Origin of the sequence: Streptomyces sp. NBC_00388 (assembly GCF_036061255.1) — a bacterium.
Taxonomy (GTDB): domain Bacteria; phylum Actinomycetota; class Actinomycetes; order Streptomycetales; family Streptomycetaceae; genus Streptomyces.
The window spans coordinates 4405001-4635686 of record NZ_CP107948.1 but is presented as its reverse complement, the minus strand read 5'-3'; the positions used below and the strand labels follow the sequence as shown (position 1 = coordinate 4635686).

The following is a 230686-nucleotide window of genomic DNA, read 5'->3' as shown; positions in this document are numbered from 1 at the left end:
CGAAACCGTCAGCGCCACGGAGATCTCGCCCTGGCCCAGGACCTTGACGAGGCTGTTCTTACGGACCGCGCCCTTGGCGACCAGGTCGGCCACCGTGACGTCCCCACCCTGCGGGTAGAGCTCACCGAGCTTGTCCAGGTTGACAACCTGGAACTCGGTGCGGAACGGGTTCTTGAAGCCCTTCAGCTTCGGGAGGCGCATGTGGAGGGGCATCTGCCCGCCCTCGAAGCGCTCCGGAACCTGGTAACGGGCCTTCGTGCCCTTGGTACCACGACCTGCGGTCTTACCCTTGGACGCCTCACCACGACCCACACGGGTCTTGGCGGTCTTGGCGCCCGGGGCGGGCCGGAGGTTGTGGACCTTCAGCGGGTTGTTCTCCGCCATGTCAGTCGACCTCCTCAACCGTCACGAGGTGGCGGACGGTGTTAGCCATTCCGCGGAACTCGGGGCGGTCCTCCTTGACAACTACGTCGTGCAGGCGCTTGAGCCCGAGCGAACGCAGGGTGTCGCGGTGGTTCTGCTTGCTGCCGATGTACGACTTCGTCTGCGTGATCTTGAGGCGAGCCATTACGCACCCGCTCCCGCACGTGCACGGAGCAGAGCCGCGGGGGCGACGTCCTCGAGGGGCAGACCACGGCGAGCCGCGATCTCCTCGGGACGCTGCAGGCCCTTGAGGGCCGCCACGGTCGCGTGCACGATGTTGATCGCGTTGTCGGAGCCGAGCGACTTCGACAGGATGTCGTGGACGCCGGCGCACTCCAGAACGGCGCGCACCGGGCCACCGGCGATAACACCGGTACCGGGGGAAGCAGGCTTCAGCAGAACGACGCCCGCAGCCTTCTCGCCCGTGATCGGGTGAGGGATGGTGCCCTGGATACGCGGGACCTTGAAGAAGCTCTTCTTGGCCTCTTCCACGCCCTTGGCGATGGCCGCGGGAACTTCCTTGGCCTTGCCGTATCCGACACCTACGGTGCCGTCACCGTCTCCGACCACGACGAGCGCGGTGAAGCTGAAGCGACGACCACCCTTGACAACCTTGGCAACGCGGTTGATCGCGACTACGCGCTCAACGTAAGCGGTCTTCTCGGCGGCAGCGCCACCGTCGCGACCCTTCCGGTCCCGCCGCTCGCCGCCACCGGCACCGCTTCCGCGGCGCTGGGGTCCAGCCATTGGATTTACCTCTCTCTGTTACGTCCGTTAGTCCCGGAACCGGGGCTTAGAACTTCAGCCCGGCTTCGCGGGCGGCGTCAGCCAGAGCGGCAATGCGCCCGGCGTACCTGTTGCCACCACGGTCGAACACGACAGCCTCGACACCCGCGGCCTTCGCGCGCTCGGCGACGAGCGCACCGACCTGCTGGGCCTGGGCGCTCTTGTCGCCCTCGCCACCGCGGATCGAGGTGTCCAGGGTCGACGCCGACGCGAGCGTGTGGCCCGCGATGTCGTCGATGACCTGCGCAACGATGTTGCGGTTGGAGCGCGTCACGACCAGGCGCGGACGCTCCGGCGTGCCGGAGACGTGCTTGCGAACCCGGATGTGGCGGCGCTTGATGGCAGCGCGCTTGTACGCGTCGCCCTTGGCGATCTTTACACCGTATGCCATGGCTTACTTACCCGCCTTTCCGACCTTGCGGCGGATAACCTCGCCGGCGTACTTGACGCCCTTGGCCTTGTACGGGTCGGGCTTCCGCAGCTTGCGGATGTTAGCGGCGACCTCGCCGACCTTCTGCTTGTCGATGCCCTCGACGCTGAGCTTCGTGGGCGACTCGACCTTGAAGGTGATGCCCTCGGGGGCCTCAACGACGATCGGGTGGCTGTAGCCCAGGGCGAACTCCAGGTTGGAGCCCTTCGCCTGGACGCGGTAACCGACACCGCTGATTTCGAGCGCCTTGGTGTATCCCGTGGTCACGCCGGTGATCATGTTCGCCACCAGCGTGCGGGACAGGCCGTGAAGGGCCTTGTTCTGACGCTCGTCGTTAGGACGCACGACGTTGAGCACGCCGTCATCGCCCTTGGTGACCTCGATCGGCGACGCAACGGTGTGCGAGAGGGACCCCTTGGGGCCCTTCACCGCGACCGTGCGGCCATCGATGGTGACGTCCACACCGGCGGGAACCTGGATGGGGAGCTTGCCGATTCGCGACATGAGCTTTTCCTCCGTTCCCGACTACCAGACGTAGGCGAGGACTTCCCCACCTACGCCCTTCTTGCTGGCCTGCTGGCCGGTCAGGAGACCGTGGGACGTGGAGATGATCGCCACGCCCAGGCCGCCGAGAACCTTCGGCAGAGTGGTGGACTTCGCGTAAACACGCAGACCCGGCTTCGAGATCCGCTTGATGCCTGCGATCGAGCGCTCGCGGTTCGGGCCGAACTTCAGCTCGAGAACGAGGTTCTTGCCGACCTCGGCGTCCTCGGTCTTCCAGCCGGTGATGAAGCCCTCCTGCTGGAGGATCTCCGCGATGTGCGACTTGATCTTGCTGTGCGGCATCACGACGGAGTCGTGGTACGCCGAGTTTGCGTTACGCAGACGCGTGAGCATGTCTGCGATGGGATCAGTCATGGTCATGAATTGGCCTTCGGCCTCTCTCGCCGGGGTTTCCTGTATGCGCCATCCCTCTCCCCGCTCAGTGGCGGGACGGGTGCGGTGCGGGGACCTACGGCGTAGTAAGCGTTTTGTCAGCGGGCTTCGCCCGCGGGCGGTCGGGCGGCAGAGGCCCAACCCCGCAAGCCTACGGCATACGGAGGAGGGCTTCTGCCGACCTGGTGCTTACCGAGAGCCTCCGATAATTCCCTGAAAGGGAATTACCAGGAGCTCTTGGTCACGCCCGGCAGCTCGCCGCGGTGGGCCATCTCACGAAGGCACACACGGCACAGGCCGAACTTGCGGTAGACGGAGTGGGGCCGGCCGCAGCGCTGGCAGCGGGTGTACCCGCGAACGCCGAACTTCGGCTTGCGTGCGGCCTTAGCGATCAGGGACTTCTTCGCCACGGTCAGTTCTCCTTGAACGGGAAGCCGAGGTGACGAAGGAGGGCACGACCCTCGTCGTCATTGGTCGCCGTGGTGACCACGGTGATGTCCATGCCCCGGACCCGGTCGATCTTGTCCTGGTCGATCTCGTGGAACATGACCTGCTCCGTGAGACCGAAGGTGTAGTTGCCACGGCCGTCGAACTGCTTCGGCGACAGACCACGGAAGTCACGGATACGCGGAAGCGCGAGCGACAGCGTACGGTCCAGGAACTCCCACATCCGGTCACCGCGGAGGGTGACGTGGCAGCCGATCGGCTGCCCCTCGCGCAGCTTGAACTGCGCGATCGACTTGCGGGCCTTGGTGACGGCCGGCTTCTGACCGGTGATCGTGGTCAGGTCCTTGATGGCACCGTCGATCAGCTTGGAGTCGCGGGCGGCGTCGCCCACACCCATGTTGACCACGATCTTGACGAGACCGGGAATCTGCATGACGTTCTCGTAGGAGAACTCCTCACGCATCTTGCCGGCGATTTCCTCGCGGTAGCGCGTCTTGAGACGCGGCGCAGTGGTGGCAGTCATCAGATGTCCTCACCGGTCCGCTTGGCAACGCGGATCTTGTTGCCCTCGTCGTCAAAGCGGTAGCCGACGCGGGTAACGACCTTCTTGCCGTCCTTCTCCACAACCAGCTGAACATTGCTGACGTGGACAGGCGCTTCGGTCGTCACGATGCCACCGGTCTGCGAACCACGAGCGGTCTGGCCGGCCTTGGTGTGCTTCTTGACCCGGTTGACACCCTCGACGAGGACACGGTTCAGCGTGGGGTAGGCAACGATGACCTTGCCCTGCTTGCCGCGGTCCTTACCGGTGATGACCTGAACCAGGTCGCCCTTCTTGATCTTCATGCTTACAGCACCTCCGGCGCGAGCGAGATGATCTTCATGAACTTCTTCTCGCGCAGCTCACGGCCCACCGGGCCGAAGATACGGGTGCCGCGGGGGTCGCCGTCGTTCTTCAGAATGACGGCGGCGTTCTCGTCGAAGCGGATGTACGAGCCGTCCTGACGACGACGCTCCTTGACGGTGCGAACGATGACCGCCTTGACGACGTCACCCTTCTTCACGTTGCCACCGGGGATCGCGTCCTTGACGGTGGCGACGATGACGTCACCGATACCCGCGTAGCGGCGACCCGAGCCACCGAGAACACGAATGGTGAGAATTTCCTTCGCACCCGTGTTGTCGGCGACGCGAAGTCGCGACTCCTGCTGGATCACGTCTATCTCCTGATCGTCTGCCGGTTCCCGGCGGGGGACCCGTGCAATTGCTTACGGGGTCCCCCGCCGAGCCTGGCGGAACTGACCTGAGCGATGAGCTCAGGGATTCTTACTTGGCCTTCTCGAGGATCTCGACGATGCGCCAGCGCTTCGTCGCCGAGAGCGGACGCGTCTCCATGATGACGACGCGGTCGCCGACACCGGCAGCGTTGGACTCGTCGTGCGCCTTGAGCTTGTTCGTACGGCGGATGACCTTGCCGTACAGCGCGTGCTTGACGCGGTCCTCGACAGCGACGACGACAGTCTTGTCCATCTTGTCGCTGACGACGAGACCCTCACGGGTCTTGCGGAAACCGCGCTGCTCAGTCGTCTCAGTCACATTCTTCTCGCTCATCAGGCGCTCTCCACCGTCTCGATGCCCAGCTCGCGCTCACGCATCAGGGTGTAGATCCGGGCGATGTCCTTACGGACGGACTTGAGCCGACCGTGGTTCTCGAGCTGTCCGGTCGCCGCCTGGAAGCGGAGGTTGAACAGCTCTTCCTTGGCCTCACGCAGCTTGGCGACGAGGTCCTCGTCGTTCAGCTCACGCAGCTCGGTCGCCTTGATACCGGCCGCCATCACGACTCACCTGCCTCGCGCCGCACGATGCGGCACTTCATCGGAAGCTTGTGGGCGGCGCGGGTGAGCGCCTCCTTAGCGACCTTCTCGTTCGGGTAGGACAGCTCGAACATCACCCGGCCGGGCTTGACGTTCGCGATCCACCACTCCGGGGAGCCCTTACCGGAACCCATGCGGGTCTCGGCGGGCTTCTTGGTGAGGGGACGGTCCGGGTAGATGTTGATCCAGACCTTGCCGCCACGCTTGATGTGGCGGGTCATCGCGATACGAGCAGCCTCGATCTGGCGGTTCGTCACGTACGCCGGCGTCAGAGCCTGGATGCCGTACTCACCGAATGCGACCTCAGTTCCACCCTTCGCCATACCACTGCGCTTGGGGTGGTGCTGCTTGCGGTGCTTGACCCTACGAGGGATCAGCATGTCGGTCAGGCCTCCGTTCCAGTGCTCTCAGCCGGAGCAGCGGCTGCGGGAGCGTCGGCCTTGGGGGCCTCGGCTGCCGGCGCGGACTGCTGCGGCTTGCGGCCACGGCCGCCACGCTCGCCGCCACGGCCACCACGGCCGCCGGCTGCCGGACGGTCACTGCCGCCACCACGGGCCGGGCGGTTACCCGCACGGGCCGCGGCGTTCTCGGCACGGACCTCGGCGATGTTCTTGACATTGCCCTTGTAGATCCAGACCTTCACGCCGATACGGCCGAAGGTCGTCTTGGCCTCGAAGAAGCCGTAGTCCACGTTCGCGCGGAGCGTGTGCAGCGGCACACGGCCCTCGCGGTAGAACTCCGAACGGGACATCTCGGCGCCGCCGAGACGGCCACCGCACTGGATCTTGATGCCCTTGGCGCCGGCCTTCATCGTCGACTGCATGCTCTTACGCATGGCGCGACGGAAGGAGACACGCGAGGAGAGCTGCTCGGCGACGGCCTGGGCCACCAGCTGAGCGTCCACCTCGGGGTTCTTGACCTCAAGGATGTTGAGCTGGACCTGCTTGCCGGTCAGCTTCTCCAGCTCGCCGCGGATGCGGTCGGCCTCGGCGCCGCGGCGGCCGATGACGATGCCCGGACGAGCGGTGTGGATGTCGACGCGGACGCGGTCGCGGGTGCGCTCGATCTCAACCTTCGAGATGCCGGCGCGCTCCATGCCCTTCGTCATCATGCGACGAATGGCAACGTCTTCCTTGACGTAGTCCTTGTACAGCTTGTCGGCGTACCAACGGGACTTGAAGTCCGTGGTAATGCCGAGTCGGAACCCGTGCGGGTTAACCTTCTGGCCCATTACCGGGTTCCTTCCTTGCTGCTGACGACCACGGTGATGTGGCTGGTCCGCTTGCGGATCCGGTAGGCACGGCCCTGGGCGCGCGGACGGAACCGCTTCAGGGTCGGGCCCTCGTCGACGTACGCCTCGGAAATGACGAGGCTGCCGGCGTCGGTGTGGTCGTAGTTGTGTGCAGCGTTGGCGATGGCGCTGTCAAGCACCTTGCCAACCGGCACGCTCGCGGCCTGCGGGGCGAAACGCAGGACCGCCTGAGCCTCCGTGGCATCCATGCCACGGATAAGGTCCACCACGCGGCGGGCCTTCATGGGCGTGACGCGGATGTACCGCGCCTGGGCCCTGGCTTCCATGGTTGTCCCTTCGGTGTCGTTCATAGTCTTCGCACCCCGCCTTAGCGGCGCTTCGACTTGCGGTCGTCCTTGACGTGGCCGCGGAAGGTGCGGGTCGGCGCAAACTCGCCGAGCTTGTGGCCGACCATCGACTCGGTGACGAACACCGGGACGTGGATCTTGCCGTTGTGCACCGCGATGGTGTGTCCCAGCATGTCCGGGATGATCATCGAGCGCCGGGACCAGGTCTTGATGACGTTCTTGGTGCCTGCTTCGTTCTGTACGTCCACCTTCTTGACAAGGTGTCCGTCGACGAAAGGCCCCTTCTTGAGACTGCGCGGCATCTAAACCCGCTCCTAGCGCTTCTTGTTCGTCTTGCGGCGGCGGACGATGTACTTGCTCGAAGCCTTCTTCGGCGAGCGAGTACGACCCTCCTTCTGACCCCACGGGCTGACCGGGTGACGACCACCGGAAGTCTTGCCCTCACCACCACCGTGCGGGTGGTCGACCGGGTTCATCGCGACACCGCGGACGGACGGGCGAACGCCCTTCCAGCGCATACGGCCGGCCTTGCCCCAGTTGATGTTCGACTGCTCGGCATTGCCGACCTCGCCGATGGTGGCGCGGCAGCGGATGTCGACCAGGCGGACCTCGCCCGACGGCATGCGAAGGTGCGCCATGGCGCCTTCCTTCGCGAGCAGCTGGACCGAAGCACCCGCGGAACGGGCGATCTTCGCTCCGCCACCGGGACGCATCTCGATGGCGTGAATGGTCGTACCGACCGGGATGTTGCGCAGCGGCAGGTTGTTGCCCGGCTTGATGTCGGCACCTGCGCCGTTCTCCACCCGGTCGCCCTGGCCCAGCTTGGCCGGGGCAAGGATGTAGCGCTTCTCGCCGTCCGCGTAGTGCAGGAGCGCGATGCGCGCGGTGCGGTTCGGGTCGTACTCGATGTGCGCGACCTTCGCCGGCACACCGTCCTTGTCGTGACGACGGAAGTCGATCACACGGAAGGCACGCTTGTGTCCGCCACCCTGGTGACGAACGGTGATCCGGCCGGTGTTGTTACGGCCGCCCTTGCTGTGCAGAGGGCGAACCAGCGACTTCTCCGGCGTGGACCGCGTGATCTCGACAAAGTCGGCAACGGAGGAGCCACGGCGGCCCGGCGTTGTCGGCTTGTACTTGCGGATTCCCATTTCTCAGTCCTCGTCCGATTCCGGACGATCCAGACCGCCGTTAGGCGGTCGGACCGCCGAAGATGTCGATACGGTCGCCCTCGGCAAGGGTCACGATGGCGCGCTTGGTGTCAGCGCGCTTTCCGAACCCGGTACGGGTGCGCTTGCGCTTGCCCTGGCGGTTGATCGTGTTGACTCCGGTGACCTTGACCGAGAAGACCGCTTCCACGGCCTGCTTGATCTGGGTCTTGTTGGAGCCCGGCGCGACGATGAACGTGTACTTGTTCTCGTCGAGCAGCGCGTAGCTCTTCTCGGAAACAACCGGCTTGACGAGGACGTCGCGCGGGTCCGTGAAGGTCTTGCTGGTGACGGTCTCAGTCATCAGACGTCGGTCCCTTCGGTCTCAGTGGTGGCCTTGGGGCCAGACACGAAGGACTCGAAGGCGGCCTTGGTGAAGACCACGTCATCGGAGACGAGCACGTCGTACGTGTTCAGCTGGCCCGGCTCCAGGAGGTGCACCTGGGGCAGGTTGCGGGCGGAGAGCCACGCGGCCTCGTCCGAACGCTCGGCGATCAGGAGCACGTGCTTGCGCTCGCTGACCTTGCCCAGCAGGGACTTCGCGGCCTTCGTGGAGGCAGCTCCCTCGACCACGCCGGAGACGACGTGGACGCGAGCGTTCTGCGCCCGGTCGGTGAGGGCACCGCGCAGGGCGGCAACCTTCATCTTCTTCGGAGTGCGCTGCGAGTAGTCACGCGGCTGCGGGCCGTGGACGACGCCACCGCCGGCGAACTGCGGCGCACGGGTCGAACCCTGGCGCGCGCGGCCGGTGCCCTTCTGGCGGTAAGGCTTCTTACCGCCACCACGGACTTCGCCGCGACGCTTGGTCTTGTGCGTGCCCTGACGGGCCGCGGCCAGCTGCGCGACAACGACCTGGTGGATCAGCGGAATGCTGATCTTGGCGTCGAAGATCTCCGAAGGGAGTTCGACGGTCCCGGCCTTGTCGCCTGCCGGCGAAAGGATGTCAATGGTGCTCATCGGTTCCTCAAGCCCCCTTGGCCGCGGTACGGACCAGGACGAGGCCGCCGTTCGGACCGGGGACCGCGCCCTTGATGAGCAGCAGACCCTTCTCCGCGTCAACGGCGTGGACGGTCAGGTTCTGGGTGGTGACCCGCTCGTTGCCCATGCGGCCCGCCATGCGCATGCCCTTGAAGACACGGCCCGGAGTGGCACAGCCACCGATGGAGCCAGGCTTACGGTGCACGCGGTGGGCACCGTGGGAAGCCTTGCCACCCTTGAAGTTGTGGCGCTTCATGACACCGGCGAAGCCCTTGCCCTTGCTCTTGCCCGTGACATCGACCTTGATGCCGGACTCGAACACCTGGGCGGTGATCTCCTGGCCCAGCGTGTACTCGCTGGCGTCAGGGGTGCGGAGCTCCACCAGGTGGCGGCGCGGTGTCACGTCGGCCTTGGCGAAGTGACCCTTGAGGGGCTTGTTCACCTTGCGAGGGTCGATCTCGCCGAAGGCGATCTGGACCGACTCGTAGCCGTCGATGTCGTTCGTACGGACCTGCGTCACGACGCACGGCCCGGCCTTGACGACGGTCACCGGGACAACCCGGTTGTTCTCGTCCCAGACCTGGGTCATGCCGAGCTTCTCGCCCAGGACGCCCTTGATGTTCTTAGTCATCTCGCGCGTCACCTCAGAGCTTGATCTCGATGTCGACGCCCGCCGGCAGGTCGAGACGCATCAGCGAGTCAACCGTCTTCGGTGTGGGGTCGAGAATGTCGATGAGGCGCTTGTGCGTGCGCATCTCGAAGTGCTCGCGAGAATCCTTGTACTTGTGCGGCGACTTGATGACGCAGTACACGTTCTTCTCAGTGGGCAGCGGCACCGGGCCTGCGACCGACGCGCCAGTGCGCGTCACCGTCTCGACGATCTTCTTTGCCGAAGAGTCGATGACCTCGTGGTCGTAGGCCTTGAGCCGGATGCGGATCTTCTGTCCCGCCATGGCTACTCAGTAGTCCTGTCTCTCGTAACGCTCTGGGACCCGGCGGGTCCTGCATCCGTCTCCGACCCACGCGGTCGGGCGTGTCGCATTCCCTCTACGAAGATCTCCCGAAGGATTTCCCAACCAAGGGGTGCGGGCCAGTGACCGCGAGCCGGGGGACGAATACCCACCGGGCGCCTGGTCGGCACCCCGCTGACGCTTCCCGGAAGATTCCCGTACGTCCGCCTCAGCGCTGCCTTACGGCAGTTGGGGCGACGAGTACTGTGGGACTTGCTTCCAGTCCTCCCGACGAGAGGCGCGCAGCATCGGCACTCAACCGAGCAACCCCGATAGTCTGCCATACGGGTCACCACGGACGCCAATCGCGGCCGGAGACTGTACCCCAGCCCTCCCCCGCCGGACGCGGGCCGCCCCGGCACCCACCGCACAGGGCCCGGCCCCGCTCCACCGGGAGCGGGGCCGGGCCCTGTGCGGATACCGGCGGGGAGCTAGATGAGGCCCTGGGCCAGCATGGCGTCCGCGACCCGCTCGAAACCGGCGATGTTGGCGCCGGTCACGTAGTTGCCGGGGGCGCCGTACCGCTCGGCGGTCTCGTAGCAGGTGTGGTGGATGTCGCGCATGATCCGCAGCAGTTCGTCCTCGACGCGCTCGGGCGTCCAGGTGTCCCGGGCCGCGTTCTGCTGCATCTCCAGGGCGCTGACCGCGACGCCCCCGGCGTTGGCCGCCTTGCCGGGACCGAACGCGACCCCCGCTTCGTGCAGGACGTCCACGGCCTCCATGGTGGCCGGCATGTTGGCACCCTCGGACACGGCCTTGACCCCATTGCGCACGAGCGTCGCCGCCGCACCGGCGTCGAGCTCGTTCTGGGTGGCGGAGGGCAGTGCGATATCGGCGGGGACGTCCCAGACGCTGCCGCCGCTGACGAACCGGGCGGACGCGCCGCGGCGCTCGGCGTACTCGCTGATCCGCGCGCGCTCGACCTCCTTGACCTGCTTGAGGAGCTCCACGTCGATGCCCTTGTCGTCGATGACATAGCCGCTGGAGTCGGAGCAGGTCAGAGGGTTGGCCCCGAGGGCCTTGAGCTTCTCGATGGTGTAGATGGCGACGTTCCCGGAGCCGGAGACCACCGCGGTCTGCCCCTGGAGGTCCTCGCCGCGGCGGCGCAGCATCTCGGCGGCGAAGTAGACGTTCCCGTAGCCGGTCGCCTCGGGGCGGATCGACGAGCCACCCCAGGCGAGTCCCTTGCCGGTGAGGACGCCGGACTCCCAGCGGTTGGTGATGCGGCGGTACTGCCCGAAGAGGTAGCCGATCTCCCGGCCACCGACGCCGATGTCCCCGGCGGGCACGTCGGTGTGCGCGCCGATGTGCCGGTGCAGCTCGGTCATGAAGGACTGGCAGAAGCGCATGACCTCGGAGTCGGAGCGGCCATGCGGGTCGAAGTCGCTGCCGCCCTTGCCGCCGCCGATGCCCAGCCCGGTCAGCGCGTTCTTGAAGACCTGCTCGAAGCCCAGGAACTTGACGATGCCCAGGTTCACCGAGGGGTGGAAGCGCAGACCGCCCTTGTACGGGCCGAGCGCGCTGTTGAACTCCACCCGGAAGCCGCGGTTGACGTGGACCCTCCCCCGGTCGTCCTGCCAGGGCACCCGGAAGATGATCTGCCGCTCGGGCTCGCAGAGCCGCTCCACCAGGCTCGCCTGCGCGTAGTCGTCGCGCACGGCCAGCACCGGCGCCAGGCTCTCCAGCACTTCGTGAACTGCCTGGTGGAATTCGGGCTGGGCCGGGTTGCGGTGCTCGATCTCGGCGCGCAGAGCAGCCAGCTTGTCCTTCGGAGAACTCGTGGTTGGCGGTGTCACAGGTGTCCCTTTCCTGTCGGGCGCAGACGACGGCCGCCCGTGTGCGGCGGGCGGTCATCCGGAACAGTGTCACCCCTCGGGGATCGTTCCGGCGAGAACGCCTGCGCCCGCCGTCCGGCTGCTGAGACGCCGGGCGGCCGGAAACCGTCGGGCGGGGGGCGCGCGGGGCGGCAGCCGACCGGTGTTCCGCGCCTCTCGCGCGCCCCCCGCGCCGCACCGCCCGGTGCCCCGCAGGACCTTCCGGCCGTCCCCGGCGGACCGCCGCAGACCGCTCCGGTCTCCCCCGGCAGACCGCTCCGACCTCCCCTGACTGTCTCCCGCACCGCCCGTAACAGGGCCCGGCCCTGAGGCAACCTCCGGTCTGCGAACCCCGTCAAGCAGACCGGGAGAGCGCGGGAGGGCCCGCGCGGGGGAGCGGACGGAGCACCATCATGGGGATATCGCAGGGACCGGGCCACAGACACCAGGGTTCCGGTCCCTCCCGTCGGCTTCTGCTCGCGGGGCTCGGCACGGCCGCCGCGTCCGCCGCGCTCACCGCCTGTTCCGTACCGGCTTCGCCACGTCGTACCACCAGTACAGCCGACCCGATGCCGGGCAAGGCGATCTCCATAGCCAGGCACGACCGGCTCCTGCAGATACTGGCCCACCCCGACGACGACATGTACTTCATGAACCCGGACACCCAGCGGATGCTGGACTCCGGGACACCTCTGGTCTGCGTGTACCTCACCGGGGGCGAGGCCACCGGCATCAACGTCATCGCCGGGCAGCCGCACCCCGTGCCGGACAAGCCGGCCTACTCGTCGGCCCGCCACCAGGGGCTGCGCCAGGCGTACGCGGTACAGCTGGGCCTTCCCCCGTTCACCCGGTGGCAGAAGGACGTCGTCACCCTGCGCGGCGGACACCGCGCGGAGATCAACACGCTGGTACGGGGCGTCCGCCGGGTCGAGCTGATATTCCTCAACACGGCCATGCACACCTCCCGCGGGCGGCTCGGACTGCCGTCGCTCTGGGCCGACCGGGGGCTCAGCCTGCGGACGGTGGTCGCCGAGGGCTCCCCGCTCCAGGAGGCGGGCTCGTACACCTACGACGCGCTGGTCGACGTACTGACCGGGCTGCTGGTGCAGTACCGCCCGACCGTGGTCCACACCCTCGACCCCGACCCGGACATCCAGCACAGCCCCGACGCGGTCCGCCGCAAGGACAGCGAGCAGGCCGGGTACTCCGACCACGCCGACCACACCGCCGCCGCCTCCTTCAGCTGGGCGGCGATGATCCGCTGGGTGGCCGAGGCGACCGCGGGGAAGGGCGAGGTGCCGGCCTTCGTCGCCACCTCCTTCCGGGGCTACTACAACCGCCACTGGCCGAAGAACCTGTCGCCGGCGGTGCTCCGCAGGAAAGCGGCGAACCTGCTCCCTTACGGCGGCAACGAGGCCTGGGACTGCGGGAATCCGGGCGGCTGCGGCGACTACAACGTGGGTGTCGGCCGGCCGCTGACCAACAAGAAGGGGTGGGTGCGCTCCACCCACTACCGCTATCCGGGCCCGCGCCCCGCCCTGACCACCGCGCCGGACGGGCGCCTCACCGGGTACGGGGTCCTCGGGCTGCGCGCGGTGCGCTGGCGCGAGACGGCGCCGGGCAGCGGCCAGTGGGGGGCGCCGCACGATCTCGGCGGCGGGCCGCTGGCCCCGGCGCTCGGCGCGACCGCGCTCAAGGACGGCAGGCAGCTCCTGTTCGGCCTGCGGTACTCCGCCATAGCCGGGCACGGGTCGGCGAACAGCCGGGAGATAGTGCTGCTCCAACAGCGCACGCCCGAGGGGGAGTTCACCGCGTGGACCGGCCTCGGAAACCCGGAGGGCGACCCGGACAGGGGCCGCCGGATAGGGGTCCCTGTCGCGGTCACCGACCACGCGGACCAGGTCCACCTCTTCCTGCGCGACGCATCCCAGGGCATCAGCACCCGGGTGCGCTCCGCCCGCGGCGTCTGGTCCCCCTGGCGGAGCCTGAGCGGCGGCCAGATCCAGGACGGCCTCTCCGCCACCGTCGACGCGGCGGGCCGCGTCCACGTCTTCGCGTCCGGCCGGGACACCGTGCACCACTGGACCCAGACCGCGGCGGGCGAGCCCCTGACGCTGCGCCCGGAGCCCCTGCTGCCACTGCCGGGCGACTCCCCCACGGCGCTGGCCGCACCGGACGGCGGTCTCGACGTCTACTACCGCGGTCCGGCGACGGCCGCGACGACCCGGGTGCACCTGGGCGGGGGCCACCCCGGCGCCCACCCTGCGGGCCCCGCCCTGCTCGGCCAGGACGACCGGGGCCGCGTCGAGCTCCTGCTGGACGGGAAGGTCCTCAGGCGCACCGAAGGCGTCGTACCGCTGGGAGGCGCCGCCCTGCTGGCCGAGGGGACCAGGACCGCGGGGAATCCGGGCGGGCCGACCGTGGCCGGTCTCGGCCCCGGCGCGCTCCCCTGGCTGTGGCGGCCGGTCCGCGAGGTGTAGCCGCACCCCGGGGGCCGGCGGCACCTCGCCGCCCTGCCCCGGCCCCCGTGCGCCGCCCCGCACGGCGCGCCTCCGCTCCCCCGTGCGGACACGCCGCACCGCCACGGACATGCAGAAGGGCCCCCGGTCCGCCGCGAACGGCGGGCCGGGGGCCCTCTGGTGTTACTCGGTGCTCTGTGTGAGCAACCAGGTCAGACCGTCAAGTGATTACTTGAGGATCTTCGTGACCTGGCCGGCGCCCACGGTCCGGCCACCCTCACGGATGGCGAACTTCAGGCCCTCTTCCATGGCGACGGGCTGGATCAGCGAGACCGTCATGAGGGTGTTGTCACCCGGCATGACCATCTCGGTGCCCTCGGGAAGGGTCACAACGCCCGTTACGTCCGTGGTACGGAAGTAGAACTGCGGGCGGTAGTTGTTGAAGAACGGGGTGTGACGGCCACCCTCGTCCTTCGACAGGATGTAGGACTGGGCCTCGAACTCGGTGTGCGGCGTGACCGAACCGGGCTTGATGATGACCTGGCCGCGCTCGACGTCCTCGCGCTTGATGCCACGGAGGAGCAGACCGACGTTCTCACCGGCCTGGCCCTCGTCGAGCAGCTTGCGGAACATCTCGATGCCGGTGACCGTGGTGGTGGTCTTCTCCTGCTTGATGCCCACGATGTCAACGGTCTCGTTGACCTTGAGGACACCACGCTCGATACGACCGGTGACGACGGTGCCACGACCGGTGATCGTGAAGACGTCCTCGATCGGCATCAGGAACGGCTTCTCGACGTCACGCTCGGGCTGCGGGATCGACTCGTCGACGGCCTTCATCAGGTCGAGGACGGTCTGGCCCCACTCCTTGTCGCCCTCAAGAGCCTTGAGCGCCGAGACCTTGACGACCGGAAGGTCGTCGCCCGGGAACTCGTACTCGGAGAGAAGCTCACGAACCTCGAGCTCGACGAGCTCCAGGATCTCCTCGTCGTCCACCATGTCGGCCTTGTTCAGCGCGACAACGATGTACGGGACGCCGACCTGGCGGGCCAGGAGCACGTGCTCCTTGGTCTGCGGCATCGGGCCGTCGGTGGCCGCGACCACGAGGATGGCGCCGTCCATCTGCGCCGCACCCGTGATCATGTTCTTGATGTAGTCAGCGTGACCCGGGCAGTCGACGTGCGCGTAGTGACGCGACTCCGTCTGGTACTCGACGTGCGCGATCGAGATCGTAATACCGCGCTGGCGCTCCTCGGGAGCCTTGTCGATCTGGTCGAAGGCCGAGGCCTCGTTCAGGTCCGGGTACGCGTCGTGCAGCACCTTGGTAATGGCGGCCGTGAGGGTCGTCTTACCGTGGTCGATGTGACCGATGGTGCCGATGTTGACGTGCGGCTTAGTCCGCTCGAACTTTGCCTTCGCCACTGGGTCCTCCTGCGGAGTGGTTCTGTACGCCTTGCTTCATCGGCGCCAGGTGATCTTTGCTGGGATGCCGGCGCCCGGGGCATACGCCGCATTGCTCGCGCTCTGCGTCGAATGCCCCAGTGGCTCCGGTGATAAGCCTAAAGCGTGGACTCGGAAGAGTTACTCGCCCTTGGCCTTCGCGATGATCTCCTCGGCGACGTTCCGCGGAACCTCGGCGTAGGAGTCGAACTGCATCGAGTAGCTTGCGCGACCCGAGGTCTTGCTGCGGAGGTCTCCGACGTAGCCGAACATCTCCGAGAGGGGCACGAGGCCCTTCACGACGCGAGCGCCGCTGCGCTCCTCCATGGCCTGGATCTGGCCACGGCGGGAGTTGAGGTCGCCGATGACATCGCCCATGTAGTCCTCGGGCGTGGTGACCTCGACGGCCATCATCGGCTCAAGGAGCACGGGGGACGCCTTGCGGGCACCCTCCTTGAACGCCTGCGAACCGGCGATCTTGAAGGCCAGCTCCGAGGAGTCGACCTCGTGGTAGCCACCGTCGAGAAGGGTGATGCGGACACCCACCATCTCGTAACCGGCCAGGATGCCGAACTTCATGGCTTCCTGGGCACCCGCGTCCACCGAGGGGATGTACTCCCTGGGGATACGGCCACCGGTGACCTTGTTGACGAACTCGTACGACGCGTCGCCGCCCTCGATGGGCTCCATGGCGATCTGCACCTTCGCGAACTGGCCGGTTCCACCAGTCTGCTTCTTGTGCGTGTAGTCGATACGGTCGACGGTCTTGCGGATCGTCTCGCGGTAGGCGACCTGCGGCTTGCCGACGTTCGCCTCGACGCGGAACTCGCGCTTCATGCGGTCGACGAGCACCTCAAGGTGAAGCTCACCCATACCGCCGATGACGGTCTGGCCGGTCTCCTCGTTGGTGTGCACCTGGAAGGAGGGGTCCTCCTCCGAGAGACGCTGGATGGCAACACCCAGCTTCTCCTGGTCGCCCTTGGACTTGGGCTCGATCGCGACCTCGATGACCGGCGCCGGGAAGTCCATGGACTCCAGGATGACCGGCTTCTTCTCGTCACAGAGCGTCTCACCGGTGGTGGTCTGCTTCAGGCCCATGACGGCGATGATGTCGCCGGCGCCCACCGACGCGATCTCCTCACGCTTGTTCGCGTGCATGCGGTAGATCTTGCCGATGCGCTCCTTCTTGCCCTTGACCGAGTTCAGCACCGCGGTGCCGGCCTCGAGGCGGCCCGAATAAATCCGGACGAAGGTGAGCTTGCCGAGGTGCGGGTCGCTCGCGATCTTGAACGCAAGACCGGAGAACGGCTCGTCGTCGGACGGCTGGCGCTTGACGACGGTCTCGGGGTCCTTGACGTCGTGGCCTTCGATGGCCTCGACGTCCAGGGGGGAAGGCAGGTAGCGGACGACCGCGTCGAGCAGGGGCTGGACGCCCTTGTTCTTGAAGGCCGTGCCACAGAAGACGGGAGTGACGGTGACGGAGTCCGCGGTGCCCTTGGAAGCAAGGGTGATCCGGCGGATGGCCGCGTACAGCTGCTCCTCGGTGGGCTCGACGCCCTCCAGGTACAGCTCCATCATCTCGTCGTCGTTCTCCGAGACGGCTTCGAGCAGCTTGCCGCGCCACTCGTCGGCCGCCTCGGTGTGCGTCTCCGGGATGTCGACGATGTCGTACATCTCGCCCTTGGTCGCCTCGGCGGACCACACAAAGGCCTTCATCGTCACGAGGTCGACGACGCCCTTGAAGTCGGCCTCGGCACCGATCGGGAGCTGCATGACCAGCGGCACCGCACCGAGGCGGTCGACGATCATGTCGACGCAGCGGTGGAACTCGGCACCGGTACGGTCCAGCTTGTTGACGAAGCAGATACGCGGCACGCCGTAGCGGTCCGCCTGACGCCAGACGGTTTCGGACTGCGGCTCGACGCCCGCGACACCGTCGAACACGGTGACAGCGCCGTCGAGGACGCGGAGCGAACGCTCCACCTCGACGGTGAAGTCGACGTGACCCGGGGTGTCGATGATGTTGATCGTGTGATCGACATCGTTGAGCGGCCAGTGGCAGGTCGTCGCGGCCGACGTGATCGTGATGCCGCGCTCCTGCTCCTGCTCCATCCAGTCCATCGTGGCTGCACCGTCGTGGACTTCACCGATCTTGTAGCTCACGCCGGTGTAGAAGAGGATCCGCTCAGTGGTGGTCGTCTTGCCCGCGTCGATGTGGGCCATGATCCCGATGTTGCGGACCTTGGCCAGGTCAAGCGAAGTGGTGGCCATAAGGCTCAATCTTCTCTCGGTCTCGATGTGGGTAGCGACTACCAGCGGTAGTGCGCGAAGGCCTTGTTGGACTCGGCCATCTTGTGGGTGTCCTCACGCTTCTTGACAGCAGCGCCAAGACCGTTCGAGGCGTCGAGCAGCTCGTTGGTGAGCCGCTCGGTCATCGTCTTCTCGCGACGGGCGCGGGAGTAGCCGACGACCCAGCGCAGCGCGAGGGTGGCGGCGCGACCGGGCTTGACCTCGATCGGCACCTGGTAGGTGGCGCCACCGACACGGCGGGACTTGACCTCAAGAGACGGCTTGACGTTCTCAAGCGCGCGCTTCAGCGTGATGACCGGGTCGGCGCCGGTCTTCTCGCGAAGACCCTCCATGGCGCCGTACACGATCCGCTCGGCGGTGGAACGCTTGCCGTTCAGCAGGATCTTGTTGATCAGCGAGGTGACAAGAGGAGAACCATAGACCGGGTCAATGATGACCGGGCGCTTCGGGGCGGGGCCCTTACGAGGCATTCTTACTTCTCCTTCTTGGCGCCGTAGCGGCTGCGGGCCTGCTTGCGGTTCTTGACACCCTGGGTGTCGAGCGAACCGCGGATGATCTTGTAGCGAACACCGGGCAGGTCCTTCACACGGCCACCACGCACGAGCACGATCGAGTGCTCCTGCAGGTTGTGTCCCTCACCCGGGATGTAGGCCGTGACCTCGATGCCGGAGGTCAGACGAACACGCGCGACCTTACGGAGCGCCGAGTTGGGCTTCTTCGGGGTGGTCGTGAAGACACGGGTGCAGACACCACGACGCTGGGGCGAGCCCTCAAGCGCGGGAGTCTTGTTCTTCTCGACCTTGTCCTGCCGGCCCTTCCGGACCAGCTGCTGGATCGTAGGCACTACTTCTCCGGTTTCTGTGTGCCGTGTAGAACTAACCTGGAACCACTCCGACCCACGCGGTCGGGTGTGTCGAATACTGCAGACCTCCGCCGAAGTGGCGGGAAGGGCACAGATTGCGGCGGTCACTTACAGCTCGTCATGCGGTTGAAGACACGCACAGGAGCCAGGGCACACCCCAGGCACAAGGTCAGAGCGTACCTACCGCATCGGCTGCGGTCAAAACAAATGCCCACGCGGGCGGACAGACCGCCCCGCACGGGCACCGGACGGACACGCCGCAGGGCGGCCACCCCGGAGAGTGACCGCCCTGCGCCGAACATCCCGCCTACTGGTTGTACGGACCGTAGTCGTAGTCCTCCAGCGGAACGGCCTGGCCGGAGCCGGTGCCGAACGGCGAGTAGTCGATGTCGTCGTAGCCGACGGCCGAGTACATCGCGGCCTTGGCCTCCTCGGTGGGCTCCACCCGGATGTTGCGGTAACGGGCGAGGCCCGTACCGGCCGGGATGAGCTTACCGATGATGACGTTCTCCTTGAGGCCGATCAGGGAGTCCGACTTGGCGTTGATCGCCGCGTCGGTCAGAACCCTGGTGGTCTCCTGGAAGGACGCCGCCGACAGCCACGACTCGGTGGCCAGCGAGGCCTTGGTGATACCCATCAGCTGCGGACGGCCGGAGGCCGGGTGGCCGCCTTCCGTGACCACACGACGGTTCTCGGTCTCGAACTTCGAGCGCTCGACGAGCTCACCCGGAAGCAGCTCCGCGTCGCCGGACTCGATGATCGTCACACGGCGCAGCATCTGCCGGATGATGATCTCGATGTGCTTGTCGTGGATCGACACGCCCTGCGAGTTGTAGACCTTCTGGACTTCGCCGACCAGGTGGACCTGGACCGCGCGCTGGCCGAGGATACGCAGCACGTCGTGCGGGTTGGTGGCACCCACGGTGAGCTTCTGGCCCACCTCGACGCGGTCGCCGTCGCCCACGAGCAGACGGGCACGCTTGGAGATCGGGAAGGGCGTCTCCTCGCTGCCGTCGTCCGGGGTGACGACGAGCTTCTTCGTCTTCTCGGTCTCCTCGATGCGGACGGAACCCGCGGCCTCGGAGATCGGCGCGACACCCTTCGGTGTACGGGCCTCGAAGAGCTCGACGACACGCGGCAGACCCTGCGTGATGTCGTCACCGGCCACACCACCGGTGTGGAAGGTACGCATCGTCAGCTGGGTACCGGGCTCACCGATGGACTGGGCGGCGATGATGCCGACCGCCTCACCGATGTCGACCAGCTTGCCGGTGGCCAGCGAGCGTCCGTAGCAGAAGGCACAGGTGCCGACCGCGGACTCACAGGTCAGGACCGAGCGGGTCTTGACCTCCTCGACACCGGCGCCCACCAGGGCGTCGATCAGGACGTCACCCAGGTCGACGTTGGCCGGCGCGATGACCTTGCCGTCGATGACGACGTCCTCGGCGAGCATGCGGGCGTAGACCGAGGTCTCGACGTCCTCCGTCTTGCGGAGCACACCGTCCTCGCCCTTGACCGCGATCTTGAGCTTCAGACCGCGCTCGGTGCCGCAGTCCTCCTCGCGGATGATGACGTCCTGCGAGACGTCCACCAGACGACGGGTCAGGTAACCCGAGTCGGCGGTACGCAGGGCGGTGTCCGCCAGACCCTTACGGGCACCGTGCGTGGAGATGAAGTACTCCAGAACGGAGAGACCCTCACGGAACGACGCCTTGATGGGACGCGGGATGGTCTCGTTCTTCGCGTTCGACACCAGACCACGCATACCGGCGATCTGCCGCATCTGCATCATGTTTCCTCGGGCACCCGAGTCAACCATCATGAAGATGGGGTTCGTCTTGGGGAAGTTCGCGTTCATCGCCTCGGCAACCTCATTGGTCGCCTTGGTCCAGATCGCGATGAGCTCCTGCGTGCGCTCGTCCTTGGTGATCAGACCGCGCTCGTACTGCTTCTGGACCTTCTCGTCCTGGGCCTCGTAGCCCTGGACGATGGCCTTCTTTGCCTCCGGGACGACGATGTCCGAAACGGCGACGGTGACGCCGGAACGGGTCGCCCAGTGGAAGCCCGCAGCCTTCAGGTTGTCGAGCGTCGCCGCCACGATGACCTTGGGGTAGCGCTCGGCCAGGTCGTTGACGATCTCGGAGAGCTGCTTCTTGCCCACCGAGTAGTCGACGAACGGGTAGTCCTCGGGCAGCAGCTCGTTGAAGAGCGCGCGGCCCAGGGTCGTACGCAGCCGGAAGGTGTCGCCCGGCTGGTACTCGGGCTCGCCCGGCTCGGAGACCGGCGGCACCCAGCCACGCGGCGGGATGGTGCCCACCGGGAAGCGGATGTCGACCTTCGCCTGCAGCGACAGCTCGCGGTTGTCGAAGGCCATGATCGCCTCGGCCGCGGAGCCGAAGCTCCGGCCCTCGCCGATGACCTTGCGCTCTGCCTCGTCGGTCGTGAGGAAGAACAGTCCGAGCACCATGTCCTGGGTCGGCATGGTGACGGGACGGCCGTCGGCCGGCTTCAGGATGTTGTTCGAGGACAGCATCAGGATGCGGGCCTCGGCCTGCGCCTCTGCCGACAGCGGCAGGTGGACGGCCATCTGGTCACCGTCGAAGTCCGCGTTGAACGCGGTGCAGACGAGCGGGTGGATCTGGATGGCCTTGCCCTCGACCAGCTGCGGCTCGAAGGCCTGGATGCCCAGGCGGTGCAGGGTCGGCGCACGGTTCAGCAGCACCGGGTGCTCGGCGATGACCTCTTCGAGGACGTCGTACACCACGGTGCGGCCGCGCTCGACCATGCGCTTGGCCGACTTGATGTTCTGCGCGTGGTTCAGGTCCACCAGGCGCTTCATCACGAACGGCTTGAAGAGCTCCAGCGCCATGGCCTTCGGCAGACCGCACTGGTGCAGCTTGAGCTGCGGGCCGACGACGATCACGGAACGTGCGGAGTAGTCCACACGCTTGCCGAGGAGGTTCTGACGGAAACGGCCCTGCTTGCCCTTGAGCATGTCGCTCAGGGACTTCAGGGGACGGTTGCCGGGACCGGTGACCGGGCGACCGCGGCGGCCGTTGTCGAACAGCGCGTCGACGGCCTCCTGCAGCATCCGCTTCTCGTTGTTCACGATGATCTCGGGGGCACCGAGGTCGAGAAGACGCTTGAGGCGGTTGTTGCGGTTGATCACACGGCGGTACAGGTCGTTCAGGTCGGAGGTCGCGAAGCGGCCACCGTCCAGCTGCACCATCGGACGCAGGTCCGGCGGGATGACCGGTACGCAGTCCAGCACCATGCCCTTGGGCTTGTTGCTGGTCTGCAGGAACGCGGAGACGACCTTGAGGCGCTTGAGCGCACGGGTCTTCTTCTGGCCCTTGCCGGTACGGATGATCTCGCGGAGGCGCTCGGCCTCCTCGTCGAGGTCGAAGGACTCCAGGCGCTTCTGCAGGGCGGCAGCGCCCATGCAGCCGTCGAAGTACGTGCCGAAGCGGTCACGCAGCTCGCGGTAGAGCAGCTCGTCGCCCTCCAGGTCCTGGACCTTGAGGCTCTTGAAGCGGCTCCACACCTCGTCGAGGCGGTCGATCTCGCGCTGCGCACGGTCACGCAGCTGCTTCATCTCACGCTCGGCGCCTTCGCGCACCTTGCGGCGCACGTCGGCCTTGGCGCCCTCGGCCTCCAGCTCGGACAGGTCCGTCTCGAGCTTCTTGGCGCGGGCCTCAAGGTCGGAGTCGCGGCGGTTCTCGACCTGCTGGCGCTCGACGGAGACGTGGGCCTCCAGCGAGGGCAGGTCGCGCGTCCGGCGCTCCTCGTCCACAAAGGTGATCATGTAAGCGGCGAAGTAGATGACCTTTTCGAGGTCCTTCGGCGCGAGGTCGAGCAGGTAGCCCAGACGGGACGGGACACCCTTGAAGTACCAGATGTGGGTGACGGGAGCGGCCAGCTCAATGTGGCCCATCCGCTCACGACGCACCTTGGCGCGAGTGACCTCGACGCCGCAGCGCTCGCAGATGATGCCCTTGAAGCGGACACGCTTGTACTTGCCGCAGTAGCACTCCCAGTCCCGGGTCGGACCGAAGATCTTCTCGCAGAAGAGTCCGTCCTTCTCGGGCTTGAGGGTGCGGTAGTTGATGGTCTCCGGCTTCTTCACTTCGCCGTGGGACCAGGTCCGGATGTCGTCCGCGGTGGCGAGGCCAATCCGCAGCTCGTCGAAGAAGTTGACGTCGAGCACTTGTCGTCAATCCCTCTTTCGGGGGTTCGAGCCCCTCGCGTCAGCGAGAAAAATGGGCACTTCAGCAATGGTCTGAACGGGTCCGGGGAGAGCCGGCCGCCTCAGTGCGAGGCGGCCGGCCAACCCGTCAGACCTCTTCGACGCTGCTCGGCTCTCGCCGGGACAGGTCGATACCGAGCTCCTCCGCTGCACGGAAGACGTCCTCGTCCGTGTCGCGCATCTCGATGGACATGCCGTCCGAGGACAGCACCTCCACGTTGAGGCAGAGCGACTGCATCTCCTTGATGAGCACCTTGAAGGACTCGGGGATGCCGGGCTCGGGGATGTTCTCGCCCTTGACGATGGCCTCGTAGACCTTCACGCGGCCGGTCACGTCGTCGGACTTGATGGTCAGCAGCTCCTGGAGGGCGTAAGCGGCGCCATAAGCCTCCAGCGCCCACACCTCCATCTCTCCGAAGCGCTGTCCACCGAACTGGGCCTTACCACCGAGCGGCTGCTGGGTGATCATCGAGTACGGACCGGTCGACCGCGCGTGCAGCTTGTCGTCGACCAGGTGGTGGAGCTTGAGGATGTACATGTACCCGACCGAGACCGGGTCCGGGAACGGCTCGCCGGAGCGGCCGTCGAACATCCGGGCCTTGCCGGACGGGAGGACCATGCGGTCACCGTCGCGGTTCGGGATGGTGGACTCGAAGAGACCGGAGATCTCGTCCTCGCGCGCACCGTCGAAGACCGGGGTGGCGACGTTGGTGCCGGGGGCGACCTCGTCGGCGCCGATGGTCTTGAGGCGCTCCATCCACTCCTCGTTGCCCTCGACCTTCCAGCCCTGGCTGGCGAGCCAGCCGAGGTGGATCTCCAGGACCTGGCCCGGGTTCATCCGGGACGGGACACCCAGCGGGTTGAGGATGATGTCGACCGGGGTGCCGTCCTCCAGGAACGGCATGTCCTCGATCGGCAGGATCTTCGAGATGACGCCCTTGTTGCCGTGACGGCCGGCGAGCTTGTCACCATCGGTGATCTTGCGCTTCTGCGCGACGTAGACGCGGACCAGCTGGTTCACGCCCGGCGGCAGCTCGTCGCCCTCTTCGCGGTCGAAGACGCGGACGCCGATGACCTTGCCGATCTCGCCGTGCGGCACCTTCAGCGAGGTGTCGCGCACCTCGCGCGCCTTCTCACCGAAGATCGCACGGAGCAGGCGCTCCTCCGGGGTCAGCTCGGTCTCGCCCTTCGGCGTGACCTTCCCGACCAGGATGTCGCCGGCGACGACGTCGGCACCGATACGGATGATGCCGCGCTCGTCGAGGTCGGCGAGGACCTCTTCGGAGACGTTCGGGATGTCCCGGGTGATCTCCTCCGGGCCGAGCTTGGTGTCACGGGCGTCGACCTCGTGCTCCTCGATGTGGATCGAGGAGAGGACGTCGTCCTGTACGAGGCGCTGCGACAGGATGATCGCGTCCTCGTAGTTGTGGCCTTCCCACGGCATGAACGCCACGAGGAGGTTCTTGCCGAGCGCCATCTCGCCGTTCTCGGTCGCCGGGCCGTCGGCCAGCACCTGGCTCTCGATCACCCGGTCGCCCTCGTTGACGACGACCTTCTGGTTGACCGATGTGCCCTGGTTCGAGCGGGAGAACTTGGCGATGCGGTACGTCGAGTACGTGCCGTCGTCGTTGGCGATGGTGATGTAGTCCGCGGAGACCTCCTGGACCACACCGTCCTTCTCCGCCTTGAGGACGTCACCGGCGTCGACCGCACAGCGGTACTCCATGCCGGTGCCGACCAGCGGCGCCTCGGACTGGATGAGCGGCACGGCCTGACGCATCATGTTCGCGCCCATGAGGGCACGGTTGGCGTCGTCGTGCTCCAGGAACGGGATCATCGCGGTCGCGACCGACACCATCTGGCGCGGCGAGACGTCCATGTAGTCGACGTCGTCGCCGGGGATGTAGTCGACCTCTCCGCCACGACGGCGGACCAGGACACGCGGCTCGGTGAACCGCATCTCCTCGGAGAGGGTCGCGTTGGCCTGCGCGATGACGAAGCGGTCTTCCTCGTCAGCGGTCAGGTAGTCGACGTCGTCGGTGACGACGCCTTCGACGACCTTGCGGTACGGCGTCTCGATGAAGCCGAACGCGTTGATCCGCCCGTAGGAGGCCAGCGAGCCGATCAGGCCGATGTTCGGGCCTTCGGGGGTCTCGATCGGGCACATACGGCCGTAGTGCGACGGGTGAACGTCACGGACCTCGAAGCCGGCCCGCTCACGGGAGAGACCACCAGGGCCGAGCGCGTTGAGACGACGCTTGTGCGTCAGGCCCGACAGCGGGTTGTTCTGGTCCATGAACTGGGACAGCTGGCTGGTGCCGAAGAACTCCTTGATGGAGGCGACGACCGGCCGGATGTTGATCAGGGTCTGCGGCGTGATCGCCTCGACGTCCTGAGTGGTCATGCGCTCGCGCACGACGCGCTCCATACGGGCGAGACCCGTACGGACCTGGTTCTGGATCAGCTCACCGACGTTACGGATACGGCGGTTGCCGAAGTGGTCGATGTCGTCGGTCTCGACCATGATCGAGCGGCCGGACTCGCCGACCGTCTCGGTCTCACCGGCGTGCAGCTTCACCAGGTACTTGATGGTGGCGATGATGTCGTCGCTGGTGAGAACACCCGCGTCGAGCGGCTCGTCGGCGCCGAGCTTCTTGTTCACCTTGTAGCGGCCGACCTTCGCGAGGTCGTAACGCTTCGGGTTGAAGTAGAGGTTCTCGAGCAGCGTCTGAGCGGCCTCGCGTGTGGGCGGCTCGCCCGGACGCAGCTTGCGGTAGATGTCGAGCAGCGCGTCGTCCTGGCCCTGGGTGTGGTCCTTCTCCAGGGTGGCGCGCATCGACTCGTACTCGCCGAACTCCTCAAGGATCTGCTCGGTGGTCCAGCCGAGAGCCTTCAGGAGGACGGTGACGGACTGCTTGCGCTTGCGGTCGATGCGGACACCGACCATGTCGCGCTTGTCGATCTCCATCTCCAGCCAGGCACCCCGGGACGGGATGATCTTGGCGGCGAAGATGTCCTTGTCGGACGTCTTGTCGATCGAGGAGTCGAAGTAGACACCCGGTGAACGGACCAGCTGCGACACCACGACACGCTCGGTGCCGTTGATGACGAAGGTGCCCTTGTTGGTCATGAGCGGGAAATCGCCCATGAAGACCGTCTGAGACTTGATCTCACCGGTCTCGTTGTTGGTGAACTCGGCCGTGACGAACAGCGGAGCCGCGAACGTGAAGTCGCGGTCCTTGCACTCGTCGATCGAGTTCTTCGGGGGCTCGAAACGGTGGTCGCGGAACGTCAGCGACATCGACCCGGAGAAGTCCTCGATCGGCGAGATCTCCTCGAAGATCTCTTCCAGACCGGACTTGGTGGGAACGTTCTGTCCGCTCTCCAGAGCGGCCTCGACGCGACCCTTCCATGCGGCGTTCCCGAGCAGCCAGTCAAAGCTTTCGGTCTGCAGCGCAAGGAGGTTCGGAACCTCGAGGGGCTCCCTGATCTTTGCAAAAGAGATGCGCAGCGGGGCGGTGCTGGCGCCGTTGTTCGTATTGGAGGTCGAGGCGTTGCGCGAGGCGGCCAAGAGGGGGTCCTTCCGAGGGCTCGGACTCACTACGCGCGTACCGGTCCCAAGCGGGGCACAGAGAAGGACATCCCAGGTCAGGGAGGGCAGTCATCGATGCTCAAGCGTTGGGCATGCCCCTGGTGACGGGCAGGAGGCAGCTAACAGGCAGCGCAAAGGGTCAGTGTAGCCACTGGGCTCACTGATGTCCAGAGCGGGTTATGGGAGACCCTCATTCTTCTGCTCAACACCTGCGTCAAAGCTTCCCTCTTCGTCGCCGATCCATGCCTCGGATACGGATCGATGTGACGACGCGTCCTGAGAATTGCGCGCTCCGTGCGGTTCGTCAAGGCCCCCCACCCCTCGGGGGTCGCCGCCGGCAGCGCCGCGGGAGCGGGAGAAGCCCCCTGGCCCGGCGCGCAACGAAGATCACCATACTCGTCATGACGGGAAGAGCAAGGCAGGCAGGAGGGGCGTCAGGCACGCAGAAGGGCGACCACCCGGATGGGTGATCGCCCTTCGTTGTGCAGGTGTACGCCGAGGGCGTACGAGGGAGTCCGGGGACTCCCGGGAATTACTTGACCTCGACCGAGGCGCCGGCGCCCTTGAGGGACTCGGCAGCCTTCTCGGCGGCCTCCTTGGCGACCTTCTCGAGGACGGGCTTCGGGGCGCCGTCCACGAGGTCCTTGGCCTCCTTGAGGCCCAGCGAGGTCAGCTCACGCACGACCTTGATGACCTGGATCTTCTTGTCGCCGGCACCGGTGAGGATGACGTCGAACTCGTCCTGCTCCTCCGGGGCCTCGGCGGCGGCGGCAGCGCCACCACCGGCGGCAACGGCGACCGGGGCGGCAGCCTTGACGTCGAACTTCTCCTCGAAGGCCTTGACGAACTCGGAGAGCTCGATGAGGGTCAGGTTCTCGAACTGCGCGAGCAGGTCGTCCTGGGACAGCTTCGCCATGATGGCGTCCTTCCACGTTTTCGGCAGGTGCCGGGTGTATATGACGGCGGGCGTACGGGGCCCGCTGCGACGCGAAGCCGAATTACTCGGCGTCGGCCTCGGCGGGAGCCGGCGTACCGGCACCGCCCTGCTCGACCTTGGCGCGAAGCGCGTCCGCGGTGCGGACGAACTCCGACAGCGGGGCCTGGAAAGTCGCCGCGGCCTTGGCCATCGACGCCTTGATTCCACCGGCCACCTTGGCGAGCAGAACCTCGCGGGACTCAAGGTCCGCGAGCTTCTTGATCTCATCCGCGGACAGCGCCTTACCATCAAGGACACCGCCCTTGATGACGAGGTTGGGGTTCTCCTTGGCGAAGTCACGAAGACCCTTCGCCGACTCCACCGGGTCACCGGTGACGAAGGCAACCGCCGTCGGACCTGCGAACAGGTCGTCCAGCGTGTTGATCCCGGCCTCGTTGGCCGCGATCTTGGTCAGCGTGTTCTTCACCACGGCGTACTGGGCGTTCTCACCGAGCGAACGGCGCAGCTGCTTGAGCTGGGCCACGGTGAGACCCCGGTACTCGGTCAGCACAGCGGCGTTCGAGCTGCGGAACTTGTCCGCCAGCTCGGCTACCGCGGCAGCCTTGTCGGGCCTTGCCATAGAGCGTCGGCCTCCTTCCGGGTGATGAGGACCGCTCAGAAGGGGCTGAAAAGACGAAACGCCCCGGCACAAGTGCCCGGGGCGCGAGCTCGACCGGACGAGTCCGGGAGCACTTCCACGTTCACCTGCGCGAGTCGTCCGCATCCAGCGGATCCTTCGGCCACCGCGCACTCTTGCGAGCACACGGCAACGACCAGCGGTCTTTGGCTTCCTCGGAAGAGTACGGGACGGGAGGCACGCCGGGCAAATCCGTTCCCCCGCGGCTGATTAGGCTCCGGGCGCGGGGGTAGAGGGCCGGGTTCTCACCAGCTCGGTGAAGTCCACGGTGTCGCCCGCGGGCGGTGCGTCGGCCCGTACCACCGTTCCGTAGCCGGAGTAGTACACGGTGGCGCTGTACGACCCCGTCCTCAGCCTGCCACGTTCGGTCTTCTTCACCAGCAGGCCGTTCCTGTCCACCCAGACGTCGACGGTCTCGGTGGAGATCCCGGCGGCGGTGAGCTGTGCCCTCAGCGCCGTGAGCTCGGCCGGGGCCAGGTCCTGGCCCCGGGCTGTCAGCGCGGCGACGTCGACCGTGCCCGAGTAGTGCGTGGCCCGCACGCCCCGGATCTCGGCCTGCCCGGCCCGCTTCACGTCGCCCGAGGCCAGCAGCGCCTTCACACCCTGACCGGGGACCGTCTTCTGCATCTGGTCCCGCAGCACGGCGCCGGAAGCCCCCATCACCCGCGAGAGGTCCGCGTAGCCGTACCGGATCCAGCGCTTGCCGCCCGTCCGCGCGGCGAAGCCCCGCCCCATGTCGGCGTAGTAGGCATCGTGGCGGTAGCGGGCCCTGACGGTGCCGTCCGCGCCTGCCTGCCGCAGGGTGGCGGCCAGGGTGCCGCCGGTGTACGTGATGTCCAGTGCGCCCGTGACACCGCTCCCCCAGGCCACGGTGCCCTTCACCCGGGTGGACATCTCGGGGCCCAGGACGGTCGTCCCCTCGACCCTGGCCGAGCCGGCGCGTGCCGTGTTCTGGTCGGCGGCCCGCAGCGCCGTCACGGAGGCAGCCGCCGTACGCCCCGGTGCGGAGGACCCGGCGCCCGCGCGGGCGCCTCCCGTGCCCTCCTGTGCGCCGCCGGCCGCGTCACCGCCGCCCGCCGAACACCCCGCCAGCGCGGCCAGTGCCACGGCCGTCACGGCCGCCGCGAGCCCCCGCCGTATCGCTGTGCCGCTCATGAAGTGCCCGCCCCTCGGCTCCCGTTGATCGCACGGGCCATTGTGCCGGGGCGGCCGGGCGGCGTCCGGCGAAGACCGGAAGAGGACGGGGCCGGGCGGGAGGGCCCGGCAGGACCGGACTCCCCCGGAACGCGAAGAAGCCGGGCCCCGCACCTCCGGAGAGGTGCGGGGCCCGGCTCACAGCACGCGTGTCCCGCGGCTGCCTGCCGATCCGGAGGATCAGACGGCGGCCGGGTCCTCCTCGACGAGGAGGTTGCGGGTGCGGTTGGAGTCCAGCGGGATGCCGGGGCCCATCGTGGTGGCCAGTGCGGCCTTCTTGATGTAGCGGCCCTTGGCGGCCGACGGCTTCAGACGGAGGATCTCCTCCAGCGCGGCGGCGTAGTTCTCGACCAGCTTCGTCTCGTCGAAGGAGACCTTGCCGATGATGAAGTGCAGGTTCGAGTGCTTGTCGACGCGGAACTCGATCTTGCCGCCCTTGATGTCCGTGACAGCCTTCGTCACGTCCGGGGTGACCGTTCCGGTCTTCGGGTTCGGCATGAGCCCACGCGGACCGAGCACGCGGCCCAGGCGGCCGACCTTGCCCATGAGGTCCGGGGTGGCGACGACGGCGTCGAAGTCCAGCCGGCCCTTCGCCACCTCGTCGATGAGCTCGTCGGCGCCGACGATGTCGGCGCCCGCGGCCTCCGCGGCCGCAGCACGGTCACCGGTCGCGAAGACCAGGACCCGGGCGGTCTTGCCGGTGCCGTGCGGCAGGTTCACGGTGCCGCGGACCATCTGGTCGGCCTTGCGCGGGTCAACGCCCAGACGCATGGCGACCTCGACGGTGCCGTCGAACTTGGTACCGGAGGTGTCCTTGGCGAGGCGGACGGCTTCGAGCGGGGCGTAGAGCTTGTCCGCTTCGATCTTGGCGTCCGCAGCGCGGAGAGTCTTGCTGCGCTTCACTTCTGCTCCTAGATGGGGAGTGGGAGTCGTGGTGCGGGCCGGCGCTGGCCCTTCCACTGTGGTGCGGAGGGGGGCTTGATCAGCCCTCGACCGTGACGCCCATGGAACGGGCGGTGCCGGCGATGATCTTGGCCGCGGCCTCGATGTCGTTGGCGTTCAGGTCGGGCATCTTGGTCGTGGCGATCTCGCGGACCTGCTCGCCGGTGAGCTTGGCGACCTTGGTCTTGTGCGGCTCGCCGGAGCCCTTCTCCACGCCCGCGGCCTTGAGGATCAGCTTCGCGGCCGGCGGAGTCTTGGTGATGAAGGTGAAGGAGCGGTCCTCGTAGACCGTGATCTCCACCGGCACGACCATGCCACGCTGCGACTCGGTCGCGGCGTTGTAGGCCTTGCAGAACTCCATGATGTTGACGCCGTGCTGGCCCAGCGCGGGGCCGACCGGCGGAGCCGGGTTGGCCGCGCCGGCCTTGATCTGGAGCTTGATAAGCCCCGTGACCTTCTTCTTCTTGGGAGGCATTGCTCTCTCCGGGTCCTAGTGAGAGTGTTTCGCCGCCAATCCGGTCATCCGGACGGAGGCATACCGCGCAACGATAACGGGTATAGCTGCGCGACCAAAAACCAAGCAGGTCAGACGGTCCCCCGCAGGCGGGAAGTACCCCCTGCGTGAGCCGGTCTGACCTGCTTGGAAGGCGTGTGTGCCAGAAGCGCGGAGAAGCTCGGGAAGCTTCTGCTTCTTCTAGTTCTTCTGGATCTGGTCGAAGCTGAGCTCGACCGGGGTCTCGCGGCCGAAGATCTCGACGAGGCCCTTGACCTTCTTCGAGTCGGCATTGATCTCGTTGATCGTCGCCTGGAGCGTCGCGAACGGGCCGTCGGTGACGGTGACCGAGTCGCCGACCTCGAAGTCGAGCACCTGGACCTCGACCTTGCGGGCCGGAGCCGGCTTGCCCTCGGCCTCGGCCGCCTCGCGGGCCGCCTTCTCCTCGGCCTCGGGGGCGAGCATCTTGACGATCTCGTCGAGGGTCAGCGGGTACGGGTCGTAGGCGTTGCCGACGAAGCCGGTGACTCCGGGGGTGTTGCGCACCACGCCCCAGGACTCGTTGGTGAGGTCCATACGGACCAGGACGTAGCCGGGAAGCTTGTTCTGGCGGACGTTCTTACGCTCGCCGTTCTTGATCTGGACGATCTCTTCCTCGGGTACTTCGGCCTGGTAGACGAACTCCTCGACGTTCAGCGAGACGGCACGCTGCTCCAGGTTGGCCTTCACGCGCTTCTCGTAACCGGCGTACGTGTGGATGACGTACCACTCGCCGGGGAGACCGCGGAGCTCCTGGCGCAGGGCCTCGACCGGGTCGATGACGGGCGCGTCGGCGGCCTCGTCCTCGGCTGCCTCGTCTGCGTTCTCTTCCTCGGCTGCGGCTTCGTCCTCGGCCGCCTCTTCGGCTGCCTCGGTCTCGGCGACGGCTTCGGCGTCCTCGTCGGTCTCCGCGACGGCCACCGCTTCGTCCTCAGTGTGCACAGCAGCCTCTTCGGCGGGCTCACCGGCGACGGCGTCGGCAGCTTCGGCCTGGTCCGGCTTCCCAGCGTCCGCCGCCTCGACGATGTCGAGCTCGTCCTCTGCGGACTCGATGCTCTCGCCCGGCTCGACGGCCTCGTTCAGGTTCGGGTCAGACACGGTGGCTGCTTCTTCCTGGATACAAATCGGGTGGAACATGCGAAAAAGACGCCGCTCCCGGCGTCTTTCGCGGATCAGCCAAAGACGTACTTGGCGGCCTGGTTGAAGCCATAGTCAATCACGGTCACGATGCCGATCATGATGACGACGAAAACGATCACCACGGTGGTGTAGGTCGAGAGCTGGTTACGAGTCGGCCAGACGACCTTGCGCAGTTCCGCGACGATCTGGCGGTAGAAGAGCGCGAGACGGCCGAAGGGGCCCTTCTTCCCGCGCTTCCCGCCCTTGCGCGTCTTCCTCGACTCCGGCGCTTCATCATCCTGCGCATCAGGCACGTCGATGGAGCCGACGGCGTCCGTCACGATCTCTCACCTGATTCCGGGTCGTGGCCGTGCCGCGCCCGGTGGAGCCGCACGGCGGTGCATAGATGTACGTACATGCGCACACAGCCTGGCGAAGGTGTGTGTAGCAGGGCCGGAGGGACTTGAACCCCCAACCGCTGGTTTTGGAGACCAGTGCTCTACCAATTGAGCTACGACCCTTTGTGGTTCCCCCAACCTACCGCATCCGACCGAGTGCACGGAGTGCGCCCGATGGGACGGTTGGTGGAGGCCAACGACGAGTGAGTGTACGTGGTCGGGGGCCTGACGTCGAACAGCTTCGGCCGGTCCGGTCCGCGGCCGGCTCCCGCCCCTCCGCTCGCGCCCCGGTTCCCGCCGGGCGCACGGCCGTTGCCGGGCCGGGTGTCCGCCCATCGAAACCTGTGTGCCGAGTCCGTTTGCGGTCTGGGACCATGGGCTCCATGAGCGCCGCAACTCCTCCGACCGAGCGCAGGGTCTCCGCCCGCATCGGTGCCATCTCCGAGTCCGCCACTCTCGCCGTCGACGCCAAGGCGAAGGCCCTGAAGGCCGCCGGGCGTCCGGTGATCGGCTTCGGTGCGGGTGAGCCCGACTTCCCCACGCCCGGATACATCGTCGAGGCCGCCATCGAGGCCTGCAGCAACCCGAAGTACCACCGCTACACGCCGGCCGGGGGGCTTCCCGAGCTCAAGGCCGCCATCGCAGCGAAGACCCTGCGCGACTCCGGTTACGAGGTCGAGGCCTCGCAGGTGCTCGTCACCAACGGCGGCAAGCAGGCCATCTACGAGGCGTTCGCGGCGATCCTCGACCCGGGTGACGAGGTCATCGTCCCGGCTCCCTACTGGACCACGTACCCGGAGTCGATCCGGCTCGCGGGCGGTGTCCCGGTCGAGGTCGTCGCCGACGAGACCACCGGGTACCGGGTGTCCGTGGAGCAGCTGGAGGCCGCCCGCACGGAGCGCACCAAGGTCGTCCTCTTCGTCTCGCCGTCCAACCCGACGGGCGCCGTCTACAGCCCCGCCGACACCGAGGCCATCGGCCGCTGGGCCGTCGAGCACGGCCTGTGGGTGCTGACGGACGAGATCTACGAGCACCTGATCTACGGCGACGCGCAGTTCACCTCGCTGCCCGCGGTCGTGCCCGAGCTGCGCGACAAGTGCATCGTGGTCAACGGGGTGGCCAAAACGTACGCCATGACCGGCTGGCGCGTGGGGTGGATCGTGGGCCCGAAGGACGTCGTGAAGGCCGCGACCAACCTCCAGTCGCACGCCACGTCCAACGTCTCCAACGTCTCGCAGGCGGCCGCCCTCGCCGCGGTGTCGGGGAACCTGGACGCGGTCGACGAGATGCGCACCGCGTTCGACCGGCGCCGCAGGACCATCGTGCGGATGCTCAACGAGATCGACGGCGTGCTCTGCCCGGAGCCTGAGGGCGCGTTCTACGCGTACCCCTCGGTGAAGGCGCTCATCGGCAAGGAGATCCGCGGCAAGCGCCCGCAGAGCTCCGTGGAGCTGGCCGCGCTGATCCTGGACGAGGTCGAGGTCGCCGTGGTGCCGGGTGAGGCGTTCGGCACGCCCGGATACCTGCGTCTTTCGTACGCGCTGGGCGACGACGACCTGGTCGAGGGTGTCTCGCGGATCCAGAAGCTCCTGGCCGAGGCAGTGGCCTGACCGACTGATCCGGACGGTTCCGCACCGTCCGCGCACCCGTACGGAACGGGCCTCCGGTTCTCACCGGGGGCCCGTTTCTTCGTTCGGGCGCCTCCTCGTTGGGGGAGAGCGGCTACCGGTACGGCGGGTCCGTACGGCAGGATCCTGGGATGGAGCGAGTACGTGACATCCGGCTGCTGCCCAAGGCCCATCTGCACCTGCATTTCACCGGGTCGATGCGGCCCACGACTCTGCTGGAACTGGCCGGCAGATACGGCGTGCACCTGCCGGAGGCCCTGACGAGCGGTGAACCGCCGAAGCTGCGGGCCACCGACGAGCGCGGCTGGTTCCGCTTCCAGCGGCTCTACGACATCGCCCGGTCCTGTCTGCGCACACCCGAGGACATCCAGCGGCTGGTGCGCGAGGCCGCCCAGGAGGATGTCGCGGACGGCTCGGGGTGGCTGGAGATCCAGGTGGACCCCACGTCGTACGCCCCGCTCCTGGGCGGGCTGATCCCGGCGCTGGAGATCATCCTGGACGCGGTGGACGCGGCCTCGCGCGAGACCGGGCTCGGGATACGGGTGGTGGTCGCGGCGAACCGGATGAAGCACCCCCTGGACGCACGGACGCTGGCGCGGCTCGCGGTGCGGTACGCGAGCCGCGGCGTGGTCGGGTTCGGGCTCTCCAATGACGAGCGCCGCGGTATGGCGCGGGACTTCGACCGGGCGTTCGCCATCGCGCGGGAGGGCGGCCTGCTGGCCGCGCCGCACGGCGGGGAGCTCAGCGGGCCGTCGTCGGTCCGGGACTGCCTGGACGATCTGCACGCCGCGCGGATCGGCCACGGGGTGCGGGCCGCCGAAGACCCGCAGCTGCTGAAGCGGCTGGCCGAGCGCGGGGTGACGTGCGAGGTGTGTCCGGCGTCGAATGTGGCGCTCGGTGTCTACGAGAAGCCGGAGGACGTACCCCTGCGAAAGCTGTTCGAAGCAGGGGTGCCGATGGCACTCGGGGCGGACGACCCGCTGCTCTTCGGATCGCGGCTGGCGGCCCAGTACGAGCTGGCGCGGGCCCAGGGATTCAGCGACGCCGAACTGGCCGAGCTGGCACGGCAGTCGGTGCGCGGCTCGTCCGCTCCGCCCGACGTCCGGCGCACTCTGCTGGCCGGAGTCGATGACTGGCTCGACAGCTGAACCTCCGCACGCACGTACGAAGGAGACCGGGGCCGGGCTGCGGCCCCGGCAGCGGTCTCCGTCCCGGCCCTGGTCCCGGTGCCGGGCGGCGGTTCCCCCTTACAGGCTGACGCCGACCGTCACCGGCTCGTTGACCAGCGTCACGCCGAACGCCTCGTGCACGCCCGCGACGACCTCGCGGGCGAGCGCGAGCAGGTCGTCGGTGGTGGCCCGGCCGCGGTTGGTCAGGGCGAGCGTGTGCTTGGTGGAGATGCGGGCCCGGCCGGTGCCGTACCCCTTGGTGAAGCCCGCCCTGTCGATGAGCCAGGCCGCCGATGTCTTGGTCAGGCCCTCCCCCGCCGGGAAGGCGGGAGGCACGGCCTCCGCCCCGAGCCGCTCCCGGACACGGGCCCGGAACGCGGCGAACTGTGCGTCGTCGAGGATCGGGTTGGTGAAGAAGGAACCGGCGGACCAGGTGTCGTGGTCCTCGGGGTCCAGCACCATGCCCTTCCCCGCGCGGAGTTTCAGCACGGTCTCGCGGACCGTCGCCGCGGGCACCCGGTCACCCGCCTCGACACCGAGGACCCGCGCCGTCTCCGGGTACTTGACGGGCGCCGAGAGGCCGCCCGCGTCTTCGAGCGCGAAACGCACCCGCAGCACCACGTAACGCTCGGGTTCGGACTTGAAGCGGCTGTGCCGGTACGAGAACCGGCACTCGGCGTTCGCGAGGGTGACTGTCTCCCCTGTGGTCCGGTCGTAGGCGACGACCTCGGTGAGGGTGGACGAGACCTCCTGGCCGTACGCCCCCACGTTCTGGATCGGGGTGGCACCGGCGGAACCGGGGATCCCGGCCAGGCACTCGACGCCCGCCAGCCCGGCCTCCACGGTGCGGGCCACCGCGTCGCTCCACACCTCACCGGCCGCGAGTTCGAGGTCCGTCCCGGAGAGCGAGAAACCGCGTGTCGCGATCCGCAGGGCGGTGCCGGCGAACCCCTTGTCGCCGATGACCAGGTTGGAGCCGCCGCCGATGAGGAGCAGTGGCGTACCGCTCGCGTCGGCCTCGCGGACGGCCGCGATCACCTCGGCGTCCGTCTCCGCCGTGACCAGCCGGGTCGCGGGGCCGCCGAGGCGGAAGGTGGTCAGGGGGGCGAGTGGGGCTTCAAGGAGTTCCTGCACGGGCCAAGCGTACGAGAACGGCCCCACCCGTCGGGGCAGGGCCGTTCTCGTACGGCAGATCCGGGGGCCCGGAGTGGAGGCCCGGAGCCCGGAGGCTCGTCGGCTCGGAGCCTCGGGGCGCGAAGGCCCGGAGTGCGGATCAGACGGATCAGACGGATCAGGCGGTTCGGACGGATCAGACGGATCAGGCGGTTCGGACGATGACCATCTCGCGGTCCGTCCCGGCCTCCGGTACGGCGGTCGCGGGCCCCGGCGTGCCGCGCCGCGGGATCAGCAGGGCGACGAGTGCGGCGACCGCGACCACGGCGGCGCCGATCCACAGCGCGGGGACGGTGCCGTCGGTGAACGCGGTGGGCGATTCGTACCCTCCGCGGGCGGCGAAGACCGCGCCCATGACCGCGACACCGAGCGCGCCGCCGACCTCGCGCAGTGCGTTGTTCGCACCGGACGCGATGCCCTGTTCGGCGGGGCGGACGCTGGACATGACCACGCTGGAGGCGGGGGCGAAGTACAGCGCCATTCCGGCTCCGCCGAGGATCAGGGCCGGAAGCACCGTCGGGTACGACACGTCCGGGCCGATGAGCAGCGCGAAGAGCGCGAGCCCGGCCGCCTGGAGTGCGAGGCCCGCAGCGACGACGGGCCTGCCGCCGATGCGGTCCGAGAGGATGCCCGCGAACGGCGCGATGATCAGGGGCATCCCGGTCCAGGGCAGCATGCGCAGGCCGGCCTGGGTCGGCGAGTAGCCGAGGGCTCCCTGGAAGAACTGGCTCAGCAGGAAGATCGAGCCGAACATGCCCAGGAACATCAGCAGGGACGCTCCGTTGATCCCGGCGAAGGCGCGGTTGCGGAAGAGCCGCATGGGGAGCATGGGGTGGGCGTGGCGGAGTCCGTGGTGGACGAAGCCGGCCAGGAGAGCGGCCCCGGCGAAGAGGCCGGTGAGGATCGGTGTGCTGGACCAGCCGTCCGTCTCTCCGTTGACCAGGCCGTAGACGACGCCGAAGAGGCCGCCGCTGACCAGCAGGGTGCCGGGGATGTCGAGCCGGGCGCCCGGTGAACGCGACTCGCTGAGGCGCAGCCGGGCGAGCGGGAGCAGGGCGAGGCCGATCGGCACGTTGAGCCAGAAGATCCACTGCCAGGACAGGTACTCGGTGAGCGTGCCCCCGATGAGTGGCCCGCTGGCCACGGCGAGGCCGGTCACGGCGCTGAAGATACCGAGGGCGGCGCCACGGCGGGCGGCGGGTACGGCCGCGGTGAGCAGGGTCAGGGTGAGCGGCATCATGATCGCGGCGCCGACGCCCTGGACCGCGCGGGCGGCGATGAGCGGTGCGATACCCGAGGCGAGGGCGGCCGCGGCGGAGGCACCGGTGAATATCGTGAGGCCGGTGATGAAGAGCTTGCGGCGGCCGAAGCGGTCGCCGAGGGCGGCACCGAACATGAGCAGGACGGCGAAGGTCAGCGTGTACGCGTTCACCGTCCACTGGAGGTCTTCCAGGGCGCCGCCGAGGTCCTGGCGGATCGAGGGCAGTGCCGTGGTGACGACGAGGTTGTCGAGAGCCGCCATGAATCCGGCGACGCTGGTGATGATCAGGGCCCAGGTGGCGCCTCCGCGCCGGGCCGTCCGCTCGTTCACTGTTCCCCCTGTGGGTCTGTCACTTCGGTTAGTTATCGATGACTAACTTGCGCGCCCATGAGTACCCCTGCGCAAGGCGGGCGCGTTCCCCGCAACCGCTCAGCTCACGCCTTGGGCCGCGGCGAGCCGTGCACGCCGGTCCACACCCGGTGCTCCGGGGCGAAGCCGAGCGAGACCAGCGTGTTGATCAGCATGCCGGACGCCAGGAACGTCGCCGTCTCGTCGGCGTCCGCGCCCAGGGCCAGATGGACCGCGTCGTACAGCCCCATCCACGCGGTGCGCACGGCCTGCCCGAACTCGCGGTCCCCGGAGGCCGCCGCGGACGCCACCGCGACGTAGATCTGCATCTGCATGAGCAGCTTGTCCGGGTCGTCGGCGATGAGCGACATATAGGCGTCCCCCATGGCATGCAGGGCTTCGTCGCCCTGCAGCCCTTCGGCCGCCTTCACGAAGACGGCCGTGGTGTCCTCGACGCAGCGCTCGGCGGCCGCGAGGAAGATCGCTCCCTTGTTGGGGAAGAGCCGGAAGAGATACGGCTGCGAGACACCCACCCGCTTGGCGATCACCTCGGTGGAGGTGCCGTGATAGCCACCGCGGGCGAATTCGACCATCGCCGCGCGGATGACGCTCTCGCGCCGCTCCTCTGCGCTCATCCTGACCATGCAAGAAAGTTAGTGTCTACTCACTAACTAAGTCAAGCGGGCGGGCGACCGGGCTCAGGGCTGGGCTCGCACGCCGGCGTACGAGACATCAGGACAGCGGGACATCCGTTCGCGGGGCAGCCGGACAGTGGGACATCCGTCTACGGGACAGCCGGACAGCGGGACTGCCGGACAGCCGGACAGCCGGACAGCGAGCGCAACGGCGAGGCGGAATCGCGAGGGGGGCGCCCGTTTCCGTGCGCCCCCTGCCATCTGCGATCCGGCGCACGCTGCCACATCGGCGCGGCCGCTCGCTCGTCGCCGCATCAGCGCGGCCGCAGGCCGCCACATCGGCGCGGCGGCACACCGCCCCGGGCGGCCTCAGGCGAGGCGGACCACCGCGCGGGACATGCCCAGCACCTTCTTGCCGTCACTGGTCGCCGTGAGGTCCACGCGGACCGTCCGGTCCCCGGGGTCCCCGACGACCGCTGCGACCTTGGCACTGACCTCGATCAGTGCACCATCGGCGTCGTTCGGGACGACGACCGGCTTGGTGAACCGGACGCCGTACTCCACGACAGCCCCCGGGTCCCCGACCCAGTCGGTCACCACCCGGACCGCCTCAGCCATGGTGAACATCCCGTGCGCGATGACGTCGGGAAGTCCGACCTCGACCGCGAACTTCTCGTTCCAGTGGATCGGGTTGAAGTCGCCGGACGCACCCGCGTACTGCACCAGCGTCGCCCGCGACACCGGGAAGGACTGCGCCGGCAGCTCCGTGCCGACCTCGACGCTCTCGTAGGAGATCTTCGCTGCCACTGTCACGCCTCCCCGGCCGCTCGCGCGACCAGCTTGGTCCAGGCCGTCGCGACGTGCTCGCCGGACTCCTCGTGGACCTCGCCGCGGATATCGATGATGTCGTTGCCCGCAAGGGACTTGATCGCCTCAATGGTCGACGTGACCGTCAGCCGGTCCCCCGCCCTGACCGGGCGGCGGTAGGCGAACTTCTGGTCGCCGTGCACCACGCGCGTGTAATCGAGACCCAGCTGCGGATCCTGGACGACCACACCGGCGGCCTTGAAAGTGATCGAGAAGACGAAGGTCGGCGGGGCAATGACATCGGCATGCCCGAGCGCCTTCGCCGCGTCCGGATCGGTGTAAGCGGGATTCGCGTCACCGACCGCTTCGGCGAACTCGCGGATCTTCTCCCGGCCCACCTCGTACGGCGCGGAGGGCGGATAGGTCCGCCCCACGAAGGACTGGTCGAGCGCCATGGCTCACTACCTCCTGGTGGAGTGCCGGGAATCGGAAAGAATCACAATAACCGTGGGTAACTGCAGAAATGACGCGAGGCCGCCCCCCCAGTAGGGGGACGACCTCGTGCCAGTGCCTGTGGAGAGCTGTGCTTGCGGAAAGAACAGCCTGTGTCAGCGCGTTTCGCGGTGCGCAGTGTGCGAGTTACAGCGCGGGCAGTGCTTCTTCATCTCAAGACGGTCCGGGTCGTTACGCCGGTTCTTCTTGGTGATGTAGTTCCGCTCCTTGCACTCCACGCAGGCCAGCGTGATCTTCGGGCGGACGTCGGTGGCAGCCACGTGAGTGCTCCTTGGACGGATGGACGGATGAACGCATAAAAGAGTAGCCGATCGAAGGACCGAGCCCACCATCGGCTACCGTGTGTAGCGGTGACCGGACTTGAACCGGTGACACAGCGATTATGAGCCGCTTGCTCTACCGACTGAGCTACACCGCTTTGCTACGGATTCCCTCACCCGAAGGTGAGGGCTCCCGCACCAGAGCCCCAATACGGAATCGAACCGTAGACCTTCTCCTTACCATGGAGACGCTCTACCGACTGAGCTATTGGGGCGAGCGATGAAGACATTACACGGTCCTCCGCCGTCCCCCAAATCCTTATGAAGACCCCTCTCCCCGCTCCTGTCCACCGCCTCCTCCCACCCTTCGCGCTCCTCCCCTCAGCCCCTCCCGCCACCGTTCGGCCCACAGCCTGCATCGGCCACAGGAGTCACTCCCAGTACGACTAATCCGCCCCTCCTCGAAGCAGGACCGGACTTCCCCATAGGCTCACTTCACGCTGCGTGACCTCGTCCGTCACGCCCGGCCCAGCACCCAGGAGCGCGATGCCCGACAGCCAGCCGCGGCCCCCCGAAGGAGCCACAGCGGACTCCACCGCGCTCCTGCTCCGCGGTGCCCGCCTGGCCGACGGCCGCACCGTGGACGTCAGCATCAGCGACGGGCGCATCGAAGCCGTCGGCACCGCCGGCAGCCTCACCGCACCCGGCTCCCGCACCTCCGCCGCCGCCAGCATCGGACTCGACGGCTACCTGCTGCTCCCGGCACCTGCCGAGCCCCACGCCCACAGCGATACCGCGCTCACCGCCGGCGCGGGCCCGGGCCCGGGGCCCGCCACCACCGGCGCCGCCCCCGACATCCAGCGCCGCGCCACGGAGGCCGCCCTCCTCCAGCTCGGGCACGGCGCCACCGCCCTGCGCTCGCACATCCGCATCGGAGACGTCCAGGGCCTCGGCGCCATGGAGGCCGTCCTGCAGGCCCGGCGGTCGCTGCGCGGGCTCACCGACCTCACGACCGTCGCCGTACCCCGGCTGCTCACCGGAGTGGCCGGAGCCGACGGCCTGGCCATGCTGCGCGACGCGGTGAAGATGGGCGCCGGCGTCGTCGGCGGCTGTCCCGACCTCGATCCCGACCCGACCGGGTACACGGAGGCCGTCCTCGAAGTCGCCGCCGAACACGGTTGCGCCGTCGATCTGCACACCGAGGGTGACGACCCCGCCCGGCTCGCCCGGCTCGCCGCCATGTCCGGCGGGCTGCGCCCCGGCGTCGCCATCGGTCCCTGCGGCGGACTCTCCAGGCTGCCGCACGAGACCGCGGTCCGCGCCGCCGGCCGGCTCGCCGCAGCGGGCGTCACGGTGATCTGCCAGCCCCAGGGCGGCTGCGGCGGCGTCGAGAGCCGCGGGACCGCCCCCGTACGGCTGCTCCGCGCGGCGGGCGTGCGCGTCGCGGCGGGCAGCGGCGCACTGCGCGACCTGGCCAATCCGGTCGGCCGCGGGGACCCACTCGAGGCCGCCTACCTGCTCGCGTCCCAGAGCGGGCTCAGCCCCAACGACGCGTACGGCACGGTCAGTTCCGCGCCGCGCGAGGCCATGGGCCTCCCCGAGGTGCGGGTGGAGGCGGGCTTCCCCGCCGAGCTCCTGGCCGTCCGCGGAGATCAGCTGGCCGCCGCGCTCTCCCTCGCGTACAGCAGGATCGTCATCCACCGCGGCCGGGTCGTCGCACGGACCAACGCGGTGCGCGAGTACTGCGACTCGACCGCTCCCAGCAGCTTCGAACTGCCGCGGCAGGGGCGGGCCGACACCTGGCCCTGAGGGTTGGCAGCACCGCCCGGGCCAGTGGCCCCGGAGCGCCCCGGGCCCATCGTGTCAGCTCCGCGCGGCCCACCCCCGCCCGCACAGGGCTGCCGGGTCCGGCCCAGAACAACGGGATCGCGCAGTGATCGCGCCGACAGAACCGCGCAGTGACCGCGCCGACAGAACGGAGCCGGTGACGTGCCCTTCGCCCAGTCGATCGGCGGTGACGGACCCGGGCGCCCCCGACCGGGCCCGACGGCCCCAGGACGCTCCGCGGCGCCGCTGCTGGCCGTGTGCGCGGGCTACTTCATGGTCATCCTGGACGTCACCATCATCAACGTCGCTGTGCCCGTGGTGGGCCGGGACCTGTCGGCCTCACTGACGGGCATCCAGTGGATCACGGACGGGTACACCCTGGTCTTCGCCGGGTTCCTGATGACAGGTGGCGCGCTGGGCGACCGGCTGGGCAACCGCCGCGTCTTCTGTTCGGGCGTGGTGGTCTTCACGGTGTCCTCGGCCGCGTGCGCCTTCGCGCCGACCGACTCCTTCCTCGTCGTGGCGCGCCTCGCGGAAGGACTCGGCGCGGCGCTGATCGTCCCCGGCTCCCTCGCTCTGCTCCAGGAGTCCTACCAGGTGCAGGCGGCACGCTCACGTGCCTTCGGACTGTGGGGGTCGATGGCGGGCGTCGCCGCCTCCGCCGGGCCGCTGCTGGGCGGCCTTCTGGTGTCCACGGTCGGCTGGCGGTGGGTCTTCCTCATCAATCTGCCCGTCGGAGCGGCCTGCCTGCTGCTGACGCTGCGTCACGTCGCGCCCTCGCCGCGGCACCCCGGCCGCCCCCTGGACTGGCCGGCCCAGTGCGCCGTGGTGGCGGCGGTGGCCCTGCTGATCGCCGGGCTGAACGAGGCCGGACGGCGTGGCTGGTCCGATCCTGCTGTCCTCGCCGGACTGGGCCTGGCCGTAACGGCGGTCGCGGCGTTCGTGATCCGAGAGCGGCTCGCCCGGACCCCCGTCCTTCCCCTGCGGCTGCTGCGCTCACCCGCGATGAGCGGCGGGGCCGCCGTCGGCCTGCTGTTCAACTTCGCCTTCTACGGCATGGTGTTCACCGCCAGCCTCGACTTCCAGCACCAGCGCGGCTTCACCGCCCTCGAAACCGGGTTGGCGTTGTTCCCGGCGGTGGCGATGACGATGTTCGCCTCCGTCCTGTCCGGGCGGCTGAGCCGCCGCACCGGTGACCGCCCTCTGGTGGTCTGCGGCATGCTCCTGGGCGCCATCGGGCTGGCCGGCTGGGCCGCGGCGGGCGCGGATCCCGCCTACCCGTTGCTGGTGGCCCCGATGATGGCCACCGGATTCGGTACGTCCTTCGCGCTCACCGGTTCGACCGCCACGGTGATGGGTGCGGCGCCCCCGGCGTACGCGGGGGCCGCCTCCGCCCTGTTCAACACCACCCGCCAGATCGGCAGCGCCACGGGGGTGGCACTCGGAGGCAGCCTTCTGGCCACCAGTACCGGCTACGGGGCCGGGCTGCGCGGCAGCATGGCCATCGGGGCCCTCGCCTACCTGACCGCAGCGGCTCTCGCGTGGCTGTGCGTGCCTGGCCGGGGCGCACAGGGACGGTGAGTGACAGTGGCCATGGGGGCGCCCACCGGTCGTCCGGCTGTCCGGTCCTCCGGGTCTACGGCTGTACGGTCCTCCGGCTCTCCGGCTCTCCGGCTCTCCGGCTCTCCGGCTGTCAAGCGGGCAGAAGGCGGGGCCGGTTGCTGCCGTACGCCATCCTGACCGGCGCCTCGCGGGGCTGCTGGAGCCCTTCCCGTGCCTGGCCGCGCATCCGGCGTTCTCCAGCCGCTTTCCCCAGCCGCTTTCTTCATCGGGCGCCTTGAATCGGGCACCTTCATCGCGCTCCTTCATCGCGGCCCCGGCCACCCGGGACGCCCAGCGGGCAACTACGGGAGCGAGTCACACGAACACCTTCAGCAACGGGCGTTCCTGAGCGCACGGAGCCGACGGAGCGTACCGTCGAAAACATGCGCATTGTCATCGCAGGTGGACACGGTCAGATCGCGCTGCGGCTGGAGCGGCTGCTCGCCGCGCGCGGCGACGAGGTCGCGGGCATCATCCGCGATCCCGGACAGGCCGACGACCTGAGATCCGCGGGTGCCGAGCCGGTCGTCCTCGACCTGGAATCCGCCACCGTGGGCCAGGTCGCCGAAGCCCTGTCGGGCGCCGATGCCGTGGTTTTCGCGGCAGGTGCGGGCCCGGGCAGCACGGTCGAACGCAAGGACAGCGTGGACCGCGACGGGGCGGTCAAGCTCGCGGACGCCGCCGAGCAGGCAGGCGTACGCCGCTATCTCATCGTCTCGTCCATGGGCGCCGACAGCACCCACCGGGGCGACGAGGTCTTCGACGCCTATCTGCGGGCCAAGGGTGCGGCGGACGACGCCGTACGGGCCCGCCGCACCCTGGACTGGACGGTGCTGCGCCCGGGCGCGCTGACCGACGACGCGGGCACCGGGCTCGTGCGTCTGGAGGCCAGGACCGGCCGGGGCAAGGTCACGCGGGACGACGTGGCCGCGGTGCTGGCCGAGCTCATCGAGACCACGGCGACCGCCGGTCTGACACTGGAGCTGATCGGCGGGACGGTGCCGGTGTCGGTCGCCGTGAAGGACGTGGCGGGGAACTGATGCAGAACCCGCCGGTGGCTGTCGAGCGCGCCGCCCAGCCGTACGCGGCGGTCAGGGAGACCGTCACGATGGACACCTTCCCGGTGATCGCCGACCGGCTGATGGACGTGTTCGGCTGGCTCGCGGAGCACGGGATGGAGCCGGCGGGACCGCCGTTCTTCCGGTACGACGTCATCGACATGGAACGCGGCATGGAGGTCGAGGCGGGCGTCCCCGTGGCAGCGCTGCCGGAGGGCGGCGCCGGTGCGGGCGAGGACGCGGAGGAGGGCGAGTTCTTCACCGCCACTCTGCCGGCGGGCACTTATGTGACGGTCACTCATATCGGGCACCCGACCGAGCTGTTGGGGGTCACCGCGGGCCTGCTGGAGTGGGCGGCGGCGCGCGGTATGGAGTGGGACAGGGAGAAGGAGGACGTGGTCGAGGAGTGGGGGTGCCGGCTGGAGATCTACAAGACGGACCCGCGCGAGGAGCCGGACATGTCCAAGTGGGAGATGGAACTGGCCTTCCGGCTCGCGGACTCCGGCCCGAGGCCGTAGCCGTAGCCGTACTGCAGTGGCGACTGCGGCAGCGGGTATTCCCCTTCGCGTGGACAGAGGGCCATGTCCTTCCGAGCGGCGCAGCCGGCCGGATCCTTCGCCGGGGCGACGACGGTACGGTCACCGTCATGATCGGTCAGATAGTGACGCTGGTGGGCGTACTCGTTGGAGCCCTGACTTCGTACGTGTCCGTCGCCATGGCCGAACGCGCCAGACACCGGCGCACGATGGCAACCCGCTGGGATCAACGGAAGCTCGACACATACATCGAATACGCCGAATGCGTGAAGGAGATAGCCGACGCCTCGAAACTCTCCCGGCTGACGGATGAAGGGTCAGAGGCTCACAAAGAGTTCATGGCCGCGATGGAGGGCGGCGAGCGCCGGCGCTCGGCCCTCTTCGAAGCTCTCGTGCTGCTGGCAGATCCCGCAGCCATCGGGGCAGCCCATGAAGTCAACCTGGCGCTGTGGGAGATGATGAAGCAGGCGCGTGCGCACGAACCTCCCCCTGTGGTGGGCGATCTTCACGAGCGCCTGAACACCTATCACGAGCGAGCCCGGGACGACCTGGGCATCAGAACGGATTCATGGCGAGCCCTCTGAGGCCGCCCGGCCCACACCAGTGGGTGGAACACCGCCTCTGCCTCTCCGCGTGCCGGCCCCAGATTCGGTGACAGGCTCCCGAGCAGGTGCAGGTGCAGGTGGAAGGGGAGTTGGCCCCGCCGACCGTGCCCGACCCTCGCCGGACTCTCGTCCTGCTCGATGCCGTACGGGTACGGAGCGCCGGCGAACGGCTCGGACCGGGACGACGCCGAGGGGTGGCGGACGAGGCTCAGGACGCTGCCCCACGGCCGCCCCGCACAAGCGGGTCAGCAGGCGAAACAACGCGGTCCAGAACGGCACGGAGGCACGTGATGGCGGTCCACTTCGACCGAGTACGCAGAAAGGGCCCGTGACCAGCGTTTCCGCTGGTCACGGGCCCTTCTTATCCTGTGGCGGCGCCAGGGTTCGAACCTGGGTAGGCTGAGCCGGCAGATTTACAGTCTGCTCCCTTTGGCCACTCGGGCACACCGCCTGGGATATGTCGCTGCGGAACCGCTGTGCTGCGGACTCCGTGGCAACGACGTAAACGATACCTGATGACACGGGGTGCTTCGCCACCCGATTGACCGGGGACGGGCGGGGGCGGTCGCGGTGCAGCCCTTAGGCTTGCGCGCAGCAGGCCGGGCCACCGGCCGTACCCGTCAGCACACCCGATACAAGGAGCCACAGGACATGGCCGACTCCAGTTTCGACATCGTCTCGAAGGTCGAGCGGCAAGAGGTCGACAACGCCCTCAACCAGGCCGCCAAGGAGATCTCGCAGCGTTACGACTTCAAGAACGTCGGCGCCTCCATCGACTGGTCGGGCGAGAAGATCCTGATGCAGGCGAACTCCGAGGAGCGGGTCACCGCGATCCTCGACGTCTTCCAGACCAAGCTGATCAAGCGCGGGATCTCCCTCAAGGCGCTGGACGCGGGCGAGCCGCAGCTGTCCGGCAAGGAGTACAAGATCTTCGCCTCCATCGAGGAGGGCATCTCGCAGGACAACGCCAAGAAGGTCGCGAAGGTCATCCGCGACGAGGGCCCCAAGGGCGTCAAGGCGCAGGTCCAGGGCGAGGAACTGCGGGTCAGCTCCAAGAGCCGTGACGATCTGCAGACCGTGCAGGCACTGGTGAAGGGCAAGGACTTCGACTTCGCGCTGCAGTTTGTGAACTACCGCTGATTTTCCGCTCCCCCGGCGGGCCGGCGTTCCGGGGCTCCCGGCATGCGGCGCCCGAACGGTATGCGGCGTCCGAAAACCGCCGGTCATGGCGGTCGGAGCATCGCAGACTCGTAGGTGTCCCGGTGGAACGGCCGCCGGGGCGCTGCGAGGAAGGGAGCAACCGATGACGGTGTACACGACGGTCGGCAGCCCACTCGGTGAGCTGCTGCTGGTGGGCGAGGAATCGGCGGACGCGCGGGGCGGAACGGCCCTGGCCTCGCTGTCCGTGCCGGGCCAGAAAGGCGGGGTGTCCGCCGAGGACGCCACCGGCGCGGGGTGGCGCCGGGATCCGTCCGCGTTCACCTGGATCAACGGCCGGCTGCGGGACTACTTCGACGGCGGGCAGGCCGGGTTCGCGATCGATTTCGCGGGCGGCGGGACCGCCTTCCAGCAGCGTGTGTGGGCCGAGCTGGACGGTCTCGGGTACGGCACCACGGTGTCGTACGGGGAGATCGCGGGGCGCCTCGGGCTGTCGGGCGCCGGAGTGCGCGCCGTGGGTACCGCGATCGGGCGCAATCCTCTGCTGGTCGTACGGCCGTGCCACCGGGTGATCGGGGCGGACGGGGCGCTGCGCGGGTACGCGGGCGGGCTGGAGCGCAAGAAGTGGCTGCTGGGGCTCGAAGGGGCGCGGGCGCTGTGACGGGGCGCCGTGAGCACCGGGCGGGTCCGGGCAGGTGACCGGGCTGTTCCCGCGGGACCGGGTGGAGGTCGCGCCCGGCGCGGTGCATGTTCCGGACTGGCTGCCGGTGGAGCGTCAGCGGGAGCTGGTGGGCGCGTGCCGGGAGTGGGCGCGGGGGCCTGTGCCGCTGCGGCGTACGCAGTTGCCGGGCGGGGGCGTGATGTCCGTGCGGACGGTGTGCCTGGGGTGGCACTGGCAGCCGTACCGGTACGCGCGGACCGCCGATGACGTGAACGGCGCCCGGGTGGCCGCATTCCCGGACTGGCTGGCGGAGTTGGGGCGTTCCGCGGTGGCCGAGGCCTACGGGAAGGAGCACGGGGAGCGCGGCCCGGCGGGAGGAGCGGGGTCAGCGGTGTACGCGCCCGACGCAGCGCTGGTGAACTTCTACGACGGCGACGCGCGGATGGGCCTGCATCAGGACAGGGAGGAGCGGTGCGCTGCTCCGGTGGTGTCACTGAGCCTGGGCGATACGTGCGTCTTCCGCTTCGGGAACGCGGAGAGCCGGGGGCGGCCCTATACGGATGTGCGGCTGGCGTCCGGGGATCTCTTCGTCTTCGGAGGACCTTCGCGGTTCGCCTACCACGGTGTGCCGAAGGTCCTTCCGGGGACGGCTGATCCCGCGGTGGGTCTGACGGGTGGGCGGTTGAACATCACGCTGCGGCAGACGGGGCTCGATGACCCCGCGCGCCGCGGGTGATGAGGGGTGTGCGGCTGGGCGCGGGGGCCCATGCGCGGCGTTACCGGTGAGTGACGGTGCCGGTCGGTCGCAGGTCCACAGCGTCGGCCACCCGGACGCCCGGACGCCCGGACGACGGCTTGCGCGGTGGGCGGCTTGCCGCGGTGGTGGCTTGCGCGGCCGGCGGCCTGCACGATCAGCAGCTTGCACGAGCCGGCGGCCCGTGCGATCAGGGCCTGTGCGGTCGGCGGCTCGCGCGATCAGTTGCGTGAGCGGGAGTTGCCGAAGAGCAGCCGGTAGATGATCAGCAGCACGAGAGCGCCCGCGATGGCGGAGATCCAGGTCGCGCCGTCGTAGAAGTGCTTCGTCACGGGGTGATGGAAGAAATGGGAGGCGCCCCACCCGCCGATGAAGGCCCCCACGATGCCTATGAGGGTGGTGCCGACGAGGCCGCCCGGGTCACGACCGGGGAGCAGGATCTTGGCGATGGCCCCGGCGAGCAGTCCGAGGATGATCCAACTGATGATTCCCATGAGCAGAGCCTGCCTAACGTTCGGTGTCCTAAACAGTGACGCCGAGGCGGCTCGTCCGGTTGCGTCGCCGGTCGCGTGGGGCGGAGTCGGTGGCGTGGGGCGGAGTCGGTGGCGTCCCACCGGTACGGACCGCCCCGGCCTCGGGGAACGCGCGCTCCGGACCTGCCCGTACGCATGCTCAGGACGTACGGGCCCCGGAAGCTCGGACGTACAGGCTCCGGAGGCTCCGGAGGCTCCGGAGGCTCCGGACATACGCATGCGGGTACCGAGGTAGCCGGCCGATGCGGCTCCGGTACGGCTCTCCGCCGCGGCTCAGCGGTACGGCTACGGCCGCGGCTCAGCGGCCGGCGAAGGGCTCGTCCGTGCGGACGATCTCCTTGCCCAGCGGCATCAGCGAGACAGGGATCAGTTTGAAGTTCGCGATGCCGAGGGGGATGCCGATGATGGTCACGCACAGGGCGATACCGGTGAAGATGTGGCCGAGTGCGAGCCACCAGCCGGCGAGGACCAGCCACAGGACGTTGGCGACGAAGGAGGGAGCTCCCGCGTCCCTGCGGTCCACCGCCATGTAGCCGAAGGGCCAGAGCGCGTACACGCCGATGCGGAACGCGGCGACCCCGAAGGGGATGCCGATGATGGTGATGCAGAGCAGCGCGCCTGCGAGGAGGTAGCCGAGGAACAGCCAGAAGCCGCAGAGGACGAGCCAGACGACGTTGAGGATGGTTTTCATGAGCGGGGACCTGCCATCTCTTCGAGCCGGGAGATGCGCTCCGCCATGGGGGGATGTGTGGAGAACATCTTGGACAGTCCCTGACCGGGACGGAAGGGGTTCGCGATCATCATGTGGCTCGCGGTCTCGATCCGGGGCTCGGGCGGCAGCGGCAGCTGTTTCGTACCGGCTTCGAGCTTGCGCAGGGCGCTCGCGAGGGCGAGCGGATCGCCGGTGAGCTGGGCGCCCGACGCGTCGGCCTCGTACTCGCGTGAGCGGCTGACAGCGAGCTGGATCAGCGACGCGGCCATCGGGCCCAAGATCATGATCAGCAGCATACCGAGGATTCCGGGGCCCTCGTCGTCGTCGGAGCGGCCGACGGGGATGAGCCACGCGAAGTTGACCAGGAACATGACGACGGAGGCCAGGGCGCCGGCTACGGAGGAGATCAGGATGTCGCGGTTGTAGACATGGCTGAGCTCGTGACCGAGGACCCCGCGCAGTTCGCGCTCGTCGAGGATCTGGAGGATGCCTTCCGTGCAGCAGACAGCGGCGTTGCGCGGGTTGCGGCCGGTGGCGAAGGCGTTGGGCGCCTGGGTCGGCGAGATGTAGAGCCGGGGCATGGGCTGGCGGGCCGCGGTGGAGAGCTCGCGGACGATGCGGTAGAGAACCGGGGCCTCGAACTCGCTGACCGGCCGGGCACGCATGGCGCGCAGGGCGAGCTTGTCGCTGTTCCAGTACGCGTACGCGTTGGTCCCGAGCGCGACGACGAGCGCGACGATCAGTCCCGTGCGGCCGAAGAAGCTGCCGATGACGATCAAGAGGGCAGAGAGCCCCCCGAGGAGGACGGCGGTCCTCAGCCCGTTGTGCCGGCGGTGCACGGTACGCCCTCCAAGTCGTGCGGCAGGGGAACCTTCGCTCAGTGACTCAGTCCACTGTCCAGTGGACCCTCCCTCACTGGTCAACGCCAGGCGAGGGAGGCTAGTTCCCTTGTGCGCGCGGCCCGCGGTGTCCGCCGTACGGGTGGCTCAGCCCTGGGCGGGGACCTTGGCCAGTTCCAGGGCCTCCTGCAGGGGCTCCAGCTGGCTGGTGCAGTGGGCGCAGCGGGAGGCGATGGCCGGGATCTCGGTGTAGCAGTACGGGCAGTCGCGCAGGGCCGCCTTGACGTCGATCGGCTTGTCGGCGGTGAAGCGGGACTGGATCTTGGCCAGCGGGACGACGACGAGGAAGTAGAGGACCGCGGCGGTCACCAGGAAGGCGACGCCGGCGTTGATGAGGAGCCCGTAGCGGAAATGCGCACCGTCGACGGTGAACTGGGCCTTGCTGAAGTCGCCCATGGCGGAGCTGGTGGCGAGGCCGATGAGCGGGGTGATGAAGGCGGTGCTCAGCGCGGTGACGACTGCGGTGAAAGCGGACCCCACGGCGAGGCCGATGGCCAGTGAGATGACGTTCCCGCGGAGGATGAAGTCTTTGAACCCGCTCAGCACCGCTTGCTCCTTGTTCCGTAGTCGCTGCGCACAGTTGTCTTCGGGCCTTTCGGCGCTGCTCGCCGGCCGTCGTACTGACTCTGCCGCGAGGCGTGCGCCGGTGCGCTGTCCGTGGTTACGCCCGGCCGAAGACCGTAGCAAAACTCAGAAGAGGCTGCCTGACGCGAAGTGCAGGACCAGCTGAGGGGCCACGGAGAGCACGGCTCCGGCGGCGGCCGCGAGGGCGACGGTCAGGGTGATCGGGACGGGGATGCGGGCGGTCGTTCCGGCCGTTGTGCCGCCGTCCGGGGCTGTGGCCGCCGTGCCGGTCCGGGGTGCCGCCGGCTGCGGTGCGCGGAAGAGCACGGCGATCCAGCGGAGGTAGTAGGAGAGCCCCAGGACGACGTTGACGGCCATGACGGCGGCGAGCCAGCCCAGGCCCGCGTCGACGGCGCTCTGGAAGACGGTGACCTTGGCGAAGAGGCCGATGATGCCGGGGGGCAGCCCGGCCAGGCAGAGCAGGAAGAAGGCGAGCGCCAGGGCGGTGAGAGGGCGCTCGGCGTAAAGACCGCGGTAGTCGCTGAGGCGCTTGCCGGGGCGGGAGCGGGCGACGAGGGCCACGGTCGCGAAGGCACCGAGGTTCACGACGGCGTACATCAGCGCGTAGGCGACGGTGGAGCCGATCTCGCGGTCGGAGGTGTATCCGGCGGCGGAGATCGGGACGAGGAGGTACCCGGCCTGGCCGATGGAGGACCAGGCGAGCAGCCGGACGGCGCTGTGGGCGCGGGTGGCCTGCTGGCGCAGGGCGGCCGTGTTGCCGGCGGTCATGGTGAGGGCGGCGAGTACGGCGATGGCCGGGCCCCAGATGTCGGCGTACCCGGGGAAGGCGACGACGGTCACGAGGACGAGCCCGGAGAAGCCGACGGCCTTCCCGATGACGGAGAGGTAGGCGGCGATGGGGAGCGGGGCGCCGGTGTATGTGTCGGGCACCCAGAAGTGGAACGGCGCCGCGGCCGTCTTGAAGGCGAAGCCGACGAGTGTGAGGACGACTCCGGCCTCGGCGAGCGTGTCGAGCTGCGGGGCGACCTGGGCGGTGGCGATCCGGTTGAGGTGGAGGGTGCCGGTGGCCGCGTAGACGAAGCTCACGCCGAGCAGGGTGACGGCCGTCGCGGTGACCGAGGAGAGGAAGAACTTGAGGGCCGCTTCGGAGGAGAGGCGGTTCCCGCGCTTGAGGCCGACGAGGGCGAACGCGGGCAGGGAGGCCACTTCGAGGGCGACGACGAGCGTGGCGAGGTCCCGTGATGCGGGCAGCAGCGCGGCCCCGGAGGCCGAGGAGAGCAGCAGGAACCAGAATTCACCGGCCGGCAGGCGGTCACCGCCGGTCTCACTCATCGACAGCAGTGCGGTGAGCAGTGCGCCGCCGAGGACGAGCAGCTGGATGGCGAGGGTGAAGTGGTCCGCGGTGTAGCTGCAGGCCCCGTGATCGGTGGTGAGGCAGAAGGTGGAACGGTTGCCGCGGCGCAGGGGCAGGAGCATGACGACGGCCGCGGCGAGCCCGGCGACCGCGGTCCAGCCGAGGGCCGGTTTGCGGTGGTCGGGGACGAAGAGGTCGGCGACGAGGACGATCAGCGCGGTCGCGGCGGCGATGACCGGCGGGGCGATCGCGAGCCAGTCGACGGACTGGACGAGGGAGCTCATGCCTTGCCTCCTGCGAGGAGCTTCTGCACGGCCGGGTCGGTGAGGCCGAGGAGGGCCGCGGGCCAGAGGCCGGCGAGGACGGTGAGGGCGACGAGCGGGCTCCAGGTGGCGAGTTCGTAGCCCTGGACGTCCTGGATGCTGTCGGTTCCGGGGGCGGGGGGCTGCCCGGCGGGGACGGGCTGCACGCCCTGGGCCCCCTGCGCTTCCTGTGACCCGCGTGGCCCCTGCGGCCCCTGTGCTTGTCGTACCCCCTGTGCTTGCTGTGGTCCCTGCGCTTCCCCTGCTTCGCTGGGAACCAGCGCGTCCGCGTACGGGGACTTGTCCGCGCCCGTGGCGTCCCGTGCTTCCTGCGCTTCGCGTGCTTCGGGTGTTGCCTGCGGCGGGGTGCCCATGCAGACGCGGCGTACGACGAGGAGGAGGTACGCGGCGGTGAGCAGGGTGCCGAGGGCCGCGAGCGACATGAAGGTGAGGAAGGCGGGGCGGCTGAGCCCGCGGGCCGGATCGAAGGCGCCGAACATGGTCAGCATCTCGCCCCAGAATCCGGCGAGCCCCGGCAGCCCGAGTGAGGCGACGGCCGCGAAGGCCACCAGGCCGCCGAGCCGGGGCGCCCGTCCGTAGAGGGCGGCGCCGGTGGCGCCGGCGAGCGTGTCGAGGTCGGCGGTGCCGTACCGGTCCTTCAGCGCTCCGACGAGGAAGAAGAGCAGCCCGGTGATGAGGCCGTGGGCGATGTTGGCGAAGAGCGCGCCGTTGACTCCGGCGGGGGTCATCGAGGCGATACCGAGGAGCACGAAGCCCATGTGCCCGACGGAGGAGTAGGCGATGAGCCGTTTGAGGTCGCCCTTGTTGCCCTGCCGGGCGAGCGAGAGGCAGGCGAGCGATCCGTAGATGATGCCGGCGACGGCGAACGCCGCGAGGTAGGGGGCGAAGGTGTGCATGCCCTCGGGGGCGATGGGCAGGGCGATGCGGACGAATCCGTAGGTGCCCATCTTGAGCATGACTCCGGCGAGGAGGACCGAACCGGCGGTGGGCGCCGCGGTGTGGGCGTCGGGGAGCCAGCTGTGCAGCGGCCACATCGGGGTCTTCACGGCGAGCCCGATGGCGATGGCGAGGACGGCGACGACCTGGGTGCTGTGGGTGAGACCCCGGCCGTTGTCAGTGGCGAGTGCCACCATGTCGAATGTGCCGCTCTTCACACCGATGAGGAGGAGACCGAGCAGCATGACGACGGAGCCGAGCACCGTGTAGAGGATGAACTTCCCGGCGGCTGCCGTGCGTTGGGCTCCGCCCCAGCGGGCGATGAGGAAGTACATCGGGATGAGGACCATCTCGAAGGCCAGGAAGAAGAGCACCAGGTCGAGGGCGGCGAAGGTGGCGAGCGTCCCCGCTTCCAGGAGGAGGACGAGGGCGACGAACGCGCGGGGGGACGGGCCCGCGGGCAGCTTGAAGCAGGAGTAGAGCGCGCAGAGGAAGGTCAGCAGCGCGGTCAGTACGAGGAGGGGGAGCGAGATGCCGTCTGTGCCGAGATGGATGCGGACGTCGAGAGCCGGGATCCAGCTGATGTCTGTGGTGGCCTGCATCCTCGACGGGTGGTCACGGTCGAAGCCGAGGGCGAGGACGATCGCGGCGATGAGGACGATTCCGCTGACGACGACGCCGTGGCGGAGCACGGCCTGCTGGGGCGAGGAGCCCCTCAGTCCGGGCGGGGCCGGCAGCAGGGCGGCGACGGCACCGATGACCGGGGCGGCGACGATGAACGCCAGGAGGAACTGCATCACGGACGCGCTGATATCGATCACGGCTCACGATCCGGCGTAGGCGTTGGCAAGGGCGACGGCGGCGATCACCAGGACGACGGATCCGGCGAGCAGGGCGCTGAGGTAGGTCTGCAGGTTTCCTGTCTGGGCCCGGCGGAAGGCCGCCCCCATCCAGCGGGGCGCTGCGCTCGCACCGCGTACGTAGGTGTCGATGACCTCGCGGTCCAGGAAGCGGACCAGTTGGGCCGCTGCGAGTACGGGGCGCACGAATGCGGCGGTGTAGAGCGCGTCGAGGTGGAAGCCGTTCGCCGCGTGGCGGTGGAGCGGGCCGAGGAGCAGCCTGCCGGGGTCGAGGGGGTCCGGCGCCGAGGCGATGCTCCCGTAGACGGAGCGGTGGGTGGCGATGGCTTCGGCCTCGACCGTGGCCGGGTCCGCGTCGGGGTGTGCCGTGACGGCGCCGATCGGGGGCTGCTGGGTCAGGGCCGTGGTGTGGCGCCAGGTGCCGTAGGTGACGAGCGCCCCGACGAGGGCGACACCGGTTCCGAGGACGGAGGTGGTGAGGGCCGGGGTGAGGCTGTTTCCGTCGAACCAGCCGGTGAGGCGGCCGGCGGTGAGACCGAAGCCGAGGGTGGGGATGGCGAGGAGCCAGAGCACGCCGTTCATGGCGAGGGGCTGCCTGCCGTGGTCGGGGGCCTCGCTGCCCTTGCCGCGGAAGGCGAGGAGCCAGAGGCGGGTGGCGTAGGCGCCGGTCAGCAGCGCCGTGAGGAGCCCCGCGATCAGCACGGTCCAGCCGGCGCCTGCGGGAGCGATGGCGCTGTCGCCGAGCGCGGTGTTCTCGGCGGCACCGAGGACCGATTCCTTGGAGAAGAATCCGGCGAAGGGCGGGATGGCGGCGAGCGCGAGCAGGGCGATGGTCATCGTCCAGAAGGCGTCGGGGATGCGCTGGGGCAGGTGGCCCATGCGGCTCATGGCGGCGAGGGAGTTGGTGCCCGCGGCGTGGATGACCACCCCGGCGCCGAGGAAGAGGAGCGCCTTGAAAGCGCCGTGTGACAGGAGGTGGAAGACAGCGGCGCCGCGGTCGCCGGCGGCCAGGGCGCCCGACATGTAGCCGAGTTGCCCGATGGTCGAGTAGGCGAGGACGCGTTTGATGTCGTCCTGGGCGAGGGCGGCGAGTGCCGATCCGACCATGGTGACGGCGGCCATGACGGCCAGGACGGTCATGGCGGCCGTGGAGGCGGCGAAGACGGGCAGCAGCCGGGCGACGAAGTAGATACCGGCTGCGACCATGGTGGCGGCATGGATCAGGGCGGAGACGGGGGTGGGGCCTGCCATGGCGTCGGGCAGCCAGGTGTGCAGCGGGAACTGTGCGGACTTTCCGGCGACACCGGCGAGCAGCAGCAGGGCGATCAGCGTGGGGTGGTGGAGTCCGCCGCCGGAGACGGTCCGCAGGATGCCGGTGATGCTGAAGGTCCCGGCGTCGGTGGCGAGTGCGAACAGGCCGATCAGGAAGGGGACATCACCGAGTTTGGTGACCAGGAACGCCTTGAGGGAGGCGGAACGGGCCTCGGGGGTCTCCCAGTAGTGGCCGACGAGGAAGTACGAGCAGATCCCCATGACCTCCCAGCCGACCAGCAGGACCATGAGGTCGCCCGAGTAGACGACGAGCAGCATCGCGGAGGTGAAGAGGGAGACGATCGCCGCGTACGAGGGGTAGCGCGCGTCGTCGCGCAGGTACGCGGTCGAGTAGATCTGTACACAGGTGGCGACGGTCACGACCAGGACCGCGACGAGGGCGGCGAAGCCGTCGATGTGCAGGGACAGGTCGATGGGGACGGACCCGGTGGGGGTGAGCCGGGTGGCCGCGTCGATGTCCGTTCCGCCGCCCTGCCGGACGGCCACAGTGATCGCGAGGGCGGCTGCAGCGAGGGTGGGGAGGATGGCCAGGGGGCGGACGAATCCGGGCGCGGTGCGGCCGAGCAGAAGTCCGGCCGCGGCTCCAAGGAACGGCAGGAGGGGAACGAGGACGGCGAGGGTCGTGGTGGTCACGCGGCAGCCTCTGCCTTCTCCTCGCGGTCTTCGGGGTCTTCGGGGTCTTCGCGGTCTTCGCGGTCTTCCGGGTCTTCCGGGTCTTCGGGGCTTGGTGATTCTTTGGTGTCGCGGAGCTTGTCGATGTCCGTCGTACCCCGGTTCCGGTGGACGGCCAGGATGATCGCGAGCCCGATGCCGATTTCGGCGGCGGCGATGGCGATCGTGAAGAGGGTGAGTGCCTGACCGGAATGGACCTTGTCGCGCAGCCATACGTCGAAGGCGACGAGGTTGAGGTTGACGGCGTTGAGCATCAGCTCGACGGACATCAGGATCAGGATGACGTTGCGGCGGGCGAGGACTCCGTACAGACCGGTACAGAAGAGGAGGGCGGCGAGCACGGCGGGATAGACGAGGTGCATCAGCGCTGCTCCCTGCTGTTCTTGCCGACGGCGTTCTCGCCCACGCTGTCCGTGCCGGCGCTGTCCGTGCCGGCGCTGTCCGTGCCGGCGCTGTCCGTGCCCGCGGCGGCCTTGCCCGCGGCGGCCTTGCCCGGGCTGTTCCTGCCCGGGGCGTCCTCGACCGGGCTGTTCCTGCGGGACAGGACGATCGCACCGACGAGTGCGGCCAGCAGGAGGACCGACAGCGCCTCGAAGGGCAGGACCCAGTGGCGGAAGAGGATCTCGCCGGAGACCTTGGTGGAGCCCTGGACGGGGCCGTGGAGGTCGATCCAGGTCGTACGGAAGGCGTCGGCGACCACCCAGACGAGTGAGCCGGCCGCGGCCACGGCCACCCCCAGCGCCACCCAGCGGTTCTCCGAATCGGCGTCCGGGGACCGGCCGATGGGGGCCTTCGTCAGCATCAGCCCGAAGAGGAGGAGGACGACCACGGAGCCGACGTAGATCAGCACCTGGACCCACGCGATGAACTCGGCTGTCAGCAGGAGGTATTCGACGGCGAGGCCACCGAGCGCCACGATCAGCCACAGTGCGGCGTGCACCAGTTGCCTCGTCGTGACCGTGATGACCGCGGCGCCGAAGGTGGCGAGGCCGACGAGGAGGAACGCGATCTCGACGCCCGTCGGGGACAGGAATCCGGGGTGGCCCGCGGCGGCGGCCAAGTCTGCTGCGCGATTCACGCCTCCCCCTCCTGCTGATCCCGCTCCTGCTGATCCCGCTCCTGCTGATCCCGCTGGTTGCGCGGGTGATCCTGCTGCGGCGCGTCCGGTGGCTCCGGCCGGTCCGTCTGCTGCCCGCTCGGCTCCGTCTGCGGGGCTGCCTGGTCCGCCTGGCCCGCCCGCGGGGCTGCCTGGTCGGCCTGCTCGGCCTGCTGGGCTGCCTGCTCGGCCTGTTGGGCGGCCTGCTCGGCCTGTTGGGCGGCTTCGAGTTTGTCGGCCGCCTTGCGTGCTGCGGCGATCTCCTTGGGTTCCTCGGCCGCCGGGTCGAGCGCGGGCGGCGCCGGCACCGTCCACATCCACTCGCGGAGCTTGTCGCGCTCATGGGTGAGTTCGTGGATGTCCGTCTCCGCGTACTCGAACTCCGGGGACCAGAACAGTGCGTCGAAGGGACACACCTCGATGCAGATACCGCAGTACATACAGAGCGCGAAGTCGATCGCGAAGCGGTCGAGGACATTGCGGCTGCGCTCGCGTCCGCCCGGTGCGGCAGCCGGGACCGTCTCCTTGTGGGAGTCGATGTAGATACACCAGTCGGGGCACTCACGGGCGCAGAGCATGCAGACGGTGCAGTTCTCCTCGAACAGCCCGATGACACCGCGGGAGCGGGGCGGCAGTTCGGGCTGGATGTCCGGGTACTGCGCGGTGACCGTCTTCTTCGTCATCGTGCGGAGCGTCACTGCCAGGCCCTTGGCCAGGCCTGAGCCGGGGACGGGAGGCATCAGCTGATCGCCACCTTCACAATGCCGGTGAGCGCGATCTGCGCGAGGGCGAGCGGGATGAGTACGGTCCAGGCCAGCTTCTGGAGCTGGTCCTCACGGAGCCGCGGGTAGGTCACGCGGAGCCAGATCACGCCGAAGGCCAGGACCGCCGTCTTGAGCAGCATCCAGACCCAGCCGAGTCCGTCGCTGCCCCACGGCCCGTGCCATCCGCCGAGGAAGAGCACGGCGGTGAGACCGCAGAGGATGACGATGCCCGCGTACTCGGAGAGGAGGAAGAGCGCGAAGCGCAGTCCGGTGTATTCGGTGTAGGCGCCGAAGATGATCTCCGAGTCGGCCACGGGCATGTCGAAGGGCGGGCGCTGGAGTTCGGCGAGCCCCGCCGTGAAGAAGACCACTCCGCCGACGACCTGCCACGGGATCCACCACCAGGCGAACGCGTCCAGGATGCCGGGCAGCGACACCGTGCCCGCCGCCATCGCGACGGAGGCCGCCGTGAGCAGCATCGGCAGTTCGTAGGCGAGGAGTTGCGCGGCGGTGCGGATCCCGCCGAGGAGGGAGAACTTGTTGGCCGATGCCCAGCCCGCCATGAGCGAGCCGAGTACGCCGACGCCCATCACGGCCAGCACGAAGAAGATGCCCGCGTCGACGACCTGCCCCACGGCCCCCTCGCCGGGCCCGACCGGGATCACCAGCAGGACCAGCAGGTACGGGAGCAGGGCGACGGCAGGGGCCAGCTGGAAGATCCGGCGGTCGGCGTCGGCCGGGACGATGTCTTCCTTCTGCGCGAATTTCACGCCGTCCGCGACGAGCTGGGCCCAGCCGTGGAACCCGCCGGCGTACATGGGGCCGAGACGGCCCTGCATATGGGCCATGACCTTGTGCTCGGCCTGTCCGACGAGCAGGGGGAGGACGAGGAAGGCGACAAAGACGATGACAAGCCGGATGGCGACGTCGAGTACGTCGTTCACGCGGTATCGCCTCCGGCGGGGGTATCGGGTCCGGCTTCCGGCTCGGGACGGGGCTCCGGCTCGGGACGGGGCTCCGGCTCGGGACGGGCTTCCGGCTCGGGACCGGCTTCCGGTCCAGGACCGTTCTCCGGCTCGGGACCGGCCTCCGACTCGGGACCGGCCTCCGGTTCGGGACCGTTCTCTCTGGTTTCAGGTCCGGCTGCTTGCGGTGCCCCCGGCCGGGCGGGCCGGTTCTCGGTGGACGTATCCCCCGTGGCCGGGCCCTGCGCGGCCGGGTCCTCCACCGCGTCCTGCGCGGCCGGGTCCTCCACCGCGTCCTGCGCGGCCGGGTCCTCCACCGCGTCCTGCGCGGCCGGGTCCCGCGGCGGCTCGAAGGCCGGGCGGGCGTTGCGCCAGGGGGCGTCGTCGCTCCCCTTCGAGTGCGATGGCACGGCCGGGGTCGCGGCCCCGGCCCCGCGCTGGGACGTGGAGCCCTCGGACACGCTCCGGCTCCGCCGGGGACCGGCGGCCCGCCTCGGGGGCGGAGCCGTGGCCCCAGCCTCCGACGGCGCTGCCGCGCCCTGGTCCCGGCTCACGTCCCGGCTCACGTCCTGGCTCACGTCCTGGCTCTCGTCCCGGATCTCGTCCCCGCTCTGCTCAAGGCCCTGACCGACACTCTGTTCCTGCACGCGCCCCTGCCTGCGGGTGGCATCCCGCCCCTGCGCGCGCGCCTCGTCCTGCGCCCGCGGCTCGTCCTGTGCCCCTGTCTGCGGCTCGCCGCCGTCCGCCGTGACCGCCGGCGGTGACGGCGACTGGCTCGTGGAGCCCTCGCTCACGCTGCGCGCACGCCGGGCCGGGCGGTCGGCCGCTGCCCGTGCGGCGCGTGCCGGACGGGCCGGGGCAGGAGGCAGCTGGCCCTTCTGCGGGCCCCACTCGTTGGGGTCCGGAACGCCCGGCGGCAGCATCTGGCGGCGCTTCGGGCCACCGGCCCCCGCACCGTGTCCCGCGGCTCCCTCCCCCGGCTCCTTCGCACCCGGCCAGGCCTTCGCGACACGGGCCGCGAGGACGAAGTCCTTGCGCAGCGGGTGACCTTCGAAGCCCTCGGGCAGCAGGAGCGGAACCAGGTGCGGGTGGTCGGTGAAGGTGACGCCGAACATCTCGTACGTCTCGCGTTCGTGCCAGCTCGCCCCCGCGTAGATCCCGACGGCGGACGGCAGGGCCGGCGCGGCGTGCGGGACGGTGGTGCGTACGAGCAGTCGGCGGATCGTACGGCCTTCGATGGCGACGACATGGGCGCAGACCCGGAAGCCGGTCTCCGGTTCGTCGACCGCGCTCAGCCAGTCGAAGTAGGTGCAGCCGAGCCCGTCCCTGGCGGTCTCCAGGGCGGCGAGCCAGGAGGCCGCCGGTACCTCGACGGTGAGCAGGTCGTAGCTGTGTCCGGCGGTGGCTTCCTCGCCGAAGAGTTCGGTGACGGCATCGGGGAGGCGGTCGTACGGATGTGTCACCGTCCGGCCCCCGGCGCCGGGGGCGGGGTGATGAGGCCGCTGGTCAACTGGGCGGTGGAGGGCGTGGAGTAGCGCTCGCCGAGGGACTCCCTGGCGATCTTCTCCTGGAGTTTCAGGATGCCCTGGAGGAGCGCCTCGGGGCGGGGCGGGCAGCCGGGGACGTACACGTCGACGGGGATGATCTGGTCGACGCCCTTGGTCACGGAGTACGAGTCCCAGTACGGGCCGCCGCAGTTGGAGCAGGCGCCGAAGGAGATGACGTACTTCGGCTCGGGCATCTGCTCGTACAGGCGCTTGACCGCGGGGGCCATCTTGTCCGTGACCGTGCCGGAGACGATCATCAGGTCGGCCTGGCGGGGGCCGGGGGCGAACGGGATCACGCCGAGCCTGATGAAGTCGTGGCGGGCCATCGACGCGGCGATGAACTCGATGGCGCAGCAGGCGAGGCCGAAGTTGAAGACCCACAGGCTGTAGCGGCGGCCCCAGTTCAGGACCACCTTCATGGGTTCGGGGGCCAGCCGGGAGAGCACGCCCAGCCGCTGCGGGGGGACGGCTTCCGGCACCGGTACGCCTGCGGACCGGGCGCCCGGCAGGTGCGGGTCCGGCAGATCGACGGGGTTCGTCACGTCCATTCCAGGACGCCCTTCTTCCATGCATAGAGCAGTCCCACGGCCAGGAAGCCGAGGAAGATGAACATCTCCACCAGCGTCGCCGCCCCGTATCCGTCGGCCGCGAAAACCGTCGCCCACGGGAAGAGGAAGATCGAGTCCACGGCGAAGATCACGTACAGGAAGCCGTAGACGTAGTAGCGGACCTGGGTGTGTGCCCAGCCCTCGCCGACGGGGTCGACTCCGCACTCGTACGTCAGCAGTTTCTCGGGGGTCGGCACCACGGGCCGCAGCAGCCGTCCGGCTCCGAAGGCCACGGCGACGAAGAGCACCCCGACGACGGCGAGCACCCCGACGACCGCGTACATGTGGAAGTAGCCCGAGTAACCCGTGCGGGCGGTGTGGCCCGCCGCGAGCACCACGTGGCCCGTCGCGGCAACGGTCGGTCCCGGCACGTCCGGCCCTCGCTCCCTGCGCCCTTTTCGTCGCCTCGTCCGTCACATTCGCCACGTTCGACGATCCGTACGCACGGGAGTCTAGGCCCTGATAAAGACTTGGTAAGCAGCCGGATCCGGCACCGGACCCGGCTCGGGGCGTGCCGCGGGGTGGGGTTATCCCTACTTCGACCCACCCAGCCGCCCCATGGCATCCGCCCCTGGCGCCCGGCACTCTTGACGCATGACCGCGATCAACTCCCTTCCGCCCGGCTCCGACCGGCCACCGCCCGCGCGCTTCGCGTTCGACCGGTTCACCTGGAAGGAGATCGCCCATCTCCTGACGAACCTGCCGGCCACGATCGCCGGTTTTGTTTACGTCCTGCTCATGGTCGCCCTGGGCGGCGGCCTGGCCGTCACCGTGGTGGGCCTCCCCCTGCTCGCCCTCGGGCTGCTCGGGGCGCGGCGGCTGGGCAGGGCGGAACGGTCCCGGGCGCGGGCGCTGCTGGGTGTCCGGATGGAGGAGCCGAGCCCGCTGTTCGTCGGGCACGGGGGCAGTTTCTTCTCCAGGCTGTGGACGAGCCTCAAGGACCCGGTGGGCTGGCGGGCGATGCTGTACGGCTTCATCCGGCTGCCGTGGGGGGTGCTCACCTTCTGCGTGGTGCTGTCCGGTCTCTTCGTGCTCTGGCCGGTACTGCCGTTCATCGCACGCGGACTGACCCATGTGGACCGCGCCATGGTCCGCGGGCTCCTCTGCCCGTCCGACGAGCTGGAGCGCCGGATCGCCGAGCTGGAGTCGGACCGCGGGGTGGTCGTGGACACGGCCGCAGCCGACCTGCGCCGCATCGAACGTGATCTGCACGACGGCGCGCAGGCCCGGCTGGTGGCGCTCGCCATGGGGCTCGGCCTGGCCAAGGAGAAGCTCCTGGAGGATCCGGACGCGGCGGCCGTGATGGTCGGAGAGGCGCACGGCGAGGTCAAACTGGCCCTGCAGGAGCTGCGTGACCTGGCCCGCGGGATCCACCCGGCCGTCCTGACGGACCGCGGCCTCGACGCCGCGCTCTCGTCGATCGCCTCGCGGTGCACGGCTCCGGTCGAGGTCCGTGTCGATCTGACGGAGCGGCCTGCCGAGGCCATTGAGGGCATCGCCTACTTCACCGTCTCGGAGCTGCTGCAGAACGTCAGCAAGCACGCCCGGGCGCGCTCCGCCTCGGTGGAGGTGTGGCGCGCCGCCGACCGGCTGTTGATCCGGGTCGCGGACAACGGGCACGGCGGGGCACGGCTCGACGGCGGTACGGGCATGGCGGGGCTCGCCGACCGGCTGGGCGCGGTGGACGGCCTCTTCGTGCTGGACTCACCGGTCGGCGGGCCGACCACGGTGACGGCGGAGCTGCCCTGGCGAGCACGGGGCTGAGACGGACCGGCACATCGGATACGTCCCGTACGTGACGCGGACCGGCACGTCAGGTACGTCTCCGCTGACGCGGACCGGCACATCACGTACGTCCCCGCTGGACCGGGCGGACACCGGGGCGGGCAGGGCGGACGGCGGGGCGGGCAGCCGGTGGGTGCTCACCGGGGCTGCCCGTCACACACCGCCACGCACCGCCGCGCACCGTGCCGCGACACTGACTTCATCTCGGGGGGGGTGGGGAAAACCCCCGGTCGAAGACGGTGCCCCTCCTCATGGTCGGCGGCGTCCCTGAACGGGAGCATGGACGCAGCGGGACAGCGCCGCACATCCCGCACCGAGAGAACCGGCCGAGCCGGACGAAGAGAGAGGGGACACCGCCATGGCCACGGATCACGGCATGAGAACCCGGGCCCACCGCACACCGGCCGTGCTGCGTGCGCCGCTGGAGGGCCGCACCTGGCGCGAGTTCGGCTATCTGCTGCTCTCACTGCCCATCAGCATCGTGCTCTTCACCTTCGGCATCACGATGTTCTCGGTGAGCGCGGGCCTGCTGGTGACCTTCATCGGTATCCCTCTGCTCGCGGTGGGCCTGGCCGTGTGCCGGGGTTTCGGGGCGATGGAGCGGGCGAGGGCACGGTCCCTGCTCCGGGTCGACATCGCGGATCCGGCGCCGGCCCGGGGCAGGACCGGCGGCATGATGTCGTGGGCGGGCGCCGTGCTGAAGAGCGGCGCGTCCTGGCGCCACCTCGTCTACGCGCTGGCCCACTTCCCGTGGGCCGTCTTCGCCTTCTCGGTGTCGGTGGTCCTGTGGACGTACGGCTGGGCGATGCTGACGTACCCGCTGTGGCAGTGGGTCTTCCCGGCCTGGACGAACATGAACGGCCTCCAGCTGTACGGCGACGCGACGCACCACATCTATCTCGACAGCCCGTTCGAGATCGCCCTGACGAGCCTGAGCGGACTGGCCTTCGTCCTCGCGACCCCGTGGGTGATCCGCGGCCTGGCCGGTGTCGACCGGATGATGGTCCTCGGACTGCTCGGCCCTTCGCGGCTGGACACCCGGGTCACCGAGCTGGAGTCGGACCGCGGGGTGGTCGTGGACACGGCCGCCGCCGACCTGCGCCGCATCGAACGTGATCTGCACGACGGCGCGCAGGCCCGGCTGGTGGCGCTCGCCATGGACCTCGGCCTGGCCAAGGAGAAGCTGACGGAGGACCCGGAGGCGGCAGCCCGCATGGTCGACGAGGCGCACGGCGAGGTCAAGATCGCCCTGCAGGAACTGCGTGACCTGGCCCGCGGGATCCACCCGGCCGTCCTGACGGACCGCGGCCTCGACGCCGCACTCTCGTCGATCGCCTCCCGGTGCACGGTGCCGGTGCAGGTGGAGGTGGACCTGCCGGCCAGGCCGGCCGCCGCCATCGAGGGCATCGCCTACTTCACCGTCTCGGAGCTCCTGCAGAACATCAGCAAGCACGCCCGGGCCACCCGCGCGAGCGTGGACGTCTGGCGGGTGGAGAACCGCATCATGCTCCAGGTGACCGACGACGGCCGCGGCGGCGCCGGCCTCACCCCGGGGGCGGCCGGCGGCGGTCTCGCGGGGCTGGCGGAGCGGCTCGACGCGGTCGACGGTCTGCTGGTCGTGGACTCGCCGACCGGAGGCCCGACGACCATCACCGCCGAACTGCCCTGGCGCGACTGAACACCCCCCGCGCGATCCCCCGGACGCTCCCCGCCCGGCCCCGACCCGTCCCGACCCACCGCACCCCGGCCCCGACCCGACCCACCGGCATCCCGGCCCCGTCCCGCCGCATCCCGGCCCGTCCGCCCCGCCCCATCCCGTCCTGTCGCACCCGATAGCCCCGGCTCCCACCCGTTCGCCCCCCGATGCTGGGATGCTGGGACGCGCAGGCAGGAATCATCACCAAGTGGGGGGCTTCACCGTCGTGGAGGACAGAGTGCGTGTGGTCATCGCCGAGGATTCAGTGCTGCTGCGGGAGGGCCTGACCCGGTTGTTGACGGACCTCGGTCACGACGTCGTCGCCGGTGTCGGGGACGCCGAGGCGCTGATCAAGACGATCGGCGACCTGGCGGCGGAGGAGTCGTTGCCGGATGTGGTGGTCGCGGACGTACGGATGCCGCCCACCCACACCGATGAGGGCGTACGGGCGGCCGTACGGCTGCGCAAGGAGTACCCGGGGATCGGAGTCCTGGTCCTCTCGCAGTACGTGGAGGAGCAGTACGCCACCGAGCTGCTGGCCGGATCCAGCCGGGGGGTCGGTTATCTGCTGAAGGACCGGGTCGCCGAGGTCAGGGAGTTCGTCGACGCCGTGGTCCGGGTCGCTCAGGGCGGCACGGCTCTCGACCCCGAGGTCGTGGCACAGCTGCTGGGCCGCAGCCGCAAGCAGGACGTGCTGGCGGGACTGACTCCGCGCGAACGCGAGGTGCTGGGGCTGATGGCCGAGGGGCGGACGAATTCGGCGGTGGCCCGGCAGTTGGTGGTCAGCGACGGGGCGGTCGAGAAGCACGTCAGCAATATCTTCCTGAAGCTCGGGCTCTCCCCGAGTGACGGGGATCACCGTCGGGTGCTCGCCGTACTGACCTATCTGAACTCCTAATAACCTGACACCCTGTCAGATATCGAGGTCGGGGCCGTTCCGGGCGGACGGCCCCGGGCGGGTCCTGGATCCGGAGAACGAGCACCGAGCGCAAGCGAACGGTGACACCGGCGGTCCGGAGAGGCGGTTTTAATCGCGCTAAATCCGGGCAATCCGATGTCTCAAAAAGACGTCCGTCCTATGAGCCTTCCAGGGAAGGCCACCCTTACCGTCGTAGGGTGGGTCCCGGTGTGCCCGGGCAGCCGGGCGCATCCGAGCAGCCGCCCGAGGGAGGTCCAGTTCAGTGACCAGCCAGGTCAGTAGCCCAGCCGAGCAGACCGACGGAGCCGATGAGGCCGACGAGGCCGTTGTCGGGGAACAGCGAGCCCTCTTGACCGATGAAGAGGGCGTCGACGAAGAGAGCACCGGCAAAGGGGCGTCCGGCACCAAAGAGGTACGCCGGCTGAGCCGGGTGATCATCCGGTTCGCGGGCGATTCCGGTGACGGGATGCAGCTCACGGGCGACCGGTTCACCTCGGAGACCGCGTCGTTCGGGAACGACCTGTCGACGCTGCCGAACTTCCCGGCCGAGATCCGGGCGCCGGCCGGCACCCTGCCGGGCGTCTCCTCGTTCCAGCTGCACTTCGCCGACCACGACATCCTCACCCCGGGCGACGCGCCCAATGTCCTCGTCGCGATGAACCCGGCCGCGCTCAAGGCGAACATCGCCGATGTGCCGCGCGGCGCGGACATCATCGTCAACACGGACGAGTTCGCCAAGCGGCCGATGGCGAAGGTCGGTTATCTGACCTCTCCGCTGGAGGACGGGTCCCTGGAGGCCTACCAGGTCCACCCGGTGCCGCTGACGACGCTGACGATCGAGGCGCTCAAGGAGTTCGGGCTCTCCCGCAAGGAGGCCGAACGCAGCAAGAACATGTTCGCGCTCGGACTGCTGTCGTGGATGTACCACCGGCCGACGGAGAACACGGAGCAGTTCCTCCGGGCCAAGTTCGCCAAAAAGCCGCAGATCGCGGAGGCGAACGTCGCCGCGTTCCGCGCGGGGTGGAACTTCGGCGAGACGACGGAGGACTTCGCCGTCTCGTACGAGGTCGAGCCGGCCGCCGCCGCCTTCCCGGCCGGGACCTACCGCAACATCAGCGGGAACCTGGCCCTGTCCTACGGGCTGATCGCCGCGGGCCGGCAGGCCGACCTGCCGCTGTACCTGGGCTCGTACCCGATCACCCCGGCCTCCGACATCCTGCACGAGCTGTCCAGGCACAAGAACTTCGGCGTGCGGACCTTCCAGGCGGAGGACGAGATCGCCGCCATCGGCGCCGCCCTGGGCGCCGCTTTCGGCGGCTCCCTCGCGGTCACCACCACCTCGGGCCCCGGGGTGGCGCTCAAGTCGGAGACCATCGGCCTGGCCGTCTCCCTGGAGCTGCCGCTGCTGGTCGTCGCGATCCAGCGGGGCGGCCCCTCCACCGGGCTGCCCACCAAGACCGAGCAGGCCGATCTCCTCCAGGCCATGTTCGGCCGCAACGGCGAGGCCCCCGTCCCCGTGGTCGCGCCGAGGACCCCGGCGGACTGCTTCGACGCCGCTCTGGAGGCCGCCCGGATCGCCGTGACCTACCGGACGCCGGTCTTCCTCCTCTCGGACGGATACCTCGCCAACGGATCCGAGCCCTGGCGCATCCCCGAGGTCGCCGAACTGCCCGACCTACGCGCCCAGTTCGCTACCACGCCCAACCACACGCTCATCGACGGCACCGAGGTGTTCTGGCCCTACAAGCGCGACCCGCACACGCTGGCCCGCCCCTGGGCGGTGCCCGGCACACCGGGCCTGGAACACCGCATCGGCGGGATCGAGAAGCAGGACGGCACCGGGAACATCTCGTACGACCCCGCCAACCACGACTTCATGGTCCGCACCCGCCAGGCCAAGATCGACGGCATCGAAGTCCCCGACCTGCACGTCGACGACCCCGACGGCGCACGCACCCTGGTCCTCGGCTGGGGGTCGACGTACGGGCCGATCACCGCCGCCGTGCGCCGTCTGCGCAAGGACGGCATCCCGATCGCACAGGCCCATCTGCGCCATCTCAATCCCTTCCCCGCCAACCTCGGCGAGGTTCTGAAGAGTTACGACAAGGTCGTGATCCCGGAGATGAACCTCGGCCAGCTCGCCCTGCTCGTCCGGGCCAGGTACCTGGTGGACGCGGTCTCCTACAACCAGGTCAACGGCATGCCGTTCAAGGCCGAACAGCTCGCGACGGCACTCAAGGAGGCCACCGATGCCTGAGACCAACGAACTTCTGCACCTGGTGCCCAAGGCCGAGGCCAAGCAGTCGATGAAGGACTTCAAGTCCGACCAGGAAGTCCGCTGGTGCCCGGGGTGCGGCGACTACGCGGTCCTCGCCGCCGTACAGGGCTTCATGCCCGAACTGGGCCTCGCCAAGGAGAACATCGTCTTCGTCTCCGGCATCGGCTGCTCCTCCCGTTTCCCGTACTACATGAACACCTACGGGATGCACTCCATCCACGGCCGCGCCCCGGCGATCGCCACCGGTCTCGCCACCTCCCGCCGCGACCTCTCCGTCTGGGTCGTCACCGGAGACGGCGACGCCCTCTCCATCGGCGGCAACCACCTCATCCACGCCCTGCGCCGCAACGTGAACCTCAAGATCCTGCTCTTCAACAACCGGATCTACGGGCTGACCAAGGGCCAGTACTCACCGACCTCCGAGGTCGGGAAGATCACCAAGTCCACGCCGATGGGCTCCCTCGACTCCCCGTTCAACCCCGTCTCGCTGGCCATCGGCGCCGAAGCGTCCTTCGTGGCACGCACCGTGGACTCCGACCGCAAACACCTCACGAGCGTGCTGCGCGCGGCGGCCGACCACCCCGGCACCGCCCTGGTCGAGATCTACCAGAACTGCAACATCTTCAACGACGGCGCCTTCGAAGCCCTCAAGGACCGCGAGCAGGCCCAGGAAGCGGTCATCCGGCTGGAACACGGGCAGCCCATCCGCTTCGGCACACCCGAGGCACCCAAGGGTGTCGTCCGGGACCACGCCACCGGCGATCTCACCGTCGTGGACGTCACCCCGGAGAACGAGGCGCAGATCCTGGTCCACGACGCACAGGCCGCGTCACCGACCACCGCCTTCGCGCTCTCCCGTCTCGCCGACCCGGACACCCTGCACCACACCCCCATCGGGGTACTGCGCAACGTCGAACGCCCCGTCTACGACACCCTGATGAACACGCAGCTCGAAACCGCGGTCGAACAGCACGGCAAGGGCGACCTCGGCGCACTGCTCGCGGGCAACGACACCTGGACCGTCGCGGGCTGACCGCCCATCAGGCGTCGTCCGATGGCGGCAGGGCCCGGTCCTGAGGTATCAGGACCGGGCCCTGTCGTATGCCTCGCGCGCCGTGGCCACCGCGTCGATCCGCAGCTCGGTCCACCGGGCGAGCGCCCACACCTGCTCGGCCGCCTCCCGCCCCAGTGGCGTCAGCGAGTAGTCCACACGCGGCGGGATGACCGGCTTGGCGTCGCGGTCGACGAAGCCGTCCCGCTCCAGCGTCCGGAGCGTCTGGGCAAGCATCTTCTCGCTGACCCCGCCCACATGTCTGCGCAGATCACTGAAGCGGTACGGGCGCTCAAGGAGCGCGGCGAGCACGAGCACACCCCAGCGGCTGGTGACGTGCTCAAGGATCAGGCGGGACGGGCACATGGCCCGGTTCACGTCGGGCGCGGACCGCGCGGCCACCGTGCCGTTCACCGGGCTGCCCGGCGCGTCTCCCGTCACTTCACTTACGTCCATGCCAGTACCTTACTTCAAAGTGGGTACTTTCTCTGAGTTAGTACCCCCCGTAGGGTGAGTTCCAGAGCATATGAGACCGGGCGTCAACCGCCCACACCATGCGAAACAGCAGCAGACACCCGGGCCCACCCGGGCCCGTCGCCAAGTCTTCGCCCCGACCCACAGGGAGCACCACCTCATGAGCATCGTCGTCACCGGAGCCACCGGAGCCCTCGGCCGTCTCGTCATCGACGAGCTGCTGACCAAGGTCCCCGCGGACCAGGTCGCCGCTGTCGTCCGCGACAAGGAGAAGGCCGCCGATCTGGCGGCGCGCGGCGTCGGACTGCGCATCGCCGACTACAACGACCCGGCGAGCCTCGCCGGGGTGTTCCGCTCGGGCGAGCGGGTGCTCCTCATCTCCGGGAGCGAGGTCGGCCGCCGCGTACCGCAGCACACCGCGGTCGTCGAGGCGGCGACAGCGGCAGGCGTGGCACAGCTCGCGTACACGGGCGTCCTGGGCGGACCGGACGCCGACTTCCAGCTGGCCGCCGAGCACAAGGTGACCGAACAGCTGATCCTGGACTCCGGGCTGCCGTACACCTTCCTGCGCAACGGCTGGTACAACGAGAACTACACCGGGAACCTGGCGCCGGTCCTCGCGCACGGTGCGGTCGTCGCCAGCGCGGGAGACGGCCGGGTCGCGTCGGCGGCCCGCTCCGACTACGCGGCGGCCGCCGCCGCGGTGCTCCTGTCGGACGGCCACCTGGGCCGGGCCTACGAGCTGAGCGGCGACGTCGCCTGGTCCTTCGACACGTACGCGGCGGAGGTCGCGAAGGCCTCCGGCAAGGACATCGTGTACCGCAACGTCCCGGCGGCCGCGCACCAGGAGATCCTGACCGGCGCCGGACTGCCTGAGGCGTTCGCGGCGATCCTCGTCGACGTGGACGGGGCCATCGAGCGCGGCCTGCTGGCCGGTACGAGCGGCGACCTGGCCCGGCTCACGGGCCGCCCCACGACCCCGATCGGCGTGTCGGTGGCCGCCGCGCTGGCGTAGCGGACCGGTATGCCCGTGCGGCGCCGCCGCCCCGGACCGTGTCATGACCGTATGGCGCCACGGGCATGACAGCCGGGTCCTCCTCCCGCTACCTTCGGATGGGTATGCCGCGTGTCCGCCACGGGTGTCGGACGATTCCAGGGGAGGGCCCGTGCAAGGGACCAGCGAGCAGCGGGCCGGGTTCTTCGACGGCCTTGCCGCGTACGTGCTGTGGGGCCTCGTCCCGATCTACTGGCCACTGCTCGAACCGTCCGGCGCCATGGAGATCCTGGCCCACCGGATGGTGTGGTCCCTCGGTGTCGTACTGATCGCGCTGCTGGTGATGCGGCGCTGGGCCTGGATCGGCGAGCTGCTCCGCACGCCGCGCAGGCTGGGGCTCGTGGCCCTCGCGGCGACGGTCATCAGCCTCAACTGGGGCGGCTACATCTGGGCCGTGAACAACGGGCAGGTCGTCGAGGCGTCGCTCGGCTACTTCATCAACCCGCTGGTCACCATAGCGATGGGCGTCCTGCTGCTCGGTGAACGGCTGCGCCCCGCCCAGTGGGCCGCCGTCGCCACCGGGGCCGCGGCCGTGCTGGTCCTGGCCATCGGGTACGGGAAGCCCCCGTGGCTCTCACTGATGCTGGCCTTCTCCTTCGCGACGTACGGGCTGGTCAAGAAGAAGGTCGGTCTCGGCGGCCTGGAGTCGCTCGCGGCCGAGACCGCGGTGCAGTTCCTGCCGGCACTCGCGTATCTGATGGTCCTCGCCGCGCGCGGCGAGGCCACCTTCGGCTCCCCCGCGCACGGAGCGCTCCTCGCGTCCACGGGCCTGGTCACCGCGCTCCCGCTGGTCCTCTTCGGAGCTGCGGCGATCCGGGTACCCCTGTCGACGCTGGGGCTCCTCCAGTACCTGACGCCGGTCTTCCAGTTCGGCCTCGGCATCCTGTACTTCCACGAGGCGATGCCACCGGAACGATGGGCCGGTTTCGCGCTGGTGTGGCTGGCGCTGACGGTCCTGACCTGGGACGCCCTCCGCAATGCGCACCGCACACGGGCGCGGGCGGCGCAGCTGGCGGCCGAGGCCCGGCTGCGGGAGCAGCTGCCGGAGCGGGACGCGGTACGGCAGCACGGCCAGGGTCCGGGGCCCGAAGCGGCGGGTCCGGCAGCGGGCGAGCCGACGGCCACCGGCCCGGCCACCTGACGGCGGGCCCGGCGTCCGGGCGGACCTGCGGTCCCGAGGGAGTCGCGCCCCGGCGGGCCGGCCCGCTCGCGCCCTCAGGCGCCGCCCGCGGTCGCGCCCATGGCCCTCAGGACGTGGGCGATCAGCCAGGTGATCTCCTCCGCGTCGTACGGGCGCCTGCGCAGGCTGTGCCGGTAGTAGAGCGGGCCGTACAGCAGCTCCACGGCCAGATCGAGGTCGGCGTCCATCGGCAGCACGCCCTGCTCCTGTGCGCTGCGCAGCCGGCTCGTGGCGCCTTTGAGCCGCGGGTCGATGAACTGTTCCTGCACGGTCCTGGCCAGCTCGTCGTCGTACTGGATCTCCGTGAGGATCCCGGCGTACGCGGGGCCGAGCGGAGGGTGCGCGAGGAGCCGCACCACTCCGGTCATCTGGGCGTGCAGATCCGCCGCGAGATCCCCGGTGTCGGGGAAGGGGCGGGTGCGGATGACCGCGTCGTCCAGTGCTTCGAGCACCAGAGCGCCTTTCGAAGGCCACCAGCGGTAGATCGTCTTCTTGCTCACACCGGCGCGGGCGGCGATCGCCTCGATCGTGACGCGGGCGTACCCCCGCTCGATACAGAGCGCGAGGGCGGCCGCGAGGATCGCCTGCTGCGACTTCTCACTGCGGCGCGCGGGATTCGGCGTGAGGTTCACCGCATGAGTCTATTCACCGGGCCCGGGCCCACCGGCCCCGGCCACCGACGATACGTAGCGTCTTGACAGCGGAAGGTGTACGTCCGACAATATTCGCCGGGGAAACGGTACGTGTCGTGTCGGGCCGCGTCGGGGGACGGCTTCTCGGTACGGCACGTGCCCTCCCTTTTTCTTCCCGCTGCCCCTCCGGGACGTTCTCGCGGCCCGCCCGGGTCCGGCCCGCCCGGGTCCGGCTCTTCGGGCGCCCGCCCCGCTCCCGGTGTCCGTGCGCCTGCCGCTCAGTCCGCGATGTCCTTCGTGGTGAACCGCGCCCACGCGGCCGAGCCGAACACCAGGACGTACAGGCCCTGCAGGCCCAGGTTCTTGACGATCTCGTCCCAGTAGACCGGCGCGCGCAGCAGATCCGCGAAGGACAGCCAGTAGTGCGGGAACAGATACGGCTGGAGCGCGTGCAGCTGCGGGATCGTGTCCACGATCTGCACGGTGATCACCAGGCCGACCGTCGTCGCCATCGCCGCGATTCCACTGCTGGTGAGCGTGGAGACGAACAGGCCGAGGGCCGCGACACCGAGGAGCGAGGCGGCGACGACGGCCGAGATCAGCGCCGCCCGGCCGAGGCCGTCGGCGAAGGAGATCCGGGTCCCCGAGATCGTCGTGACCTCACCCACCGGGAAGAGCAGCGCCCCCACCGCCAGCGCGGAGGCCGCCACGACCAGCGTCGCGGCCAGGCAGAACGCCACGGCGCAGGCGAACTTGGCGAGCAGCAGCCGGGTACGGCCGGCCGGTGCGACCAGCAGATAACGGAGCGTCCCCGCGCTCGCCTCACCCGCCACGGAGTCGCCCGCGATGACGCCGATCGCCATCGGGAGGAAGACCGGGAGGGTGGCGGCGAGGGCCGCGAAGACCAGGAACAGGCCGTTGTTGGTGATGTCCGTCAGGAAGGCGGGACCGTTGCCGCTGGGGTCGCTGGGCGTCGAGCCGTGGCCGGACTCCACCTTGACGGCGATACCGATGAGGACCGGGACCGCGGCCAGGAAGGCGAGCAGGGCGAGGGTGCGCCGGCGGCGGAAAGTGATGGTGAGCTCGGAACGGAAGAGGCCGAGCAGTCGGAGCGGGCCCCGAACGGCACGCGCCGCCCCGGCCCCGCGCTCCTGCGCCCCGTCCGGCCGGGGACCCTGCGGCGCGGCACCCCCCGGCACGCGCTCCTGCTCCCCGCCGGCCCGCGCCACGGCGTCCCGCGGTACCTCGCCCTCGGTCTGCCCCGGGACGCCGCCCGGCGGCAGCTCCGGGCGGGACGTCTCAGCCTGCGACATCGAATCCCTCTCCGGTGAGTGCGACGAAGGCGTCCTCCAGGGAGGCCCGTTCGACGCCGAAGGAACGGACCCGGACACCCTCCCGTACGAGGGCGGCGTTGAGGTCCGCCAGGTCGGTCTCCGCCGGCGGGACATCACCGGTCACCCGGTCCCCCGTGACGCCCACGTCGGTGACTCCCTGCTCCCCGAGTACGCGGGCGGCCGCGGCCGGGTCCGGTGTGGAGACGGCGAGGCGCCCGCGGGTCGCGAGGTCCGCGACGCGGCCCTGGGCCAGCAGGGTGCCGCGGGCCATCACGGCCGCATGCGTGCAGACCTGCTCGATCTCGTCCAGGAGATGCGACGAGAGGAAGACCGTGGTGCCGTCGTCCGCCAGTTCCCTGACGAGGGCTCTGATCTCCCGCATGCCCTGCGGGTCGAGCCCGTTCGTCGGCTCGTCCAGAACCAGCAGCCCGCGCGGCTGGAGCAGTGCCGAGGCGAGGCCGAGCCGCTGCTTCATGCCGAGCGAGTACGCCCTGGCCTTCTTGGTGGCCGCGGTGGCGAGCCCGACCCGTTCGAGGGCCGCGTCGACCCGGGCGCGCCGGGTGCGGGGGTCGGCCTGCGGATCGGCGGAGTCGTAGCGCACCAGATTGTCGCGGCCGGAGAGGAAGCCGTACAGCGCGGGGCCCTCGATCAGCGCGCCGACATCAGGCAGCACGCTGCGGGCCGCCCGCGGCATCGGCCGCCCCAGCAGGCTCGCGGCGCCCGAGGTCGGGGTGATGAGGCCGAGGAGCATCCGGATGGTGGTGGTCTTGCCGGAGCCATTGGGCCCGAGGAAGCCGAAGACGCTGCCGCGCGGGACGGTGAGGTCCAGGCGGTCCACGGCGAGTTGGCCACCGCGGAAGCGTTTGGTGAGGGCATGGGTTTCGATGACGGCTTCAGGCATGGCGATGGTCCCGTCGTTCGGCGCACCGTGCGGACCAGGCTAACGGGACCCGTTCGCCCCGGGGCGGTGCGCCCCGGGGCGGTGCGCCCCGGGGCGGCCTGCCGGGCGGCCCGGGCACGGGCGCCCGATGGCCCGGTCCGCCCCGGGTACAGGCCGGACCGGGCAGGCGCACACGCACGGCGTGGCCCCGGTGAGGCCCGCCCGGTCCGGATCGGTCCGCTGGTCTATCGGGCCGCGTCGGCCGCCTTGATCAGTGCGCTCTTGTCGACCGCGCCGGCGAAGACCTTGCCGTCGTCCGTCATCAGCGCGTTCACCAGCCGGGTGTGGAACACCGTGCCCGAGCCGAACGAGCCCGACACCCGGTCCCCCAGCGAGTCGAGGAACTTCTGCGCGTCCACCGGGCCGCCGCTCTTCGCGGCTCCGCCCGCGGCGCCGAGACCCTTGCCGCCGCCGGTGTCGATCCTGGCCACCGAGGTCCAGTCCTTGCCGATGACATCGAGGCCCTTGAAGTCCTCGGGCGAGGCGGACTTCAAGTCCCCCGGGCCGCCCTTCGGAGCCGGCGCACCGGCCTTCGGGCCGGCGCCCTCGGTCACCTTCGCGCCCTTCGGCGGGGTGAAGGAGAAGGCCGATGCTGCGGGCTTCGCGAAGTCGACCTTGGTGAAGCCGACGTCGATGGCGGCCTTGCCACCGTCGCTCGGGGTGAGTGTGAACTTCAGCGGGGTGCCGTTCTTCGCGTCCACCGCGATCCGGACCGAACCGATCGTGGAACCGGACTGCTTCGGCTTGATGAGCAGTTGGTACGCGTCACGCCCCGCCACCTGCGCCGTGCCGTCGACACTCACCGAGGTCGTCGGGCCCGCGGCCTTCAGCACCTGGCCCGCGAAGTCCCCTGGCGTGGCGGGGAGCTTCCCGGTGCGGCCCTGGTGGCCGCCGGCCGCCGGGGCACCGGTCTTCGCGTGGTACACCTCGTTCGACGCGCTGTCGTACGCCCAGACCTGCCGGTCGTTGCGGATCAGGCTGTACTCGGCGGCGCTGTCCAGGATGGACACCCGCTGCTTGCCGGGGCCGTCGGCGGCCACCCGCAGGGTGTGCGTACCCGAGGCCAGTTCCATCAGCTTGTTCTCCGGCGCCGCGCCCGAACCGTCCTTGCCCCCACTGCCGGCGCTGCCCGCGCCGCCGAAGGTGCCGGCCAGGCCGCCGAGGGACGGGATACCCAGGCCCGCGCTGGCCTTCACCGTGCCGGACAGCTGCTGGGTGTCCGAGGCTGCCATCTTCTCGATGAGCTGCCGCGCCGTGATCTTCGGCAGGCTGGGGTCGCCCGAGCTGGCGAGCGCCGGCACGAGACCGATCGTCGCCGCCGCCACCCCCGCCACCGCGACCGGGAGGAAATAACGCGCCGCCTTCCGGCGGCCCGCGGCGGGATGCCCGGCGTCTCCGGTGCCCTGTGCACTGTCGTTCGGTGCCATGTGTGCCCTACCTCCGTGATCGGCGGCGATCCGTACGGTTGCGCTCGTCCACCCCGCGCCGCCATTCTCACCCGAATTGGTGGGGTGTGGTGCAGTCCATCTCACCAAATTCCCCGGACGTACGCGTCAGCCCCGGGGAGCAACTCCGTGTACTGCTGCGGTATGACGGCCGGTACCGGCCGGCCGTTCCGCCCCGTAGGGGAAGCCGCCGAACGGGGGTGTCACCCGGCCGGACGATCCGTCCCGCACGGCCGGGCGGACCACCACGCCGACCGGTGCCGCACAGCCGGAAGGGCCCGTCCGCGGCTGAGCGGCACGGGCCCCGTGGGCGGAGAGGTCAGCGGGAGGGAGACGCCATCAGGGAGGAGGGGGCGGTGGGCCCGGACAGGGCGGGGGCGGCAGGGCGCCTCACCCGACGCGGTGCACCACCGCGCCGCACAGCTCCTCCAGGGCGGTCTTCGCGAAGCACTCCGGCAGCGGTGCCAGGGAGGCCCGGGCCTCCTCCGCGTACCGCACGGTGTCCTGACGGACCTGCTCCAGGGCCGGGTGCGCCCGCATCAGCCGCAGGGCCTCGGCATGCCGGGCGTCGTCCGTGAGGTCGCCCGCCAGGAGCTCGACCAGGGCGAGATCATCCGGACGGCCGTGCTCGGCGGCCTGCGCGCGCAGCCGCAGCACCGGCAGCGTGGGGATGCCCTCGCGCAGGTCCGTCCCCGGTGTCTTGCCGGACTCGTGGCTGTCGCTGGCGATGTCCAGTACGTCGTCGGCCAGCTGGAAGGCGGTACCGAGCCGTTCGCCGTACTGGGTGAGGATGTTCACCACGCTCTCGTCGGCGCCGGACATCATCGCGCCGAACCGCCCGGAGACAGCGATCAGGGAGCCGGTCTTGCCCGCGATCACGTCGAGATAGTGGCTGACCGGGTCGCGGCCGTCGCGCGGACCCGCGGTCTCCAGGATCTGGCCGGTGACGAGGCGTTCGAACGCCTCGGCCTGGATGCGTACGGCCTCCGGGCCCAGGTCGGCCAGGATGTGCGAGGCCCGCGCGAAGAGGAAGTCGCCGGTCAGGACGGCCACCGAGTTGTCCCAGCGCGCATTGGCGCTGTCCACCCCCCGGCGCACCTCGGCCTCGTCCATCACGTCGTCGTGGTAAAGCGTCGCCAAGTGCGTCAGTTCGACCACTACGGCAGAAGGCACGACTCCGGGCGCATACGGGTCACCGAACTGGGCAGCGAGCATCACAAGAAGCGGACGAAAGCGCTTACCCCCGGCCCGCACAAGATGCTGCGCAGCCTCCGTGATGAAAGGGACCTCGCTCTTGGTGGCATCGAGCAGCCCGGCCTCGACAGCTGCCAATCCGGCCTGGACATCGGCCTCAAGTGCCTGGTCCCGCACGTTCAGCCCGAATGGCTCGACGACGGTCACGAGGGGATCTCCTGTCTGCTGACGATCACAAGGATTGTCGATGTGTCGCTGTCCGCACTCAAGTCAGCGTATCCGGTCCTCTTTCGATCACCATGAGCGCCTGCCCGCCCACCCCGAGCACATACTGAGCGTGACCGGTATGTTCAAAAGAAGTCGATTTGAAATGGAGCAGTACCTTTGTCCGGAACAGAGCCGCAGCCGGGACTGGCGTCACCGTCCCAGCCCCCGCCGCAGCCGGGCGACGACCATTCGTTCTTCGGCCAGCCGCGCGGTCTGATGACTCTGTCGGGCCTGGAGATCTGGGAGCGGTTCTCGTTTCTCGGGATGCAGGCCATCCTGGTCCTCTACTTCACCGCTTCGGTCACCGACGACGGCCTCGGCATGTCGCCCGGAGCGGCGGCGTCCGTCTCCGCCGCGTACGGCACGCTGGTCTATCTGGTCTCCGTGGCGGGCGGCTGGCTGGCCGACCGCATCCTCGGCTCGTACCGCGCGGTCCTCGGCGGCGGCATCCTCATCGCACTCGGCCACTACTCGATGGCGGTCCCGACAGCCGCCATGACCTGGGTCGGTCTGGGGCTGATCTCGCTCGGCACGGGGCTGCTGAAGCCGAACGTCGCCACCCTCGTGGGCAAGCTGTACCGGACCGAGGACCAGCGCCGGGACGCCGGCTTCGCCCTCTACTACATGTGCATCAACATCGGCGCCTTCCTCGGCCCCCTGATCACCGGCTGGCTCGGTGACCACAAGGGCTGGCACTGGGGCTTCTCGGCCGCGGCCGTCGGCATGACGCTGGGTCTGATCCAGTACGTCCTGGGGCGCCGCACCATCGCCGGCCGCACGGAGGGTGCCGAACAGGCGCTGCCGCCCGCCGCGATGCGCCGCGCGGTCAGGATGATCGCCGGCGGGGCACTGGTGGTGGCCGTGGTCGCCGTCGCCCTCGGGCTCTCCGGCTGGCTGACGCTGGACCGCACCGTCGACGCACTGACCGTCATCTCGGTGATCGCGCCGATCGTCTTCTTCGTCGTGATGTTCCGCAGCCCCCGGGTGACCAGGGCCGAACGCGGTCATCTGCGCCCCTACATCGTGCTCTTCCTCGCGTCGGTGGTCTTCAACTTCATCCTCTTCCAGGCGTACTCGACGATGATCCTTCTCGCGTCGACCAACGCCAGGACGGAGATCTTCGGGTACCACTTCCCGGCCAGCTGGTACGCCTCCGCGCTGGGCGCCTTCGAAGTGGCCCTGGCCCCCGTGGTCGCGGCCGTCTGGGTCCGGATGGGCAAGCACCAGCCGCACGCGTCCAACAAGATCGCGATCGGTACCGTCCTCGGCGGCCTCTCCTTCCTCATCATGGTGCCCGCCACCTCCGGCCGCTCCGGCAGCGACTGGCTGATGTCCGTCTGGTGGATCGTCGGCTCGTACGCCCTGCTGGGCCTCGGCGACATCCTGGTCGAGACCTCGGGCATGTCCGCCACCACCAAGCTCGCCCCGGCCGCCTTCGCCAGCCAGACGATGGCGCTCTGGTTCCTCTCCCTCGCCCTTGCCAACGGCATCCAGGCGCAGGTCGTGAAGGTGTACGGCGAGGTCTCCGACCCGGCGTACTTCGGCGTCAACGGCGCCATCGCCGTCGTCGCCGGGCTCGCGGTCGTCGCCGCCGCCCCCTGGCTCAAACGCACCATGCACCCCGTCCACTGAGGAGCGCCTGCCGTGGCTCGAATCCGCACCGATTTCCCGTACGAGACCCGCCGCGAGGACGTCTGGATCCCCCTTCCGGACGGCACACAGCTGTACGCCAGGATCTGGCGTCCGGCCGAATCCGGCCCGGTCCCCGCCCTGCTCGAATACCTTCCGTACCGGCTGAGCGACTGGACGGCGCCGCGCGACTGGCAGCGGCACCCCTGGTACGCGGGCCACGGATACGCCTCCGTCCGGGTGGATGTGCGCGGTCACGGCAACTCGACCGGGATGCCAGGTGACGAGTACGACGCCCAGGAGCTGGCCGACGGGGTCGCGGTGGTGAACTGGCTGGCCGGGCAGGAGTGGTGCACCGGCAAGGTCGGGATGTTCGGCATCTCGTGGGGCGGCTTCAACTCGCTCCAGATCGCGGCCCTCGCCCCGGAGCCGCTCAAGGCCATCGTCACGGTCTGCTCCGCCGACGACCGCTACGACAACGACGTCCACTACATGGGCGGCTCGGTACTCGCCGTCGACATGCACGCCTGGGCGGCCACGATGCTCGCCTTCGTGTCACGACCCCCGGACCCGGCCCAGGTCGGCTCCGTCTGGCGGGACATGTGGCTGAACCGGCTGGAGGCCGTCGAGCCGTTCATCCACACCTGGCTCGCCCACCAGACGCGCGACGACTACTGGAAGCACGGCAGCGTCTGCGAGGACTATCCCGCCATCAAGGCGGCCGTCCTGACCGTCGGCGGCTGGCACGACCCGTACCGGGACACCGCCCTGCGGCTGGTCGGGAATCTGGACCCGGCACGGGTGCGGGGGCTGATCGGCCCGTGGTCGCACCAGTACCCGGACCGGGGGCTGCCGCCCGGCCCCGCGATCGGCTTCCTCCAGGAGACCCTGCGCTGGTGGGACCACCACCTCAAGGGCGAGGAGAACGGGGTGATGGACGAGCCGCTGCTGCGCTCGTGGATCAGCGAGTCGCACCCGCCGGCCACGGTCTACCCGGAGCTGCCCGGCCGCTGGGTCGCCGACACAGCCTGGCCATCCCCGCACGTCACACCGGTGTCGTACGCGCTCCAGGGCGACCCGATGGAGGTCAGGTCGCCGATGCAGACCGGGCTTGACGCGGGACGGTTCTTCCCGTTCGGCAACGACTCCGACCTGCCGCCGGACCAGCGCGACGAGGACGCGAAGTCCGTCTGCTTCGAATTCCCCGTCCGCCAGGCCCCCATCGAGATCCTGGGCCGCGCGCAGGTGCACCTGGCGGTGCGCTGCGACGTTCCCACGGGACAGGTCGTCGCGCGGCTCTGCGACGTCGCGCCGGACGGCTCGTCCACGCTGGTCACCCGGGGCGCGCTCAACTTCTCGGCGCGCAACGGACGGGACAGGTCGGACCCGTGGGAGCCCGGCACCACCGAAACGCTCACCTTCGAGCTGAACGGCGTCGGCCACACCTTCCCGCCCGGCCACCGCATCCGCCTCTCGGTCTCGTCGGCCTACTGGCCGTGGATCTGGCCGCAGCCCGACTCGGCCCGCGGCTGGATCCTGGACCCGGCGGCCTCGACCATGGAACTCCCGGTCCGTGCGCACACCGAGGACGACATCACCTTCGAGGAGCCGGAGCAGTCGGAGCCGCTGGCCGTGGTGTATCCGGACAACCCGGACGAGCGTCCGGAGCGGCTGGTCGTACGCGATGTGGCCAAGGGCGACTGGCGTCTGGAGGTGGATCCCCGGTACGGCGGCACGCGGATCTACCCGGACGGCCTGGAGTTCAGCGAGGACGCGCTGGAGACGTACACGATCAACGAGGCCGACCCGCTGACGGCGCACACCCGTTCGGACTGGTCGATCCGCCTGCACCGCCCCGAGACCGGCTGGGACACCCGGGTGCGGACCCGCTCCGAGATCAGCTGCGACGCGGAGGACTTCATCACGACCAACGAGGTGGTGTGCGAGGAGGGCGACGAGGTGGTCTTCCGGCGGAGCTGGGAGAAGCGCATCCCGCGCACCGCGGGGTAGGGCGGCGGACACGGCGGGGGCAGGTTCCGGGACCTGCCCCCGCCACATCCCGGAGGCAGTACATCCCGGTCGTTTCACGAGCTGACGCGGTACGCCTCGCCCCCGTACCGTGGGTCTGTCCACAGACCCGAAAGCGAGGCAGCACCCCATGCCTGAGCAGAGTCCGCTCGACCTTCCCGAGGGCGATCCCTTCGGTCCGCACAACCTGCCGTACGGAGTCTTCTCCACCCCGGACGATCCCGGGCGGCGCCGGGTCGGCGTGCGCATCGGCGGCCATGTCCTGGACGCGGGGGCGGCGGCGCTCGCGCTCGGCTCCCCGTACAGCAAGCTGCTCGCCCACCCCACGCTCAACCCGCTGCTCGCGGCGGGCCGTACGGCGTGGCGCGATGTGCGGCGCGCGCTGACCGCGTGGGTGACGGTCCCGGCGCACCGCCCGGTCATAGAGCCGCTGCTGCATCCGGTGGCGGCCGTCACGATGCACCTTCCGTACGAGGTCGCCGACTACGTCGACTTCTATGCGAGCGAGCACCACGCGACGAACGTCGGCAGCATCTTCCGGCCCGATTCGGCGGCGCTGACGCCCAACTGGAAGCATCTGCCGATCGGTTACCACGGCCGTTCGGGCACGGTCGTCGTGTCCGGCACCGACGTCGTGCGCCCTTCGGGGCAGCGCAAGGCGCCTTCGGACCCCGCGCCGGTCTTCGGACCGTCGGTCAAGCTCGACATCGAGGCCGAGGTCGGCTTCGTGATCGGGGTCCCCTCCGGGCAGGGCAAGCCGGTCGGGCTGGCCGGGTACCGGGACCATGTGTTCGGCCTCCAGCTGCTCAACGACTGGTCGGCGCGCGACATCCAGGCCTGGGAGTACGTACCGCTGGGCCCCTTCCTCGGCAAGTCCTTCGCCACATCGGTCTCGGCCTGGGTGACGCCGCTTGAGGCTCTGGACGCCGCCCGCACCGCCCCGCCCGCCCGCGAAGTGCCCCTGCTGCCCTACCTCGACGACGCGTCCGCCGAGGAGCCCGGTGGCCTGGACCTGCGGATCACGGTCTCGGTCAACGGCCAGCCGGTCTCCGGGCCGCCCTTCGCCGGGATGTACTGGACGGCAGCCCAGATGCTGGCCCATATGACGGTCAACGGCGCCTCCCTCCGCACCGGGGATCTCTTCGGTTCGGGCACGGTCAGCGGGCCGTCGCCCGAACAGTGCGGCTCGCTCCTGGAGATCACCTGGAACGGCACCCGCCCCCTCGAACTGGACGGCGGCAAGAGGACCTTCCTGGAGGACGGCGACGAGGTGACGATGACCGCCTGGGCACCGGGGCCCGACGGCACCCGGGTCGGACTCGGCGAAGTGACCGGAAGGATCGTGCCCGCCCCATGAGCCAGGAAGCGCCGACGCTCCCCGAGGAACTGCTGCTGCTCGCGCTGGACCCGCGCCGGGGCAGCCCCTTCTGCCGGAACCGCTATCTGGAGTTCGGCATGGCCGGTGCGGCCCTGGCCGAACTGGCGCTGCAGGAGAGGATCTCCGAGTCGCACGGGAAGGTGACGGTGGACCAGCCACTGCTGCCGCACGACCCGGTGCTCGCGCAGGTGCTGGATCTGCTTCCCGCCCCGGAGAAGAGGAAGTTCGCCGGGGGTGTCGGCGCCCCGCACTGGGTCCGCAGGAACGGCCGCACGGTGGAGGGCCTGTACCTGGACCTCCTGGTGGAGGGGGACGTACTGACCCGGGAGACCCGGCGCTTCGCGGGGCTGCTGCCCTACCACCGCCATCCGGCGGGCCCGCGGAACTGGTCGGCGCAGGCGCGCGAGCGTTTCGCCGCGGCGGAGGCGGCGGACTTCCCCGACCCGCGCAGCCGCGTCCTGGCCGCGCTCGTCTCGACGATCGGGCTTTCCCGGTTCGTCGCCCGGGACGGCGGGAAGTCCCGCTCGGCCATGCGGCATCTGATCCGCGAGGAGTGGCCGGCATATGCGGTCCGCCGCGCCGTCCAGCGCGACCGGGCGAACCGCAGCGGGAGCTGAGCGGGGCGGGGCGGGGCGGGGCGGGGCGGGGCGGGGCGGATCACCGGAATCCCTCACGCGGGGTCCCCGCACCGGACAGCTCCCTGCACGCGGGCGGGCCGCGCGGGACGCTTCTCCGGACGCGGGCCCGCCCGAAGGTGCGTGGGTCGCGCGCAGCCCCGCCGAAGGTGTGGGGGTCGCCCAGGCTCCACGAAGGTGTACGTGTCGTCGCTCAGGCCCCGCCGAAGGTCTCCGGATCGCACAGACCGCGCCGAAGGTCTCCGGGTCGCTCAGGCCCCGCCGAAGGTGTCCGGGTCATCGGGGTAGTCCCCGAAGTCCGGCTCGTCCCAGGCCTGCTCGTCCCAGGTGTCGTCCGGCGCGCCCTGCGCGGGCACCCGGCCCGGAGCAGGCTCCGCGGGCAGGTCCGGCTGGAGGATCCGGGGCTGCGACCCGGTGGGCTGCGTCGGGGCGGGCTGCGTCGGGGCGGGCTGCGTCCCGGCGGGGCGGGAGGGTCCGCCTGCCGGGCCGTCGGGGCGGTCCGGCGCCGTGTCCCCCGCGTCTCCCGCGCCCGGCAGCGCGCCCAGCACCTCCAGCACGCCCTCGCCGTACGTCGCCAGCTTCTTCTCGCCGAGACCACCGATCCCGCCGAGCTCGCCGAGCGTGGCGGGCCGCGCCGTGGCGATCTCCCGCAGCGTCGCGTCGTGGAAGATCACATACGCCGGGACGCCCTGCTCCTTGGCCTGCTTGCCTCGCCAGGTCCGCAGCGCCTCGAAGACCGGTACCGCGTCCGCGGGGAGATCGGCGGCGGCCGCGGCCGCCCTGGCCTTCTTCTCGCCCTTCGCAGCCCGCGCCACCGCCACCTTCTCGGGCTCCTTGCGCAGCCGGACCTCGGTCTCCCGCGCGAGCACCGCAGCGCTGGTGCCGGTCAGGACCAGCGTGCCGTACTCCCCCTCCACCGCCAGCAGCCCCTGGGCCAGCAACTGCCTCACCACGCCCCGCCACTGGGCCTCCGGGACGTCCTCGCCGATACCGAAGACGGAGAGCTGGTCGTGGTCGAACTGGATGACCTTGGCGGTCTTGCGGCCGAGCAGGATGTCGATGATCTGCCCGGCGCCGAACTTCTGCCGGCGCTCGCGCTCCAGCCGTACCACCGTCGACAGCACCTTCTGCGCCGCCACCGTCCCGTCCCAGGTCTCGGGCGGGGTGAGGCAGGTGTCGCAGTTCCCGCAGGCCGGGGCCACCGCCTCCTGGCCGAAGTACTGGAGCAGCTGGGCACGCCGGCAGCCGGCCGTCTCGCAGAGCGCCAGCATCGCGTCGAGGTGGGCCGCGGCCCGGCGGCGGAAGGCCTCACCGCCCTCACTGCTCTGGATCATCTTCCGCTGCTGCACCACGTCCTGGAGTCCGTACGTCATCCACGCCGTGGACGGCAGCCCGTCACGTCCGGCGCGCCCGGTCTCCTGGTAGTACCCCTCGACCGACTTGGGCAGGTCGAGGTGGGCGACGAACCGGACGTCCGGCTTGTCGATCCCCATCCCGAAGGCGATCGTCGCGACCACCACGAGGCCTTCCTCACGGAGGAAGCGCGACTGGTGGCGGGCGCGGGTGCCCGCGTCGAGCCCCGCGTGGTACGGCACGGCCTCGACGCCGTTCTTGCAGAGATACTCGGCGGTCCGCTCGACGGAGGCGCGCGAGAGGCAGTAGACGATTCCGGCGTCCCCCGCGTGCTCCTCCTTGAGGAAGGCGAGCAGCTGCTTCTTGGGGTCGTTCTTGGGGACGATCCGGTACTGGATGTTGGGCCGGTCGAAGCCCGCCACGAAGTGCCGCGCGGCGGGCATACCGAGCCGCTCGGTGATCTCCTGGTGCGTGGCGCGGGTGGCGGTCGCGGTCAGGGCGATGCGCGGGACGTCGGGCCAGCGCTCGCCGAGCAGGGAGAGCGCCAGGTAGTCGGGGCGGAAGTCGTGCCCCCAGCTGGCGACGCAGTGCGCTTCGTCGATCGCGAACACCGAGATCTTCGCCCGGCTCAGCAGGCTCAGCGTGGCCTCGACCCGCAGCCGCTCGGGAGCCAGATAGAGCAGGTCCAGCTCGCCTGCGATGAGCTCCGCCTCGACGGTGCGGCGCTCGTCGAAGTCCTGCGTGGAGTTCATGAAACCGGCGCGCACCCCGAGGGCGCGCAGCGCGTCCACCTGGTCCTGCATCAGCGCGATCAGCGGTGAGATCACCACGCCCGTGCCCGGCCTGACCAGGGCGGGGATCTGGTAGCAGAGGGACTTTCCGCCACCGGTCGGCATCAGCACGACGGCGTCCCCGCCGCCCACCACCTGCTCGATGATCTCTTCCTGCTCGCCGCGGAAGGCGTCGTAGCCGAAGACCCGGTGCAGGGTGCTGAGCGCCTCGCTCTCCGCGCCCTGCGCGTGCGCGGTCCGCTCTGCCTGCTCCGTACGCTCGGCCACTGTCTCGCCACTCCCCTTCATCGTTCCGTCCCCCGTCGCGCTGGTCCTGTCCGGTGGGTCTTCGCGGGCCCAGGAGGACCCGGCCGGGTCAGGGCCTGGTCCCTCACCCGCACTGCCGGTCACTCCTGCCACGATAGGGTCCCGCACCGACATCCCAGGACACAGCGGTGCATCGCGGGGTGCGCCCGTACCCTGTCACGCCCCCTCGCGCCACCCCCGCTCCCGCAGGCGACGGACCGGAACCGCAGGTCAGCAGGGGAGAAACGCCGTCGGGCGGGCCGGGGTGCCCGGCCCGCCCGACGGCGGAGATGGTGTGCGGAAGCCCGGCTACCGGACGAAGACACCGGCCTGGCCCGCCAGGTCCAGGAAGTACTGCGGAGCGAGTCCCAGCACCAGTGTGACCGCGACACCCACGGCGATCGTCGTCATCGTCAGCGGCGACGGCACGGCGACCGTCGGGCCGTCCGCCTTCGGCTCGCTGAAGAACATCAGCACGATGACCCGGATGTAGAAGAACGCGGCGATGGCGGACGAGATCACACCGACCACCACGAGGCCACCGGCCCCGCCGTCGGCCGCCGCCTTGAACACGGCGAACTTCCCGCTGAACCCGCTGGTCAGCGGGATACCCGCGAAGGCCAGCAGGAAGACGGCGAAGACCGCGGCCACCAGCGGCGAACGCCGCCCGAGCCCGGCCCACTTGGAGAGGTGCGTGGCCTCGCCCTCGGCGTCCCTGACGAGCGTGACCACGGCGAAGGCACCGATCGTCACGAACGAGTAGGTCACCAGGTAGAAGAGGACGGAGCTGACACCTTCCGGGGTGGTGGCGATGACACCGGCCAGGATGAATCCGGCGTGCGCGATGGAGGAGTACGCCAGCATGCGCTTGATGTCGGTCTGCGTGATCGCGACGATCGCGCCGCCCAGCATCGTGATGATCGCGACCGCCCACATCACGGGGCGCCAGTCCCAGCGCATCCCGGGCAGCACCACGTACAGCAGCCGCAGCAGCGCGCCGAACGCGGCGACCTTGGTGGCCGCCGCCATGAAGCCGGTGACCGGGGTCGGGGCGCCCTGGTAGACGTCCGGGGTCCACATGTGGAACGGCACGGCGCCGACCTTGAAGAGCAGCCCCAGCAGGATCATCGCGCCGCCGATGAGCAGCAGCGCGTCATTGCCCATGGTGTCGGCGAGCGCCGGGTCGACGTTCTGCACGGTGCCGTCGACCACTTCGGCGATCCTGGCGTACGAGACGGAGCCCGCGTAGCCGTAGAGCAGGGCGATCCCGAAGAGCAGGAAGGCCGAGGAGAACGCCCCGAGCAGGAAGTACTTCACAGCCGCTTCCTGCGACATCAGGCGCTTGCGGCGGGCCACCGCGCACAGCAGGTAGAGCGGCAGCGAGAAGACCTCCAGCGCCACGAAGAGCGTCAGCAGGTCGTTGGCGGCGGGGAAGACGAGCATGCCGCCGATGGCGAACAGCGCGAGCGGGAAGACCTCGGTGGTGGTGAAGCCGGCCCTGACCGCTTCCTTCTCACCGTCGCTGCCCGGTACGGAAGCGGCCTGCGCGGCGAACGAGTCGGTCCGGTTGCCGTGTACTTCGGGGTCGAGCCTGCGCTCGGCGAAGGTGAAGACCGCCACCAGCGAGGCCAGCAGGATGGTGCCCTGGAGGAAGAGCGCCGGCCCGTCGACCGCGACCGCGCCCATCGCCGCGATGTGCGCCTTGGTCGAGCCGTATCCGCCCGCCGCCAGGGCGACGACCGCCGCGAAGGAGGCGACGACCGCGACGACGGAGAGGAACACCTGGGCGTAGTAGCGGCCCTTGCGCGGCACGAAGGCCTCGACGAGGACGCCCACCATCGCAGCACCGAGGATGATCAGTACGGGCGAGAGCTGCGCGTACTCGATGTGCGGGGTCGGGATCTTGCCGATGGGGCCCGCCGCCCCCATTGTCCACAGGCTGTGGACAGCTGTAGCGCTCACTTCGCGGCCTCCACCGTGGGCTGGGGGTCCTTCTTCTGGACGTCGGACATGGTGTGCTTCACGGCCGGGTCGACGATCTCCGTCAGCGGCTTCGGATAGACGCCGAGGAAGACCAGCAGGGCGATCAGCGGAAGGACGACGACCAGCTCACGGACCTTGAGGTCCGCCATGCCCTGCACGGTCGCCCTGACCGGGCCGGTCATCGTGCGCTGGTAGAGCACCAGCACGTAGAGCGCGGCCAGCACGATGCCGACGGTCGCGACGATCCCGGCGGCCGGGTAGGCGCTGAACGTGCCGACCAGGACCAGGAATTCACTGACGAACGGGGAGAGCCCCGGCAGCGACAGCGTGGCGAGACCGCCGATCAGGAAGGTCCCGGCCAGGACCGGGGCCACCTTCTGGACGCCGCCGTAGTCGGCGATGAGCCGGGAGCCGCGCCGCGAGATCAGGAAGCCGGCCACCAGCATCAGGGCGGCCGTCGAGATCCCGTGGTTGACCATGTAGAGCGTCGCGCCGGACTGCCCCTGGGTGGTCATCGCGAAGATGCCGAGGACGATGAAGCCGAAGTGCGAGACGGAGGCGTAGGCGATCAGCCGCTTGATGTCGCGCTGGCCGACCGCGAGCAGCGCGCCGTAGACGATGCTGATCAGTGCGAGCACCAGGATCACCGGGGTGGCCCACTTGCTGGCCTCCGGGAAGAGCTGGAGGCAGAAGCGCAGCATCGCGAACGTGCCGACCTTGTCCACCACGGCGGTGATCAGCACGGCGACCGGGGCGGTCGCCTCGCCCATGGCGTTGGGCAGCCAGGTGTGCAGGGGCCAGAGGGGCGCCTTCACCGCGAAGGCGAAGAAGAAGCCGAGGAAGAGCCACCGCTCGGTGCTGGTCGCCATGTGCAGCGAGCCGTTGGCGCGGGCGGCGACGATCTCCTGGAGCGAGAAGTTCCCCGCGACCACGTAGAGGCCGATGACCGCGGCCAGCATGAGCAGGCCGCCGACCAGGTTGTAGAGGAGGAACTTGACCGCGGCGTAGGAGCGCTGGGTCGCCGCCGCCTCGTCGCCCCCGGCGTGCGCACGGTCCCCGAAGCCGCCGATGAGGAAGTACATCGGGATGAGCATGGCTTCGAAGAGGATGTAGAAGAGGAAGACGTCGGTGGCCTCGAAGGAGAGGATCACCATGGCCTCGACGGCCAGGATCAGGGCGAAGAAGCCCTGCGTGGGCCGCCACCGCGAGCTGTGCGTCTCCAGGGGGTCCGCGTCGTGCCAGCCGGCCAGGATCACGAACGGGATGAGCAGGGCGGTCAGGGCGAGCATCACCAGCCCGATGCCGTCCACCCCCAGCTCGTACCGCACGCCGAAGTCCTTGATCCAGGCGTGCGACTCGGTGAGCTGGTAGCGGGCGCCGCCCGGGTCGAACCGGACGAGCTGGACGGCGCCGAGGGCGAGGGTGCCGAGCGAGAAGAGCAGCGCCAGCCACTTCGCCGCTGTGCGCTGCGCGGCCGGGACCGCGGCGGTGGCGATGGCGCCGACCGCCGGGAGCGCGGCCGTCGCGGTCAGGAGAGGAAAGGACATGGTGATCAGACCGCCCTCATCAGCAGGGTCGCGGCGACGAGGATCACTGCGCCGCCGAACATCGAGGCCGCGTAGGAGCGGGCGTAGCCGTTCTGCAGTCTGCGCAGCCGGCCCGAGAGCCCGCCGACCGAAGCGGCCGTGCCGTTGACGACGCCGTCCACCAGGGAGTGGTCGAGGTAGACCAGCGACCGGGTGAGGTGCTCGCCGCCGCGGACCAGGACCACGTGGTTGAAGTCGTCCTGGAACAGGTCGCGCCGGGCGGCGCGGGTGAGCAGCGACCCCTTGGGGGCCACCGCGGGTACCGGCTTGCGCCCGTAGACGAGCCAGGCGATGGCCACGCCGATCACCAGGACCACCATCGTCCCGGCGGTGACGGCGCCGGCGCTGACCGGTGAATTGCCCTCGGAGTGGCCGGTGATGGGTTCGAGCCAGTGCAGGAAGCGGTTGCCGATACCGAAGAACGCACCGGCGAAGACCGATCCGAAGGCCAGGATGATCATGGGAATGGTCATCGACTTGGGCGACTCGTGCGGGTGCGGCTCGTGTCCGTCCGCGTCCGGCACCCAGCGCTTCTCACCGAAGAACGTCATCAGCATGACGCGGGTCATGTAGAACGCGGTGATGCCGGCGCCCAGCAGGGCCGCGCCGCCGAGGATCCATCCCTCGGTGCCGCCCTTGGCGAAGGCCGCTTCGATGATCTTGTCCTTGGAGAAGAACCCGGAGAGGCCGGGGAACCCGATGATCGCGAGGTAGCCGAGGCCGAAGGTCACGAACGTCACCGGCATGTACTTCCGCAGACCGCCGAACTTCCGCATGTCCACCTCGTCGTTCATGCCGTGCATGACCGATCCGGCGCCGAGGAAGAGCCCGGCCTTGAAGAAGCCGTGCGTGACGAGGTGCATGATCGCGAAGGCGTACCCGATCGGGCCGAGGCCCGCCGCCATGATCATGTAGCCGATCTGCGACATGGTCGAGCCCGCGAGGGCCTTCTTGATGTCGTCCTTCGCGCAACCGACGATCGCACCGAAGAGCAGCGTCACCGCGCCGACCACCACGACGGCCAGCTGTGCGGTGGGGGCGGCGTTGAAGATCGCCCCCGAGCGGGTGATGAGGTAGACGCCCGCGGTCACCATCGTCGCCGCGTGGATCAGGGCCGAGACCGGGGTCGGGCCCTCCATCGCGTCACCGAGCCAGGACTGGAGCGGCACCTGGGCCGACTTGCCGCAGGCGGCGAGCAGCAGCATCAGGCCGATCGCGGTGAGCTTGCCCTGCGACGCGCCGCCCACCGAGTGCAGCACCGGGCCGAAGGCGAACGTCCCGAAGGTGGTGAACATCAGCATGATCGCGATCGACAGGCCCATGTCGCCCACGCGGTTGACGATGAAGGCCTTCTTGGCCGCCGTCGCCGCACTGGGCTTGTGCTGCCAGAAGCCGATCAGCAGGTACGAGGCGAGGCCCACGCCCTCCCAGCCGACGTACAACAGCAGGTAGTTGTCCGCGAGGACCAGCAGCAGCATCGCCGCGAGGAAGAGGTTCAGATAGCCGAAGAAGCGGCGGCGCCGCTCGTCGTGCTCCATGTAGCCGATCGAGTAGATGTGGATCAGCGTGCCCACACCGGAGATCAGCAGGACGAAGGTCATCGACAGCTGGTCGAGCTGGAAGGCGGCATCGGCCTTGAAGCCGGCCACCGGGATCCAGCTGAACAGGTGCTGGTGCAGGGCGCGGTCGTCCGCGCTCTTCCCGAGCATGTCGGTGAAGAGGACGGCGGCCAGCACGAAGGACGCGGCAGCGAACAGCGTGCCGAGCCAGTGGCCGATACGGTCGAAACGCCGGCCGCCGCAGAGCAGTACCGCCGCCCCGAGCAAGGGCGCTGCGATCAGCAGCGCAATCAAGTTCTCCACTGTTCAGCGTCCCCTTACAGCTTCATCAGGCTGGCGTCGTCGACCGAGGCCGAGTGGCGGGAACGGAAGAGCGACACGATGATCGCGAGCCCGACCACGACCTCCGCGGCGGCGACGACCATCGTGAAGAAGGCGATGATCTGGCCGTCCAGGTTTCCGTGCATACGGGAGAAGGCGACGAACGCCAGGTTGCAGGCGTTGAGCATCAGCTCCACACACATGAAGACCACGATGGCGTTCCGCCTGATCAGCACCCCGGCCGCGCCGATGGTGAACAACAGCGAGGCGAGATAGAGATAGTTGACCGGATTCACTTCGCCTCCTCCTCTTCGCGGTCGAGCCGGTCGCGCTCCGCACGGCCGCCGTCATCGGGGACGCCGGCGTCGTGGCCGTGGCCTGCCGTGCGGCCGAGGCGCTCCTCGGAGCGCTGTTCCAGCGCCTTGAGATTCGCCATGGCCTCGCTCGACACGTCGCGGATCTGCCCGCGCTGACGCAGCGTCTGCATGACGGTGAGCTCCGACGGGGTCCCGTCCGGGAGCAGCCCGGCGACGTCCACCGCGTTGTGCCGGGCGTAGACGCCGGGGGCGGGCAGCGGCGGCAGCTGCTTGCTGCGTACGCGGTCCTCGGACATCTGCCGCTGGGTCTTCGCCTGCTCGGTGCGCTCCCGGTGGGTGAGCACCATCGCGCCGACGGCCGCGGTGATGAGCAGTGCGCCGGTGATCTCGAAGGCGAAGACGTACTTGGTGAAGATGAGGGCGGCGAGGCCCTGCACGTTGCCGTTGGCGTTGGCCTTGCCCAGGCCGGTGAAGGTCGTGAGCGACGCGTTGGCGATTCCGGCGATCAGCAGGATGCCGAACCCGAGCCCGCAGAGCACGGCCAGCCAGCGCTGCCCCTTGATGGTCTCCTTGAGCGAGTCGGCGGCGGTGACGCCGACCAGCATGACCACGAAGAGGAAGAGCATCATGATCGCGCCGGTGTAGACGACGATCTGGACGATGCCCAGGAAGTACGCGCCGTTGGCGAGGTAGAACACCGCCAGGATGATCATGGTTCCGGCGAGGCTCAGCGCGCTGTGCACGGCGCGCCGCATCAGCACGGTGGCCAGCGCGCCGATCACGGCGACGGTGCCCAGCACCCAGAACTGGAACGCCTCGCCGGTGGAGGTCAGGTAGTTCACGCCTGTGCCTCCTCGTTCGGCGCCCGGTCCGCCGGCGTGTCCGCCGCGGCCGGTTCGCCCTTGGAGACCGCGGCCTGGCGGACGGTGCCGGGAGCGGCCTCGGTCACCAGGCCCCGGTAGTAGTCCTGTTCGTCGGTGCCGGGGAAGATCGAGTGAGGGGAGTCGACCATGCCCTCGTCCAGACCGGCGAGCAGCTGCTCCTTGGTGTAGATCAGGTTGGCGCGGGTGCTGTCGGCCAGCTCGAACTCGTTGGTCATCGTGAGCGCCCTGGTCGGGCAGGCCTCGATACAGAGTCCGCACAGGATGCAGCGGGCGTAGTTGATCTGGTAGACGCGGCCGTACCGCTCGCCCGGGGAGTAGCGCTCCTCCTCGGTGTTGTCCGCGCCCTCCACGTAGATCGCGTCCGCCGGACAGGCCCAGGCGCACAGCTCGCACCCGATGCACTTCTCCAGCCCGTCCGGATGCCGGTTGAGCTGGTGCCGCCCGTGGAAGCGCGGCGCCGTCGTCTTCTCCTGCTCCGGGTACTGCTCGGTCAGCCGCTTCTTGAACATGGCCTTGAAGGTCACGCCGAAGCCGGCCACCGGGTTCTGCCACGGAGTCTTGGGGGCCTCGTCCCCAGAAGCCCCAGTAGAGCGGTCAGGCATCGCCGGCCTCCTTTCCGTCACTCACAGTGTCCACGCCACCACTGACAATCAGCTCCCGCTCGGTGCGCGAGCGCCGCCGGGGTACCGGCGGAAGGGTCTGCCCCGGCAGCGGCGGCACGGGGTAGCCGCCCGCCATCGGGTCGAAGTCCGGACCCGGGCCCGCCGCTTCCTCCGCCGCCTTCTCCTGCTTCGCCTGCTTGTCGCGGAAGATGTCGTAGACGAAGGAGAGCAGCAGGACCGCCACGACCGCCCCGGCCCCGTAGAGCACGATCCGGGAGTAGTCGTAGTTGTCGTTGCGCAGGGCCCGGACGGTCGCCACGAGCATCAGCCAGACCACGGAGACCGGGATGAGGACCTTCCAGCCCAGCTTCATCAACTGGTCGTAGCGCACCCGCGGAAGCGTGCCGCGCAGCCAGATGAAGAAGAAGAGGAGGAGCTGGACCTTGATGACGAACCAGAGCATCGGCCACCAGCCGTGGTTCGCGCCCTCCCAGAAGGTGGAGATCGGCCACGGGGCCCGCCAGCCGCCCAGGAAGAGCGTCGCGGAGACCGCCGAGACGGTGACCATGTTGACGTACTCGGCGAGCATGAACATCGCGAACTTGATGGACGAGTACTCGGTGTTGAAGCCACCGACCAGGTCGCCCTCGGACTCCGGCATGTCGAACGGGGCGCGGTTGGTCTCACCGATCATCGTGACGATGTAGATGATGAAGGAGACCGGCAGCAGCACGATGAACCAGCGGTCCTTCTGCGCGTCCACGATCGCCGAGGTCGACATCGACCCCGAGTAGAGGAAGACGGAGGCGAAGGCGGCGCCCATCGCGATCTCGTAGCTGATCATCTGCGCGCAGGAGCGGAGTCCGCCGAGCAGCGGGTACGTCGACCCGGACGACCAGCCGGCGAGGACGATGCCGTAGATACCGACCGATGCGACGGCGAGGATGTAGAGCATCGCGATCGGCAGGTCGGTGAGCTGCATCGCCGTGCGGTGCCCGAAGATCGACACCTCGTTGTCGGAGGGGCCGAAGGGGATCACCGCGATCGCCATGAAGGCGGGCACCGCGGCCACGACAGGCGCGAGGACGTAGACGAACTTGTCCGCCCGCTTGACGATCAGGTCTTCCTTCAGCATCAGTTTCATGCCGTCGGCGAGCGACTGGAGCATGCCCCAGGGGCCGTGCCGGTTGGGGCCGATGCGCAGCTGCATCCAGGCGACGACCTTGCGCTCCCACACGATGGAGAAGAGCACGGTGATCATCAGGAAGGCGAAGCAGAAGACGGCCTTGATGACGACCAGCCACCAGGGGTCCCGTCCGAACATCGACAGGTCCTCGGTCGCTGCGAGGTAGTAGTTCGTCACGCCTCCACCTCCGTCGTGGCCGCGGGTGCGGCGGGTGCGGGCGGTGCGGCGGAGATCCGCACCAGTTCGCCCGGCCGGGCGCCGGTGTCGCGCAGGACGCCGCCGCCCGTCGAGTTCAGCGGGAGCCAGACCACGCGGTCCGGCATGTCGGTGACCTGGAGCGGCAGCAGTACGTCGCCCGACGGGCCGGTGACGGCGAGGACGTCGCCGTCCTTGACCCCGGTCTCCCCTGCGGTCGTCGCCGACAGCCGGGCGACCGCGGCGTGCCGGGTGCCGGCCAGCGCGTCGTCGCCCTGCTGGAGCAGCCCCTGGTCGAGCAGCAGCCGGTGGCCCGCGAGCACGGCCTCGCCCCCGGCGGGCCGGGGCAGCGCCGAAGCCGTGCCGGACGGGGTGCCGGCGTACGGTCCTGTCCAGGCGCCGAGCCGGTCCATCTCGTTGCGTACGGCCTTGATGTCCGGCAGCGCGAAGCGGCTGATCCGGTCGGCGCCCGCGGCCTGGGCCAGGGCGTCGGCGAGCATGTGGAGCACCCGCGAGTCGGCGGGGGCCAGCGCGCGCGTCATCTGCTCCGGCTTGAGCGCCGCCTCGAACATCCGCACCCGGCCCTCCCAGTTGAGGAAGGTGCCCGCCTTCTCGGCCACGGCGGCCACCGGGAGGACCACGTCGGCCCGGTCGGTGACCGCGCTGGGCCGCAGTTCGAGCGAGACCAGGAAGCCGACCTTGTCGAGCGCTTCCTCCGCGCCCGCGGGGTCGGGGAGGTCAGCGGTCTCGACACCCGCGACGAGCAGGGCGCCCAGCTCGCCGGTCGCGGCTGCTTCGAGGATCTGACCGGTGTCCCGGCCGAAGCGGTGCGGGAGTTCGCGTACGCCCCAGACCGCGGCCACCTCCTCGCGGGCCCGCGGGTCCGTGGCGGGTCGCCCGCCGGGCAGCAGCGCGGGAAGCGCGCCCGCCTCGATGGCGCCGCGCTCCCCGGCCCTGCGGGGCACCCATACGAGGGTCGCGCCGGTGGCGGCGGCGGTGCGCACGGCCGCGGTGAGCGCGCCGGGTACGGCGGCGAGCCGTTCACCGACGACGATCACCGCGCCTTCCGCACGGAGGGCTTCGGCGGCCTGCTGGCCCGCGTCGTCCAGGCCGACCCCGCCCGCGATGGCGTCCAGCCACTCGGTCTCGGTGCCGGGCGCGGTGGCCAGCAGGGTGCCGCCCGCCTTCTCCAGGCCGCGGGTGGTGTGCGTGGCGAGGGAGAACGTGCGCTGCCCGTGCTTGCGGTGCGCCTTGCGCAGCCGCAGGAAGATGCCGGGGGCCTCCTCCTCGGACTCGAATCCGGCGAGCAGGACGGCCGGGGCCTGTTCCAGTGAGGTGTTGGTGACACCGCTGCCGTCGAGGTCCCTGCCGCGGCCCGCGACCCGGGCGGCCAGGAAGTCGGCCTCCTCGGCGGAGTGCACCCGGGCGCGGAAGTCGACGTCGTTGGTGTCGAGGGCGATCCGCGCGAACTTGGCGTAGGCGTAGGCGTCCTCGACCGTGAGGCGCCCGCCGGTCAGCACGCCGGTCCGGCCGCGCGCCGCCGCCAGGCCGTGTGCGGCCCGCTCCAGCGCCTCGGGCCAGCTCGCCGGCTCCAGGACACCGTCCTCGTTCCGTACGAGCGGCGTGGTGAGCCGGTCGGGGCGCTGGGCGTAGCGGAAGGCGAAGCGCCCCTTGTCGCAGAGCCACTCCTCGTTGACCTCGGGGTCGTTGGCGGCGAGCCGCCGCATGACCTTGCCGCGCCGGTGGTCGGTGCGCGAGGCGCAGCCGCCCGCGCAGTGCTCGCACACCGACGGCGACGACACCAGGTCGAAGGGGCGGGAGCGGAACCGGTAGGCCGCCGATGTCAGCGCGCCGACCGGGCAGATCTGGATGGTGTTGCCGGAGAAGTACGACTCGAACGGGTCGCCCTCGCCGGTGCCGACCTGCTGGAGCGCCCCGCGCTCGATCAGCTCGATCATCGGGTCGCCGGCGACCTGGTTGGAGAAGCGGGTGCAGCGGGCGCAGAGCACGCACCGCTCGCGGTCGAGCAGCACCTGGGTGGAGATCGGTACGGGCTTCTCGAAGGTCCGCTTCTTGCCGTCGAACCGGGAGTCGGAGTTGCCGTGCGACATGGCCTGGTTCTGCAGGGGGCACTCGCCGCCCTTGTCGCAGACCGGGCAGTCCAGCGGGTGGTTGATGAGGAGCAGCTCCATCACACCGTGCTGGGCCTTCTCCGCGACCTGCGAGGTGAGCTGCGACTTGACGACCATGCCGTCGGTGCAGGTGATGGTGCAGGAGGCCATCGGCTTGCGCTGGCCCTCGACCTCGACGATGCACTGGCGACAGGCGCCGGCGGGGTCGAGGAGCGGGTGGTCGCAGAAGCGCGGGATCTCGATGCCGAGCTGTTCGGCGGCCCGGATGACCAGGGTTCCCTTGGGGACGGAGATCCCGATGCCGTCGATGGTCAGCGACACGAGGTCCTCGGGCGGGACCGCGGCCTCGCCGCCCCCGGAGGGAGCACTGTTCGTCGTGACTGTCATGCGTTCACCTCCGAGGTGTGACGGGGTTCGTCGGCCCAGACGGTCGACCGCTCCGGGTCGAGGGGGCAGCCCTTGCCTGTGATGTGCTGCTCGTACTCCTCGCGGAAGTACTTGAGCGAGGAGAAGATCGGCGAGGCGGCGCCGTCGCCGAGCGCGCAGAACGACTTGCCGTTGATGTTGTCGGCGATGTCGTTGAGCTTGTCGAGGTCGGACATCTCGCCCTTCCCGGCTTCGATGTCACGGAGCAACTGGACGAGCCAGTACGTCCCTTCACGGCAGGGCGTGCACTTGCCGCAGGACTCGTGCGCGTAGAACTCGGTCCACCGTGTGACGGCCCGCACCACGCAGGTCGTCTCGTCGAAGCACTGGAGCGCCTTGGTGCCGAGCATCGATCCGGCGGCGCCCACGCCCTCGTAGTCGAGCGGTACGTCGAGGTGCTCGTCGGTGAACATCGGGGTCGAAGAGCCCCCCGGCGTCCAGAACTTGAGCCGGTGGCCGTGCCGGATCCCGCCGCTCATGTCGAGCAGCTGGCGCAGTGTGATGCCCAGCGGCGCCTCGTACTGTCCCGGGCTGGTGACGTGCCCGCTGAGCGAGTACAGCGTGAAGCCGGCGGACTTCTCGGTGCCCATCGACTTGAACCAGTCCTTGCCCCGGTTCAGGATCGCGGGAACCGACGCGATGGACTCCACGTTGTTCACCACAGTGGGACATGCGTAGAGCCCGGCGACAGCGGGGAAGGGGGGCCGGAGCCTGGGCTGGCCGCGGCGGCCCTCCAGGGAGTCGAGCAGCGCGGTCTCCTCACCGCAGATGTAGGCGCCCGCCCCGGCGTGCACGGTGAGTTCGAGGTCGAGGCCGCTGCCCAGGATGTCCTTGCCGAGGTATCCCGCCGCGTACGCCTCACGCACGGCCTCGTGCAGCCGCCGCAGTACGGGGACGACTTCGCCGCGCAGATAGATGAAGGCGTGCGAGGACCTGATCGCGTAGCAGGCGATCACGATGCCCTCGATGAGGGAGTGCGGGTTGGCGAAGAGGAGGGGGATGTCCTTGCAGGTCCCCGGCTCCGATTCGTCGGCGTTCACGACGAGGTAGTGCGGCTTTCCGTCGCCCTGCGGGATGAACTGCCACTTCATCCCGGTGGGGAAGCCCGCGCCGCCGCGGCCGCGCAGACCGGAGTCCTTGACGTAGGCGATGAGGTCGTCGGGCGCCATGGCGAGGGCCTTCTTCAGCCCCTCGTACCCGTCGTGCCGCTGGTACGTCTCCAGGGTCCAGGAGTCCGGCTGGTCCCAGAAGGCCGAGAGGACGGGGGTGAGCAGCTTCTCGGGGCTGGTCTCGCCGTCGCCCTCGCCGTTCCCGGCGCCGTTGAGCTCGGTTGCCACGCTCATCACTCCCCCTCCTCGGCCGCGGGGCCCGCCGGGTTCTCCGGGTCGGAGGCCGAGGTCTGCTGCGGTGCGTCGTGCGAGCTGAGGTGCTCGGATCCGGGCTGGGGCGGAGCCTTCGGGGACCCGCCGCGCGGGGAGACCACGCGCGGCTGCGGAACCTCGCCCTTGGCGAGCCGCAGGCCCACCAGGGAGGCGTGGCCCGCGCCGCCGGTCGACTCGACCGCCCCTTCGCGCTCGTCGGGGAAGCCGGCCAGGATCCGGGAGGTCTCCCGGTGGGTGCAGAGCGGCGCGCCCCGGGTCGGGGTGACCTGCTGCCCCTGCCGGAGGTCGTCGACCAGCTGCTTCGCCGACTCGACCGTCTGGTTGTCGAAGAACTCCCAGTTGACCATCAGGACCGGCGCGAAGTCGCAGGCCGCGTTGCACTCGATGTGCTCCAGCGTGACCTTGCCGTCCCCGGTGGTCTCGCCGTCGCCGACGTCGAGGTGCTCGCGGAGCGCGGAGTAGATGGCGTCGCCGCCCATCACCGCGCAGAGCGTGTTGGTGCAGACGCCCACCTGGTAGTCGCCGCCCGGCTCACGCCGGTACATCGAGTAGAAGGTGGAGACGGCGGTGACCTCGGCGGTGGTCAGGCCGAGCGACTCCGCGCAGAAGCGGACGCCGGTCCGGGTGACGTACCCCTCCTCGGCCTGCACCAGGTGCAGCAGCGGGAGCAGCGCGGACCTGCTGCCGGGGTAGCGGGCGATGATCTCCTTGGCGTCCGCGTCGAGCCTGGCGCGCACGTCGGCCGGGTAATCGGGGGCGGGGAGCTGGGGCATGCCCAGACTCGTCGGGGCGGCCGTTGCCGCCGGAGCCGCCGAATGAGCTTCCGTCATCGGTCGACGCCTCCCATCACGGGGTCGATGGACGCGACGGCGACGATGACGTCGGCGACCTGGCCGCCTTCGCACATCGCCGCCATCGCCTGGAGATTGGTGAAGGACGGGTCGCGGAAGTGGACCCGGTAGGGGCGGGTGCCGCCGTCCGAGACCATGTGGACGCCCAGTTCGCCCTTGGGCGACTCGACCGCGGTGTACGCCTGCCCGGCCGGGACCCGGAAGCCCTCGGTGACCAGCTTGAAGTGGTGGATCAGGGCCTCCATGGAGGTGCCCATGATGTTCTTGATGTGGTCGAGCGAGTTGCCCAGTCCGTCCGGTCCGAGCGCGAGCTGCGCAGGCCAGGCGATCTTCTTGTCGGCGACCATGACCGGGCCCGGCTCCAGCCGGTCCAGGCACTGCTCGACGATCCGCAGTGACTGGCGCATCTCTTCGAGGCGGACCAGGAAGCGGCCGTACGAGTCGCAGGTGTCCGCGGTCGGCACGTCGAACTCGTAGTTCTCATAGCCGCAGTACGGGTCGGTCTTGCGCAGGTCGTGCGGGAGGCCCGCGGAACGCAGGATGGGGCCGGTCGCGCCGAGCGCCATGCAGCCGGCCAGGTCGAGATAGCCGACGTCCTGCATACGCGCCTTGAAGATCGGGTTGCCGGTGGCGAGCTTGTCGTACTCCGGCAGGTTCTTGCGCATCGTCCTGAGGAACTCGCGCAGCTGGTCGATGGCGCCTGGCGGCAGGTCCTGGGCCAGTCCGCCGGGCCGGACGAACGCGTGGTTCATCCGCAGCCCGGTGATCAGCTCGAAGATGTCGAGGACGAGTTCACGGTCGCGGAAGCCGTAGATCATGATCGTCGTCGCGCCGAGCTCCATACCGCCGGTGGCGATGGCCACCAGGTGCGAGGAGAGCCGGTTGAGCTCCATCAGGAGGACCCGGATGACCGATGCGCGGTCGGGGATCTGCTCCTCGATGCCGAGCAGCTTCTCGACGCCCAGGCAGTACGCCGTCTCGTTGAAGAACGGCGTCAGATAGTCCATGCGCGTGACGAACGTGGTGCCCTGCGTCCAGGTCCGGTATTCGAGGTTCTTCTCGATGCCGGTGTGCAGGTAGCCGATGCCGCAGCGGGCCTCGGTGACCGTCTCGCCGTCGATCTCCAGGATGAGCCGGAGCACACCGTGGGTCGACGGGTGCTGCGGTCCCATGTTGACGACGATGCGCTCGTCGTCGGCCTTGGCCGCGGACTGGACGACCTCGTCCCAGTCGCCACCGGTGACTGTATATACAGTCCCCTCGGTCGTCTCGCGGGCCGAAGCGTGGGGAGCTTCACTGGAAGTGGTCATCAGGTGTACGACCTCCGCTGGTCCGGAGCAGGGATCTGGGCGCCCTTGTACTCGATGGCGATCCCGCCCAGGGGGTAGTCCTTGCGCTGCGGAAAGCCCTGCCAGTCGTCCGGCATCATGATCCGGGTGAGGGCGGGGTGGCCGTCGAAGATCAGGCCGAAGAAGTCGTAGACCTCGCGCTCGTGCCAGTCGTTCGTCGGGTAGACGGCGACCAGCGACGGAACGTGCGGATCCGCGTCCGGTGCGCCGACCTCGAGCCGGATCAGCCGGCCGTGGGTGACCGAGCGCAGGTGGTAGACCGCGTGGAGTTCGCGGCCCTTGTCACCGGGGAAGTGCACGGCGCTCACGCCGGTGCAGAGTTCGAAGCGCAGGGCCGGATCGTCGCGCAGCGTGCTCGCCACGGTCAGCAGGTGCTCACGGTCGATGTGGAAGGTGAGCTCGTTCCGGTCGACGACCGTCTTCTCGATGGCGTTCCCGGGGACGAGCCCCTGTTCCTCCAGCGCGCCCTCCAGCTCGTCGGCGACCTCGTCGAACCAGCCGCCGTAGGGCCGGTTCGTGGCGCCGGGCAGGGCGACGGTCCGTACGAGACCGCCGTATCCGCTGGTGTCCCCGCCGTTGCGGGCGCCGAACATGCCCTTGCGTACGCCGATGACCTCACCGGCTTCGCCGCGCGGGGCGGGCGCCGCGCCGTTCTCCTCGCGCTGCTCTTCGTCGCCGCTCACCGCAGCAGCCCCTTCATCTCGATCGTCGGGAGCGCCTTGAGGGCCGCCTCCTCCGCCTCACGGGCCGCTTCGACCTGGTTGACCCCGAGCTTGGAGCTCTGGATCTTCTGGTGGAGCTTGAGGATGGCGTCCATCAGCATCTCGGGACGCGGCGGGCAACCGGGCAAATAGATATCAACCGGGACGATATGATCGACACCCTGAACAATTGCGTAATTGTTGAACATACCGCCTGAAGATGCACAAACCCCCATGGAAATGACCCACTTGGGGTTGGGCATCTGGTCATAGACCTGCCGCAGGACGGGCGCCATCTTCTGGCTCACCCGCCCTGCCACGATCATCAGATCCGCCTGCCGCGGCGAACCGCGGAAGACCTCCATACCGAACCGCGCGAGGTCGTAGCGGCCCGCACCCGTCGTCATCATCTCGATGGCGCAACAGGCGAGGCCGAAGGTGGCCGGGAAGACGGAGGACTTCCGCACCCAGCCGGCGGCCTGCTCCACGGTGGTCAGCAGAAATCCGCTCGGCAGCTTCTCTTCGAGTCCCATGGTGTGCTCCTCAGCCCCTCAGTCCCATTCCAGACCGCCGCGCCGCCACACATACGCGTAGGCGACGAAGACGGTGAGCACGAAGAGCAGCATCTCGACGAGCCCGAAAAGCCCCAGGGAGTCGAAGGTGACCGCCCAGGGGTAGAGGAAGACGATCTCGATGTCGAAGACGATGAAGAGCATCGCCGTCAGGTAGTACTTGATCGGGAAACGGCCGCCTCCGGCCGGCGTGGGTGTGGGTTCGATACCGCACTCGTACGCCTCGAGCTTCGCCCGGTTGTAGCGCTTGGGACCGATAAGCGTGGCCATGACCACGGAGAAGATCGCAAACCCTGCCCCGAGGGCGCCGAGCACGAGGATGGGCGCGTAGGCATTCACGCTCCTCGCTCCTTCCAGTCGTCCTTGACCGTTGGACCGCATCGGGCCGGCTCGTCCGCCTCGCTCCCCCGCCGTCCTGACGAAGATCGCGAATATGTGAAGCAGGTCACAAGCCCGACTGCCCCGCATCCTATGCCCGGCGGTCTGTGATCTGCGACACGGGGTACGACAACGCCTTTGTGATCTCCACCACCTGACGAAGGATCATCAACTCGGATGACCGGTGATCTTCATACGTGAAGCACGCGAGTGGTCACGAGACGTGACATCTCACTGCGTTATCGCTGGTCGAGAGCGTGCGCCACTATCAAGTGGTGGCCCATACATGCAAATTGGTGATGGACACGGATGGGTGATATCGACGCCCGGGCTCCACTCGGGGGGCGATCCGGCGCCCGGACGAGTGCGTGCACGCGTTCACGAGCACCCCGGAAAGAGGGGGATCCGCGACGCCGGGCGCGGACGCAGCAGCGGCACCCTCCGGTTCACGCCGGACATGTGACCTGCCTCACCCGCGCCGGGTACGGAAGAAACAGGGCTTGGCCAACCTCGTGAACGGATGGTAGGCGTCGGGCAATTCGGGCGTATTGCAGAAAGCCCATGATCACGCCCTTGATCGCGGGTGCCCGTATTGCCCGTTTCGGCGTCAATAAGGGCCCCAGGCAACCGGAATGAAGTGTTCCAGTCGTAACTGTGGCGCAACACACGTTTGTTGAAGACACACCGGAATGACTGATAGCGGTAGTGCTCATGTCCCACACCGCTCACATACCCAGCCACCGGAAGCCCCGCCGCAGCAGCGCCGCCAGGACCGCGCTCCGTGCCGGAGTTGCCGGTGGCGTTCTCAGCACCATCGCCGTGGCGGGTGCAGCTGGTTCGGCGAACGCGGCCGAGCCGGTCACCGAGAGCACGATCCAGATGCCCACCCTCAGCGCGGCCCAGGTCGCCGACGTCACGGAGCAGGTCGCAGCCGACCTGCAGCAGCAGGCTCAGCAGGACACCGCGGCCCAGGACGCCGCCAAGGCGGCCAAGAAGGCCAAGACCGACGCCGTGCACAAGGCCGAGGCCAAGAAGAAGGCCGAGGAGAAGGCCAAGGCCGAGGCGAAGGCGAAGGCCGAGTCCGCCGCTCGCGCCTCGCGCTCGTCCGCCCGTACGGCCCTGCACGCCGTCACCACCGCCGCGAGCAGCTCCTCCAGCTCCTCGGTGGGCTCAGGCTCCGCCGCGTCCATCGTGAGCTTCGTGAAGTCGCACCTCGGCGACGCGTACGTCATGGGCGGCACCGGCTCCAGCTCCTGGGACTGCTCGGGTCTCGTCCAGGCCGCGTACAAGAACGTCGGCGTCGACCTCCCCCGCGTCTCGCAGGGCCAGTCGACCGCGGGCACCCAGGTGTCGCTGAGCAACCTCCAGGCCGGCGACATCCTCTACTGGGGCAGCGCGGGCAGCGCTTACCACGTGGCCATCTACGTCGGTGGCGGCCAGTTCGTCGGTGCGCAGAACCCGAGCTCCGGTGTGGTCGAGCGCCCCCTGGACTACGACCAGCCGACCGGCGCGGTCCGCGTCCTCTGAGCAACGCTCCCTGAATCCCCGGCGCGCGGCCATGCGGCCGCGCGTGAACGTCAGGCCTGAGGGCCGCCACTCCCCCGCTCGGGAGCGGCGGCCCTCCGGCGTGCGGCGGCAGCGGAGTGACCCCGCCGTTTCGCTCCCCGGCGCGCCCGGTGCGCGGGCATACGCTGCTCGGCCGGAACACAAGGTGGCCGCCGGACGGCGGCTCAGCCGGAGGTAGCGATGCGTCAGACCAATCTCACCGGAGAATCGGCCGCCTACGTCAGCGCCCGCGAGGAGCTGCAGCGGGCCGAGATCGAGCTGATGCGCCACCGCGAACAGATCGCCGCCCTGCGTCGCGGGCTGCCGCCGGGCCCGGTCGTCGACGACTACGCGTTCGAGGAGGGCCCGGCCGATCTGCAGGCCGGTGACGCGCCGGTCCGGACCGTCCGCCTGAGTGAACTGTTCACCCGGCCCGGACGGGACTTGGTCGTCTACCAGTTCATGTTCGGCAAGAAGCAGACCGAGCCGTGCCCCATGTGCACGATGTGGATCGACGGCCTCAACGGCGTGGCCCGCCACCTGGCACAGAACATCGATCTCGCGATCGTCGCCGCGGCCGGCCTGCCCGCGCTCCGCGCACACGCCCGGGACCGGAAGTGGGCGAACCTGCGTCTGCTCAGCGCCGGGGCGAACACCTTCAAGTACGACCTGGGCAGCGAGGACGCGGAGGGCGTCCAGGACTCGACGGTGTCCGTGTTCACCCGCGACGACGACGGGGCGGTACGCCACGTCTACTCGGTTCACCCGCGGATGTCCGACGACATCGACCAGCGGGGCATCGACCTGTACAGCCCGGTGTGGCACCTCCTCGACCTCACGACCCGGGGCCGGGGGGACTGGTCGGCCTCGCTGCGCTACTGAGGGCCGGCCGGCGGTCCCCGGCGGGTGCACGACGGCAGTTGCGGCGTTCCACCGTCCCGGCCGGCGGGCCTCTGCCGTGCCCAGTGACGCCCTGCTCAGTGCGGAGGCGTGCCCGGCACGGCCGGCCGGGCCTGTGCACTCGCGCCGGCGTTCTGGGCTGCGGAGACGATGTCCTGCAACGCCGCGATGTGCCGTTCCAGCGCGCGGTCGCCGGTGTCGGTGAGGGCGAGCCAGGTCCGCGGGCGTCTGCCGACGTGGCCCTTGCGGATCTCGATGTACCCGGCGGCCTCCAGGGCCGACGCGGTCTTGCTCAGCACCGAGTCGGACACCTGGCAGTGGTCCCGCACCGCCGCGAACTCCGCTTCGTCGCAGGCGCAGAGGAAGGCCGCGACAGCCAGCCGAGTCGGGTTGTGGAGCGCTTCGTCGAGAGCTGCCGCCCCTCGCGGCGGGGGCGGTTCGGTGGTCACACCCGCTCCCGCAACTGCCGCCGCGCCGCGGCACTGCGCCCCACGCTCAGGGCCCACAGCCCGAAGAACACGACTGCGGTCCCGGCGAGATCGGCCGTGTACGAACCGGCCGCCAGGGTCCAGCACAGGTCCGCCACCGCGACGGCGGCCAGGAACTGGAGCAGAGCGATGAACTGCCGCATCCTGCGCCCCTGCCCGAATGCCGGGAACAGGAAGATCTTGACGCCCGTGCTCCGCCTCCGGGCCCGGATGAGTGTGTACGCCGTCAGCAGCATCAGCGCGGCCGGGATCAGCACCCATGGGCTGTGCGCGTCCGCAGCCGCGCGTGCGGCGAAGAAGCAGGCCGCTATGACGGCCGCGTAGACCGGCCCGAACCAGCCGGGCACGTTCCGGGCCTGGACGCGGGCCCGGGCCCCGGCCGCAGCGACATCCCGCAGAGTGCTTGCCGCCTCGTCGGCCGACGGCGCGGCAGCCGAGGGGTATTCGTCAGCAGTGGTCTGTCCCATCACGCGCTCCAGGCTTCCCGCAGAGTCTTCACCGGCCATCGCTTGCCACCATTCCACATACTTTCCAATAAGGAAAGTACTCGGCGGGCGCGGTTCTTCACGCCGTACCGGGGGCAACGCGACGGCGCATGGGGAGGGTTCGAGCGGGCCGGGCAGCAGGACGGAGCGGCAGCCGCGCACCTTCACGCCCGGCGCGCGGGACGGCGAGTCGAGCCGGGTGAGCCGTTCGAGCCCGGTCGCCCTCCACCTGCGGGGTGGAGGGCGACCGGGCCGGCCATGCGTACGTCACCCCACGGCCGGCCCTCAGCCGGTCGTGACGCAGCTGGGCAGCCCGCGCACCAGCCTGATGGCCAGCAAGTTCACCGGGCCGCTCTTCGAGTCCGCGATGAACAGCAGGTGGTCTCCCGGGGCAATGGCGCTGGGCTTGAAGTCACGGGCCCCGTTGCTGTGGAAGCCGGACTCCGGCGCCACCTTCCGGAGGCTGCTGTGCGGGCCGTCGCCGGTGCGACTGCTGATGTGGCACGAGGCCGATGGCGCCATTACCGTCGCGGGGATACCGGCCTGGGCCAGCGCGGCCCGCAGGCCGGGCACGCCCTTCGTGTCGAAGAGTTGCACGGAGACCATGCCGCCCGGCTTGGACTTGACGGCATAGTCGGCGTTGACGATGTTCAGGCCGCTGGTGCCCGGGGTGCCCTGCGAGGTCGGCGCGGCCGGCTCTCCGGCGCCGGTGCCCGCGGTGCTGCGCGGTCCCGACGCGGTCTGCTGGGCGCCGTGCGAGCCGGACATCAGCGGCAGGGCGACCGCCACAGCGGCCGACGCGGCGAGCCCTACGGTGAGAGCGACCCGGCGGCGCGGCATGTGGAGCAGGGTCCGGTGACCGGCGGGGGCGGACAGCGAAGCGGCGCGGGCGTTCAGCTCTTCGGCGAGCTGCTGCTTGAAGTGCACGGGGGCGTTCACTGGGTGGCCTCCAGGAGGGTGTCGTGGGGAGCGGCGTGGGTCCGGCCCGCGGCGCGCAGGACCTTGCGGGCGCGGTGCAGCCGTACCCGGGCCGTGGTCGAGCTGATGCCCAGCGCCTGAGCGGCCTCGCGGACGGTGAGCCTGTCCAGGACGACCAGGTCGAGGACCTGGCGCAGCGGGTCGGAGAGACCGGCGTGGGCGGACGCGAGCTGCCGGGCGGCACGGTCGGCGTCGATCCGCGCCTCGATGACGCTGACGTCCTCTTCGTCCAGCAGCCGCCGCCCGCTGATCCGCGCGACCGCCTGCTGCTCGCGCGCGGCGCCGTGGAAGTGGGCGTGGATGACGTTGCGGGATATGCCGTAGAGCCAGGCGACGGGTGCGCCGCGCCGGGCGTCGTAGGTGTGTGCGCCCTCCAGGGCGGCCACGAAGATGTCCGCCGTCAGGTCGGCGGCCAGGTGCGCGTTGTCGACGCGCCGGGTGACGAAACCGAGCACGGCGTCGAAATGCCGCTCGTAGAACGCGGCGAACCCGGCCGGGTCCCGCGAGGGTGGTGCTACCGGATGCTCCGGCACGGACGGCTCCTCAAGACAGGTCGAAGGTGCGATGCCTTACACCCCGTACTAGTCCGCGGCGCCCAGAAGCGTTACATCCACCGGGGCGGCGACCTCGCCGGGGGCAGGACCGGGCGCCCTGACGCCCCGTCGGGCACGCGTGACAGCACCGCGGCGCCCGGGGCCGCCCCGCACCGGTGACCCAGGTCACAGAAGGACCTGCCGGTCGGCGTGAACTCTTTCGCCGGGCCGGTGATCGAACACAGTGGAAGGCCCCGCACCGGTTACGCGCCACCCGGTACGGGGCACCCGAACGATCTGCACGTCTTCTGACGTGCCCGTACGCAAGACGGACCCGTGTGGCGTCCCGCGTCCGTCTCCGACCAGTAGCGGCAGCGCGCCATCCGGCGTGCGGGCCCTCAGACGAAAGGGAGCGAAGAATGCGAAAGACCCTCAAGAAGGCAGCAGTTGTCGGTGCCACTGTCCTGGCGTTCTCCGGCATCGCCGCCGGAGCGGCTCAGGCAGCTCCGAGGCAGGGCGCGGACCTCAAGGGGACCGGCTCGCTGGAGGACTGCGGGAACTGGGGCCGGGCGCTGAAGAGCCACGGGGACATCGTGGACTACGCCTGCATGGTGGGTTCCGCGCCCAACACGTTCGAGCTGACCCCGTTCTACGCGAGCTGACTCCCCCAGCACCCGTCCGGCCCTCTGCGGGCCCGACCGGCCCCTCCCATGAGGCCGGCGGCCGCCACCCTCGGCGCGCCGCCCCCGTGGTCCGGGCTTCCGGCTTCCCCGGCGGACCATGTCCGCCGGGGAAGCCGCCGTTTCGGCCCAGCCGGAACCGGCCCGGGCTTCACCGCCTTGCGCAACGGCACACCGCCGTCGCCCGGTGCGGCCCCTCTGCGCCCACCCGGCGCTCACCCCACCGGCCGGGCCCGCGTCCGCCGCGCCCCGGTCGTGACCACGGGTGAGCCCCGTCGGCGCATCACTCCCCCAGGGACCGCGCGACGGCCGGAACGGGCCCGGACTGTCCCGTTTCCTCCGTGTTCCCGTAACGGCGTATCGACTCGCTTGTCACAGGGGCGTCTTGATCGGCTTCCGTGCAGAACAACTCACCCGGCTGCAGGGATCCCACAGAACAACAACGCTCGCCCAGCCGGAGCGAGCGAGCGAGACACCTCTCCCCAGGAGCACCGATGCGCGTCAAGAAGATCTCCGCCCTCGCCCTCGTCGTCGCCGCGGCCGGCCTCTCACTGACCGCGTGCGGCGGCAGCGACGGTTCGAGTGCTTCCGCCCACACCGGCAATTCCGGCGCCGCGAGCAGTTCCAACAGCGCGGGCAGCACCACAGACAGCCAGGACTCGGCCTCCGGCTCCTCCGCTTCCGGCTCCTCCACCGGCGGCAAGAGCCCGGCCCCGAATTCCTCCTCGTCCGGCTCCCGTACGAGTGGCCAGGTCACCACCAAGACCCAGACCGCGGCATCGGGCTCCGCGTGCGACGCCGACCATCTCGCCCTCAGCACCGCTTCCACCGGGGTCAAGAACCAGATCGTCATCAACATGAGGAACACCGGCCCCGGCAGCTGCAGCATGCGCGGCTTCCCGGGCGTCCAGCTCATCGGCCCCGACGGCCTCGGCGACACCGGGCCGGACGCCGCCCGTACCGACACCTCCGGCTCCACCATGACCATCGCGCACGGCGAGGAGACCCGCTTCCTGCTCCACTACATCCCCGACACCAGCGGATCCGGCAAGACCTACACGAGGCTCGCCGTCACCCCGCCCAACGAGAGGGTCTCGGAGATCGTCGACCTCGGTGACCTGGCCATCACCGTCGCCGCCCCCAGCGGCCACGCCCCCGACGTCTACGTCGACCCGGTCGGGTACCACACCGGCTCCGGCAAGTGAACTCCAGCCGCCGGGCGGGCAGTTCCCCAGGTCCGCGTCGGCCACCGGGCGGTGGCCGACGCGGCTGATGCCGCCGGCGGCCTGGACGCCGCAGCCGTCAGGAGTTCGGGGCCACCTTCGACAGCCCGTTGATGATCCGGTCCATCGCGTCCCCGCCCGTCGGGTCCGTCAGGTTCGCCAGCATCTTGAGGGTGAACTTCATCAGCACCGGGTGCGTCAGGCCGCGCTGGGTCGCGAGCTTCATCACCTTCGGGTTCCCGATCAGCTTCACGAACGCGCGACCCAGCGTGTAGTAGCCGCCGTACGTGTCCTTGAGGATCTTCGGGTAGTTGTGCAGCGCCATCTCGCGCTGCGCGGGCGTCGCACGCGCTGCCGCCTGGACGATCACGTCGGCCGCGATCTGGCCGGATTCCATGGCGTACGCGATGCCCTCGCCGTTGAACGGGTTGACCATGCCGCCCGCGTCACCGACGAGCAGCAGGCCCTTGGTGTAGTGCGGCTGGCGGTTGAAGGCCATCGGCAGGGCGGCCCCGCGGATCGGCATCGTCATGTTGTCGGGGACGTACCCCCAGTCCTCCGGCATCGAAGCGCACCACGCCTTCAGCACCTCGCGCCAGTCCAGCTCCTTGAAGGCCGCCGAGGAGTCGAGGATGCCGAGGCCGACGTTGGAGGTGCCGTCGCCCATGCCGAAGATCCAGCCGTACCCGGGGAGCAGCCGGTCCTGGGGGCCGCGGCGGTCCCACAGCTCCAGCCAGGACTCCAGGTAGTCGTCGTCGTGGCGCGGCGAGGTGAAGTACGTACGGACCGCGATCCCCATCGGCCGGTCGTCGCGGCGGTGCAGGCCCATCCCGATGGACAGCCGGGTGGAGTTGCCGTCGGCGGCGACCACCAGCGGGGCGTGGAAGGTGACCGGGGTCTTCTCCTCGCCCATCTTGGCGTTGACCCCGGTGATCCGGCCGGTGCGCGGGTCGGTGATCGGGGCGCCGACATTGCAGCGCTCGTACAGCCGGGCGCCCGCCTTCTGCGCCTGGCGGGCCAGCTGCTCGTCGAAGTCGTCGCGCTTGCGGACCAGACCGTAGTCCGGGTACGAGGCGAGGTCCGGCCAGTCCAGCTGGAGGCGCACTCCGCCGCCGATGATCCGCAGGCCCTTGTTCCGGAGCCAGCCCGCTTCCTCGGAGATGTCGATCCCCATGGAGACCAGCTGCTTGGTCGCGCGCGGGGTCAGGCCGTCACCGCAGACCTTCTCGCGCGGGAAGGCGGTCTTCTCCAGGAGCAGGACGTCGAGTCCGGCCTTGGCCAGGTAGTACGCGGTCGTGGAGCCGGCAGGGCCTGCCCCGACGACGATCACATCTGCGCTGTGCTCGGAGAGGGGCTCGGTCACGGCGGGAACTCCGGAAGACTCGGTTTCACGTGCCGAAGGGCACTGGACAGGTGCAGTCTATGGGGACCTCTTGATCGATCAGCTGAAGGGTTGGACCGAAGTGAACAAGCCCGCGCCAGTCGTCCGGCTGCGTGTCCCGACCGAGGAGGACGCGTATGCCTGGCACCAGGTGTTCGACGACCCCGACGTCATGGAATTCCATGGCGGCGCGTCGAAGGAGTTGTCCGTGTACGAGGAGTTGACCGCGCGGCAGCGCAGACACGACGCCGAGCGCGGCTTCTGTCTCTGGACGATGCTCGACGAGGACGGCGAGGTGATGGGCTTCACCGGGGCGCAGCCGTGGCCCCAGGAGACGTTCGGTCCGGTGGGCGGGATCGAGATCGGCTGGCGGCTCGGCCGGAAGTACTGGGGGCGCGGGTATGCGACCGCCGCCGCACGTACGGGACTTGAGCGGGTACGGGCGGCCGGGGTCGGGGAGGTGTTCGCGATGGTGGACGCCGGGAACGAGCGGTCGATCGCGGTGACGCGGCGGCTCGGGATGGAGCTGCACGAGACATTCGTGACACCCGTGTCGAAGCGGAAGGGACACTGCTTCCGGCTCCGCCTCACGGGATCGCCTGCCTGAGACCGGCGGAACGGGCGCGCGGCCGGGGACGGGGGCGCTCGGCCGGGGACGGGGCGCGGGGACCGGCAGTTCCCGCGGACCCGGCCCCTCCCGCGCATCCGGTTCCGGCTCAGTCCTTCGGCTTGAAGCCCCGGTGCAGCGCCACGATGCCACCGGTCAGATTCCGCCACGCGACGTCCGCCCAGCCGGCCTGCTGGAGGCGGGCGGCGAGGGCGGGCTGGTCGGGCCAGGCGCGGATCGACTCGGCGAGATAGACGTACGCGTCCGGGTTGGACGAGACGGCGGTCGCCACCGGTGGCAGCGCGCGCATCAGGTACTCGGTGTAGACGGTGCGGAACGGGGCCCAGGTGGGCTGGGAGAACTCGCAGATCACGACCCGGCCGCCGGGCTTGGTGACCCGGTACAGCTCCCGCAGCGCCGCGTCCGTCTCCTGTACGTTGCGCAGCCCGAACGAGATCGTCACCGCGTCGAAGACCCCGTCGCGGAAGGGCAGCTTCGTCGCGTCACCCGCGGTCAGCGGGAGGTAGGGATGGCGCGCCTTGCCGACCCGGAGCATGCCGATCGAGAAGTCGCAGGGCACGACGTACGCGCCGGTCCGTGCGAACGGCAGGGAGGACGTCGCGGTTCCGGCGGCGAGGTCGAGGATCTTCTGCGCGGGGCGGGCGCCGACGGCCTTGGCGACCTCCTTGCGCCAGAGCCGCGCCTGCCCGAGGGACAGCACGTCGTTGGTCAGGTCGTAGTTCGCCGCCACATCGTCGAACATCGAGGCGACTTCGTGCGGCTGCTTGTCCAGGGAGGCTCGGGTCACCCGTCCATTGTGTCGTGCGGCCCGCCGGCGCCCGGGCACAGGGTCGCGATCCGCGTGGCACGGGCTCCCCGGGGTACGGCCCCACGCCTCCACTGCCATCGTGGCGATCATGTGACCGTACGGGGGAGGCCCCATGCGATGACGTCCGGCGGGAACGACGGGGAGAGCCCTGCGGCGGTGGCTGTTCGGCGGCCGGCTCGTCCTGGTGGTGGGCGGCTGGGCCCTCACCCAGTCCCTGGACGGAGGCATCAGGCCCACGAGCGGCCCGCGGCCCACGGCCACCCCCGTAACGCGATGCCGGTGGGTCCGGCCGGCGCCCCGGGCCCGGCAGCCGACTCCTGCCCCCGCCCCGCGCGACGGTGTCCGCCCCGGAGCCGGTGCTGTCCGCACCGGCCCGCGGTCCGCTCCGGGACGGGGCCCGCGAGGCGGACCCGTATCCGCACGAGCAGTCCACGGTGGTCTGCGCGACCGTCACGGTCCGCTGACGCACCGGTCAGTGGTTCAGCCCGCGGGCTTCTCCCAGACCGGGACATGCCGGCCGCTCTCGCCGGTGAAGGGCGCACGGTCCCATCCGTCCCACCGCTCGCGCAGCGTCAGACCGGCGAGTCGGGCCATCAGATCGAGCTCCGCCGGCCACACGTACCGGAACGGGATCGACCGGTACGTCCCCCGGCCGTCGACGACCTCGACGTAGTGCGAACTCATCGCCTGGGTGGGCGGGTGGGCGGGTGGGCCGGACCGTAGCGCGGGCTCACACCGCCCGCCCGGCACTTCCGGAGCGGACGGGACCGTCTCGCCCCCTCCGGGACGGGCCGGCCGGACGTCAGCGCGCCCGGTGCACCATCCGCCCCCCGACGCACGTCACCAGGCAGCTGCCGCCGTCGTCGTACACCGCGAAGTCGGCCCGGCCGGACACCGCGAGCGGGCGGGGCAGCGGGAGTGCGGACACCCCGGCGGTCACCGACAGGCCCGACCGCTCGACGGCGGTGCGGACGGTGGGCCGCGCGAACGGCCCGGCGACCGACGTCGTCCCGGCGGCCAGCAGCCGTTGCAGGCCGCGCCGGGCGCTCGCGCCCCACCGGACGCCGGTCATCCCGAGCGCGGCCAGCTCCTCGCCGGTCAGCGGACCGGCGCCGAGGTCCTCACGGGGGTCGGGCCAGTAGGCGGCTTCCAGGAGCGCGGGTGCGTCCGGCTCGTGGCGGCCCGGGGAGAGCACCCCCTCCCAGCTGCGCAGCCGGGCCCGGTCCCGGTACGCCGCGGCCAGCTCGTCGTAGGGGCCGAGCGCCGCGATGCGGTCGCCGTCGACGACGACCGCTTCCCCGCGCGCCCGGTGAAGGGTCAGCAAGGCCGCCTCAGTTGGCGTCGAGGAGCTTCAGCTCGGGGTGGGCCGTGCCGCCCTCGATCGCCGTGGACGAGATGTGCGAGACGACGCGGTCGTCGACCGGGTCGTTCGCCGGGTCGTCGTGCACGACGAGGTGCTCGTACGTCGTCGCACGCTGCGCGGGGACCCGTCCGGCCTTGCGGATCAGGTCGATGATCTCCATCCGGTTCGACCGGTGCCTGGCACCGGCCGACGAGACCACGTTCTCCTCCAGCATGATCGAGCCGAGGTCGTCGGCGCCGTAGTGCAGCGACAGCTGGCCGACCTCCTTGCCGGTCGTCAGCCAGGAGCCCTGGATGTGGGCGACGTTGTCGAGGAAGAGCCGGGCGATGGCGATGATGCGCAGGTACTCGAAGAGCGTGGCCTGCGTCCGGCCCTTCAGGTGGTTGTTCTCGGGCTGGTAGGTGTACGGGATGAAGGCACGGAAGCCGCCCGTCCTGTCCTGTACGTCACGGATCATGCTCAGGTGCTCGATGCGCTCGGCGTTGGTCTCGCCGGTGCCCATGAGCATCGTCGACGTGGACTCGACGCCGAGCCCGTGCGCCACCTCCATGATCTCCAGCCACCGCTCGCCGGACTCCTTGAGCGGGGCGATGGCCGTGCGCGGCCGCGCGGGCAGCAGCTCGGCGCCCGCGCCGGCGAAGGAGTCGAGCCCGGCCGCGTGGATCCGCGAGACGGCCTCTTCGACCGACACCTTGGAGATCCGCGCCATGTGCTCGACCTCGGAGGCGCCGAGGGAGTGGATCACGAGCTCGGGGAACGCCTTCTTGATGGCCGCGAAGTGCTCCTCGTAGTACTCCACGCCGAAGTCCGGGTGGTGCCCGCCCTGGAACATGATCTGCGTGCCACCGAGCTCGACGGTCTCGGCGCAGCGGCGCAGGATGTCGTCGAGGTCGCGGGTCCAGCCCTTCTCGGTGTCCTTCGGAGCGGCGTAGAAGGCGCAGAACTTGCACGCGGTCACGCACAGGTTCGTGTAGTTGATGTTGCGCTCGATGATGTACGTGGCGATGTGCTCGGTCCCGGCATACCGCCTCCGGCGCACGGCGTCGGCCGCCGCGCCCAGCGCGTGCAGCGGAGCGTCCCGGTACAGGACGAGCGCTTCCTCGGGAGTGATGCGCCCGCCTGCGGCGGCACGGTCGAGGACGGCTGCGACATTTACAGACGTAAGGTCGGCGTTCTCGGTCACCGGGCGGGTCCTTCCCAAGGGGCTACTGACGACCGATCCAGCCTACGCCAGGGAGCTCAGCGAAAGACTGCGCCCCCTTTGTCCGCTTGTTCGCGGGGCCATGCCACGCCCGTACGGCTTTCCGCCCGGCCCGCCCGGCGATCGGGAAACGGGCGGGGGCGGAGCCGGGGGTACGGGCCGGGGGTCGGGACGGAGCCCTGCGGGCCCGGAGCCACAGCGTCCGCGCCCGCGCCCCGCGTACCGTCACCCCGCCGCAGCGACTCCCCCGCGCCATCCCGGGAGCAGCTCGTCCAGCAGCGCCTCGGTGCGCGGGGGCAGCCCGCGCTCCCCGCTCCGTACGGTCAGGTCGGCCGCGAGCTCGCGCACCCGCTCCGCATCGCCCGTCGCATGGGTCGCGCGCAGCATCTCGTTCCAGAGCCGCTCGTCGGCGGACGACCCGGAGACCGCCGCGCGCAGTGAGGCGATCGCCTTCTCCGGGTGCCCCTGCTCCAGGTGGTGCGCCGACAGGGCCAGCGCCACATCGGCCACCAGGAGCGGCAGCTGTGTGTCGATGATCTCGTGGGTCAGCCAGGTGTAGCGCCCCTCCGTGCGGTCGGCGAGCAGTGGCCCCCGTACGAGTCCGAGCGCGTCGGTGAGCAGCCTCTCCCGCACCGACGCACGCCGCGCACCCCGGCCCTCGGTCGCCTCGTGGTGGAGCGACCGGAGCACGTCCAGGTCGGAGACGACGGACGGGGCGAGGGTGAGCCGCCCGGTGCTGTCGGTACGCAGCCGGGCCGAGCCGTCCTCGTCGGTGCCCAGCCACAGCCGGAGCCGCTCGATGAGCGCGTCGCACACCTCCGGGGTGACACCGCGCGGCCACATGGCCGAGGCGAGGACCCGCGGGTGGACGCCCTCACGGTGCAGCAGGAGCAGCGCGAGCGCTTCGTGCAGCAGCGCGCTGCGTTCGCTGTCCGGGGTGTCGAGGCCGATGATCTCGTAAGGACCGACCAGTCGCGCGTAGACGGCGGGGCGCCCCTGCTCGGTGATGTCGACCAGGAACGGGCGGGCCGGCTCGGGCCCGTCGCCCTGCGGGTCGGCGTCGGCGAAGAGCCGTACGACCGCTTCGTGCTGGGCCTGCGGCAGCAACTGCGCGTCGAGTTCCAGGCCGAGCAGCGGGGCGAGCAGCCTGCCCTCCCCGGTGATCTCCAGGTCCCACGTGGCGCCCGGCAGTTGCCCGTTCGCGCCGGCGCCGATCAGACAGCCGATGCCCAGCCGCCCGGAGTCGGCGGTCAGTTCGGTGAGGGCGCCGGCCTCCTCAGCGGTCGGTTCGTCCGCGACGAGCACCAGATGCGGGGCCCAGCGGGTCTGCTGGGCCGGGCCGGTCCTGCCGGTGAGCACCGAGTCGTGCCCGGCCGCGCCGAGTGCGCTGCGGCGCTGCCCGATCTCGGCGCCGAGCGTCTCGATCAGCTCTTCGACGGAGCCGAGGTGGCGCAGCCGCGTCGGAGCCAGCGGGCCGAGCTCCGCGCCGAAGCCCACCACGGTGACGGTCATCCGGTCCGACCAGCCGTTGGTGGCCAGTTCGGCGGCGACGGAGGAGAGAACGGCGGCGCGGTCGGGGTCGGCCCCGGTGAGCGCGACAAGGCCCGGCACCGCCTCCAGGTTCAGCAGCAGCCGCGCGTCGTCGCGGGTGCCGAGACTGACCAGTCCCGGGTACGGGGCGGCCGACGTCTCCGGGTCGATGCCCTCGTACGCCGCGACGGCCGACCGCTCAAGGCGCCAGAACGTCTGGTCCTGCCCCAGCTCCCACGGCGCCGGCGGCGTCCCCGACGGCTGGGCGAGCTGGAGGTGCAGGTCGTCGCCGGTGAGCCAGGCCGCGTACACGACGGGCAGCGGACGGCTCTCGCCGTCGAGGGAGGCGGAGAGCCCGCGCAGCGCCAGATCGAGGAAGCGGACGGCATCCGGGTCGGCGCCGACCAGCAGCGCGTCGTGGACATCGGCCGCGTCGCCGGTGGGGATCGGCGGCTCCATGCCGCGCCGTCCGGCCACCGCGGTCATCGCCGACTGCCACAGCGCCGCCCGGCGCCTGCGGCCCAGCGCACCGAGCACACCGGCGGCCAGCAGCGGAGCTCCGATGAGAGCGGCGGAGAGCCCGAGCCCGGAGCCGGAACTCTGCGACGGCGCCTCCGCGACGGCCCCCGAACCGGCGCCCGTCGCGGGCGCGTTCGGCAGGCGCTGCTCCGGTACGGAGATCTGCGCCGTCGGGTTGTCGACGCGGCTGCCGCCCTGGTGCTGCGCGGGCTGCTCCTGGTGGTTCCCGGACTTGGCGTAGTCGTCGATCTGGTGGCGCACCTGCTCGGAGACCTTGGGCGCCTGGTCCGGCATCTGCACGACCTCACCGCCGTGGGCGTCGGCCGGCATCTCCATGATCCAGCCGGGCCTGATGAGGCTGGCCTCGGACAGCTTCGTACCGTCCGGCTGCATCCGGTCCTTGTTGAGCTGGTAGATCTCCTTGTACCTGCGGCCGTCGCCGAGGTGGCGCTGCGCTATCTCCCACAGCGAGTCGTGGTGGCGCCCCTCGGGCGGGCTGATCCGGTAGAACTTCGTCGCGCCCTCGGAGCCGGTCCTCGCGTTCGCCTGCTCGGCGTGGGCCTGCGCGTCGGCCTGCGAGGCCACGGCTGCCTGCGCCTGCTGCGCGGAGCCGATCCCGGGGGCCTGCTGCGCGGCGGCGACCGTCGGCTTGTGCGTCGACTCCAGTGACTGCCCGAACTGCGCGATACCGGGCGCGAAGCTCGCGGCGGTGGCGCTGACCAGGAGCAGTGCGGCGATCAGCTGCCGGGCCAGCATCTGGCTCGGCCCCGCACCCGGAATGTGCGAGGGCATCCCCACACCGGAGATGGCTGCCTTTATCTCCACCAGGACGCACGCGGTGAACTGCGCCCAGGCGAGCCAGACGACGCAGACCAGGATGTTCACGAAGGTGTCGACCGTGATCTGCTGCTGCACCATGTCGAAGGACGGCATGCCGTGCGGCAGCGGCCAGCCCTGGGTCGACAGGGCGAGCGGCACGGCCAGCAGCAGCCCCGCGAGCGCGAGGAACGCGAAGAACGCCTTGGCGAAGTCACCCGCGGTCCGTTGCCGGGGCAGGGGTTGGGGCGTCCGGTTGGTCGGGCCCGTCGAACCGGGAGTATTGCGCGCCATGGCGGGTGTCCTGTGGAGGGAGAGGGAGCGGGTTCGGGATCGGGAGTCGGGGGGTGGGGTGAGCCTACCGAGATGGTACGGACGCTTTCGAAGGACAGACAGGGCCCGGCGAACACAACGCGCCCGATATGACGGGGCTGTTGACGCTTGTCCTGATTGCACGCCGGAGACCGGACGGGACCGCGGTGACAGAACGGGCCCCGGCACCCGGGGATCACGGCGGCCCGCCACCGATCCGTCACCGGTCCGGCGCCTGTCCGGGCGACAAACCTCGGGCAGCCGGGGCCGGCTCGTTCGATCATGGGTGGATGACCGCCTACTACCACGTCTGTTTCGCCGTCCCGGACATCGAGCGGGCCATGTCCGACTTCCGGCGCTCGGCCGGTGTCGAGTGGAGCGACCCGGCCTCCGAGCGGCTGGGCGACTGGGAATACCGGATCGTCTTCACCACTGGCGGACCGCCGTTCATCGAGCTGATCGAGGGCCCCGGAGGCAGCCCGTGGGACGCGTCGGCGGGCGCCCGCTTCGATCACCTCGGCTTCTGGACGAGCGACATCGAGCAGGGCTCCGCGCGCCTGGAAAGCGAGGGCATGCCCGTGGAGTTCTCCGGCTGCCCCCACGGCAGGCCGTTCGCCTATCACCGCATGGACAGCATCGGCGCGCGCATCGAACTGGTCGACGCCGCCCGGCAGGCGGGCTTCCTCAGCCGGTGGATGCCGGATGGCGGGCCGATGCCCGCCATCGACGAATCGCCCGGAGGGTGACCCGCGGCCCGGCGTGCGGCGCGCGCGATCCGGGCGCCGCCCTGCGGCCCCTCAGCGCACAGCCGTGCCGAGAAGGGCCATCTCCTCACCGGTGAGGTGCAGCGCCCCTGCGGCCACGTTCTCCTCCAGGTGGACGGGGTTGCCGGTCCCCGGGATCGCCAGGACGTGCCGGCCTTGTTGCAGCGTCCACGCCAGGCGCACCTGCGCCGGGGACGCGTCGTGGGCGTCGGCGACGGCGCGTACGTGCGCGCTCTCGGCGCCACCGGCCCCGGCGCCCCCGTCACGGCCCTCACCGGCGATGGCGAAGAACGGCACGAACGCGATGCCCTGCTCCCCGCAGTGCCGGAGCAGTTCGCCATCCCCGGGGACGTCGAGGCTGAAGCGGTTCTGCACACAGACCACCGGCGCGATGGCCTGCGCCTCCGCCAGGTGCTGCGCGGTGACGTTGGATACGCCCAGGTGCCGGATCATCCCGGCATCGCGGAGTTCGGCGAGCGCACCGAAATGGTCGGAGACGGAGCCCTCCGACATCCGGCGGAAGTTCACCACGTCGAGGTGGTCGCGGCCCAGCTGGCGGAGGTTCTCCTCCACCTGGCCGCGCAACTGGCCGGGCGTGGCCGTGTACCAGTCGCCCGAGGGGTCCCGGCCGGGGCCGACCTTGGTGACGATGACGAGGTCCTCCCCGTACGGGGCGAGGGCCGTGTTGATCAGCTCGTTGGCCGAGCGCATACGGGAGAAGTAGAACGAGGCGGTGTCGATGTGGTTGACACCGAGCTCGACGGCGCGGCGGAGCACCTGGATCGATGTCCTGCGGTCGCTCGGTACGCCGAGGTCGAACGCGGCGCTGCCGGTGAGGCGCATCGCGCCCAGCCCGACCCGGTTCACACTCCGGTCGCCGAGTATCCAGGTGCCTGCGCCGGATGCGTGGGTGTTCGGCATGCTGTTGTTCACGTCCCTGGTTCCTGCTCTCCCGAGTCGCACTTCGTCCCGTGCCTTCACCGGCCCGGTCAACCAGCCACCTGAGCGGCCCACTTCGCCCGCCAGTCCAGCGCGTCGCGTACACCTTCCACCAAGCTCTTCCGGGCGCTCCAGCCGAGAAGCTCGCCCGCGCGGCCGCCGGAGGCGTAGCAGCCGATGACATCACCGGGTCGCGGGCCTGCCTCCCGCACGTCGATGGTCTCCCCCACGGCCTCCTCGAAGGCCGTGACGAGTTCGCGCACGGTCGTGCCCCGGCCTGTGCCGACGTTGATGACCAGGTACCGGTCGTCGGCCGTGGGTTCGACGATCCCGTCGAAGCGTGTGAGGGCCGCGACGTGTGCGCGGGCGAGGTCCCAGACGTGGATGTAGTCACGGATACCGCTGCCGTCGCGGGTGTCCCACTCCACTCCCGTGATCGTGAACGGGGTCCCTTCGGTGTGCGCCTCGATGAGCTTGCCCAGCGCGTGGGTCGGGTTCAGGTCCTGCAGCCCCGTACGCAGCTGGGGATCGGCCCCGACCGGGTTGAAGTACCGCAACGCGACGACCCGGACGGGGGCCGCCACCGTCCAGTCCTGGAGGACCTGCTCCATCATCTGCTTGGTACGGGCGTAGGGGCTCGACGCGGCCACCGGGCAGGTCTCGTCCGCACGGGCGTCGGGGGTGGGCGCGTAGATGGAGGCAGAACTGCTGAAGACGACCCGCTCGCAACCGTTGCGCTGCAGGGACTCGAGGAGGTCGACGGTCTTGGCGACGTTCTCCCGGTAGTAGTGCAACGGCCGGTCGACGGACTCGGGGACGACGATCTTGGCGGCGCAGTGCAGAACGGCACCGATGTCGGGGTGGTCCGCGAACACCTGGTCCACCAGAGCACCGTCGGCGATATCCCCCTGGTAGAAAACCCGGTCGCGGACGAACTCGCGCCGCCCCCGGGAAAGGTCATCGAGGATGACCGGCGTGATCCCCTCATCGATGAGGGCGGAAGCGACGGTACTGCCGATGAATCCGGCACCGCCGGTGATGAGGACTTTGGTCATACGGAGGAGTCTGCCGCAGGCTCGGACCGGCCCCAGGCCCCCGCCCCCCGCGCCCCGGACCGGCAGTCGCGGCACCGGCCGGGCTCGGGTGACCGGAACGCATGGTCGCAGGCGTCGCAGTTCTGGAGCGGGACGGGAGGTCCGGACACTCCCCCGGCCCGGAGAGCGGGCAGCGGCGGCGGCACGAGGACCGTGAGCCGGTGGGCGAGAAGCGCTGCGGGTTGTCTCAGGCGCTCGGGCAGGTCGGCGGTGAGGACCGCCCGTACGGCGTCGGGATGGGCATCGCGTTCGAGCCAGGCCGCGACGGCGGGGGCCAGGCGCTGGACATCGGTCTCGGCCAGCAGCAACCGCGGCTCGTCGCGGCGCAGGCCGCAGAGCAGGGCGATGGCCGCGCTGTGACGTTCCGGGTCGGGATCCAGCGGCCGGGGAAGCACGAGGGCCGGGCGTGGCACAGCCTCGTTCGCCGGTGCGCTGCCGGGGGCCGGGGGCGGGACAGCGCGGCTGGGGGCGGGCCGGGGGAGGCGGGGCGTGGGCGGTGCTGGCTCGGGCCAGGGATGCAGCTGCGGTACGGGGGCGGGTGCTGGTGCTGGTGCTGGGGCGGAGGCTGGGGAGCGAGCAGGTTCCGGTGCTGGTACCGGTGCCGGTGCTGGTGCGGGAGCAGCGGGGACACGGGCGGTGGGCGCCTCGGCATCCGGCTGGTTGTACGAGACCGTACGGGTCACGACCCGGCCGTTCGAGAGGCGTTCCCGGGTGCGCCGCAAGTAGCCGTGGGCCTCCAGCTCGCGCAGTGCGGCGGCCACGCGGGCCTCGCTCTCCGGGAAACGGTCGGCGAGGACCTTGACGCCGACCCTGGCTCCGGCGGGCAACGACTGGATGTGAACGGCCAGCGCGATCGCCACGAGGGACAGCCCACGGTGCTGGGCGAGGTGATTGCCGACCACCGTGAAGCGTGCGGTGTGCCGGGCGTTGACGTGTACGACACCGGAGGGCTTGGCCCCTGAGGACCTCACGCCGGAGAGCCTGATGCCGGAGGACCGGCTACTCAAGGACCGGGGGTCGGACGACCTGACGCCTCGGGAATCGCGGGACGAGGCGCACGGGGGCGCGCTAACCTGCTGGGTATCCATCGGGAAGCTCGATTCTTCCTCGGTGGTCAGGCCCCCGGTCTCAGGATTCGCCGTCCTGGACGGGGGCCGTCGCATGTCTGGTGTTGTTTGTCGCGGCGAGCATATGCCAGCCAACCAGCCCGAAATCCAGCTCAGTTGGTCAAGCTCACTCGTGTGGGTGACGCGGGTCAGGGTGAGGTCTGGAGGGTCGGGAAGGGGTTTTCTCTCCCGTACTGAAGAGCTTTTTATGTAGCGGGAGACCGGGACGCGGTCCGCCGGATCACAGTCCGCCGGGTCGTGGGGATCCGCGACCCGGCGGCGGCAGACCCGGCGTCGGAGCCCCCCTCCGCCTGGCGACGCGGCACGATACGAGCGGCCGTGCCTTCCGCCACCCTGCATCGCAGGTGCACACGGCCGCCCGGGACCCGCGAAACACCCCCGCCCGCGGCAGGTTCGTCACGACGAGGTCACACATGCCGCACATCGCACGGAATCCCCGAACGGTCCTCTGCTGCCCTTTACATGCGGCTGGTAGCTTCGATTGCCCTGCAGGTTTGCAGTCCGGACTGCCGACCCGTCGCCGATCAACCGGGGGAGAACACTCGTGGCCCGCCGCACTCCGACCATTGCCGCCGCACTGTCCATCAGTGCGGCGCTACTGCTGACCGCTTGCGGAGGCAGCAGCAACGACGACGCTTCCAAGGACAAGATCAAGGGCGTGGACGGGGGGACGAAGAGCCCGTCTGCTTCGGCTTCTGCGGCGCCGGGCGCAGCGCGGCCCGAGATCACGATCCCCAAGTCCTTTCAGCTGAACTTTCAGAGCTGGACCAGTAGTGACTCCGTTGAGCAGGCCGTACTCAACGACGGCAAGGAACAGGTCCGAGCCGGATATGCCGCGATCATCGCGAATACTCCCGACGCCGACTACCTGAAGTTCTACGACACTGCCGCTGGTCTCTCGCAGGACCAGAAGTGGATGAAGACCTACACCGGCAAGAACCTGACGCTTATCGGCAAGGCGCCGGTCTATGACGCCAAGGTGACCATGCTCGGCAACGAGAAGAAGCGAGCGATCCTCAACTACTGCATGGATGAGAGCAAGGGGTACACAAAGGACCGCAAATCAGGCAAGGTCGAGGGCAATCCCGCAGGCACCGACCCCACTGTGTATTACACGTCCACTCTGCAGAAGAACTCGCAAGGCGTCTGGCAGACCGTGTCCACCAGCTCCAAGAGGGGAGGCTGCCCGTCGTGACGACACAGCGTAGGACGGCGGCCCTCGCCATGGCCTCGCTCACGGCGCTCGCAGTCGCCTCAGGCCCGGCGCACGCCATCGGCGGTGGCGGCACGAAGGGCGACTCCGACGACCAGGGCAACGTCAGCGCGTCCGCCACCCATTCCCAGATCCGGCTCAGCTATCCCAAGGGAGGCGGCGGGAGCGGCAAAAAAGGCAATCTCGGAGCAGTCGACCCCAACTGGAAACCACCGGCGTGCTGGTACGAGCCGGTTTTCACGCCTGGGCAACTCAAGGCTTTCGTCGATAAGACGGACGGCCAGGGCGATGTCGGAATCCACGAGTCGTGGTACGGAAAAACCCTCTGGACCGACCACTACAAGGACGGCAAGCCCGAAGACAACTTCGACGATCCCAACTCCAAAGCCGATGGGTACAAGAACTACAACATCGGCAAGGGCGGTTATTTCTGGCGAAGCGTAGCGCCCGACGAATCCGATCCGGAATCCTGGGACTGCGGCCGCATCATGTTCTGGCAGCCCGCCGGTCAGGTCCCCAAGATCCCGCACGCGCCCACGCCGAAAATGCTCGCCGACTACGCGTACAACCGGGTCAAGGTCCCCGAGACCACGATCGAACTGAAGCCGCAGACCAAGTCCACCGTGAACCTGCCCACCTGGGTCTGGCTGGACAAGGGCACCTTCAAGGACGTCGTCGTCCGCGCGGAACTCCCCAACACCGGGCTCTGGGCCGAGACCACCGCGAAGCCCGTGAGCCTCCACCTCGACCCGGGCACGGACGACGCGGACACCTTCCCCGCCTCCGGCACCTGCGACTTCAACAAGGACGGCTCCATCGGGACCCCGTACAAGGCGGGCGACGCCAACCAGGACCCGCCCTGCGGGATCAGCTACCTGCACGCCACCGACGGGCAGCCGTACCAGCTCAAGGCTTCCATCACCTGGAAGATCACCTGGCAGGGCTCGGACAACGACGGTACGCACGCGCTCCCCGACGGGACCTTCGAGACGACCCAGGACATGAACGTCCAGGAGATCCAGACCATCAACCGCTGATTGCAGCAACGGTGTTGGCCCGGCCGTCCACGGGCCGGGCCTCAGGTCAGCACCATCCAGCGCCGGCCGTCGATGAGCTCCCGCGCCGCGTCGAGGTGACCGGCGTGGCACGCGGTCTCGGTGATGACGTGGAGCAGTACGTCACGCACGGAGTGCAGGTGCGGCTCCCCGAAAAGATGGCGGGGCCACCAGGCCAGGGAGGCGTCCGCGGTCGCAGCGGTGACGACGGCGTCGGCGCGCGCCGCCTCCCGGCGGTACCGGTCGAGGACCTCGCCGTGCGGCACGCCCGGCGCCACCTGCCAGGCGTCGACGGTGTCGTCCAAGGACTCGATGACGTCCTGGTCGCCGGTGACCACGGCGCGGAACCAGAACCGCTCGACGTCGAGCGCCAGATGCTGGACCAGCCCCAGACAGCTCCACCCCGACGGCAGCACGGGCCGCCGCAGCGCCTCCGCACCGAGTCCGTCGAGGATCCCGAGAACATGACGGCGCTGCCCGTGCAGGACCGACAGGAGCGCCCGCATCTCGGCGTCCGGTACGGGGTGTGCTGCGTACGTGGAGGTGGTCACGGTGCGATCTCCCGGATGGTGGCCGCTCATGCTGCGGACCTGGCGGACCGACGTACAGGTCGGGAATGCAAACAACCACGAGTGCCGGCACTGCGTACGGCCGCGGAGGCCGCGTGGAGCACATCCGGCCACCCCCACCGATCGTCCGAGCCCCGGCACACCGGAACCGGCTCCGCCCCGGCAACGTTTTCGCCTGGCCACACGATTGCAAAGTTCCGCTCACCGCCCGGCCAAGAGTCCGCGATGCACCCCTTCCCGCGTTGACTGCGCCCGGCACGCCGAGCACCGTCTGAAGCCGAGGCCGGGGCTGGGCGGTACCAGCCGGGGCGGGTACCGGATACGGGGTGGGCAGCAGTGGGATACCGGGGTGGTGACGCCGAGCACATACAGGCGTCGGCTTCGTCCATGAAATCGGTCGTGACCTCGGCCACCAGTCATTCCAAGGCCGCGACGGCGGCCGGCAAGCAGGCGTCCGGCTCCGCCGGCGACCCCCGGGTGGCCTCGGCGATCACGGCACTGTCCGGTGCGATCGCGAAGGCGGCCGACGACACAGGCACCTCGGTCAGCGATCTCGGTGACGTCGCCCGGACCACCGCCGAGAACCTCAAGAAGGCAGGCGGGGACGGGAAATGACGCCTCCCACGTACACCGTCCCGTCCGGGAGCCCCGAAACCCTGCGGACCGCCGCCGGCCGGTTCAAGTCGCTGGCCCACGACCACTCCACGCTGCTGACGACGTTCCAGCGGCACGTCGACGCCGTACTCAAGGGCTGGTCCGGGCCGCTGGCCAAGCAGTACCGGACGGCGGCGGAGGGTGTGTACCCACGCTTCAAGGCGGTCCACGTGGCGGCGGGCGCGGCGTCCACCGCGCTGCAGGCCTACGCCGGAGCGCTGGAGACCGCGCAGAAGGCCGTAAAAGGCGCCAACACCAGCGCCGACAAGCAGATACACGCCGCGCACACCTCGGCCGCCGCGCACGGCCAGTCGGTCAAAGCGCTCGGCCAGCAGGTCAGCGACGCGAGCTCCGACCTGAACCGCGCCGCGGGCACGTGCGCGACCGCCCTCGGCGACGCACAGGCCACGCTCGCCAAGACCTGCCTGGACACCCTCTCCGCCAAGCAGCTCAAGGAGCAGGTGGCGAAGGCGGGCGAGGAGCTGAAGGAGGAGAACCCGGGGCTGTGGGAGAAGCTCTTCGGCCCCGAAGGTGAGCTGCGCAAGTGGGACGAGCGCCTGCACGCCGTGCCGGCCCCGTACGCGGACATGGTCCTGCTGAAGCTGATGCACGGCGCGGAGGGCGCGGAGGAGAACATCAAGACCGCGGAGGAGTTCGCGGCACGGATCCCCGAACTCATGGAGGCCGACTTCCCGAAGATGGCCCGCCCGATCATGAACGCCATGAGCAGCGGCGCGGCCACCGAGGCGGACCTCGCCCAGGCGATCGACGACTTCGCCAAGGACTGGGACGCGATCGCCAAGTGGAACGAGGGATCCAAGGCGGCAAGCCTGGGGGAAGCAGCGCGAATCCCGTGGCTGCGAGGGGCGAGCGTCGGGCTGAACGGGCTGGCACTCATCGGTGACGGCTACACCATGTTCAACCCCGAGGACAAAGGGGCGATGGGGTGGGTGGACCGCGGCGCGGCCGGGGTCAACGCGGGGCTTGCCACCTGGGACACGCTCGCCCTCCTCACCCCCCTGGACGCCGTCCCCGGAGTCGGCGAGGTCGTCATGGTCGGTACCGGCCTCTACCTGGGCGGCACGTACCTCTACCACCACTGGAAACCGTTCAAGAACGTGTGCAATGCGACCGGGCACGCCGTGGCATCGGCAGCCAAGAGCACCTGGCATGCGGTCACCAGTATTTTCTGAGCAGCCGATGGAGGCAGCACATCATGACGGGTGACCCCCGACAGGCAGACGTCGACGCGTCGCAGGCGCTGCTGGACCAGGTCGAGCGGGATGACGCCGTCCAACTGCCCGCCCTGTCGACCGCGGAGCTCTGCGTGCTCGGAGCCATGCAGACCACCCTCGTCGACGAGGACGCCTGGTCGTGGTGGTCCGGCATGGCCGAGGCAGAACGTTTCGAACTCTCCGCCATGGCGCTGAAGTTCCTTGTCCACCGGGGCCTGCTGGACGAGCCCGATCCGGCTCAGGCATCCGGAGCGGGTACGGAGGAGAACACACCAGGCGAAAGCGTCGGTCTTCCGGTGCGCCCGCTGCTCGCCATGATCCTTGCAGGCCGCACCGAGCCGTCGTTCATCGTCGTACGCAGGGAAGGGTCCAAGGGCGGACCGGACCGGATGCGGCTGTACGGAATCGCCGAGGAAGGGCGCGGGCTGCGGGCCGTGCTGGCCGAGGAAGCGACCGGCAACCATGTGTCGCGGTTCGGGCCGGCCTACAAGTACGTACTGGCCAGTCCCGCTGAGGCCGTCCGGTCGCTGCTGCGCTGGGTCGACCGTGCTCCTGCCGGTCACCGGTTCGGCCGGCGCCCGTCCAAGGTGATCGACGTATACCAGCCGAACAAGGGCTCAGGTCCTGGCCTGGACCGTTTCGAGGTCCGCAGGAGTTCTGCCGGTCTCAGCGTCGAACGCAATGCGAGCGGCGCCCCGGTTGCCTGCGACGAGGAAGCCCTCGGCCGCCAACTGGGCGAGCTGCTCACCGGGCACGGACAGGGGCCTACCGCATGAACCTGCCTGCGACGACCGAACCGGTCCACTACACCGAGGGGCGCTCAGCACTGCGCTGGCCGCTGGTGTTCCACGGCTTCTTCTGGCCCCTGTTGCTGATCGTCTCCTTCGTCGCCCTGCCGCTGACCGGCAATTACTCGGTGTTCATGCCGGGGATCATTCTGGGCTTCCTCGGATCCGTGAGCCTCGGAGGCCTGCACCTGGCGGAGGACCGGCCGATCGGGATCCGAGTCGACGCGGCCGGGATCTGGATCGGTGGCATCCAGCGGACAGAGCGTCTGCGAGCGCGCGGTGAGGCGCGAGGGACGAAGCTTCCCCGGGCGCGGGCACACCGGCGTCAGGTCTTCTTCTGCCCATGGGCCGCCGTGCAGCGCGTCGAAGTGGTCAGTGACCCCAAGGAGATCCGGAAGATCGCCAAGCTGGGACGCGACGTGGGATCGTCCCGCCTGGACACTGCCACCGGAACCATCAAGCTCGGCTTGATGACGGCTCCCTACATGCGTGCGGCGGTCATCATCAACGTCGACCTCGCCGGAGTGAACGTGCCGGAGTTCCGGGCACCCCAGGAGCGTTCGTTCTTCAAGCCCTCGTCACCCCAGCGCTTCGCGCCGTCCCCCATCTGGTGTGCCCCCACCCGCCACCCGGAGAAACTCCGGGCCGCACTGGAGCAGGCAGGGATCCGGGTGGAACGTATGTGAGCACGGCTGCCGGACGCCGCCTGTCGCACCGCAGCAGCTCTGCCCCGGTCCGCGCCATCCTTCGCACTGCCCTTCGCCCAGTGGTAGCGGGCACCGGCATCCCCATGTCCGGGCTGTCGCAACCACCACGTGTGCTGGATCGAACGCTTCGCGCGCCGTCAGCCCGTGACGGACTCGGCGACCGACGACCCGTGCACCGTGATCGAGTGGCTGTAGAACAGGCCCGTCAGCACCGGCTGATACGTCAGCTGCACGGTCACCTCGACCCGCTGCGCGTTGGCCGCCGTGCAGTGCGACGCGCCGATGTCCTGGGCGGACATCCCCATCTCGACCGCGAAGGCATGCACGCGCGCGTCGCAGTTCTGGTAGTTGATGGGCGCTGCCCCGCCGTGGTTGCCGTAAAGGGCCTCCCGGTCTATGTCCTGCGCCGCGTACCGCGCGGCCTGCTCCGCTATGTCCGCGGCCCGCTCGCGCTGCGAGATCGACAGGCCTCCGTCCACCACGAACGCCGCGAGCGCCAGGAACAGGAACGCGAAGATGATGACCGCCGCCGCACCGGAACCCCGGTCGTCCAGCTGGGCCCTGCGGGACTCGATCCATCCGGTGAGCGCGTTCACTGCGTCCTCCGGTACGGGTCGATCGGCGAGGTGGAATGTCCGCTCAGCGTGGTGGGAATGTCCAGGCCCAGCATGGCCAGGCCGCGGATCTGGCAGCTCACGTCGACGGTGAAGAAGCCGCCCTTCACGAACCCCTTGGCCGTGACGGAGACCGGGCCGGAGCACACATCGGTCAGGTCCGCCTCGGCTGCCCTGCGGGCCTCCGACATCGCGACGCCGCCGTCCTTCTGGATCGATCCCGCGCGGGCGGCGTCCCGCGCGGCGCTGTCCACCGCTCCGCGTCCTTCGACCAGCTGGCCGAAGCCCACGAGCACCAGGATGAAGAGGATCATGATGGGAGCGAGGATGACGACCTCAATGGTGGACAGACCACGGTCGGCCCCTGCGCCCGCCCGGCCGAGCCATGTCCGTACCGCTCGCGCCCCGTACCTCGCATACGCGCCCGCACCGGCACATGCGCCGGTGAACGTCTTCCGCCCCGCCACCCGTTGGCCTCTCATCAGTCCCGCTCAGTCCCGCACGAACCGCTCGACGGGCCCCCGCGACTGCGCGTGCACCGTCAGCCCCAGGCCGGGGAAGACGTTCGGGACCTTCGCCGTGATCTCGACGCCGACCGTGTCCTGGTCCGGCTGGAGCATGGTCACGTTCGGGCCCAGCACCAGCTTCGAGCCGAGCTGATGGATATAGCTCTGTACGACATCGTCCGCATCCCCGCGCCAGCCCCCGGGGTTCGCGTCTGCCTCGGCCCTCGCCTTGCGCGCTCCCGCCTGCGCGGCCGCCTGGGCCACGTGGTCGGCGAAGAAGTACAGCGCGAACTGCACCGTCGCGAAGATCATGAAGAACAGGACAGGGGTCAGGAACACGAACTCGATCGCGGTCATGCCGGAGTCACCGCGGGTGGAGGCAGCCTCCACCCTGCGGCGTACGAACGCTCTGATCCTCTGACGCACCAGCACCGACTCAGTGACTCGACTCGACTCGATCGATCAGGCAATCGATCGGACTCGGAAAGGGACAACGAACCCGGAAGGTTCCGCGAGGGCCCCGCCTCAGCAGGTACCGCTCGCCGTGGCGCCCTTGATGCAGTCACCGACCTTGTGGGCACCGTCACTCAGCGCCGAGTTGATGATCGCGGCCACCACGCCGACGATCGCCACGACGACCGCCGAGATGATGACCCACTCGACGGCCGAGGCACCGCGGTCGGTGTCCTCGGAGCGTGCGCGCTCGACGCGCGCCTGAAGGAACGTAATCAGGAAGTCGACAGTCGGGTGACTGAAGCGGCGTCCGAACATGGGATGAAATCCTCTCAAGAGAAGGGGGAAGCGGGATCAGACCTGGAAGACGCGCATCGCAGCCGGATAGATGAGAAAGACGAGGAATCCGGCGCAGAGAAGCAGCTGGGCGACAAGCATCGACTGCGACTTCTCACCTGCCGCCCCCTCGATCTCGGCCATTTCGCGGTGCCGCATCGTCTCGGCCCTGGAGGCCAGCGACTCACGTACCTTCGCCCCGTCGTCGGCGACGAGCGCCAGCGACGACGACAAGTCCTTCAACTCCTCGATACCCAGGTCCTCGCCGAGCCGGCCGAGGGCGAGCCACTGACTGGTACCGGTGATCCGGGCGTCGGCGAGCGCGTTGCGGATACGGCGCAGTGCCCAGCCCTCGCTCACCTCGGCGGCGGCCATCAGCGCCTCGGGCAGGCCGCGCCCGCCGGCCAGGTTCATCGAGACGAGGTCGAGATACGCGCCGATGACACGGCGCAGATCCTTGCGCTTGTCCGCCGCGTCCCGGCGCACTTCCAGATCCGGCAGGAAGAAGAAGATCAGTCCACAGGCCAGCGCGAGCCACACCGGGATGATCGGGCCGGCGCCGAAGCCGATCGCCCAGGCGATGGCGAAGAGCATCGGCCCGAAGATCAGCCCGACCACGCCGAGCAGCACCTTGGTCGCCAGGAACCCCTCCCAGCTGCGGTCGATGACCGCCAGGTCGGAGCGGAGCGAGCGCTGCTCCCAGCCCTGCTGGAAGTAGAGGTCGGCGATCCGCACGCCCACCCTGGCGCGGAGCGAGCCGAGCCGGCCGTCGGGTGACTCGTGGTCGCCCGGCCGCTCGTACCCGGCACCGGCCGCACGCAGCGCGTCGATGCGCTGCACCTGCGAGACCGCGGAGCGCTTCGTACGCGACAGGGCCCGTACGAGGACGAAGACCCCGAGGCCCAGTACAGCCCCGATCAGTACCGGTGCGGTAAGGATGTCGATCATCGCGGCGCCCCCTGGCCATGGTTGAACGGCGAACCCTGCGGAGGCTGCTGCTGACCACCCGGATGCGTTCCACCGGAGTACGGGGTGGCAGCGGGGTGCTGAGCACCGGCGTGCTGGACACCGGGGGTCTGCTGCACGCCGGGGGTCTGCTGGGCCCCCTGCGAGGACGCGGCGGGCCGTACGAACCTGACCTCCGGCGCGGCACGCACCAGGAAGCGCTCCGGCGTCTCGATCACCGACAGCTTGCGCAGCCACCAGAAGCCGAGCGCGAACAGCCCGCACACACCGGCCAGCACGACCTGACCCATCGGCGAGCCGTACGGAGAGACGAAGTCCCGGTTGAACACGGCGAGTCCGAGCACGAACGCCACCGAGACCACCACCACGATCTGCACGCTGCGCCGGGTCGACGAACGCTGGGCCATCACCCGGTGGCGCATGTCGATCTCCTCACGCGCCGATTTCGAGAGCGCGCCGAGCACCTGGCGCAGGCCGGGGCCGCGCAGCTTGGCGTTGAGGATGAGGGCGGCCACGATGATGTCGGCGGAGGCGTCGTTGATCTCGTCGGCCAGGTACTGGAGTGCCTCGGGCAGCGGCATCCGGGCGCGGAGCCGGTCGACCAGGGCGTCGAGGTGCGGTCGCAGGGCGGGGGCCGCGGCTCGTGCGGAGGCGGGGATGGCCTGTTCGAGGCCGACTGCTCCGGCGATCGTGTCACGCAGCGACTCGGTCCAGCCCGCGAGCGCCTCCACCCGGCGCATGGCGATCTTCTCCTGGGCGGCGCCGCCGAAGAGGCGGTCCCAGAAGAAGACGAGCAGTCCGGCGGCGATACCGGCGACGGTCCAGCGGGTCAGCAGCAGGACCACCAGCCCGACACCGACGGCGATGGAACCGCGGCGCCCCACGAAGTGCAGCAGTTCGCGGGCGCGTTCGCCGCGCTCGGCCTTCACATGGCCTGGCTTGGGCTCGAAGCCGCGGATGGCGAGGATCAGCAGCGCGAGGCCGCCGCCCGCCGCGATCCCGCACCCCAGTGCGTACAGCAGCTGCGGATCGAAGAATCCGCCCAACGAGGAGATGCCATTCATACGGTCTCCTTCACCCCCAGGCCCCGGAAGGGCGATAGCCGTGTACGGCGAGGTCGTCGAGGCACGCCACCGGGGCGTGCGGCAGGACACGCCCGTCGGGCGTCTCGGCGAAGACCTCACTGGAGAGGACGCGGCCGTCCACGCCGTTGACCTCACGGACCGAGGTGACGGCACGCTGCAGGCGCCCGCCGCTCTCGAAGTTGTTGCGGCGCTGGACGAAGACGACGAAGTTGACGGCTCCGGCGATGAGCATCTGGCTGGCCTCGATGGGAAGCCGCTCGTTGGCCTGGAGCGCGTAGGTGGAAATACGGTTGAAGACTTCGCTGGAGCTGTTGGCGTGGATCGTGGAGAGCGAGCCGTCGTTGCCCTGGGACATCGCGTTGAGCATGGTGACGATCTCGTCGCCCAGCACCTCACCGACGATGACGCGCGAGGGGTTCATACGCAGCGAGCGGCGCACCAGCTCCCCCATCGAGATCTGCCCGAGCCCCTCCGAGTTGGGCAGCCGCTCCTCGAACGCCACGACGTTGGGGTGGAGTTCGGTGAACTGGTCGAGCCCGAGCTCCAGGGCGCGCTCCACCGTGACGAGGCGCTCGACCGGCGGGATCTCGTTGGCCAGGGCGCGCAGGAGCGTCGTCTTCCCGGCGTTGGTGGCGCCCGCGATCATGATGTTCTTGCGGGCCCGGACCGCGCAGGCGAGGAAGTGCGCCAGTTCGGGGGTGAGAGTGCCGTTGCCTACGAGGTCCGCCATGAAGACCTTGCCCATACGGGCACGACGGATGGAGAGAGCGGGCCTGCGGGCCACTTCCATCACTGCGGAGAGTCGCGAGCCGTCCGGCAGCCGCAGGTCCAGTTGCGGGTTGGCGGAGTCGAAGGGGCGGGAGGAGAGCCCCGAGTACGCGCCCAGCACCTGGATGAGCTCGATGAGCTCCTCGTCGGTGTCGGCCACCGGATCCACCCGGGACTCGCGCCCGTCCGCGTATCCGACGAAGACCTGGTCGCAGCCGTTGATGTCGATGTTCTCGACCTCAGGGTCGTCAAGCAGCGGCTGGAGGCGCCCGACTCCGAAGAGCGCCGCGTGCACGGCCGCCGCGTACTGCTCCTCGGTCTCGGCGTCGAAGGGGGTACGCCCGGCGTTGATCTCCGCGCGCGCGTACTCCTCAAGTATCTGGGCGATGACGGCGCGCGCGTACTGCCGCTCGTCCTCCCCCGACATCGGGGGCGTGTTGCTGGCCTGATCGACGCGGCGCTGCTCGGCGATCCGGTCGCCGGCCTCCTGCCGGTACCGCTTGACCAGGCTGTGGTCGACGGCGTCGCTCATCGACCGGCCCCGGCGCCCGGCTGCGACCAGGCCGCGCCGAACTGCTGGTAGACGTCGGCTGCGACCTTGCGGGCGCTGCGGATCAGCAGGGACTTGTCGAGCCGGCCACGGCCACGGCCGGAGAGCAGTGCGGCGCCGGAGGTGTCGTGGGCGAGGGTGCCTATGACACGGGCACCGGTCTGCGCGGCGACGAGCATGTCGTTGACCTGGTGGGCGAGCTTGCCGGACGCGCTCGACTCGACGACAAGCAGGACACCGATGAGCGGGGTGGCCAGCTGCGACATCCCGCGCTGACCGCCGTGGAGCTGGGCGGCCAGGGCGGCGGCCCTGTCCCGTACGCGGGCGATGTGCTCCGGTTCCGAACGCGCGACGAGCAGGACGAGCGCGGCGTGCGGCAGCAGGTCGATCGCGGGCGAGCCCCCGGCGATCCGGCCACAGTCCGCGATCACGTCGGCGGGCGCGTGCGGTGAGTCGCCGAGGGTCGAGAAGGCGTGTCCCAGGGTGGGCCAGACACCGGCGAGCCCCGCGGCCTGCTCGGCCGAACCGATACCCACGAGCAGCTCAAGGCCGCCCGCCATGGGCTGGGCGTGGTCCCAGAGCTGATCGGCGGCGAGCCCGCGGCGGGCGGCTGCGGCGATGGACAGCAGCCCGGTGTTCGGGTTGAGCGGGCCGCCGTTGGATGCGGTGGTGCGGTAGACGAGGTCACCGCCGGCCGGGTCGGCCTCGGCGAGCAGGGCCCGCCGGGGCCAGACAGCGGAGAGGGCAAGGGCGGCCGTGGTGACTCCGGGCGAACCCTTGTCTGCGGCGAGGGCGATGAGCGCCATGTTTTCTGCGTTCCTCTGCGTTCCTCTGGGGGTTCGTCGGTCAGCCGTTGTGGGAGGGGACCATGACCACTACGGCCTCCCCTGCGGATGCCGCCTGCGAGAGAGCTGCCGCGTCCGCGTTGTCGACCAGCAGGCTCACGGCGAGATTGCCGCTGCTGATGGTGGAGGCGTCGGGCGAAGCGGCGCTGCTGACAGTGGCCCGGTCCACGATGACCCCGCTGCCGGACGACCCGGTCGAACCGGCCGTGCCGGACTGGCTGCCGCTGCTACTGCTGCTGCTGCTGGAGCCGTTCTTGTCGCCCGCGCGGTAGACGGTGACGGTGTCGCCCGCCTTGATCCCGGCGGGGTACTGACCGTCCTTGAGGGAGAGACCGACGACGGCCTTGCCCGCGGGGGTGCCCTTCTCGCCGGTGAACATCTCCCCGACCAGGAGGGAGCCATGGTAGAGCGCGCTCTTGGCCCGCAGGGACTTCTCGACGGTGCCGAGCTCGTCCCACTTGATGTAGTTGATGGCATCGTCGTCGGCGACCATCACCGAGGTGACGTCGGTGGACTTGATCGCCTGACCGGCCTCGACATCATGCGTCAGCTTGGCGACCTCGACCCGGTTGCCTGCGCGCAGCACCAGCACCGTGGCACCGAGCGCGCCGACGAGGATCAGCAGTACGGCGAGCGCGGCGAGGGCGGGCTTACGTTCACGGGTGACCGTGGGAAGACGCTCACCGGCCGACTGGGCGGGTGAGGGAACCCTGTGGTTGCCTGCACCCGTGCGCTCCTGGACCTTCACGCCGCTTCTCCCCGAATGTTCTCTGCGACTGGTGTGACTGGATCTCTACGACATAGGCGAGTCGACTTCGCCGCCATTTATCCGGTTCCGATCCCCAGGCCACCGGAGGCTGTCAAGTCATCGCACCGTAGCAGCAGCACATAAGCGCCTCAAGACGAGATAAGGATCGCGAACTTCACGCGCATCGACAGGATCAGTCCAAACCGGTCAGAAACGACGGCCCTTGAGGGCCGCCCAAAGTTTCACGAGATTTCCCCGTCGGCGCCGCCCGCCCAGGAACGGACGTTGCACCCGCCAAGGCTCGCCGGGTATCCCCCGGTTCGGGCCCTCCAGCCCGCCGAGCGGCCGAGAACGGCAGCTGCGATAGCAAACATGTCCGGCTCCGGTTGTGGACACGGCCGTCACATCCGGTACTGCACGACGGCCTGGAGGCGGTCGGCGCCTCGGGGAAGCGGCGCCGGGGCGCCGGGGGCGGGTGGCTGATAACGGTTCGGGGTGAGCTGGGGGCGCGGGGGCGCACGTGGGGCGCGAGGCGGGCGCGCTCGGAACGGCTGGGGAGCGGGCCGCCCGGGGCTGCAGGGCCGGACCGGCGGGCCGGCAGCAAGGGCGCCCGGGCGGCCCGTGAGGACGGGGCGGAGCGGGCCCACCACTGCCCGCACCGGGGCGATTACCCCCGTAACACCACAACTGTCCTACCGGTGTGGCGCATTCGCTCTGGTGAAACCAAGGACGGCCCCGCTAGCGTCAATTACGCAAGCCCACAACCACCCCCACCGGGAGTCGCCCGTGAACCGCCGCACCCTGCCCGCTGCCGCCGCCCTAGTGACGGCGGCGGCCCTTCTGCTGACCGCGTGCGGCGGAGGTGACGACAACAAGTCGAAGAAGCCGGACAAGATCGCGGGGGCCGACGACGGGGCATCGAAGTCGGCTTCGCCCTCCTCAGGCGCATCGGCTTCAGCCGGCGCGGACCGGCCAAAAATCACACTGCCCAAGGACATCTCGTACAGCTTCGATTGGCCGAAGACGGGAAATTCCGACGAAGACGCGATTCTCTCGGACAGCGAACAGTTCATCAAGGCGAAGGACTTCGCCATTGTCAAGCAAGATCCGCTCCAGGAAGCCTACCGATTTTACACAGAAGGCGAGGAGGCTGCCTCGACGCAGGAGTACATCTCCGAATACGTGAAGGCCAAGGCTCGCGTTACAGGAATGGATCGATTCTATAACTCGAAAGTCACTTTGGGGACCAAGGGCACCGCATCATTCTCGTTCTGCGAGGATCAAAGCAAAGCATACGATCTCTACCTGAAGACCAAAAAGGTCGACAAGACCCCTCCCGCGAACAAGAAGGACAGCTACGTCCTCTACAACACAGCCCTGAGGAAGAATGAGAAGAACATTTGGCTCACTACCAAACTGTTCTCTCAGAGGGGGAGTTCGAAATGCCAGCCATAACGAGGCGCAACGCGCCATTGGTCACATTCACTACTCTGCTCGCGCTGCTCGTTTCCACCGCACCAGCCTCAGCGGTGCGGCACATCGGAGGCGGGGCTCAGACACCCAGTGGTAGCGCCAACGGCAAGGACATTGGTGCCGGGGCAAGCAAAACCAGCGGAAGTACCGGAGGCGTTCAGTACGCACCGGACAATGGACCAGGCAACTTGACTTCCGTGAGCGATTGGTCCCCACCCCCCTGTTGGTTCGCCCCCACATACTCTCCCGCTGAGTTCCAGAAGGAGAAGGAAGACGTCTGGAACCAGGAGTCGACCGGATACCAGTGGGATGCCCTCGAACGCGACAAGTACGTCAACGGTCACCCGTACAAGGACTTCAACAAGGCAAAGGCGGGGAAGGGCTATTGGTGGACGGCATACGTCGACGAATCCTTCCCGCCAGGTTGGGACGCATGTTATGACCGGGATGACTTCTGGGTCGACACCGGGCACGCGCCCCCAGCAAACCGCCCCGACGCGATAACCCCAAAAATGCTCGCGGAACTCGCCTCCGCACACACCACCGTGCCCGACACCCAGGTGACTCTGGCACCGGCGGGAGGAACAAAAGTCAACCTGCCCACCTGGGCATGGCTCGACAAAGCAGAGTTCAAACCGGTATCCGTCACTGCGTACGTTCCTGGCGTCTCGGCCACTACAACCGCCAAACCCGTCTCCCTGAAGCTCGAACCGGGCACAGACGACGCCGAGCTTCACCCGGGCTCAGGCGAATGCACCTTCAACGCCGACGGATCCATCGGTACGCCTTACAAAGCCGGTGACGCGAGCAAGACACCGCCGTGCGGAATCACGTACCTGCGCGCATCCGGCAGCAACGGACCGTTCAAGTTGCGGGCCACCATTACCTGGAACATCACCTGGACGGGAACGGGTAACCCCGGGCAGCACTCTCTCGGCACAGGCAGCTTCGGCACCACCCAGGACGTCACAGTCGACGAGATCCAGGCCATCAACCGCTGATCACCGCCCCTGGCACAACCGAGTACCCGCACCATCAGCACAGTCGCATTGTCATGCACCCATCGCCTTGGCCGGCACACCTCAACAACCATGAGTTCCGAACTCGTGCCGGCCGAATATGGCCTGCGCTCAGTCCCCTCGTCGCCCTGAGTCGGTGGACTGATACCGCACGCGGGATATCCGGTACGAACGCGATTACCACAAGGTGGGATCGCTCGGGTCCAGACCCACGGACCGGACAACCCGACGAACCCAACCACCAGGAGGCCCGTCACGCGGCAATCACTCCACCCGACCCAAGGGGCCGCATAGGACCATGCACGCCCCGTCCACTCGATTGCCACCCGTGCTGCAGCCGTCCCGACGGTTCGATCTGACGAAACCAAGCCCGCCAGACAGCGTGAATCACCTCATTCCCCAATCACCCCGCCGGGAGTTATCCGTGAACCGCCGCATCCTGCCCGCTGCCGCCGCCCTGGTATCGGCGGCGGCCCTCCTGCTGACCGCGTGCGGCGGAGGTGACGACAACAAGTCGAAGAAGCCGGACAAGATCGCGGGGGCCGACGACGGGGCATCCACATCCCCTACCCCCAGTGCGTCTGCTTCAACGGCCCCCGGCCGCCCCAAAATCGAGTTGCCGACGGACCTCTCCTACACATTTCAGTGGCCCGAAACGGGCGACAGAGATAAGGATGCAGTCCTGTCCGACGGTGAGCAATTCATCAAGGCAACGGACCTCGCAGTGGCCAATCAAGACCCACTGGACAAGGCATATCGCTTCTACTCGGAAGGCGAAATGGCGGCCGGAACACAGAAATACGTACAGGGCTATGTCGACAGCAATCTACGCACAACGGGCAAGTACCGATTCTATGACTCATCCGTGCGGATCAGCAAGGACGGACGGGCCACGCTCACCTACTGCGAGGACCAGGGCAAGGCATTCGGTCTGCACATCAAGACGAAGAAGATCGACCACACCCCAGTCACCAGCAAGAGCTATGTCCTCTACAACACATCATTGAGAAAGAATGAGCGCGGCGTCTGGGTCACGACCAAGATGTTCACTCTGAGGGGGAACGCAAAGTGTCAGCCGTGAACCGTCAGAGACGGCCTACCCGGTACTGACGCGCGCTCTGCACCCTCGACGTCCCCGCCGCACGCGGCGTCAGCAGTACTGGCATGTGCCCATCCGCCGGGTCGATGGGCCCCGCCCGAACCTGAGCGTTGAACCTGAGAGTCCCGACTCGGAATAGCTGGCACACCAAAACGGGGATGTCCGGCGCGAACGCGCTTACACCGCTCGAAGTTGCGCGCCCTTCAGGCCCACGAGTCGGATGGCCCGGCGGCCCCGACCGCCATCGAGGCCGTCACGCTGCAGTCGCTCCACCCAACCAACCTGTGGGGCCGCATGGAACCACACACATCCCCTTCACCCCAATCCTCACCTGTGTGGCATCTGTACTGATAGTTCTGTCTGGTGAAACCAAGTGCCCCCCAGATAGCGTGAATTACCTCAGACCGCAATCACCCCCACCGGGAGTCGCCCGTGAACCGCCGCACCCTGCCCGCTGCCGCTGCCCTAGTGACGGCGGCGGCCCTTCTGCTGACCGCGTGCGGCGGAGGTGACGACAACAAGTCGAAGAAGCCGGACAAGATCGCGGGGGCCGACGACGGGGCATCCAAGTCGGCTTCGCCCTCAAGTTCCGCCCCTTCGTCAGGTGGCGTCGATCGCCCCAAGTTCACCCTGCCGTCGGACATCAAATACGTCTTCGAGTGGCCCAAGACAGGTGACAAGGAGAAAGACGCAGTCATGTCCGACGCCGAGCAGCTCATCAAGGCGAGGGACTACGCGATCGTCAAGCAGGACCCACTGCAGAAGGGATATCGCTTCTACACCGAAGGGGAACTCGCCGCCTCGACGCAAAACTACATCGCGGAGTACGTCAAAGCGAAGGCTCGCATCACGGGGACCATCCGCTACTACGCTCCGACCATCTCACTCAATGGTGCCAGCAAGGCAACCTTCGCCTTCTGCCAGGACCAGGGAAAGGGTTACGACCTTCATCTGCAGACGAATAAGATCGACAAGACGCCAGTCACGAAGAACAGCTACGTGCTCTATAACACCGCGCTACGCAAGAACGCGAAGGGCGTGTGGGTAACCACAGTCCTGAACTCTGCGAGGGGGAGTTCCACATGCCAGCCCTGAAAGGCCAGTACGGCACCCTGGCTGCAACTGCGGCCCTAGGGTTACTGTTCCTCTATGCCAGCCCAGCCCAAGCTGACTTCGGAACCGGGGGCGGCGCCGCCGGCAAGGACCTTGAATCGCACGCTGGTGATTCAGGAAAAGGTGGCGGTGGAAAGCACGGCGTTCAGTACGCACCGGACAATGGGCCAGGCAACTTGACTTCCGTGAGCGATTGGTCCCCACCCCCTTGCTGGTTCGCCCCCACATACTCTCCCGCTGAGTTCCAGAAGGAGAAGGAAGACGTCTGGAACCAGGAGTCGACCGGATACCAGTGGGATGCCGTCGAACGCGACAAGTACGTCAACGGACACCCGTACAAGGACTTCAACAAAGCAAAGGCGGGGAAGGGCTATTGGTGGACAGCATACGTCGACGAAACCTACCCCTCAGGTTGGGACGCATGTTATGACCGGGATGACTTCTGGGTCGACACCGGGCACGCGCCCCCAGCAAACCGCCCCGACGCGATAACCCCAAAAATGCTCGCGGAACTCGCCTCCGCACACACCACCGTGCCCGACACCCAGGTGACTCTGGCACCGGCGGGAGGAACAAAGGTCAACCTGCCCACCTGGGCATGGCTCGACAAAGCAGAGTTCAAACCGGTATCCGTCACTGCGTACGTTCCTGGCGTCTCGGCCACTACAACCGCCAAACCCGTCTCCCTGAAGCTCGAACCGGGCACAGACGACGCCGAGCTTCACCCGGGCTCAGGCGAATGCACCTTCAACGCCGACGGATCCATCGGTACGCCGTACAAAGCCGGTGAAGCGAGCAAGACACCGCCGTGCGGAATCACGTACCTGCGCGCATCCGGCAGCAACGGACCGTTCAAGTTGCGGGCCACCATTACCTGGAACATCACCTGGACGGGAACGGGTAACCCCGGGCAGCACTCTCTCGGCACAGGCAGCTTCGGCACCACCCAGGACGTCACAGTCGACGAGATCCAGGCCATCAACCGCTGACGTCCCCTTCGCTCGAAGCCCAGGGCCCCACAGGCCCTGGGCCCCTTGAGCGTGCCGCGTGCGACGCATCGAGGGCCGCCCCGCCTCGGTGCTCGCGGAGGCAGGCCCGCCGCAGACTCACACCCGCTGGCGGACCAACTCCCCCACTGGATAACGTCGTACCGCTGGGGTCGGCGCGGCGGACCCCGAGGCTCCGATCGGGCGACCGAGCTCGGCGCCATCCGATGTCGTCAACCATTGAGGCAACACGCGAATCATGTACCTGGAAAAGGCTCCCAAGGTCTGGTCGGCCGTCTGCATCGCCCTCTATGTGGCCGGGATCGCCTACCTGGGCGTGGGCACCCTCCCGGACGAATTCGGCCTGTGGCTGGGGCTCTCGGCGCTGTTCCTGCTTCTGTTGCTGCCCTGCCTGGCCGTCCCTGTCTCCAAGGTCATCTATCAGCGCATCCGGATCGACGGCGGCATTCTCCGGGTCGGGCGCGAGCGCATTCCCCTCACCGATGTGGACCCGGCCTCCGTCCAGGCAGCGCTCCAGGGAGCGCTGCCCACACCGGCGGAGCGGTACGCCACGTCGATGGCAGCCATCGACGCCCCGGTGCCGGGTCTGCGGGCGGCGGAGAGCCCCGGCCCCCGCCTCGTGGGCGGCGGGTGGGCCGTCCCCATGGGTATGGACAGTGTGGTGATCTCCACCCGCCAGGGTGAAGCCCTGACCATCGCCACCCGGGACCGCAGTGCCTTCCTCTCAGCGCTGGCTACCGCGGCGGCCGGCGTCGACAAGGCCTGAAGGAGCGATTTCCGCAAGCGTGGGCGCGCCCGCCGCCTCCGCCTCCGCACGCAAGACCGCCGTCGTCGGACAGGCAGCTGCACGCGTGGCCACGGGCTTCGTAACCGGCCTGTTCGATGTGGCTGGTGGCAACGCAGATCAGCCGACGAGGCCCCGGAGCCTTGAGAGGCGCGTGAATGACACGGTGGTGATGGTGTCGGAGGGAAGCGTGGAAGTCACGGTCAATGCCGACTGGGTGGACCGTCGTCTCGCCTTCACCTTCGCACTTGTCGGAGACAAAGAGGACCGTGAACAACTTTGCATAGCCCGACCGCCGCCCTGGCTGGTTCCGAGAATTGCGGGAACAAAGGGGAGAATCTGAGATATGACGGGCGAAACGTATAGCCCGGTCGCAAGTTGCCCTTACGGTCGGTCCGGCATCCCGGACGGCGCAAAGAGCATCGCCACACACGCCAACCCAATGAGCTGGTTCTGACCTGTATCGATGAACCAGCCGGGCAGCCAACCGGGCCGCGCGACCGTTACTCGCCGCGGCACGGCATGGCACGGCAGCACGGCACGGCACCGCATGGCACGGCGCGGCGCGGCACCTAGAACGTTTCGAGCTGCGCGGCGACTGCCCTGATGAGGCCTCCACCGGGACCCTCACCGGGAGTCCGTGCCACACGCCCAGCCGCTAGGGTCGGAGCGTCTCGACCGTCAGTTCGGCCCAGGAGGTAGCGGTGGCATTCGGCAAGGGCAAAAAGGCTGAGGAGCCTGTGATGGAGCCCGTCGACTGGGCGACCGTGCGGAAGTTCTCCATCAGCACCATGGAACGCCCCGTCACGCACAAGCGGAAGAAGCCGGTCACGGGCGCACGTGCGGTGCGCACCCCCCAGGGCGGCCCCGACTTCCCGGTCAACGCTCCCTGCGCCTTCTTGCCACGCAGTGCCCAGTTCGGTACGGAGTCGCCCGCCGGCGACCACACCCTGTACGAGGACCCGGAGAGTCAGCGGCTGCTCTGTTCGGTCGATGCCCCGCAAGAAGTCGGCGAGGAGCGACACCATGTGGTGCGTGACAACCGGGGGCAAGTGATCGGCACCCTGCGACGCGTTCCGGCCAAGCGGCCGTTCCGGCACACCTGGCGGCTCGACCAGCCAGGTCACCCGGACATCGTCGGCCGCAATGAACTGGCCGGCGGTGATTCGGCGACGGAGCGGGTGGCTCGCGTCGCGATCAAGGCCACGCTGGGTCTCGTGACGTCCGTCCTCGACGGCGCGGGAAGCGACGGCGGCGATCAGGCCACCAGGTCCCGGACCCTGGAGTGGCGGTCCGGTGACGAAGTGGTGATGGTCTCCGAGGGAAGCAGGGAAGTGACGGTCGAAGCGGACTGGATCGACCGCCGGCTGGCCTTCGCATTTGCCCTCGTGGGCGACAAGTAGGCCGTATCGGCGAGCAAACAGCCTGCGAGGAACCGCAGATGTTCCGTCGGCGTCCGATGTGACGAATGACGGTGCGGCCTATTCTGGCTGTTGGCCGCAGGCCGATCCGCGTCATCCGCGTCGGGCGGCGCGGCATTCTGAGGGGGACAGAAACCATGGGCAAAGAAGCCATGCGGATGGCCAATCCGGATGACCTCGATCAGCTTGCCAAGCTCATTGACGGCAAAGGTGGCGTACAGGACAAACTTGACGAGGCATTCACCCGAGCGTCGAATCTTGGTGTCACCAGTCATCTGACCACGCTCAAGCCTTTGCGTTCGTGGGTGAAGGACACCGGTCCCGATCTGCGGAAGCGCGCAGCGATCGCGCGCCTCGAAAGCGGCGACCCCGAGGCCGGGGCCCGGTGGGCCGGCTTCTCCCCCAAGGACCTCGCCAAGTACCTCAAGGATCACGACGGGAAAGGGCTCACGCCTGACGAGATTCTGCTGGCCAACTCGGTTGCGGCGAGCGAGGATCCGAAGGCCGACGCGTTCAAGAGGCAGCCCAACGAGTCTCTGAACGACTGGATCAGCCGCATCAAGGCACACGCTCTGGAACAGATACCGGGGCTCGCACCGCACGCCGCGACGATCGTCTCCATCCTCGATCTCTACGGCGACTGGAAGTCCGTCGGCGGCACCACAACCGTCGTCACCATGCAGGGTGCGGCGCTGACGAAGGTACTGCTGGGCAACTCCCTCAAATCGGGTGTGCTGGTCCCCTGGAAGAACCGCATCGGCACGGTACTCGCGGGCCGCAACAACAGCCTGCTGAAGTGGTCCGGCAACAAGATCCTCAACTACGCACCGAAAATCCGGTCGCTCGGTGCGCCCGGCAGCTGGTTCCCGAGCAAGCTCAGCCAGTTCGCGCAGAAGATCCCCGGCACCCGGGGCCTGGTCGGCGACTTGACCGGCACCGCGTACGACGCCGCACGTGGGCTGAACTTCATGGACTCGCCCATCTGGAAGGGCGTGACGGTCAACAAGGCCATCAACTTTCTCGTGGGCTCGGACAAGTTGGCCGCACAGTACGGCGGCGTCACCCACGCCGGCCAGGCGGTCTCACGCGCCGGGAACGCCAACCTGCTCCGGGTGGGGGCCAACGCCTTCAAGGACGGACGGCTCGCAGGCCTGGGCCGCACAGCGTCGCTCACCAAGGGTCTCGGGGTGGCCAGCAAGGTCACGGGGGCGATGCGTGGCCTGGGGATTGCCGGAAGTGCGGCATCCACGGTGTTCAGCGCGGCGAATGTGATCGCGCAGGGCAACCCCGTCACCGCCTTCAAGAAGAACGGCGCGGGCTACGTCGCGGACGTCGCCGAAGTCGGCTTCAACGCCTCCATGACAGCCGCCATGATCGCCCCGAACCCCATCACCATCGGCCTCGCCGTCGGAACAGGAATCATCTACGGCGGCGCCAAGGTCGTAGAACACTGGGACGACATCAAGAAGGGCGCGGGCAAGGCAGCGGACTGGGTCGGGGACAAAGCCAAAAAGGTCGGCTCCGGCATCGCGGACGGCGCAAAGAGCATCGCCAAACACGCAAACCCAATGAGCTGGTTCTGACGCTGGGGCGCCGGCTCTCGGGCCGGCGCCCTCTTCAGGTCTGGTCTGGGTCTGTCCGGGCCGGCCCTGGGCTTCCGGGCCGGCCCGGGCAACAGGGCGCCCGGCCGTTGGGACTCGTCAGTCCCGGCGGCGCAGCCTGCCGTACAGCATGAATGCCTCCATCGCGGCGCCGAGCCCGACGCAGGTCCACAGCATTCCGGCGGAGAGCCCGTTGACCGAGCCGGCCAGGCGCGGGTGCAGCCAGCCCGTCGGGTCCTCGACCAGCATGACGCGCTGCCCCGGCCGGCTGTTCTTCGAGCAGCCGCTGGAGTCCCCCACGGAGTAGACCGCGGACCGCACCACATCGGTGCGCCTCACTTCACAGGTGTAGCCGTCGTCGCCGTGCCTGCGGTAGTAGCTGGAGACGTCGGAGATCACGGCCTCATGACGGACTCCGCGCTGTTCCAAGACGTAGTCGTTCAGAGCGGGGCCGAGGAAGAGCACGAGCGCGAACCCCAGGGCGGCAACGCATGCGCCCGGGCCCGCGCCGCACATGGCCCAGGCGACACAGAGGACGACCAGCGCGAGGAACGCAGAGAGCAGCATGATGAGCGTGCCCTGCCGCTGAGCGAGCCATCCGCAACCGGCGAGAGCGAGCGGCCCCAGAATCATGGTGCCGATGGTTGCGGGCCATCTGCGCGGGCGGGCGGAAGTAGCTGCTGCTACCCGGGTGTTCTCCATACCGGCGGGTTCTGCTCTTGCCACTGTGACGCAGTCCATTCCATCAGCGGCACGATCTGCCACGCGTGCCGATCCCTACCCCATGCCATGGAGCCGAGAATCCTACCAGCGAATTCGATATCAACGGCGACTCAGATCTCCCATTACCACTCCGACCCCCCATCGGGCCGACGCCCGAATAGCAGATTCAAGGGAGCGGCGAACAATGCGCCCGCTGTCGACAATGCCGAGGTATCCACCACCTCCAGCACAAGCGCCATTCCAAGGTCAGTGGCGTCAAGCTCGCCACGTACGTGACCAACCCTCATGCGTCCAACCCCGGGAACGAACCTGCCTCGTTCAATCTTGACAGAGGAGTCCCCTCGTCGGAGTTTTACTACCTTCCCGAAAACTCCGTAAGTATAAATTCGATCCCGATGTTTCATTTCCAACCATCTTGACCCTTTTCGCATACCGGTGATCTTCAGATTCACATTAACCATGGCGCCATCCACCTGCAACCACCCGCCATCCAGCGAGGGGGAGCCGCCTGCACCACCATTGAAAACAACATCCGGGAACCGAGGGCCCGACAGAACAACTTGCTTCAGAGTCTCGCCGTTGACTGGCCTCACGTCACGAAATACAACGACTTCTCCGAGTTCCCCTACGTTTCCATGAAGCCCATATCCGCGATCATCATCCACAGGTTCAAGTTCAAATTGGAAATCACCCACAACGCGTACCCCTAAAGCAAATTCAGAACGTTACCGACCCTGGCGAGTGAATGCACACCACTCGCCACTCCAGAAACCACATCGGGTGTCTTGTCCCTAATCCATTCACGGGTATCATGGGCGCCTTTCTTGATGTCGTCCCAGTGCTCAACCACCTTGGCTCCTGCCCAGACAGCACCCGTGACAGCAGATGCACCGATCGAGTACTGGTTAGGAGACACCATCGCCCAGGTCGAAGAAGCGTTGAACCCAAGCTCAGAGCAGTCTGCAACATACCCGGCACCATCCTCCCTGTTCTTGAAATGGGCGCCCGGGCTCCCTTGCTTGTAGACATTTACTGCACTGTAAGCAGTGGAGTAAATCCCTCCGATGACTCCGAACGATCGAAGGAACCCACCAGCCTTCCCGACCCCTTTGAGCCCATCAACCACGGACCCAAGGTGCCCTTTCCCAAGGGTTCGCGCATCCCCATATACGCCTTTTCCGATTTTGAAAAGGCTGGCCTGAACGGAGCGACCAGGAATTACTCCAGAATGGGTGAGCCCCCCATACATGGAGGCCAACCGGTCCGAACCGACGAGGAAATCGATCACCTTATTTCCCGAAACATTGAAAACAAGCGGCGAGGTCAGCACAGGTCTCCGGCGGAGGTAGTTGACTCCAACACCGATCTGATCCCCAATAAAGCCGCTCAGAAAGGGGATTCGGTTGGCTTCTGTATAGGCCCGGCTGCCGGAACCAAGTGCACTGAGATGGCTGGGCAACCAACTGCCCGGATACGAGAGTGACCGGATGGCCGGATTCCAGCCCGCCACTGGTCGCGCCCACAGGCCGACCCGCTCCGGTACCCAGCTGTGCTGTCGCGGCAATTCTCGAAGGATTTGAGAAAATCGGAGGCTTGCAGGTTTGAGCCATCCTCTTGCAATCGAATTATTGAACAGAACTTTAGTGACCTGTTGGCCTCGATAGACAGCAGCCCCACCGTGTGACAGCACACCCATCACGTCACCGACATCACCGAGCAGCTCGGTGATGTCCTCTTCGTACGCCCCGAGGCCTGGAATAGATGCAAAAGCGTGAGCTCGGATGCGATCCACCCAATGATCCAGGGATTCATTCGACTGCCGTCGGAAGACACTCGATCGCCGATCACCGCTGAGCGCCACAGCGTCCACCAACAGCAACACGTCAGGCGCCTTGAACATCAACCCGGCCTTGACGATTTCCTTGGCGTTGAACCCAGCCCATTTAATCCCGGCATCGGGGTCACCGCTTTCGAGACGTGCCACCGCTGCACGCTTACGCAGATCGGGAGCAGTATCGGTGACCCACGGCCGCATCGGCTTGAGAGCACTCAAATTACTGGAGACACCGAGCCGGGATGCGCGGGCGAAAGCCTCGTCGATTCTGTCCCTGACTCCACCGCGACCGTCCAGCAGCCGGGCGAGATGCTCCAGGTCGTCCGGGTTAACGGTTCTCATGCGCCAACTCTCCCTATTCGGAGGGTTCGCTGCTGTTGTAGTCGATGTGCCTGAACGGCGCCATCAATGCTGCACCAGTCAGCGTCAACGGGGTCGTGTTCCTTCTTCGAAGATCAGGGCCCGAGCCGGCGGGTGTCGCCTCGAGTCGCACGAGGCGACACCCGCCGTGGCCCGCCTGACCCCGCATACAGGTCTCCCCGGAGCGAGAGCGACTTCGCCCGAATCGTCCTTTGGCACAGCGCCTTGCTCAGGGCGCCCCGGTACGGGAGAACACGCGCCCCCAGCAGGTCGAGCGGGGTGTGCGAACTCCCTGGGTGCGACGTGGCCGCCATTCGTCATGAGTCCGACGCCCACCGGCGCTCACCGGCCCGTCATCGGACTGCTCACGCCTCGTCGATCAGATCCGCCTTGTCCGGCAGCAGGTCCGCCAGCTTCTCCCATATTTCGCCCGCGCTGGACCGGACCAGGACCAGCACGCTCTCCGGGGTCACCTGGCCCGGCATGATCGGCTCCTCCGGCTTTTCGCGGATCCAGTAGCCCCGGGGGCCGCAGTCCCAGACCGCCAGGGCGCGGAGCATCGCCGCGCGTTCGCCCTCGTGCTTGCCGTCCCAGGCCGTGGTGATCCGCCACGTCGCGTTCATGGCGAGCACGAGCTGCGTGAACTGTGTCAGGGCCGGGTCCTTGAGGGCGCTGTCGGCCTCCACCAGGGCCGTGTGCACGAGGGTGTGTGTCGCGTCCTCGTCGACGCCGTCGCCTTCGCCGAGCGCCACGAAAGCCGCGTCCAGAGCGCCCATCGTGGTCTCGATCCGGTCGACCGCGGGCTTCTCGCTGTCGCCGCTGCGGAGGTTGACCTTCCTGGCCAGCTCCCAGACCAGTGTGCTCGGCTCCAGCGGTACGTACTCGGACTCCTCGTCGCCGGGCCAGCCGTCGTGGGAGATGACCGCTTCCTGGCCCACGATGACCCCGTGGTTGACCGGGCCGTGCTCGCCCGTCACCTCCACCGTGATCATCACCATCGGATCGGCGAGCGCACCCAGCAAGTCGCGCATCAGCGGAGCGAGTTCACCCTCCTCGCCGACCAGGCCGATCTGCTGGAGCTCCACCAGGGAGGGCCACAGCTCGTCAGGCGGCGTCTCACCGTCCAGGAGGTGCGCGAAGACCCCGATATGGCGGTCGGCCAGGCGCAGGCGGCCACGGGAACTGTCGTACGAAGGCATCTCTCTCGTCCTCCCCCGGGCCTGACGGCCACGCGGCTACTTCTTGGGATTCTGCAGGTCCTTGGCGGACTCGGAGGCCTTGTGGGCCTCCTCGCGCAGCGACTTGGCGACCGTCGTGCAGGTGGTGCGCCAGCTCTTCAGCTTTCCACGCACCTGGTCCGCGTTCGGTCCGGCCCACGTCTTCATCACCGTGGTGCTCTGGGTGTGCGGCGAGTCGACCAGCGAATCGATGTGGTCGGCCAGCGACCTCAGAGACGCGGCCCGCGAATTTAGTTCCTGGATGTCCGGATTACCCATAGCAGCCTCCCCCGCTGTCATACAGACTGCGGTCAAGCATAGACGGACTCCAACAACGGGCAAAGTGCTGTTCAAGACCGCGCACCACCCGGCGTACGTAACTTACGCACGCGCCCCCCGCCCTCTTTTATGCTGCAGAGATATGCCTTCCGTCCTTCTGTGGCATTCCCTCGAACCTTCTGCATCACGGACACAGATCACGGACGCCGAGGACGCAGCGGCCGCAGGTCGGCCCGGCGGCCCCCAGCCGCCCCAGCCGCCCCCACCGCCCCCGCCCGCTCCGGGACGCCGACACCGACACCGACACCGACGCCGGCGCCGACACCCGTCGTAATGAAAGCCAACCGGGACAAAATTCCCATCGGGTGCGCCACGGGCAATCGCCCAACTCCGCCCAGCCGGAAGCCTGAAGGGGCTTTACGGGAACTGCCTGCTGTGCGGTAGCGTCCACTGTTGCAAACGGATAGTCCGTTTACCTCAGTGACAACGGGGAGGATCGCGATGGATCGCGGTGCAGATCTTAGTCAGCTCAGGGACTTGGCCAAGAAGTTCCAGCACAGCTCGACCGACCTTCACAAGCTCATCAAGAGCCTGAACACGGCGACGTCCGGTAGCACGGGTTACTGGAAGGGCCCCAAGGCCGACCGGTTCCGCAGCGACTGGGAGAACGTCCGTCCCACCTTCGAGAAGTGGGTCGAGACGCTGGCCGACGCTCACAAGTCGGCGAACACCAGCGCCGACAACATCGAGCGCGCCACCTGATCGAGGCCGGCTGTACGCAGGACGCCGGGGCGGTCACCTGATGTGGTGGCCGCCCCGGCGTCCTGTGCGTTGAGAGCCCCGGCTTCCCAGCCGTCGGGGGCCGCTCTCAGCCCCTCATCACGCCCTGCACGGGCATCATCGTGCCGCCCGTGATCAGCAGGCCGCTGCCCACCGGCCCCGCGCCCGCGTTCGACGGCAGGCGGACGCTGAACAGCTCGCCCTCCTGCGGGGTCTGCGGGGTCAGCAGCAGGCCGTTGCGCGACTTGCGGGCCTCCGTGGCGAAGCCCCGGTACTGCGAGGCCAGCGAGTCCGTCGTGCCCGCCGCGATCAGTCCGTGGTCACCGTCCGCGCCCTTCTTCACCACCGTCTCCAGTGCTTCGTCCAGGGTGGTGTCGTAGAGCAGCTCCGCGTCGTCCACGAGGACCACGTACGGGCGGCCCGCCGCTTGCTCCAGCAACTCCTCCAGGTCGTCCTCGTCGTGCTCCGCGTTGAGGAGTCCCAGGACGCCCGGCCGCCCCTCCAGCTCCCGCAGCGGCGAGCGGCGCGGCGTGATGAGGACGACCGGGGTCCCCCGGGCCAACAGCGACTCGGCCGCGCACACCAGGGCATTGGAGCGGCCCGACTTCGGCGGCCCCGCGATGACGAATCCGGGACCCGCCTCGACCAGGTCGACGCCCATGGGCCGCAGCTCGTCGCCGCCCACGCAGAGCAGCGCCCACAGGGGCTCCGCCGGGACCAGGTCGGGGGCGAGGGCCATCGCCTGTTCGGCGGTGATCCGCGCGGGCAGGGCGTCCACCCGCATGGGACCGCGACCTGCCGGGAGCCTGCCGTACTGCGCCTGGACCGCCTCGGCGATCTCCCGCAGCCTGCGGACCTGCGCCTGACCGGCGGGGTCGGCGTCGAGCAGACCGATCTGGGTCTCGTCCACACCGGTGTCGGTGATGCGCATGGCGCGCCCCGGCGGCATGTTCTTCGGGATCTCGCGCGCGTGGAGCCCCGCCATCCCGTAGTCGTTCGGGTCGGCGAACCGCATGACGAGCCGGTCCACGAAGGCCGAGGCGACATTGCCGCTGAGGCCCGAACGGTCGGCGGTCATCACCACCTTGACCCCGGCGGCCGAGCCCTCGCGGAAGATGCGCTGCGCCTGCTCGATCAGCTGGCCGTAGTTGTAGTTCTCGAAGGTGGAGACGAACCCCTCCCAGCTGTCGAGCAGGAGCACCATCCAGGGCAGCCGGTCCCCGGGTGCCGCCCCGGCCCGCTGTTCGGCGGCGCTGGACGCGCCCTCCATGGCGAGCATCTGCTGCCGCCGTGAGATCTCGCCGAGCAGCCGGTCGATCAGCCTGCGCACGCGGTCGGGTTCGTCGCGGTTGACGACGGCCCCGACGTGCGCCATCCGCACGAGCGGGAGCAGCGCGTTGGAGCCGCAGTCGATGGCGTACACATGGACGTCGTGCGGGGAGGTGTGCCGGCCGATGGCCCCGCCCAGGGTGCGCAGCGCCGTGGAGCGGCCCGACCTGGCGCCGCCGACGAGCATCGTGTGCTCTCCGTGGACGAGGTCGATGGCGAGCGGCTTCCTGGCCTGCTGGGAGGGCAGGTCGGTGAGGCCGTAGCCGATCGGCGGGACGTCCTCGTACACCGCGGACGGGTCCTGGAACTCGTCCAGTTCGTCGATGGTGACGTGTTCGGCGAGCGGCGGGAGCCACGGACTGCGGGGGGCGGGGAAGCCCATCTTCTCGGAGCCCGCGCGGACCGCGTCGACGAGTACGGCCAGGTCGGTGACCATCGTCCCGTCGTCCTCCGCCCCGGCCGAGCCCCTGGGTGCCGGGCGGCTGTACATCGGCCAGGTGAGCGGGGCGAGGGTGGCCTTGGGGCCGCTGCCGCCGGTGGCGGGCCTGCGGCCACCGATACGGGCCGACTGCACGCCGACGAGCGACTGGGCTCCGGAGCGCACATAGGCGCGGCCCGGGGTGGACTTGGCGATGGCGCCGGCGTCCGCGGCGTCGATGACGTCCTGCGACTCGGCGCCGTCCGTCACCCGCAGGGCGATCCTGAGGTTGGTGTTGGCGCGGATGTCGGCGCTGACCACACCGGCCGGGCGCTGGGTGGCGAGCACCAGGTGCACACCGAGCGAACGGCCACGCCTGGCGATGTCGACGAGTCCCGCGATGAAGTCGGGGAGTTCCGCGACCAGCGAGGCGAACTCGTCGATGACCAGCACGAGCCGGGGCATCGGTTCGAGTTCGGGGCGGAGCTTGCGGGTGTCGTTGTAGTCCTCGATGTCCTTGGTGCCGGTGTCGAAGAGGATCGTCTCGCGGCGGTGGAGTTCGGCGGCGAGCGAGGCGAGGGCCCGCTCGGTCAGGTGCGCGTCGAGGTCGCTGACCATGCCGACGGTGTGCGGGAGGCGGGCGCAGTCCATGAAGGCGCTGCCGCCCTTGTAGTCGATGAGGACGTAGTTGAGGGCGTCGGGCCGGTTGGCCACCGCGAGCGAGGCGATGATCGTCTGGAGCAGTTCGGACTTGCCCGCGCCGGTCGTGCCCGCGACGAGCGCGTGCGGTCCGTCGCGCCTGATGTCGAGAACGAAGGGCCCGTCCGCCGCCACCCCGATCGGGGCGGCCGTGGTGGAGCCGCCCGCGCGCCAGACCTGTTCGATGTCGTCACCGGTCGGGTCGGGCATGCCGAGAAGGCTGAGGAGCCTGGCCGCCGTGGGCAGGCCGCTGTCCGCGTCGTCGCGGCTGACGTCGCGCACCGGTGCGAGCGAACGGGCCAGCAGCTCGCACCAGTCGGGGGCGACCTGGTCGGCGAGGACCTCACCGGCCAGTTCGAGGCCGGAGCCGCGAAGCCGTACGTGCGCGGCGGAGTCGGGGGCCCAGCACACCACGGCGCGGCACTCCTCGGGGAGCAGCCGCTCGTCCTCGTCGAGGCAGAGCGCGAAGATCCCGAGGCCCGGGCCCTCCTGGAGGAGCTGGGGGACCCCGGCCATCCGGCGCAGCAGCCGTGCGCCGTCGAGCACGAGGAGGATGTGCGGGTCGGCGCCGAGCGCGCCGGCCATGCCGCCGGCGTTCTCCCGTACGGCCTTGCGGCGGCCGAGTTCGTTGAGGAGTTCGTTGACCCGCCGGGCGATGGCCTCGGAGTCGGATCCGATGAGGGCCACACAGTCCTGGCCCTGCTGGGGCGCGGTGTGCGGGATCCAGTGCGCCCAGTTCCACTCGGCGGCCGCGTCGCGCGCCGACGACAGGACGACCAGGGAGAGTTCGCGCGGGCTGTGCAGGACAGCGGCCTGTACGGCGAGCCAGCGGGCCGATGACAGGGCGCGCGGGCGGTCGCCCGCGACACCGACGACACCGAGCTCGGGGAAGGGCAGCGTGATCGGCACGTCCGGGATGCGGGGCGGCTCGGGGGCTTCGTCCTGGTGATCGCCCCGCCCGAGGACGAGTTCGATGTCGGCGGGCACGGTGCCGACGCCGATCCGCAGCCTGAGGACGTCCAGGTCGGTGAGGCGGCGCTCCCAGAGCCGGCGGCGCGGGCCGGTGGCGAAGAGCAGGATCTCCGCCGGGTCGGGGTTCTGGGCGCGGAGCCTGTTCTGCTCGTCCTTGCCCGCCCTGACCAGTTCGGCCTCGTACGCGGCGACGTCCTTCTTGTACTGCTTGGCCGAGGTCTTGTTCTTCTTCTTGCCGTCGCGGTTGTCGCTGATCCACTGGCCGAGCATCATCACCGGGCTCATCAGGCAGAACATGAGCATGTAGATCTGCTTGGTGACGAAGTACATGGCGAGGCCGAAGAGCAGCGGCATGAAGGCCGCGATCAGCTGGAAGCGCGCGCGCTCGCCCTTGGAGGGCGGGGCGGGGACGACGATACGGGCGCGAGGCCTGAGCGGCGAGAGGCGCGGGGGCCTGTTGTAGGCGAGGCCGCCCTCACCGGTGTCGGAGAGGTGGGCGTCAGGTTCGCCGACCTCGTCGAGTATGAGGAGCGAGTCCCCGATGCGGACAACTCCCCCCAGTGGCCAGACCTGTTCGTCCGTGACAGGTGCGTCGTCCAGCTGGACGGCGACGCCGGGCTGGGGGGTGAGGGTCGCCCTGCCCTGGACGTCGATGGCCAGCCGGGCGGCGAACGGCGGGAGCCGGACGTCGGCGACAGGCAGGGTGCAGGTGGCGGCCGAGCCGATCGTGGCGGATCCGGCGGCCAGCCGGACCACCCGGCCGGAGGAGGCTCCGGCCGCGACCCTCACCTCGTAGCGCCCGGCGGGTTCGCCCCGGCGCAGCAGCGGGCCGATCGAGTCGTCCACGGAGATCCGCATGCCGTCGCGCAGCACGGACCCCGCGGGGGTACGCGGGTCGCAGCGGTGTCCGTCGGCCCAGAGGGTGGGGGCGGCAGGTGCCTGGCCCGCGTAGGTGAAGCGGGGGTCGAGGGTCGTTCCTGGCAGGGGGACGACGACGGAGGGCACCGCTTCGCGGCCCTTTCCCTGCTGGACACCCCGCGTCGCGGCGAGTACCTCCGCCACGTCGCCGGCGGTGGCCGCGTCGTCCGTGTTGACCAGGACGTCCTGCGGCTCCTCCCCTTCCCGTACGACTGTCACCAGCACTCGCATGGTCGTGTCCCTCCCTGCCGGCCCTGGGTGGCCTGCAGGCCCTGGGTGGCGCGCTCGTCATATGGGTTCACTGAGGCTAATGGTTGCGAACGCGAGCAGGAACACATGCCCGTACGGCAACGGGCGCACTACGGCCGGGCGGAGCGGGTCCCGGCGGGCCCCGCCGGCCTCCGGGCGGGGGCCGGCATCGGCAACCGTCCTCAGGAACCGAGCAGTTCGACGTGCACGTCCGACGGGAAGCCCGTCGTGGTGCCGACCCGTCGTGCGAACTCCCTGACGCCTTCGAGCTGGTCGGGCCCGAAGCGGAAGTCCAGCGTCGTGAAGTAGCGCTCCAGCAGCTCCGCGTCGAAGACCTCCCAGTGCGACGCCTGCTCGGCGACCTTGGTGACCTCTTCGAGCGACACGTCGCGCGAGGACAGGAACGCCTCGTGGACCGCCTTCACGACGGCGGGCTCGCGGGCCGCGTAGTCCTTGCGGGCGGCCCAGACCGCGAAGACGAACGGCAGACCCGTCCACTCCTTCCACATCTGGCCCAGGTCGTGGACCTGCAGGCCGAGCTTGGGGGCGTCGTGCAGTGCGGCACGCAGCGCCGCGTCACCGATGAGGACCGCCGCGTCGGCCTCCTGCATCATCACGCCGAGGTCGGGCGGGCACCGGTAGTAGTCGGGGGTAACCTCGTACCGCTCGGCGAGCAGCAGCTGCGCGAGCCGTACGGAGGTGCGCGAGGTGGAGCCGAGGGCCACCCGGGCGCCGTCGAGCTGCTCCAGCGGCTTCTTGGAGACGATCACGCAGGACATCACGGGCCCGTCGCAGCCGACGGCCAGGTCGGGGAAGGCCACCAGGTCGTCGGCGTTCTTGAGGAACTCGACGAGGGTGACGGGTGCGATGTCGAGGTCGCCCCTGACCAGCTGTTCGCTGAGCTTCTCGGGGGTGTCCTTGGTCAGCTCCAGATCGAGCAGGGTGCCGGTGCGTGCCAGGCCCCAGTAGAGCGGGAGACAGTTCAGGAACTGGATGTGCCCGACGCGGGGCCTGGTGCGACGGTGGTCGCCCTCGGCGGCGTGTCCGGCGACGGGTGCGGTGGCCTGTTCGGCGTATGAATTGTCCACATCGTGAGGCTAGACCCGCGTTGTACGCGGCAAAACGCAGGGTGGTCCGTCAGCCTGACACCGCGCGGTCAAACGTGCGGGTGAAGTGATCTTCGCCTCTATCGCGTGCGCGCGGGCGCGTGCTAGGCTCGCCGCAAGTTGCAGTTTGGTTTCCCTTGCAGTACAGAGCCTGCGGAGCATGTGACCCGCAGGCTTTTGTAGTTTTCAGACTTCTTAGCAGGTTCTGGAGCAGGGCAACCCTTTGGCCCAAGGAGGGCTTATGGCTACCGGAACCGTCAAGTGGTTCAACGCTGAAAAGGGCTTCGGCTTCATCGCCCAGGACGGCGGCGGCCCGGATGTCTTCGTCCACTATTCCGCGATCAACGCGTCTGGTTTCCGCTCGCTTGAGGAGAACCAGCTCGTGAACTTCGACGTCACGCAGGGCCCGAAGGGTCCGCAGGCGGAGAACGTCACCCCGGCCTAGTTGCCCGGGCCGACCGGATCGCGGTCGGGATAGCACCACCCAAGGAGCCCCCTCCCGTACGTTCGCGTGCGGATGGGGGCTCCTGCCTGTGTGACGCCCGGTGCCGGGGTGCCTCAGGGGGAAGCGCCGCCGTCACGCCGGTGCGGCGGGCGCGATGTTCTGGTTGGCGCGGAAGAGGTTCTGCGGGTCGCAGACCCTCTCGATCCCGGCCGGCCGGTCGTAGTGGTCACCGTAGGGGGCACTGACCCGGTCCTGCCCTCGCCCGGGCCCATGACGTTCACGTAGCCGCCGCCTCGAAGGCCTCGGGGTTGCGGGGCTGCTGGGCACCGGTGGGCAGGTGCGCGCCAGGGCCCCGGCGCCCGGCCGCACGGCGGGCGGGCGCCGCAGGACCGACACCTCGCTACCGCTGGTAGAGCGCCTCGATCTGCTGCTCGAAATCCCTGGCTATCGCCGCCCGTTTCAGCTTCAGCGAGGGCGTCAGATGCCCGCTCGCCTCGGTGAAGTCGACCGGGAGGACCGCGAACTTCCGGATGGACTCGGCCCGTGACACCAGCCGGTTCGCCTCGTCGACCGCCCGTTGCAGGGCCGCCAGCAGCTCCTCGTCCCCGACGAGGTCCCCGATCGGGACGTCGGTCTTCTTCCGCATCCGGCGCCAGTGCGCGAGCCCGTCCGGCTCCAGGGTGATCAGCGCCGTGACGTAGCTGCGGTTGTCGCCGACGACCATGCACTGGCCGACCAGCGGATGCGCCCGCAGCCAGTCCTCCAGGGGCGCGGGCGCCACGTTCTTGCCGCCCGACGTGATGATGATGTCCTTCTTGCGGCCGGTGATCGTGAGGTAGCCGTCCTCGTCCAGCTCACCGATGTCCCCCGTCGCGAACCACGGGCCGTGGCCCGCCGTCCCCGCGCCGCCCCCGTACGGCCCGCTCCCGGCCTCCCACGCGCCCTGCGGCGGCGCGCTGCTCCCCTGCCCCGCGATCTCCTCCTGCTGACGGTCCCAGTAGCCGCTGAAGACCTGGCCGCCCCTCAGCAGCACCTCGCCGTCGTCGGCGATACGGACGGCCGTACCGGGCAGCGGCCAGCCGACCGTGCCGAGCCGGGGCCGCAGGGGCGGGGTCACCGTCGCGGCTGCGGTCGTCTCGGTGAGGCCGTACCCCTCGAAGATCTGGATCCCGGCGCCCGCGTAGAAGGCCGCGAGCCGGTGCCCGAGCGGGGATCCGCCGCAGATCGCGTACTTCACACGGCCGCCGAGCGCCGCCCGTATCCGCCGGTAGACCAGCGGGTCGTAGACGGCGTGCGCCAGCCGCAGGCCCGTCCCCGGGCCCGGTCCGGTGCCGTGCTCCCTGGCCTCCAGCGCGTCCCCGTACCGCTGGGCGATCCTCGCCGCGCGGTCGAAGGACGCGGCCCTGCCCATCTTCTCGGCGGTGGCGCGGCCGGTGTTGTAGACCTTCTCCAGGACGTACGGGATCGCCAGCAGGAACGTCGGACGGAAGCCGGCCAGATCCGCCAGGAGGTCCTCCGTGCTGATGCTGGGCGCGTGCCCCAGCCGCACCCGGGCCCGCATGCAGCCGATCGCCACCATCCGGCCGAAGACATGGGAGAGCGGCAGGAAGAGCAGCGTCGACGCGGGGTCCTTGCTCACCGACCTGAAGACCGGGTGGAGCAGTTCGACCGCGTTGTCCACCTCGGCGAAGAAGTTGCCATGGGTGAGCACGCAGCCCTTGGGCCTGCCGGTGGTGCCGGAGGTGTAGATCAGGGTGGCCACCGAGGACGGAGCGCGCCCGGCCCTGCGTGCGGCGACCGCCTCGTCGGGTATGTCGCGGCCCGCGTTCTTCAGGAGGCCGATCGCTCCGGTGTCGAACTCCCAGAGGTTCGCCAGGGCGGGCAGCTGCCGGCGCTCCACGCTGATCAGCCGGGCCTGTTCCTTGTTCTCCACGGCGCAGGCGACCGCGCCGGAGTCCTGGAGGATCCAGCGGGCCTGGAAGGCGGAGGACGTCGGGTAGACCGGCACGGTGACCAGGCCCGCCGCCCAGGACGCGAAGTCGAGCAGCGTCCACTCGTAGGTCGTCCTGGCCATGATCGCGATACGGTCGCCGGCCGCCAGGCCCGCCGCGATGAGCCCCTTGGCCACGGCCTGCACCTCAACGGCGAACTCCATGGCGGAGACGTCGGTCCAGCTGCCGTCCGGCTGCTTCCGGCTGAGCACCGGATCGCCGGGCGCCTGGTGGGCGTTGTCGAAGGGGATGTCGGCGAGCGAACCGCGCTCGACGGGCCGGGCCAGCAGCGGCACGGAAACCTCCCGTACCACGCCGTTCACGCGCTGTTTGTGCGGTTCCAACTGCTGTACTGACGCGGTCACTTGCGGCTCCTCGTGTCGGGGTGTGCCGGGTCGCCCTGCCCTGGCCGGACGGGCCCGGCTCCGGTCAGGGGCGTTCGAGAACCGCTGTCACTCCCTGGCCGCCCGCCGCGCACACGGAGATCAGCCCCCGCCCAGGAGCCTCCCGCTCCGCGAGCAGCTTGGCCAGAGTGGCGACGATGCGGGCGCCGGTCGCCGCGAAGGGGTGGCCCGTCGCGAGCGAGGAGCCCGCGACGTTCAGCTTCGCGCGGTCCACCGGGGGGAGTCCCTGCTGCTCCCAGGCGGCCAGCGTGGCGAGCACCTGGGAGGCGAACGCCTCATGGACTTCGATGAGGTCGAAGTCGTCCAGGGTGAGCCCCGCGCGCTCCAGCATGCGCGGGACGGCGTAAGCGGGCGCCATCAGCAGCCCGTCGGGGCCGTTCACATAGTCGACGGCCGCCGTCTCGTACAGCGTGAGAAAGGCCAGCGGTTCGAGGCCGCGCTCGCGCGCCCACTCCTCGCTCGCCAGCAGGACGGTCGCCGCGCCGTCGGTGAGCGGGGTGGAGTTGCCCGCCGTCATCGTCGCGCCGGGCTCCCCTGCGCCGAACACCGGCTTGAGCGTGGCGAGTTTCTCCACGGTGGAGCCGGGCCGGAGGTTCTGGTCCCGGGCCAGCCCGTGGAAGGGCGTCACCAGGTCCTGGAAGAAGCCGCGTTCGTACGCCGCGGCGAGCCGCCGGTGACTGGTGGCGGCCAGCGCGTCCTGGTCGGCGCGGCCGATGTCCCACTCGCGGGCGGTGCGCGCCGCGTGCTCACCCATCGAAAGACCGGTGCGCGGCTCGGCGTTGCGGGGGATGTCGGGTACGAGGTGGCCGGGGCGCACCCGGGAGAGGGCCTTGAGCCGTCCGCCCACCGACCGGGCCCGGCGCGCCTCAAGCAGGATGGTGCGCAGCGTGTCGTTGACGCCGAGGGGTGCGTCGCTCGCGGTGTCCGAGCCGCCGGCGATCGCCGAGTCGAGGGCGCCGAGTGCGATCTTGTTGGCGGTGGCGATGACTGCCTGGAGGCCTGTCCCGCACGCCTGTTGGATGTCGTACGCGGGTGTGCGAGGGTCGAGGCGCGAGCCGAGCACCGTCTCCCGCGCGAGGTTGAAGTCGCGGCTGTGCTTGAGCACGGCGCCCGCGACGAACTCACCGACCTGCTCACCCTCAAGACCGAACCGCTCGACCAGTCCGTCCAGTGCCGCGGTCAGCATGGACTGGTTGGACACGGTGGCGTACGGGCCGTCCGCGCGCGCGAACGGGATGCGGCTTCCGCCGACCACGGCGACCTTGAGGGGCATCATCCCGGCATCATCTCGACCAGCTCCTGACTCTTCAGTAACCTTACTGAAGAGTAAATCTATGACGACGCAAGGAGTCTGGACAATGGCCGATCGCTATCTGCACTTCACCGGCACAGCACCCGGCCGTTTCCTGACCGGCAGGCTCGGCCTGCCGCAGCCGGCCGAGCTGCGCCGGTGGTCGGCCGGACACCCGCGCCTGGAAGGCCCCTTGCTGCACCTGGCCGCGGGCGGCTCCCCGCTCGCCGGACTCGCCGGCGTACTCGCCCGTACCGGCCTCCGGGTCACCGGGGCGGCAGCTGACGGTGAGCGGCCGGCGGGTGTCGTACTGGACGCGACCGGCGTCACCACGGTCGCGGGCCTGGCGGAGGTGCACGGCGCGCTGCACCCCCTCGTACGGTCGCTCGCGCCGGGCGGCCGGGTCGTGGTGCTGGGCGCCCCGCTCTCCGGCGACGACCACCACCAGGCAGCGGCGCAGCAGGCGCTCGAAGGGTTCGTGCGCTCGCTGGGCAAGGAGATCGGGCGGGGCCGCACGGTACAGCTGGTCAGGACGGAGTCCGCGCCCGCCGCCGAGTCGACGCTGCGGTTCCTGCTCTCACCGAAGTCCGCTTACGTCAGCGGCCAGGTCATCGAGATCGGCGGCGCGGGGCCCGGCACGGAACCGGACGCCCCGGAGAGCTGGGAGCTGCCGCTCGCAGGGCGTACGGCGCTGGTCACCGGCTCCGCCCGCGGGATCGGCGCGTCGGTCGCCGCGACCCTCGCCCGCGACGGGGCGCAGGTGGTCTGCCTCGACGTCCCGCAGGCGCGGGACGAACTGACCCGTACCGCGGGCCTGCTCGGCGGGACAGCCCTGCCGCTGGACATCACGGCGCCGGACGCGGCGGACCGGATCGCCGCCGCGCTCCCCGGCGGGCTGGACGTCCTGGTCCACAACGCGGGCATCACCCGCGACCGGCGGCTGGCCAACATGCCGGCCGACCGGTGGGCGAGCGTGCTCGATGTGAACCTGGACAGTGTGCTGCGGACGACGGACGCCCTGCTCGCGTCCGGCACGCTGGGCGCGGGCGGCCGTATCGTCGCCACGGCGTCGATCGCCGGGATCGCGGGCAACACCGGGCAGACCAACTACGCGGCCAGCAAGGCGGGCATCATCGGCCTGGTCCGCTCCCTGGCCCCCCGGCTCGCGGAGCAGGGCATCACGCTGAACGCCGTTGCCCCCGGCTTCATCGAGACGAAGATGACGGCCGCGGTCCCGCTCTTCATCCGCGAGGCGGGCCGCCGGATGAACTCCCTGGGCCAGGGCGGCCTCCCGGTCGACGTGGCCGAGACGACGGCCTGGTTCGCGCACCCCGCGTCGGGCGGCGTGCACGGCCAGGTCGTACGGGTCTGCGGGCAGAGCCTGCTGGGGGCTTGAGGGGCGGGCGGATACGGAAGGCGGTCCGGGCGTCGCCCGCCGCCCGGGCCACCGCACCCGTCCGGTCTCAGCAGCGGGGTCCCGGGCCCGGTGCGCGGGGTTCAGCCTCGCTGCTCCGGGTGCTGTTCGCCGGCGGCTGCCCCGTCCGTGAAGAGAAGGGGCGGGCCGACCGCGCAGCCGTACGGGCGGCACGGTCCGGTCCCTCACCCTTGACCTCAACCGGTCAGTAATGTTACTTCGGAGTAAATACCGTACGGATGAGGGAGCCTGGACCATGAGCGACCGCCCCCCGCACTCCCCCGGCCTGCTGCCGTCCATGGTGCGCGGCGCACTCACCTCTCCCTTCAAACGAACCCCGTCGTCCGCGGCGCCGCTCCCGGCGGACCGCCTCGTACGTCCCGCCGTCCGCATCGACCCCGGGCGGCTGGCCGCGTACGCCCGGATCTGCGGCTTCGACCGGGCCGACCCGCTCCCCCTCACGTATCCGCACGTCCTCGGCTTCCCGCAGGCCATGCGGCTGATGACGGCGCGGGCCTTCCCGCTGCCGGTACTCGGACTCGTCCACACCGGTATCGAGATCACCCAGCGGCGCGCCCTGCCTATGGACGCACGACCGGAACTGACCGTGTACGCCCATGCGTTGAGGCCGCACCGCCGTGGCACCGAGGCCGTCATGGTGACCGAGGCGCGGCTGGCGGGCGAGCTGGTCTGGGAGTCCCGGAGCACCTATCTGGCCCGCCACCCGGTGACCGGCGCCCCGGCAGCCCCTGCCGCAGCGGGCACACCGTCGCACCCCGCCGAGCGCTCCACCACCGCCACCACCACCGCCACCTGGGAGCTTCCCGCCGATCTGGGCCGCAGGTACGGCGCCGCGTCCGGCGACCGCAATCCGATCCACCTCCACCCGCTGACCGCGAAGCTCTTCGGCTTCCCGCGTGCCATCGCGCACGGCATGTGGACGGCCGCCCGCTGCCTCGCGGCGGCCGGGGCACCGGAAGCCGTGCACGCGGACATCGAGTTCAGGGCTCCGGTGCTGCTGCCGGGTACCGTCACGTACGCCGCGGGGGCGGGCGGCTTCCAGGTGCGCAGCGGGGCGCCGGGGGCGGAGCGGATCCACCTCACCGGCGTGGTGACGGCGCCCAGCGCTCCCCGTTCATAAGGTTCTCCAGGCCCGCCCAGGCGAAGTTCATCAGCGTGGACGCGGCTTCCTTGGCCGAGACCCCGGGCGCCCCGTTCGCCCAGCCGGCGAGGGACTCCGCAGCGCCGACCAGCGCCTGGGCGAGGCCTGCCACATCGCGGTCGGGCAGCGCCGGGTCGCGGTGGGCCTCACGGGCCGCCGACGCGATCAGGCCGGTCACGAAGTTCACGATCTCGTCGCGCATCGCGGTGACCTCGGCGGCGAACGGCTCGCCGTGCGTACGGGCCTGTTGGTACAGGACGTTCCAGCCGTCCTGGTGGTCCGCGGTGTGCTCGAAGAAGGCGCCGACGCCGTGCCACAGCTGCCGGTCCGCGGGGTCGGCCGGGTCCACCCCGGCCCGTACCGCGGCGACCAGTGCCTGGGCCTCTCGGCGGATGCAGGCGGTGAAGAGCTCTTCCTTGGAGTTCAGATAGAGGTACACCAGGGGCTTGGAGACACCCGCAAGTTCGGCGATCTCGTCCATCGAGGCGGCCCGGTACCCGCGCTGCCCGAACGTCCGCACGGCAGCGTCCATCATCTGCTGCTCGCGCACCGCCCTCGGCATCCGCTTGGCCTTGGCCACCTTGACTGCACCCACCTCAGAGCCCCTTCAGCCAGTTGGTCCGTACTTGGTACGCACCTGGCAAGGGTACGACTCCGGCCCCTCCCCGTCGGACGGAGGAGGGGCCGGTGGCCTGAAGTGAACGATCAAGAAGCGATCAATAACGGTCGGGTAGTTATCAGGCTGCGACCGGAACCGACGGCTCCTGCTCGACGGCGGGCGCCTCGCGCTCGTCGACCGGGGAGGCCGAAGCGGAGTTGAACGCGTCGAGGTCCAGGATCTTCTCGCGGGCCGAGACGATGACCGGAATCATGGCCTGCCCCGCGACGTTCGTCGCGGTGCGCATCATGTCCAGGATCGGGTCGATCGCCATCAGCAGACCCACACCTTCCAGCGGGAGGCCCAGCGTGGAGAGGGTCAGCGTCAGCATCACGGTCGCGCCGGTCAGTCCGGCGGTGGCCGCCGATCCGATGACCGAGACGAAGGCGATCAGCAGGTAGTCCTGAATGCCGAGGTGCACGTCGAAGATCTGCGCGATGAAGATCGCGGCGATCGCCGGGTAGATCGAGGCGCAGCCGTCCATCTTGGTGGTGGAGCCGAACGGCACGGCGAACGACGCGTACTCCTTCGGCACGCCGAGGCGCTCGGTGACGCGCTGGGTGACCGGCATGGTGCCGACCGAGGAGCGGGAGACGAACGCCAGCTGGATCGCGGGCCAGGCGCCCTTGAAGAACTGCAGCGGGTTGACCTTGGCCACCGTCGCGAGCAGTACCGGGTAGACGACGAACATGACCAGCGCGCAGCCGACGTAGATGTCGGCGGTGAAGGTCGCGTACTTGCCGATCAGCTCCCAGCCGTAGTCGGCGATGGCGAAGCCGATCAGGCCGATGGTGCCCAGCGGCGCGAGACGGATGACCCACCACAGGGCCTTCTGGAGCAGTTCGAGGAAGGACTCGCTGATCTTGAGGATCGGCTCGGCCTTCTCGCCGAGCTGGAGCGCGGCGACACCGGCGACGGCGGCCATGAAGACGATCTGCAGGACGTTCAGCTGAGTGAACGGCGTGACGATGTCCGTGGGCACGATGCCGGTCAGGAAGTCGATCCAGGAGCCGGATCCGTCGGGTGCCTTGCCGTCCTTCGGCGTGAGGCCGGTGCCGGCGCCGGGGTTGGTGATCAGGCCGATGGCGAGGCCGATGACGACCGCGATCAGCGACGTGATCATGAACCACATCACCGTACGGGTGGCCAGCCGGGCGGCGTTGTTGACCTTGCGCAGATTGGTGATCGACACCAGGATCGCGAAGAAGACGAGCGGGGCCACGGCCAGCTTCAGCAGCTGGATGAAGATGCCGCCGACGTGCTCCAGCGTGGACTTGAGCCAGCTGATGTCCTGGCTGCGGGCCAGCCAGCCGAGCAGGACACCCAGGACAAGACCGGCGAGGATCTGGGCCCAGAACGGGAACTTGTCGGATATTCGGGACTTCGCGGGGCCCGCGTTCGCGGGGGCGGGACTCGCGGAGCTCGCGGGACCTGCAGACATGGGGACACTCCGGTGAGGACGCAGCTGTGTGCTCGGCGGCGAGCACGGGGGACGGGGGCGCGGCGCCCGGCACAGGGGGCGCCGCCGCATGAGGCCGATCAGACGCGGCGACAGGCCGCGGACATGCAGCGGCAGAGATCGACATGCAGGCGCTCCACGAGCGCGGGGCTCTCGGGATGCGGGCGCACGGCTGTCTTCATGTCGAACACGTTAACACTTGGACTTTGGGCGTCTCAAAGCAGTTCTTTGGGGCAAGGGCGCGCCCGCACGCGAAAACGCCGGGACCCCGGCGCTGGAGCGGCTGGCTCCGGCCCGGGGTTCCCGGCGTATGTGACGTAACTTACGGTGCCTGCCCGCGCCTTGGGACGGCGCGGGGCCGCGGGTGCAGCGGAAGCGGGCCGCCCTCTACTGGGTGAGGCCGTCCTCCTGCGTGCGGTTGGTCTCCAGGCGCACCTTGGCCCGCTCGACCCTGTTGATCAGCTGCTCGGACATCTTGTCGCGCTGCCTGCGCAGCAGGACGAAGCTGAGGGGCGCGGAGATGACCAGGGCCAGCAGGATCGTCCAGACGAAGTTGGAGCCGCCGAGTCCCTTGGGGACGATGCCGAAGTGGACGAGGATCGCGCAGAAGACCAGGGATCCCATGAAGATGACGATCCGCATCGCGGTGTAGCGGATCGTGGCGCCCGGGTTGGCTACAGACACGGCTGGGGCCTCTCTCTTCGTACCGCTGGACTTCGTACCGGCTGACTTCGTACCGGCGGGAGCCGATCCCTCTGATCCTCCCGATCCTGCCCGACAAGTGAAGCACGCCCCACTTGCGATCTTCCAGGCCGGGGTACGTGCCGGGCGCGGCGGGGTCAGAGCAGCGGCAGATACATCATGATGTCGTCGCGGTCGTCGCCGGGAGCGACCCGGATCGCGTCGGGCGCCCTGCCCACTTCCTTGTAGCCGCAGGACGCGTAGAACCGGTCGACACCGGTGCCGCCCCGGCAGGTCAGCCGGATTCCCTCGATGCCGTCCAGGGTGCGGGCCGCGTCCGCCGCCGCCGTCATCAGGTCGCGCCCGTACCCCTTGCCCTGGTGGGAGGGGTGCACCATCACCGTGTAGAGCCAGATCCAGTGGCGCATCAGACGGTGCGTGTTGAGCGTGAGGAACGCGGTGGCGGCGACCGCGCCGCTCTCGTCGCGGCCCACCAGCAGCCGGACACGGCCCTCGGTCATCGCGGTGAGGTGCTTGATCAGTTCCGGGCGGATGTCGTCGGGTGTGACCGGCGGGACGAAGCCGACGGCGCCGTCCGCGTTCGACACGTCCGTCCAGAGCGCGACCACCTCGTCGCGCAGCCTGGCGTCCATCCGCGGGTCCAGCTGAAACGTGAGGCTCATACGTCCAGCGTAGGAAAGGACGGAACCCCGGCGGAGGCCGGGGTTCCGTCCGCCCGTCGTGCGGACGCGCGCGGGGTGGGGCGGGAGCAGCTCAGAAGCGCATCGGCTGCGGGGCGTCGCGGCGGGCCGGGTCCGGCCCTTCGAACTCGCGGACGATCTCGTACTGGGTGTTGCGCTCGACCGGACGGAAGCCCGCGTCACGGATCAGTTCGAGCAGGTCCTCGCGGCCGAGCTTGTTCGGCGTGCCGTAGTTGTCGGCGTCGTGGGTGATCTTGTACTCCACCACCGAGCCGTCCATGTCGTCGGCGCCGTGCTGGAGGGCGAGCTGCGAGGTCTGGACGCCGTGCATGGGCCAGAAGACCTTCACGTGCGGGACGTTGTCGAAGAGCAGCCGGGAGACCGCGAAGGTCTTCAGCGCCTCGGCGCCGGTCGCCATCGTGGTCCGCACCTGGAGCTTGTTGCGGACCTTGCCGTCCTTCATGTCCACGAAGTCGTGCTGGTAGCGCAGCGGGATGAAGACCTGGAAGCCACCGGTCTCGTCCTGGAGCTCACGCAGCCGCAGTACGTGGTCCACGCGGTGGCGCGGCTCCTCGATGTGGCCGTACAGCATCGTCGCCGGGGTCTTCAGGCCCTTCTCGTGGGCGAGGCGGTGGATGCGCGACCAGTCCTCCCAGTGGGTGGCGTGGTCGACGATGTGCTGCCGGACCTCCCAGTCGAAGATCTCGGCGCCGCCACCGGTCAGCGACTCCAGGCCGGCCTCGATCAGCTCGTCGAGGATCTCCGACGCGGAGAGCCCGGAGATCGTCTCGAAGTGGTGGATCTCGGTGGCGGTGAACGCCTTGAGGGCGACCTGCGGGAGGGCTTCCTTCAGCGCGCTGAGCGAGCGGGGGTAGTAACGCCACGGCAGCGTCGGGTGGAGGCCATTGACGATGTGCAGCTCGGTGAGGTTGTCGCCCTCCATCGCCTTGGCGAGGCGCACGGCCTCCTCGATGCGCATCGTGTACGCGTCCTTCTCGCCCGGCTTGCGCTGGAACGAGCAGTAGGCGCACGAGGCGGTGCACACATTGGTCATGTTGAGGTGCCGGTTGACGTTGAAGTGGACAACGTCGCCGTTCTTGCGCGTACGCACCTCGTGGGCGAGGCCGCCGAGCCAGGCCAGATCGTCCGTCTCGTAGAGCGCGACGCCGTCCTCACGGGTCAGCCGCTCACCGGCCCGGACCTTCGCCTCGATCTCGCGCTTGAGGCCTACATCGTTGATCGACGCAGTCATAGTGCGGCCGCCTCCCATATGCGTACGTAAACAACCAGCCAACCGTACTCCCCCGCCCGCACGGCTCCTGGACCCGGCTGGCACCCCGTGCCGGGTCAGCTCGGCTCGGGCAGTTCCCCGACGCGGTTCTCCCACTTGGTGGAGAGCACGATCGTGGTGCGGGTGCGGGAGACACCCCGGGTGCCGCTGAGCCTGCGGATCGTGCGCTCCAGACCGTCCACGTCGCCGACCCTGACCTTGAGCATGTACGAGTCGTCGCCCGCGATGAACCAGGCGTCCTCGATCTCGGCCAGGTCCTTGAGCCGGTGGGCGACGTCCTCGTGGTCGGCGGCGTCCGAGAGCGAGATGCCGATGAGCGCGGTCACCCCGAGGCCGAGCGACTTGGCGTCGACGGTGGCGCGGTAACCGGTGATCACGCCGGCCGCTTCGAGGCGGTTGATGCGGTCGGTGACGCTGGGCCCGGATAGCCCTACGAGCCGGCCGAGCTCGGCGTAGGAGGCCCTGCCGTTCTCCCGCAACGCCTGGATGAGCTGCCTGTCAACCGCGTCCATACTGGTGAAGCCTTCCATTGTTCAGCAATATCGCGAGTTTACGTATAGAATCTAAGGCGTCCAGGGAAAACGCCCTGGGAATCTTTCATCAGGAGTGATGTTCACCGTGTACACGATCGAGATGGCCTACGCCCGCATGCGCGAGCTGCAGGACCAGGCCAACCGTTCGCGTGACCAGCGGCTCGCCACCGCGGCCTCCACCCGCCGGACGAGGCGGCACGCCAAGAAGCGCTGACTCCCGGCCCCGGCCGATCCGCGCGACGGCGATCCGGCCACGGCCTAGTCCTTTCGGGAGCCACCGAGCTCTCCCTCCCAGCGGCGGTACAGCCGGTGCGGCACCTGCGCCGCGTCGAGCACCCGCCCGGCGACGAAGTCCACCAGATCCTGGATGTGCGTCGCCCCCGCGTAGAACGCCGGAGAGGCGGGCAGCACCACGGCGCCCGCCTCGTCCAGTGTCACCAGATGGCGCAGCGTCTGACCGTTGAGCGGGGTCTCCCGCACCGCGACCACCAGCGGGCGCCGCTCCTTGAGCGTCACGCTCGCCGCCCGCTGGAGCAGGTCCTTCGACAGTCCGAGCGCGACCCCGGCCACACAGGCGGTGGACGCCGGGACAATGATCATTCCCTTGACCGGATACGAACCGGATGACGGGCCCGCGGCCAGGTCCCCGGCCGCCCAGTGCCGTACGGCTCCGGTCCCCTCCGCGACGAGGGCCGGATCCACCGCGAAGGTCTCGGGCTTCCCGTCCGCGCCCCTGGCCAGCCAGGCCCGCAGGTCATCGGGCCAGTGCGCGTCGCGGAAGGCGATCCCGGTCTCGTCGAGCAGGGTCAGCCGCGAGGACCGGCTGACCACCAGGTCCACGGCCTCCCCCGCGTCGAGCAGCCCGCGGAGCACGGCTGCCGCGTAGGGCGTACCGGATGCTCCGGAGACCCCGACGATCCAGGGCCGCCGCGGCTGCTGACTGTGTACATTCACGTGCTCCACGTATCCGAGCCTATCCGGGCCCGTCCGGCGCGCCGGAAACGGGAGGCGGGTCGGGTGACGGTCACACGGTCAGGCCCCGCACCAGCAGATCGATCAGCGCGCACACGAACAGGGCGATCCCGATGAAGCCGTTGACCGAGAAGAAGGCCCGGTTCAGCCGGGACAGGTCGTGCGGCTTCACCACGTTGTGCTCGTAGACGAAGGCCACCGCGACGATCACCAGGCCGGCCCAGAAGAACGCCCCCGCGTCCGTCGCCACCGCATACCAGACCAGCAGGGCCGTCGTCACGGCGTGGCAGGCGCGGGCGCCGTACAGCGCGGCCGGGATCCCGAAGCGGGCGGGCACCGACTTCACACCGTGCGCGCGGTCCGCCTGGACGTCCTGGCAGCCGAAGATCAGGTCGAAGCCGCCGATCCAGATGCCGACGGCGAGGCCGAGGATGACCGCGTCCCACGACCACTCCCCGGTGATCGCCAGCCAGGCGCCGACCGGGCCGATCGCCTGGGCCACACCGAGGATCGCGTGCGGGAAGTTGGTGAAGCGCTTCCCGTAGGGATAGACCACCATCGGGATGACCGCGATGGGCGCGAGCGCCAGACAGAGCGGGTTGAGCGCGGCCGCCGCGCCCAGGAAGACGACGACCGCGACGAGCGCGCCCGTCCAGGCCGACTTCACCGAGACGGCGCCGGTGACCAGTTCGCGGGAGGCGGTGCGCGGGTTCCGGGCGTCGATCTCCCGGTCGATGATGCGGTTGCACGCCATCGCGAAGGTGCGCAGGCCGACCATCGCGACGGTCACCAGGAGCAGCCGTCCCCAGTGGATGTTGCCGTCCAGCCGGTACATCGCGGTCAGCGCGGCGATGTACGCGAAGGGCAGCGCGAAGACCGAGTGCTCGATCATCACCAGCCGGAGGAACGCCTTGGTCCTGCCGGGCTGCGGCAGTGCGGCGGCTGATGCGCTCACAGGCCGTACTCCTTCCAGCGCTTCGTCACGCGGTCGGCGACAGCGGGGTCGGACTCGACCATCCGCGGCCAGCCGCCGTCCCGCGTGTAGCCCTCCTCGGGCCATTTCCTGGTGGCGTCGATCCCCGCCTTGCCTCCCCAGAACTGCTGGTAGGAGGCGTGGTCGAGATGGTCGACCGGGCCTTCGGCGACGGTGAGGTCGCGGGCGTAGTCCGTGTTGCCGAGCGCACGCCAGGAGACCTCGTGCAGATCGTGCACATCACAGTCCGCGTCCACCACGACGATCAGTTTGGTGAGCGACATCATGTGCGCGCCCCAGACCGCGTGCATCACCTTCTGGGCGTGCTTCGGGTACTTCTTGTCGATCGAGACGATCGCGCAGTTGTGGAAGCCGCCCGACTCGGGCAGGTGGTAGTCCACGATGTCCGGAATGATGATCTTGAGCAGTGGCAGGAAGAAGCGTTCCGTCGCACGCCCGAGCGGGCCGTCCTCCGTCGGCGGACGGCCGACGACGATCGACTGGAGCAGCGGGCGGCGGCGCATCGTGACGCAGTCGATCGTCAGCGCGGGGAACGGTTCCTGCGGGGTGTAGAAGCCGGTGTGGTCGCCGAAGGGGCCCTCGGGCAGCGTCTCACCGGGCTCCAGCCAGCCCTCCAGGACGACTTCGGCCTGGGCGGGGACCTGGAGCGGGACCGTCCTGCAGTCGACCATCTCGATCCGCTTGCCCTGCACGAAGCCGGCGAAGAGGTACTCGTCGATGTCCTCGGGGAGCGGGGCCGTCGAGGCGTACGTCACCGCGGGCGGCGCGCCGAAGGCGATGGCGACGGGCAGCCGCTCGCCCCTCCTGGCGGCCACCGCGTAGTGGTTGCGGCTGTCCTTGTGGATCTGCCAGTGCATCCCGATGGTGCGCTTGTCGTGGCGCTGGAGCCGGTAGAGGCCCAGGTTGCGGATGCCGGTCTCGGGGTGCTTGGTGTGGGTGAGCCCCAGGTTGAAGAAGGAGCCGCCGTCCTCGGGCCAGGTGAAGAGCGCGGGCAGCCGGTCGAGGTCCACGTCGTCGCCGGTCAGCACCACCTCCTGCACGGGGGCGGCATCCGGCTTCACCTTCTTCGGCGGTACGTGGACCATCGTGCCCAGCTTGCCGAAGGCCTCCCGTACGCCGACGAAGCCCTGTGGCAGTTCGGGCCTGAGCAGTCCGCCGATCCGGTCGCTGATCTCGTCGTACGAGGTGAGACCGAGCGCCTTGAGCAGCCGCCGGTCGGTGCCGAAGACGTTCATCGCCAGGGGCATCGACGAGCCCTTGACGTTCTCGAAGAGGAGGGCCGGGCCACCCGCCTTGTTGACGCGGTCGACGATCTCCCCGACCTCCAGATGGGGGTCGACCTCGACCTTGATGCGCCTGAGGTCGCCGTCGCGCTCCAGCGCCCTGAGCAGCGAGCGAAGATCGTCGTAAGCCATGCGGTCCAGTCTGTCATCCCCGGCGGCGGAGCCGGAGCCCGCCATGTGGCGCACGGTCTCGGCCGCGCGGCGGCCGGCGCCCGGCCGCTACCCTGTGGCCGTCACCGGGACGTTGCGGACGTCTCGCCGCCACTCCCGGGGGGAACGTTCGACCATGCTCAGGTATCTGCCCTTTCTGCTGGTCCTGGCGCTGTGGATCTACGCCTTCATCGACTGCCTGAACACACCGGATGAGGAGGTCCGCGGCCTCCCCAAGGTGGTGTGGGTCCTCATCATCCTGCTCTTCGGCGAGGTGCTCGTCGGACCCGTCGCCTGGATCGCGGTGGGCCGGGCGCGGCGCGGGACCGGCGGTGCGGGGGCGGCGCCCGGCGGACGGCGGCGCGGCGGGCGGGACGCCTGGACTGCGCCGGACGACAATCCGGAGTTCCTCGCCACGCTGCGCGCGGAGAACACGAAGGACGCGTCGCTGCTCAAGGACTGGGAGGCGGACCTGCGCCGCCGCGAGGACGAGCTGCGCCGCCGCGAGACCGGCGAGGACGCGTCCTGAGCGGCGCGCGGCGGGCGCACACGGCCAGGCAGGGGAAGAGGGCGGAGCACTCCATGGATCAGACGGTTCCGGACCGCGCGACGGCGCAGCGGTGGCTGGCCACAGCGGTCGCCGAGGCCCGCACGGGGCTCGCGGAGGGCGGTATCCCCATCGGGGCCGCGCTGTACGGGGCGGACGGCACACTGCTGGGCCGCGGGCACAACCGCCGCGTCCAGGACGGCGATCCGTCGACGCACGCCGAGACCTCCGCCTTCCGGGCAGCGGGGCGGCAGCGGTCGTACCGGGGGACGACCATGGTCACCACGCTCTCCCCGTGCTGGTACTGCAGCGGCCTGGTCCGGCAGTTCGGGATCTCCCGGCTGGTGGTCGGCGAGGCGGTCACCTTCCACGGCGGCCACGACTGGCTGGCCGAGCACGGAGTGCGGGTCGTCGTGCTCGACGACGCCGAATGCGTCGCGCTGATGCGGGACTTCACCGCGCGCAACCCGGAGCTCTGGAACGAGGACATCGGCGAGGAGTGAGCCACCCGGCACCCGCGGCCCGGGGTGACCCGGCGCGCGACGCTCGCGGGCCCGGGGGTGACCCGCTCGGGGCGCCCGCCTGGATACTCCTCCAACTCCCCTGCGGCACGCCGCTGTTCCGTTGCACGACCGCGCCCGAAAGACCCTGCCCCTCCCAACCCTCCCTCGGTAAGCTGATGTTGACGCAGTGACATCTGCGCCCGCCGGCGTGGGAGGTGCTGTGGAAAGGGAGTTGTACGCACGGGGCGGTCTCCTCCACGGCCTCGCACCACGGCTCATCGGCCTGCCCCCGCACGGATTCCAGCAGACGCCCGTCGAGGCGTTCGGGGGCCGGCGGGACGACCTGCCGGTGACCGTCCTCACCGGGGGACGCGGCATGGGCAAGACCGTCGTACTCAAGCAGCTCCGCACCGACTACCGCGGCCGCACCCCCGTCGCGTTCATCGACTGCGAGCACCCGGACTTCGCCGCGATCCCGTCGGGCCACCGGCGCGCCCCCTTCTGGTCACCGGTCACCGAGGCGCTCTCGGTCCTCGGCGAGCAGCTCGGACCGGCCGTGCGGGGCGCCGGGGCGATCGAGTTCCCGCGGCTGGCCGCAGGTCTTGTCGCCATCGCCTCCACCGGATGGGACCCGAACAACAGCCAGCAGGTGCACGACGAGGCGCTGCGGCTGGGCATGCTCGTCGAGTCGGGGGCCCGGCTCAAAGGGCTGGGCAAGGGCTGGCTCGTCAAGATCACGGCGAAGTTCGCAGCGCTGTGGACCGGTGCTCCGCCCGGCCTGGACGTCATCGTGGAGACCACCGTCGAGTCCCTGCTCGAAGACCTCTTCGACCGGGGCCAGCGCGCCGCGGCCAACTGGTACGCGGACTATCCGGGCGCCGGCGGCCAGGCGAAGCGCGGGCTGAACCTGCTGGCGCTCCAGTTCCACCGCCAGCGCGACAGCGACGCCCGCGCACTCGCCGAGCGGCATCTCGTGGGCGCGCTCCGCGCCGATCTGCGCGCCGCCTACCAGGGGATGGGGCGGCTGCGCCGGGTCGGCAGGCCGCTGATCCTGCTGGACAACGTCCAGGCGCCGCTGGGCCGCAGACTGCTGGAGCCGGTACTGCGCGACCGTGCGGCGGGCCGGCTCGACCAGGTCGTGCTCATCACCGCGCTGCGCGGCCATGACCACCCGGCGCTGCAGTCGGCCGAGCGGTGCCTGCTGCCCGAGGTGACCCACTCCACGCCCTGGACCCGGGGCAGCGAGGTCGCGTCGGGTGCGCTCACCGTGGAGCTGACCGAGCTGGGCCCGGAGCACGTGAGCCAGATGCTCGACCGCGAGGACCCGGGGATGCGCACGCCGCCGCTGCTGGCCCGCTCCATCCACCGGCTGACCGGCGGGCGCCCGCTCGGCGTGGCGCTGCTGACGAAGGCGGCGGGGCAGGCGGCCCGGCCGGCCGGGCCCGCCGGGCCGGCCTCCGGCGGACCCGGGGACCTCACCCCCGGAGCGCTGCTCTCGCTGCCCGTCGCGCTGCGCGAGGACGAACCGGGCCGCCCGACCGCGACCGAGCTGCTCCAGCAGCTGGTGCACCCGGCCAGACTCGACCGGCTCGCCGTGCTCGCCGCCGCCCACAGCACAGCGGACGCCGAAGCACTCGCCGCCGCCCGGCTGGATCACGACGGCGGCCGGGCCGGCGTCCTGCCGATGCGCGATCTGCTGGCCGAGGAGTGCTGGCCGGCCGCGCCCGACCACTTCGTCGGCGATCCGTTCCTGCGCACCCTGCTGCTGCACCGGCTGCGCCACCCCACCGGGGATTCCGCTTCGGCCCCGGAGCTGTGGCGCGAGGTCCAGGAGACGATGCGCGACCAGTGCGCCGGTCTGGCCCCGCGCCGCCTCCACCACGAGCTGGCGCTGGGCACCACCGGGAACGCCGTCGCCCACCTGCGCGACACCTTCCGCGAGGCGAATGCCTCCGCCTGGCTCGACGAGCTGCGCTTCATCGCGTCGGCGCCGCACTTCGCGGAGCGCGACTCACGGCGCGCGGTGGCGCTGGGGCGGACCGACGCCGAACAGCAGCCACCGCCCGGCATCGACCGCATGTTCCATCTGCGCATCCGCCGGCTGCTCCACTGCGTCTGGCAGTCGACCGATCTGCTGGCACTTCCCGACGAGGGGGTCACGGAGAAGATGGGCGACGAGCTGGCGCAGCTCTCGGCCCTGCATCCGACCGGCAACGAAGTGCTCTGGCACGCCTCAAGGACCTGGCCTTCCGCCGTCCGGGAGTGGCGGAGCCCGGACCGTACCAGCGACCCAGGGGGCAACACGCCGTGAGCAACAGGTTCCGCGAGTTCTTCTGGTACACGGGTCTGCGACGCATCCTCACCTCGGTGGTGGCCCTGGCGCTGCTCGCCGGTGCGGGCATCGCCGCGTACGCCCTCTACACGCCCGATCTGCACTGCGCGAAGGGCGTGGACCGGCCGGAGCAGGGAGCGGAGTGCATAGGGGTCAACGGGGACGGCTACGCCTTCGGCCGGCCGGCGCTGCGTGACGTGGCGCAGGCCATCGCCCGCGAGAACAGGACGCTGAAGGAGGGCCGGTACGCGACGGTGGCCCTGCTGCTGCCACTGACATCGACCGACGGCGACATGGCGAACAAAGTGCTGCACGAGGCCCAGGGCGCGTTCGTGGAGCAGTACCGCGCCAACCACGACGACAACGACCAGGTGCCGAAGATCCGGCTCGTCCTCGCCAACACCGGGGCCGGCAGCGCGCAGTGGGCCACGACGGTGCGGAGACTCAAGGGCATGACCGGCGCCCCGGACCGTCTGCGCGCCGTCTCCGGGGTGGCTACCAGCAGCGACGCCACCCGCAGCGCGGTGAAGGAGCTCACCCGCAGCCATATCCCGGTGATCGGCACCACCATCACCGCCGACGACATCTCCAACGGTCCCCGGGGTATCCCCTACCCCGGGCTCGCCCGGGTCTCGCCGACCAACAAGGACGAGGCCGACGCACTGAAGAACTTCGCCGACATCGATCCGAGGAAGACGCTCCTGGTGCGCGACACCCACCCCGGCGACCACTACACGGAGACGCTGCGGGCCGCCTTCAACGGCATGCTCGACGGAGCGCCGTACGAGGACCGGGTGTACACCTCGCCGCCCGACCAGTCCGACGACGGCTCGACCGCCAACACCTTCGCGCAGATCACCGACGCCATCTGTTCGGCCCGTCAGGTGAACACGATCCTCTTCGCCGGCCGCCACACCCAGCTGCGCCAGTTCGTGAACGCGCTGGGCAACCGGATCTGCGTACGGACCAAGTTCACCATCCTCACCGGTGACGAGGGTTCGTACCTCGGCTACGACACCAAGCTCAACAAGAAGGCGCTGAAGCCCAAGAAGGGCGCGGAGCCGGTCGTCGTCCAGTACGCGGCGCTCGCGCATCCCGGCGCCTGGTCGAAGGCGACCGATCCCAGCATGCCCGCGACCGGGGGCAGCCCGGCCGACTACACGGCCTTCACCAACGCGGTGGCCACGGCGTCGGCCAAGGGCGTCGGGCCGATCGGCCGGATCGACTCCGCCTCGCTCGCCGACGGTCAGGCGATCATCGCGTACGACGGCATGGCCACCGCGGTGACCGGGATCAGGCGCGCCAGGGCGAGCAGCAGCGTCCTGCCGGACATCGAGGACGTCGGCGCGGTCTGGTCGAAGCTGCAGGGGCCGCTGCGGGTGAACGGTGCGAGTGGCTGGATCTGTCTGGACAACTACGGCAACCCGTACGACAAGGCCGTGGCCATCGTGCAGTTGACGCAGACGGGGACGCAGAAGTTCGTGAAGCTCGCCTGGCCCGCGCGGACGAAGAAGCCGCCGGCTCAGGAGTGCCTGCCGCCGCGGGGCCGGTAGGCGGCCCGCAGCTCCCGGCGCCGCTCGCGGTCCCCGCCCGGTCCGCCGGACCGGAGCCGGGGGCGGCCTTCGAGTGCGTCGTGCAGCAGCTCGAAGTGCTGGTGCCAGCAGGCCAGTGTGTCCGGCCCGCGCTCCCCGGGCCCGGTGAACTCGTGGGTGAAGCGCACCACGGTCGCCTCGGCCCCCACGGCCTCCAGGTGGAACCGGACACGGCCGTGCCCGGCGAAGGTGTACTCGGCGACCCGCTCGCCGTCCCAGGCGGTGACCGTCCCGGCGGCGTCCGCCGGCACGCCGGGCCCGCGCAGGGCGACCCGGCCGCCGAGCCGCGATTCGAAGACATCGGCGGCGGCGAGCCACTGCCCCAGGCCCACCGGGGTGGCCACCTCGCCCCAGACCCGCAGCGGCGCGTACGGCAGGAAGAGGGCGAACCGCAGGGTGTGGGTGTCCCCGTGGCTGGTGCTGGTGCCGTGTGCGATCGCCTCCGTCATGGTTCAAGCCTCGCCCCGTGAGGCGTGTTCCACACCGGAAGAGGGCCGGTTCACCGACGCGTGTCGGAAAACCGGCCCTCCTGGTGGCCGTCTGCGGCCGGGACTGGCGGGCCGCTCAGACCCCGGCGTAGGAGTGCATGCCGTTGATGAAGATGTTCACGCCGTAGTAGTTCCAGATCCAGCAGGCGAAGGCGAAGAGCGCCAGATAGGCGGCCTTGCGGCCCTTCCAGCCGGCGGTGGCGCGGGCGTGCAGGTAGCAGGCGTAGACGACCCAGGTGATGAACGACCAGGTCTCCTTGGGGTCCCAGCCCCAGTAGGTGCCCCAGGCGTCGCCGGCCCAGATGGCGCCCGCGATGATCGTGAACGTCCAGAGCGGGAAGACCGCGGCGTTGATGCGGTACGCGAACTTGTCGAGCGACGCGGCGGACGGCAGCCGCGAGAGCACCGAATCGGCGAAGGCGCCCGGCTGCTCGCCCCGCGCGAGCTTGGCCTCGTAGCGGTCCCGGAAGAGGTAGAGCGCGGTGCCGACGAAGCCCATGTAGAACATGGCGCCGCAGATGATCGCTGTCGAGACGTGGATCCACAGCCAGTACGAGTGGAGCGCCGGGACGAGCTGGTCGCTCTTGGTGTAGAGCACCGTGGTCGCCACACCGAGGTCGAGCAGGACCGTGGTGACCAGGGCGAGCCCCAGCCAGCGGACGTTCTTCTTGACCACGAGCAGGATCAGGTACGCGGCGACCGCCACCGAGGAGAAGGTGATGGAGAACTCGTACATGTTGCCCCACGGCGCCCGCTGCACCGACATGGCACGGGCCACCACGCCGCCCGCCTCCACGAGGAAGCCGAGGACGGTCAGCGAGATCGCCATCCGCCCGTACAGGTCGCCCTTCGCGTTGCCGCCCGCGGCGCCGGGACCGTCCGGGACGTCGCGCGAGCCGGCCGCGGACCGGGTGACGATCTTCGGCCGGTCCAGTACGGCGGTGCCGCCGCCCTGCTGCTTGACCTGCACGGCGGGGGCCGCGCCCGTGGTCGCGGTCAGCGCGGCGGCGGTACGGCCCACCTTGCTGCGGGCGCCGAAGGTCCACTCCGCGATGTGCGCGAAGAAGGCCAGGGTGTAGACGGCCATCGACGAATAGATGAGCACATTGCTGATGTGCGCCAGGTTCTCATTGGTTCCGGCGGCGAGATTCACTTCTCGGCCCCTTCGGGAGTCTCTGCGGATGCAGCGGAGTCAGGCGCCGACGGCGCCACTGAATGGAGCGTTGCGGCCAGGTCGGCCAGCTCCTCGGGGAGCTTCGCGGATTCGCTCCGGCCGAGACCGGCCATCTCCACGACGGTCACGCCGTCCTCTCCCCGTACGGCACGGACCCAGACGCGGCGGCGCTGGATGAACAGCGATCCGGCGAGGCCCGCGATGGCCGCCAGCGCGCCGACCAGCGCGAACTCGGTGCCGGGCTGGTGCGAGATCTTGAAGCTGGCCCACTGCTTGACGCCGAGGAACTGGACCGAGCCCTCGCCGTGCGGCAGCTTCATCGTCTCGCCCGGCAGCAGGAGCTTGGCGAGCTTGTTGCCCTTGCTGTCCTTGTACTGCGTCATGTGCTTCGAGTTGAGCTGGTACACGCTCTGCGGCAGCCCCGAGTCGACGCCGAGGTCGCCGTGGAAGCCGGAGATGGCCATCACCGGGAAGTCGAGGCCGGGGAAGGTGGAGAACATCGTGCCCTTGCCCTTGCCGGCGTAGGTCGGCACGAACATCGTCTGGAAGCCGAGCTGCTCCTTCTTGCCCGCGGCGTTGCGGTAGCCGTCCATCACCTTGATGGCGCCGGTCGACGTGGCATTGGAGTCGAGCGGCAGCAGCGGCACCGCGTCCCGGTAGATCTCCTTGCCCTTGGCGTCCTTGACCGCGACGATCGGGGCGTAGCCGTGCGAGACCAGGTAGACCTTCGAGCCGTCGACCTCAAGGGGCGTGTTGACCTTGATGACGCCCTTCTTGTCCTTGCCCTCCGCGCCCTCGGAGTACGTCACGTGGGCTTCGTACTTGCGGGGCGTGCCGCGGTTCGGCCCGTTCTTCTCGTACGTCCCGATGAACTTGTCCAGCGTGAAGCTGAACGGCGCCAGCTTGTTGGGGTCGAAGAGCGTGCCGGCCTTGAAGTCGTCGTACTGCGTGAGGGTGTTGGAGAAGCCGTCGCCGTCGACGACCAGCTTGCCGCCCTCGGACTTCCACAGCTGGCCGCTGGCGAAGGAGACCAGGAGCACGATCAGGGCGATGTGGAAGAGCAGGTTCCCGGTCTCGCGCAGGAAGCCCTTCTCCGCGGCGACCTCTCCCTCCTGGGGGGAGTGCGCACGGAAGCGGCGCTTCTTCAGCATCGCGAGCGCGGCGTCCCGGACGGCCTCGGGCCCGGAATCCGTACGCCAGGTCGTGTACGCGGGCAGCCGGGTCAGCCGCTTGGGCGCGCGCGGCGGACGGCCGCGCAGCTGCCCGACGAACTGCCAGGTGCGAGGCACGATGCAGCCGATGAGGGAGATGAACAGCAGGATGTAGATCGCCGAGAACCAGACCGAGCTGTAGACGTGGAAGAGTCCCAGCTTGTCGTAGACAGGCGCGAGCACATCGTGCTTGGCCTTGAAGTCGGTGACCTTCAGCTCGTCGATGCTCGTCTGCGGGATCAGCGAGCCGGGAATGGCTCCCAGCGACAGCAGGAGCAGCAGGAGCAGCGCGACCCTCATGGAGGTCAGCTGCCGCCAGAACCAGCGGATCCAGCCGATGACTCCCATGGCGGGGAGGCTGGAGACCGACTCCTCCTTCGGCGCGGTGGAGAGCTGCGCCCCTGCGGCGCCGAGGTCGCTCTCGTTCGCGGCCGGATCCGGCTGCGCGGCGCCCGGCCGCGCGGCGTCCGTCGTGTCAGTCGTCTTGCTCATGTGGAACTCAGATCCCCACCGTGTAGCCGGATGACCAGACCTGCATCTCCTGGATGATGCGGTCCCAGGCGCCGGTGACGAGCAGCAGTCCGGTCACGATCATCATGATCCCGCCGATGCGCATGACCCAGGCGTAGTGCTTCTTGACCCAGCCGAAGGCGCCGAGCGCCTTGCGGAAGGCCACCGCCGCGAGCACGAACGGCACTCCCAGACCGAGGCAGTACGCGACGGTCAGTATGGCGCCGCGCCCGGCGGTCGCCTGCTCGAAGGCGAGGCCCTGCACCGACGCGAGTGTCGGTCCCAGGCAGGGTGTCCAGCCGATCCCGAACAGCGCCCCCAGCAGCGGTGCGCCGATCAGACCGGTCACCGGCCGCTTGTGGAAGCGGAATTCGCGCTGGGTGAGCCAGGGCATCATGCCCATGAAGAAGATCCCGAGCAGGATCATCAGCACACCGAGGACCCTGCTGATGACGGTCTGATGCTCCTGGAGCCGGTGTCCGAAGTAGCCGAACAGCGCGCCGCCCGAGACGAAGACAGCGGTGAAGCCGACCACGAACAGCGTGGCCCCGGCCGCCATCCGGCCCCGTCTGGCCTGCGCGAGATCCGAGCCGCTCACCCCGGTGACGTAACTCAGATAGCCGGGGACCAGGGGCAGGACGCACGGCGAGAAGAAGGAGACCAGGCCGCCCAGTACGGCGATGGGCAGGGCGACCAGCAGGGCACCGTTCTGGACGGTGCCGCCGATCCCGGATTCGGCGGCCGCGGTGACAAGCACGCTCACCGGATCACTTCTCCGCGATCAGCGGGTCGATCATCTTGCGCAGCGTGTCCTCTTCGACCCCGCCCGCCTTCCGGGCGGCGATCTTCCCGTCGCGGTCGACGACGACCGTGGACGGGATCGACTGCGGGTTCAGGCTGCCCGCCGGGAAGCGGAGCAGCAGCTTGCCACTCGGGTCGTAGAGGCTCGGGTACGGGACGTCGTAGCTCTTCTCGAACGCCTTGGCCGGACCGGTGGAGGTGTCACGGGTGTTGATCCCGACGAACTCCACGCCCTTGGCCTTGAGGTCCCTGGAGACCTTCGCCAGGTTCCCGGCCTCGGCACGGCACGGCGGGCACCAGGAACCCCAGACATTCAGCACGACGATCTTGCCCCGGTAGGCGCTGTCCACGTCGAGCGTCCTGCCGTCGACGGTCTTCCCGGACAGTTCGGGCGCGCTCTGGCGCCCGCCCTTCCCGGCGGTGACGATCCCACTGCTGCTCGTGACGTAGCGGGAGCCCTGGGAACTGCTGACCTTGGCGCCGGATCCGCACGCCGACAGAGCGAGCGCGGAGACCGCAACCACTGCGCCCAGCTGGGCGGCGCGGCGGAGGGCGGTGCGGCGGAGGGGGCGCGTAAGAGCCATGTGAAAAGTTTCGCATGGCCGTTTCGCGGATCTTGGGCACCCCCCTCACTGCCCGGAAAGCCCGATGTCAAGCAGCCTTAAGGAAACTGTTCCACCCACCGGCCGGCCGCTGCCCGACTTCGAGGGAACGCAGCTTGTCGAGCACCGCAGGGTCCTGCACATCGAGCCAGTCGCAGAACTGCCGGAAGGAGACGAGCCGTACGTCGGGGCGGCCCGCGATCTTCTTCATCGCTTCCTCGACCGCATCCATGTAGAGACCGCCGTTCCACTCCTCGAAGTGGTTGCCGATGTACATGGGCGCGCGGTTCGATTCGTACGCCCGCGTGAATCCGGCGAAATACGAGTCGGCCGCCTGCCTGCGCCAGTAGGGATAGTGCGACGTCATGCCCTTGGTCGAATTCTTCGACTGATTGGCCAGCATGTTGTAGTCCATCGAGAGCACCTCGAAGGTGTGCCCGGGGAAGGGGATCTGCTGGAGCGGGAGATCCCACAGCCCGCCGCGCTTGACCGGCCAGGTCTGCAGGCCGCCGGGGGAACTGGCGTCATAACGCCAGCCGAGCTTCTGGGCCGTCGGCAGCAGATTGTCCTGGCCGAGCAGGCACGGGGTGCGGCTGCCCACGATTTCCTTGCGGTAGTCGAAAGGCAGCGGCGGCTCGTCGTGCCAGCCGGTGTTCGTACGCCATTCGGTGACGAAGGAGACGGCCTGGTCGATCTCGCTCTCCCACTGTTCGGGTGTCCAGTGCGCGACGGAGCCCGAAGTGGTGCCGCAGAAATGCCCGTTGAAGTGCGTCCCGATCTCGTGGCCGTCCAGCCATGCCTGCCGGGTGTACTTCATCGTTGCCTTGATGTGCTCATCGCTGAGATAACCGATGTCGGACGCACCGACCGGGTTGTTCGGAGGGCGGTAGAGCGATTTCTTCGACTCGGGCAGCAGGTAGAGCCCGGAGAGGAAGAACGTCATCCCGGCCTGGTGCTCCTTGGCGAGTTTCAGGAATCGCGGGAAAAGACCGTTGCCGACCTCGCCCGCCCCGTCCCAGGAGAAAATGACGAACTGGGGCGGGGTCTCCCCCGGCTCCATCCGTACCGGCTTGGACGGCTGATTCGGCTGGAGGCCGGTATCGGCGGTCGACCCGTCACCGATCAGCCGCACCGGCCCCTTCTTCGGGGTGGCGCCCGCACCCTGGCTGCCCTTTTCCTTACTGCCCACCGCGGACTTGCCGCCGGCGCCACAGCCCGCCAGTCCGGCCGCGGCGGCAGCCCCGGCTCCCAGTCCCAGCAGGCCCCTCCTGGTCATGTTGCGCATCGCGCCACCCATCTCTTTCGTCGTCCGGCGGCCCATACAAGCGGGCAACCAGTCAGATGATGGGATTAACGTGACGGTTCCGGCCAACCGGTACGATTTTTCACTCTACGCGCCGAACGCTTTTGCCTTTCCTTTGGAAGGCTTTGCACCGGACAGGAGATGGGACGGCACCAGGTCCCTCGCCGGTTCCGTGTAACCGACCGAGACAATCCGGTCGCCCTGGTACGTGAACGTCGTCAGCGAGGCGAGCGTGCACTGCCGCTTGCGCGGGTCGTGCCACAGGCGCCGCCGCTCCACGAAGCTCCGCACGGTCCAGATCGGCAGCTGGTGGCTGACGCACAGCGCCTCGTGGCCGCGCGCGGCGTCCCGCGCGGCGTCGAGGGCGCCCATCATCCGTACGACCTGGTCCACGTACGGCTCGCCCCAGGAGGGGCGGAACGGGTTGGTGAGGTGCTTCCAGTTCGCGGGCCTGCTCAGGGCGCCGTCGCCGACACCGAACGTCTTGCCCTCGAAGATGTTCGCCGCCTCGACGAGCCGGGCGTCGGTGGTGAGGTCGAGACCGTGCGAGGTGGCGACCGGGGTCGCCGTCTCCTGGGCGCGCTCCAGCGGGGAGGCCACGACATGGGTGATGTCCCGGCCCGTGAGGTGCTCCGCGACCCGGTCGGCCATCTGACGGCCGAGCTCCGAGAGGTGGTAGCCGGGGCGGCGGCCGTACAGCACACCGTCCGGGTTGTGCACCTCACCGTGGCGCATCAGGTGCACAACGGTGATCTCTTTGCTGCTGTCGCTCATGCGGACACCTCGGCGGCGGCTCGGGCGGCGGCGGGCAGTGCGGCGGCGATGCGCTCGACCGCCCGCTCGTCGTGCGTGGTCGAAACGAACCAGGACTCGAAGGCCGACGGCGGGAGGTAGACGCCCTGCGCCAGCATCGAGTGGAAGAACGGGGTGAAGCGGAAGGCGTCCTGCGCCTTGGCGTCCTCGTAGGTGCGGACCGGGCTGTCGCTGAAGAAGACGGAGAACATGTTGCTCGCCGTCTGGATCCGGTGCGCGACGCCCTCCTTGCTGAGCGCCGCCGTGACCAGGCCCTGGATCTCCAGGGAGACCGCGTCGACCTTCTCGTACGCCGCGTCGTCGAGCAGCCGCAGCTGGGCGAGGCCCGCGGCGGTGGCGACCGGGTTCCCGGAGAGCGTGCCCGCCTGGTAGACGGGACCGACGGGCGCCAGGTACGCCATGACGTCCGCGCGTCCGCCGAACGCGGCGGCCGGGAAGCCGCCGCCCATGACCTTGCCGAAGGTCATCAGGTCGGGGCGGACCCCGTCGATGCCGTACCAGCCGGCCTTCGAGGTACGGAATCCGGTCATCACCTCGTCGGAGATGTACAGCGCGCCGTCGGCGGAGCAGAGCTCCTTGAGTCCGGCGTTGAACCCGTCGACGGGCGGCACGACGCCCATGTTCCCCGCGGACGCCTCGGTGATGACGCAGGCGATCTGACCGGGGTGGGCGGCGAAGGCCTGGCGTACGGCTTCGAGGTCGTTGTACGGCAGGACGATGGTGTCGCCGGTCTGCGCGCCGGTCACCCCCGGGGTGTCGGGGAGCCCGAGGGTCGCGACACCGGACCCGGCGGCGGCCAGCAGCGCGTCCACGTGTCCGTGGTAGCAGCCGGCGAACTTCACCACCTTGGCCCGGCCGGTGAAGCCGCGGGCGAGCCGGATGGCCGACATGGTCGCCTCGGTGCCCGATGACACCAGGCGTACCTGCTCGACGGGCTCGATGCGGGAGACGATCTCCTCGGCCAGCGCGACCTCGCCCTCCCCCGGCGTGCCGAAGGAGGTGCCGCGCGCGACCGCGGCCTGCACGGCGGCGATGACGTCGGGGTGCGCGTGCCCGAGGATCATCGGACCCCACGAGCACACGAGGTCGACGTACTCACGTCCGTCGGCGTCGGTCAGATAGGGACCGGTACCGGACACCATGAACCGGGGCGAACCGCCCACGGCGCGGAAGGCACGAACAGGAGAGTTCACCCCGCCGGGGGTCACAAGGGACGCACGGTCGAAGAGCGTCTGCGAAACTGGGGCTTCGTATTCGTACGGATAGCTCACACAAGCCATGGTGTCAGAGGCGCAGACGGTATTGCGGACAGGTGTTTCACCGCACATCCGTGGGGGAGGTCTCTGACACGATGATCGGGTTGCGCGGCGGGGGCCGTGAGTGGTCGGGTGGAGATATGCATCGCGGTGGCGGACTGGGCGAGGGGACCGATGACCTGGGTCCCGAGCCTGCCCGAAGGGGAAAGCACCGACGAGAGGCAGAGACACGGGCGCAGGCGGGGAGTACGGGAAGCAGGAGTGGTGGGCTTGTGGGCGTGACCTACAAGTACTTCGGCGCGCCCGACGGCGCGACAGCGGCCCGGGTGCCGGTCACCATGCGCCCCGAGGAGCTGGGCGGCGATGAGCTCGGCATGGGCGGCATGTTCACGAAGATAAAGCCGGAGACGATGGCCGCCATGGTCCTCACCGGCATCCAGGGCATACCCCTGGGCAAGGTGCCCCCGCTGGAACTGGTCGTGCTGCACCCCGACTACGCGGTGGTGAAGCTCCCGATGACGGTCGTGGACCCGCTGCGCGGTGTCGGCGAGGAATCGGTCGGCGCCGCCGCCTTCATCTGGTCGACGGTCCCGGACCGCGGCGGCCCCCGGGACGCGTTCAACGCCTACCGCCTGCTGCACGAGTGGCAGGACTTCTCCCACCGGCTGCACGACGCGGGGCATCAGGCGTACTGCCTGGTGTGGCCGTGACGGCACGGCGCGGCTGACGACGGCCCCCGCGCAGCATCCGGCAGGACCGCAGCACCCGGACCGGACGCACCCCGGGCTCCGGCGCGGGCCGCGGGGCTACGGCTACGGCTACGGCCGGGAACTCCACTGCGGGCCACGGCCGGTGAGGGCGAGGACCCGGCCGGGAGCGGGTGCCCCGGCGGGCACGTACACCGGCTCGCCGAACATTCCCGCGGCGCGGGCCATCGGCGCCATGTCCGCGAGCGCGGGCAGGAGTTCGCCGATCACGGCGGCCCCGGGCGCGAGATCCTGGCCCGTCGCGCACGCCAGGTCCCAGGCGTGCACGGTGAGTTCGCCGAGCACCATGTGACCGACCGTTCCGGCGGGCAGCCGCATGGCGCCCGCCGTGCCGTCCTCCGCTCCGGGCTCGGCCCAGCCGCACAGTGCGCCGGGTCGAGGAACCGGCCGCCGGGGAGGGGGTGTCGGCGCGGTCCTTGCAACGGCTCTTCGCCGTGTACGTGGGGGGGGCGAGCCCCAAGTGGGTGATTGATCCTGCGCTACCGCATCCGTGAGGCGCTGGAACGGGCCGGGGCGGACGCGCGGGCCGACCGGCCGACGCTCGCGGCCGAGCCGGGCCACAGCGATCAGGCGCACCTCACGCGCGACTTCACCTCGACGATCGGCGTCACCCCGGCGGCGTACGGGGCATCGCACCGGCGGCGTACGAGGCCTCGGCCGGATAGCCGGCTCCCCGCGAAACGGCGACGCCGGGCGTCCGCCGTGGCGGAGCTCCCGGGAGCAGGCACTCCCGGGAACCAGCCATCGGCGGGCCCGGCTGTCAGGGTCGGTGCCGCCCTGGGGCCGCACCACGGAGAAGGGTCCCGGCGCGGGCCGGAATCAGCTGCTGAGGAGTTCGTTGCCCGCCTTCAGGGCGTCGCCCCCGGCCTTCGCGGCGCTCTTCACCGCGTGCACCTTCTTGCCGACGTTGTCCCCGGCAACGCTCTTGGCGATCGGCTTGGCCTGCTCGCCGACGGCGGCGGCGGTCTGGGCGGTGCTGCTGATGGTGCCCCCGAGACTGCTGGCCTGGGCGGCGGGTGCGAAGGCGGCGAGCAGGGCGGAACCGGCAGCGGCAGTGGTGAGAATTCGACGTACGTTCATGGCCGGGGTAACGCGCGGAAGCGCCTGAAGGCACGCCCCCGTCAGCGGTTCGCCCCCGAGTGGCGGCCGATCCCACCCGCACGGGGGGGGAGCGAGCACCTGGTTGCTGCCGGGTGCGGCACCGCTCATTTAACTGCGTGACACAGATTCTGCGCTCAGCCTAGTATCGTGGCGGGCGCCGGCGCCGCGCCCCTTGCCCGTGTCCGGACCGGCGCCCCACCCGGCCACCCCCGAAGGGACACCCCCATGACCGTCCTCGTCACCGGAAGCCGCGGCAGAGTCGGCTCCGCCCTCATCTCCCTCCTGCACGACCGCGGTCTGGACGTCCGGGCCGCGTCGGCCGCGCCCGGGAGCCTCTCCCTGCCCGGCGGCGTGCCGGCCGTACGGTGCGACCTCCACGACCCCGCCACCTTCCCGGACGCACTCGACGACATCGACGCGGTCTTCCTGTACGCGGAGCCCTCCCACGCCGGCGCTTTCGCGCAGCAGGCCGGGGCGGCGGGCGGCCGGCACATCGTGCTGCTCTCCTCCAGCTCCGTGCTCGGACCCGGAGCGCGGGAGAGCGCGATCGCCGCCCCCCACATCGCCGTCGAACAAGCGCTGGCCGCGTCCCCCGTCGAGACGACCGTCCTGCGGCCCGGCGCCTTCGCGGCCAACGCCCTCCAGTGGGCGGGCGCCCTGCGGCACTCGGGCACCATCGACCTTCCCCACCCCGGCAGTTACTCGGACCCCATCCACGAACAGGACATCGCCGAGGCCGCGTACGCCGTGCTCACCGAGCCCGCGCTCCGCGGCGAGGCGTACCACCTGACCGGGCCGCAGTCGCTCACCTTCACCGAACAGATCGCGGCCCTGGAGAGCGCCGCCGGCCGCATCCTGCCGTCCCGGCACGTCACCCGCGAGGCCTGGAAGGAGTCGGTCAGCCCCTACCTCGCGGCCGCCCCCGCCGACGCCCTGCTGCGCTACTGGGCCGCATCCGACGGCGTCCCCACCACCGTCACCGGCCATGTGGAGCGGCTCACCGGCCACCCGGCCCGCACCTTCGCCACCTGGGCCACCGAGAACGCGAGCGCCTTCACCGGCTGAACGCCGAGACGCCGGGCAGCCGGGACGCCGGAGCGGTCTCCGCGCACAGCCGGCGTGTTCAGTCGAGCTGCCCGCTCCGCAGCCGGCCGATCTGCCGGGCGCTCATCGCCACCGTCCGCCGCATGTGGTCGGTGAGCAGAGCGATCTCCTGGTCGTCGTAGGCGTCGAACATGGCGAACCAGGCGCCGTTCAACTGCGCCCAGACCGCCCCGAACTCCGCCATGCGCGCGGGCACCGTCCCCACGAGTACTTTCCGGCGGTCGTCCGCGTCGCGCTGCCGCCGCACATAGCCCGCCCGCTCCAGCCGGTCGACGAGCCGGGTCGCCGACCCGGTGGTCAGCCCGGTCAGCTCCGCGATCCGCCCCGTCGTGACCGGCCCCGGTTCGAGGCTGAGCAGGTTGAGGCACTGCACATCGGTGGGGTGCAATTGCAGATGGTCGGCGAGCGCCTGGTTGAACAGGGCGTACGCAGCCATGTACCGGCGCGACGTGGCACCCAGCTCGGCCATGAGCGCACTGCGCGGCCCCGTCTTCTGCGTCATGCAGAAATCGTACGACCCGGGGACGGGCCGCCCGCTCCTCCTCCCGGCACCCGGCCCCGCGGCGTCACCTCACGCGTACCTCCGGCCACCCGGGCCCCACTGGTCACACCTCGCACCACGGAACGGCCGTGCCACGCTGTCCCCATGCCCATCCTCCGCTCCGCTGCCCTTTTCGGCCTCGCCGCGCTCTTCGAGATCGGGGGTGCCTGGCTCATCTGGCAGGGCGTACGGGAAAGCAGGGGCTGGATCTGGATCGGCGGCGGGATCGTCGCGCTCGGCATCTACGGCTTCGTCGCGACCCTCCAGCCCGACGGTCAGTTCGGCCGGATCCTCGCCGCGTACGGAGGGGTCTTCGTCGCCGGGTCGATCGTCTGGGGCATGGTGGCCGACGGCTACCGGCCCGACCGCTGGGACGTGACGGGCGCGCTGATCTGTCTCGCCGGGATGGCCGTGATCATGTACGCCCCGCGCGGCCGCTGACACCGGGCCTATCCTGGCAGCGCGGCGCGCACCGCACGCGCGCACCGCACATCCCCCGCATCGACCGTCCGCCCGAGGAGCATCGCCATGACCGCCGCGCCCGCAGCCACCAACCGCATCGCTGTCGTCACCGGAGCGAGCAGCGGTATCGGCGCAGCCACCGCCCGGCAGCTCGCCGCCGCCGGTTACCGGGTGGTGCTCACCGCACGCCGCAAGGACCGGATCGAGGCGCTGGCAGCGGAGATCAACGCAGCGGGCCACCAGGCCATGGCGTACACCCTGGACGTCACCGACCGCCCGGCCGTCGATGCGTTCGCCACCGCGTTCCCCACCATCGGTGTCCTGGTCAACAACGCGGGCGGCGCACTCGGCGCGGACCCGGTGGCCACGGGCGACCCGGCGGACTGGCGCCAGATGTACGAGACGAACGTCATCGGCACGCTCAACCTCACCCAGGCCCTGCTCCCCGCGCTGGTCGCGAGCGGTGACGGCACCGTCGTGATCGTCTCGTCCACGGCGGGCCACGGAGCGTACGAGGGCGGCGGTGGCTACGTGGCGGCGAAGAACGGCGCCCGGGTCCTCGCCGAGACCCTCCGCCTGGAGATCGTGGGCCGGCCGGTGCGGGTGATCGAGATCGCCCCCGGCATGGTCAGGACCGAGGAGTTCGCGACGACCCGCTTCGGCGGCGACGAGGAGAAGGCTGCGAAGGTCTACGCGGGCGTGGCCGAGCCGCTCGTCGCGGAGGACGTGGCGGAGGCCATCACCTGGACGGTGACCCGCCCCAGCCACGTCAACATCGACCTCCTGGTGGTCCGCCCCCGCGCCCAGGCGTCCAACACCAAGGTGCACAGGGAGCTGTGACCCAGGCCGGGCCCGCCCGGGGCCACCGGGCGGGCCATGGTCAGCCCTTCACACACACGACCTGCTTGAGCTTGGCGACCACCTCGACCAGGTCGCGCTGCCGCTCGATGACCTGCTCGATCGGCTTGTACGCGCCGGGGATCTCGTCCACCACGCCGGAGTCCTTCCGGCACTCCACCCCCTGCGTCTGCTCCTCCAGGTCCCGTGTGGTGAAGCGGCGCTTCGCGGCGTTCCGGCTCATCTTCCGCCCGGCGCCGTGCGAGGCGGAGTTGAAGGCCTTCTCGTTGCCCAGCCCCTTCACGATGTACGAACCCGTGCCCATCGAGCCGGGGATGATCCCGTAGTCACCGGATCCGGCGCGGATGGCGCCCTTCCTGGTGACCAGCAGGTCCATGCCCTCGTACCGCTCCTCGGCCACGTAGTTGTGGTGGCAGCTGATGACCGGCTCGAAGGTCACCCGGGCCTTCTTGAACTCCTTCCGGACCACGTCCTGGAAGAGGCTCATCATGATGGCCCGGTTGTACTTCGCGTACTCCTGCGCCCAGAAGAGGTCGTTCCGGTACGCCCCCATCTGCGGGGTGTCGGCGATGAACACCGCCAGATCCCGGTCGACCAGGCCCTGGTTGTGGGGGAGCTTCTGTGCGACACCGATGTGGTGGTCGGCCAGCTCCTTGCCGATGTTCCGGGAGCCCGAGTGCAGCATCAGCCAGACCGAATCCGACTCATCGAGACAGAACTCGATGAAGTGATTCCCTGATCCGAGCGAGCCCATCTGCTTCACAGCCCGGCCCTGACGGAATTTGACCGACTCGGCGACCCCGTCGAACCGCGCCCAGAAGTCGTCCCATCCCGCCGCAGGGAAGCCGTGCAACCGGCCCGGGTCCACCGCGTCCTCGTGCATCCCCCGGCCCACCGGGATGGCCGCCTCGATCCTGGAGCGCAGCCGCGACAGATCGCCCGGCAGATCGTTCGCCGTCAGTGACGTCCTCACCGCCGACATCCCGCACCCGATGTCCACCCCGACCGCCGCCGGGCAGACCGCGCCGTGCATCGCGATCACCGAGCCCACCGTCGCGCCCTTGCCATAGTGCACGTCCGGCATGACGGCGAGGCCCTTGATCCAGGGCAGCGTGGCGACGTTCCGCAGCTGCTGCATCGCGCCGTCCTCGACCGACGCCGGGTCGGCCCACATCCGGATGGGGACTTTCGCACCCGGAACCTCTACATACGACATAACTCCTCGATTCCCCCGAAAAAGCCAGAAAGAGAAAAACACGCATCAAGATCCGCGAAGACGACAGCGGACCGGCGTGTACACCAGTGCGTGCGATAGACATTGTGTCCGGTCACCGTCATCAGGCGGTATCCGTTTTCCGTTCCGAAGGGAGCCTCGGACAGTGCAGCGAAGGGCTTACGTACCCGGCTTGGTGCTGCTCGCAGCGCTCGTCACCGGCTGCACCGCCGGGTCCGGGACCGATGGTTCCAACGCCGACGCGAAGCCAGGCGAGACCACTCCCGCCGCAGCCCCCGGCAAGTACTCCACCCTCCCCGAGCCCTGTCGCGCCGCCGACAAGGACGTCCTGAAGGACATGTTCCCGGAGATCGCCGACCTGCCGAAGGAGCAGCAGGAGAAGGCGTACGCGGGTACCCCCGAGGCAACCTTCGACACCGATCGCCAGGTGGGCTGCCGGTGGAAGGCCGACTCGCCCGCCGACGCGCACCGGCTGCGCATCGGGATGGAACGGGTCGTGAGCTACGACACCACCGTCAGCGACGACGACCAGGCGAAGACCCTCTACACGCAGAAGCTGACCGCCGCCGACCTCTCGGCGGACGCGACCCCCACCACACCGTCCACCCCCAGCGCGAGCGCCGGCACGGGCAGCGACCGGCAGGGAGCCGCGCACGGCACGCCGGCCCCCGGGCAGGACAGCTCACCGGGCGGCTCCCAGGACACCGGGCAGGACGGCGACGAGGGACAGGCGACCGGCGATCTCGGGTCGCGGCTCCTGAGCGGCCTCGGCAGCGCCGCCTTCCTCGACGACGTACCGGCCAAGCCCGGCGCGGCGTCCCCGCAGCACACCGTCCGGGTGGTCTTCCGCGCGTCGAACGTCCTGATCACCGTGGAGTACAGCGAGGAGCCGACCGAGGCGGGCACACCCGCCGACACGAAGAGCCTGCAGGACAGGACGCAGGCCATGGCCCGCAAACTCGCCGACCAGATCGGTGAATAGTCCGTCGTCCGGCGGCCCCGGCGTACCGTGGCGGCCCGGACCGTACGACCCGTACGACACATGAGCGAAGGAACCATGCACCGATCAGCCCCGCGACTCACCCGCCTTCTCGCCTGTGCAGCCGTCCCCGTGATGCTCGTCGTCGCCGGCTGCTCGTCGGACTCCGGCTCCAGCGGCAAGAAGAGCTCCAGCTCGCCGGCGCCGAGCGCTTCGGCAACCCCGACGGTCGCCAAGGCGGTGTACCCCAAGCTGCCGGACGCCTGTAAGGCGATCCCGGGGAAGACCGTCTCCGACCTCGTCCCCAAGGCGAAGGACAAGGCGGGGACCGAGGTCAAGTCGAGCGACCTGTCGGCCCGCGCCGGCTGCTCCTGGAACGGCCTGGAGAGCAAGGGCACCAAGGGCTCGCAGTACCGCTGGCTCTCTGTCTCCTATCTCCGCTTCGACTCCGACTCGGTACTCGGCAGCGGCCAGAAGCGGGCACAGGACCAGTACGCGAAGGCCGTGGCCGACGCGAAGGCGACGGACGGCGCGAAGAACGTCAAGACGGTGACCACACCGGGTATCGGCCAGGAGGCGACCACGGTCACCTACGAACAGCGCAAGACCGACGCGGACTTCACCTACGCCGTGGTCATCACCCGTACGGAGAACGTCGTCGCCACGGTCAATCACAACGGCGCCGGGTACGAGGGCTCCAAGTCCCCGTCCGCCGCCGACATGACGAAGGGCGCGCAGACGGCGGCCAAGCCCGCCGTGTCCGCGGTGGCAGCGGCCAACAAGTAGCCCTCGCAGGCGCCTTCGGGCGCCCCCGCCGGAGCCCGGTCCCCCCTCCTGGGACCGGGCTCCCGGCGTACCCGCGCAACGCCGCCCGTACGCATGTGCCAGGCTGTGCCCGCCGGATGTCGAATTCAGGAGGGGACCGCGGGTGGCCGCGATGCAGCTGACACGCACGCACCGGATACTCATTGCGCTCGTGGTCGCGGGTGCGGTGATCATCGCCGGGATCGGTTTCGTGGGTTCCTACGCGGCCGTGCGTGAACTCGCCCAGGAGAAGGGCTTCGGCTCCTTCTCACTGGTCTTCCCGATCGGTATCGATGCGGGGATCTGTGTGCTGCTCGCACTGGATCTGCTGCTGACCTGGATCCGTATCCCGTTCCCGCTGCTGCGCCAGACGGCGTGGCTGCTGACCGCGGCGACGATCGCCTTCAACGGCGCCGCGGCCTGGCCCGACCCGCTCGGCACCGGGATGCACGCGGTGATCCCGGTGCTGTTCGTGGTCTGCGTCGAGGCGGCGCGCCACGCGGTGGGCCGGATCGCCGACATCACGGCCGACAAGCACATGGAGGGCGTGCGCCTCACCCGCTGGCTGCTCTCGCCGGTCCCCACGTTCCGGCTGTGGCGCCGGATGAAGCTCTGGGAACTGCGCCGGTACGACGAGGTCATCAGGCTCGAACAGGACCGGCTGATCTACCAGGCGAGGCTCCAGGCCCGGTTCGGGCGCGGATGGCGGCGGAAGGCACCGATCGAGTCGCTGATGCCGCTGCGGCTGGCGCGGTACGGGGTCCCGCTCGCCGAGACGGCACCGTCGGGTCTGGCCGCCGCGGGGATCGAGCCGGTGCTGCTGCCCCAGGCCCCCGCCCTGGAGGCCGGGACCGCAGCGGTGCCCGCGCCCGCGCAGGTCGCGGCGGAGACGCCGGACCGGGCGGGCCCCGCGGGCCCCGGCGTCCAGGAGCAGGAGCCGGAGCGGGAAGAGGAGCAGGAACCGCAGGCCACGCACGAGAGCCCGTGGTTCGCCGCGCCGCAGGTCTCGCAGGAGGCGTACACGGGGACGTACGACCCGGCGTACGAGCCCGCGTACGAGCAGCAGTACCCGCATGGGTACGAGCAGGGGTACGAGCAGTACGAGGATCCGTATCCGCAGGAGTACGGCCGGCAGGCCGAGCAGTACGGGGAACAGCACCAGGGGCCCTACGGCCGGCAGCCGGAGCAGGCGTACGAGCAGCACGACCCCCGTGAGCAGCATGACGGGTCCGGCGCCGCCGACCCCGCTCGGGTCATGGTGCCCACCGGAGCGGGCGGGTCACGCCGGCTCGGCGGTGTGGTGCCCGGGCCCCGCGCCGGGGAGCAGCCCGCGGACGAGGCCCACGAGGCCGCAGGGCCGGACGGCCCCGAGGTGCAGGGGCTGCCCGAGGACGTGTCCCGTGAGGACGCCTACTTCGGGGCCTACCGGAAGTTCATCAGCGAGAACAACGACGTCCCGACGGTGCGGCAGTTCGGCCGGTACCTGAAGGATCTGTACGGCGTCACGGGCCGCAACAGCGAGACCCTGAGCGACAGTTCGCTCCGTCCCTACCTGGCCCGCTTCCAGCACCGCTACGCGGAGGAACTGGACGCGGAGCACATCGCGTAGACGCGCAGTCCGGTACGCGGAGTCCGCGCGCGGACGCGCAGTCCGGTACGCGGAGGGCGCGCGGACGCGGAGGGCGGCGCGCGGGACCGCGCGGCGCATCGCGCGACCGGCGGGAGAGAGCACGGGGGCCGCTGCCCCGGGAGGGATCCCCGGGGCAGCGGCCCTCCGCCGTACCGCCCGTCAGACCGCGAGCAGCTTGCGTACCCGGTCGGCCCCGACCGCGAGCAGCAGCGTGGGCAGCCTCGGTCCGGTGTCGCGGCCGACCAGCAGCTGGTAGAGCAGGGCGAAGAAGGTGCGCTGGGCGACCTTCATCTCCGGGGTGGGCTTGGCGTCCGGTTCGAAGCCCGCCTGGACCTTCGGCACGCCGTAGACGAGCGTCGTCAGGCCGTCCAGCGACCAGTGCGTGTCGAGCCCTTCGAGGAGCAGCCGCAGTGATTCGCGGTCCTGGTCGCCGAGGGCGGCCAGGGTCTCCGTGTCCGGCTCGTCGCGCACCAGGGTGCGCTGCTCGGCCGGGACCTGGGTGGTGATCCAGCTCTCGGCCCGGTCGAGCCGGGGGCGCACGTCGTCGAGCGAGGTGACCGGGTTCGCCGGGTCCAGTTCGCTGAGGATACGCAGCGTCTGGTCCTCGGCCCCGGCCGTGATGTCCGCGACGGAGGCGAGGGTGCGGTAGGGCAGCGCGCGCGGGGTGCGCGGGAGTTCACCGGCGGCGGTGCGGGCCGCGCGGGTGTGCGCTGCGGCGTCGGCGGGGAGCGCCGAGCCGTCCGCGACCTTGGACTCCAGCTTGTCCCACTCGTCGTAGAGGCGCTGGATCTCCTGGTCGAAGGCGATCTTGAACGACTGGTTGGGCCTGCGCCGGGCGTACAGCCAGCGCAGCAGCGGCGCCTCCATGATCTTCAGCGCGTCCGAGGGGGTGGGCACGCCGCCCTTGGACGACGACATCTTGGCCATGCCGCTGATGCCGACGAACGCGTACATCGGGCCGATCGGCTGTACACCGTCGAAGATCTCGCGGACGATCTGTCCGCCGACCACGAACGAGGACCCGGGCGAGGAGTGGTCGACACCGCTGGGCTCGAAGACGACGCCCTCGTAGGCCCAGCGCATCGGCCAGTCGACCTTCCAGACCAGCTTGCCGCGGTTGAACTCGCTGAGCCGGACGGTCTCCGTGTGCCCGCAGTTGTTGCAGGTGTAGGCGAGCTCGGTCGTGGCGTCGTCGTACGAGGTGACCGTGGTGAGGTCCTTCTCGCAGGCACCGCAGTAGGGCTTGTAGGGGTAGTACCCCGTGTCACCGCTGCTGCCGTCGTCCTCGTCGGCTGCGCCTGATCCCTCGGCCGCCTCGATCTCGGCCTCGTCGAGCGGCTTCTGGCCCTGCTTCTGCTTCCCGCCGGCGGGGCCCTGCTTCGCGGGGTCCTTCTTGGTGCGGTAGCGGTCCAGGATCGCGTCGATGTCGCCGCGGTGCCTCATGGCGTGCAGGATCTGCTCGCGGTAGGTGCCTGCCAGGTACTGCTCGGTCTGGCTGATCGGGTCGTACTCCACGCCCAGCTCGGCCAGCGCGTCGACCATGGCCGCCTTGAAGTGCTCGGCCCAGTTCGGGTACGCGGACCCGGCGGGGGCCGGCACCGAGGTGAGCGGCTTGCCGATGTGCTCGGCCCAGGACGCGTCGACACCGGGGACGCCGTTCGGCACCTTCCGGTAGCGGTCGTAGTCGTCCCAGGAGATGAGGTGGCGCACCTCGTACCCGCGCCGCCTGATCTCGTCGGCGACCAGGTGCGGGGTCATCACCTCGCGCAGGTTGCCCAGGTGGATGGGGCCCGAGGGAGAGAGTCCGGATGCGACGACGACCACCGGTGCGCCGGCACCGGAGTCCTTCGCGCCCGCGGCACGGCGCTCCGATTCGGCGATGACATCGTCCGCGAAGCGGGAGACCCAGTCGGTCTCGGTGCTCTGAGCCACGATCGGCACATCCTTCTTCCTCGTACGTCTTCATGCAGGGCGGAGACTTCCGCGCCGGGCGGACGCCATTGTCCCAGGTCCCCGCAGCAGAGCGAAAACGGCTTTACGGGCCGTGGGATACTGGGCGGGATCCCTTGCACCCCTACGGAAACGGCAGTCGGCCCCATGCCTGAGCCAGTCTCGGTCAATTCCCTCGCTTCGACGCTCAAGGAGCACCTCGCGGACGCGCTGACGGCAGCTCTGCCGGATGCCGGTTCCGCGGACCCGCTGCTGCGCCGAAGCGACCGGGCCGACTTCCAGGCCAACGGCATCCTGGCCCTGGCGAAGAAGCTGAAGGGCAATCCGCGCGAGCTGGCAGCCACGGTCACCGCGGCGCTCCCGGCCAACGACCTGGTCAAGGAGATCGAGGTCTCGGGCCCCGGCTTCCTGAACATCACGCTCACCGACCGGGCGATCACCGAGACCCTCGCGGCGCGCGCCGCCGACCCGCGGCTCGGTGTGCCGTACGCGGCGCAGGCGGGCACCACGGTCATCGACTACGCCCAGCCGAACGTGGCGAAGGAGATGCACGTCGGGCACCTGCGGTCGGCCGTGATCGGCGACGCGATGGCCAAGATCATGGAGTTCGGCGGCGAGACGGTGATCCGCCGCCACCACATCGGGGACTGGGGCACCCAGTACGGGATGCTCATCCAGTACCTGATGGAGCACCCGCACGAGCTGGACCACGAGGGCGGCGAGGAGGCCGGCGAGGCCGCCATGTCCTCGCTCGACCGGCTCTACAAGGCCTCGCGTGCGGTCTTCGACTCCGACGAGGAGTTCAAGGCGCGCTCGCGGGACCGGGTGGTGGCCCTCCAGGCCGGTGACCCGGAGACGCGGGCGCACTGGCAGCGGTTCGTGGACGAGTCGAAGATCTACTTCTACTCGGTCTTCAACAAGCTGGACATGGAGATCGCCGACGCGGACATCGTCGGTGAGTCCGGCTACAACGACATGCTGGAGGAGACCTGCCGTCTCCTGGAGGAGTCGGGTGTCGCGGTCAGGTCCGAGGGCGCGCTCTGTGTCTTCTTCGACGATGTGAAGGGCCCGGACGGCAACCAGGTCCCGCTCATCGTGAAGAAGACGAACGGCGGCTACGGCTACGCGGCCACCGACCTCTCCGCGATCCGCAACCGGGTGGGCGACCTCAAGGCGGACGCCCTGCTGTACGTGGTGGACGTCCGGCAGTCGCTGCACTTCAAGATGGTCTTCGAGACGGCTCGCAGGGCGGGCTGGCTGGAGACCGGCGACGGCGAGGCGAAGCCGGTGCAGCTGGCGTTCGGCACGGTGCTCGGCAAGGACGGCAAGCCGTTCAAGACCCGGGCCGGCGAGTCGGTGCGGCTGGTGGACCTCCTGGACGAGGCGATCGACCGCGCGACGGCCGTCGTGCGGGAGAAGAACAACGAGAAGGTCGCGCTCACCGAGGCCGAGATCGTCGAGAACGGCACACAGATCGGCATCGGCGCGGTCAAGTACGCGGACCTGTCCACGTCGGCGGCGCGCGACTACAAGTTCGACCTGGACCAGATGGTGTCGCTCAACGGCGACACCAGCGTGTACATCCAGTACGCGTACGCCCGTATCCAGTCGATCCTGCGGCTGTCGGGCGAGGCGAAGCCGGTCGCGCACCCGGAGCTGGAGCTGGCTCCGGCGGAGCGTGCGCTGGGTCTGCACCTGGACCAGTTCGCGGAGGTACTCGCCGAGGTCGCCGCCGCGTACGAGCCGCACAAGCTGGCCGCGTACCTCTACCAGCTGGCCTCGCACTACACGACGTTCTACGCGGAGTGCCCGGTCCTCAAGGCCGCCACCCCCGAGCAGGTGGAGAACAGGCTGTTCCTCTGCGAGCTGACCGCCCGCACCCTGCACCAGGGTCTTGCGCTGCTGGGCATCCGGACGCCCGAGCGGCTGTAGGCGCCGCCCGGGGCCGGGCCGCGGGCCTCAGTTCGATGACGGGAGCCAGGCGTCCCCGCCGATCGGGTACTTGTAGTGGGGGCGCCCCTTCTCGCTGCTCGCGCGGAACGGCCTGCCGTGGTCGTCGAGCCGGAGGGTCCCGTGCCGGCTGCCGCTGCTCCACTGGAGCTCCAGGTACCAGCTGACGTCGTGTGCGTCGGTGTGCGCGTTGACCTCCAGTACCTGCGGGTCGTCGGCGGACACCCGGTACGGGAAGTCGGTGGCCGGGACCTTCCGGTCGCCCTGCACCCCGGCGGTCGGCTGCGCCAGCGGGGTCCCAGTGTCCAGGTTCACATCGAAGCCGGCCGGGGTGAGCCCGCCGCCGCAGCCGTCGCCCATCGCGTACGAGGCCCAGGCGAGCGGCGCGTGGCGGCCCACGATCCGCACGTGCAGGGCCTGGAGCACCACCGCGTCCGACGTCTTGCCCTGCACGGACAGCTCGATCCGCGCGTTGCCGCTGGAGACCCCGCCCAGCGCGCCGGCCCAGTTCGCGGCGTCCTGTTCGCTGGCGGGCGGCGGCATCTTCGTGGCCGGGCGGTCCACCAGATACCGCTGGCTGCACGGGCTGTCCCAGACGTACGGCCGGACGTTCACCGCCAGGGGCACGGCGGGGACGCTGTCGCCGTCGGGCCCGAGATCACCGGTGGTCCCCGTGGTCCCGCCGGCCCGCGCCGAAGCCGAGGCGGACGGGGAAGGGGTGACGGAGGGGGAAGCAGAGGCGGAGGGGGACTTCCGTGGCGAGGGCCCGGTGGACGGGGCGTCGTTCTGCGGACGGTGCGGTACTCCCCCCGCGACCGAGGTCGCGCCGGACGCGTCGTCGGGGCGCAGCTCCAGTGCGACGGGTACGGCCACGGCCGCGGCCACGGCCACTGCGGCCCCGGCCATCCAGAGGCGGGAGTTCCTGCGCGACCGCGCGGGCGAGGGCGCGTGTCCGGCCGGGCCGGAAGGAGCCGTCACCGCGGCGTCCGGAGCTGCCGTGTCCGGGTGCGCCGTGTCCGGGTGCGCCGTGTCCGGGTGTGCCGTGTCCGGTGCCACCGCGTCCGCCCGCCCCGCGCCCTTGGCGGGGTTTGCCGCTGCGGGTCCCTGCGGGGCGGCTTCGCCCGTGGCCGCTGAACCGGGGGCCGGTGAACCAGGGGCCGCAGCGGCGGGGGCCGCCGGATCGGGGAGCGCCGCGCCCCTGGGCCTCCTTCTGGCCGCGTCGGCCAGCAGCCAGCGCCGGTGCAGCCCGATCAGCTCCTCCGGGGTCGCCCCGCAGAGCCGGGCGAACCGCTCGACCGGCGCGTACTCGGTCGGGACCGCGTCACCGTTGCAGTACCGGTGCACCGTCGACGTACTCATATGGAGCTTGGCGGCCAGGGTGCCGTAGCTGCGCCCGGAACGGTTCTTCAGCTCACGGAGCAGTGCGGCGAATTCCTCGGTCTCGGAGCCCACGGCCACCGTTCTCCCTCGTCCCTCGTCCCGGAAAACGTTCCAGGAAGGCGTTCCAGGGTCATCCCGTCCCGCCAGGTCAGAGTACGCGCAGCCATTCCGGCGTCCCCAATGGTCCGGGAACGATTGCAGCGTGAACCAGCCACCCCGCAAGCTGAGTTCGTGTTCAACCGACTCCGGCACGGATGGGGCCTGAGCTTGGTCGACGCGGTCGCCCTGGCCGTACTGATCCTGTCGGCGGCGACAGTCGCCCTGCTCATCACTCACCTCTGAACTGTCCGGCCGACTCAGCCGGCAGGGACATCACCGGTCTTTCGCAGACCGATACAGACCTGTACAGATCTGTACAGACCTTCGTAGATTCACGGGGAGTTTCACCATGAACGTCCGCCGCACCCGCATTGTCAGCGCAGCAGCCGCCGGTCTGATCGCCGCACTCGCCCTCACCGGCGTGTCGGCCACCACCGCGAGCGCCGCGCCGGCCAAGGCCGCCAAGATCGTGACCTGCACCCCCGCCAACACCAAGACGGTGCTCACCCAGGTCAGCCGCCCCATCAACCACCTGCTGATCAAGACCACCAACACGGGCAAGACCCCCTGCTACGCCTACGGCGCCCCGCTCGTCGGCTTCGACCACCCGCAGTCGACCGTCCAGATCCTTCAGGAGAGCGTTCCGCAGGCGGTCGTCACGCTCGACCCGGGCAAGTCGGCCTATGCCGGCCTCCTCACCTCCGGCTCCACCGGCGAGGGAGCGAACGGCCACTGGGCCAAGCAGATGTCCCTCAACTTCCAGGGCCGCGCCATGGCAGGTTCGGTCGGCCCCACGGCCTCCCCCGCTGTACCCAAGAAGACCTGGGTCGACGACTCCGCCGCCGTCTCCTACTGGCAGAGCACCCAGGCCGCCGCCCTCACCTGGTAATCACCATCCGGGACATTCACGTCGCGCCCTGGCCCCCCTCCTCCGGGGCCGGGGCGCTGCCCAGTGGAAAGCCGGCCCGGCTGCTCCAGGCCGTGCCGTCGTAGGCGACCAGCCCGACGGAGCGCACGGCCGCACCGAAGGGCAGCCGCTTCCGCACATCGGCCTCGACCATGTCGAGCACGGCCGGGTCCTGTCGCTGCGTCAGCGTCACGTGCGGCGCCGGATCCCCGAACCGGCCCCCGTACGGCGGCGCTTCGGGCCAGCGCGCGTACACGGCCCGGGTCAGCGCCCGGACCGGCCCGTCCGGCTCGGGGGCCAGATGGAGCAGGCCGGGAAAGCGCCCGCACTCCCGGAAGGTCACGTCGAAGGCGGGGTGGCCGCTGAAGAGCCGGGCCAGGGCGTCGAGCACCCCGTCGTCGATACGGTCCTGGGGCAGGAACGGGTAGAGCACGGTCAGGTGCGCCGGAATACCGTCCGCCGCCATGGGGTCGAACCGCGCCCGCCAGCCGGCGACCACCGGCTCGGCCTCGGGCACCGTGATCACCAGAGCTGTGTCGCCGGCCTGGTACATGTCCACTCCGTCCTCGGGGAGGACGCCACCCTGCCACAGCGACCGACCGGTACCGCACCAGCGACCGACCGCCCCCTCATTGGTATACCCGCCCGAGGCGGAGCGTCATACGTACGCAGTCCACCACCCCCCAAAAAGGGGTGAACTACGCATACCGAGCAGTGGCGTTCATGTTTGGTATGCCGACTGCTACTGTCGGCTCGGCTCCGCCGGGGCCTGCCGTCCGGCCGGACCGGCCCCGGACTCCGCTGCCCCGCCGCCCCAGGAGACACCGTGCTGAACGAACCCCCCGAGACCGGTGCGTCGCACGTCGCCCACGCCGAGCGGACGGTCCGCTCCCGCATCATCTCCGGTGAGTACCCCCCGGGTTCACGGCTGCGCGAGCGCGATCTCTCGGAGGCTCTGGGCGTCTCGCGCATCCCCGTCCGTGAGGCGCTCACCCGGCTCACCGCGGAGGGCCTGGTGGAGATATCCCCCCGCCGCGGCGCCTCGGTGCGGCGGCTCTCGCTCCGCGATGTGTCCGAGCTGTTCGATCTGCGCCTCAGCCTGGAGGTGTTCGCCGCGCGCAGGGCCGCGGAAGCGTGTGCGGCCGGCCGGGGAGGCGGGCAGCTGGGGGCCCTGATGGAGGTGGCCGAGGCAGCCACGCTGCGCGGGGACGTCCACGAGATCACGGCCGCCAACACCGCGCTGCACGCGGAGATCGTCGCGATGACCGGCAACCGGCTGCTCCGGACAGCCCTCCAGCCCTCACTCGGCCTGGTCCAGTGGCTGTTCACCCTCACCGGCGGCCTCGATCCGCGGGTGCAGTGCTCCGAGCACCAGGACATCTGCGCCGCGATCCACGCCGGCAACCCCGATCTGGCCGACGCCCTCGCCTACGCCCATATCGAGAGGGGCCGCGGCCCCTCCCTCGCCACCCTGGCCGGGGTGCTCCCGGCCGAATGACCGGCGGGCGCGCCACCCCGGCGCCGATACGCCGCGGCACGGAAACAAGGAGAGACACCGGATGCTGATCACGAACGTCCGTCCCTGGGGCGGCGCCCCCTGCGACCTGGAGATACGGGGTGGTGCGATCGCCGCACTGACGCCGCACGACCCGGACCGCCCCGCGTCGGACGCGCCGGCCGGCGACGTGGTCGAAGGCCGGGGCCGGCTCGTCCTCCCCTCCTTCTCGGACGTCCACTGCCATCTGGACGCCACCCGTATCGGGCTGCCGTTCCGCCCGCACACGGGCGCCCCCGGTGTCTGGGCCATGACGATGAACGACCGCGCGCACTGGCGCGACGACGAGTGGACCGTCGCCGAGCGGGCCACCCACACCCTGGGCCGCATGATCGAACGCGGCACCACACGCGTCCGCAGCTACGCGCAGATCGACGCGGACTCCGGCCTTGAGCGCTTCGAGGGCGTCCTCGCCGCCAAGGAGGCGCACGCGGGCCGGTGCGAGGTCGAGATCATGGCGTTCCCGCAGGCCGGTCTGCTCAAGGAGAAGGGCGTTCCCGAGCTGATGGACCAGGCGCTGTCCTCCGGGGCGGCCGTGGTCGGCGGAATCGACCCGTGCACCCTGGACCGCGACCCGGTCCGCCATCTGGACATCGTCTTCGGCCTCGCGGAGCGGCACCAGGCCCCCGTCGACATGCACCTCCACGAGCCGGGCCCGCTGGGTGTGTTCAGCGTCGACCTCATCCTGGAGCGGGTGCGCGCGCTCGGCATGGCGGGGCAGGTGACCCTGTCCCACGCCTATGACCTGGGGAGCGTCGACGAGGCGACGACCCGGCGTCTCATCGAGGAGTTCGCGGAGCTGGACATCGCGATGGCCACCATCGCCCCTGCGCAGCACCGCGCACTGCCGCTGGCCGATCTGACGGCCGCCGGGGTCCGGGTCGGGCTCGGCGAGGACGGCCAGCGCGACTACTGGTCGCCGTACGGCAACGCGGACATGCTGGACCGCACCTGGCAGCTCGCCTTCACCAACCGCTACCGCGCCGACGAGCTGATCGAGCACTGCGTGGCCGTCGCGACCCTGGGCGGGGCCGCGGTCCTCGACGGGAACCTCACCCGCCTCACGTCGGTCGCCGACCGCCCCGGCCTCGCGGTGGGTGACCGCGCCGATCTTCTTCTCGTCGACGGTGAGACGGTGACATCCGCCGTGATGGACCGCGGCACCGACCGTACGGTCCTGCACGACGGCCGGGTCGTCGCGGACGGCCTGCGGCTCACCGGCTGACCCCCGCACCCGCAGGCCGCACACCCGGGGCCCGCCCGCCAGGTGGCGGACGGGCCCCGCCGCAGGTGGTTCAGCCGCCGAACCACCCCGCCACGTCCACCCGGAAACCGCCCCCGGGCGCCGCCCCCGGCACCAGGGCCCGCAGGTCGGACTCCAGCCCCGCGAGGCGCTCCGCACCCAGGACCCCGGCCCACTGCGCGTACAGCTCGTCGAAGATCTGCCCCGACCGCACCAGCACCTCCACCCCGCGCGCCGTGAGCAGCACCAGCTTGCGACGCCCGTCGGCAGGGTCGGCGGCCCGCTCGGCATACCCCAGCTCCTCAAGGCGGTCCACGGTCTTGCCCGCCGCCTGCTTGGACACCCCGAGCCGCCGCCCCACCTCGCTCGCGGTCGCGCCGCGCACACCGATCGCCTGCAGCGCGAAGCCGTACGCGGGGCGCACATCCGGATGCCCCTCTTCGGCCAGCCGGGCGTGCAACTGGTCGATGGCCGCACGGAACCCGGCGAACAGCAGCATGGGCAGCTCGTATCCGCGTCCGTCCGACGCGCCGCCCCCTGCCGCCCACTCCGCCCGGCCGCCGTCCGAGCCCTCCGCCGAGCCCTCCGCCGAACCGTCCGTCCCCGCGCCCGGCGCCCTGTGCTCAGTCATGGCGCGGCAGCCCGCCGTTGCAGTTTTCGACAACCTGGTTTACGTTTTCGTCAATCACATTGTCGAGTTTAGCGAAGGGCCAGCCATGACCATCACCGCCTTCCCCGACCACACCGCCGACTCCGCCCCCGCCCCGGCCCGCCGGGCGATGCAGGCCACCACCGACCGCCTCGGCTATCTCCCCTCCCCTGTGGCCCGCATGGCCACCTCACCCCAGACCCTCGACGGCTTCCTGAAGCTGAGCGGGATCTTCGAGTCGACGACCCTCTCCCAGCTGGACCGCGAGGTCCTCATCCTCACCCTTGCCACCCGCAACGAGTGCCACGTCTGCGTGGCCATGCACACGGCCAAGCTCACCGCGATGGACGCGGACGCCGCCCTCATCGAGGCTCTCCGCACCCAACAGCCGCTTCCCGACCAGACGCTGGAGGCGCTGCGCACGTTCGTCCTGGAGGTGCTCGCCACCTCCGGAGCCGTCACGGAGCCCCGCCTCCAGGCATTCCTGGCCCACGGCTACACCACCCGGAACGCCCTGGAGGTGGTCCTGGGCATCGGTACGTACACCCTCTCCACCTTCGCCAACCGGCTGACCGGCGCCCCGGTCGACGACCGGCTCGCGGCGTTCGCCCCGCAGGCGCGATAGAGAGCCGGCCAGCAAGAGCGGGCCGGCCAGAAGCGGCGCGAAGCCGCCCCGCACGACACCCGCCCCCGCCCCACGCCGGGGCGAGGGCGGCGCGCTGAGGACGACCAGCGGGGATGCGGGCCCCTTCCACCGGCGGGTCCTGCTGCCCGGCCGGACCCGCCGGTGCCTATCCACAGCTGGGGCAGGCTACGGCTTTCACGTCGGCCCATACTCGGATCCATGACCGGAAAATCGCAGCTCGGGGACTTCCTGCAGGCACGGCGCTCCCAACTGCGCCCCGGGGACGTCGGGATACCCACCTACGGGGAGCGCCGGCGCGTGCCGGGTCTTCGGCGCGAGGAGCTGGCGCTGCTGGCGGGTGTCAGCTCCTCCTACTACACCCGGCTGGAGCAGGGTCAGTCACTGAGCGCCTCGCCCGAGGTGCTGGACGCGATCGCCGGGGCACTGCGGCTCGACGAGTCCGAGCAGCGGTACCTGCACGACCTGGCCCGGGTGGAACGGCCTCGCTCCCGGCGCCGGCGGCCCGCGCCGGAGCGGGTGACGGAGGCGACGGCCCAGCTGCTGGACGTGCTGGCGGACGTTCCGGCGATCGTGCTCGGCCGGCGCAGCGACGTGCTGGCCTGGAACCGCCTGGGCCACGCACTGTTCGCCGGGCACCTGGACCCCGGCGCCCCGGAGCCGCCGGCCCAGCGCCCCAACATGGCCAGGCTGGTGTTCCTCGACCGTCATACCCGCGACCTGTACGCGGACTGGCCGGGCAAGGCCAGAGCGGTGGTGGGGAGTCTGCGCCTGGTGGCGGCCCAGCATCCGCAGGACACTGCCTTGCACTCACTGCTGGGTGAACTGAGCGCGCGGAGCAGCGAGTTCGCCTCGATGTGGGCCGACCACCGGGTCAGGGCGTGCACCGTCGCCACCCATGAGATGCGGCACCCGCTGGTCGGCCCGCTGACCGTGGTCCAGCAGACCCTGAGCCACGGGCCGGGCCCCGCCGTCGTGGTCGCCACCACGGAGGCGGGCTCGCCCTCGCGGGCCGCGCTGACCCTGCTCGCCCAGGCCGTCACCCCGAGCACCGTCCCGGCCGGGCCCGCGCGGACGGGACCCCGGGCCGGCGCTGCCTGACGTCACGCCATGCCACCGGGCGCCCGGCCGGCGCCCGTGAACACCCGCCCCACCCGGGCACGGCCGACGACCGGCCGCCGCCGGGAGCGGCCCCGGGGCCGTCCGGCCCCCGGGCAGAACCCTCACCCACCCGCACAGCTGCGCGGTCCGTACGTCGGCGCGTTGCTGCCGCATGCCCGAAAACCAGTGGAGGAACCATGTTCAAGAAGCTCACCGCGTCCGCCCTCCCGGCGGCCGTCCTCGTCGCGGCCGTCGCCGCAGCACTCACCCCTGCGCCGGCCTCGGCCGCCCCCGCACCGCTGGGCAGAGCGCGGATCGCCGTGCACTTCGACCTGGCCAGGGGCCAGACGCCGGAGAACGCCGCCCTGGCACCGGGCGGCGCCACATACGTCACCTTCGCCAAGAGCCGCCAGGTCGCCGAGGTCTCCCGCACCGGCACCGTCCGGGTCCTGGCCACCCTGCCCAAGCCCGCCGACGGAGGCGTTCACACCCCGGTCATGGGCTTCCCGCTCACCGTCGGCATCGTCCGCGCCCACGACGGGACCCTGTACTTCCTCTACGCCACCGGCACCCCCGGCCTCACCGGGGTGTGGCGTATGCGTCCCGGCGGCGAACCGCAGCGGATCGCCCCGCTGCCCGCGAACGGCCTGCCCAACGGCCTGGCGCTCGACCCCCGCACCCGCACCCTGTACGTCACCGACTCCGTGCTCGGCGCCATCTGGAGCGTGCCCACCACCGGCGGTACCCCCACCGCCTGGTCCAGCGCGCCCCAACTGGCCGCCACCGGATTCCTGGGCGCCAACGGACTGAAGATCCACAACGGCGCGGTCTGGGCCACCAACCTCGACCAGGGCACCGTTCTGCGCATCCCCGTCCTCCGGGACGGCCGCGCCGGCGAGGTCCGGACCCGGGCCACCGGCCTGCCGGGGATAGACGACTTCGCCTTCACCGGCCGCGGCGACCAGCTGCTGGCCGCCCTCAACGGCCCGGGCGAAGTCGCGCTCGTCCAGCCCGACGGCAGCCACTCGACCTTGCTGACCTCGGCCGACGGTCTGCAGAATCCGACATCGATCGCCCTGCGCGGTAACACCGTCCACGTACTGAGCGCCGCCTATGTCACCGCCAAGGACCCCAATCTGATCCTCGCCCGCCTGAACGACTGACGAGAGGACGGGGAGGGCGCGCAAGGCGACGACGTTCCGTTCGAGGCCTTAGCGCACAACGCACCCAGCAGGGCGGGGAGTTAGGTCCCCCCTGGGGATACACCCCCGGTGGGAACGCGTCGGCCACGCGAAGCCACGGCGCGTACTGGCGCGGTTCCGCACCAGTGGCAGGATGACAGCACGCCGATGGGAGAGGGACCGACAACATGGCTGTCATCCACCGCACCACACTGACCCCCACCAAGCTGGAGCTGCTCACCGCCTGGCTCCCCGCGCAACCCTGGTACCTCGGCGGAGCGGACGGCAAGCCGGAGCTCGCCAAGGCGGGCGGGTTCCGGCTCGACGATCCGACGGGCGCGGTCGGCATCGAGTTCATGCTGGTCACCGACGTTTGCGGGGCCGAGCCCGTCACGTACCAGGTGCCGTTCACCTACCGGGCGCAGCCCCTCGAAGGCGCCGGGGACGCGGCACTCATCGGCACCACGGAGCACGGAGTGCTCGGCAGGCGCTGGGCGTACGACGGGGCTCACGACCCGGTGCTCGTCGCCCAGTTGGTCGCCCTGATGGCCGGAGCGGCCGTTCCGCAGGAGCAGAGCGTCAGCAACACCCCGGACCCCACCGTCGAGGGGCACTTCACCGGGCCCGAACACCCCGTGGCCACCGGCATCGAGACGGTGACCGGCGGCCCGGGCGGCACCGCCGTACGGGTCCGCACCGCCAACACCGCAGGCCCGGGGCTGACCCTGCACATCAACCGGGTCGTCCGCCCCGGCCGGGCCGCCACCGGCCAGGACCTGGGCCACGTCACGGGGAACATGCTGCTCCCGGACGGCACTTCGGCGCGCACCCTGTTCGCCGTCGTACGCGAGACCGGCTCCGGCCAGGCCTGACCCGCCCGCGGGCCCGGTCCCGCCGGCACCGCGTCCGCCGGCACCGCGTCCGCCGGCCCTGCCTCCGCAGGCACTGAGCCCATGAGCACGGAATCCGCGAGCACTGGGCCCGTGCGCACCCGGCCCGTGCGCACCGGGCACGTGCGCGCCGCGGGTGGGCGCCGGGAGTGCACAGACGCGTGTTGCCGCCGCGATCCGCAAGGGTCGCGGCGGCAACGGTACGAGCGGGGTCAGGCCTTGTGCTGCATACTCGTCCGGGCCGGATTGGACTGCTGGGCAGCCTTCGGGTCCTTCTCTCCGGCCTTGGCCCGCACGCCCTTCGCGATGCGCTCACCGATGGTCTTGTCGATGTTCGACCAGTAGGTGAAGGCACGCGTGAGGACGGGCTCGCTCACGTCGTTCAGCAGGTGGCCGACGACGTTGTCCACAAGGCGGTCACGAGCGGCGTCGTCGAGGACCTCGCGCACCATGGTGCCGGCCTGCCCCCAGTCGTCGTCCTCCGCGTGGTCGACATACGCGGCCCGGGTGATGTCCCCGTCCGCGTGCCAGCTCGGCGGCGCGTGCCGTTCGGCGTCGGCGGCCGGACCGCCCTTGGAGTTCGGGGCGTAGACCGGGTCGGTGGTCTTCCGGTACGCCATCGCTCCGTCCTTGGAGTACGTGTGCACCTTCGCGACGGGGGCGTTCACCGGGAGCTGCTGGTAGTTGGCCCCGATCCGGTACCGGTGGGCGTCCGCGTAGGAGAACAGCCGCGCGAGGAGCATCCGGTCGGGGCTGGGGCCGATACCCGGGACCAGGTTGTTGGGCTGGAAGGCGGCCTGCTCGATCTCGGCGTGGTTGTCCGTGGGGTTACGGTCCAGGGTCATCCGCCCGACCTCGACCAGCGGGTAGTCGGCGTGCGGCCACACCTTGGTCAGGTCGAACGGGTTGAACCGGTACGAGGGGGCGTCGTCGTACGGCATGACCTGCACGTACAGCGTCCAGCTGGGGTACTCGCCGTCACGGATGTGCTCGAAGAGATCACGCGTGTGGTAATCCGTGTCGGCAGCGGCCATCTGGTCGGCCTCGTGCTGCGTGAAGTGCTCGACGCCCTGGTCGGTCTTGAAGTGGTACTTCACCCAGAAGCGCTCGCCCTGGGCGTTGATCCACATGTAGGTGTGCGAGGTGTACCCGTTCATGTGGCGCCAGGACCGCGGGATGCCCCGGTCGCCCATCAGCCAGGTGACCTGGTGCGCGGACTCCGGCGACAGCGTCCAGAAGTCCCACTGCATGTCGTGGTCGCGGAGGTTGTTGTCGGCACGGCGCTTCTGGGACCGGATGAAGTGCTGGAACTTCATCGGGTCCTTCACGAAGAAGACGGGAGTGTTGTTCCCGACCATGTCGTAGTTGCCTTCGCTGGTGTAGAACTTCACCGCGAAGCCGCGCGGGTCGCGCCACGTGTCCGGGCTGCCGCGCTCCCCCGCAACCGTCGAGAAGCGGGTGACCAGCTCCGTGCGGGTGCCCGGCTGGAAGACAGCCGCCTTCGTGAAGGCACTGACGTCGTTCGTCACCTCGAAGTGGCCGAAGGCACCGCTTCCCTTGGCGTGCGGCTGCCGCTCAGGGATCCGCTCCCGGTTGAACTGCGCCATCTGCTCGATCAGGTAGGAATCCTGGAGCAGAATCGGACCGCCCGCGCCGACCGTGAGTGAATGCTCGTCACTCTCGACCGGAGCGCCGGAGTCGGTGGTGGTGGCGGGGGTGCTCTCCGTCATCGGTCTCCCTTTCGATCTGCGGGGTGGGGCATACGGACGTGTAACCGCCAGAACGGGGGTCTTAACATGCCCGGTCGAAACGCCCCCCGGGGGAGGAGCCGGATGATCCGGGTGGAGGCGCCCGGGCCGTGCGGCACTGCGGGGCCCGGGCGCCTAGCGGACCGCCGCGGCAGCGGGGCCCTGCCAGGACGGCCCGCGATCCGGCACCCCGGCGCACGAGCGGCTCCCCCCCCTGAACGGGCCCGGCGCGCGCTGACGGCTCCCAGGAACGCGGCCCGGCGCACCCTGACGGCTCTCCGGGCGGCCCGGCGCGCTCTGACGCCCGTACGGGACGGCCCGCGGCCGACGCCCCGCCGGAGTGTCGGACCGCCCCGCCCGACTGGATTCGTAGCATGATCCGATTCGCACACAGGGGCCGGATATCTCCGTACGAAACGGGACGGGTGGGGCGCGTGCCATTGACTCGCCGGGCTGTCATCGCCGCAGCGGCCGCCGCCGGGCTTGCCGGATGCGACGCCGGGTCCGCGGGCGGGGGGCTGTCGGCGTCGCACCCGCCGTCCACCCCGTCGGACGTGGAACCCCCGACCCGCGACCCGCGCACCGGGCGCCGGGCCAGGCCCGAAGCGGCGCCGGCCATGACCCGCGCGGCGGCGGTCGCACGGTACGGCTCGGCGCTGCCGTCCAGCTGGGGCTTCGACGCCCCGGGTGTCCTGACCGCCCTGCCCCGTCCGCACCGCGGCATCGCGCTGACCTTCGACGCGTGCGGCGGACCCGGGGGCAGCGGTTACGACAAGGACCTGATCGGCTTCCTCCGGGCGAGGAAGGTACCGGCCACCCTGTTCCTCAACTCCCGCTGGATCGACACCCACCCGGCGGTCTTCCGTGAGCTGGCGGACGATCCGCTCTTCGAGATCGCCAACCACGGGACCCGGCACCGCCCCCTGTCGGTCTCCGGCCGCTCCGCGTACGGCATTGCCGGCACGCGCGACGCGGGCGAGGTCTTCGACGAGGTCGCGGAGAACCACACCAAGCTGACCGGGCTGCTCGGCCGGCCGCCCCGCTGGTTCCGGTCCGGGACGGCGTACTACGACGACGTGGCGTCCCGCATCGTGAGCGCCCTGGGCGAACGCCCGGTGAGTTTCACGGTCAACGGCGACGGCGGCGCGACCTTCACACCCGGGCAGGTCCACACCACCGTCACGGCCGCGCGGCCGGGCTCGATCGTGATCGGACACATGAACCAGCCCAGGGGCGGCACCGCGGAGGGCATCGCCACGGCGGTCCCCCGCCTCCTCGCGACCGGCCACCGGTTCGTCCGGCTCTCCGACACAGAGCACTGATGCCCGGGGGCAGTGCCCCCGGGCATCGGTGTCATACGGTCTCAGCCGGTGTCAGTCCTGCACGGCGACTGCTCAGAGCCACCCAGCGACCTCGGTCGCCCAGTAGGTGAGGATCATGCTCGCGCCCGCCCGCTTGATGCCGGTCAGGGTCTCCAGGATCGCCTTGTCCCGGTCGATCCAGCCCTTCTCCGCAGCAGCCTCGATCATCGCGTACTCCCCGCTGATCTGGTACGCGGCCACCGGCACCGACACCGAATCGGCGACCTTCGCCAGGATGTCCAGATACGGTCCGGCCGGCTTGACCATCACCATGTCGGCGCCCTCGGCGAGATCCAGCTCCAGCTCACGCAGCGACTCCCGCGCGTTCGACGGGTCCTGCTGGTACGTCTTGCGGTCGCCCTGCAGCGAGGAGCCGACGGCCTCGCGGAACGGGCCGTAGAAGGCGGACGAGTACTTCGCCGTGTAGGCGAGCACCGACACGTCCTCCTTGTCGATGGTGTCCAGCGCGTCCCTGATCACGCCGACCTGGCCGTCCATCATGCCGCTGGGAGCCACCACATGGGCGCCCGCGTCGGCCTGGACCTGCGCCATCTCCGCGTACCGCTCCAGCGTGGCGTCGTTGTCGACGCGGCCCGACTCGTCCAGGACACCGCAGTGACCGTGGTCCGTGTACTCGTCGAGGCAGAGGTCCGACATGATCACCAGGTCGTCGCCGACCTCGGAGCGCACATCGCGCAGGGCCACCTGGAGGATGCCCTCCGGGTCCGTGCCCGCGGTGCCGATGGCGTCCTTCTTCGCGTCCTCGGGCACCCCGAAGAGCATGATCCCCGCGACGCCGGCGGAGACCGCGTCGACGGCCGCCTTCCGCAGGGTGTCCCTGGTGTGCTGGACCACGCCCGGCATCGCCGTGATCGGCACCGGCTCCCCGATCCCCTCCCGCACGAAGGCGGGCAGGATCAGATCGGCCGGGTGGACCCGCGTCTCCGCCACCATGCGCCGCATCGCGGGGGTGGTGCGCAGCCGCCGCGGACGGGCGCCGGGGAAAGATCCGTACACAGTCATCCTCAGTTACCTCTTCGAACTCTTCGCTTCGGCCTCTGCGGTCCGCCCGGCCCCCGGGCGGCTCGGTGGTCCGCTCCGTACGGTCTTCACGGGTCGGCGAAGACCGTACGGAGACCCCTCAGGTGGTGCGGCGCCTGCGGCCGCCCGGACGGCGCTCGCTGGGACGGGTGACCGCCTCGCCCGCCTCCCTGGCAGCCTCGCGGCGCTGCGCGCCGAACTCGGCGAGCGCCTCGGCGAGTCTGTGCACCGAGGGCTCCGGCGAGAGCACGTCCACCCGCAGGCCGTGCTCCTCCGCCGTCTTCGCCGTGGCGGGTCCGATACAGGCGATGACCGTCACGTTGTGCGGCTTGCCCGCGATCCCCACGAGGTTGCGGACCGTGCTCGAAGAGGTGAAGAGGACCGCGTCGAAGCCACCGCCCTTGATCGCCTCACGGGTGTCGGCCGGCGGCGGCGACGCGCGCACCGTGCGGTAGGCGGTGACGTCGTCGACCTCCCAGCCCAGCTCGATGAGCCCGGCCACCAGCGTCTCGGTGGCGATGTCGGCGCGCGGCAGGAAGACACGGTCGATCGGGTCGAAGACCGGGTCGTACGGCGGCCAGTCCTCCAGCAGACCGGCGGCGGACTGCTCACCGCTCGGGACGAGATCCGGCTTGACGCCGAACTCGACCAGCGAGGCCGCGGTCTGCTCGCCGACGGCGGCGACCTTGATCCCCGCGAAGGCACGGGCGTCGAGCCCGTACTCCTCGAACTTCTCACGGACCGCCTTGACCGCGTTCACGCTGGTGAAGGCGATCCACTCGTAGCGCCCGGTGACCAGGCCCTTGACCGCGCGCTCCATCTGCTGCGGGGTGCGCGGCGGTTCCACCGCGATGGTGGGGACCTCGTGCGGCACAGCGCCGTAGGACCGCAGCTGGTCGGAGAGCGAGGCCGACTGCTCCTTCGTACGCGGAACGAGCACCCGCCACCCGAAGAGCGGCTTCGACTCGAACCACGACAGCTGGTCGCGCCGGGCGGCCGAGCTGCGCTCGCCGACCACGGCTATGACCGGCTGGTGACCGTCCGGCGACGGCAGCACCTTGGCCTGCTTGAGTACCTGGGCGACCGTGCCGAGCGTCGCGGACCAGGTGCGCTGGCGGGTGGTCGTACCGGCGACGGTGACGGACATCGGGGTGTCGGGCTTGCGGCCCGCCGCGACCAGCTCACCGGCGGTCGCGCCGACCGTGTCGAGCGTCGTGGAGACGACCGCGGTCGCGTCACTCGCGCCGACCTCGCTCCAGCAGCGGTCGGAGGCCGTGCGGGCGTCGACGAAACGGACGTCGGTACCCTGCGCGTCGCGCAGCGGCACACCGGCGTACGCGGAGACACCCACCGCCGTCGAGACACCGGGGACGACCTCGAACGGGATTCCCGCCGATGCGCAGGCGAGCATCTCCTCGCCCGAGTTGCCGTCGAGCCCGGGATCACCGGTGACAGCACGGACGACCCGCCTGCCACCCCGTGCGGCCTCCATGACAAGATTGCCCGCATCTCGGATGGCCGGGATCCCGGCGGCCGTTGACGCCTCGTCAACAACCGTCAGCTGAGGCGTGCTTACGGTCGCCCGCGCATGGCTGCGTACGACATCGAGCACATGCGGCTCGGCAATCAGTACGTCCGCACTCGCGAGCGCCTCCACGGCGCGCAGTGTGAGAAGTCCCGGATCCCCGGGTCCGGCACCGAGGAAGGTGACGTGCCCGTGTGCGGGAATGGCGGCTGGCAGGTTCGAGGTGGGGTTCATCGTGCTCGCTCCCCCATAAGACCGGCCGCACCCTTGGCCAGCATCTCGGACGCGAGTTCGCGTCCGAGCGCCTCGGTGCCTTCGTGCGACGTGGGTACGGGACCGGTGGTGGACAACTGCACCAGCGAGGAGCCGTCGGTCGAGCCGACGACACCACGCAGGCGCATCTCGGTAACAGCCTGCCCGTCGGCCAGGACGTCGGCCAGTGCGCCCACAGGCGCACTGCAACCGGCCTCCAAGGCGGCGAGCAGGGATCGCTCGGCGGTCACGGCGGCCCGGGTGTACGGGTCGTCGAGCTCGGCGAGCTGGGCGACGAGATCGGCACGGGATGCCGCGCACTCGACCGCCAGGGCCCCCTGGCCGGGGGCGGGCAAGATGATGTCGACCGGCAGGTACTCGGTCACTTCGCCGGCCCTGCCGACACGGTGGAGCCCGGCGGCGGCGAGAACCACCGCGTCCAGCTCCCCGCTGCGGACGAATCCGATGCGGGTGTCGATGTTGCCGCGGATCGGCACGGTCTCGATGCGCAGCCCGTGGTTACGGGCGTACGCGTTGAGCTGCGCCATCCGGCGCGGCGAGCCGGTGCCCACCCGCGCACCGTCCGGCAGCTGCTCGAAGGTCAGCCCGTCCCGCGCGACCAGCACATCCCTGGGGTCCTCACGGACCGGGATCGCGGCCAGCACCAGGCCGTCCGGCTCAGCGGTCGGCAGGTCCTTCAGCGAGTGCACGGCGAAGTCGACCTCACCGCTCACCAGCGCATCGCGCAGAGCGGTGACGAACACACCGGTCCCGCCGATCTGCGCGAGGTGCTCGCGGGAGGTGTCCCCGTACGTGGTGATCTCGACGAGTTCCACGGGGCGACCGGTGATCTGCCGCACCGCCTCGGCGATTTGTCCCGACTGCGCCATGGCGAGCTTGCTGCGCCTGGTCCCCAGCCTCAAGGCATTGGTCATGCCCGCCCTCGGTTCTTGACGTCTGTGTTGCTCAGGTCGGTCAGATCGGCCCTGCTGACGGCCGCGACCGTCAACGGGTCGAGGTCGAAGAGTTCCCGCAGCGCGTCCGCGTACCCGGCGCCGCCGGGCTCGCTCGCGAGCTGCTTGACCCGCACGGTGGGCGCGTGCAGGAGCTTGTCGACGACACGGCGCACGGTCTGCGAGATCTCCGCGCGCTCCTTGTCGTCCAGGTCGGGGAGGCGCCCGTCGAGCCGCGCGATCTCACCGGCGACGATGCCTGCGGCCATGGTGCGCAGGGCCACGACGGTCGGGGTGATGTGGGCGGCCCGCTGGGCGGCACCGAACGCGGCGACCTCGTCCGAGACGATGGTCCGTACGGCGTCGACATCGGCGGCCATCGGCGCGTCCGCGGACGCGTCGGCCAGCGACTCGATGTCGACCAGGCGCACCCCGCCGATGCGGTGGACAGCGGCGTCGATATCGCGCGGCATGGCCAGGTCGAGCAGGGCCAGCCGCGGCGGCACACCGTCACCGGCGGGGCGCCGGCGCACGGACCGCGGCGCGGGACCTGCGGTGCCGGCCCAGGCGCCGTGCTGCTCCAGCGCGTCGACGGCGCGGGCGGCCGCGGTGGCCGCCGTGGCGTCGGCGGGCACGTCGGGGACCGGGTCCACGGCCGGGGCCGCGGTGAAGTCGGGGGTGAACTCCTCGCCGAGCGCGCGGGCCACGGACTCGGCGGACAGCACGAGGCCGGTCGCCCCCGTACAGGAGACGACGAGGTCGGCGCGGGCCAGCTCACGGTCGACGGCGTCCATCGGGACGGCACTCGCGCTCACGCCGGCACCGCCGAGGATCTCCGCGAGCCGCTCCGCACGCGCCTGCGTCCGGTTGGCGACGACGATCTCCCCCGCGCCGGCGCGGGCCAGCGTCGCGGCGGCCAGCGAGGACATGGAGCCCGCACCGATCACCAGCGCGCGCTTGCCCCGGGCCCAGCCCGCCACATCGGTGCCGCCGGCGAGCTGTTCGAGGCCGAAGGTGACGACCGACTGCCCGGCCCGGTCGATGCCGGTCTCACTGTGCGCGCGCTTGCCGACCCGCAAGGCCTGCTGGAACAGATCGTTCAACAGCCGCCCGGCGGTGTGCAGTTCCTGGCCGAGCGCGAGCGCGTCCTTGATCTGGCCGAGGATCTGGCCCTCGCCCACGACCATGGAGTCCAGCCCGCACGCCACCGAGAAGAGGTGGTGGACGGCCCGGTCCTCGTAGTGCACATAGAGATAAGGGGTGAGCTCTTCGAGCCCGACGCCGCAGTGCTGGGCGAGGAGCGTCGACAGCTCGGCGACACCCGCGTGGAACTTGTCCACGTCGGCGTACAGCTCGATGCGGTTGCAGGTGGCAAGCGTCGCGGCCTCGGCGGCCGGCTCGGCGGCCAGGGTGTCCTGCAACAGCTTGGCCTGCGCATCAGCGGAGAGCGCGGCCCGCTCCAGCACGCTGACGGGCGCACTGCGGTGGCTGACTCCGACGACCAGAAGACTCATGCCGGCATCACGGCGGGCATGTCCCCGTCGGGTCCCTTCCGGTCGGCGTGGGCGGTGCGCGCGCTGACGGTGTGCGCGGCGGCGGCACTGGCCGCGTGCGCGGCGCCCCGCACCGGGGGCGCATCGGTGTCGGGATCGGCGAGCGCCCCCTCACCGGCCTTCCGCTGCTCGTGGAAGGCCAGGATCTGCAGCTCGATGGAGAGGTCCACCTTGCGCACGTCGACGCCTTCGGGCACCGAAAGCACGGTGGGGGCGAAGTTCAGGATCGAGGTGACACCGGCGGCGACGAGCCGCTCACAGACCGGCTGCGCCGCACCCGCCGGGGTGGCGATGACGCCGATGGAGACACCGTTGTCCGAGATGATCTTCTCAAGGTCGTCGCTGTGCTGGACAGGGATCCCGGCCACCGGCTTCCCGGCCATGGCGGGGTCGGCGTCTATCAGCGCGGCGACCCGGAATCCACGCGAGGCGAACCCGCCGTAGTTGGCGAGCGCGGCGCCGAGGTTACCGATACCGACGATGACGACCGGCCAGTCCTGGGTGAGACCCAGCTCACGCGAGATCTGGTACACGAGGTATTCGACGTCGTACCCGACGCCCCTGGTCCCGTACGAGCCCAGGTAGGAGAAGTCCTTGCGCAGCTTCGCGGAGTTGACCCCGGCGGCAGCGGCGAGCTCCTCGGACGAGACCGTGGGCACGGAGCGCTCCGACAGTCCGGTGAGGGCGCGGAGATACAACGGAAGTCGGGCGACGGTGGCCTCGGGAATTCCTCGGCTACGGGTCGCCGGTCGGTGAGTTCGGCCAGTTGCCACGGTGCTCCTGCGGGATGAGCGAGGCTGCAGGCGGCCACATGCAGCAGGACCGCCCCGTCGAATGCAGGCTATGTCTTTGTGAACGCGTGCACAAAGATGGTGTCCGTTTTGTCCGTGCAAAGTGACCGGGGTCACGCACGCGGGCGGCGCGTTGACGGAACCGCCGGCCGTTCCGGTGCGTTGGGATCCCAAAGGGGGCAAAACCGCTCACACTCCTCACGCCTACGCCCCCGAGACCGCTCAAATCGCCCACGATCGTAGCTGTCTTTTGCCGGGGAAGCCCCCGCGCGGACCGGCCGGCCGCCCAGGCGCCACCACCCGTGCGGCCCCGCCGCCGCGCCCCGCCCGCCGCCGCGCGGCCCTTCAGGAGTGCAGCGCGCGGCGGAGACGCCCGGGATCGACCCGCCAGAAGGTGTGCTGCTCCCCGTCGATGAGCACCACGGGAATCTGCTCCCAGTACGCCTCGTTGAGCGCGGAGTCCTGGGTGATGTCCTTCTCCTCCCACACCGCCCCGGTCTCCCCGCACACCGCGGAGACCACGGCGCGCGCGTCGTCGCACAGGTGGCACCCGGGCTTCCCCACCAGAGTGACGACCCGCTCGGCGGGATTCCCTCGGCCGGCACCGCGGCGGAACAGAGGACTCATACCGCCATTCTCCGCCGCCCGCACGGCCGCGGCGCACCACCACCCCGCGCGGCCCGGCCGGGCGCCTCCGTCCGCCGGAGTTCACTCCGCCGTATACCCGCCGTACACCTTCGGATGAGGAACCGCGCAGCGAACTGGCTATGCTCGCACCATGGCCGCACTGGGATGGCTCACCCCCCGCAGGCGCTCGGCGACAGCACGCAGCGTGCTCGCAGGCGAGGCCGCAGCCGAAGCAGCCCGGAAGTCGTCGCAGGAGCCGGCACCGGCCGGAGCCGGCGGACCCGCCGAAGAAGGTGCCGCGGAGCCCGAGTTCCCCGTCGCAGGGGACAGCCTGGCCGCCGCCTTCTTCGACCTCGACAACACCGTGATGCAGGGCGCCGCGATCTTCCACTTCGGCCGGGGCCTGTACAAGCGGCAGTTCTTCCAGCGCCGCGAGCTGGCCAGATTCGCCTGGCAGCAGGCCTGGTTCCGGCTGGCAGGTGTCGAGGACCCCGAGCACATGCAGGACGCCCGCGAGAGCGCCCTCTCCATCGTCAAGGGCCACCGGGTCTCCGAGCTGATGTCGATCGGGGAGGAGATCTACGACGAGTACATGGCCGACCGCATCTGGCCGGGCACCCGTGCCCTCGCCCAGGCCCACCTGGACGCCGGCCAGAAAGTCTGGCTGGTCACGGCCGCCCCCGTGGAGACCGCGACGATCATCGCCCGCCGCCTCGGCCTGACCGGCGCGCTCGGCACCGTGGCGGAGTCGATGGACGGTGTCTATACCGGCCGCCTCGTCGGCGAGCCGCTGCACGGGCCGGCGAAGGCGGAAGCCGTACGGGCACTCGCCGGCGCCGAGGGACTCGACCTGGCCCGCTGCGCCGCGTACAGCGACTCGCACAACGACATCCCGATGCTCTCGCTCGTCGGCCACCCGTACGCGATCAACCCCGACGCCAAGCTCGCCCGTTACGCCCGCGAGCGCGAGTGGCGGCTGCGCGACTACCGCACCGGCCGCAAGGCCGCCAGGGTCGGCATCCCGGCCGCGGCCGGGGTCGGGGCACTCGCGGGCGGTACCGCCGCCGCGGTCGCCCTGCACCGCCGCCGCCACTGACCCGCACGCCACGCACGCAGGTCCCGCCGGCCGCGTCACACCCCGTCACGTCCCGCGTCAGCCACCGCTGACCGGAACGTCAACGCCTCCACGCGGTCGCGCCACTCCCGGGAGCGCGGGCGGATCGAACTTCCTACCCGCCTCCGCCCGCCGCCAGTCCCTCTCGCGGCACTCGCGCACAAGTGACCCGCCAACCAAGCGGATCGTGAGGCTATCCGATCAATAAACGGTCACGAAGTGCTACTTGATCTGACGCGTAGACGTAAGAGAAGCGACGTAATCGATGATTTGAGCAACTGGGTGTAGCACTGCCTGTACGAAGCGTTATTCTCCTCAGACGCATACCGGACCTCACTCGCCATCACGTCGAGTGAACAATCCAGCACTGCACGTGATGGAAGCTCTGCCTCTGGGAGTCCCGTGTACCCACACGTCGGGGTTGACGCCTCGGGCCTGGCTACGCTGCGCGCAACGGTCCTTGACCAGCTGCGCGGCTTCGTCCCCACCGCGTACGCCGTCCCCGCATTTGCCACAGCCGCGCCTGCCGGCCCCTGCTATGCCCTCGCCGAGGGCGGTGCGGCGGTCAGCAGACGCAGCCGTGGCGGCACCGGCACGTCCACCACCCGTCGGCCTGCGGCCGACAGCGACAGCGCACGCATGATGGACCTCGTCGAACGCGCTCAGGCCGGCGAGGCCGACGCCTTCGGGCGCCTCTACGACCAGTACAGCGACACGGTCTACCGCTACATCTACTACCGCGTCGGCGGGAAGGCGACGGCGGAGGATCTCACCAGTGAGACCTTCCTGCGCGCTCTGCGCCGTATCTCCACCTTCACCTGGCAGGGGCGCGACTTCGGCGCCTGGCTGGTCACCATCGCCCGGAACCTGGTCGCGGACCACTTCAAGTCCAGCCGTTTCCGGCTGGAAGTGACCACCGGCGAAATGCTCGACGCCAACGAGGTCGAGCGCAGCCCGGAGGACTCCGTCCTGGAGTCCCTCTCCAACGCCGCCCTGCTCGAAGCCGTACGGAAGCTCAACCCACAGCAGCAGGAGTGCGTGACCCTGCGCTTCCTGCAAGGGCTCTCGGTGGCCGAGACGGCGCGGGCCATGGGGAAGAACGAGGGCGCCATCAAGACGCTCCAGTACCGCGCCGTGCGCACGCTGGCACGACTCCTCCCCGATGACGCACGCTGATCGCAACTCACCTTCGGTAACCGGCTCATGACACTGCGGTCCGATCATCCTTCGTCCGTAACCCAAGTGCTGTGCGGCTCGTTGAGTCGGATGCAGGCTCCCTGTGGTCAAGCCACGCCCGCAGGTACTCACCCGATCGAGTGGAAGCACTCAAGGTGGGCAACCTTCCGGACCCCGAGGGGAGTCGATCGTCATGACGAGAGGAGGTGCCGCCAGTGATCGGACAAGTTTCGGCACACCGGCGGGCGAACGCCTTCGCCCAGGCCCTGGAGGAGCAGACACTCCAGGGCTCGGCGGCCGACCAGCCCGAAGCTCCCACCGAACCGGACACATCAGGGCAGTTGTTTGCCCTGGTGACCGGTCTCGAAGAGCTACCGAAACCGCAGCTGGATCCTGAGGTCAAAGTGGTGCAGCGAGCCCAGCTCGTCGCCGCCATGGAGACGATGCTCGCGGGGGGAGGTGTGTCCGAGGGCCCTCAGGTGCCCGAACAGCGGACCGGTCGAGGCGCCCACCGGGCGTCCCCGCTCCGGAAATTGCGCCCCCGCTCCCGCTGGTCGAAGGGCCTCGCTGCGGGCGGACTCACCGTCGGCGTCGCGGCCGGAGCCTTCAGCGGCGTCGCGGCTGCCAGCTCCGACGCCCTCCCCGGTGACTCGCTGTACGGGCTGAAGCGTGGCATGGAAGATCTCAAACTGGGAATGGCGAACGACGATGCCGCCCGGGGCGAGATCTTCCTCGACCAGGCTTCCACCCGTCTCCAGGAGGCACGCCGCCTCATGGAGCGCGACCGGGCGGGCCGGCTCGACCACGAGCAACTGGGCGAAGTCAGACGCGCGCTGAACGGCATGAACCACGACGCCGGAGAAGGTCACCGGCTGCTGCACGAGGCGTACGCGAGGAACGGCTCACTCGGCCCGATCCAGACGCTCTCCTCGTTCTCCCGCTCGCACCGGGAGGCCTGGAGCAAGCTCCGGGGACGGCTGCCCGTCCAGCTCAGCGACGTGGGCAACCAGGTCAACTCGGTCTTCGACGCCATAGACCAGGAGGTCAGCCCGCTCCAGTCACAACTGCCACGCACCCCCGGCACCGCCCGTACCCCCGGGCCGGACGCCTCCAGGCCGGGCACACCCGGAACCGATCGTCCCGGCCCCACCTCGGCCGCGCCCCACCACAGCAGCAAGGACAGCGCACGGCCGAAGCCCTCCGGTTCGGAGAGCGGCAGGGCCGACCAGGGCCTGATCGGCGGCAACACCGGCGGTCTCCTCGGCCCGCCGAAGAGCACCGGCGGTTCGTCCTCCTCGTCCGAGGGCGCAGGCGGGTCCGGCGAGGGCAGCAAGCCCGCACCGGACGTCACCCTCCCGCCGCTCCTCCCCGGCCTGCTCCCGGGCCTCGGCATCAGCGGCGAGGACGCGCAGTAGGAGCTGGAGCAGGACCGAGAACAGCAGCATCACGGACGAAGGTGCCGGACCCGGAACATCACGGGTCCGGCACCTTCGTCCGTACGCACCTTCATCGTCCGGCGCCTTCGTCCGTCCGGCACCTTCGTCCGCGTCCGGCACAGCCGGCGTACCGCTCAGAAGAAGACCGACCGCCGCTGCACCAGCAGTTTGTACAGCGTGTGCTGGATCTGCTCCCGCACCTGGTCCGTCAGGTTGAACATCAGCATCGGGTCCTCGGCGGCCTCCTCGGGGAACCCGTCCGTCAGGATCGGCTCACCGAACTGGATGGTCCACTTCGTCGGCAGCGGCACCAGGCCCAGCGGGCCGAGCCACGGAAACGTCGGCGTCACCGGGAAGTACGGGAAGCCCAGCAGACGCGCCACCGTCTTCGCGTTGCCGATCATCGGGTAGATCTCCTCCGCCCCGACGATCGAGCACGGCACGATCGGCACCCCGGCCCGCAGCGCGGTCGACACGAAGCCGCCCCGCCCGAACCGCTGGAGCTTGTACCGGTCGGAGAACGGCTTCCCGAGCCCCTTGAACCCCTCGGGCATCACCCCGACGACCTCACCGCGCTGGAGCAGCCGCTCGGCGTCCTCCGCACAGGCCAGCGTGTGCCCGGCCTTCCTGGCCAGCTCGTTGACGACCGGCAGCATGAAGACCAGATCCGCGGCGAGCAGCCGCAGGTGGCGCTCCGCCGGGTGGTGGTCGTGCACGGCGACCTGGAGCATCAGCCCGTCGAGCGGCAGCGTCCCCGAGTGGTTGGCGACGACGAGCGCCCCGCCGTCCGACGGGATGTTCTCGACGCCCTTCACCTCGACACGGAAGTACTTCTCGTACAGCGGCCGCACCGCCGACATCAGCACCTGGTCGGTGAGCTCCTGGTCGTAGCCGAACTCGTCGACGTCGTACTCACCGGTGATCCGCCGCCGCAGAAAGGCCAGCCCGCCGGCGATCCGCCGGTCCCACTCCCCACCGGTGGCCTCCGCACGGCCGGCCGGATCCTGGACGGGGGGTACACCCGGCGCCCCGGCCCGGCCGGCCGCCTCTGCCGGCCCGGCCTGCGCCGAGGGCTCAGGCCCGCCCTGCTGCTCCGGTACGGGCGCGAGAGGCCCCGCGGCCGCCCTGCCGCGTGTGCCGGACCGCTTGGCGGCCTTGCCGCTTCTGGTCCGCCTCGCTCTCGGGTCGTCGCCGAAGGGGATGACCTTGGCATCGGCCATGTCAGATGCGCTCCTTGCTCGCGGAGTGGGCGGGGTTCACGGGCCGGGCAGCGGCGGGCCCGGCCGGGCCGACGGACTCGACGAAGGCGGCGACCCGGTCGACCGTGCGCGCCAGCGCACGCGGCGGCAGCAGGCCGTCCCCACGGCTGAGCGCGAAGTCCTCGAAGGTCTCGGCCGTCGAGTACCTCGGCTCGAATCCGAGCGTCTCGCGCATCTGGGTCGTGCTGACGACCCGGCCATGGGTGAGGAGCCGGATCTGCTCCGGTGAGAAGTCGGTCACTCCGACGGTCCGCAGGGCGGAACCGACCCAGTTCACCGCGGGCAGCAGCACCGGAACCGTCGGCCGGCCGAGCCGGCGCGAACACTGCGAGAGCAGCAGCACACCATCGCCCGCGATGTTGAAGGTGCCGCTGTTGAGCGTCCCGCGCGGCGGTTCGCCCAGCGCGAGACGCAGGACGTCGATGACGTCGTCCTCATGCACGAACTGGAGCCGGGGGTCGTAGCCGAACACGGTCGGCAGCACGGGCAGCGACAGATACTCGGCGAGCGGGTAATCCGTGCTGGGTCCGAGGATGTTGGCGAAGCGGAGCACACAGACCGCCACATCGGGTCTGCGCCGGGCGAAGCCCCTGACGTAGCCCTCGACCTCGACCGCGTCCTTCGCGAAGCCACCGCTCGGCAGGGACTTCGGGGGCGTCGTCTCGGTGAAGACAGCCGGATCGCGGGGCGCCGACCCGTACACACTGGTGCTGGACTTGACCACCAGGCGCTGGACGGTCGGCGACTTCTGACAGGCGCCGAGCAGCTGCATGGTGCCGATGACGTTGTTCTCCTTGACCGTCGTCCGGCCTCCGGTGCCCAGCGGGGTCCCCGTGACATCCATGTGCACGACGGTGTCGACGTCGTACTCGGCGAGCACCCGGGCGATGGCGGGCTGGCGGATGTCCGCCCGTACGAAGACGGCCTCACCGAGTCCGTGCGCGGGCTCCACGATGTCCACCGCGATCACCCGGTCCACCTCGGCGTCCCGCAGGACGCGGCGCACGAGCCTGCCCCCGAGCTGCCGGGCCACTCCGGTGACGAGCACGACCTTGCCCAAGATCAGCGCCTTCCCATTCGGACTCCCGTACGGGCCACGGTAGCGGCTCGTTTCCGCGCTGTGCTGCTGATGCGCTCCGGGAAGTCATCGGAAATCTACCCGCAGGAACGCGCAGAGGCCCTCCCACCATGCTGGTGGGAGGGCCTCAGAACCACGTACAGCTGCCGCTTACTTCTTGTTGCGACGCTGAACGCGGGTGCGCTTGAGCAGCTTGCGGTGCTTCTTCTTAGCCATCCGCTTGCGCCGCTTCTTGATAACAGAGCCCACGACTACCCTCGCTCACTTCTCTTCACTCGGTGCGGGGCGTCTGGGCCCACACGACCTACGTCGGCCTAGCCTACCTGCCACCGAGTGAGGGACGTAATCCGAGGGGAACCGCCCGGCTCCGCTAGGCGGTCTGAACCCCCACAAAGGACTCGCGAAGGTACGCGTGCACTGCTTGCTCCGGGACCCGGAAGGACCTGCCCACCCTGATCGCCGGCAGATGACCGCTGTGCACCAGCCGGTACACGGTCATCTTGGACACTCGCATCACCGAGGCGACTTCCGCCACGGTCAGGAACCTGACCTCGTTGAGAGGCCTCTCACTCCCAGCAGCCATGACCCACCTGAACCTTCCGCGCCCGACGGGGCACCGGCTTCCCCTTCCGGTGACTCTTCGTCGTGGCGCGCTCACCCACCAGACTAGGTGCGGGTGATACGAGTGGGGAAGAGGAGCAACGGCCCCTTCCCTACTGGGACAGAAGCGCCCGATTGAGCACATAGCGCGTAAGCGGCCGGTAGAAGTCAGGGCGCACGGCATCGTCGAGCGGGACGGCGACGGAGACCCGGCCCTCCGCCTCACCCACGAAGAGTGCCGGGTCGTCGGTGTCCGCCAGGCCGATGGCCTCGACGCCCAGCTGACCTGCACCGCAGACCCACCCGTGATCACCGACGACCAGCCCCGGAAGCCCGTACGAGCCCCCCGCGGCGGCCTCCAGCGCCACCCGCACCGGCAGCGGGGAATGCGTGTGTGCGCCCGGCTCACTCCCCGTCGGCCGCGCGCCGGGTTCGCGCATCAGCGCGACTCCCCGTACGTACTCCAGCCGGTGCGTACGTACGCCGAACCGGGTCGTTATGTCGACACTGCGGCCCTCCGCCGGGGTGAGGACAGTACAGCCGGCCGCCGACAAGGCGTCTGCCAGCGCGGCGTAGAAACCGAGCAGCCGGTGCGGATGACCGGTCCCGAACAGCACACCGGCCCCCCGCGCCACAGCCTCGCCGAGCCGCGCGGCGAACGCGTCGAGCGCGGCCACCGTCCGCTCCGGGTCGATCGCGTCAGGACCCGACACATGGTCCGGATCGCCGGACACCCCACATCGCTCGGCCATGAGACCCAGCAACTCCCGCTCGTCCCACACACGTTCGGAGTGGATGCCGAGCGTCACCCGCGGATCGCGCGCCGCGAAGAGACGGTAACTGCGCAGGTTCACCTCGCGAGAGGTGGCCACGGGCCCGGCCAGTCCGGCCGCCAGCAGATGCGCGCGGAGGGCGCCGGTGGTCAACACCCTGCCGATCGTGCCGCACTGGCCGCCGGCGCGGGCCCGAACCCCCGATATGCGGCACAGTTGGCCTAACACCCCGGCTCCGCCCGGCCACCCCGGTGCCGGGCCGCCGGTCCCGCCGCCCGGCAGGAGCCCTACGCCAGCATCCCCCGCAGCGGGAACACCGCACGCCGGGTGGCCAGGACCGCCTGGTCCAGCCGGTCCGCCGGGTCGTACCCCTGGTCCCACGAGCGCCAGTCCACCGGCCACCGCCCGTCCGTCATCCGCGCGGGCGCCACCCCCCGGGTCCGCGCGTACACCTCGTCGCGCCAGGACGGCGGGATCACCGACTCAGGGGCGATCTCGGCATGTGCGGCGATCCCCACCAGATGCGTCCACGAGCGCGGGACGACGTCAGCCACCGCGTAGCCGCCCCCGCCCAGCGCCACCCACCGCCCGCCGTCCGCGTACTCGTGCGCCAGCTCGTGGCAGGCGGCCTGGACCGCGCGCTGCGCGTCCAGCGAGACCGCCAGATGCGCCAGCGGGTCCTCGAAGTGCGTGTCGGCGCCGTGCTGCGACACCAGCACCTGCGGGCGGAAGTCGGCGAGCAGCTCCGGCACCACCGCGTGGAACGCCCGCAGCCACCCGGCGTCCCCGGTCCCGGCCGGCAGCGGAAGGTTCACCGCCGTCCCCTCCCCCGCGCCCTCGCCCGTCTCGGTCGGGAAACCCGTACCGGGAAAGAGCGTCCGGGGGTGCTCGTGCAGCGAGACCGTCAGGACCCGCGGATCGTCCCGGAACGCCTCCTGCACCCCGTCCCCGTGGTGCACGTCCACATCGACGTACGCGACCCGCTCCGCCCCGAGTTCGAGCAGCCGGGCGATCGCCAGGGCAGCGTCGTTGTAGATGCAGAACCCGGAGGCCGCACCCGGCATCGCGTGGTGCAGCCCGCCCGTGAAGTTCACCGCGTGGTCCGTGTCACCACGCCACACCGCCTCGGCCGCGCCGACCGACTGCCCCGCGATGAGCGCCGAGACCTCGTGCATCCCGGCGAAGGCCGGGTCGTCGGCGGTGCCCAGGCCGTACGAGACGTCCGCCGACGCCGGATCGGCCGATGCCGCCCGCACCGCGTCCAGGTAGTCCGCCCGGTGCACGAGCCGCAGGGTCGACTCCCCCGCGGGCCGCGCGGAGACCACATCGACCGCGCTGTCCAGGCCGTACGCCCGGACCAGCCCCATGGTCAGTGCGAGCCGCACCGGATCCATCGGATGGCCGGGGCCGAAGTCATACTTCGTTACTGCTTCGTCCCACATCAACAGTCCGCGGCCGCTCATGCCCGACACCGTATCGGGCGTCGCCGTGCCCGAACGAACGGGCGTACACCAGGGTCGCCAGTACGAGCACCATCGGGACCAGCATCGCCCCCCGGTAGTTCCAGGCGTCACCGATCGCGCCCACCAGCGGCGAGCCGACGAGGAACCCCACGTAGTTGAAGATGTTGAGCCGCGCGATGGCCGCGTCGGAGGCACGGGGGAACAGCCGCCCGGCGGCCGCGAAGGTCTGCGGCACGATCACACAGAGCCCGAAGCCGAGCAGGGTGAACCCGAGCATCCCCACCCAGGGACCGTTCGCGGCGGCCACCACACCGAACCCGACAGCCGCGACGACCGACCCGAACCGCACCACGGCCACCGCCCCGAAGCGCCGCACCCCGAAGTCCCCGACCGTCCGGCCGAGGAGCGTGGTGACCATGTACACGTTGTACGGGACGGTGGAGAGCTGCTCCGAGCTCCCCAGCACGTCCTGGAGGTATTTGGCGCTCCAGTTGGAGACCGTCGAGTCACCGATGTACGCGAAGGCCATCACCAGGCAGAGCGGCAGCAGCATGCGGAACACCACGGAGCCACCGGAGCTCCCCTCACCGTCCGCCGCCTCCGCGGCCCCGGCCCGGAGGTCCGGCTCCCGCGCGTCCGCGTACCAGCGGCTTCCCACCAGGCAGAGCGGCAACAGCACCACCGCGACCGGCCAGTAGGAGGTGAACAGCGACAGATGCCAGTGCGCCCCGGCCCAGGCGAGCGAGGCGCCGGCGATCCCGCCGAGGCTGTACGCGGCGTGGAACCCGAGCATGATGCTCCGCCCGTACGCCCGCTGGAGGCTCACCCCCAGCATGTTCATGGAGGCGTCCAGCGCACCCACACCGAGCCCGAACACCCCGAGTGCGACAGAGGCCTGCCACAGCTCGGTGCCGGCCGCGGCGCCGAGCAGGGCCAGCAGCACCACGGGCTGCGCCCAGCGCAGCACGGTGGAGGGCCGCACCCGCTTCACGAGCTGCTCGGTGGCGACGCTGCTGACACCGGCGAGGACCGGCACCGCGGCGAGGAAGACGGGAAGCAGGCCGTCGGATATCCCGTAGCGGTCCTGGATGGCGGGGATCCGCGTCACCAGGAGCGCGAACGCGGCGCCCTGCGCGAAGAAGCTGAACCCAAGAGAGGCCCGGCCGTGCCGCAGGCGAACATCTGTCGTCATGGCGGCACAGTAGGCCCCTCGCCTACCCGTGGGTAGATGGATCAGGCGAGGAGTTGCGGCAGCTCCGACATACGCGAGAAGAAACCGTTCGCCCCGGCGAGGCGTTCGGCGGGAGTCATCGCCGTAAATCCGTACACGTCCATCCCCGCGGCGTGCGCGGCGGCCACCCCGAGCGGGCTGTCCTCGATGACGACGCACCGCTCGGGCGCCACACCCATCTGCTGGGCGGCGTGGAAGAAGAGGTCCGGCGCCGGCTTCCCCCGCCCGACGTCCTGCACGCTGAAGATCCACTCGTCCTCGAACCACTCGTCGAGTCCGGTGGCCCGGTGGCCGACCCGGATCCGCTCGTGGGTACCGGAGGACGCCACGCAGTACGGCACGCCCTGGGCGACCAGTTCGGCGAGTACGTCGGCCACCCCGTCGACCGGCTGCAGCTCGGTCTCGAAGGCGGCGAAGACACGGGCGTGCAGCGTCTCGTCGAAGTCGTCGGGGAGCCGCTGCCCGCTCCGCTCCAGGATGGTGTCGTGCACCCGGTGCACGGCGGCACCCATGTAGTCACGGAGGGACTCGTCGTACGAGGTGGGATGCCCGAGCTCGGTCAGGTATCCCGCGAGGATGGTGTTGGAGATCGGCTCACTGTCCACAAGGACGCCGTCGTTGTCGAAGATGACCAGGTCGTAGCGCATACCCTGACCATAAACGCAAAAATGCCTCAGTCCCGGACCATAACGGTCCGGGACTGAGGCTAAAAATTGTTCGGCGGCGTCCTACTCTCCCACAGGGTCCCCCCTGCAGTACCATCGGCGCTGAAAGGCTTAGCTTCCGGGTTCGGAATGTAACCGGGCGTTTCCCTAACGCAATGACCACCGAAACACTATGAAATTAACCAACACCGGATACAACACGGTCGTTCGTTATTTCAGAACTAACACAGTGGACGCGAGCAACTGAGGACAAGCCCTCGGCCTATTAGTACCAGTCAGCTCCACCCGTTACCGGGCTTCCACATCTGGCCTATCAACCCAGTCGTCTACTGGGAGCCTTAACCCCTCAAAGGGGGTGGGAATACTCATCTCGAAGCAGGCTTCCCGCTTAGATGCTTTCAGCGGTTATCCTTTCCGAACGTAGCCAACCAGCCATGCCCTTGGCAGGACAACTGGCACACCAGAGGTTCGTCCGTCCCGGTCCTCTCGTACTAGGGACAGCCCTTCTCAATATTCCTACGCGCGCAGAGGATAGGGACCGAACTGTCTCACGACGTTCTAAACCCAGCTCGCGTACCGCTTTAATGGGCGAACAGCCCAACCCTTGGGACCGACTCCAGCCCCAGGATGCGACGAGCCGACATCGAGGTGCCAAACCATCCCGTCGATATGGACTCTTGGGGAAGATCAGCCTGTTATCCCCGGGGTACCTTTTATCCGTTGAGCGACAGCGCTTCCACAAGCCACTGCCGGATCACTAGTCCCGACTTTCGTCCCTGCTCGACCCGTCGGTCTCACAGTCAAGCTCCCTTGTGCACTTACACTCAACACCTGATTGCCAACCAGGCTGAGGGAACCTTTGGGCGCCTCCGTTACTCTTTAGGAGGCAACCGCCCCAGTTAAACTACCCATCAGACACTGTCCCTGATCCGGATCACGGACCGAGGTTAGACATCCAGCACGACCAGAGTGGTATTTCAACGACGACTCCACAACCACTGGCGTGGCCGCTTCAAAGTCTCCCACCTATCCTACACAAGCCGAACCGAACACCAATATCAAACTGTAGTAAAGGTCCCGGGGTCTTTCCGTCCTTCTGCGCGAAACGAGCATCTTTACTCGTAGTGCAATTTCACCGGGCCTATGGTTGAGACAGTCGAGAAGTCGTTACGCCATTCGTGCAGGTCGGAACTTACCCGACAAGGAATTTCGCTACCTTAGGATGGTTATAGTTACCACCGCCGTTTACTGGCGCTTAAGTTCTCAGCTTCGCAACCCCGAAAGATCACTAACCGGTCCCCTTAACGTTCCAGCACCGGGCAGGCGTCAGTCCGTATACATCGCCTTACGGCTTCGCACGGACCTGTGTTTTTAGTAAACAGTCGCTTCTCGCTGGTCTCTGCGGCCACCCCCAGCTCACTGTGTAAAACAGATCACCAGGAATGGCCCCCCTTCTCCCGAAGTTACGGGGGCATTTTGCCGAGTTCCTTAACCATAGTTCACCCGAACGCCTCGGTATTCTCTACCTGACCACCTGAGTCGGTTTAGGGTACGGGCCGCCATGAAACTCGCTAGAGGCTTTTCTCGACAGCATAGGATCATCCACTTCACCACAATCGGCTCGGCATCAGGTCTCACCCCATGTGCCATCCGGATTTACCTGGATGACGGGCTACACCCTTACCCCGGGACAACCACCGCCCGGGCTGGACTACCTTCCTGCGTCACCCCATCGCTTACCTACTACCACCTTGGTTCAGCGGCTCCACCACTTCCCTTTGCCCGAAGGCTCCAGGACGGCTTCACGGCCTTAGCATCAGAGGATTCAGTATTGGGCGTTTCAAAGCGGGTACCGGAATATCAACCGGTTGTCCATCGACTACGCCTGTCGGCCTCGCCTTAGGTCCCGACTTACCCTGGGCAGATCAGCTTGACCCAGGAACCCTTAGTCAATCGGCGCACACGTTTCTCACGTGTGTATCGCTACTCATGCCTGCATTCTCACTCGTGAACCGTCCACAACTCGCTTCCGCGGCTGCTTCACCCGGCACACGACGCTCCCCTACCCATCCCAGCGGGCGTTGGCCCTATTGCTGAAATGACACGACTTCGGCGGTACGCTTGAGCCCCGCTACATTGTCGGCGCGGAATCACTTGACCAGTGAGCTATTACGCACTCTTTCAAGGATGGCTGCTTCTAAGCCAACCTCCTGGTTGTCTCTGCGACTCCACATCCTTTTCCACTTAGCGTACGCTTAGGGGCCTTAGTCGATGCTCTGGGCTGTTTCCCTCTCGACCATGGAGCTTATCCCCCACAGTCTCACTGCCGCGCTCTCACTTACCGGCATTCGGAGTTTGGCTAAGGTCAGTAACCCGGTAGGGCCCATCGCCTATCCAGTGCTCTACCTCCGGCAAGAAACACACGACGCTGCACCTAAATGCATTTCGGGGAGAACCAGCTATCACGGAGTTTGATTGGCCTTTCACCCCTAACCACAGGTCATCCCCCAGGTTTTCAACCCTGGTGGGTTCGGTCCTCCACGACCTCTTACAGCCGCTTCAACCTGCCCATGGCTAGATCACTCCGCTTCGGGTCTAGAGCGTGCAACTCAAACGCCCTATTAGGACTCGCTTTCGCTACGGCTTCCCCACACGGGTTAACCTCGCTACACACCGCTAACTCGCAGGCTCATTCTTCAAAAGGCACGCAGTCACGACCCACATTCCGAAGAATATGAGCGACGCTCCCACGGCTTGTAGGCACACGGTTTCAGGTACTATTTCACTCCGCTCCCGCGGTACTTTTCACCATTCCCTCACGGTACTATCCGCTATCGGTCACCAGGGAATATTTAGGCTTAGCGGGTGGTCCCGCCAGATTCACACGGGATTTCTCGGGCCCCGTGCTACTTGGGAGTCACACAAGCAAGCCGTTGATGTTTCAGCTACGGGGGTCTTACCCTCTACGCCGGACCTTTCGCATGTCCTTCGCCTACACCAACGGTTTCTGACTTGCCCAACAGCCGGCAGACTGTTGAAGTGCAATCCCACAACCCCGCATGCGCAACCCCTGCCGGGTATCACACACATACGGTTTGGCCTCATCCGGTTTCGCTCGCCACTACTCCCGGAATCACGGTTGTTTTCTCTTCCTGAGGGTACTGAGATGTTTCACTTCCCCTCGTTCCCTCCACATGCCCTATGTGTTCAGGCATGGGTGACAGCCCATGACGACTGCCGGGTTTCCCCATTCGGAAACCCCCGGATCAAAGCCTGGTTGACGGCTCCCCGGGGACTATCGTGGCCTCCCACGTCCTTCATCGGTTCCTGGTGCCAAGGCATCCACCGTGCGCCCTTAAAAACTTGGCCACAGATGCTCGCGTCCACTGTGCAGTTCTCAAACAACGACCAACCACCCATCACCCCACCCTCAAAAGGGCGAGTGCACTGGGGCCGGCAACCGAAGACACAAACTCAAC

The 230686-nt window shown here is 69.6% G+C and carries 217 protein-coding genes, 4 tRNA genes, 2 rRNA genes and 2 pseudogenes (1 of these 225 only partly in view); 71 read left to right on the top strand and 154 right to left on the bottom strand.

All coding sequences use genetic code 11. The annotated features are described in order from the left end of the window. From rplO to gdhA, 22 genes are all read right to left on the bottom strand, one after another. Positions 1–384, bottom strand: the 5' portion of a protein-coding gene (rplO, locus tag OG917_RS20880; RefSeq protein WP_164264456.1) for a 50S ribosomal protein L15. 72 nt of this gene lie to the left of the window's left edge; only the first 384 of its 456 coding nucleotides appear in the window; the start codon lies at positions 382–384; its stop codon lies beyond the left edge, outside the window. A gap of 1 nt (position 385) precedes the next feature. Then, a complete protein-coding gene (rpmD, locus tag OG917_RS20875; protein WP_024491595.1) occupies positions 386–568 on the bottom strand; it encodes a 50S ribosomal protein L30 in 183 nt (60 codons plus the stop codon). After that, positions 568–1170, bottom strand: a complete 603-nt coding sequence (rpsE, locus tag OG917_RS20870) for a 30S ribosomal protein S5 (protein WP_250299297.1) — start codon at positions 1168–1170, stop codon at positions 568–570. Before rpsE ends, rpmD begins: the two co-directional genes overlap by 1 nt. A 46-nt stretch (positions 1171–1216) precedes the next feature. Beyond that, positions 1217–1600 carry a 50S ribosomal protein L18 gene (gene rplR / locus OG917_RS20865; RefSeq protein WP_093799540.1) on the bottom strand — a complete coding sequence of 128 codons (384 nt, stop codon included), beginning with the start codon at positions 1598–1600 and terminating at the stop codon, positions 1217–1219. Positions 1601–1603: 3 nt separating this feature from the next. Next, positions 1604–2143: a 50S ribosomal protein L6 gene (gene rplF / locus OG917_RS20860; RefSeq protein ID WP_328319119.1), complete on the bottom strand. Its 540-nt coding sequence runs from the start codon at positions 2141–2143 to the stop codon at positions 1604–1606. A gap of 21 nt (positions 2144–2164) precedes the next feature. After that, complete coding sequence (rpsH, locus tag OG917_RS20855) at positions 2165–2563, bottom strand: 30S ribosomal protein S8 (RefSeq protein WP_328319118.1); 399 nt, start codon at positions 2561–2563, stop codon at positions 2165–2167. A gap of 236 nt (positions 2564–2799) precedes the next feature. Beyond that, positions 2800–2985 (bottom strand): type Z 30S ribosomal protein S14, encoded by a 186-nt coding sequence (locus OG917_RS20850; protein WP_024491590.1) that lies wholly within the window; start codon positions 2983–2985, stop codon positions 2800–2802. A gap of 2 nt (positions 2986–2987) precedes the next feature. Beyond that, complete coding sequence (gene rplE / locus OG917_RS20845) at positions 2988–3545, bottom strand: 50S ribosomal protein L5 (RefSeq protein WP_328319117.1); 558 nt, start codon at positions 3543–3545, stop codon at positions 2988–2990. Next, on the bottom strand, positions 3545–3868 hold the full coding sequence (gene rplX / locus OG917_RS20840; RefSeq protein ID WP_328319116.1) for a 50S ribosomal protein L24: 324 nt from the start codon (positions 3866–3868) through the stop codon (positions 3545–3547). Before rplX ends, rplE begins: the two co-directional genes overlap by 1 nt. Positions 3869–3870: 2 nt before the next feature. Continuing rightward, positions 3871–4239, bottom strand: coding sequence for a 50S ribosomal protein L14 (gene rplN, locus OG917_RS20835; RefSeq protein WP_003966950.1), 369 nt, complete (start codon positions 4237–4239; stop codon positions 3871–3873). A gap of 109 nt (positions 4240–4348) precedes the next feature. Beyond that, positions 4349–4633 carry a 30S ribosomal protein S17 gene (rpsQ, locus tag OG917_RS20830; RefSeq protein ID WP_164264449.1) on the bottom strand — a complete coding sequence of 95 codons (285 nt, stop codon included), beginning with the start codon at positions 4631–4633 and terminating at the stop codon, positions 4349–4351. Further along, positions 4633–4857 (bottom strand): 50S ribosomal protein L29, encoded by a 225-nt coding sequence (gene rpmC, locus OG917_RS20825; RefSeq protein ID WP_030368408.1) that lies wholly within the window; start codon positions 4855–4857, stop codon positions 4633–4635. Before rpmC ends, rpsQ begins: the two co-directional genes overlap by 1 nt. After that, positions 4857–5276 (bottom strand): 50S ribosomal protein L16, encoded by a 420-nt coding sequence (rplP, locus tag OG917_RS20820; RefSeq protein ID WP_164264448.1) that lies wholly within the window; start codon positions 5274–5276, stop codon positions 4857–4859. Before rplP ends, rpmC begins: the two co-directional genes overlap by 1 nt. 5 nt (positions 5277–5281) lie before the next feature. Then, positions 5282–6127: a 30S ribosomal protein S3 gene (rpsC, locus tag OG917_RS20815; RefSeq protein ID WP_266854264.1), complete on the bottom strand. Its 846-nt coding sequence runs from the start codon at positions 6125–6127 to the stop codon at positions 5282–5284. Continuing rightward, positions 6127–6474, bottom strand: coding sequence for a 50S ribosomal protein L22 (rplV, locus tag OG917_RS20810; protein ID WP_006604878.1), 348 nt, complete (start codon positions 6472–6474; stop codon positions 6127–6129). Before rplV ends, rpsC begins: the two co-directional genes overlap by 1 nt. A 41-nt stretch (positions 6475–6515) precedes the next feature. Next, entirely contained in the window at positions 6516–6797 is a 282-nt protein-coding gene (rpsS, locus tag OG917_RS20805) for a 30S ribosomal protein S19 (protein WP_164264446.1), read from the bottom strand. Positions 6798–6809: 12 nt separating this feature from the next. Next, complete coding sequence (rplB, locus tag OG917_RS20800) at positions 6810–7646, bottom strand: 50S ribosomal protein L2 (protein ID WP_164264445.1); 837 nt, start codon at positions 7644–7646, stop codon at positions 6810–6812. 40 nt (positions 7647–7686) lie between these two features. Next, positions 7687–8007 (bottom strand): 50S ribosomal protein L23, encoded by a 321-nt coding sequence (gene rplW / locus OG917_RS20795; protein WP_328319115.1) that lies wholly within the window; start codon positions 8005–8007, stop codon positions 7687–7689. Further along, positions 8007–8660 carry a 50S ribosomal protein L4 gene (rplD, locus tag OG917_RS20790; RefSeq protein ID WP_328319114.1) on the bottom strand — a complete coding sequence of 218 codons (654 nt, stop codon included), beginning with the start codon at positions 8658–8660 and terminating at the stop codon, positions 8007–8009. The genes rplW and rplD overlap by 1 nt, the downstream gene beginning before the upstream one ends. Positions 8661–8667: 7 nt before the next feature. Continuing rightward, positions 8668–9312, bottom strand: a complete 645-nt coding sequence (rplC, locus tag OG917_RS20785) for a 50S ribosomal protein L3 (RefSeq protein ID WP_250299280.1) — start codon at positions 9310–9312, stop codon at positions 8668–8670. Positions 9313–9325: 13 nt separating this feature from the next. Next, complete coding sequence (gene rpsJ, locus OG917_RS20780) at positions 9326–9634, bottom strand: 30S ribosomal protein S10 (RefSeq protein ID WP_003948644.1); 309 nt, start codon at positions 9632–9634, stop codon at positions 9326–9328. A 488-nt stretch (positions 9635–10122) separates the two neighbouring features. After that, a complete protein-coding gene (gdhA, locus tag OG917_RS20775) occupies positions 10123–11487 on the bottom strand; it encodes an NADP-specific glutamate dehydrogenase (RefSeq protein ID WP_328319113.1) in 1365 nt (454 codons plus the stop codon). A 431-nt stretch (positions 11488–11918) separates the two neighbouring features. Here gdhA and OG917_RS20770 point away from each other — a divergent pair, with 431 nt between their 5' ends. Then, the gene (locus OG917_RS20770) at positions 11919–13985 is read left to right on the top strand and encodes a PIG-L family deacetylase (RefSeq protein ID WP_328319112.1); all 2067 of its coding nucleotides are present in this window, start codon (positions 11919–11921) and stop codon (positions 13983–13985) included. A 207-nt stretch (positions 13986–14192) separates the two neighbouring features. On the opposite strand, the gene tuf is transcribed toward OG917_RS20770, so the two are convergent. The 14 genes from tuf to OG917_RS20700 all read right to left on the bottom strand — a co-directional run bounded on the left by tuf (position 14193) and on the right by OG917_RS20700 (position 32335). After that, positions 14193–15386, bottom strand: coding sequence for an elongation factor Tu (gene tuf, locus OG917_RS20765; RefSeq protein WP_328319111.1), 1194 nt, complete (start codon positions 15384–15386; stop codon positions 14193–14195). Between the two features lie 159 nt (positions 15387–15545). Further along, entirely contained in the window at positions 15546–17675 is a 2130-nt protein-coding gene (gene fusA, locus OG917_RS20760; protein ID WP_328319110.1) for an elongation factor G, read from the bottom strand. A gap of 38 nt (positions 17676–17713) precedes the next feature. Further along, the gene (gene rpsG, locus OG917_RS20755; RefSeq protein ID WP_164264073.1) at positions 17714–18184 is read right to left on the bottom strand and encodes a 30S ribosomal protein S7; all 471 of its coding nucleotides are present in this window, start codon (positions 18182–18184) and stop codon (positions 17714–17716) included. A 2-nt stretch (positions 18185–18186) separates the two neighbouring features. Then, positions 18187–18558: a 30S ribosomal protein S12 gene (gene rpsL, locus OG917_RS20750; protein ID WP_003948652.1), complete on the bottom strand. Its 372-nt coding sequence runs from the start codon at positions 18556–18558 to the stop codon at positions 18187–18189. A gap of 325 nt (positions 18559–18883) precedes the next feature. Beyond that, positions 18884–22783, bottom strand: coding sequence for a DNA-directed RNA polymerase subunit beta' (locus OG917_RS20745; RefSeq protein WP_328319109.1), 3900 nt, complete (start codon positions 22781–22783; stop codon positions 18884–18886). A gap of 127 nt (positions 22784–22910) precedes the next feature. Further along, on the bottom strand, positions 22911–26393 hold the full coding sequence (gene rpoB / locus OG917_RS20740; protein ID WP_328319108.1) for a DNA-directed RNA polymerase subunit beta: 3483 nt from the start codon (positions 26391–26393) through the stop codon (positions 22911–22913). Between the two features lie 553 nt (positions 26394–26946). Then, entirely contained in the window at positions 26947–27330 is a 384-nt protein-coding gene (gene rplL, locus OG917_RS20735) for a 50S ribosomal protein L7/L12 (protein WP_328319107.1), read from the bottom strand. A gap of 82 nt (positions 27331–27412) precedes the next feature. Next, positions 27413–27970: a 50S ribosomal protein L10 gene (gene rplJ, locus OG917_RS20730; RefSeq protein ID WP_266854292.1), complete on the bottom strand. Its 558-nt coding sequence runs from the start codon at positions 27968–27970 to the stop codon at positions 27413–27415. Positions 27971–28237: 267 nt separating this feature from the next. Beyond that, positions 28238–29182, bottom strand: coding sequence for a hypothetical protein (locus OG917_RS20725; RefSeq protein ID WP_328319106.1), 945 nt, complete (start codon positions 29180–29182; stop codon positions 28238–28240). 219 nt (positions 29183–29401) lie between these two features. Next, positions 29402–30124 (bottom strand): 50S ribosomal protein L1, encoded by a 723-nt coding sequence (gene rplA / locus OG917_RS20720; protein ID WP_328319105.1) that lies wholly within the window; start codon positions 30122–30124, stop codon positions 29402–29404. A 79-nt stretch (positions 30125–30203) separates the two neighbouring features. After that, complete coding sequence (rplK, locus tag OG917_RS20715) at positions 30204–30638, bottom strand: 50S ribosomal protein L11 (RefSeq protein ID WP_164264062.1); 435 nt, start codon at positions 30636–30638, stop codon at positions 30204–30206. 219 nt (positions 30639–30857) lie between these two features. Further along, positions 30858–31793, bottom strand: a complete 936-nt coding sequence (gene nusG, locus OG917_RS20710) for a transcription termination/antitermination protein NusG (protein WP_328319104.1) — start codon at positions 31791–31793, stop codon at positions 30858–30860. Positions 31794–31867: 74 nt separating this feature from the next. After that, positions 31868–32155, bottom strand: coding sequence for a preprotein translocase subunit SecE (gene secE / locus OG917_RS20705; protein WP_328319103.1), 288 nt, complete (start codon positions 32153–32155; stop codon positions 31868–31870). Between the two features lie 107 nt (positions 32156–32262). Next, positions 32263–32335 (bottom strand) — tRNA-Trp (locus OG917_RS20700). 260 nt (positions 32336–32595) lie between these two features. Here OG917_RS20700 and OG917_RS20695 point away from each other — a divergent pair. Then, complete coding sequence (locus tag OG917_RS20695; RefSeq protein ID WP_328319102.1) at positions 32596–33822, top strand: pyridoxal phosphate-dependent aminotransferase; 1227 nt, start codon at positions 32596–32598, stop codon at positions 33820–33822. A 149-nt stretch (positions 33823–33971) separates the two neighbouring features. Continuing rightward, a complete protein-coding gene (locus OG917_RS20690; protein WP_328319101.1) occupies positions 33972–34988 on the top strand; it encodes an adenosine deaminase in 1017 nt (338 codons plus the stop codon). Between the two features lie 99 nt (positions 34989–35087). Here OG917_RS20690 and OG917_RS20685 read toward each other — a convergent pair whose 3' ends face one another. The 8 genes from OG917_RS20685 to OG917_RS20650 form a co-directional block, all read right to left on the bottom strand. After that, positions 35088–36143 (bottom strand): UDP-N-acetylmuramate dehydrogenase, encoded by a 1056-nt coding sequence (locus tag OG917_RS20685; RefSeq protein WP_328319100.1) that lies wholly within the window; start codon positions 36141–36143, stop codon positions 35088–35090. 184 nt (positions 36144–36327) lie between these two features. After that, positions 36328–37773, bottom strand: coding sequence for an MFS transporter (locus OG917_RS20680; protein WP_328319099.1), 1446 nt, complete (start codon positions 37771–37773; stop codon positions 36328–36330). 104 nt (positions 37774–37877) lie between these two features. After that, the gene (locus OG917_RS20675; protein WP_328319098.1) at positions 37878–38435 is read right to left on the bottom strand and encodes a TetR/AcrR family transcriptional regulator; all 558 of its coding nucleotides are present in this window, start codon (positions 38433–38435) and stop codon (positions 37878–37880) included. A 360-nt stretch (positions 38436–38795) separates the two neighbouring features. Then, positions 38796–39233: a MaoC family dehydratase gene (locus OG917_RS20670; protein ID WP_328319097.1), complete on the bottom strand. Its 438-nt coding sequence runs from the start codon at positions 39231–39233 to the stop codon at positions 38796–38798. Positions 39234–39235: 2 nt separating this feature from the next. Then, the gene (locus OG917_RS20665; protein ID WP_328319096.1) at positions 39236–39688 is read right to left on the bottom strand and encodes a MaoC family dehydratase N-terminal domain-containing protein; all 453 of its coding nucleotides are present in this window, start codon (positions 39686–39688) and stop codon (positions 39236–39238) included. Positions 39689–39841: 153 nt separating this feature from the next. After that, positions 39842–40006, bottom strand: coding sequence for a 50S ribosomal protein L33 (gene rpmG, locus OG917_RS20660; protein WP_006604855.1), 165 nt, complete (start codon positions 40004–40006; stop codon positions 39842–39844). Between the two features lie 85 nt (positions 40007–40091). Further along, positions 40092–40164: transfer RNA gene (locus OG917_RS20655), tRNA-Met, on the bottom strand. A 44-nt stretch (positions 40165–40208) separates the two neighbouring features. After that, a tRNA-Thr gene (locus tag OG917_RS20650) sits at positions 40209–40281 on the bottom strand. Between the two features lie 271 nt (positions 40282–40552). On the opposite strand from OG917_RS20650, the gene OG917_RS20645 reads away from it, so the two are divergent. The 5 genes from OG917_RS20645 (at position 40553) to OG917_RS20625 (ending at position 45613) form a co-directional block, all read left to right on the top strand. Next, positions 40553–41815, top strand: coding sequence for an amidohydrolase family protein (locus OG917_RS20645; RefSeq protein WP_328319095.1), 1263 nt, complete (start codon positions 40553–40555; stop codon positions 41813–41815). A gap of 180 nt (positions 41816–41995) precedes the next feature. Continuing rightward, positions 41996–43414 carry an MFS transporter gene (locus OG917_RS20640; RefSeq protein WP_443058996.1) on the top strand — a complete coding sequence of 473 codons (1419 nt, stop codon included), beginning with the start codon at positions 41996–41998 and terminating at the stop codon, positions 43412–43414. A gap of 404 nt (positions 43415–43818) precedes the next feature. Beyond that, positions 43819–44475: an SDR family oxidoreductase gene (locus OG917_RS20635; protein WP_328319094.1), complete on the top strand. Its 657-nt coding sequence runs from the start codon at positions 43819–43821 to the stop codon at positions 44473–44475. Then, complete coding sequence (locus OG917_RS20630; protein WP_328319093.1) at positions 44475–45011, top strand: GyrI-like domain-containing protein; 537 nt, start codon at positions 44475–44477, stop codon at positions 45009–45011. The genes OG917_RS20635 and OG917_RS20630 overlap by 1 nt, the downstream gene beginning before the upstream one ends. A 128-nt stretch (positions 45012–45139) precedes the next feature. Further along, positions 45140–45613, top strand: coding sequence for a hypothetical protein (locus OG917_RS20625; protein WP_328319092.1), 474 nt, complete (start codon positions 45140–45142; stop codon positions 45611–45613). Between the two features lie 390 nt (positions 45614–46003). Here the strand turns inward: OG917_RS20625 and OG917_RS20620 are convergent. Further along, positions 46004–46085, bottom strand: a tRNA-Tyr gene (locus OG917_RS20620). Between the two features lie 200 nt (positions 46086–46285). Between OG917_RS20620 and OG917_RS20615 the strand changes: the two genes are divergently transcribed. From OG917_RS20615 to OG917_RS20605, 3 genes are all read left to right on the top strand, one after another. Next, on the top strand, positions 46286–46774 hold the full coding sequence (locus OG917_RS20615; RefSeq protein ID WP_328319091.1) for a YajQ family cyclic di-GMP-binding protein: 489 nt from the start codon (positions 46286–46288) through the stop codon (positions 46772–46774). A gap of 163 nt (positions 46775–46937) precedes the next feature. Then, entirely contained in the window at positions 46938–47453 is a 516-nt protein-coding gene (locus OG917_RS20610) for a methylated-DNA--[protein]-cysteine S-methyltransferase (RefSeq protein WP_328319090.1), read from the top strand. 34 nt (positions 47454–47487) lie between these two features. Continuing rightward, the gene (locus OG917_RS20605) at positions 47488–48189 is read left to right on the top strand and encodes an alpha-ketoglutarate-dependent dioxygenase AlkB family protein (RefSeq protein WP_328319089.1); all 702 of its coding nucleotides are present in this window, start codon (positions 47488–47490) and stop codon (positions 48187–48189) included. Between the two features lie 239 nt (positions 48190–48428). On the opposite strand, the gene OG917_RS20600 is transcribed toward OG917_RS20605, so the two are convergent. From OG917_RS20600 to OG917_RS20535, 14 genes are all read right to left on the bottom strand, one after another. Continuing rightward, positions 48429–48701 (bottom strand): GlsB/YeaQ/YmgE family stress response membrane protein, encoded by a 273-nt coding sequence (locus OG917_RS20600; RefSeq protein ID WP_328319088.1) that lies wholly within the window; start codon positions 48699–48701, stop codon positions 48429–48431. Positions 48702–49038: 337 nt separating this feature from the next. Then, positions 49039–49431 (bottom strand): YccF domain-containing protein, encoded by a 393-nt coding sequence (locus tag OG917_RS20595; protein WP_328319087.1) that lies wholly within the window; start codon positions 49429–49431, stop codon positions 49039–49041. Next, positions 49428–50291, bottom strand: coding sequence for a zinc metalloprotease HtpX (gene htpX / locus OG917_RS20590; RefSeq protein ID WP_328319086.1), 864 nt, complete (start codon positions 50289–50291; stop codon positions 49428–49430). The genes OG917_RS20595 and htpX overlap by 4 nt, the downstream gene beginning before the upstream one ends. A 147-nt stretch (positions 50292–50438) precedes the next feature. Next, positions 50439–50897: an MscL family protein gene (locus OG917_RS20585; protein ID WP_328319085.1), complete on the bottom strand. Its 459-nt coding sequence runs from the start codon at positions 50895–50897 to the stop codon at positions 50439–50441. A 144-nt stretch (positions 50898–51041) separates the two neighbouring features. Next, positions 51042–52574: an NADH-quinone oxidoreductase subunit N gene (locus OG917_RS20580; protein WP_328319084.1), complete on the bottom strand. Its 1533-nt coding sequence runs from the start codon at positions 52572–52574 to the stop codon at positions 51042–51044. Continuing rightward, entirely contained in the window at positions 52571–54346 is a 1776-nt protein-coding gene (locus OG917_RS20575; protein ID WP_328322050.1) for a complex I subunit 4 family protein, read from the bottom strand. Before OG917_RS20575 ends, OG917_RS20580 begins: the two co-directional genes overlap by 4 nt. A gap of 27 nt (positions 54347–54373) precedes the next feature. After that, on the bottom strand, positions 54374–56374 hold the full coding sequence (locus tag OG917_RS20570) for an NADH-quinone oxidoreductase subunit 5 family protein (RefSeq protein ID WP_328319083.1): 2001 nt from the start codon (positions 56372–56374) through the stop codon (positions 54374–54376). Next, complete coding sequence (gene nuoK, locus OG917_RS20565) at positions 56371–56775, bottom strand: NADH-quinone oxidoreductase subunit NuoK (protein ID WP_328319082.1); 405 nt, start codon at positions 56773–56775, stop codon at positions 56371–56373. Before nuoK (OG917_RS20565) ends, OG917_RS20570 begins: the two co-directional genes overlap by 4 nt. Next, positions 56775–57491: an NADH-quinone oxidoreductase subunit J family protein gene (locus OG917_RS20560; RefSeq protein WP_328319081.1), complete on the bottom strand. Its 717-nt coding sequence runs from the start codon at positions 57489–57491 to the stop codon at positions 56775–56777. Before OG917_RS20560 ends, nuoK (OG917_RS20565) begins: the two co-directional genes overlap by 1 nt. Continuing rightward, positions 57488–58249, bottom strand: coding sequence for a NuoI/complex I 23 kDa subunit family protein (locus tag OG917_RS20555; RefSeq protein ID WP_328319080.1), 762 nt, complete (start codon positions 58247–58249; stop codon positions 57488–57490). The genes OG917_RS20560 and OG917_RS20555 overlap by 4 nt, the downstream gene beginning before the upstream one ends. After that, on the bottom strand, positions 58249–59217 hold the full coding sequence (locus tag OG917_RS20550; RefSeq protein ID WP_328319079.1) for a complex I subunit 1/NuoH family protein: 969 nt from the start codon (positions 59215–59217) through the stop codon (positions 58249–58251). The genes OG917_RS20555 and OG917_RS20550 overlap by 1 nt, the downstream gene beginning before the upstream one ends. Then, a complete protein-coding gene (locus tag OG917_RS20545; protein ID WP_328319078.1) occupies positions 59214–60701 on the bottom strand; it encodes an NADH-quinone oxidoreductase subunit C in 1488 nt (495 codons plus the stop codon). The genes OG917_RS20550 and OG917_RS20545 overlap by 4 nt, the downstream gene beginning before the upstream one ends. Next, a complete protein-coding gene (locus tag OG917_RS20540; RefSeq protein WP_328319077.1) occupies positions 60698–61333 on the bottom strand; it encodes an NADH-quinone oxidoreductase subunit B in 636 nt (211 codons plus the stop codon). The genes OG917_RS20545 and OG917_RS20540 overlap by 4 nt, the downstream gene beginning before the upstream one ends. Continuing rightward, complete coding sequence (locus OG917_RS20535; protein WP_328322048.1) at positions 61324–61677, bottom strand: NADH-quinone oxidoreductase subunit A; 354 nt, start codon at positions 61675–61677, stop codon at positions 61324–61326. The genes OG917_RS20540 and OG917_RS20535 overlap by 10 nt, the downstream gene beginning before the upstream one ends. Positions 61678–61987: 310 nt before the next feature. On the opposite strand from OG917_RS20535, the gene OG917_RS20530 reads away from it, so the two are divergent. The 5 genes from OG917_RS20530 to OG917_RS20510 all read left to right on the top strand — a co-directional run bounded on the left by OG917_RS20530 (position 61988) and on the right by OG917_RS20510 (position 69104). Then, positions 61988–63157, top strand: coding sequence for a sensor histidine kinase (locus OG917_RS20530; RefSeq protein ID WP_328319076.1), 1170 nt, complete (start codon positions 61988–61990; stop codon positions 63155–63157). Between the two features lie 379 nt (positions 63158–63536). Then, positions 63537–64856, top strand: a complete 1320-nt coding sequence (locus OG917_RS20525; protein ID WP_328319075.1) for a sensor histidine kinase — start codon at positions 63537–63539, stop codon at positions 64854–64856. Between the two features lie 256 nt (positions 64857–65112). Then, positions 65113–65772 (top strand): response regulator transcription factor, encoded by a 660-nt coding sequence (locus OG917_RS20520; RefSeq protein WP_328322046.1) that lies wholly within the window; start codon positions 65113–65115, stop codon positions 65770–65772. A gap of 283 nt (positions 65773–66055) precedes the next feature. After that, entirely contained in the window at positions 66056–68050 is a 1995-nt protein-coding gene (locus OG917_RS20515; protein WP_328319074.1) for a 2-oxoacid:acceptor oxidoreductase subunit alpha, read from the top strand. Further along, complete coding sequence (locus OG917_RS20510) at positions 68043–69104, top strand: 2-oxoacid:ferredoxin oxidoreductase subunit beta (RefSeq protein ID WP_328319073.1); 1062 nt, start codon at positions 68043–68045, stop codon at positions 69102–69104. Before OG917_RS20515 ends, OG917_RS20510 begins: the two co-directional genes overlap by 8 nt. 48 nt (positions 69105–69152) lie before the next feature. Here the strand turns inward: OG917_RS20510 and OG917_RS20505 are convergent, their stop codons facing one another. Then, on the bottom strand, positions 69153–69488 hold the full coding sequence (locus OG917_RS20505; RefSeq protein ID WP_328322044.1) for a winged helix-turn-helix transcriptional regulator: 336 nt from the start codon (positions 69486–69488) through the stop codon (positions 69153–69155). Between the two features lie 268 nt (positions 69489–69756). Between OG917_RS20505 and OG917_RS20500 the strand changes: the two genes are divergently transcribed. Both OG917_RS20500 and rarD read left to right on the top strand, forming a co-directional pair. Then, the gene (locus tag OG917_RS20500; RefSeq protein ID WP_328319072.1) at positions 69757–70611 is read left to right on the top strand and encodes an NAD(P)H-binding protein; all 855 of its coding nucleotides are present in this window, start codon (positions 69757–69759) and stop codon (positions 70609–70611) included. A 151-nt stretch (positions 70612–70762) separates the two neighbouring features. Continuing rightward, positions 70763–71791 carry an EamA family transporter RarD gene (rarD, locus tag OG917_RS20495; RefSeq protein ID WP_328319071.1) on the top strand — a complete coding sequence of 343 codons (1029 nt, stop codon included), beginning with the start codon at positions 70763–70765 and terminating at the stop codon, positions 71789–71791. A gap of 74 nt (positions 71792–71865) precedes the next feature. Here the strand turns inward: rarD and OG917_RS20490 are convergent, their stop codons facing one another. The 5 genes from OG917_RS20490 to OG917_RS20470 form a co-directional block, all read right to left on the bottom strand. Then, the gene (locus OG917_RS20490) at positions 71866–72462 is read right to left on the bottom strand and encodes a TetR/AcrR family transcriptional regulator (RefSeq protein WP_328319070.1); all 597 of its coding nucleotides are present in this window, start codon (positions 72460–72462) and stop codon (positions 71866–71868) included. 278 nt (positions 72463–72740) lie between these two features. Further along, entirely contained in the window at positions 72741–73775 is a 1035-nt protein-coding gene (locus OG917_RS20485; protein ID WP_328319069.1) for an ABC transporter permease, read from the bottom strand. Next, entirely contained in the window at positions 73762–74697 is a 936-nt protein-coding gene (locus tag OG917_RS20480; RefSeq protein WP_328319068.1) for an ABC transporter ATP-binding protein, read from the bottom strand. The genes OG917_RS20485 and OG917_RS20480 overlap by 14 nt, the downstream gene beginning before the upstream one ends. 224 nt (positions 74698–74921) lie before the next feature. After that, positions 74922–76163, bottom strand: a complete 1242-nt coding sequence (locus tag OG917_RS20475) for a LolA family protein (RefSeq protein WP_328319067.1) — start codon at positions 76161–76163, stop codon at positions 74922–74924. 408 nt (positions 76164–76571) lie between these two features. After that, positions 76572–77582, bottom strand: a complete 1011-nt coding sequence (locus tag OG917_RS20470) for a polyprenyl synthetase family protein (RefSeq protein WP_328319066.1) — start codon at positions 77580–77582, stop codon at positions 76572–76574. Positions 77583–77759: 177 nt separating this feature from the next. On the opposite strand from OG917_RS20470, the gene OG917_RS20465 reads away from it, so the two are divergent. The 4 genes from OG917_RS20465 to OG917_RS20450 all read left to right on the top strand — a co-directional run bounded on the left by OG917_RS20465 (position 77760) and on the right by OG917_RS20450 (position 83294). After that, positions 77760–79274, top strand: coding sequence for a peptide MFS transporter (locus OG917_RS20465; RefSeq protein ID WP_328319065.1), 1515 nt, complete (start codon positions 77760–77762; stop codon positions 79272–79274). 12 nt (positions 79275–79286) lie between these two features. Further along, positions 79287–81281, top strand: a complete 1995-nt coding sequence (locus OG917_RS20460) for a CocE/NonD family hydrolase (protein WP_328319064.1) — start codon at positions 79287–79289, stop codon at positions 81279–81281. Positions 81282–81429: 148 nt separating this feature from the next. Then, positions 81430–82656 (top strand): fumarylacetoacetase, encoded by a 1227-nt coding sequence (fahA, locus tag OG917_RS20455; protein WP_328319063.1) that lies wholly within the window; start codon positions 81430–81432, stop codon positions 82654–82656. Further along, complete coding sequence (locus OG917_RS20450; protein WP_328319062.1) at positions 82653–83294, top strand: GOLPH3/VPS74 family protein; 642 nt, start codon at positions 82653–82655, stop codon at positions 83292–83294. Before fahA ends, OG917_RS20450 begins: the two co-directional genes overlap by 4 nt. A 269-nt stretch (positions 83295–83563) precedes the next feature. On the opposite strand, the gene recQ is transcribed toward OG917_RS20450, so the two are convergent. From recQ to OG917_RS20375, 15 genes are all read right to left on the bottom strand, one after another. Beyond that, on the bottom strand, positions 83564–85744 hold the full coding sequence (gene recQ, locus OG917_RS20445; RefSeq protein WP_328319061.1) for a DNA helicase RecQ: 2181 nt from the start codon (positions 85742–85744) through the stop codon (positions 83564–83566). 306 nt (positions 85745–86050) lie between these two features. Next, positions 86051–87703, bottom strand: a complete 1653-nt coding sequence (nuoN, locus tag OG917_RS20440; RefSeq protein ID WP_328319060.1) for an NADH-quinone oxidoreductase subunit NuoN — start codon at positions 87701–87703, stop codon at positions 86051–86053. Beyond that, complete coding sequence (locus OG917_RS20435) at positions 87700–89271, bottom strand: NADH-quinone oxidoreductase subunit M (protein WP_328319058.1); 1572 nt, start codon at positions 89269–89271, stop codon at positions 87700–87702. The genes nuoN and OG917_RS20435 overlap by 4 nt, the downstream gene beginning before the upstream one ends. A gap of 5 nt (positions 89272–89276) precedes the next feature. Continuing rightward, positions 89277–91172 carry an NADH-quinone oxidoreductase subunit L gene (gene nuoL / locus OG917_RS20430; protein WP_328319057.1) on the bottom strand — a complete coding sequence of 632 codons (1896 nt, stop codon included), beginning with the start codon at positions 91170–91172 and terminating at the stop codon, positions 89277–89279. 14 nt (positions 91173–91186) lie between these two features. Continuing rightward, positions 91187–91486, bottom strand: coding sequence for an NADH-quinone oxidoreductase subunit NuoK (gene nuoK / locus OG917_RS20425; RefSeq protein WP_129773108.1), 300 nt, complete (start codon positions 91484–91486; stop codon positions 91187–91189). Next, complete coding sequence (locus OG917_RS20420) at positions 91483–92349, bottom strand: NADH-quinone oxidoreductase subunit J (RefSeq protein WP_328319055.1); 867 nt, start codon at positions 92347–92349, stop codon at positions 91483–91485. The genes nuoK (OG917_RS20425) and OG917_RS20420 overlap by 4 nt, the downstream gene beginning before the upstream one ends. Continuing rightward, positions 92346–92993 carry an NADH-quinone oxidoreductase subunit NuoI gene (gene nuoI / locus OG917_RS20415; RefSeq protein ID WP_328319054.1) on the bottom strand — a complete coding sequence of 216 codons (648 nt, stop codon included), beginning with the start codon at positions 92991–92993 and terminating at the stop codon, positions 92346–92348. Before nuoI ends, OG917_RS20420 begins: the two co-directional genes overlap by 4 nt. Further along, positions 92986–94317: an NADH-quinone oxidoreductase subunit NuoH gene (nuoH, locus tag OG917_RS20410; protein ID WP_328322043.1), complete on the bottom strand. Its 1332-nt coding sequence runs from the start codon at positions 94315–94317 to the stop codon at positions 92986–92988. Before nuoH ends, nuoI begins: the two co-directional genes overlap by 8 nt. 35 nt (positions 94318–94352) lie before the next feature. After that, positions 94353–96893 carry an NADH-quinone oxidoreductase subunit G gene (locus OG917_RS20405; RefSeq protein WP_328319053.1) on the bottom strand — a complete coding sequence of 847 codons (2541 nt, stop codon included), beginning with the start codon at positions 96891–96893 and terminating at the stop codon, positions 94353–94355. Beyond that, the gene (gene nuoF, locus OG917_RS20400; RefSeq protein ID WP_328319052.1) at positions 96890–98275 is read right to left on the bottom strand and encodes an NADH-quinone oxidoreductase subunit NuoF; all 1386 of its coding nucleotides are present in this window, start codon (positions 98273–98275) and stop codon (positions 96890–96892) included. The genes OG917_RS20405 and nuoF overlap by 4 nt, the downstream gene beginning before the upstream one ends. Beyond that, positions 98275–99087, bottom strand: a complete 813-nt coding sequence (gene nuoE / locus OG917_RS20395) for an NADH-quinone oxidoreductase subunit NuoE (protein WP_328322042.1) — start codon at positions 99085–99087, stop codon at positions 98275–98277. Before nuoE ends, nuoF begins: the two co-directional genes overlap by 1 nt. Before the next feature lie 53 nt (positions 99088–99140). Beyond that, positions 99141–100475: an NADH-quinone oxidoreductase subunit D gene (locus OG917_RS20390; RefSeq protein WP_328319051.1), complete on the bottom strand. Its 1335-nt coding sequence runs from the start codon at positions 100473–100475 to the stop codon at positions 99141–99143. Next, positions 100475–101197 (bottom strand): NADH-quinone oxidoreductase subunit C, encoded by a 723-nt coding sequence (locus tag OG917_RS20385; protein WP_328319050.1) that lies wholly within the window; start codon positions 101195–101197, stop codon positions 100475–100477. Before OG917_RS20385 ends, OG917_RS20390 begins: the two co-directional genes overlap by 1 nt. Then, entirely contained in the window at positions 101194–101748 is a 555-nt protein-coding gene (locus OG917_RS20380) for a NuoB/complex I 20 kDa subunit family protein (protein ID WP_328319049.1), read from the bottom strand. Before OG917_RS20380 ends, OG917_RS20385 begins: the two co-directional genes overlap by 4 nt. A gap of 18 nt (positions 101749–101766) precedes the next feature. Further along, a complete protein-coding gene (locus OG917_RS20375) occupies positions 101767–102126 on the bottom strand; it encodes an NADH-quinone oxidoreductase subunit A (protein WP_250299117.1) in 360 nt (119 codons plus the stop codon). A gap of 750 nt (positions 102127–102876) precedes the next feature. Here OG917_RS20375 and OG917_RS20370 point away from each other — a divergent pair. After that, entirely contained in the window at positions 102877–103692 is an 816-nt protein-coding gene (locus OG917_RS20370; RefSeq protein WP_328319048.1) for a C40 family peptidase, read from the top strand. A gap of 219 nt (positions 103693–103911) precedes the next feature. Further along, a complete protein-coding gene (locus tag OG917_RS20365; protein WP_328319047.1) occupies positions 103912–104592 on the top strand; it encodes a DUF899 family protein in 681 nt (226 codons plus the stop codon). Positions 104593–104687: 95 nt separating this feature from the next. Here OG917_RS20365 and OG917_RS20360 read toward each other — a convergent pair whose 3' ends face one another. The 4 genes from OG917_RS20360 to OG917_RS20345 all read right to left on the bottom strand — a co-directional run bounded on the left by OG917_RS20360 (position 104688) and on the right by OG917_RS20345 (position 107094). Beyond that, positions 104688–105059 (bottom strand): winged helix-turn-helix domain-containing protein, encoded by a 372-nt coding sequence (locus OG917_RS20360; RefSeq protein WP_328319046.1) that lies wholly within the window; start codon positions 105057–105059, stop codon positions 104688–104690. Continuing rightward, entirely contained in the window at positions 105056–105565 is a 510-nt protein-coding gene (locus OG917_RS20355; RefSeq protein ID WP_328319045.1) for a hypothetical protein, read from the bottom strand. Before OG917_RS20355 ends, OG917_RS20360 begins: the two co-directional genes overlap by 4 nt. A gap of 303 nt (positions 105566–105868) precedes the next feature. Continuing rightward, on the bottom strand, positions 105869–106522 hold the full coding sequence (locus tag OG917_RS20350) for a hypothetical protein (RefSeq protein ID WP_328319044.1): 654 nt from the start codon (positions 106520–106522) through the stop codon (positions 105869–105871). Then, positions 106519–107094, bottom strand: a complete 576-nt coding sequence (locus OG917_RS20345) for an RNA polymerase sigma factor (RefSeq protein WP_328319043.1) — start codon at positions 107092–107094, stop codon at positions 106519–106521. Before OG917_RS20345 ends, OG917_RS20350 begins: the two co-directional genes overlap by 4 nt. A 419-nt stretch (positions 107095–107513) precedes the next feature. Between OG917_RS20345 and OG917_RS20340 the strand changes: the two genes are divergently transcribed. Next, entirely contained in the window at positions 107514–107756 is a 243-nt protein-coding gene (locus OG917_RS20340) for a hypothetical protein (RefSeq protein ID WP_328319042.1), read from the top strand. 512 nt (positions 107757–108268) lie between these two features. Then, complete coding sequence (locus OG917_RS20335) at positions 108269–108979, top strand: DUF4232 domain-containing protein (protein WP_328319041.1); 711 nt, start codon at positions 108269–108271, stop codon at positions 108977–108979. Between the two features lie 97 nt (positions 108980–109076). On the opposite strand, the gene OG917_RS20330 is transcribed toward OG917_RS20335, so the two are convergent. Then, positions 109077–110360 (bottom strand): geranylgeranyl reductase family protein, encoded by a 1284-nt coding sequence (locus OG917_RS20330; RefSeq protein WP_328319040.1) that lies wholly within the window; start codon positions 110358–110360, stop codon positions 109077–109079. A 70-nt stretch (positions 110361–110430) separates the two neighbouring features. Here OG917_RS20330 and OG917_RS20325 point away from each other — a divergent pair, with 70 nt between their 5' ends. Continuing rightward, a complete protein-coding gene (locus tag OG917_RS20325; RefSeq protein WP_328319039.1) occupies positions 110431–110985 on the top strand; it encodes a GNAT family N-acetyltransferase in 555 nt (184 codons plus the stop codon). Between the two features lie 109 nt (positions 110986–111094). Here OG917_RS20325 and OG917_RS20320 read toward each other — a convergent pair whose 3' ends face one another. The 5 genes and pseudogenes from OG917_RS20320 to OG917_RS20300 form a co-directional block, all read right to left on the bottom strand. Then, positions 111095–111793 carry a demethylmenaquinone methyltransferase gene (locus OG917_RS20320; protein WP_328319038.1) on the bottom strand — a complete coding sequence of 233 codons (699 nt, stop codon included), beginning with the start codon at positions 111791–111793 and terminating at the stop codon, positions 111095–111097. A 501-nt stretch (positions 111794–112294) separates the two neighbouring features. Beyond that, positions 112295–112507, bottom strand: a pseudogene (locus OG917_RS20315) (SAM-dependent methyltransferase); the annotation flags it as partial. A gap of 109 nt (positions 112508–112616) precedes the next feature. Continuing rightward, complete coding sequence (locus tag OG917_RS20310) at positions 112617–113138, bottom strand: imidazolonepropionase-like domain-containing protein (protein ID WP_328319037.1); 522 nt, start codon at positions 113136–113138, stop codon at positions 112617–112619. 7 nt (positions 113139–113145) lie between these two features. After that, positions 113146–114360, bottom strand: coding sequence for a cyclic dehypoxanthinyl futalosine synthase (mqnC, locus tag OG917_RS20305; protein ID WP_328319036.1), 1215 nt, complete (start codon positions 114358–114360; stop codon positions 113146–113148). A 243-nt stretch (positions 114361–114603) separates the two neighbouring features. Then, on the bottom strand, positions 114604–117537 hold the full coding sequence (locus OG917_RS20300; protein ID WP_328319035.1) for a BTAD domain-containing putative transcriptional regulator: 2934 nt from the start codon (positions 117535–117537) through the stop codon (positions 114604–114606). Positions 117538–117845: 308 nt separating this feature from the next. Between OG917_RS20300 and OG917_RS20295 the strand changes: the two genes are divergently transcribed. After that, positions 117846–118301: a VOC family protein gene (locus OG917_RS20295; RefSeq protein ID WP_328319034.1), complete on the top strand. Its 456-nt coding sequence runs from the start codon at positions 117846–117848 to the stop codon at positions 118299–118301. Between the two features lie 51 nt (positions 118302–118352). On the opposite strand, the gene OG917_RS20290 is transcribed toward OG917_RS20295, so the two are convergent. The 3 genes from OG917_RS20290 to OG917_RS20280 form a co-directional block, all read right to left on the bottom strand. Further along, positions 118353–119240: an aldo/keto reductase gene (locus OG917_RS20290; RefSeq protein WP_328322041.1), complete on the bottom strand. Its 888-nt coding sequence runs from the start codon at positions 119238–119240 to the stop codon at positions 118353–118355. A gap of 68 nt (positions 119241–119308) precedes the next feature. Beyond that, positions 119309–120313, bottom strand: a complete 1005-nt coding sequence (galE, locus tag OG917_RS20285; protein WP_328319033.1) for a UDP-glucose 4-epimerase GalE — start codon at positions 120311–120313, stop codon at positions 119309–119311. Then, entirely contained in the window at positions 120310–121440 is a 1131-nt protein-coding gene (locus tag OG917_RS20280) for a helix-turn-helix domain-containing protein (RefSeq protein ID WP_443058995.1), read from the bottom strand. Before OG917_RS20280 ends, galE begins: the two co-directional genes overlap by 4 nt. Before the next feature lie 583 nt (positions 121441–122023). Here OG917_RS20280 and OG917_RS20275 point away from each other — a divergent pair. Both OG917_RS20275 and OG917_RS20270 read left to right on the top strand, forming a co-directional pair. Then, positions 122024–122674, top strand: a complete 651-nt coding sequence (locus OG917_RS20275) for a hypothetical protein (protein WP_328319031.1) — start codon at positions 122024–122026, stop codon at positions 122672–122674. 29 nt (positions 122675–122703) lie between these two features. Next, positions 122704–123729, top strand: a complete 1026-nt coding sequence (locus OG917_RS20270; protein ID WP_443059093.1) for a hypothetical protein — start codon at positions 122704–122706, stop codon at positions 123727–123729. A gap of 41 nt (positions 123730–123770) precedes the next feature. Here OG917_RS20270 and OG917_RS20265 read toward each other — a convergent pair whose 3' ends face one another. Further along, on the bottom strand, positions 123771–124253 hold the full coding sequence (locus OG917_RS20265) for a mycothiol transferase (RefSeq protein WP_328322040.1): 483 nt from the start codon (positions 124251–124253) through the stop codon (positions 123771–123773). Positions 124254–124703: 450 nt separating this feature from the next. Between OG917_RS20265 and OG917_RS20260 the strand changes: the two genes are divergently transcribed. Genes OG917_RS20260 through OG917_RS20245 form a run of 4 tightly spaced genes read left to right on the top strand, consistent with a single transcriptional unit; the run spans position 124704 to position 127679 of the window. Further along, positions 124704–124931 (top strand): hypothetical protein, encoded by a 228-nt coding sequence (locus OG917_RS20260; protein WP_328319029.1) that lies wholly within the window; start codon positions 124704–124706, stop codon positions 124929–124931. Beyond that, positions 124928–126163, top strand: coding sequence for a WXG100 family type VII secretion target (locus tag OG917_RS20255; protein WP_328319028.1), 1236 nt, complete (start codon positions 124928–124930; stop codon positions 126161–126163). Before OG917_RS20260 ends, OG917_RS20255 begins: the two co-directional genes overlap by 4 nt. A 23-nt stretch (positions 126164–126186) precedes the next feature. Further along, on the top strand, positions 126187–126981 hold the full coding sequence (locus OG917_RS20250) for a hypothetical protein (protein ID WP_328319027.1): 795 nt from the start codon (positions 126187–126189) through the stop codon (positions 126979–126981). Next, complete coding sequence (locus OG917_RS20245; protein WP_328319026.1) at positions 126978–127679, top strand: hypothetical protein; 702 nt, start codon at positions 126978–126980, stop codon at positions 127677–127679. The genes OG917_RS20250 and OG917_RS20245 overlap by 4 nt, the downstream gene beginning before the upstream one ends. Before the next feature lie 158 nt (positions 127680–127837). On the opposite strand, the gene OG917_RS20240 is transcribed toward OG917_RS20245, so the two are convergent. The 9 genes from OG917_RS20240 to OG917_RS20200 form a co-directional block, all read right to left on the bottom strand. Then, positions 127838–128296 (bottom strand): pilus assembly protein TadG-related protein, encoded by a 459-nt coding sequence (locus OG917_RS20240; protein WP_328319025.1) that lies wholly within the window; start codon positions 128294–128296, stop codon positions 127838–127840. Further along, complete coding sequence (locus OG917_RS20235) at positions 128293–128796, bottom strand: TadE/TadG family type IV pilus assembly protein (RefSeq protein ID WP_328319024.1); 504 nt, start codon at positions 128794–128796, stop codon at positions 128293–128295. Before OG917_RS20235 ends, OG917_RS20240 begins: the two co-directional genes overlap by 4 nt. 9 nt (positions 128797–128805) lie before the next feature. Further along, a complete protein-coding gene (locus tag OG917_RS20230; RefSeq protein ID WP_443058994.1) occupies positions 128806–129177 on the bottom strand; it encodes a TadE family protein in 372 nt (123 codons plus the stop codon). A 168-nt stretch (positions 129178–129345) separates the two neighbouring features. Continuing rightward, positions 129346–129591, bottom strand: a complete 246-nt coding sequence (locus tag OG917_RS20225; protein ID WP_328319023.1) for a hypothetical protein — start codon at positions 129589–129591, stop codon at positions 129346–129348. A gap of 36 nt (positions 129592–129627) precedes the next feature. Further along, a complete protein-coding gene (locus OG917_RS20220) occupies positions 129628–130557 on the bottom strand; it encodes a type II secretion system F family protein (RefSeq protein ID WP_328319022.1) in 930 nt (309 codons plus the stop codon). Next, positions 130554–131639, bottom strand: coding sequence for a type II secretion system F family protein (locus tag OG917_RS20215; RefSeq protein WP_328319021.1), 1086 nt, complete (start codon positions 131637–131639; stop codon positions 130554–130556). The genes OG917_RS20220 and OG917_RS20215 overlap by 4 nt, the downstream gene beginning before the upstream one ends. Positions 131640–131649: 10 nt before the next feature. Then, on the bottom strand, positions 131650–132960 hold the full coding sequence (locus tag OG917_RS20210) for a CpaF family protein (protein WP_328319020.1): 1311 nt from the start codon (positions 132958–132960) through the stop codon (positions 131650–131652). Continuing rightward, entirely contained in the window at positions 132957–133784 is an 828-nt protein-coding gene (locus OG917_RS20205) for a hypothetical protein (protein ID WP_328319019.1), read from the bottom strand. Before OG917_RS20205 ends, OG917_RS20210 begins: the two co-directional genes overlap by 4 nt. 40 nt (positions 133785–133824) lie before the next feature. Further along, positions 133825–134571 (bottom strand): hypothetical protein, encoded by a 747-nt coding sequence (locus OG917_RS20200; protein ID WP_328319018.1) that lies wholly within the window; start codon positions 134569–134571, stop codon positions 133825–133827. Positions 134572–135357: 786 nt separating this feature from the next. On the opposite strand from OG917_RS20200, the gene OG917_RS20195 reads away from it, so the two are divergent. The 8 genes from OG917_RS20195 to OG917_RS20160 all read left to right on the top strand — a co-directional run bounded on the left by OG917_RS20195 (position 135358) and on the right by OG917_RS20160 (position 144070). Further along, complete coding sequence (locus OG917_RS20195) at positions 135358–136026, top strand: hypothetical protein (protein ID WP_328319017.1); 669 nt, start codon at positions 135358–135360, stop codon at positions 136024–136026. Continuing rightward, positions 136014–137045: a hypothetical protein gene (locus OG917_RS20190; protein ID WP_328319016.1), complete on the top strand. Its 1032-nt coding sequence runs from the start codon at positions 136014–136016 to the stop codon at positions 137043–137045. Before OG917_RS20195 ends, OG917_RS20190 begins: the two co-directional genes overlap by 13 nt. Positions 137046–137487: 442 nt before the next feature. Then, positions 137488–138144: a hypothetical protein gene (locus OG917_RS20185; RefSeq protein WP_328319015.1), complete on the top strand. Its 657-nt coding sequence runs from the start codon at positions 137488–137490 to the stop codon at positions 138142–138144. Positions 138145–138594: 450 nt separating this feature from the next. Next, the gene (locus tag OG917_RS20180; protein ID WP_328319014.1) at positions 138595–139257 is read left to right on the top strand and encodes a hypothetical protein; all 663 of its coding nucleotides are present in this window, start codon (positions 138595–138597) and stop codon (positions 139255–139257) included. Then, positions 139245–140264, top strand: coding sequence for a hypothetical protein (locus OG917_RS20175; protein WP_328319013.1), 1020 nt, complete (start codon positions 139245–139247; stop codon positions 140262–140264). Before OG917_RS20180 ends, OG917_RS20175 begins: the two co-directional genes overlap by 13 nt. Positions 140265–140520: 256 nt before the next feature. Continuing rightward, positions 140521–141048, top strand: coding sequence for a hypothetical protein (locus tag OG917_RS20170; protein WP_328319012.1), 528 nt, complete (start codon positions 140521–140523; stop codon positions 141046–141048). Between the two features lie 761 nt (positions 141049–141809). After that, positions 141810–142469, top strand: coding sequence for a hypothetical protein (locus OG917_RS20165; protein WP_328319011.1), 660 nt, complete (start codon positions 141810–141812; stop codon positions 142467–142469). 170 nt (positions 142470–142639) lie between these two features. Further along, positions 142640–144070, top strand: coding sequence for a PE-PGRS family protein (locus tag OG917_RS20160; RefSeq protein ID WP_328322038.1), 1431 nt, complete (start codon positions 142640–142642; stop codon positions 144068–144070). A 117-nt stretch (positions 144071–144187) separates the two neighbouring features. Here OG917_RS20160 and OG917_RS20155 read toward each other — a convergent pair whose 3' ends face one another. From OG917_RS20155 to OG917_RS20140, 4 genes are all read right to left on the bottom strand, one after another. Beyond that, on the bottom strand, positions 144188–144721 hold the full coding sequence (locus tag OG917_RS20155) for a hypothetical protein (protein ID WP_328319010.1): 534 nt from the start codon (positions 144719–144721) through the stop codon (positions 144188–144190). A 796-nt stretch (positions 144722–145517) separates the two neighbouring features. Beyond that, positions 145518–146987, bottom strand: a complete 1470-nt coding sequence (locus tag OG917_RS20150) for a PE-PGRS family protein (RefSeq protein ID WP_328319009.1) — start codon at positions 146985–146987, stop codon at positions 145518–145520. A 383-nt stretch (positions 146988–147370) separates the two neighbouring features. After that, a complete protein-coding gene (locus tag OG917_RS20145; RefSeq protein ID WP_328319008.1) occupies positions 147371–148204 on the bottom strand; it encodes a hypothetical protein in 834 nt (277 codons plus the stop codon). Positions 148205–148240: 36 nt separating this feature from the next. Further along, on the bottom strand, positions 148241–148501 hold the full coding sequence (locus OG917_RS20140) for a WXG100 family type VII secretion target (RefSeq protein ID WP_328319007.1): 261 nt from the start codon (positions 148499–148501) through the stop codon (positions 148241–148243). Positions 148502–149002: 501 nt separating this feature from the next. On the opposite strand from OG917_RS20140, the gene OG917_RS20135 reads away from it, so the two are divergent. Next, positions 149003–149263 carry a WXG100 family type VII secretion target gene (locus OG917_RS20135; RefSeq protein WP_328319006.1) on the top strand — a complete coding sequence of 87 codons (261 nt, stop codon included), beginning with the start codon at positions 149003–149005 and terminating at the stop codon, positions 149261–149263. Between the two features lie 106 nt (positions 149264–149369). Here OG917_RS20135 and OG917_RS20130 read toward each other — a convergent pair whose 3' ends face one another. After that, complete coding sequence (locus OG917_RS20130) at positions 149370–153848, bottom strand: FtsK/SpoIIIE domain-containing protein (RefSeq protein ID WP_328319005.1); 4479 nt, start codon at positions 153846–153848, stop codon at positions 149370–149372. Positions 153849–154048: 200 nt separating this feature from the next. Next, the gene (locus OG917_RS20125; protein WP_443058993.1) at positions 154049–154954 is read right to left on the bottom strand and encodes a menaquinone biosynthetic enzyme MqnA/MqnD family protein; all 906 of its coding nucleotides are present in this window, start codon (positions 154952–154954) and stop codon (positions 154049–154051) included. Between the two features lie 259 nt (positions 154955–155213). On the opposite strand from OG917_RS20125, the gene OG917_RS20120 reads away from it, so the two are divergent. After that, a complete protein-coding gene (locus OG917_RS20120) occupies positions 155214–155417 on the top strand; it encodes a cold-shock protein (RefSeq protein WP_008738468.1) in 204 nt (67 codons plus the stop codon). A gap of 132 nt (positions 155418–155549) precedes the next feature. Here the strand turns inward: OG917_RS20120 and OG917_RS20115 are convergent, their stop codons facing one another. From OG917_RS20115 to OG917_RS20105, 3 genes are all read right to left on the bottom strand, one after another. After that, positions 155550–155744, bottom strand: a complete 195-nt coding sequence (locus OG917_RS20115) for a BBE domain-containing protein (protein WP_328319004.1) — start codon at positions 155742–155744, stop codon at positions 155550–155552. Positions 155745–155817: 73 nt separating this feature from the next. Next, positions 155818–157773 (bottom strand): AMP-dependent synthetase/ligase, encoded by a 1956-nt coding sequence (locus tag OG917_RS20110; RefSeq protein WP_328319002.1) that lies wholly within the window; start codon positions 157771–157773, stop codon positions 155818–155820. Between the two features lie 64 nt (positions 157774–157837). Then, positions 157838–159088 (bottom strand): acetyl-CoA C-acetyltransferase, encoded by a 1251-nt coding sequence (locus OG917_RS20105; RefSeq protein ID WP_328319001.1) that lies wholly within the window; start codon positions 159086–159088, stop codon positions 157838–157840. 82 nt (positions 159089–159170) lie between these two features. On the opposite strand from OG917_RS20105, the gene OG917_RS20100 reads away from it, so the two are divergent. Further along, the gene (locus OG917_RS20100) at positions 159171–160499 is read left to right on the top strand and encodes a 3-oxoacyl-ACP reductase (RefSeq protein WP_328319000.1); all 1329 of its coding nucleotides are present in this window, start codon (positions 159171–159173) and stop codon (positions 160497–160499) included. A gap of 274 nt (positions 160500–160773) precedes the next feature. Continuing rightward, entirely contained in the window at positions 160774–161658 is an 885-nt protein-coding gene (locus OG917_RS20095; protein WP_328318999.1) for a MaoC family dehydratase, read from the top strand. On the opposite strand, the gene OG917_RS20090 is transcribed toward OG917_RS20095, so the two are convergent. The 6 genes from OG917_RS20090 to OG917_RS20065 form a co-directional block, all read right to left on the bottom strand. Beyond that, positions 161618–162241, bottom strand: coding sequence for a TetR/AcrR family transcriptional regulator (locus OG917_RS20090; RefSeq protein ID WP_328322035.1), 624 nt, complete (start codon positions 162239–162241; stop codon positions 161618–161620). The two genes, OG917_RS20095 and OG917_RS20090, sit on opposite strands and share 41 nt — an antisense overlap. A gap of 175 nt (positions 162242–162416) precedes the next feature. Continuing rightward, entirely contained in the window at positions 162417–163778 is a 1362-nt protein-coding gene (locus OG917_RS20085; protein ID WP_328318998.1) for a dicarboxylate/amino acid:cation symporter, read from the bottom strand. A gap of 405 nt (positions 163779–164183) precedes the next feature. Further along, a complete protein-coding gene (locus OG917_RS20080; RefSeq protein WP_443059092.1) occupies positions 164184–164438 on the bottom strand; it encodes a DUF4229 domain-containing protein in 255 nt (84 codons plus the stop codon). Positions 164439–164635: 197 nt separating this feature from the next. Continuing rightward, on the bottom strand, positions 164636–165160 hold the full coding sequence (locus tag OG917_RS20075; RefSeq protein WP_328318996.1) for a GNAT family N-acetyltransferase: 525 nt from the start codon (positions 165158–165160) through the stop codon (positions 164636–164638). Positions 165161–165251: 91 nt separating this feature from the next. After that, complete coding sequence (gene mqnE / locus OG917_RS20070) at positions 165252–166430, bottom strand: aminofutalosine synthase MqnE (protein ID WP_443058992.1); 1179 nt, start codon at positions 166428–166430, stop codon at positions 165252–165254. Positions 166431–166525: 95 nt separating this feature from the next. Continuing rightward, positions 166526–166981, bottom strand: coding sequence for an Lrp/AsnC family transcriptional regulator (locus OG917_RS20065; RefSeq protein ID WP_328318994.1), 456 nt, complete (start codon positions 166979–166981; stop codon positions 166526–166528). Between the two features lie 97 nt (positions 166982–167078). Here OG917_RS20065 and OG917_RS20060 point away from each other — a divergent pair, with 97 nt between their 5' ends. Continuing rightward, entirely contained in the window at positions 167079–167216 is a 138-nt protein-coding gene (locus OG917_RS20060) for a hypothetical protein (RefSeq protein WP_328322311.1), read from the top strand. A 44-nt stretch (positions 167217–167260) separates the two neighbouring features. Here the strand turns inward: OG917_RS20060 and OG917_RS20055 are convergent, their stop codons facing one another. The 3 genes from OG917_RS20055 to OG917_RS20045 form a co-directional block, all read right to left on the bottom strand. Beyond that, positions 167261–167965: a UbiX family flavin prenyltransferase gene (locus OG917_RS20055; RefSeq protein ID WP_443058991.1), complete on the bottom strand. Its 705-nt coding sequence runs from the start codon at positions 167963–167965 to the stop codon at positions 167261–167263. Positions 167966–168026: 61 nt separating this feature from the next. Further along, positions 168027–168929, bottom strand: coding sequence for a menaquinone biosynthesis prenyltransferase MqnP (gene mqnP / locus OG917_RS20050; protein ID WP_328318993.1), 903 nt, complete (start codon positions 168927–168929; stop codon positions 168027–168029). Continuing rightward, on the bottom strand, positions 168926–170383 hold the full coding sequence (locus OG917_RS20045; protein ID WP_328318992.1) for a menaquinone biosynthesis decarboxylase: 1458 nt from the start codon (positions 170381–170383) through the stop codon (positions 168926–168928). The genes mqnP and OG917_RS20045 overlap by 4 nt, the downstream gene beginning before the upstream one ends. Positions 170384–170537: 154 nt before the next feature. On the opposite strand from OG917_RS20045, the gene OG917_RS20040 reads away from it, so the two are divergent. From OG917_RS20040 to OG917_RS20025, 4 genes are all read left to right on the top strand, one after another. After that, on the top strand, positions 170538–170930 hold the full coding sequence (locus tag OG917_RS20040) for a PLDc N-terminal domain-containing protein (protein ID WP_328318991.1): 393 nt from the start codon (positions 170538–170540) through the stop codon (positions 170928–170930). Positions 170931–170983: 53 nt separating this feature from the next. Beyond that, the gene (locus OG917_RS20035; RefSeq protein WP_328318990.1) at positions 170984–171451 is read left to right on the top strand and encodes a nucleoside deaminase; all 468 of its coding nucleotides are present in this window, start codon (positions 170984–170986) and stop codon (positions 171449–171451) included. Positions 171452–171671: 220 nt separating this feature from the next. Further along, positions 171672–173762, top strand: a complete 2091-nt coding sequence (locus OG917_RS20030; RefSeq protein ID WP_328318989.1) for a hypothetical protein — start codon at positions 171672–171674, stop codon at positions 173760–173762. Continuing rightward, positions 173759–175336 (top strand): hypothetical protein, encoded by a 1578-nt coding sequence (locus OG917_RS20025; protein WP_328318988.1) that lies wholly within the window; start codon positions 173759–173761, stop codon positions 175334–175336. Before OG917_RS20030 ends, OG917_RS20025 begins: the two co-directional genes overlap by 4 nt. On the opposite strand, the gene OG917_RS20020 is transcribed toward OG917_RS20025, so the two are convergent. From OG917_RS20020 to hemL, 8 genes are all read right to left on the bottom strand, one after another. Continuing rightward, positions 175306–175824 (bottom strand): hypothetical protein, encoded by a 519-nt coding sequence (locus tag OG917_RS20020; protein WP_328318987.1) that lies wholly within the window; start codon positions 175822–175824, stop codon positions 175306–175308. The genes OG917_RS20025 and OG917_RS20020 overlap by 31 nt on opposite strands. A gap of 115 nt (positions 175825–175939) precedes the next feature. Further along, positions 175940–177016: a c-type cytochrome biogenesis protein CcsB gene (gene ccsB, locus OG917_RS20015; protein WP_328318986.1), complete on the bottom strand. Its 1077-nt coding sequence runs from the start codon at positions 177014–177016 to the stop codon at positions 175940–175942. Then, positions 177013–178740 (bottom strand): cytochrome c biogenesis protein ResB, encoded by a 1728-nt coding sequence (resB, locus tag OG917_RS20010; protein WP_328318985.1) that lies wholly within the window; start codon positions 178738–178740, stop codon positions 177013–177015. Before resB ends, ccsB begins: the two co-directional genes overlap by 4 nt. 7 nt (positions 178741–178747) lie before the next feature. Beyond that, entirely contained in the window at positions 178748–179521 is a 774-nt protein-coding gene (locus OG917_RS20005; RefSeq protein WP_328318984.1) for a cytochrome c biogenesis CcdA family protein, read from the bottom strand. Positions 179522–179525: 4 nt separating this feature from the next. Then, the gene (locus OG917_RS20000; protein ID WP_328318983.1) at positions 179526–180143 is read right to left on the bottom strand and encodes a TlpA family protein disulfide reductase; all 618 of its coding nucleotides are present in this window, start codon (positions 180141–180143) and stop codon (positions 179526–179528) included. A 67-nt stretch (positions 180144–180210) separates the two neighbouring features. Further along, entirely contained in the window at positions 180211–181446 is a 1236-nt protein-coding gene (locus OG917_RS19995) for a hypothetical protein (RefSeq protein ID WP_328318982.1), read from the bottom strand. A gap of 105 nt (positions 181447–181551) precedes the next feature. Then, positions 181552–182238 (bottom strand): histidine phosphatase family protein, encoded by a 687-nt coding sequence (locus OG917_RS19990; protein ID WP_328318981.1) that lies wholly within the window; start codon positions 182236–182238, stop codon positions 181552–181554. Next, a complete protein-coding gene (hemL, locus tag OG917_RS19985) occupies positions 182235–183557 on the bottom strand; it encodes a glutamate-1-semialdehyde 2,1-aminomutase (RefSeq protein ID WP_328318979.1) in 1323 nt (440 codons plus the stop codon). Before hemL ends, OG917_RS19990 begins: the two co-directional genes overlap by 4 nt. Before the next feature lie 116 nt (positions 183558–183673). On the opposite strand from hemL, the gene OG917_RS19980 reads away from it, so the two are divergent. Then, on the top strand, positions 183674–184243 hold the full coding sequence (locus OG917_RS19980; protein ID WP_328322031.1) for a hypothetical protein: 570 nt from the start codon (positions 183674–183676) through the stop codon (positions 184241–184243). A gap of 108 nt (positions 184244–184351) precedes the next feature. Here the strand turns inward: OG917_RS19980 and OG917_RS19975 are convergent, their stop codons facing one another. Further along, on the bottom strand, positions 184352–184618 hold the full coding sequence (locus tag OG917_RS19975; RefSeq protein ID WP_328318978.1) for a hypothetical protein: 267 nt from the start codon (positions 184616–184618) through the stop codon (positions 184352–184354). 26 nt (positions 184619–184644) lie between these two features. Between OG917_RS19975 and OG917_RS19970 the strand changes: the two are divergent. Further along, positions 184645–184924 (top strand): annotated as a pseudogene (locus OG917_RS19970) (AraC family transcriptional regulator); the annotation flags it as partial. A gap of 195 nt (positions 184925–185119) precedes the next feature. Here the strand turns inward: OG917_RS19970 and OG917_RS19965 are convergent. Further along, the gene (locus OG917_RS19965; RefSeq protein ID WP_328318977.1) at positions 185120–185380 is read right to left on the bottom strand and encodes a hypothetical protein; all 261 of its coding nucleotides are present in this window, start codon (positions 185378–185380) and stop codon (positions 185120–185122) included. Between the two features lie 246 nt (positions 185381–185626). Between OG917_RS19965 and OG917_RS19960 the strand changes: the two genes are divergently transcribed. Further along, the gene (locus OG917_RS19960; RefSeq protein WP_328318975.1) at positions 185627–186466 is read left to right on the top strand and encodes an SDR family oxidoreductase; all 840 of its coding nucleotides are present in this window, start codon (positions 185627–185629) and stop codon (positions 186464–186466) included. A gap of 58 nt (positions 186467–186524) precedes the next feature. Here OG917_RS19960 and OG917_RS19955 read toward each other — a convergent pair whose 3' ends face one another. After that, positions 186525–187007 (bottom strand): MarR family winged helix-turn-helix transcriptional regulator, encoded by a 483-nt coding sequence (locus OG917_RS19955; RefSeq protein ID WP_328318974.1) that lies wholly within the window; start codon positions 187005–187007, stop codon positions 186525–186527. 144 nt (positions 187008–187151) lie between these two features. Between OG917_RS19955 and OG917_RS19950 the strand changes: the two genes are divergently transcribed. Further along, complete coding sequence (locus OG917_RS19950) at positions 187152–187487, top strand: YnfA family protein (protein WP_328318973.1); 336 nt, start codon at positions 187152–187154, stop codon at positions 187485–187487. Between the two features lie 87 nt (positions 187488–187574). Next, positions 187575–188348, top strand: coding sequence for an SDR family NAD(P)-dependent oxidoreductase (locus OG917_RS19945; protein WP_328318972.1), 774 nt, complete (start codon positions 187575–187577; stop codon positions 188346–188348). Positions 188349–188388: 40 nt separating this feature from the next. Here OG917_RS19945 and OG917_RS19940 read toward each other — a convergent pair whose 3' ends face one another. Continuing rightward, positions 188389–189582, bottom strand: a complete 1194-nt coding sequence (locus OG917_RS19940; protein WP_328318971.1) for an RtcB family protein — start codon at positions 189580–189582, stop codon at positions 188389–188391. A gap of 163 nt (positions 189583–189745) precedes the next feature. Here OG917_RS19940 and OG917_RS19935 point away from each other — a divergent pair, with 163 nt between their 5' ends. From OG917_RS19935 to OG917_RS19925, 3 genes are all read left to right on the top strand, one after another. Next, positions 189746–190582 (top strand): DUF3558 domain-containing protein, encoded by an 837-nt coding sequence (locus OG917_RS19935; protein WP_328318970.1) that lies wholly within the window; start codon positions 189746–189748, stop codon positions 190580–190582. A gap of 75 nt (positions 190583–190657) precedes the next feature. Then, on the top strand, positions 190658–191365 hold the full coding sequence (locus OG917_RS19930) for a DUF3558 domain-containing protein (RefSeq protein WP_328318969.1): 708 nt from the start codon (positions 190658–190660) through the stop codon (positions 191363–191365). A gap of 142 nt (positions 191366–191507) precedes the next feature. Further along, a complete protein-coding gene (locus tag OG917_RS19925; RefSeq protein ID WP_443058990.1) occupies positions 191508–192992 on the top strand; it encodes a DUF2637 domain-containing protein in 1485 nt (494 codons plus the stop codon). 180 nt (positions 192993–193172) lie between these two features. On the opposite strand, the gene lysS is transcribed toward OG917_RS19925, so the two are convergent. Then, a complete protein-coding gene (lysS, locus tag OG917_RS19920; protein ID WP_328318967.1) occupies positions 193173–194954 on the bottom strand; it encodes a lysine--tRNA ligase in 1782 nt (593 codons plus the stop codon). 156 nt (positions 194955–195110) lie between these two features. On the opposite strand from lysS, the gene argS reads away from it, so the two are divergent. Next, complete coding sequence (argS, locus tag OG917_RS19915; protein ID WP_328318966.1) at positions 195111–196895, top strand: arginine--tRNA ligase; 1785 nt, start codon at positions 195111–195113, stop codon at positions 196893–196895. A 27-nt stretch (positions 196896–196922) separates the two neighbouring features. Here the strand turns inward: argS and OG917_RS19910 are convergent, their stop codons facing one another. Next, entirely contained in the window at positions 196923–198365 is a 1443-nt protein-coding gene (locus OG917_RS19910; protein WP_328318965.1) for a helix-turn-helix domain-containing protein, read from the bottom strand. A 376-nt stretch (positions 198366–198741) separates the two neighbouring features. Between OG917_RS19910 and OG917_RS19905 the strand changes: the two genes are divergently transcribed. After that, the gene (locus OG917_RS19905) at positions 198742–199281 is read left to right on the top strand and encodes a DUF4232 domain-containing protein (RefSeq protein WP_328318964.1); all 540 of its coding nucleotides are present in this window, start codon (positions 198742–198744) and stop codon (positions 199279–199281) included. A 16-nt stretch (positions 199282–199297) separates the two neighbouring features. On the opposite strand, the gene OG917_RS19900 is transcribed toward OG917_RS19905, so the two are convergent. Further along, entirely contained in the window at positions 199298–199852 is a 555-nt protein-coding gene (locus tag OG917_RS19900; protein ID WP_328318963.1) for a 2'-5' RNA ligase family protein, read from the bottom strand. 273 nt (positions 199853–200125) lie between these two features. Here OG917_RS19900 and OG917_RS19895 point away from each other — a divergent pair, with 273 nt between their 5' ends. Further along, on the top strand, positions 200126–200797 hold the full coding sequence (locus OG917_RS19895; protein ID WP_443058989.1) for a GntR family transcriptional regulator: 672 nt from the start codon (positions 200126–200128) through the stop codon (positions 200795–200797). A gap of 61 nt (positions 200798–200858) precedes the next feature. Continuing rightward, positions 200859–202079 carry an amidohydrolase family protein gene (locus OG917_RS19890; protein ID WP_328318962.1) on the top strand — a complete coding sequence of 407 codons (1221 nt, stop codon included), beginning with the start codon at positions 200859–200861 and terminating at the stop codon, positions 202077–202079. A gap of 70 nt (positions 202080–202149) precedes the next feature. Here the strand turns inward: OG917_RS19890 and OG917_RS19885 are convergent, their stop codons facing one another. Further along, entirely contained in the window at positions 202150–202596 is a 447-nt protein-coding gene (locus OG917_RS19885; RefSeq protein WP_328322027.1) for a MarR family winged helix-turn-helix transcriptional regulator, read from the bottom strand. 217 nt (positions 202597–202813) lie between these two features. On the opposite strand from OG917_RS19885, the gene OG917_RS19880 reads away from it, so the two are divergent. From OG917_RS19880 to OG917_RS19865, 4 genes are all read left to right on the top strand, one after another. Next, positions 202814–203371, top strand: a complete 558-nt coding sequence (locus tag OG917_RS19880) for a carboxymuconolactone decarboxylase family protein (RefSeq protein WP_328318961.1) — start codon at positions 202814–202816, stop codon at positions 203369–203371. Positions 203372–203590: 219 nt separating this feature from the next. Continuing rightward, positions 203591–204490: a helix-turn-helix domain-containing protein gene (locus OG917_RS19875; protein ID WP_328318960.1), complete on the top strand. Its 900-nt coding sequence runs from the start codon at positions 203591–203593 to the stop codon at positions 204488–204490. A gap of 197 nt (positions 204491–204687) precedes the next feature. Beyond that, complete coding sequence (locus OG917_RS19870) at positions 204688–205653, top strand: SMP-30/gluconolactonase/LRE family protein (RefSeq protein WP_328318959.1); 966 nt, start codon at positions 204688–204690, stop codon at positions 205651–205653. A gap of 206 nt (positions 205654–205859) precedes the next feature. After that, the gene (locus tag OG917_RS19865; protein WP_328318958.1) at positions 205860–206543 is read left to right on the top strand and encodes a maltokinase N-terminal cap-like domain-containing protein; all 684 of its coding nucleotides are present in this window, start codon (positions 205860–205862) and stop codon (positions 206541–206543) included. Between the two features lie 230 nt (positions 206544–206773). Here the strand turns inward: OG917_RS19865 and OG917_RS19860 are convergent, their stop codons facing one another. After that, on the bottom strand, positions 206774–208291 hold the full coding sequence (locus OG917_RS19860; protein ID WP_328318957.1) for a catalase: 1518 nt from the start codon (positions 208289–208291) through the stop codon (positions 206774–206776). 572 nt (positions 208292–208863) lie between these two features. Between OG917_RS19860 and OG917_RS19855 the strand changes: the two genes are divergently transcribed. Then, positions 208864–209631: a polysaccharide deacetylase family protein gene (locus OG917_RS19855; protein WP_328318956.1), complete on the top strand. Its 768-nt coding sequence runs from the start codon at positions 208864–208866 to the stop codon at positions 209629–209631. A gap of 72 nt (positions 209632–209703) precedes the next feature. On the opposite strand, the gene hemB is transcribed toward OG917_RS19855, so the two are convergent. From hemB to OG917_RS19825, 6 genes are all read right to left on the bottom strand, one after another. Further along, positions 209704–210693 (bottom strand): porphobilinogen synthase, encoded by a 990-nt coding sequence (gene hemB / locus OG917_RS19850; protein WP_328318955.1) that lies wholly within the window; start codon positions 210691–210693, stop codon positions 209704–209706. A gap of 118 nt (positions 210694–210811) precedes the next feature. Beyond that, the gene (locus OG917_RS19845; protein ID WP_328318954.1) at positions 210812–212470 is read right to left on the bottom strand and encodes a bifunctional uroporphyrinogen-III C-methyltransferase/uroporphyrinogen-III synthase; all 1659 of its coding nucleotides are present in this window, start codon (positions 212468–212470) and stop codon (positions 210812–210814) included. After that, the gene (gene hemC / locus OG917_RS19840; RefSeq protein WP_328318953.1) at positions 212467–213423 is read right to left on the bottom strand and encodes a hydroxymethylbilane synthase; all 957 of its coding nucleotides are present in this window, start codon (positions 213421–213423) and stop codon (positions 212467–212469) included. The genes OG917_RS19845 and hemC overlap by 4 nt, the downstream gene beginning before the upstream one ends. Next, positions 213420–214955: a glutamyl-tRNA reductase gene (locus OG917_RS19835; RefSeq protein WP_328318952.1), complete on the bottom strand. Its 1536-nt coding sequence runs from the start codon at positions 214953–214955 to the stop codon at positions 213420–213422. Before OG917_RS19835 ends, hemC begins: the two co-directional genes overlap by 4 nt. Next, entirely contained in the window at positions 214952–215767 is an 816-nt protein-coding gene (locus tag OG917_RS19830; protein ID WP_328318951.1) for a redox-sensing transcriptional repressor Rex, read from the bottom strand. Before OG917_RS19830 ends, OG917_RS19835 begins: the two co-directional genes overlap by 4 nt. Before the next feature lie 363 nt (positions 215768–216130). Then, positions 216131–216412, bottom strand: a complete 282-nt coding sequence (locus OG917_RS19825; protein WP_328318950.1) for a glutaredoxin family protein — start codon at positions 216410–216412, stop codon at positions 216131–216133. Between the two features lie 151 nt (positions 216413–216563). On the opposite strand from OG917_RS19825, the gene OG917_RS19820 reads away from it, so the two are divergent. From OG917_RS19820 to OG917_RS19810, 3 genes are all read left to right on the top strand, one after another. Beyond that, entirely contained in the window at positions 216564–217508 is a 945-nt protein-coding gene (locus OG917_RS19820) for an HAD family hydrolase (protein WP_328318949.1), read from the top strand. Positions 217509–217928: 420 nt separating this feature from the next. Beyond that, positions 217929–218702 (top strand): ECF subfamily RNA polymerase sigma factor, BldN family, encoded by a 774-nt coding sequence (locus tag OG917_RS19815; RefSeq protein ID WP_328318948.1) that lies wholly within the window; start codon positions 217929–217931, stop codon positions 218700–218702. A 215-nt stretch (positions 218703–218917) separates the two neighbouring features. Beyond that, complete coding sequence (locus OG917_RS19810; RefSeq protein WP_328318947.1) at positions 218918–220117, top strand: DUF5667 domain-containing protein; 1200 nt, start codon at positions 218918–218920, stop codon at positions 220115–220117. Between the two features lie 155 nt (positions 220118–220272). Here OG917_RS19810 and OG917_RS19805 read toward each other — a convergent pair whose 3' ends face one another. From OG917_RS19805 to OG917_RS19760, 10 genes are all read right to left on the bottom strand, one after another. Next, complete coding sequence (locus OG917_RS19805) at positions 220273–221358, bottom strand: lysophospholipid acyltransferase family protein (protein ID WP_328318946.1); 1086 nt, start codon at positions 221356–221358, stop codon at positions 220273–220275. A 1-nt stretch (position 221359) separates the two neighbouring features. Next, positions 221360–222457, bottom strand: a complete 1098-nt coding sequence (locus tag OG917_RS19800) for an NAD-dependent epimerase/dehydratase family protein (RefSeq protein ID WP_328318945.1) — start codon at positions 222455–222457, stop codon at positions 221360–221362. Between the two features lie 168 nt (positions 222458–222625). Further along, positions 222626–222724, bottom strand: coding sequence for a 30S ribosomal protein bS22 (locus tag OG917_RS19795; RefSeq protein WP_003948845.1), 99 nt, complete (start codon positions 222722–222724; stop codon positions 222626–222628). 121 nt (positions 222725–222845) lie between these two features. Then, the gene (locus OG917_RS19790) at positions 222846–223058 is read right to left on the bottom strand and encodes a helix-turn-helix domain-containing protein (RefSeq protein ID WP_164266407.1); all 213 of its coding nucleotides are present in this window, start codon (positions 223056–223058) and stop codon (positions 222846–222848) included. 130 nt (positions 223059–223188) lie between these two features. After that, the gene (locus OG917_RS19785) at positions 223189–224004 is read right to left on the bottom strand and encodes a phosphatase (protein ID WP_328318944.1); all 816 of its coding nucleotides are present in this window, start codon (positions 224002–224004) and stop codon (positions 223189–223191) included. Between the two features lie 131 nt (positions 224005–224135). Then, positions 224136–225311 carry an acetoin utilization protein AcuC gene (locus tag OG917_RS19780; RefSeq protein WP_328318943.1) on the bottom strand — a complete coding sequence of 392 codons (1176 nt, stop codon included), beginning with the start codon at positions 225309–225311 and terminating at the stop codon, positions 224136–224138. Beyond that, complete coding sequence (locus OG917_RS19775) at positions 225262–226503, bottom strand: MFS transporter (protein ID WP_328318942.1); 1242 nt, start codon at positions 226501–226503, stop codon at positions 225262–225264. Before OG917_RS19775 ends, OG917_RS19780 begins: the two co-directional genes overlap by 50 nt. A gap of 41 nt (positions 226504–226544) precedes the next feature. Then, positions 226545–227189, bottom strand: coding sequence for an HAD family hydrolase (locus tag OG917_RS19770; protein WP_328318941.1), 645 nt, complete (start codon positions 227187–227189; stop codon positions 226545–226547). Between the two features lie 68 nt (positions 227190–227257). Then, positions 227258–227374: ribosomal RNA gene (gene rrf / locus OG917_RS19765) — 5S ribosomal RNA — on the bottom strand. Between the two features lie 78 nt (positions 227375–227452). Further along, positions 227453–230576: ribosomal RNA gene (locus OG917_RS19760) — 23S ribosomal RNA — on the bottom strand. Between the last annotated feature and the right edge of the window lie 110 nt (positions 230577–230686).

Bases quoted from the DNA above. Each gene is read 5' to 3' on its own strand.
- OG917_RS19865 (WP_328318958.1), top strand. From the start codon at position 205,860: ATGGCTGTCATCCACCGCACCACACTGACCCCCACCAAGCTGGAGCTG.
- OG917_RS20260 (WP_328319029.1), top strand. From the start codon at position 124,704: ATGAAATCGGTCGTGACCTCGGCCACCAGTCATTCCAAGGCCGCGACG.
- OG917_RS20355 (WP_328319045.1), bottom strand. From the start codon at position 105,565: ATGGGACAGACCACTGCTGACGAATACCCCTCGGCTGCCGCGCCGTCG.
- OG917_RS20225 (WP_328319023.1), bottom strand. From the start codon at position 129,591: ATGTTCGGACGCCGCTTCAGTCACCCGACTGTCGACTTCCTGATTACG.
- OG917_RS19845 (WP_328318954.1), bottom strand. From the start codon at position 212,470: ATGAACCCCACCTCGAACCTGCCAGCCGCCATTCCCGCACACGGGCAC.
- OG917_RS19930 (WP_328318969.1), top strand. From the start codon at position 190,658: ATGCACCGATCAGCCCCGCGACTCACCCGCCTTCTCGCCTGTGCAGCC.
- rplC (WP_250299280.1), bottom strand. From the start codon at position 9,312: ATGACTAAGAACATCAAGGGCGTCCTGGGCGAGAAGCTCGGCATGACC.
- rpsE (WP_250299297.1), bottom strand. From the start codon at position 1,170: ATGGCTGGACCCCAGCGCCGCGGAAGCGGTGCCGGTGGCGGCGAGCGG.
- OG917_RS20405 (WP_328319053.1), bottom strand. From the start codon at position 96,893: ATGACAGTCACGACGAACAGTGCTCCCTCCGGGGGCGGCGAGGCCGCG.
- rplD (WP_328319114.1), bottom strand. From the start codon at position 8,660: ATGAGCACCATTGACATCCTTTCGCCGGCAGGCGACAAGGCCGGGACC.
- OG917_RS20480 (WP_328319068.1), bottom strand. From the start codon at position 74,697: ATGCCTGAAGCCGTCATCGAAACCCATGCCCTCACCAAACGCTTCCGC.
- mqnE (WP_443058992.1), bottom strand. From the start codon at position 166,430: ATGACTGCGTCGATCAACGATGTAGGCCTCAAGCGCGAGATCGAGGCG.
- OG917_RS20595 (WP_328319087.1), bottom strand. From the start codon at position 49,431: ATGAAAACCATCCTCAACGTCGTCTGGCTCGTCCTCTGCGGCTTCTGG.
- OG917_RS20235 (WP_328319024.1), bottom strand. From the start codon at position 128,796: ATGAGAGGCCAACGGGTGGCGGGGCGGAAGACGTTCACCGGCGCATGT.
- hemL (WP_328318979.1), bottom strand. From the start codon at position 183,557: ATGGCTTGTGTGAGCTATCCGTACGAATACGAAGCCCCAGTTTCGCAG.
- OG917_RS20265 (WP_328322040.1), bottom strand. From the start codon at position 124,253: ATGCGGGCGCTCCTGTCGGTCCTGCACGGGCAGCGCCGTCATGTTCTC.
- galE (WP_328319033.1), bottom strand. From the start codon at position 120,313: ATGACCAAAGTCCTCATCACCGGCGGTGCCGGATTCATCGGCAGTACC.
- OG917_RS19875 (WP_328318960.1), top strand. From the start codon at position 203,591: ATGACCGGAAAATCGCAGCTCGGGGACTTCCTGCAGGCACGGCGCTCC.
- OG917_RS20555 (WP_328319080.1), bottom strand. From the start codon at position 58,249: ATGCCTCCCGTCCCCGGCTCAGGCCTGGCCAAGGGCCTGGCAGTGACG.
- rpsG (WP_164264073.1), bottom strand. From the start codon at position 18,184: ATGCCTCGTAAGGGCCCCGCCCCGAAGCGCCCGGTCATCATTGACCCG.
- OG917_RS20140 (WP_328319007.1), bottom strand. From the start codon at position 148,501: ATGGGTAATCCGGACATCCAGGAACTAAATTCGCGGGCCGCGTCTCTG.
- OG917_RS20525 (WP_328319075.1), top strand. From the start codon at position 63,537: ATGGCCACGGATCACGGCATGAGAACCCGGGCCCACCGCACACCGGCC.
- hemC (WP_328318953.1), bottom strand. From the start codon at position 213,423: ATGACCAATGCCTTGAGGCTGGGGACCAGGCGCAGCAAGCTCGCCATG.
- rplK (WP_164264062.1), bottom strand. From the start codon at position 30,638: ATGCCTCCCAAGAAGAAGAAGGTCACGGGGCTTATCAAGCTCCAGATC.
- OG917_RS20575 (WP_328322050.1), bottom strand. From the start codon at position 54,346: ATGCAGTTCCTCCTGGCGTTCATCGTCGCCGCCCCGGTCATCGGTGCC.
- OG917_RS20615 (WP_328319091.1), top strand. From the start codon at position 46,286: ATGGCCGACTCCAGTTTCGACATCGTCTCGAAGGTCGAGCGGCAAGAG.
- OG917_RS20690 (WP_328319101.1), top strand. From the start codon at position 33,972: ATGGAGCGAGTACGTGACATCCGGCTGCTGCCCAAGGCCCATCTGCAC.
- OG917_RS20035 (WP_328318990.1), top strand. From the start codon at position 170,984: ATGGATCAGACGGTTCCGGACCGCGCGACGGCGCAGCGGTGGCTGGCC.
- OG917_RS20210 (WP_328319020.1), bottom strand. From the start codon at position 132,960: ATGAGCGACGCCGTCGACCACAGCCTGGTCAAGCGGTACCGGCAGGAG.
- OG917_RS20145 (WP_328319008.1), bottom strand. From the start codon at position 148,204: ATGCCTTCGTACGACAGTTCCCGTGGCCGCCTGCGCCTGGCCGACCGC.
- OG917_RS19995 (WP_328318982.1), bottom strand. From the start codon at position 181,446: ATGCGCAACATGACCAGGAGGGGCCTGCTGGGACTGGGAGCCGGGGCT.
- OG917_RS20190 (WP_328319016.1), top strand. From the start codon at position 136,014: ATGCCAGCCATAACGAGGCGCAACGCGCCATTGGTCACATTCACTACT.
- OG917_RS20335 (WP_328319041.1), top strand. From the start codon at position 108,269: ATGCGCGTCAAGAAGATCTCCGCCCTCGCCCTCGTCGTCGCCGCGGCC.
- OG917_RS20100 (WP_328319000.1), top strand. From the start codon at position 159,171: ATGGCCGATCGCTATCTGCACTTCACCGGCACAGCACCCGGCCGTTTC.
- OG917_RS20630 (WP_328319093.1), top strand. From the start codon at position 44,475: ATGCAGAACCCGCCGGTGGCTGTCGAGCGCGCCGCCCAGCCGTACGCG.
- fusA (WP_328319110.1), bottom strand. From the start codon at position 17,675: ATGGCCACCACTTCGCTTGACCTGGCCAAGGTCCGCAACATCGGGATC.
- OG917_RS19980 (WP_328322031.1), top strand. From the start codon at position 183,674: ATGCATCGCGGTGGCGGACTGGGCGAGGGGACCGATGACCTGGGTCCC.
- OG917_RS20635 (WP_328319094.1), top strand. From the start codon at position 43,819: ATGCGCATTGTCATCGCAGGTGGACACGGTCAGATCGCGCTGCGGCTG.
- OG917_RS20540 (WP_328319077.1), bottom strand. From the start codon at position 61,333: ATGGACGTGACGAACCCCGTCGATCTGCCGGACCCGCACCTGCCGGGC.
- OG917_RS19990 (WP_328318981.1), bottom strand. From the start codon at position 182,238: ATGAGCGACAGCAGCAAAGAGATCACCGTTGTGCACCTGATGCGCCAC.
- OG917_RS19885 (WP_328322027.1), bottom strand. From the start codon at position 202,596: ATGCTGCTGTTCGCCGGGTTCCGTGCGGCCATCGACCAGTTGCACGCC.
- OG917_RS20500 (WP_328319072.1), top strand. From the start codon at position 69,757: ATGAGCATCGTCGTCACCGGAGCCACCGGAGCCCTCGGCCGTCTCGTC.
- OG917_RS19950 (WP_328318973.1), top strand. From the start codon at position 187,152: ATGCCCATCCTCCGCTCCGCTGCCCTTTTCGGCCTCGCCGCGCTCTTC.
- OG917_RS19955 (WP_328318974.1), bottom strand. From the start codon at position 187,007: ATGACGCAGAAGACGGGGCCGCGCAGTGCGCTCATGGCCGAGCTGGGT.
- nuoF (WP_328319052.1), bottom strand. From the start codon at position 98,275: ATGAGCGTGGCAACCGAGCTCAACGGCGCCGGGAACGGCGAGGGCGAC.
- OG917_RS19940 (WP_328318971.1), bottom strand. From the start codon at position 189,582: ATGTCGTATGTAGAGGTTCCGGGTGCGAAAGTCCCCATCCGGATGTGG.
- OG917_RS20380 (WP_328319049.1), bottom strand. From the start codon at position 101,748: ATGGGACTCGAAGAGAAGCTGCCGAGCGGATTTCTGCTGACCACCGTG.
- OG917_RS20105 (WP_328319001.1), bottom strand. From the start codon at position 159,088: ATGATGCCCCTCAAGGTCGCCGTGGTCGGCGGAAGCCGCATCCCGTTC.
- OG917_RS20290 (WP_328322041.1), bottom strand. From the start codon at position 119,240: ATGCCGAACACCCACGCATCCGGCGCAGGCACCTGGATACTCGGCGAC.
- OG917_RS19975 (WP_328318978.1), bottom strand. From the start codon at position 184,618: ATGCGGCTGCCCGCCGGAACGGTCGGTCACATGGTGCTCGGCGAACTC.
- OG917_RS20600 (WP_328319088.1), bottom strand. From the start codon at position 48,701: ATGGGAATCATCAGTTGGATCATCCTCGGACTGCTCGCCGGGGCCATC.
- rplB (WP_164264445.1), bottom strand. From the start codon at position 7,646: ATGGGAATCCGCAAGTACAAGCCGACAACGCCGGGCCGCCGTGGCTCC.
- OG917_RS19805 (WP_328318946.1), bottom strand. From the start codon at position 221,358: ATGGCCGATGCCAAGGTCATCCCCTTCGGCGACGACCCGAGAGCGAGG.
- OG917_RS19945 (WP_328318972.1), top strand. From the start codon at position 187,575: ATGACCGCCGCGCCCGCAGCCACCAACCGCATCGCTGTCGTCACCGGA.
- OG917_RS20095 (WP_328318999.1), top strand. From the start codon at position 160,774: ATGAGCGACCGCCCCCCGCACTCCCCCGGCCTGCTGCCGTCCATGGTG.
- nuoI (WP_328319054.1), bottom strand. From the start codon at position 92,993: ATGCCTGACCGCTCTACTGGGGCTTCTGGGGACGAGGCCCCCAAGACT.
- OG917_RS20300 (WP_328319035.1), bottom strand. From the start codon at position 117,537: ATGGCGCGCAATACTCCCGGTTCGACGGGCCCGACCAACCGGACGCCC.
- OG917_RS20150 (WP_328319009.1), bottom strand. From the start codon at position 146,987: ATGAGAACCGTTAACCCGGACGACCTGGAGCATCTCGCCCGGCTGCTG.
- OG917_RS20215 (WP_328319021.1), bottom strand. From the start codon at position 131,639: ATGAATGGCATCTCCTCGTTGGGCGGATTCTTCGATCCGCAGCTGCTG.
- rplJ (WP_266854292.1), bottom strand. From the start codon at position 27,970: ATGGCAAGGCCCGACAAGGCTGCCGCGGTAGCCGAGCTGGCGGACAAG.
- nuoH (WP_328322043.1), bottom strand. From the start codon at position 94,317: ATGTTCGGACGGGACCCCTGGTGGCTGGTCGTCATCAAGGCCGTCTTC.
- OG917_RS19820 (WP_328318949.1), top strand. From the start codon at position 216,564: ATGGCCGCACTGGGATGGCTCACCCCCCGCAGGCGCTCGGCGACAGCA.
- OG917_RS20065 (WP_328318994.1), bottom strand. From the start codon at position 166,981: ATGGACGCGGTTGACAGGCAGCTCATCCAGGCGTTGCGGGAGAACGGC.
- rplX (WP_328319116.1), bottom strand. From the start codon at position 3,868: ATGAAGATCAAGAAGGGCGACCTGGTTCAGGTCATCACCGGTAAGGAC.
- OG917_RS19835 (WP_328318952.1), bottom strand. From the start codon at position 214,955: ATGAGTCTTCTGGTCGTCGGAGTCAGCCACCGCAGTGCGCCCGTCAGC.
- fahA (WP_328319063.1), top strand. From the start codon at position 81,430: ATGCCTGAGCAGAGTCCGCTCGACCTTCCCGAGGGCGATCCCTTCGGT.
- OG917_RS20580 (WP_328319084.1), bottom strand. From the start codon at position 52,574: ATGAGCTCCCTCGTCCAGTCCGTCGACTGGCTCGCGATCGCCCCGCCG.
- rplW (WP_328319115.1), bottom strand. From the start codon at position 8,007: ATGACTGAGACCGTCACCAGCAAGACCTTCACGGACCCGCGCGACGTC.
- nuoK (WP_328319082.1), bottom strand. From the start codon at position 56,775: ATGCACCTCGTCTATCCCGCCGTGCTCGCCGCCCTCCTCTTCTGTACC.
- rplR (WP_093799540.1), bottom strand. From the start codon at position 1,600: ATGGCATACGGTGTAAAGATCGCCAAGGGCGACGCGTACAAGCGCGCT.
- OG917_RS19790 (WP_164266407.1), bottom strand. From the start codon at position 223,058: ATGGCTGCTGGGAGTGAGAGGCCTCTCAACGAGGTCAGGTTCCTGACC.
- OG917_RS20340 (WP_328319042.1), top strand. From the start codon at position 107,514: ATGCGAAAGACCCTCAAGAAGGCAGCAGTTGTCGGTGCCACTGTCCTG.
- OG917_RS20365 (WP_328319047.1), top strand. From the start codon at position 103,912: ATGCGTCAGACCAATCTCACCGGAGAATCGGCCGCCTACGTCAGCGCC.
- OG917_RS20245 (WP_328319026.1), top strand. From the start codon at position 126,978: ATGAACCTGCCTGCGACGACCGAACCGGTCCACTACACCGAGGGGCGC.
- OG917_RS19770 (WP_328318941.1), bottom strand. From the start codon at position 227,189: ATGCGCTACGACCTGGTCATCTTCGACAACGACGGCGTCCTTGTGGAC.
- OG917_RS20255 (WP_328319028.1), top strand. From the start codon at position 124,928: ATGACGCCTCCCACGTACACCGTCCCGTCCGGGAGCCCCGAAACCCTG.
- rplE (WP_328319117.1), bottom strand. From the start codon at position 3,545: ATGACTGCCACCACTGCGCCGCGTCTCAAGACGCGCTACCGCGAGGAA.
- argS (WP_328318966.1), top strand. From the start codon at position 195,111: ATGCCTGAGCCAGTCTCGGTCAATTCCCTCGCTTCGACGCTCAAGGAG.
- OG917_RS20370 (WP_328319048.1), top strand. From the start codon at position 102,877: ATGTCCCACACCGCTCACATACCCAGCCACCGGAAGCCCCGCCGCAGC.
- OG917_RS20505 (WP_328322044.1), bottom strand. From the start codon at position 69,488: ATGTGCCCGTCCCGCCTGATCCTTGAGCACGTCACCAGCCGCTGGGGT.
- rplL (WP_328319107.1), bottom strand. From the start codon at position 27,330: ATGGCGAAGCTGTCCCAGGACGACCTGCTCGCGCAGTTCGAGAACCTG.
- OG917_RS20435 (WP_328319058.1), bottom strand. From the start codon at position 89,271: ATGTCCTTTCCTCTCCTGACCGCGACGGCCGCGCTCCCGGCGGTCGGC.
- OG917_RS19900 (WP_328318963.1), bottom strand. From the start codon at position 199,852: ATGTACCAGGCCGGCGACACAGCTCTGGTGATCACGGTGCCCGAGGCC.
- OG917_RS20075 (WP_328318996.1), bottom strand. From the start codon at position 165,160: ATGAGCCTCACGTTTCAGCTGGACCCGCGGATGGACGCCAGGCTGCGC.
- rpmD (WP_024491595.1), bottom strand. From the start codon at position 568: ATGGCTCGCCTCAAGATCACGCAGACGAAGTCGTACATCGGCAGCAAG.
- nuoE (WP_328322042.1), bottom strand. From the start codon at position 99,087: ATGCCCCAGCTCCCCGCCCCCGATTACCCGGCCGACGTGCGCGCCAGG.
- rpsS (WP_164264446.1), bottom strand. From the start codon at position 6,797: ATGCCGCGCAGTCTCAAGAAGGGGCCTTTCGTCGACGGACACCTTGTC.
- OG917_RS20220 (WP_328319022.1), bottom strand. From the start codon at position 130,557: ATGATCGACATCCTTACCGCACCGGTACTGATCGGGGCTGTACTGGGC.
- OG917_RS20205 (WP_328319019.1), bottom strand. From the start codon at position 133,784: ATGGCGCTCATCGCCCTCGCCGCAGACAAGGGTTCGCCCGGAGTCACC.
- rpmC (WP_030368408.1), bottom strand. From the start codon at position 4,857: ATGGCGGCCGGTATCAAGGCGACCGAGCTGCGTGAGCTGAACGACGAG.
- OG917_RS20725 (WP_328319106.1), bottom strand. From the start codon at position 29,182: ATGAGCGGCACAGCGATACGGCGGGGGCTCGCGGCGGCCGTGACGGCC.
- OG917_RS20135 (WP_328319006.1), top strand. From the start codon at position 149,003: ATGGATCGCGGTGCAGATCTTAGTCAGCTCAGGGACTTGGCCAAGAAG.
- OG917_RS20770 (WP_328319112.1), top strand. From the start codon at position 11,919: ATGGGGATATCGCAGGGACCGGGCCACAGACACCAGGGTTCCGGTCCC.
- OG917_RS20475 (WP_328319067.1), bottom strand. From the start codon at position 76,163: ATGGCACCGAACGACAGTGCACAGGGCACCGGAGACGCCGGGCATCCC.
- OG917_RS19905 (WP_328318964.1), top strand. From the start codon at position 198,742: ATGAACGTCCGCCGCACCCGCATTGTCAGCGCAGCAGCCGCCGGTCTG.
- OG917_RS20535 (WP_328322048.1), bottom strand. From the start codon at position 61,677: ATGTACGCGGTCGTCGGGGTGCTCGCCGTCGTCGGGGTGCTCTTCGTC.
- OG917_RS19860 (WP_328318957.1), bottom strand. From the start codon at position 208,291: ATGACGGAGAGCACCCCCGCCACCACCACCGACTCCGGCGCTCCGGTC.
- OG917_RS20230 (WP_443058994.1), bottom strand. From the start codon at position 129,177: ATGACCGCGATCGAGTTCGTGTTCCTGACCCCTGTCCTGTTCTTCATG.
- OG917_RS19965 (WP_328318977.1), bottom strand. From the start codon at position 185,380: ATGAACGTACGTCGAATTCTCACCACTGCCGCTGCCGGTTCCGCCCTG.
- OG917_RS20120 (WP_008738468.1), top strand. From the start codon at position 155,214: ATGGCTACCGGAACCGTCAAGTGGTTCAACGCTGAAAAGGGCTTCGGC.
- rplP (WP_164264448.1), bottom strand. From the start codon at position 5,276: ATGCTGATCCCTCGTAGGGTCAAGCACCGCAAGCAGCACCACCCCAAG.
- OG917_RS20155 (WP_328319010.1), bottom strand. From the start codon at position 144,721: ATGATTCTGGGGCCGCTCGCTCTCGCCGGTTGCGGATGGCTCGCTCAG.
- OG917_RS20175 (WP_328319013.1), top strand. From the start codon at position 139,245: ATGCCAGCCCTGAAAGGCCAGTACGGCACCCTGGCTGCAACTGCGGCC.
- OG917_RS20645 (WP_328319095.1), top strand. From the start codon at position 40,553: ATGCCCGACAGCCAGCCGCGGCCCCCCGAAGGAGCCACAGCGGACTCC.
- OG917_RS19775 (WP_328318942.1), bottom strand. From the start codon at position 226,503: ATGACGACAGATGTTCGCCTGCGGCACGGCCGGGCCTCTCTTGGGTTC.
- rpsJ (WP_003948644.1), bottom strand. From the start codon at position 9,634: ATGGCGGGACAGAAGATCCGCATCCGGCTCAAGGCCTACGACCACGAG.
- rpsH (WP_328319118.1), bottom strand. From the start codon at position 2,563: ATGACCATGACTGATCCCATCGCAGACATGCTCACGCGTCTGCGTAAC.
- OG917_RS20020 (WP_328318987.1), bottom strand. From the start codon at position 175,824: ATGACGGAGGCGATCGCACACGGCACCAGCACCAGCCACGGGGACACC.
- rpsC (WP_266854264.1), bottom strand. From the start codon at position 6,127: ATGGGCCAGAAGGTTAACCCGCACGGGTTCCGACTCGGCATTACCACG.
- OG917_RS20675 (WP_328319098.1), bottom strand. From the start codon at position 38,435: ATGGTCAGGATGAGCGCAGAGGAGCGGCGCGAGAGCGTCATCCGCGCG.
- OG917_RS20280 (WP_443058995.1), bottom strand. From the start codon at position 121,440: ATGGATACCCAGCAGGTTAGCGCGCCCCCGTGCGCCTCGTCCCGCGAT.
- OG917_RS20695 (WP_328319102.1), top strand. From the start codon at position 32,596: ATGAGCGCCGCAACTCCTCCGACCGAGCGCAGGGTCTCCGCCCGCATC.
- OG917_RS19880 (WP_328318961.1), top strand. From the start codon at position 202,814: ATGACCATCACCGCCTTCCCCGACCACACCGCCGACTCCGCCCCCGCC.
- OG917_RS20510 (WP_328319073.1), top strand. From the start codon at position 68,043: ATGCCTGAGACCAACGAACTTCTGCACCTGGTGCCCAAGGCCGAGGCC.
- OG917_RS19825 (WP_328318950.1), bottom strand. From the start codon at position 216,412: ATGAGTCCTCTGTTCCGCCGCGGTGCCGGCCGAGGGAATCCCGCCGAG.
- rplV (WP_006604878.1), bottom strand. From the start codon at position 6,474: ATGGAAGCCAGGGCCCAGGCGCGGTACATCCGCGTCACGCCCATGAAG.
- OG917_RS20130 (WP_328319005.1), bottom strand. From the start codon at position 153,848: ATGCGAGTGCTGGTGACAGTCGTACGGGAAGGGGAGGAGCCGCAGGAC.
- hemB (WP_328318955.1), bottom strand. From the start codon at position 210,693: ATGACTGTGTACGGATCTTTCCCCGGCGCCCGTCCGCGGCGGCTGCGC.
- OG917_RS20160 (WP_328322038.1), top strand. From the start codon at position 142,640: ATGCGGATGGCCAATCCGGATGACCTCGATCAGCTTGCCAAGCTCATT.
- rpsQ (WP_164264449.1), bottom strand. From the start codon at position 4,633: ATGAGCGAGAAGAATGTGACTGAGACGACTGAGCAGCGCGGTTTCCGC.
- OG917_RS20390 (WP_328319051.1), bottom strand. From the start codon at position 100,475: ATGACCACTTCCAGTGAAGCTCCCCACGCTTCGGCCCGCGAGACGACC.
- OG917_RS20080 (WP_443059092.1), bottom strand. From the start codon at position 164,438: ATGCGGATCGTCATCTTCATGGGATCCCTGGTCTTCTGCGCGATCCTC.
- OG917_RS20485 (WP_328319069.1), bottom strand. From the start codon at position 73,775: ATGTCGCAGGCTGAGACGTCCCGCCCGGAGCTGCCGCCGGGCGGCGTC.
- OG917_RS20625 (WP_328319092.1), top strand. From the start codon at position 45,140: ATGATCGGTCAGATAGTGACGCTGGTGGGCGTACTCGTTGGAGCCCTG.
- OG917_RS20610 (WP_328319090.1), top strand. From the start codon at position 46,938: ATGACGGTGTACACGACGGTCGGCAGCCCACTCGGTGAGCTGCTGCTG.
- OG917_RS19890 (WP_328318962.1), top strand. From the start codon at position 200,859: ATGCTGATCACGAACGTCCGTCCCTGGGGCGGCGCCCCCTGCGACCTG.
- OG917_RS20270 (WP_443059093.1), top strand. From the start codon at position 122,704: ATGGCCTCGCTCACGGCGCTCGCAGTCGCCTCAGGCCCGGCGCACGCC.
- rplF (WP_328319119.1), bottom strand. From the start codon at position 2,143: ATGTCGCGAATCGGCAAGCTCCCCATCCAGGTTCCCGCCGGTGTGGAC.
- OG917_RS20295 (WP_328319034.1), top strand. From the start codon at position 117,846: ATGACCGCCTACTACCACGTCTGTTTCGCCGTCCCGGACATCGAGCGG.
- OG917_RS20530 (WP_328319076.1), top strand. From the start codon at position 61,988: ATGACCGCGATCAACTCCCTTCCGCCCGGCTCCGACCGGCCACCGCCC.
- recQ (WP_328319061.1), bottom strand. From the start codon at position 85,744: ATGAAGGGGAGTGGCGAGACAGTGGCCGAGCGTACGGAGCAGGCAGAG.
- OG917_RS20665 (WP_328319096.1), bottom strand. From the start codon at position 39,688: ATGGCGCTCGACCAGTCCTTCGTGGGGCGGACCTATCCGCCCTCCGCG.
- resB (WP_328318985.1), bottom strand. From the start codon at position 178,740: ATGAGCAAGACGACTGACACGACGGACGCCGCGCGGCCGGGCGCCGCG.
- OG917_RS20165 (WP_328319011.1), top strand. From the start codon at position 141,810: ATGGAGCCCGTCGACTGGGCGACCGTGCGGAAGTTCTCCATCAGCACC.
- OG917_RS20085 (WP_328318998.1), bottom strand. From the start codon at position 163,778: ATGTCTGCAGGTCCCGCGAGCTCCGCGAGTCCCGCCCCCGCGAACGCG.
- OG917_RS20060 (WP_328322311.1), top strand. From the start codon at position 167,079: ATGTTCACCGTGTACACGATCGAGATGGCCTACGCCCGCATGCGCGAG.
- OG917_RS20450 (WP_328319062.1), top strand. From the start codon at position 82,653: ATGAGCCAGGAAGCGCCGACGCTCCCCGAGGAACTGCTGCTGCTCGCG.
- OG917_RS19780 (WP_328318943.1), bottom strand. From the start codon at position 225,311: ATGAGCGGCCGCGGACTGTTGATGTGGGACGAAGCAGTAACGAAGTAT.
- OG917_RS20045 (WP_328318992.1), bottom strand. From the start codon at position 170,383: ATGGCTTACGACGATCTTCGCTCGCTGCTCAGGGCGCTGGAGCGCGAC.
- OG917_RS20090 (WP_328322035.1), bottom strand. From the start codon at position 162,241: ATGCCGAGGGCGGTGCGCGAGCAGCAGATGATGGACGCTGCCGTGCGG.
- OG917_RS20000 (WP_328318983.1), bottom strand. From the start codon at position 180,143: ATGGCTCTTACGCGCCCCCTCCGCCGCACCGCCCTCCGCCGCGCCGCC.
- OG917_RS20250 (WP_328319027.1), top strand. From the start codon at position 126,187: ATGACGGGTGACCCCCGACAGGCAGACGTCGACGCGTCGCAGGCGCTG.
- OG917_RS20040 (WP_328318991.1), top strand. From the start codon at position 170,538: ATGCTCAGGTATCTGCCCTTTCTGCTGGTCCTGGCGCTGTGGATCTAC.
- OG917_RS19960 (WP_328318975.1), top strand. From the start codon at position 185,627: ATGACCGTCCTCGTCACCGGAAGCCGCGGCAGAGTCGGCTCCGCCCTC.
- OG917_RS20170 (WP_328319012.1), top strand. From the start codon at position 140,521: ATGTACCTGGAAAAGGCTCCCAAGGTCTGGTCGGCCGTCTGCATCGCC.
- OG917_RS19870 (WP_328318959.1), top strand. From the start codon at position 204,688: ATGTTCAAGAAGCTCACCGCGTCCGCCCTCCCGGCGGCCGTCCTCGTC.